Source organism: Sphingomonas pituitosa NBRC 102491, assembly GCF_001598435.1.
Classification (GTDB): Bacteria; Pseudomonadota; Alphaproteobacteria; order Sphingomonadales; family Sphingomonadaceae; genus Sphingomonas; species Sphingomonas pituitosa.
Map to the genome: position 1 here is coordinate 1 of NZ_BCYY01000006.1, position 223,349 is coordinate 223,349.

207 protein-coding genes, 2 tRNA genes, 2 other RNA genes, 1 pseudogene and 1 other annotated feature are annotated in these 223,349 nt (G+C 67.6%); of the genes and pseudogenes, 80 read left to right on the forward strand and 132 right to left on the reverse strand.

Features of this window, described 5'->3' with window-relative positions:
* Window positions 1-270 precede the first annotated feature (270 nt).
* The 8 genes from SPI01S_RS06960 to obgE all read right to left on the reverse strand — a co-directional run bounded on the left by SPI01S_RS06960 (window position 271) and on the right by obgE (window position 9,339).
* On the reverse strand, window positions 271-2,235 hold the full coding sequence (locus SPI01S_RS06960; RefSeq protein ID WP_066720256.1) for an ATP-binding protein: 1,965 nt from the start codon (window positions 2,233-2,235) through the stop codon (window positions 271-273).
* A 43-nt stretch (window positions 2,236-2,278) separates the two neighbouring features.
* Complete coding sequence (spt, locus tag SPI01S_RS06965; RefSeq protein ID WP_066720260.1) at window positions 2,279-3,481, reverse strand: serine palmitoyltransferase; 1,203 nt, start codon at window positions 3,479-3,481, stop codon at window positions 2,279-2,281.
* A 5-nt stretch (window positions 3,482-3,486) separates the two neighbouring features.
* Window positions 3,487-3,729, reverse strand: a complete 243-nt coding sequence (locus SPI01S_RS06970; protein ID WP_066720263.1) for an acyl carrier protein — start codon at window positions 3,727-3,729, stop codon at window positions 3,487-3,489.
* 83 nt (window positions 3,730-3,812) lie between these two features.
* Window positions 3,813-5,366: an HAD-IIIC family phosphatase gene (locus tag SPI01S_RS06975; RefSeq protein ID WP_066720266.1), complete on the reverse strand. Its 1,554-nt coding sequence runs from the start codon at window positions 5,364-5,366 to the stop codon at window positions 3,813-3,815.
* A 35-nt stretch (window positions 5,367-5,401) separates the two neighbouring features.
* Window positions 5,402-6,307: an NAD-dependent epimerase/dehydratase family protein gene (locus tag SPI01S_RS06980; protein WP_066720270.1), complete on the reverse strand. Its 906-nt coding sequence runs from the start codon at window positions 6,305-6,307 to the stop codon at window positions 5,402-5,404.
* Window positions 6,304-7,449, reverse strand: coding sequence for a glutamate 5-kinase (gene proB, locus SPI01S_RS06985; RefSeq protein WP_066720762.1), 1,146 nt, complete (start codon window positions 7,447-7,449; stop codon window positions 6,304-6,306). The genes SPI01S_RS06980 and proB overlap by 4 nt, the downstream gene beginning before the upstream one ends.
* 42 nt (window positions 7,450-7,491) lie before the next feature.
* The gene (locus SPI01S_RS06990; protein WP_066720273.1) at window positions 7,492-8,232 is read right to left on the reverse strand and encodes a suppressor of fused domain protein; all 741 of its coding nucleotides are present in this window, start codon (window positions 8,230-8,232) and stop codon (window positions 7,492-7,494) included.
* Between the two features lie 51 nt (window positions 8,233-8,283).
* Window positions 8,284-9,339, reverse strand: a complete 1,056-nt coding sequence (gene obgE / locus SPI01S_RS06995) for a GTPase ObgE (protein ID WP_066720276.1) — start codon at window positions 9,337-9,339, stop codon at window positions 8,284-8,286.
* Between the two features lie 190 nt (window positions 9,340-9,529).
* On the opposite strand from obgE, the gene lptF reads away from it, so the two are divergent.
* Genes lptF through SPI01S_RS07010 form a run of 3 tightly spaced genes read left to right on the forward strand, consistent with a single transcriptional unit; the run spans window position 9,530 to window position 12,980 of the window.
* On the forward strand, window positions 9,530-10,741 hold the full coding sequence (gene lptF, locus SPI01S_RS07000) for an LPS export ABC transporter permease LptF (RefSeq protein WP_174539080.1): 1,212 nt from the start codon (window positions 9,530-9,532) through the stop codon (window positions 10,739-10,741).
* A complete protein-coding gene (lptG, locus tag SPI01S_RS07005; protein ID WP_066720279.1) occupies window positions 10,738-11,835 on the forward strand; it encodes an LPS export ABC transporter permease LptG in 1,098 nt (365 codons plus the stop codon). The genes lptF and lptG overlap by 4 nt, the downstream gene beginning before the upstream one ends.
* Before the next feature lie 50 nt (window positions 11,836-11,885).
* A complete protein-coding gene (locus SPI01S_RS07010; protein ID WP_157084591.1) occupies window positions 11,886-12,980 on the forward strand; it encodes a hypothetical protein in 1,095 nt (364 codons plus the stop codon).
* 87 nt (window positions 12,981-13,067) lie between these two features.
* On the opposite strand, the gene SPI01S_RS07015 is transcribed toward SPI01S_RS07010, so the two are convergent.
* The gene (locus tag SPI01S_RS07015; protein WP_066720285.1) at window positions 13,068-13,862 is read right to left on the reverse strand and encodes a polysaccharide deacetylase family protein; all 795 of its coding nucleotides are present in this window, start codon (window positions 13,860-13,862) and stop codon (window positions 13,068-13,070) included.
* Window positions 13,863-13,987: 125 nt separating this feature from the next.
* On the reverse strand, window positions 13,988-15,085 hold the full coding sequence (locus SPI01S_RS07020; protein ID WP_066720289.1) for a fatty acid desaturase family protein: 1,098 nt from the start codon (window positions 15,083-15,085) through the stop codon (window positions 13,988-13,990).
* A gap of 152 nt (window positions 15,086-15,237) precedes the next feature.
* On the opposite strand from SPI01S_RS07020, the gene SPI01S_RS07025 reads away from it, so the two are divergent.
* A complete protein-coding gene (locus SPI01S_RS07025; RefSeq protein ID WP_066720291.1) occupies window positions 15,238-16,395 on the forward strand; it encodes a hypothetical protein in 1,158 nt (385 codons plus the stop codon).
* Window positions 16,396-16,443: 48 nt separating this feature from the next.
* Here SPI01S_RS07025 and SPI01S_RS07030 read toward each other — a convergent pair whose 3' ends face one another.
* The 8 genes from SPI01S_RS07030 to SPI01S_RS07065 all read right to left on the reverse strand — a co-directional run bounded on the left by SPI01S_RS07030 (window position 16,444) and on the right by SPI01S_RS07065 (window position 23,724).
* Window positions 16,444-16,707, reverse strand: coding sequence for a hypothetical protein (locus tag SPI01S_RS07030; RefSeq protein WP_066720293.1), 264 nt, complete (start codon window positions 16,705-16,707; stop codon window positions 16,444-16,446).
* A 95-nt stretch (window positions 16,708-16,802) separates the two neighbouring features.
* Complete coding sequence (locus SPI01S_RS07035; protein WP_066720295.1) at window positions 16,803-17,081, reverse strand: hypothetical protein; 279 nt, start codon at window positions 17,079-17,081, stop codon at window positions 16,803-16,805.
* Between the two features lie 218 nt (window positions 17,082-17,299).
* Entirely contained in the window at window positions 17,300-18,070 is a 771-nt protein-coding gene (gene xth / locus SPI01S_RS07040) for an exodeoxyribonuclease III (RefSeq protein WP_066720297.1), read from the reverse strand.
* Window positions 18,071-18,080: 10 nt separating this feature from the next.
* The gene (gene erpA, locus SPI01S_RS07045) at window positions 18,081-18,425 is read right to left on the reverse strand and encodes an iron-sulfur cluster insertion protein ErpA (protein ID WP_066720300.1); all 345 of its coding nucleotides are present in this window, start codon (window positions 18,423-18,425) and stop codon (window positions 18,081-18,083) included.
* Window positions 18,426-18,474: 49 nt separating this feature from the next.
* Window positions 18,475-19,641, reverse strand: a complete 1,167-nt coding sequence (locus SPI01S_RS07050; protein WP_066720301.1) for a M23 family metallopeptidase — start codon at window positions 19,639-19,641, stop codon at window positions 18,475-18,477.
* 123 nt (window positions 19,642-19,764) lie between these two features.
* Window positions 19,765-20,568, reverse strand: coding sequence for a ferritin-like domain-containing protein (locus SPI01S_RS07055; protein WP_174539081.1), 804 nt, complete (start codon window positions 20,566-20,568; stop codon window positions 19,765-19,767).
* The gene (locus SPI01S_RS07060; RefSeq protein WP_066720305.1) at window positions 20,565-21,035 is read right to left on the reverse strand and encodes a peroxiredoxin; all 471 of its coding nucleotides are present in this window, start codon (window positions 21,033-21,035) and stop codon (window positions 20,565-20,567) included. The genes SPI01S_RS07055 and SPI01S_RS07060 overlap by 4 nt, the downstream gene beginning before the upstream one ends.
* Window positions 21,036-21,048: 13 nt before the next feature.
* Window positions 21,049-23,724: a bifunctional [glutamine synthetase] adenylyltransferase/[glutamine synthetase]-adenylyl-L-tyrosine phosphorylase gene (locus SPI01S_RS07065; protein WP_066720308.1), complete on the reverse strand. Its 2,676-nt coding sequence runs from the start codon at window positions 23,722-23,724 to the stop codon at window positions 21,049-21,051.
* An 82-nt stretch (window positions 23,725-23,806) separates the two neighbouring features.
* Between SPI01S_RS07065 and SPI01S_RS07070 the strand changes: the two genes are divergently transcribed.
* Window positions 23,807-24,004: a hypothetical protein gene (locus tag SPI01S_RS07070; RefSeq protein WP_066720310.1), complete on the forward strand. Its 198-nt coding sequence runs from the start codon at window positions 23,807-23,809 to the stop codon at window positions 24,002-24,004.
* Between the two features lie 3 nt (window positions 24,005-24,007).
* Here SPI01S_RS07070 and SPI01S_RS07075 read toward each other — a convergent pair whose 3' ends face one another.
* The 3 genes from SPI01S_RS07075 to SPI01S_RS07085 are packed head-to-tail and all read right to left on the reverse strand — an operon-like array spanning window position 24,008 to window position 26,495.
* On the reverse strand, window positions 24,008-24,343 hold the full coding sequence (locus SPI01S_RS07075; RefSeq protein ID WP_066720314.1) for a 2Fe-2S iron-sulfur cluster-binding protein: 336 nt from the start codon (window positions 24,341-24,343) through the stop codon (window positions 24,008-24,010).
* Window positions 24,340-25,422 (reverse strand): cysteine desulfurase family protein, encoded by a 1,083-nt coding sequence (locus SPI01S_RS07080; RefSeq protein WP_066720771.1) that lies wholly within the window; start codon window positions 25,420-25,422, stop codon window positions 24,340-24,342. Before SPI01S_RS07080 ends, SPI01S_RS07075 begins: the two co-directional genes overlap by 4 nt.
* Window positions 25,419-26,495 carry a cysteine desulfurase family protein gene (locus SPI01S_RS07085; RefSeq protein WP_084253305.1) on the reverse strand — a complete coding sequence of 359 codons (1,077 nt, stop codon included), beginning with the start codon at window positions 26,493-26,495 and terminating at the stop codon, window positions 25,419-25,421. The genes SPI01S_RS07080 and SPI01S_RS07085 overlap by 4 nt, the downstream gene beginning before the upstream one ends.
* Window positions 26,496-26,587: 92 nt before the next feature.
* Here SPI01S_RS07085 and SPI01S_RS07090 point away from each other — a divergent pair, with 92 nt between their 5' ends.
* Window positions 26,588-27,244, forward strand: a complete 657-nt coding sequence (locus tag SPI01S_RS07090) for an alpha/beta hydrolase (protein ID WP_066720317.1) — start codon at window positions 26,588-26,590, stop codon at window positions 27,242-27,244.
* A 13-nt stretch (window positions 27,245-27,257) separates the two neighbouring features.
* Here SPI01S_RS07090 and SPI01S_RS07095 read toward each other — a convergent pair whose 3' ends face one another.
* The 4 genes from SPI01S_RS07095 to SPI01S_RS07110 all read right to left on the reverse strand — a co-directional run bounded on the left by SPI01S_RS07095 (window position 27,258) and on the right by SPI01S_RS07110 (window position 29,565).
* On the reverse strand, window positions 27,258-28,145 hold the full coding sequence (locus tag SPI01S_RS07095) for an alpha/beta hydrolase (protein WP_066720321.1): 888 nt from the start codon (window positions 28,143-28,145) through the stop codon (window positions 27,258-27,260).
* A 103-nt stretch (window positions 28,146-28,248) separates the two neighbouring features.
* Window positions 28,249-28,437 (reverse strand): hypothetical protein, encoded by a 189-nt coding sequence (locus SPI01S_RS07100; RefSeq protein WP_066720323.1) that lies wholly within the window; start codon window positions 28,435-28,437, stop codon window positions 28,249-28,251.
* Window positions 28,419-28,625 carry a hypothetical protein gene (locus SPI01S_RS07105; RefSeq protein ID WP_066720326.1) on the reverse strand — a complete coding sequence of 69 codons (207 nt, stop codon included), beginning with the start codon at window positions 28,623-28,625 and terminating at the stop codon, window positions 28,419-28,421. The genes SPI01S_RS07100 and SPI01S_RS07105 overlap by 19 nt, the downstream gene beginning before the upstream one ends.
* Entirely contained in the window at window positions 28,597-29,565 is a 969-nt protein-coding gene (locus SPI01S_RS07110) for a threonine ammonia-lyase (protein WP_066720329.1), read from the reverse strand. The genes SPI01S_RS07105 and SPI01S_RS07110 overlap by 29 nt, the downstream gene beginning before the upstream one ends.
* 154 nt (window positions 29,566-29,719) lie before the next feature.
* Here SPI01S_RS07110 and SPI01S_RS07115 point away from each other — a divergent pair, with 154 nt between their 5' ends.
* Both SPI01S_RS07115 and SPI01S_RS07120 read left to right on the forward strand, forming a co-directional pair.
* Window positions 29,720-30,946 carry a type III PLP-dependent enzyme gene (locus SPI01S_RS07115; protein ID WP_066720332.1) on the forward strand — a complete coding sequence of 409 codons (1,227 nt, stop codon included), beginning with the start codon at window positions 29,720-29,722 and terminating at the stop codon, window positions 30,944-30,946.
* Window positions 30,947-31,126: 180 nt separating this feature from the next.
* Window positions 31,127-32,206, forward strand: a complete 1,080-nt coding sequence (locus SPI01S_RS07120) for a 1,9-bis(guanidino)-5-aza-nonane synthase (RefSeq protein ID WP_066720336.1) — start codon at window positions 31,127-31,129, stop codon at window positions 32,204-32,206.
* Between the two features lie 181 nt (window positions 32,207-32,387).
* On the opposite strand, the gene SPI01S_RS07125 is transcribed toward SPI01S_RS07120, so the two are convergent.
* Entirely contained in the window at window positions 32,388-33,149 is a 762-nt protein-coding gene (locus SPI01S_RS07125) for an SDR family oxidoreductase (RefSeq protein ID WP_066720343.1), read from the reverse strand.
* Window positions 33,150-33,251: 102 nt separating this feature from the next.
* On the opposite strand from SPI01S_RS07125, the gene SPI01S_RS07130 reads away from it, so the two are divergent.
* Entirely contained in the window at window positions 33,252-33,653 is a 402-nt protein-coding gene (locus SPI01S_RS07130; protein WP_066720345.1) for a winged helix-turn-helix transcriptional regulator, read from the forward strand.
* Between the two features lie 60 nt (window positions 33,654-33,713).
* Here SPI01S_RS07130 and SPI01S_RS07135 read toward each other — a convergent pair whose 3' ends face one another.
* Entirely contained in the window at window positions 33,714-34,733 is a 1,020-nt protein-coding gene (locus tag SPI01S_RS07135; RefSeq protein ID WP_157084592.1) for an extracellular catalytic domain type 2 short-chain-length polyhydroxyalkanoate depolymerase, read from the reverse strand.
* A 197-nt stretch (window positions 34,734-34,930) separates the two neighbouring features.
* On the opposite strand from SPI01S_RS07135, the gene SPI01S_RS07140 reads away from it, so the two are divergent.
* Entirely contained in the window at window positions 34,931-35,797 is an 867-nt protein-coding gene (locus SPI01S_RS07140; RefSeq protein ID WP_066720349.1) for an alpha/beta hydrolase, read from the forward strand.
* 55 nt (window positions 35,798-35,852) lie between these two features.
* Here the strand turns inward: SPI01S_RS07140 and pspF are convergent, their stop codons facing one another.
* A complete protein-coding gene (pspF, locus tag SPI01S_RS07145) occupies window positions 35,853-36,899 on the reverse strand; it encodes a phage shock protein operon transcriptional activator (RefSeq protein ID WP_066720352.1) in 1,047 nt (348 codons plus the stop codon).
* 405 nt (window positions 36,900-37,304) lie between these two features.
* Here pspF and pspA point away from each other — a divergent pair, with 405 nt between their 5' ends.
* From pspA to SPI01S_RS07190, 9 genes are all read left to right on the forward strand, one after another.
* Entirely contained in the window at window positions 37,305-37,973 is a 669-nt protein-coding gene (gene pspA, locus SPI01S_RS07150) for a phage shock protein PspA (RefSeq protein WP_066720355.1), read from the forward strand.
* Between the two features lie 3 nt (window positions 37,974-37,976).
* On the forward strand, window positions 37,977-38,249 hold the full coding sequence (gene pspB / locus SPI01S_RS07155; protein ID WP_066720357.1) for an envelope stress response membrane protein PspB: 273 nt from the start codon (window positions 37,977-37,979) through the stop codon (window positions 38,247-38,249).
* A gap of 1 nt (window position 38,250) precedes the next feature.
* Window positions 38,251-38,622: an envelope stress response membrane protein PspC gene (pspC, locus tag SPI01S_RS07160; protein ID WP_066720360.1), complete on the forward strand. Its 372-nt coding sequence runs from the start codon at window positions 38,251-38,253 to the stop codon at window positions 38,620-38,622.
* Window positions 38,623-38,651: 29 nt separating this feature from the next.
* Entirely contained in the window at window positions 38,652-38,942 is a 291-nt protein-coding gene (locus SPI01S_RS07165) for a hypothetical protein (RefSeq protein WP_066720363.1), read from the forward strand.
* A 17-nt stretch (window positions 38,943-38,959) separates the two neighbouring features.
* The gene (locus tag SPI01S_RS07170) at window positions 38,960-39,289 is read left to right on the forward strand and encodes a hypothetical protein (protein WP_066720367.1); all 330 of its coding nucleotides are present in this window, start codon (window positions 38,960-38,962) and stop codon (window positions 39,287-39,289) included.
* 13 nt (window positions 39,290-39,302) lie between these two features.
* Complete coding sequence (locus SPI01S_RS07175) at window positions 39,303-39,569, forward strand: hypothetical protein (protein WP_066720370.1); 267 nt, start codon at window positions 39,303-39,305, stop codon at window positions 39,567-39,569.
* A 197-nt stretch (window positions 39,570-39,766) separates the two neighbouring features.
* Complete coding sequence (locus SPI01S_RS07180; RefSeq protein ID WP_066720372.1) at window positions 39,767-40,042, forward strand: hypothetical protein; 276 nt, start codon at window positions 39,767-39,769, stop codon at window positions 40,040-40,042.
* Between the two features lie 24 nt (window positions 40,043-40,066).
* Complete coding sequence (locus SPI01S_RS07185; RefSeq protein WP_066720375.1) at window positions 40,067-40,312, forward strand: hypothetical protein; 246 nt, start codon at window positions 40,067-40,069, stop codon at window positions 40,310-40,312.
* Between the two features lie 149 nt (window positions 40,313-40,461).
* Complete coding sequence (locus SPI01S_RS07190) at window positions 40,462-40,866, forward strand: SufE family protein (RefSeq protein WP_066720377.1); 405 nt, start codon at window positions 40,462-40,464, stop codon at window positions 40,864-40,866.
* A 153-nt stretch (window positions 40,867-41,019) separates the two neighbouring features.
* Here the strand turns inward: SPI01S_RS07190 and SPI01S_RS07195 are convergent, their stop codons facing one another.
* From SPI01S_RS07195 to SPI01S_RS07245, 11 genes are all read right to left on the reverse strand, one after another.
* Window positions 41,020-41,319, reverse strand: a complete 300-nt coding sequence (locus SPI01S_RS07195) for a hypothetical protein (RefSeq protein WP_066720378.1) — start codon at window positions 41,317-41,319, stop codon at window positions 41,020-41,022.
* Window positions 41,316-41,852 carry a J domain-containing protein gene (locus tag SPI01S_RS07200; RefSeq protein WP_066720381.1) on the reverse strand — a complete coding sequence of 179 codons (537 nt, stop codon included), beginning with the start codon at window positions 41,850-41,852 and terminating at the stop codon, window positions 41,316-41,318. The genes SPI01S_RS07195 and SPI01S_RS07200 overlap by 4 nt, the downstream gene beginning before the upstream one ends.
* 57 nt (window positions 41,853-41,909) lie before the next feature.
* Window positions 41,910-42,290, reverse strand: an RNA gene (gene rnpB / locus SPI01S_RS07205) — RNase P RNA component class A.
* Window positions 42,291-42,332: 42 nt separating this feature from the next.
* Window positions 42,333-42,875: a hypothetical protein gene (locus SPI01S_RS07210; RefSeq protein WP_245653511.1), complete on the reverse strand. Its 543-nt coding sequence runs from the start codon at window positions 42,873-42,875 to the stop codon at window positions 42,333-42,335.
* 87 nt (window positions 42,876-42,962) lie between these two features.
* A complete protein-coding gene (locus SPI01S_RS07215; RefSeq protein WP_066720384.1) occupies window positions 42,963-43,664 on the reverse strand; it encodes an N-acetylmuramoyl-L-alanine amidase in 702 nt (233 codons plus the stop codon).
* Between the two features lie 43 nt (window positions 43,665-43,707).
* Window positions 43,708-44,559 (reverse strand): CheR family methyltransferase, encoded by an 852-nt coding sequence (locus SPI01S_RS07220; protein WP_245653501.1) that lies wholly within the window; start codon window positions 44,557-44,559, stop codon window positions 43,708-43,710.
* A complete protein-coding gene (gene cheB, locus SPI01S_RS07225; protein WP_084253306.1) occupies window positions 44,556-45,647 on the reverse strand; it encodes a chemotaxis-specific protein-glutamate methyltransferase CheB in 1,092 nt (363 codons plus the stop codon). The genes SPI01S_RS07220 and cheB overlap by 4 nt, the downstream gene beginning before the upstream one ends.
* A gap of 25 nt (window positions 45,648-45,672) precedes the next feature.
* The gene (locus SPI01S_RS07230; RefSeq protein ID WP_066720390.1) at window positions 45,673-46,038 is read right to left on the reverse strand and encodes a response regulator; all 366 of its coding nucleotides are present in this window, start codon (window positions 46,036-46,038) and stop codon (window positions 45,673-45,675) included.
* A 75-nt stretch (window positions 46,039-46,113) separates the two neighbouring features.
* Window positions 46,114-46,542: a chemotaxis protein CheW gene (locus tag SPI01S_RS07235; RefSeq protein WP_066720393.1), complete on the reverse strand. Its 429-nt coding sequence runs from the start codon at window positions 46,540-46,542 to the stop codon at window positions 46,114-46,116.
* Window positions 46,542-48,860, reverse strand: a complete 2,319-nt coding sequence (locus tag SPI01S_RS07240; protein ID WP_066720396.1) for a chemotaxis protein CheA — start codon at window positions 48,858-48,860, stop codon at window positions 46,542-46,544. The genes SPI01S_RS07235 and SPI01S_RS07240 overlap by 1 nt, the downstream gene beginning before the upstream one ends.
* A 77-nt stretch (window positions 48,861-48,937) precedes the next feature.
* Window positions 48,938-49,582, reverse strand: a complete 645-nt coding sequence (locus SPI01S_RS07245; RefSeq protein WP_066720399.1) for a histidine phosphotransferase family protein — start codon at window positions 49,580-49,582, stop codon at window positions 48,938-48,940.
* 124 nt (window positions 49,583-49,706) lie between these two features.
* Between SPI01S_RS07245 and SPI01S_RS07250 the strand changes: the two genes are divergently transcribed.
* Entirely contained in the window at window positions 49,707-50,999 is a 1,293-nt protein-coding gene (locus SPI01S_RS07250) for a serine hydrolase domain-containing protein (RefSeq protein WP_084253307.1), read from the forward strand.
* Window positions 51,000-51,019: 20 nt separating this feature from the next.
* Here the strand turns inward: SPI01S_RS07250 and SPI01S_RS22180 are convergent, their stop codons facing one another.
* Window positions 51,020-51,163 (reverse strand): lmo0937 family membrane protein, encoded by a 144-nt coding sequence (locus SPI01S_RS22180; protein WP_157084594.1) that lies wholly within the window; start codon window positions 51,161-51,163, stop codon window positions 51,020-51,022.
* A gap of 135 nt (window positions 51,164-51,298) precedes the next feature.
* Between SPI01S_RS22180 and SPI01S_RS07255 the strand changes: the two genes are divergently transcribed.
* Both SPI01S_RS07255 and SPI01S_RS07260 read left to right on the forward strand, forming a co-directional pair.
* Complete coding sequence (locus SPI01S_RS07255) at window positions 51,299-51,949, forward strand: DsbA family oxidoreductase (RefSeq protein WP_066720401.1); 651 nt, start codon at window positions 51,299-51,301, stop codon at window positions 51,947-51,949.
* Between the two features lie 90 nt (window positions 51,950-52,039).
* Window positions 52,040-52,930, forward strand: a complete 891-nt coding sequence (locus SPI01S_RS07260; protein WP_066720403.1) for a hypothetical protein — start codon at window positions 52,040-52,042, stop codon at window positions 52,928-52,930.
* Window positions 52,931-52,943: 13 nt separating this feature from the next.
* Here the strand turns inward: SPI01S_RS07260 and SPI01S_RS07265 are convergent, their stop codons facing one another.
* Entirely contained in the window at window positions 52,944-53,345 is a 402-nt protein-coding gene (locus SPI01S_RS07265; RefSeq protein WP_245653502.1) for a M67 family metallopeptidase, read from the reverse strand.
* Window positions 53,346-53,363: 18 nt separating this feature from the next.
* On the opposite strand from SPI01S_RS07265, the gene SPI01S_RS07270 reads away from it, so the two are divergent.
* From SPI01S_RS07270 to mtgA, 3 genes are all read left to right on the forward strand, one after another.
* On the forward strand, window positions 53,364-54,320 hold the full coding sequence (locus SPI01S_RS07270; protein WP_066720408.1) for an RluA family pseudouridine synthase: 957 nt from the start codon (window positions 53,364-53,366) through the stop codon (window positions 54,318-54,320).
* 60 nt (window positions 54,321-54,380) lie between these two features.
* Window positions 54,381-55,286, forward strand: coding sequence for an RNA polymerase sigma factor RpoH (gene rpoH / locus SPI01S_RS07275; RefSeq protein WP_066720415.1), 906 nt, complete (start codon window positions 54,381-54,383; stop codon window positions 55,284-55,286).
* Window positions 55,287-55,347: 61 nt separating this feature from the next.
* On the forward strand, window positions 55,348-56,091 hold the full coding sequence (mtgA, locus tag SPI01S_RS07280; protein WP_084253324.1) for a monofunctional biosynthetic peptidoglycan transglycosylase: 744 nt from the start codon (window positions 55,348-55,350) through the stop codon (window positions 56,089-56,091).
* 147 nt (window positions 56,092-56,238) lie between these two features.
* Here the strand turns inward: mtgA and SPI01S_RS07285 are convergent, their stop codons facing one another.
* The 8 genes from SPI01S_RS07285 to SPI01S_RS07310 all read right to left on the reverse strand — a co-directional run bounded on the left by SPI01S_RS07285 (window position 56,239) and on the right by SPI01S_RS07310 (window position 60,748).
* Entirely contained in the window at window positions 56,239-56,499 is a 261-nt protein-coding gene (locus SPI01S_RS07285) for a hypothetical protein (protein ID WP_066720417.1), read from the reverse strand.
* A gap of 70 nt (window positions 56,500-56,569) precedes the next feature.
* On the reverse strand, window positions 56,570-56,893 hold the full coding sequence (locus SPI01S_RS07290; RefSeq protein WP_066720420.1) for a YbaB/EbfC family nucleoid-associated protein: 324 nt from the start codon (window positions 56,891-56,893) through the stop codon (window positions 56,570-56,572).
* Window positions 56,890-58,548 (reverse strand): DNA polymerase III subunit gamma/tau, encoded by a 1,659-nt coding sequence (locus SPI01S_RS07295; RefSeq protein ID WP_066720423.1) that lies wholly within the window; start codon window positions 58,546-58,548, stop codon window positions 56,890-56,892. The genes SPI01S_RS07290 and SPI01S_RS07295 overlap by 4 nt, the downstream gene beginning before the upstream one ends.
* 88 nt (window positions 58,549-58,636) lie before the next feature.
* An RNA gene (ffs, locus tag SPI01S_RS07300) (signal recognition particle sRNA small type) lies at window positions 58,637-58,734 on the reverse strand.
* A 50-nt stretch (window positions 58,735-58,784) separates the two neighbouring features.
* Window positions 58,785-58,913 carry a hypothetical protein gene (locus tag SPI01S_RS23230; RefSeq protein WP_281179431.1) on the reverse strand — a complete coding sequence of 43 codons (129 nt, stop codon included), beginning with the start codon at window positions 58,911-58,913 and terminating at the stop codon, window positions 58,785-58,787.
* Between the two features lie 89 nt (window positions 58,914-59,002).
* A complete protein-coding gene (locus SPI01S_RS07305; RefSeq protein WP_066720795.1) occupies window positions 59,003-59,653 on the reverse strand; it encodes a sigma-70 family RNA polymerase sigma factor in 651 nt (216 codons plus the stop codon).
* Window positions 59,654-59,748: 95 nt separating this feature from the next.
* The gene (locus tag SPI01S_RS22635) at window positions 59,749-59,886 is read right to left on the reverse strand and encodes a hypothetical protein (protein ID WP_169804475.1); all 138 of its coding nucleotides are present in this window, start codon (window positions 59,884-59,886) and stop codon (window positions 59,749-59,751) included.
* A gap of 64 nt (window positions 59,887-59,950) precedes the next feature.
* Entirely contained in the window at window positions 59,951-60,748 is a 798-nt protein-coding gene (locus tag SPI01S_RS07310) for a response regulator (protein ID WP_066720426.1), read from the reverse strand.
* Here SPI01S_RS07310 and SPI01S_RS22185 point away from each other — a divergent pair.
* The 3 genes from SPI01S_RS22185 (at window position 60,719) to SPI01S_RS07325 (ending at window position 63,183) form a co-directional block, all read left to right on the forward strand.
* Complete coding sequence (locus SPI01S_RS22185) at window positions 60,719-61,198, forward strand: NepR family anti-sigma factor (RefSeq protein WP_157084595.1); 480 nt, start codon at window positions 60,719-60,721, stop codon at window positions 61,196-61,198. The genes SPI01S_RS07310 and SPI01S_RS22185 overlap by 30 nt on opposite strands.
* Before the next feature lie 12 nt (window positions 61,199-61,210).
* Window positions 61,211-62,779, forward strand: a complete 1,569-nt coding sequence (locus SPI01S_RS07320; RefSeq protein WP_066720431.1) for a sensor histidine kinase — start codon at window positions 61,211-61,213, stop codon at window positions 62,777-62,779.
* A gap of 269 nt (window positions 62,780-63,048) precedes the next feature.
* On the forward strand, window positions 63,049-63,183 hold the full coding sequence (locus tag SPI01S_RS07325; protein ID WP_066720432.1) for an entericidin A/B family lipoprotein: 135 nt from the start codon (window positions 63,049-63,051) through the stop codon (window positions 63,181-63,183).
* Between the two features lie 45 nt (window positions 63,184-63,228).
* Here SPI01S_RS07325 and tatC read toward each other — a convergent pair whose 3' ends face one another.
* The 12 genes from tatC to SPI01S_RS07380 all read right to left on the reverse strand — a co-directional run bounded on the left by tatC (window position 63,229) and on the right by SPI01S_RS07380 (window position 74,162).
* Window positions 63,229-64,011 (reverse strand): twin-arginine translocase subunit TatC, encoded by a 783-nt coding sequence (gene tatC / locus SPI01S_RS07330; protein WP_066720433.1) that lies wholly within the window; start codon window positions 64,009-64,011, stop codon window positions 63,229-63,231.
* A complete protein-coding gene (locus SPI01S_RS07335; RefSeq protein ID WP_066720435.1) occupies window positions 64,008-64,475 on the reverse strand; it encodes a twin-arginine translocase TatA/TatE family subunit in 468 nt (155 codons plus the stop codon). The genes tatC and SPI01S_RS07335 overlap by 4 nt, the downstream gene beginning before the upstream one ends.
* A 97-nt stretch (window positions 64,476-64,572) precedes the next feature.
* Window positions 64,573-64,809 (reverse strand): twin-arginine translocase TatA/TatE family subunit, encoded by a 237-nt coding sequence (locus SPI01S_RS07340; protein WP_066720437.1) that lies wholly within the window; start codon window positions 64,807-64,809, stop codon window positions 64,573-64,575.
* A gap of 106 nt (window positions 64,810-64,915) precedes the next feature.
* Window positions 64,916-65,515: an SMC-Scp complex subunit ScpB gene (gene scpB, locus SPI01S_RS07345; RefSeq protein ID WP_174539082.1), complete on the reverse strand. Its 600-nt coding sequence runs from the start codon at window positions 65,513-65,515 to the stop codon at window positions 64,916-64,918.
* On the reverse strand, window positions 65,512-66,246 hold the full coding sequence (locus SPI01S_RS07350; protein WP_066720439.1) for a segregation and condensation protein A: 735 nt from the start codon (window positions 66,244-66,246) through the stop codon (window positions 65,512-65,514). Before SPI01S_RS07350 ends, scpB begins: the two co-directional genes overlap by 4 nt.
* A 166-nt stretch (window positions 66,247-66,412) precedes the next feature.
* Window positions 66,413-67,414: a beta-N-acetylhexosaminidase gene (gene nagZ, locus SPI01S_RS07355; protein WP_066720441.1), complete on the reverse strand. Its 1,002-nt coding sequence runs from the start codon at window positions 67,412-67,414 to the stop codon at window positions 66,413-66,415.
* Between the two features lie 41 nt (window positions 67,415-67,455).
* Window positions 67,456-68,169: an SPOR domain-containing protein gene (locus SPI01S_RS07360; protein WP_066720443.1), complete on the reverse strand. Its 714-nt coding sequence runs from the start codon at window positions 68,167-68,169 to the stop codon at window positions 67,456-67,458.
* Complete coding sequence (gene argS / locus SPI01S_RS07365) at window positions 68,169-69,893, reverse strand: arginine--tRNA ligase (RefSeq protein WP_066720444.1); 1,725 nt, start codon at window positions 69,891-69,893, stop codon at window positions 68,169-68,171. The genes SPI01S_RS07360 and argS overlap by 1 nt, the downstream gene beginning before the upstream one ends.
* A 196-nt stretch (window positions 69,894-70,089) precedes the next feature.
* A complete protein-coding gene (locus SPI01S_RS07370; protein WP_066720799.1) occupies window positions 70,090-70,506 on the reverse strand; it encodes a hypothetical protein in 417 nt (138 codons plus the stop codon).
* Window positions 70,496-71,422, reverse strand: coding sequence for a DNA/RNA non-specific endonuclease (locus SPI01S_RS22975; protein ID WP_306305019.1), 927 nt, complete (start codon window positions 71,420-71,422; stop codon window positions 70,496-70,498). The genes SPI01S_RS07370 and SPI01S_RS22975 overlap by 11 nt, the downstream gene beginning before the upstream one ends.
* Window positions 71,423-71,503: 81 nt before the next feature.
* Window positions 71,504-72,658 carry a DUF1501 domain-containing protein gene (locus tag SPI01S_RS07375; protein ID WP_174539083.1) on the reverse strand — a complete coding sequence of 385 codons (1,155 nt, stop codon included), beginning with the start codon at window positions 72,656-72,658 and terminating at the stop codon, window positions 71,504-71,506.
* 4 nt (window positions 72,659-72,662) lie between these two features.
* Window positions 72,663-74,162 (reverse strand): DUF1800 domain-containing protein, encoded by a 1,500-nt coding sequence (locus SPI01S_RS07380; protein WP_084253309.1) that lies wholly within the window; start codon window positions 74,160-74,162, stop codon window positions 72,663-72,665.
* A gap of 239 nt (window positions 74,163-74,401) precedes the next feature.
* Here SPI01S_RS07380 and SPI01S_RS07385 point away from each other — a divergent pair, with 239 nt between their 5' ends.
* The gene (locus SPI01S_RS07385) at window positions 74,402-74,683 is read left to right on the forward strand and encodes a hypothetical protein (RefSeq protein ID WP_066720445.1); all 282 of its coding nucleotides are present in this window, start codon (window positions 74,402-74,404) and stop codon (window positions 74,681-74,683) included.
* A 174-nt stretch (window positions 74,684-74,857) separates the two neighbouring features.
* Here the strand turns inward: SPI01S_RS07385 and SPI01S_RS07390 are convergent, their stop codons facing one another.
* Window positions 74,858-75,121: a hypothetical protein gene (locus tag SPI01S_RS07390; protein ID WP_066720447.1), complete on the reverse strand. Its 264-nt coding sequence runs from the start codon at window positions 75,119-75,121 to the stop codon at window positions 74,858-74,860.
* A 257-nt stretch (window positions 75,122-75,378) separates the two neighbouring features.
* Here SPI01S_RS07390 and SPI01S_RS07395 point away from each other — a divergent pair, with 257 nt between their 5' ends.
* Window positions 75,379-76,194: a TorF family putative porin gene (locus SPI01S_RS07395; protein WP_066720450.1), complete on the forward strand. Its 816-nt coding sequence runs from the start codon at window positions 75,379-75,381 to the stop codon at window positions 76,192-76,194.
* Between the two features lie 67 nt (window positions 76,195-76,261).
* Here SPI01S_RS07395 and SPI01S_RS07400 read toward each other — a convergent pair whose 3' ends face one another.
* The 23 genes from SPI01S_RS07400 to SPI01S_RS07510 all read right to left on the reverse strand — a co-directional run bounded on the left by SPI01S_RS07400 (window position 76,262) and on the right by SPI01S_RS07510 (window position 101,241).
* Entirely contained in the window at window positions 76,262-77,428 is a 1,167-nt protein-coding gene (locus SPI01S_RS07400) for a deoxyguanosinetriphosphate triphosphohydrolase (protein ID WP_084253310.1), read from the reverse strand.
* Between the two features lie 40 nt (window positions 77,429-77,468).
* Window positions 77,469-79,202 (reverse strand): SPOR domain-containing protein, encoded by a 1,734-nt coding sequence (locus tag SPI01S_RS07405; protein ID WP_066720456.1) that lies wholly within the window; start codon window positions 79,200-79,202, stop codon window positions 77,469-77,471.
* An 87-nt stretch (window positions 79,203-79,289) separates the two neighbouring features.
* Entirely contained in the window at window positions 79,290-80,768 is a 1,479-nt protein-coding gene (gene ftsZ, locus SPI01S_RS07410) for a cell division protein FtsZ (RefSeq protein WP_066720459.1), read from the reverse strand.
* A gap of 110 nt (window positions 80,769-80,878) precedes the next feature.
* On the reverse strand, window positions 80,879-82,141 hold the full coding sequence (ftsA, locus tag SPI01S_RS07415; protein WP_066720460.1) for a cell division protein FtsA: 1,263 nt from the start codon (window positions 82,139-82,141) through the stop codon (window positions 80,879-80,881).
* Window positions 82,141-83,112: a cell division protein FtsQ/DivIB gene (locus SPI01S_RS07420; protein WP_066720463.1), complete on the reverse strand. Its 972-nt coding sequence runs from the start codon at window positions 83,110-83,112 to the stop codon at window positions 82,141-82,143. The genes ftsA and SPI01S_RS07420 overlap by 1 nt, the downstream gene beginning before the upstream one ends.
* The gene (locus tag SPI01S_RS07425; protein ID WP_066720466.1) at window positions 83,109-84,032 is read right to left on the reverse strand and encodes a D-alanine--D-alanine ligase; all 924 of its coding nucleotides are present in this window, start codon (window positions 84,030-84,032) and stop codon (window positions 83,109-83,111) included. Before SPI01S_RS07425 ends, SPI01S_RS07420 begins: the two co-directional genes overlap by 4 nt.
* Window positions 84,029-84,520, reverse strand: coding sequence for a DUF4262 domain-containing protein (locus SPI01S_RS07430; protein ID WP_066720470.1), 492 nt, complete (start codon window positions 84,518-84,520; stop codon window positions 84,029-84,031). Before SPI01S_RS07430 ends, SPI01S_RS07425 begins: the two co-directional genes overlap by 4 nt.
* Complete coding sequence (gene murB, locus SPI01S_RS07435) at window positions 84,517-85,407, reverse strand: UDP-N-acetylmuramate dehydrogenase (protein WP_174539084.1); 891 nt, start codon at window positions 85,405-85,407, stop codon at window positions 84,517-84,519. The genes SPI01S_RS07430 and murB overlap by 4 nt, the downstream gene beginning before the upstream one ends.
* Before the next feature lie 133 nt (window positions 85,408-85,540).
* Complete coding sequence (gene murC / locus SPI01S_RS07440; RefSeq protein WP_066720473.1) at window positions 85,541-86,953, reverse strand: UDP-N-acetylmuramate--L-alanine ligase; 1,413 nt, start codon at window positions 86,951-86,953, stop codon at window positions 85,541-85,543.
* Window positions 86,954-86,965: 12 nt separating this feature from the next.
* The gene (gene murG, locus SPI01S_RS07445; protein ID WP_066720482.1) at window positions 86,966-88,120 is read right to left on the reverse strand and encodes an undecaprenyldiphospho-muramoylpentapeptide beta-N-acetylglucosaminyltransferase; all 1,155 of its coding nucleotides are present in this window, start codon (window positions 88,118-88,120) and stop codon (window positions 86,966-86,968) included.
* Complete coding sequence (locus SPI01S_RS07450) at window positions 88,117-89,349, reverse strand: FtsW/RodA/SpoVE family cell cycle protein (protein WP_066720484.1); 1,233 nt, start codon at window positions 89,347-89,349, stop codon at window positions 88,117-88,119. The genes murG and SPI01S_RS07450 overlap by 4 nt, the downstream gene beginning before the upstream one ends.
* Window positions 89,346-90,674 (reverse strand): UDP-N-acetylmuramoyl-L-alanine--D-glutamate ligase, encoded by a 1,329-nt coding sequence (murD, locus tag SPI01S_RS07455; RefSeq protein WP_066720487.1) that lies wholly within the window; start codon window positions 90,672-90,674, stop codon window positions 89,346-89,348. Before murD ends, SPI01S_RS07450 begins: the two co-directional genes overlap by 4 nt.
* Window positions 90,671-91,744 carry a phospho-N-acetylmuramoyl-pentapeptide-transferase gene (gene mraY, locus SPI01S_RS07460; protein WP_066720490.1) on the reverse strand — a complete coding sequence of 358 codons (1,074 nt, stop codon included), beginning with the start codon at window positions 91,742-91,744 and terminating at the stop codon, window positions 90,671-90,673. The genes murD and mraY overlap by 4 nt, the downstream gene beginning before the upstream one ends.
* On the reverse strand, window positions 91,732-93,114 hold the full coding sequence (locus SPI01S_RS07465) for a UDP-N-acetylmuramoyl-tripeptide--D-alanyl-D-alanine ligase (RefSeq protein WP_066720808.1): 1,383 nt from the start codon (window positions 93,112-93,114) through the stop codon (window positions 91,732-91,734). The genes mraY and SPI01S_RS07465 overlap by 13 nt, the downstream gene beginning before the upstream one ends.
* Entirely contained in the window at window positions 93,111-94,526 is a 1,416-nt protein-coding gene (locus SPI01S_RS07470) for a UDP-N-acetylmuramoyl-L-alanyl-D-glutamate--2,6-diaminopimelate ligase (protein ID WP_066720493.1), read from the reverse strand. Before SPI01S_RS07470 ends, SPI01S_RS07465 begins: the two co-directional genes overlap by 4 nt.
* Window positions 94,523-96,226, reverse strand: a complete 1,704-nt coding sequence (locus SPI01S_RS07475) for a peptidoglycan D,D-transpeptidase FtsI family protein (protein ID WP_066720497.1) — start codon at window positions 96,224-96,226, stop codon at window positions 94,523-94,525. Before SPI01S_RS07475 ends, SPI01S_RS07470 begins: the two co-directional genes overlap by 4 nt.
* Entirely contained in the window at window positions 96,223-96,879 is a 657-nt protein-coding gene (locus SPI01S_RS07480) for a hypothetical protein (RefSeq protein ID WP_066720500.1), read from the reverse strand. The genes SPI01S_RS07475 and SPI01S_RS07480 overlap by 4 nt, the downstream gene beginning before the upstream one ends.
* Window positions 96,879-97,826, reverse strand: coding sequence for a 16S rRNA (cytosine(1402)-N(4))-methyltransferase RsmH (gene rsmH / locus SPI01S_RS07485; RefSeq protein ID WP_066720508.1), 948 nt, complete (start codon window positions 97,824-97,826; stop codon window positions 96,879-96,881). Before rsmH ends, SPI01S_RS07480 begins: the two co-directional genes overlap by 1 nt.
* On the reverse strand, window positions 97,823-98,305 hold the full coding sequence (locus tag SPI01S_RS07490; protein WP_064313886.1) for a division/cell wall cluster transcriptional repressor MraZ: 483 nt from the start codon (window positions 98,303-98,305) through the stop codon (window positions 97,823-97,825). The genes rsmH and SPI01S_RS07490 overlap by 4 nt, the downstream gene beginning before the upstream one ends.
* A gap of 490 nt (window positions 98,306-98,795) precedes the next feature.
* The gene (locus tag SPI01S_RS07495) at window positions 98,796-99,080 is read right to left on the reverse strand and encodes a hypothetical protein (RefSeq protein WP_066720512.1); all 285 of its coding nucleotides are present in this window, start codon (window positions 99,078-99,080) and stop codon (window positions 98,796-98,798) included.
* Between the two features lie 85 nt (window positions 99,081-99,165).
* Complete coding sequence (locus tag SPI01S_RS07500; RefSeq protein WP_066720515.1) at window positions 99,166-100,158, reverse strand: cysteine synthase A; 993 nt, start codon at window positions 100,156-100,158, stop codon at window positions 99,166-99,168.
* A gap of 46 nt (window positions 100,159-100,204) precedes the next feature.
* The gene (locus tag SPI01S_RS07505) at window positions 100,205-100,534 is read right to left on the reverse strand and encodes an Mpo1-like protein (RefSeq protein WP_066720517.1); all 330 of its coding nucleotides are present in this window, start codon (window positions 100,532-100,534) and stop codon (window positions 100,205-100,207) included.
* A 71-nt stretch (window positions 100,535-100,605) separates the two neighbouring features.
* Complete coding sequence (locus tag SPI01S_RS07510; protein WP_245653504.1) at window positions 100,606-101,241, reverse strand: PEPxxWA-CTERM sorting domain-containing protein; 636 nt, start codon at window positions 101,239-101,241, stop codon at window positions 100,606-100,608.
* A gap of 209 nt (window positions 101,242-101,450) precedes the next feature.
* Between SPI01S_RS07510 and SPI01S_RS07515 the strand changes: the two genes are divergently transcribed.
* The 3 genes from SPI01S_RS07515 (at window position 101,451) to SPI01S_RS07525 (ending at window position 104,024) form a co-directional block, all read left to right on the forward strand.
* Window positions 101,451-101,948: a hypothetical protein gene (locus SPI01S_RS07515; RefSeq protein WP_066720524.1), complete on the forward strand. Its 498-nt coding sequence runs from the start codon at window positions 101,451-101,453 to the stop codon at window positions 101,946-101,948.
* 128 nt (window positions 101,949-102,076) lie between these two features.
* Window positions 102,077-102,595, forward strand: coding sequence for a DNA-deoxyinosine glycosylase (locus tag SPI01S_RS07520; protein WP_066720527.1), 519 nt, complete (start codon window positions 102,077-102,079; stop codon window positions 102,593-102,595).
* A gap of 106 nt (window positions 102,596-102,701) precedes the next feature.
* Window positions 102,702-104,024, forward strand: coding sequence for a sensor histidine kinase (locus SPI01S_RS07525; RefSeq protein WP_066720530.1), 1,323 nt, complete (start codon window positions 102,702-102,704; stop codon window positions 104,022-104,024).
* 27 nt (window positions 104,025-104,051) lie between these two features.
* Here the strand turns inward: SPI01S_RS07525 and SPI01S_RS07530 are convergent, their stop codons facing one another.
* Together SPI01S_RS07530 and SPI01S_RS07535 are read right to left on the reverse strand one after the other, a co-directional pair.
* The gene (locus SPI01S_RS07530) at window positions 104,052-105,548 is read right to left on the reverse strand and encodes a SulP family inorganic anion transporter (RefSeq protein ID WP_066720535.1); all 1,497 of its coding nucleotides are present in this window, start codon (window positions 105,546-105,548) and stop codon (window positions 104,052-104,054) included.
* A 57-nt stretch (window positions 105,549-105,605) separates the two neighbouring features.
* Window positions 105,606-105,661 (reverse strand) — a sequence feature (sul1 is cis-regulatory element that is thought to sense ions involved in sulfur or methionine metabolism; They are found in Alphaproteobacteria).
* 91 nt (window positions 105,662-105,752) lie between these two features.
* Window positions 105,753-106,262, reverse strand: a complete 510-nt coding sequence (locus tag SPI01S_RS07535; protein ID WP_066720811.1) for a hypothetical protein — start codon at window positions 106,260-106,262, stop codon at window positions 105,753-105,755.
* Window positions 106,263-106,478: 216 nt separating this feature from the next.
* Between SPI01S_RS07535 and SPI01S_RS07540 the strand changes: the two genes are divergently transcribed.
* From SPI01S_RS07540 to aat, 3 genes are all read left to right on the forward strand, one after another.
* Window positions 106,479-106,868, forward strand: a complete 390-nt coding sequence (locus SPI01S_RS07540; RefSeq protein ID WP_066720539.1) for a hypothetical protein — start codon at window positions 106,479-106,481, stop codon at window positions 106,866-106,868.
* A gap of 85 nt (window positions 106,869-106,953) precedes the next feature.
* A complete protein-coding gene (locus SPI01S_RS07545) occupies window positions 106,954-107,688 on the forward strand; it encodes a ParA family protein (RefSeq protein WP_066720541.1) in 735 nt (244 codons plus the stop codon).
* Window positions 107,688-108,425: a leucyl/phenylalanyl-tRNA--protein transferase gene (gene aat / locus SPI01S_RS07550; protein WP_066720544.1), complete on the forward strand. Its 738-nt coding sequence runs from the start codon at window positions 107,688-107,690 to the stop codon at window positions 108,423-108,425. The genes SPI01S_RS07545 and aat overlap by 1 nt, the downstream gene beginning before the upstream one ends.
* Before the next feature lie 35 nt (window positions 108,426-108,460).
* On the opposite strand, the pseudogene SPI01S_RS21715 reads toward aat, so the two are convergent.
* The 4 genes and pseudogenes from SPI01S_RS21715 to SPI01S_RS07570 all read right to left on the reverse strand — a co-directional run.
* A pseudogene (locus SPI01S_RS21715) lies at window positions 108,461-108,886 on the reverse strand (DUF2155 domain-containing protein); the annotation flags it as partial.
* Window positions 108,883-109,275, reverse strand: a complete 393-nt coding sequence (locus tag SPI01S_RS07560) for an NADH:ubiquinone oxidoreductase subunit NDUFA12 (protein WP_066720549.1) — start codon at window positions 109,273-109,275, stop codon at window positions 108,883-108,885. The pseudogene SPI01S_RS21715 and the gene SPI01S_RS07560, both read right to left, overlap by 4 nt.
* Window positions 109,276-109,409: 134 nt before the next feature.
* The gene (locus tag SPI01S_RS07565) at window positions 109,410-109,994 is read right to left on the reverse strand and encodes a cold-shock protein (RefSeq protein WP_066720553.1); all 585 of its coding nucleotides are present in this window, start codon (window positions 109,992-109,994) and stop codon (window positions 109,410-109,412) included.
* A 66-nt stretch (window positions 109,995-110,060) separates the two neighbouring features.
* Window positions 110,061-110,603 carry a regulatory protein RecX gene (locus SPI01S_RS07570; RefSeq protein ID WP_084253313.1) on the reverse strand — a complete coding sequence of 181 codons (543 nt, stop codon included), beginning with the start codon at window positions 110,601-110,603 and terminating at the stop codon, window positions 110,061-110,063.
* Between the two features lie 160 nt (window positions 110,604-110,763).
* Here SPI01S_RS07570 and SPI01S_RS07575 point away from each other — a divergent pair, with 160 nt between their 5' ends.
* The 4 genes from SPI01S_RS07575 (at window position 110,764) to SPI01S_RS07590 (ending at window position 115,887) form a co-directional block, all read left to right on the forward strand.
* Window positions 110,764-112,491, forward strand: a complete 1,728-nt coding sequence (locus SPI01S_RS07575) for a fatty acyl-AMP ligase (protein ID WP_245653505.1) — start codon at window positions 110,764-110,766, stop codon at window positions 112,489-112,491.
* Window positions 112,492-112,695: 204 nt separating this feature from the next.
* Window positions 112,696-114,996 (forward strand): putative bifunctional diguanylate cyclase/phosphodiesterase, encoded by a 2,301-nt coding sequence (locus SPI01S_RS07580; RefSeq protein WP_157084596.1) that lies wholly within the window; start codon window positions 112,696-112,698, stop codon window positions 114,994-114,996.
* 121 nt (window positions 114,997-115,117) lie between these two features.
* Window positions 115,118-115,666 (forward strand): FxDxF family PEP-CTERM protein, encoded by a 549-nt coding sequence (locus SPI01S_RS07585; RefSeq protein ID WP_066720566.1) that lies wholly within the window; start codon window positions 115,118-115,120, stop codon window positions 115,664-115,666.
* 144 nt (window positions 115,667-115,810) lie between these two features.
* Window positions 115,811-115,887, forward strand: a tRNA-Trp gene (locus tag SPI01S_RS07590).
* Between the two features lie 111 nt (window positions 115,888-115,998).
* On the opposite strand, the gene SPI01S_RS07595 is transcribed toward SPI01S_RS07590, so the two are convergent.
* Entirely contained in the window at window positions 115,999-116,769 is a 771-nt protein-coding gene (locus SPI01S_RS07595; RefSeq protein ID WP_169804476.1) for a class I SAM-dependent methyltransferase, read from the reverse strand.
* A 90-nt stretch (window positions 116,770-116,859) separates the two neighbouring features.
* Here SPI01S_RS07595 and SPI01S_RS07600 point away from each other — a divergent pair, with 90 nt between their 5' ends.
* On the forward strand, window positions 116,860-117,654 hold the full coding sequence (locus SPI01S_RS07600) for a GNAT family N-acetyltransferase (protein ID WP_066720572.1): 795 nt from the start codon (window positions 116,860-116,862) through the stop codon (window positions 117,652-117,654).
* Here SPI01S_RS07600 and SPI01S_RS07605 read toward each other — a convergent pair.
* From SPI01S_RS07605 to SPI01S_RS07635, 7 genes are read right to left on the reverse strand one after another with little or no spacing between them, the layout of a single operon-like run.
* Window positions 117,630-118,940 carry a hypothetical protein gene (locus SPI01S_RS07605; protein ID WP_066720574.1) on the reverse strand — a complete coding sequence of 437 codons (1,311 nt, stop codon included), beginning with the start codon at window positions 118,938-118,940 and terminating at the stop codon, window positions 117,630-117,632. The two genes, SPI01S_RS07600 and SPI01S_RS07605, sit on opposite strands and share 25 nt — an antisense overlap.
* Window positions 118,927-120,012 carry a type III PLP-dependent enzyme domain-containing protein gene (locus tag SPI01S_RS07610; protein ID WP_066720577.1) on the reverse strand — a complete coding sequence of 362 codons (1,086 nt, stop codon included), beginning with the start codon at window positions 120,010-120,012 and terminating at the stop codon, window positions 118,927-118,929. Before SPI01S_RS07610 ends, SPI01S_RS07605 begins: the two co-directional genes overlap by 14 nt.
* A complete protein-coding gene (locus SPI01S_RS07615) occupies window positions 120,012-120,728 on the reverse strand; it encodes a 2OG-Fe(II) oxygenase (RefSeq protein WP_066720582.1) in 717 nt (238 codons plus the stop codon). The genes SPI01S_RS07610 and SPI01S_RS07615 overlap by 1 nt, the downstream gene beginning before the upstream one ends.
* Window positions 120,725-122,623, reverse strand: a complete 1,899-nt coding sequence (locus SPI01S_RS07620) for a B12-binding domain-containing radical SAM protein (protein ID WP_066720585.1) — start codon at window positions 122,621-122,623, stop codon at window positions 120,725-120,727. The genes SPI01S_RS07615 and SPI01S_RS07620 overlap by 4 nt, the downstream gene beginning before the upstream one ends.
* Window positions 122,616-124,028, reverse strand: a complete 1,413-nt coding sequence (locus SPI01S_RS07625) for an ABC transporter substrate-binding protein (protein ID WP_218017582.1) — start codon at window positions 124,026-124,028, stop codon at window positions 122,616-122,618. Before SPI01S_RS07625 ends, SPI01S_RS07620 begins: the two co-directional genes overlap by 8 nt.
* Window positions 124,025-125,056: a ThiF family adenylyltransferase gene (locus SPI01S_RS07630; protein WP_084253318.1), complete on the reverse strand. Its 1,032-nt coding sequence runs from the start codon at window positions 125,054-125,056 to the stop codon at window positions 124,025-124,027. Before SPI01S_RS07630 ends, SPI01S_RS07625 begins: the two co-directional genes overlap by 4 nt.
* A gap of 6 nt (window positions 125,057-125,062) precedes the next feature.
* Window positions 125,063-125,299, reverse strand: a complete 237-nt coding sequence (locus SPI01S_RS07635; protein WP_066720594.1) for a hypothetical protein — start codon at window positions 125,297-125,299, stop codon at window positions 125,063-125,065.
* Window positions 125,300-125,579: 280 nt separating this feature from the next.
* On the opposite strand from SPI01S_RS07635, the gene SPI01S_RS07640 reads away from it, so the two are divergent.
* From SPI01S_RS07640 to SPI01S_RS07675, 8 genes are all read left to right on the forward strand, one after another.
* Window positions 125,580-126,341, forward strand: a complete 762-nt coding sequence (locus SPI01S_RS07640) for a hypothetical protein (protein WP_157084597.1) — start codon at window positions 125,580-125,582, stop codon at window positions 126,339-126,341.
* Between the two features lie 48 nt (window positions 126,342-126,389).
* On the forward strand, window positions 126,390-126,818 hold the full coding sequence (locus tag SPI01S_RS07645) for a hypothetical protein (protein ID WP_066720602.1): 429 nt from the start codon (window positions 126,390-126,392) through the stop codon (window positions 126,816-126,818).
* On the forward strand, window positions 126,815-127,309 hold the full coding sequence (locus SPI01S_RS07650) for a hypothetical protein (RefSeq protein WP_066720605.1): 495 nt from the start codon (window positions 126,815-126,817) through the stop codon (window positions 127,307-127,309). Before SPI01S_RS07645 ends, SPI01S_RS07650 begins: the two co-directional genes overlap by 4 nt.
* Window positions 127,306-137,277 carry a hypothetical protein gene (locus SPI01S_RS07655; RefSeq protein ID WP_066720608.1) on the forward strand — a complete coding sequence of 3,324 codons (9,972 nt, stop codon included), beginning with the start codon at window positions 127,306-127,308 and terminating at the stop codon, window positions 137,275-137,277. Before SPI01S_RS07650 ends, SPI01S_RS07655 begins: the two co-directional genes overlap by 4 nt.
* Before the next feature lie 202 nt (window positions 137,278-137,479).
* On the forward strand, window positions 137,480-138,298 hold the full coding sequence (locus SPI01S_RS07660; RefSeq protein ID WP_157084598.1) for a GDSL-type esterase/lipase family protein: 819 nt from the start codon (window positions 137,480-137,482) through the stop codon (window positions 138,296-138,298).
* Window positions 138,299-138,511: 213 nt separating this feature from the next.
* Complete coding sequence (locus SPI01S_RS07665; protein ID WP_066720611.1) at window positions 138,512-141,577, forward strand: TonB-dependent receptor; 3,066 nt, start codon at window positions 138,512-138,514, stop codon at window positions 141,575-141,577.
* A gap of 111 nt (window positions 141,578-141,688) precedes the next feature.
* Window positions 141,689-143,188, forward strand: a complete 1,500-nt coding sequence (locus SPI01S_RS07670) for a tryptophan halogenase family protein (RefSeq protein ID WP_084253319.1) — start codon at window positions 141,689-141,691, stop codon at window positions 143,186-143,188.
* Window positions 143,189-143,231: 43 nt separating this feature from the next.
* Complete coding sequence (locus SPI01S_RS07675; protein WP_245653506.1) at window positions 143,232-144,803, forward strand: GH39 family glycosyl hydrolase; 1,572 nt, start codon at window positions 143,232-143,234, stop codon at window positions 144,801-144,803.
* A gap of 161 nt (window positions 144,804-144,964) precedes the next feature.
* On the opposite strand, the gene galA is transcribed toward SPI01S_RS07675, so the two are convergent.
* Window positions 144,965-147,457: a beta-galactosidase GalA gene (gene galA, locus SPI01S_RS07680; RefSeq protein WP_066720614.1), complete on the reverse strand. Its 2,493-nt coding sequence runs from the start codon at window positions 147,455-147,457 to the stop codon at window positions 144,965-144,967.
* 126 nt (window positions 147,458-147,583) lie between these two features.
* Complete coding sequence (locus tag SPI01S_RS07685; protein ID WP_066720617.1) at window positions 147,584-148,366, reverse strand: IclR family transcriptional regulator; 783 nt, start codon at window positions 148,364-148,366, stop codon at window positions 147,584-147,586.
* A 254-nt stretch (window positions 148,367-148,620) separates the two neighbouring features.
* Here SPI01S_RS07685 and SPI01S_RS07690 point away from each other — a divergent pair, with 254 nt between their 5' ends.
* Entirely contained in the window at window positions 148,621-148,800 is a 180-nt protein-coding gene (locus SPI01S_RS07690) for a hypothetical protein (protein WP_157084599.1), read from the forward strand.
* Between the two features lies 1 nt (window position 148,801).
* On the opposite strand, the gene SPI01S_RS07695 is transcribed toward SPI01S_RS07690, so the two are convergent.
* On the reverse strand, window positions 148,802-150,670 hold the full coding sequence (locus tag SPI01S_RS07695) for a glycoside hydrolase family 127 protein (protein ID WP_373278308.1): 1,869 nt from the start codon (window positions 150,668-150,670) through the stop codon (window positions 148,802-148,804).
* Between the two features lie 201 nt (window positions 150,671-150,871).
* Here SPI01S_RS07695 and SPI01S_RS07700 point away from each other — a divergent pair, with 201 nt between their 5' ends.
* From SPI01S_RS07700 to SPI01S_RS07715, 4 genes are all read left to right on the forward strand, one after another.
* Window positions 150,872-151,501 (forward strand): DedA family protein, encoded by a 630-nt coding sequence (locus SPI01S_RS07700; protein ID WP_066720626.1) that lies wholly within the window; start codon window positions 150,872-150,874, stop codon window positions 151,499-151,501.
* Between the two features lie 154 nt (window positions 151,502-151,655).
* Window positions 151,656-151,853, forward strand: coding sequence for a preprotein translocase subunit SecE (gene secE, locus SPI01S_RS07705; RefSeq protein ID WP_066720629.1), 198 nt, complete (start codon window positions 151,656-151,658; stop codon window positions 151,851-151,853).
* Between the two features lie 16 nt (window positions 151,854-151,869).
* Window positions 151,870-152,409, forward strand: coding sequence for a transcription termination/antitermination protein NusG (gene nusG, locus SPI01S_RS07710; RefSeq protein WP_010542827.1), 540 nt, complete (start codon window positions 151,870-151,872; stop codon window positions 152,407-152,409).
* A 134-nt stretch (window positions 152,410-152,543) separates the two neighbouring features.
* Complete coding sequence (locus tag SPI01S_RS07715; RefSeq protein WP_157084600.1) at window positions 152,544-153,008, forward strand: hypothetical protein; 465 nt, start codon at window positions 152,544-152,546, stop codon at window positions 153,006-153,008.
* Window positions 153,009-153,117: 109 nt separating this feature from the next.
* On the opposite strand, the gene SPI01S_RS07720 is transcribed toward SPI01S_RS07715, so the two are convergent.
* Window positions 153,118-153,726 carry a general stress protein gene (locus tag SPI01S_RS07720; protein ID WP_066720638.1) on the reverse strand — a complete coding sequence of 203 codons (609 nt, stop codon included), beginning with the start codon at window positions 153,724-153,726 and terminating at the stop codon, window positions 153,118-153,120.
* Window positions 153,727-153,753: 27 nt separating this feature from the next.
* Window positions 153,754-154,062: a hypothetical protein gene (locus SPI01S_RS07725; protein WP_066720641.1), complete on the reverse strand. Its 309-nt coding sequence runs from the start codon at window positions 154,060-154,062 to the stop codon at window positions 153,754-153,756.
* Between the two features lie 173 nt (window positions 154,063-154,235).
* On the opposite strand from SPI01S_RS07725, the gene SPI01S_RS07730 reads away from it, so the two are divergent.
* From SPI01S_RS07730 to SPI01S_RS07750, 7 genes are all read left to right on the forward strand, one after another.
* Window positions 154,236-155,321: an AI-2E family transporter gene (locus tag SPI01S_RS07730; protein ID WP_066720643.1), complete on the forward strand. Its 1,086-nt coding sequence runs from the start codon at window positions 154,236-154,238 to the stop codon at window positions 155,319-155,321.
* A 105-nt stretch (window positions 155,322-155,426) separates the two neighbouring features.
* Window positions 155,427-155,777: a hypothetical protein gene (locus SPI01S_RS22190; RefSeq protein ID WP_157084601.1), complete on the forward strand. Its 351-nt coding sequence runs from the start codon at window positions 155,427-155,429 to the stop codon at window positions 155,775-155,777.
* Between the two features lie 81 nt (window positions 155,778-155,858).
* Window positions 155,859-156,260 carry a hypothetical protein gene (locus tag SPI01S_RS07735; protein ID WP_066720646.1) on the forward strand — a complete coding sequence of 134 codons (402 nt, stop codon included), beginning with the start codon at window positions 155,859-155,861 and terminating at the stop codon, window positions 156,258-156,260.
* A 253-nt stretch (window positions 156,261-156,513) separates the two neighbouring features.
* Window positions 156,514-156,945 carry a 50S ribosomal protein L11 gene (gene rplK, locus SPI01S_RS07740; protein ID WP_066720649.1) on the forward strand — a complete coding sequence of 144 codons (432 nt, stop codon included), beginning with the start codon at window positions 156,514-156,516 and terminating at the stop codon, window positions 156,943-156,945.
* A gap of 4 nt (window positions 156,946-156,949) precedes the next feature.
* Window positions 156,950-157,642, forward strand: a complete 693-nt coding sequence (gene rplA / locus SPI01S_RS07745; protein WP_066720652.1) for a 50S ribosomal protein L1 — start codon at window positions 156,950-156,952, stop codon at window positions 157,640-157,642.
* A 125-nt stretch (window positions 157,643-157,767) separates the two neighbouring features.
* Window positions 157,768-157,935 carry a hypothetical protein gene (locus SPI01S_RS22195; protein ID WP_157084602.1) on the forward strand — a complete coding sequence of 56 codons (168 nt, stop codon included), beginning with the start codon at window positions 157,768-157,770 and terminating at the stop codon, window positions 157,933-157,935.
* Between the two features lie 155 nt (window positions 157,936-158,090).
* Window positions 158,091-160,730, forward strand: coding sequence for a TonB-dependent receptor (locus SPI01S_RS07750; protein WP_066720655.1), 2,640 nt, complete (start codon window positions 158,091-158,093; stop codon window positions 160,728-160,730).
* A gap of 375 nt (window positions 160,731-161,105) precedes the next feature.
* Here SPI01S_RS07750 and SPI01S_RS07755 read toward each other — a convergent pair whose 3' ends face one another.
* From SPI01S_RS07755 to SPI01S_RS07775, 4 genes are all read right to left on the reverse strand, one after another.
* Window positions 161,106-161,522, reverse strand: coding sequence for a DUF4279 domain-containing protein (locus SPI01S_RS07755; RefSeq protein ID WP_084253321.1), 417 nt, complete (start codon window positions 161,520-161,522; stop codon window positions 161,106-161,108).
* Window positions 161,523-162,421: 899 nt separating this feature from the next.
* Window positions 162,422-165,202: a TonB-dependent receptor domain-containing protein gene (locus SPI01S_RS07765; protein ID WP_373278309.1), complete on the reverse strand. Its 2,781-nt coding sequence runs from the start codon at window positions 165,200-165,202 to the stop codon at window positions 162,422-162,424.
* A gap of 395 nt (window positions 165,203-165,597) precedes the next feature.
* Window positions 165,598-166,611, reverse strand: a complete 1,014-nt coding sequence (locus SPI01S_RS07770; RefSeq protein WP_066720664.1) for an inorganic phosphate transporter — start codon at window positions 166,609-166,611, stop codon at window positions 165,598-165,600.
* 6 nt (window positions 166,612-166,617) lie between these two features.
* Window positions 166,618-167,718 (reverse strand): DUF47 family protein, encoded by a 1,101-nt coding sequence (locus SPI01S_RS07775; RefSeq protein WP_174539085.1) that lies wholly within the window; start codon window positions 167,716-167,718, stop codon window positions 166,618-166,620.
* A gap of 160 nt (window positions 167,719-167,878) precedes the next feature.
* On the opposite strand from SPI01S_RS07775, the gene SPI01S_RS07780 reads away from it, so the two are divergent.
* Both SPI01S_RS07780 and SPI01S_RS07785 read left to right on the forward strand, forming a co-directional pair.
* On the forward strand, window positions 167,879-168,433 hold the full coding sequence (locus SPI01S_RS07780) for a pseudouridine synthase (protein WP_066720827.1): 555 nt from the start codon (window positions 167,879-167,881) through the stop codon (window positions 168,431-168,433).
* Between the two features lie 109 nt (window positions 168,434-168,542).
* On the forward strand, window positions 168,543-169,373 hold the full coding sequence (locus SPI01S_RS07785; RefSeq protein WP_066720667.1) for a 23S rRNA (adenine(2030)-N(6))-methyltransferase RlmJ: 831 nt from the start codon (window positions 168,543-168,545) through the stop codon (window positions 169,371-169,373).
* A 168-nt stretch (window positions 169,374-169,541) separates the two neighbouring features.
* On the opposite strand, the gene SPI01S_RS07790 is transcribed toward SPI01S_RS07785, so the two are convergent.
* Together SPI01S_RS07790 and SPI01S_RS07795 are read right to left on the reverse strand one after the other, a co-directional pair.
* Window positions 169,542-170,006, reverse strand: a complete 465-nt coding sequence (locus SPI01S_RS07790) for a GNAT family N-acetyltransferase (protein ID WP_169804477.1) — start codon at window positions 170,004-170,006, stop codon at window positions 169,542-169,544.
* A gap of 5 nt (window positions 170,007-170,011) precedes the next feature.
* The gene (locus SPI01S_RS07795; RefSeq protein WP_066720670.1) at window positions 170,012-170,413 is read right to left on the reverse strand and encodes a rhodanese-like domain-containing protein; all 402 of its coding nucleotides are present in this window, start codon (window positions 170,411-170,413) and stop codon (window positions 170,012-170,014) included.
* 103 nt (window positions 170,414-170,516) lie between these two features.
* Here SPI01S_RS07795 and ftrA point away from each other — a divergent pair, with 103 nt between their 5' ends.
* Complete coding sequence (gene ftrA / locus SPI01S_RS07800; RefSeq protein ID WP_444544595.1) at window positions 170,517-171,575, forward strand: transcriptional regulator FtrA; 1,059 nt, start codon at window positions 170,517-170,519, stop codon at window positions 171,573-171,575.
* A gap of 150 nt (window positions 171,576-171,725) precedes the next feature.
* Here ftrA and SPI01S_RS07805 read toward each other — a convergent pair whose 3' ends face one another.
* A complete protein-coding gene (locus SPI01S_RS07805) occupies window positions 171,726-172,484 on the reverse strand; it encodes a hypothetical protein (protein ID WP_066720673.1) in 759 nt (252 codons plus the stop codon).
* Window positions 172,485-172,897: 413 nt separating this feature from the next.
* Between SPI01S_RS07805 and rplJ the strand changes: the two genes are divergently transcribed.
* On the forward strand, window positions 172,898-173,413 hold the full coding sequence (gene rplJ / locus SPI01S_RS07810; RefSeq protein ID WP_066720843.1) for a 50S ribosomal protein L10: 516 nt from the start codon (window positions 172,898-172,900) through the stop codon (window positions 173,411-173,413).
* 59 nt (window positions 173,414-173,472) lie between these two features.
* Complete coding sequence (gene rplL, locus SPI01S_RS07815) at window positions 173,473-173,850, forward strand: 50S ribosomal protein L7/L12 (protein ID WP_066720675.1); 378 nt, start codon at window positions 173,473-173,475, stop codon at window positions 173,848-173,850.
* 1,272 nt (window positions 173,851-175,122) lie between these two features.
* On the opposite strand, the gene SPI01S_RS07825 is transcribed toward rplL, so the two are convergent.
* The 5 genes from SPI01S_RS07825 to SPI01S_RS07845 form a co-directional block, all read right to left on the reverse strand.
* Entirely contained in the window at window positions 175,123-175,644 is a 522-nt protein-coding gene (locus SPI01S_RS07825; RefSeq protein WP_066720680.1) for a hypothetical protein, read from the reverse strand.
* 118 nt (window positions 175,645-175,762) lie between these two features.
* Window positions 175,763-176,317 carry a hypothetical protein gene (locus SPI01S_RS07830; protein ID WP_066720682.1) on the reverse strand — a complete coding sequence of 185 codons (555 nt, stop codon included), beginning with the start codon at window positions 176,315-176,317 and terminating at the stop codon, window positions 175,763-175,765.
* 185 nt (window positions 176,318-176,502) lie between these two features.
* Window positions 176,503-178,410, reverse strand: coding sequence for a CocE/NonD family hydrolase (locus SPI01S_RS07835; protein WP_066720684.1), 1,908 nt, complete (start codon window positions 178,408-178,410; stop codon window positions 176,503-176,505).
* A gap of 119 nt (window positions 178,411-178,529) precedes the next feature.
* Entirely contained in the window at window positions 178,530-179,855 is a 1,326-nt protein-coding gene (locus tag SPI01S_RS07840; protein ID WP_066720687.1) for a hypothetical protein, read from the reverse strand.
* A gap of 213 nt (window positions 179,856-180,068) precedes the next feature.
* Window positions 180,069-182,360: a TonB-dependent receptor gene (locus tag SPI01S_RS07845; RefSeq protein ID WP_066720689.1), complete on the reverse strand. Its 2,292-nt coding sequence runs from the start codon at window positions 182,358-182,360 to the stop codon at window positions 180,069-180,071.
* A 379-nt stretch (window positions 182,361-182,739) separates the two neighbouring features.
* Between SPI01S_RS07845 and rpoB the strand changes: the two genes are divergently transcribed.
* From rpoB to SPI01S_RS07860, 3 genes are all read left to right on the forward strand, one after another.
* On the forward strand, window positions 182,740-186,894 hold the full coding sequence (rpoB, locus tag SPI01S_RS07850; protein WP_066720693.1) for a DNA-directed RNA polymerase subunit beta: 4,155 nt from the start codon (window positions 182,740-182,742) through the stop codon (window positions 186,892-186,894).
* Between the two features lie 111 nt (window positions 186,895-187,005).
* Window positions 187,006-191,289 (forward strand): DNA-directed RNA polymerase subunit beta', encoded by a 4,284-nt coding sequence (rpoC, locus tag SPI01S_RS07855; protein WP_066720696.1) that lies wholly within the window; start codon window positions 187,006-187,008, stop codon window positions 191,287-191,289.
* A gap of 265 nt (window positions 191,290-191,554) precedes the next feature.
* Window positions 191,555-192,829 (forward strand): nidogen-like domain-containing protein, encoded by a 1,275-nt coding sequence (locus tag SPI01S_RS07860; protein WP_066720699.1) that lies wholly within the window; start codon window positions 191,555-191,557, stop codon window positions 192,827-192,829.
* Window positions 192,830-192,886: 57 nt separating this feature from the next.
* Here the strand turns inward: SPI01S_RS07860 and SPI01S_RS07865 are convergent, their stop codons facing one another.
* Window positions 192,887-193,954 (reverse strand): carbohydrate porin, encoded by a 1,068-nt coding sequence (locus SPI01S_RS07865; protein WP_245653507.1) that lies wholly within the window; start codon window positions 193,952-193,954, stop codon window positions 192,887-192,889.
* A gap of 261 nt (window positions 193,955-194,215) precedes the next feature.
* Here SPI01S_RS07865 and SPI01S_RS07870 point away from each other — a divergent pair, with 261 nt between their 5' ends.
* A complete protein-coding gene (locus tag SPI01S_RS07870) occupies window positions 194,216-195,961 on the forward strand; it encodes a methyl-accepting chemotaxis protein (RefSeq protein ID WP_245653508.1) in 1,746 nt (581 codons plus the stop codon).
* Here the strand turns inward: SPI01S_RS07870 and SPI01S_RS07875 are convergent.
* The 5 genes from SPI01S_RS07875 to SPI01S_RS07895 form a co-directional block, all read right to left on the reverse strand.
* Window positions 195,958-196,572 (reverse strand): ATP-binding cassette domain-containing protein, encoded by a 615-nt coding sequence (locus SPI01S_RS07875; protein WP_066720705.1) that lies wholly within the window; start codon window positions 196,570-196,572, stop codon window positions 195,958-195,960. The genes SPI01S_RS07870 and SPI01S_RS07875 overlap by 4 nt on opposite strands.
* Window positions 196,562-197,251, reverse strand: coding sequence for a molybdate ABC transporter permease subunit (gene modB / locus SPI01S_RS07880; RefSeq protein ID WP_066720708.1), 690 nt, complete (start codon window positions 197,249-197,251; stop codon window positions 196,562-196,564). Before modB ends, SPI01S_RS07875 begins: the two co-directional genes overlap by 11 nt.
* Before the next feature lie 10 nt (window positions 197,252-197,261).
* Entirely contained in the window at window positions 197,262-198,038 is a 777-nt protein-coding gene (modA, locus tag SPI01S_RS07885; RefSeq protein WP_066720710.1) for a molybdate ABC transporter substrate-binding protein, read from the reverse strand.
* A gap of 83 nt (window positions 198,039-198,121) precedes the next feature.
* Window positions 198,122-199,165 carry a glycosyltransferase gene (locus tag SPI01S_RS07890; RefSeq protein ID WP_066720712.1) on the reverse strand — a complete coding sequence of 348 codons (1,044 nt, stop codon included), beginning with the start codon at window positions 199,163-199,165 and terminating at the stop codon, window positions 198,122-198,124.
* Window positions 199,162-201,672: a DegT/DnrJ/EryC1/StrS family aminotransferase gene (locus SPI01S_RS07895; protein ID WP_066720714.1), complete on the reverse strand. Its 2,511-nt coding sequence runs from the start codon at window positions 201,670-201,672 to the stop codon at window positions 199,162-199,164. The genes SPI01S_RS07890 and SPI01S_RS07895 overlap by 4 nt, the downstream gene beginning before the upstream one ends.
* A 303-nt stretch (window positions 201,673-201,975) precedes the next feature.
* On the opposite strand from SPI01S_RS07895, the gene SPI01S_RS07900 reads away from it, so the two are divergent.
* A complete protein-coding gene (locus tag SPI01S_RS07900) occupies window positions 201,976-204,453 on the forward strand; it encodes a TonB-dependent receptor domain-containing protein (RefSeq protein ID WP_066720717.1) in 2,478 nt (825 codons plus the stop codon).
* Between the two features lie 65 nt (window positions 204,454-204,518).
* On the opposite strand, the gene SPI01S_RS07905 is transcribed toward SPI01S_RS07900, so the two are convergent.
* The 3 genes from SPI01S_RS07905 to SPI01S_RS07915 form a co-directional block, all read right to left on the reverse strand.
* Window positions 204,519-205,262, reverse strand: a complete 744-nt coding sequence (locus tag SPI01S_RS07905; protein WP_066720719.1) for a hypothetical protein — start codon at window positions 205,260-205,262, stop codon at window positions 204,519-204,521.
* Window positions 205,263-205,361: 99 nt separating this feature from the next.
* Entirely contained in the window at window positions 205,362-205,679 is a 318-nt protein-coding gene (locus SPI01S_RS07910) for a hypothetical protein (protein WP_245653509.1), read from the reverse strand.
* A 150-nt stretch (window positions 205,680-205,829) separates the two neighbouring features.
* The gene (locus SPI01S_RS07915) at window positions 205,830-206,456 is read right to left on the reverse strand and encodes a hypothetical protein (protein WP_157084603.1); all 627 of its coding nucleotides are present in this window, start codon (window positions 206,454-206,456) and stop codon (window positions 205,830-205,832) included.
* 365 nt (window positions 206,457-206,821) lie between these two features.
* Here SPI01S_RS07915 and SPI01S_RS07920 point away from each other — a divergent pair, with 365 nt between their 5' ends.
* The 3 genes from SPI01S_RS07920 to SPI01S_RS07930 are packed head-to-tail and all read left to right on the forward strand — an operon-like array spanning window position 206,822 to window position 208,797.
* A complete protein-coding gene (locus tag SPI01S_RS07920; RefSeq protein ID WP_066720727.1) occupies window positions 206,822-207,592 on the forward strand; it encodes a bacteriorhodopsin-like in 771 nt (256 codons plus the stop codon).
* Window positions 207,593-207,595: 3 nt separating this feature from the next.
* Window positions 207,596-208,561: a beta-carotene 15,15'-dioxygenase, Brp/Blh family gene (locus tag SPI01S_RS07925; RefSeq protein ID WP_066720729.1), complete on the forward strand. Its 966-nt coding sequence runs from the start codon at window positions 207,596-207,598 to the stop codon at window positions 208,559-208,561.
* A gap of 8 nt (window positions 208,562-208,569) precedes the next feature.
* Window positions 208,570-208,797, forward strand: coding sequence for a hypothetical protein (locus tag SPI01S_RS07930; RefSeq protein ID WP_066720732.1), 228 nt, complete (start codon window positions 208,570-208,572; stop codon window positions 208,795-208,797).
* Window positions 208,798-208,803: 6 nt separating this feature from the next.
* On the opposite strand, the gene lepA is transcribed toward SPI01S_RS07930, so the two are convergent.
* Complete coding sequence (gene lepA / locus SPI01S_RS07935; RefSeq protein ID WP_066720734.1) at window positions 208,804-210,612, reverse strand: translation elongation factor 4; 1,809 nt, start codon at window positions 210,610-210,612, stop codon at window positions 208,804-208,806.
* A gap of 162 nt (window positions 210,613-210,774) precedes the next feature.
* On the opposite strand from lepA, the gene SPI01S_RS07940 reads away from it, so the two are divergent.
* Window positions 210,775-211,737, forward strand: coding sequence for a CsgG/HfaB family protein (locus SPI01S_RS07940; RefSeq protein ID WP_157084604.1), 963 nt, complete (start codon window positions 210,775-210,777; stop codon window positions 211,735-211,737).
* A gap of 280 nt (window positions 211,738-212,017) precedes the next feature.
* Here SPI01S_RS07940 and SPI01S_RS07945 read toward each other — a convergent pair whose 3' ends face one another.
* From SPI01S_RS07945 to pnuC, 3 genes are all read right to left on the reverse strand, one after another.
* Complete coding sequence (locus SPI01S_RS07945) at window positions 212,018-214,297, reverse strand: TonB-dependent receptor (protein ID WP_066720737.1); 2,280 nt, start codon at window positions 214,295-214,297, stop codon at window positions 212,018-212,020.
* A 174-nt stretch (window positions 214,298-214,471) separates the two neighbouring features.
* Window positions 214,472-214,996 carry an AAA family ATPase gene (locus SPI01S_RS07950; protein ID WP_066720740.1) on the reverse strand — a complete coding sequence of 175 codons (525 nt, stop codon included), beginning with the start codon at window positions 214,994-214,996 and terminating at the stop codon, window positions 214,472-214,474.
* Window positions 214,993-215,547, reverse strand: coding sequence for a nicotinamide riboside transporter PnuC (gene pnuC, locus SPI01S_RS07955; RefSeq protein ID WP_066720743.1), 555 nt, complete (start codon window positions 215,545-215,547; stop codon window positions 214,993-214,995). Before pnuC ends, SPI01S_RS07950 begins: the two co-directional genes overlap by 4 nt.
* Before the next feature lie 187 nt (window positions 215,548-215,734).
* Between pnuC and SPI01S_RS07960 the strand changes: the two genes are divergently transcribed.
* From SPI01S_RS07960 to SPI01S_RS07970, 4 genes are all read left to right on the forward strand, one after another.
* Window positions 215,735-215,811: transfer RNA gene (locus SPI01S_RS07960), tRNA-Pro, on the forward strand.
* A gap of 98 nt (window positions 215,812-215,909) precedes the next feature.
* Window positions 215,910-216,149 carry a hypothetical protein gene (locus SPI01S_RS22200; RefSeq protein ID WP_157084605.1) on the forward strand — a complete coding sequence of 80 codons (240 nt, stop codon included), beginning with the start codon at window positions 215,910-215,912 and terminating at the stop codon, window positions 216,147-216,149.
* 608 nt (window positions 216,150-216,757) lie between these two features.
* The gene (locus SPI01S_RS07965) at window positions 216,758-217,075 is read left to right on the forward strand and encodes a helix-turn-helix domain-containing protein (protein ID WP_066720746.1); all 318 of its coding nucleotides are present in this window, start codon (window positions 216,758-216,760) and stop codon (window positions 217,073-217,075) included.
* Window positions 217,075-218,340, forward strand: coding sequence for a type II toxin-antitoxin system HipA family toxin (locus SPI01S_RS07970; RefSeq protein ID WP_066720752.1), 1,266 nt, complete (start codon window positions 217,075-217,077; stop codon window positions 218,338-218,340). Before SPI01S_RS07965 ends, SPI01S_RS07970 begins: the two co-directional genes overlap by 1 nt.
* Before the next feature lie 27 nt (window positions 218,341-218,367).
* Here the strand turns inward: SPI01S_RS07970 and SPI01S_RS07975 are convergent, their stop codons facing one another.
* Both SPI01S_RS07975 and SPI01S_RS07980 read right to left on the reverse strand, forming a co-directional pair.
* Complete coding sequence (locus tag SPI01S_RS07975; protein ID WP_066720755.1) at window positions 218,368-219,735, reverse strand: sensor histidine kinase; 1,368 nt, start codon at window positions 219,733-219,735, stop codon at window positions 218,368-218,370.
* Entirely contained in the window at window positions 219,732-220,454 is a 723-nt protein-coding gene (locus SPI01S_RS07980) for a response regulator (RefSeq protein WP_066720757.1), read from the reverse strand. Before SPI01S_RS07980 ends, SPI01S_RS07975 begins: the two co-directional genes overlap by 4 nt.
* A gap of 189 nt (window positions 220,455-220,643) precedes the next feature.
* Here SPI01S_RS07980 and SPI01S_RS07985 point away from each other — a divergent pair, with 189 nt between their 5' ends.
* On the forward strand, window positions 220,644-223,106 hold the full coding sequence (locus SPI01S_RS07985; RefSeq protein WP_245653510.1) for a TonB-dependent receptor: 2,463 nt from the start codon (window positions 220,644-220,646) through the stop codon (window positions 223,104-223,106).
* A gap of 13 nt (window positions 223,107-223,119) precedes the next feature.
* On the opposite strand, the gene SPI01S_RS22860 is transcribed toward SPI01S_RS07985, so the two are convergent.
* The coding region (locus tag SPI01S_RS22860) for a hypothetical protein (RefSeq protein ID WP_218017585.1) at window positions 223,120-223,349 on the reverse strand (230 nt) is incomplete at its 5' end.

Here is a 223,349-nt window from a genome sequence, read left to right on the forward strand (position 1 = left end):
GGAACTTCCTTCTGGGAACTATAGCCGCTTCTGCGGCCAAGGGTCGAAACTGCCGACCAAGACAAGGCGCCACTGCCCCCTGCCCGTCCCCATTGCAGGCCTAATCGTTACCATGTTCTTTATGTCGCGGAATTTAGATGGTTATTTATCCGTTAAAGAAACCGCGGCAGAAGGATCTAGGCGTAACGCCCGTGGCATCTCGATCCGTCCCGTGAAGCTGCGCGACAACGGCCACTCTGTTCCCATGTGCCCGTTGCCGCCGCGGTGGCGCTACTCCGCCGCCTGCGCGACCCGCTTCGCCTCGCTGGACACCGCTTCGTGGACTGCGCGGGACAGGGCCGCCACGGTGAACGGCTTGCGCAGCACCGGCCGGTCACGCAGCTGCTCTGGACTGGCCTCGCCGGTGAAGCCGGTGACGAACAGCACTGCCGCGCCGCGTAGCTGCGCCTCGATCGCCGCGATCATCTCCGGCCCTGTCTGCCCCGGCATCAGCACGTCGGTCATGATCAGGTCGAGCGCGGCCATCGCCTCGATCGCGGTCGGAGCGGCAAGCGGGTCGGCACAGCCGACGGCACGATGCCCAAGCTCACGCAGCGCAGCCAGCGTCGCGGCGAGAACGCGCGGATCATCCTCCACGACGAGGATGTCGTAGCGCTGGCCGCTCTTGTCCTCGGTCAGGTCGATCTTTGCGGGCGCTGCCGACGCGCCGGTCACCGCGCCCTTGTAGCGCGGCAGGTACAGCGTCACGGTGGTGCCTTCGTCGGGCGCCGTCTCGATGGCGATGCCCCCGCCAGACTGGCGGACGAAGCCGAAGATCTGGCTGAGCCCCAGCCCCGTACCCTTGCCCACGGGCTTGGTGGTGAAGAAGGGCTCGAACACGCGCTCCAGCACCTCGGGCATCATGCCGCAGCCGGTATCGCGCACCGCAACCGAGACATAGTCGCCGGCGGCACATTGCCCCACCTCGTTCGCCGCCAGCCGCGATTCGCCGGTGGTGATCACCAGCGTGCCGCGCCCGTTCATCGCGTCGCGCGCGTTAACCGCGAGGTTGAGCACGGCATTCTCCAGCTGGTGCCGATCCACCCAGATCCGCCAGCCCATGCCGCGATCCTGCGCCTCGACGCTGATCGCATCGCCCAGGGTGCGGTCGAGCAGGTCGCGCATGCCGCGAATCAGCGCGCCCGCGTCGACGGCCTCGGGCGCAAGCGATTCGGACCGCGAGAAGGCGAGAAGCTGGCGGGTAAGCGCCGCGGCGCGGTGGGCGCCCTCCATCGCATTGTCGAGGTGGCGGGCCGCTTCCCGGGGATCGCTGTCGATCTGGCGCCGCGCCAGTTCCACCCCGCCGAGCACTACCGCCAGCATATTGTTGAAATCATGCGCAATGCCGCCGGTGAGCTGGCCCACCGCGTCCATCTTCTGCGCCTGGCGGAGCTTCGCTTCGGCGCCTTCGCGCTCGCGCGCTTCCTCGCGCAGCTGGGCGGTGGCGGCGGCGACCGCCTCGCGCAGCTGGCCGGCGCGCTCGCGCTCCCAGGCGGCATCGGCATCGGCGAGCGCACGGTCGCCCTGCGCCTCGATCGCCAGCCAGCCGAACACCACCGCGCCCAGCGCGATCACCAGGCCGAAGCCGCTGAGCACGCGCGAGGCATAGCTGCTGTTTTCGATCAGCTGCGCCGCCGCGCGGGTGCGATCGCGCAGCAGGCGACGTTCCTGATCGACGATATTGTCGAGGATCGCCTCCACCTGCTTGCGCGCCGGGCTCTCACGCACCTGATAATAGGCGCCGAAGGCATCGCTGTTGCGCTTGTAGGTGGTGTAGAGCGCGGTTGCGTCGAGTTCCTTGCCGCGCTCGGCGAACACGCGCTGAAGCTGGCGGACCTGCGCGAACAGCATGGGGTTGTCGCCGGTCAGCTGGCGCAGCCGCTGCAGTTGCTCCCCCGCCTTGGCCCATTGATCGGCATATTGCTGGCCGAGATTGCGGTCGGCGCTGACCACATAGCGCCCCAGCGCCGCCTCGGCCGAGGCGATGCCGCCGGACAGCTGGTTGGCGCGCAGGATCACTTCGAAGCTGTGCTGCTGGAGCGCGATGGCGCGATCGCGCTCGAGATCGGTGCGCTGCTGGATCAGAATCAGCGCGCCGAGCACGAGCACGCCGGCCACTGCCAGCGCCGCCAGCAGCACCAGGCGCCAGTTCTTCGCGTGAACCGAACGCTCTAGAGACGGGATCGCATCGCTCATCCGGCGCCGACTCTAGGCGTTTGGAACGACGGTGAAAAGCCGGTTAGCCGATCACCCCGACGGCCTGCCCCGCCGCGCGGAACATGCCCAGCACGCGCTCGATCTGCTCGGGCCGATGCTCGGCGCAGAGCGAACAGCGCAGCAGGAAGGTGCCGGCCGGCGTCGCCGGCGGGCGTGCCATGTTGACGTACAGGCCGTTCTCCAGCAGCGCCTGCCACATCATCACCGCCTGCTCCTGGTCCTCCAGGATCACCGCTACGATCGCGCTTTCGGGCGTCTCGGTGCCGAGCTTGAAGCCCATCGCCTTGAGGCCGCCATGCAGCGTGCGGGCATTCTCCCACAGCCGCGCGCGCTTTTCGTGCGCGGTCGCCAGCTTGCGGATCGAGGTGGCCGCGGTCGCGACCACGCTGGGCGGCAGCGAAGCGGTGAAGATATAGGCGCGGCAGGCGAGCCGGATCGCTTCGAACTTCGGATGGTTCGAGATGCAGAAGCCGCCGACGGTGCCGACCGACTTGGAGAAGGTGCCGACGACGAAATCGACGTCCGCCTCCAGCCCCTGGTCCTCATACACGCCGCGGCCGTTGGGCCCGAAAAAGCCCATCGAATGGGCCTCGTCCACGAGCACCATCGCCCCGTGCTTCTTGGCGACGGCGACCATCTCCTTCAGCGGCGCGATGTCGCCGAGCATCGAATAGACGCCCTCCAGCACCACCAGCTTGCCGGCCTCGGCCGGCAGGCGGCCCAGGCGCTTGTCGAGATCGGCGACGTCGTTGTGGCGGAAGCGGACGATCTCGGCATTGCCCTGCTTGCAGCCGTCATAGATCGAGGCATGGCTGTCGGCGTCGAGGATGATGTACTCGCCCTTGCCGGCCAGCGTCGAGATCATGCCCAGATTGGCCATATAGCCGGTGGAGAACACGATCGCGCCCGACACACCGTAGAAGTCGCGCAGCGCCTGCTCGACTTCCATATGGTCGCGGAAGGTGCCGTTGAGCATGCGGCTGCCGTTGGTGCCCGAACCGAACTGGTCGAGCGCGTCCTTGCCGGCCTGGATCACGTCCTTGTCGAACGTCATGCCCATATAGTTGTAGGTGCCGAGCAGGATCGTGTCCTTGCCCTTGATCACCGCCTCGGTGGGCGATTTCACCTGCTCCATGACGATCGCGAACGGATCGATCACGCCGCTGTCCAGCAGCGCCTGCCGCTCGGCGATCAGGCCGTCGAACTTGCTCATCAGGTCGGTCATGGTGGTCAGCCCTTGAGCTTCTGCACGGCGTCGACCAGCTGGCCGACATTCTCGATCTCGGCCTGCATGTTCATGGTGATGACGATATCGAACTCGTCCTCGATCGCGGCGACGAAATCCATCACCGTCAGGCTGTCCCATTCGAGATCGCCCGCAAAGGTGGTGGTTTCGGAAAGCGCGACGCCCTTCTTGTTGAAGGGTTCGATCTGCGCGGCGACGATGTCGAAGATTTCTGCACGGTCAGTCATGCGGCCGGTCCTTAGATTGATCGGTCGCAGGTGCCAAGCGAATGCGGCGAAACCGGGCCCGTGGCGGGGCAGTGACCGAAAGGTCAGGCCGCCGCCGCCGCGTCCCCGCTGCCGGCGGTGAGCACGCCGTGCACCCACAGGTCGATCTGGCCGGCGATCTTCTGCAGCAGGCCGGGGTGGAAATGGGTGACGTCCGCCATCTCGTCGAACCCGTCGAGCAGGTCGGCTATTTCGAGAAGGAAAATGCGCCCCGGATTCTCGCGCGCCATCTGCCGCCAGACGGCATTGAACAGGCCGCAGCGTTCGGGCGAGTGGTTGAGGCCCAGACGGTATTTCTCGGCCGGCGCGTCTTCGGGCGGCAGCACCACCAGCATCCGCAGATCGTTCTCGATCAGGTGGATGCACAGCCGCAGCACGCACTTCTGGTAAACCCCGCGTTCCAGCAGGTGCCATTTGCCGGGCCAGCGATTGTCCAGATAATCGATGGTGGCGCCGTAGACGAGGAACGGCGGGAAGTGCTGCGCCTTGTAGCTGTCATCCTCCATCATCCGCAGCGCGAACAGGCGCGGATTGTTGTCGAATTCGATCGCCGGGCGGAACTGGCTGTAATGCGCGATGCCCCCCGACTGGCAGTCGAACATGATACGGATCCCGGCTTCGCCGACCGGCTCCGCAAGCAGTTCGGCACGGATCGCGGCGCGCACCTCGGGCTCGTCGAAGCCATGGTCTTCGATCCAGTCGGGCGTCACCAGGCTGAACCTGCCGTCGAGCGCGCTGAAATCGGCATCCGGCCAGTTCGTCCGGATCTTGTTCAGCGCATATGCCTCCAGCCCCATGTGCATCGCGCGGCACGAGAAGGTGAAGTGCACCAATCGCTGGTCGACTCGGTCGTACATCACGAATCCGACGAGGCCGTAGCGGCCATATTTGTCCCAGGCGAAGATCGACCAGCTATCGTGTCGGGTGACATTGATGATGTCGAGTTCGAGCGCGGCAGGGTCGACGCGCGACTGGGTGTAATTCAGCTGGTTGGCGCGATTGATCAGCTCGGCGATGCGCGGCACGAACGCCAGATTGTCCATGATGAACGGGGCGCAGGCGCACAGGCCCGAGGCGCGCAGGAATGCCTCGTTCGACTGGCCCGTGGCGGCGGTGCGATCGCGCTTCTTCGCCTCCAGGATGCGATACTCGGCAACGCGGCTGCGCGTGCCGGTCTGCAGCGCGAGGAGGCCGGCGAGCTGTTCGTCCGCATCGGGGGCGGTCGCGTCGAGCGTCTGGATCTCGGGCAGGGCATGGCGAACCTCCGCAAGATTGTGCGGATTGTCGTCGATGAACAGGACGTTCGTGGGCCGCAGCTGCATGTCGGCGATGATCCCGCGAATCGCGTCAGCCTTCGGGGTGAAGGCGATGTGCGCGAAGACGAACTCGTCCCACAGCCCGAACGCCTCCAGCTGCTTGCGCGCCGCATCGAAGTCATTCTTCGAGCAGATCGAGGAGACCACGCCGCGCGCGTTGAACGCGCGCACCATCTCCGCCCGCTCCTCGAACAGCGCTACCGCGTCGCCGTCGGCGAGCGTACCGCGCCACAGCGTGTCGTCGAGGTCCCAGAGGATGAGCTTGATCGGGGCGGTCCACATGCCCCTTTTATAGGATGGCTAAGCGCCGTTCGGGCTCAGAGCAGCCCCTTGGTCCGGTACCAGCGCGCGGTCTCTACCAGGCCCTGCTGCGTTTCCACCTGCGGCGTCCAGAGATTGGCAGGCGCGCGATGCGCCGGGTCCGCCACCCAGTCGGGATGGCAGAAATAGGAGACGCGATCGGGCGTGAGCTTGGCGCGGCGCCCACGCACCGCCCGATCGACATAGGCGCCGGCCATCAGCACCGCCCTCGGCAGCGACAGCGCCAGCACGCGTCGCCCCACCGCCCGGCCGATCGCGCGTGCGAAATCCGGATGGGTCCAGCCCCCTGGCCGGCCGTCATCGGGGTCGATCGCGCCGGGGAAGCTTTCATTCGCGGCGAGCGCCAGCAGCAGGCGGCCCAGGTCGCTCACTTCGATCACCGAGATGCGACCGCCCGGCGGCAGCAGCGCCAGCCCGAAGCGGGCGACGCGGAACAGCTCGAGCATCTCCAGATCGCCGGGGCCGTAGATCGCCGGCGGGCGGACGATCGTCCAGTCGAGCCCCGAGTCGCGGACCAGCGTGTCCGCCTCCCCCTTGGACCAGCCATAGGCCGAAAGCTGCGGCTCGCGACTCGCGAGCGAGGAGACATGGACATAGCGCCGCACGCCGGCTGTCTTGGTGGCAGCGAGCATGTTCGCCGTGCCGGTGATGTTGCCATGGGCGAAGCCGTCACGATCGGGCGCGTTCACCACGCCGGCGACGTGGATCACCGCATCCGCCCCCGTGCAGAGCTCGACCAGCGCCGCCGTCGCGTCGAGGTCGCCGCGTACCCAGGTAACGCCCTCGCGCACCGGCTGGTCGCGGCGGGTGAGCGCGCGAACCTGGTGCTTTGCTTCCAACGCCAGGTCGATCAGCCGCGATCCGACGAAGCCGGTGCCGCCGGTGATGGCGAACACGCTCACAGCAGCGCCATGTGGCTGCGATGGACCAGCGCGGCGCGCGGGGCATAGCCGAGGATCTCGACCAGCTCCTCGCTCCGCCGCCCGACGATGCGCGAGGCATCGACATGGCCATATTCGGCCAGCCCGCGCGCGAGATGCTTGCCGTCGGGCCCCACCACCACCACGAGATCGCCGCGCGCGAAACGGCCCTCGACGCGGGTCGCCCCGGCCGAGAGCAGGCTGCGCCCTTCCTTCAGCGCCTGCGCGGCGCCGTCGTCGATATGGATCGCCCCCTTCGCGGTAAGCCCGCCGCGCAGCCACGCCTTGCGCGCCGCGGCACCCTTCTGGCCGAGGAACAAGGTGCCGCGCCGCGTCGCTGCCAGCCGGGCGAGCGGATGCTCGACGCGCCCGTCCGCGATGGCGAGATGCGCGCCGGCACTGGTCGCGATCCGCGCCGCCTCGATCTTCGAGACCATGCCGCCCGATCCCATGCCCGAGGCCGATCCGCGATCGGCCATCGCCTCGATCCGCTCGTCGATCACGTCGACCAGCTCGATCAGCTGCGCATCGGGGTTGGTGTTCGGATTGGCGGTGTAGAGCCCGTCGACGTCGGACAGCAGCACGACGCCGTCGGCATTGGCGGCGCTCGCCACGCGCGCGGCAAGCCGGTCATTGTCGCCGAAGCGGATTTCCTCGGTCGCGACCGAATCATTCTCGTTGATCACCGGCACCACGCCCAGCCGCAACAGCCGGTCGAGCGTCGCCGAGACGTTGAGGTAGCGGCGGCGATCCTCGAGATCGTCGAGCGTCACCAGGATCTGCGCGGCGGTCATGCCCTGGTCGTGAAGCAGTTCGGCCCAGATGCTGGACAGCGCGATCTGGCCGGTGGCGGCGGCGGCCTGCGCGTCCTCCAGGCTGGCGCGCCCGCCCTTGGGCAGCTTGAGCCGCCGCGCGCCGAGCGCGATCGCCCCGGACGAGACGATGACGAGCTGCTGCCCCTCGCGCGCCCGGGTGCCCAGATCGGCGGCCAGCGCCGCGAGCCAGTCGCGCCGGATCTGCCCCTCGGCATCGACGAGCAGCGAGGAGCCGACCTTCACGACCAGCCGGCCGCAGGTGGACGGGCTGAAGCCGATGGCGTCGGCATGGCGGGCGAGCGCGGACATGGCCGCGCTCTTAGCGGTGCGGTTCGGCATCTGCCAAGCCGATCAGACGATCGATTCGCGCTGCAGGTCGCTGCAGTGGCCGACGCCGGTTGCGGTGAGGCGGGCGAGCACGGCGTCGCGCGTGTCGCTGTCGCCCGCGCGGATCTCGCCCAGCTCGGCCGCAGTGAGCAGCACCACGGGCACCACCCGGACGGGCGAGAGCGGCATATCCTCGATCCGCGTGGCGAAATCGGGCTCGGGCCCACCGAGCATCACGCCGAGCACGTCGTCGGCAGTGAGGAAATGCGCGGGCAATCGCGCCGCGATCGCCGCCGAGGCAGAGACGTTGGTCAGTTCCAGCGGAATCGGCCCGTGGCGTTCGAGCGGGCGGAGGATGCCCTGTTCCTCGGCGACGATCGCCGCCACCCGCCGCAGCACCTCCAGCATCCAGCCATCGCCCGCTACCTGCGCGGGGGCGCCCTCGCCCGGCCCTTCGACGAACAGCTCGATCTCGAAGCCGTTCGCGGTGGCGCTCGCGTCGAACGGGTCGGACAGGCCGTCGGTCGCCAGCAGGATGGCGCTGCCGCGGTGGATCAGCCGATAGGCCTCGTGCCCGCCCGGCCAGAGCGACCCGGCCGGCGCGGAGGAGAGGATGCGGTCGCTCGCCGGCCCCAGCGCCGACCAGAACAGGCCGCGCGCCTCGGCCGAGCGTTCGGCGACCGTGGTGATTCGGTGTGGCTCGGGCCGGCCAACCGCCTGCGCCTTCGCGCCAAATAGCCCACGCAACCAGCCGAACGCACCCATCCGCGTCTCTCCCGAAAGGAACCAGACGCGAAGGGTTGCCCTAGAAATGCGTCAGACCGGCGACCATTGAACAGGCTCTTCACCATCTTCGAAATCTTCGTCGGCGGCACGGTTCTCGTTCGGGCCGATCGCCTCCAGCAACTGGTCCAGCACCCAGTCGACGCCGGTGCCGGCCGCGCCGGACAGCGGAATGACTTGCGCGCCGCTGGCTTCCTCGAGCTCGGCCGACAGCGCCGCGATCAGTTCGTCGTCGAGCGTGTCGATCTTGTTGAGCGCGATCACCACCGGCTTGTCGGACAGGCCGGCGCCGTACGCCTCCAGCTCGTCGCGGACGATGCGGTAGCTGGTCGCGACGTCCTCGTCGTTCGCGTCGATCAGGTGGAGCAGCACCCGGCAGCGCTCGATATGGCCGAGGAAGCGGTCGCCGATGCCCGCGCCCTCGGCCGCGCCTTCGATCAGGCCGGGGATGTCGGCGACCACGAACTCGCGCTGCTTGTGGCGGACCACGCCCAGCTGCGGCCGGGTGGTGGTGAAGGCATAGGCGCCCACCTTTGCCTGCGCGTTGGTCACCGCGTTGATGAAGGTCGACTTGCCGGCGTTAGGCAGCCCGACCAGCCCCGCATCGGCCAGCAGCTTGAGCCGCAGCCAGACCCAGGCTTCCTCGCTCGGCCAGCCGGTGCCGTGCTGGCGCGGGGCGCGGTTGGTCGAGGTCTTGTAGGTGGCGTTGCCGCGGCCGCCGTCGCCACCGCGCAGGAAGGCCACGCGCTCGCCTTCCTTGGTGAGGTCGGCCAGCAGCGTGCGCTCGTCGTCGTCGGCCAGGATCTGGGTGCCGATCGGCACCTTGATCACCAGATCGTCGCCGCCTGCGCCGGTACGGTTCGAGCCGGACCCGCCGCTGCCGCGCGGCGCGCGGAAATGCTGGGTGTAGCGGAAGTCGATCAGCGTGTTCAGGCCTGCGACGGCTTCGAAAATGATGTCGCCGCCCTTGCCGCCATTGCCGCCGTCGGGGCCGCCATATTCGATGAACTTTTCGCGGCGGAAGCTCACGGCACCGGGGCCGCCGGCACCCGAGCGGACGAAAATCTTGGCTTGATCGAGGAAATGCATCGCGGGCCCATAGACGTTCGCCGCGATTCCGTCACCCCCGACGGACTCTTTGGCCACATTGCCGGTGCCGATATGACACTTTCCGGGTGGCATCGGCGTTCAGCACGGCTATACGCGACCGGATCATTTCCGCCTGTTTGCCGTTTCGGTGGCGGAAGTATCAAGCTCTGAAGGACGTTCAGCGAACAGCATGAATTCGATCGATCGCTACATGGCGCGGCTGATCGCGGTGCCGCTGATCTCCACCCTGATCATCTCCGCGATGCTGCTCGTGCTCGATCGCATGCTGCGGCTGTTCGAGTTCGTCGCGACCGAAGGCGGTCCGGTGAGCGTGGTGTGGCGCATGCTCGCCAACCTGCTGCCCGAATATCTCGGCCTCGGCATCCCGATCGGCCTGATGCTGGGCGTGCTGCTCGCCTTCCGCCGCCTGGCCACCTCGTCCGAGCTCGACGTGCTCCGCGCGGTGGGCGTCAGCTACACCCGGCTGCTGCGCGTGCCGTACCTGTACGCGATCGTGCTGGCGGCGGTGAACTTCGCGATCGTCGGCTTCGTCCAGCCGACCTCGCGCTACAATTACGAGCAGCTTCGCTTCGAGCTGCGCTCGGGTGCGCTCGGCGCCTCGATCAAGGTCGGCGAGTTCACCAATTTCGGCGCGAAGATGACGCTGCGCATCGAGTCGAGCCAGGACGAGGGCCGCGACCTGCGCGGCATTTTCGTCGAGATGACCAACAAGGACGGCACCCCGCTCGCGGTGACCGCGCAGAAGGGCCAGTTCCTTCGCTCGGACGATCCCGACACGATCATCTTCCGGCTCACCAACGGCACGCTGGTCCATTACGACAAGAGCTCGCCGGTGCCGCGGGTGCTGACCTTCACCACCCACAATCTGCCGATTCCGCTCCCGAAGTACGAGCAGTTCCGCAAGCGCGGCGACAGCAACATCGAGCGCACCCTGCCCGAGCTGGCAGTGATCGGCCGCAACCGATCGGCGAACGAGATCGACCGCGAGACCAGCCGCTCGGCCTTCCACTATCGCATGGCGGAAGTGACGACGATGTTCCTCCTGCCGATGCTGGCGGTGGCGCTGGCGATCCCGCCCAAGCGCTCCACCTCGATGCTCGGCGTGTTCCTGTCGATCCTGATGATCGTCACCTATCACAAGGTGAACGAATATGCGCAGGGCGTGGGCAGCCTGGGGCGGATCGATCCGATCTTCGCGCTGTGGGTGCCGTTCTCGATCTTCGCGGGGCTTACCGTCTGGATGTACTACACCGTCGCCTATGTGCCCGGCGGGCAGCCGATCGGCGCGCTGGAGCGTGTGTTCTCCAAGACCGCGAAGCTGATCGGCAGGCTCCTGCCCGGCAGCAAACGCCGACGCCGCAAGGCGGAGGCCGCCCGATGAGCTTCGGCGCGCTGTTTCCCTCGCCCACCATCTCGCTGTACATGGCGCGGCTGTTCGTGTTCCGCACCTTCGCGCTGCTCGGCGCGCTGGTGCTGGTGCTGACCTCGCTCGACCTGCTGACCGAGAGCGCGGCGATCCTCGCCCATCCCGGCAACGGCAACGCCGAGATCCTGCGCTACGTGACGCTGCGCGTGCCGCAGATCGTCTCTACCTTCCTGCCCTATTCGGTGCTGGGCGGCGCGATCTTCACGCTCGCCCAGCTCAACCAGAACAGCGAGATCATCGCGCTCAAGTCCGGCGGGCTTTCGGCGCACCAGGTGCTGGCGCCGCTGATGATCTCGGGTCTGATCGTCGCCGGCCTCTCCTTCGCGTTCAACGACCGCATCGTCAGCCGCGCCACCGCGACGCTGGAGCAGTGGAAGAAGGTCGAGTTCGCCCCCCTCCCGGTCGATCGGGGAGACCGCGCGAACGTGTGGGTGCAGGCAAGTGGCGACCTGATCAACGTCCAGCAGATCAAGGGCAAGGGCGAGGCGGCCCAGCTCTATGACGTCACCGTCTACCAGCGGACCCGGGGCTCGCTCACCGCGATCCTCACCGCCAAGCGCGGTGTCCGCGCCGGCAGCGGCTGGCGAGTCGACGGCGCGAAGCGGTTCGACGTGGCGGCGGGCACCCTCACGCCGGTGGGCCCCACCCTGATCGGCGAGGGCGTGCGGCCCGACCAGTTCACACTTGCCCATGTCGATCCCGATTCGAGCTCCTTTTCCGAGCTGCGCCTGGCCATCGGCGAGCTGAAGGCAGCAGGTCGCCCGACCAAGGCCCTTGAAGGCTCGCTCTGGCACAAGCTGTCCGGCCCGCTCTCGGCCTTCCTGATGCCGCTGCTGGGCGGCGTGTCGGCGTTCGGCCTCGCCCGCTCGGGCAAGCTGTTCGTCCGCGTCGTGATCGGGATGGCGCTGGGCTTCCTCTATTTCGTGGCGGACAATTTCGCGCTGGCGATGGGCAATCTCGGCGCCTACCCGCCCTTCCTTGCCGCCTGGGCGCCGTTCCTGCTGTTCCTGATGATCGGTGAAGCGGTGCTGCTGCGGACGGAGGAATAGCGTGTCCGCCAGCATAGCGCCGCGACGGCGCGCCGCCTGAACCGGTGCCGATGCCCCGCGTCCGTTACCTTGCGCCGGTGATCCTCGCCCTCGCCCTCGTGCCTGCCGCCGCCTCGGCCGGCCCGGATCAGCTATATCAAGGGGTCGTCGGCACCGCGCGCGTCGTGATGACGCTGAGCGAGGACAAAAGCGACGTCTCCGGCCAGTATTTCTACTTGTCGTCCAGGCTGGACATCGATCTTTCGGGCTCGGTGCAGGGTCAGACGCTCGATCTCGAATCGCGCACGACCGGCGACAAGCTGCACCTGACGCGGCGCGGCACGGCCCTTGATGGCACGCTGACCACGGCAAAGGCCCGGCGCCTGCCTGTCAGCCTTCACGCCGCCGGCACGCCTGCCGATCTGCCCGCCGATCTACCGCCCAAGCTGAGCACCTATGAACGCTGGCACCTCGCTGGGCTGAAGTTCACGCCGCAGCAGGCGGAGACGATCAACGGCCGGACGGTCCGCTGGTATCGCGAGCCCCTCTCCGGCATCCGGCTGTTCCGGCTCGAAAGCGGCTATGCGGCGCCGGCCATGGCCGCGGTCAATCACGCCCTTGCCCGCAGCCAGTGGGAGAATGTGTCGGCGTGGTTCGCCTGCACCGGGTTCGATGGAGCTCCCGGCACCGATACGGCGGAGGCCGGAAAGCCGTGGCTGGGCGCGCGGCACCTCAGCTATGTCTGGAACGCGAGCTGGAGCTGCGCCGGCACCGCCCATCCGGACTTCGGCACGGCCGGAACCAGCTATGACATGCGGACCGGCCGCGAACTGAAGCTCGACGATCTGCTGCACTTCGGGCCGGACCCTGTTCCGGCGGAAGACAGCGACGCCTGGTACAACTACCGCAGCAAGCGCTTCGCCCCCGGCGTGGTGGCCCTGCTCAAACGCCACCACCCCGACGAGATGACCGCCCCGGCCGCGGGCGACGAAGACGACTGCGATTATTCGGATCCCGAGGTTTGGGATTTCCCAAGCTGGGCTCTGTCCGAGAAGGGGCTGTGGCTGGGCGCCTATTTCGCCCGCGTGCAGCGCGCCTGCGATGGGCCGGACTGGGCGGTCATCCCTTGGTCCGCGCTGGGCCTGCCCCGCGGCGAGAAACCCTAGAGAGTATTTTCAAGGTGACCGTTTACGGTCAACCGCTCGGAAAATGCGGCAATCAAACACCCACGGGTCGCTCCGCCGCGGCAACCGTCACGGGTGCGCCTTGGCCCAGTCGAGCGCGCCCTGCAGCGTCGTCACCCATAGTTCGCCGCGATGCACCGCCAACCACGCGACGAACTTGCGATGCTCGGCATCCGGCACCGCCAGATAATCCCCGCCGACGCCGTGGAACAGGAGCACTGCCCAGCCGCCACCCTGCTCGGCTTCGCGAACATAGGCGATCATCTCCTCTGCCGTCGCGCCCTCACCGAAGCCGCGCGCGGGAACGTGCATGGGATCCAGTAGCGCCACGTTCGCCCGCGCGTCTTCGGGCCTATCCACCACGCCGCGCACATAGGTGACGAGGTTCGCCTTGCGCAGCTCCTCCAGATAGTCGGTGCCGCCCGCGAGGGTCTGGCCGCAGGGGGTCGCAAAGCCGTGGTGCTCCTTGCCGTCCAGTGCCTGCAACAGGGTGTTCTGCTGCTCGATTTCCCGGAGCATGCTGGCAGGGGTATAGGCCTCGCTCACATAGCGCGGATCGGCCGGATAGCTGGCCTTGCTGCAGGGATGGAAGATCGTGTGGTTGGCGAGTTCGTGCCCGCCCGCGGCCACCTTGCGCCAGCGATTCACCTGCGCCTGCTGGACATTGGCGAGGAAGAAAGTGGCCTTGAATCGCGCGGCATCCAGCGCGGGCACGACATGGTCGAGCTGCGAGGCCAGCGCGTCGTCATAGGTGAGCACCACGGCCGCCTTGGCACCACTCGGCCACCGGGTCTGCGCCATCGCGGCAGCGCCGCTGGTGACCAGCGCGCACAGCGCCGCCGCCCGCAGGAACATCGCTTGCATCATCCTCTCCCTGGTCATCGACGATCAGCCTAACGCGGCGACAGGGCGGGGCAAGGTAGCGGTATCAAAGAAAAGGGCCGGCGCACCGCCCGGTGCCCGGCCCCTTTTCAGCCATCGCGCCGCGATCAGCGCTGGCGCATCGTGCCCTGCGCGAGCTTCACCACCAGCCCCGACAGCGTCGGGTAATTGGCCTGGTGATAGACCGACGTCGGGTCCAGCGCCGCCACCAGCCGGCGATGCGCCTCGCCGAGCGAATGATAGGGCACCGCCGGCAGCAGATGGTGCAGCGCGTGGTAGCGCAGGCCCACCGGCGCCCACAGATAGGGCAGCAGGCCCGGCTCGGGCACGTTGACGCTGTCGAGATACTGGGCCGTCACGGTCAGCGGCTCGCCTTCATTCTCCCAAAGGTGCGCGACCAGCGTGCGGACCTGGTTGATCACCGCCGAGCAGGCGACGATCGCGACATAGGCGAGGAAGGCGCGCAGCGGCAGGATGCCGGCCACGGTGATGCCGATCAGCGTGATCGCGAAGATGCTCGCGCCCAGCTCCTGCCAGAACCACTGGCGGCGGAATTCGCCTTCGGGCGCGCGGCGCTCGAACGCGGGATTGATCTGCAGCCCCGAATAGCGCGCGACGACCAGCCGGCGCAGCTTCGGCGACAAGAGCGACAGCGGCGCCAGCACCGCGAAGCGGAGCAGCAGGCCGATCGGCATCAGGACCGAGACGAGCAGGAACAGCGGCAGCGTCCACGGCTTCATCCGCGCCAGCGGCAGATATTCGGGATCCTGGTCCGTGCCGTAGCGCGTGCGCGCGTGGTGGATCGTGTGGATCCCTTCGTACATGAACGACGGCAGCAGCAGCGGCACGCCTACCAGCGCATTCCAGGCCGGGCGGAAGCCGGGCAGCAGCGAATGCTTGAGATGGGTGATCTCGTGAATGAACAGCTCGGCGCGATACAGCGCCAGCACCGCGACGATGCCGCCGATCACCGCCACCCAGGGCGAAGCCGCGAACATCGCCGTTGCCATGCCGGCATAGCCGATCGCCGCCGAAAGGAAGCAATCGGTCCAGTACATGGCCTTGTTTGGCGTGTGGAGGTCGCGGGTCAGCTCCGCGGCGGCGCGCAGCATCGCGCGATCGTCGGGAACGCCCGAAAGCCGGATGCGCGCGATCGTCGCCGAGACCTCGGCGTCCGGATGATCGAAGGCTAGCGATTGGGTCATGGGTACTGCCATTGGCCTTAGATAGTGGCTACAAGGTGGCATTACAGGGCGTCCGTTGGGCCGTTTCGCTGCGCTGCATGCCGCGCGCTTGACAGGCGCCCCCGGACGCAAGACTGCATTGCGCCGTATCAAGAATTTCTGGGGGAATCCGCGTGGCTAGTGCCGATCTCAAGGTCCGGCCCGTTTCGGGCAAGGCCGACACCAAGGCGTTCATCGAACTCGCCTACCGCCTGAACGGCGACGACCCGCACTGGGTCGCGCCGCTCCGCGACGAAGTGGCGGCGACGATCAGTCCGAAGAAGAACGGCTGGTTCAGCCATGCCGAGGGCCAGCTGTTCCTCGCCGAGCGGGAAGGCAAGGTCGTCGGCCGGATTTCGGCGCATATCGACACGCTGGCGCTGCAGATGCCGCCCGAGCAGGGCTTCGGTCCTGGCACCGGCTTTTGGGGCCTGTTCGAGGCGGAAGACGCCGAAGTCGCCGCCGCGGTGATCGCCACGGCCGAGGACTGGCTGCGCGCCAAGGGCATGACCAAGGCGCTGGGTCCGGTCAGCCTGTCGATCTGGGAAGAGCCCGGCCTGCTGGTGAAGGGCCACGACCATTCCCCGACCGTGCTGATGGGCCACCATCCGAAGCGCTATCAGGGCTGGATCGAGGCGCAGGGCTATGGCCCGGCCAAGAAGATCGTCACCTATGAGGTAGATATCAGCAGCGAGTTCCCGCCGATCGTGCAGCGCATCGTCGCCGCCGGCGAGAAGAATGCGCGCATCCGCATCCGCGAGGTGAACAGGGACAAGTTCGCCGAGGAAGCGGCGATCATCCTCGCCATCCTCAACGATGCCTGGGGCGACAACTGGGGGTTCGTGCCGCTCACCCAGCCCGAGGTCGACGATGTCGGCAAGAAGCTGAAGCCGCTGGTATTCAACGACCTGATCCGCATCGCCGAATATGACGGCGAGCCGGTGGCCTTCATGGTCACCCTGCCCGATCTCAACGAGCCGCTGAAGCCGCTGAAGGGCTCGCTCTTCCCGTTCGGCTGGGCGAAGCTGCTGCTGTGGCTGCGTCGCCCCAAGGCGCGGACGATGCGGGTTCCGCTGATGGGCGTGGTGAAGCGCCTGCAGAGCTCGCGCATGGCGAGCCAGCTGGCCTTCATGATGATCGAGTATATCCGCCGCGCCTCGGTGACCAAATATGGCGCGAGCCGGGGCGAGATCGGCTGGATCCTGGAGGACAACCAGGGGATGGTCGCGATCGCCGACGCGATCGAAAGCAAGATCAACCGCGAGTATCTGATCTACCAGAAGCCGCTCTGATCCGGCCTCTGGCAGCGGGCGGTTGGGCCGCCCGCTGCCGGCCGATGTTCAGCGGGTCGCCAGCGGATCGACGCCGGTATCCTTGATCCATTCCGCGCGGGTCTTGCACTGGCGCGGCGGCGCAATGCGGGTGCCGGTCATCGCTTCCTGCTGCACGCAGACCCGGACCGAACCGGCTTCCGTCTGCGCGCTGGGTTCGACGCGCTTTTCCTTGTCCGAGGCGGCGCTGGCCGGAACGGTGCCGATGGCGATCAGGGCGCAGGCGCCGAACAGGGTGGCGCCGATGCGAGCGGTACGAGCGAAGTTGGTCATGTTGCTTCTCCTGAAAAAGGCGTGGGGGATTGTTCCACCGCACGCGATGCGGGGGTTGGTAGGCTTGCTGCGATGTCAGAGGGGGTGGCGGGCGATCAGTATTCGCGGAAGGGATCGTTGCCTTCGCGGATCCATTCGCCGCGAGTCTTGCACTGCTTGATCTTCTTGGTCGTGCCGTCGGTCGCCTTGCGCTCGACGCACCAGACGAGGCGTCGCGCGATCGGGTCCAGCGTGCGAAGGTCCTTCTTCGCCGCGGCCTTGGCCTGCTGGGGCTCCGATGCGGCCTGGGCCGATGCAGCCGCGGTCAGGGTCGTGGCGAGCAGCGCGGCAGCCGGGATCAGGCCGAGGATGGTGGGTTTGCGAATTACGCTCATGTCAGGTTCCTGTCTGCTTCGAGGTCCGACGCTCCTTCGCTTCGCCGGTACCTCGCTGCTTTGCAGGAGCCGTGCCAGTTTACACTGGTCATATTTTTCAATGACTTAGCAAAAGCCATTAAAGTGTAATAGCGCCATAAGACGGCGCATTCACCTAAGAGTTGGCGCCGGGCGCCAACCTTATCGCCATTTCCGGAGAGATCGTCGCGATGCTGCGCTTATCGCAGCGTCACCCAGGTCGGCGCATGGTCGCTGGCCTTCTCGCGGCCGCGATAGTCCTTGTCGACACCGGCGCCCGTGAAGCGATCCGCCGCCTGGGGGCTGAGCAGCAAATGGTCGATGCGGAAGCCCGCGTCGCGCTGCCACGCGCCCGCCTGATAGTCCCAGAAGGTCCACACGCCGCCCTTGGGGAAGCGCGTGCGCAGCGCGTCGGTCCAGCCTTGGGCGAGCAGCATGCGGTAACGCTCGCGCGATTCCGGCTGCATCAGCGCATCCTCGGCCATGGCACGCACCGAGAAGGTGTCGTCGTCGTTCGGAATGACGTTGAAGTCGCCCGCCAGGATCGCCGGCCGCTCCTCGGCAAGCAGTTGTGCCGCGCGGTCGTACAGCCGATCCATCCAGCGCAGCTTGTAGTCGAACTTGGGCCCCGGTTGCGGGTTGCCGTTGGGCAGATAGAGGCCGCCGATGATCAGGTCGCCGACTTCCGCCTCGATATAGCGGCTGTGCGCGTCCTCGGGATCGCCCGCCAGCCCACGCTGGCGCTCGATCGGCTGCTGGCCCTTGGCCAGGATCGCCACACCGTTGAAGCCCTTCTGGCCGTGCCATACGGCGCCGTAACCGGCCGCCTCGATCGCGGCGACGGGCAGCGTCTCGTCGGAGCTCTTCAGCTCCTGCAGACAGACGATGTCCGGCTGCTGTTCGGTGAGATATTCGACTAGGCGATCAATGCGCGCCTTGATGCCGTTGACGTTGTAGCTGACGATTTTCAACGGGCTGCGCTCAGATCGAGAAGCTGGTGCCGCACCCGCAACCGGATGCCGCATTGGGGTTGGTCACCGCGAAATGCGCGCCGCCGAGATTGTCGATGAAATCCACCTGTGCCCCGCGGACCAGGTCAAGGCTGACGGAATCGACCACCAGCCGCACGCCGTCTACCTCCGCGACGCTGTCGTCCGCCTCCACGCCCTCGGCAAGGCCGAAGCGGTACTGGAAGCCCGAACAGCCGCCGCCTTCCACCGAAAGCCGCAGGATGGCTGGCTTGGCCTGCTTGGAGGCGATCGCAGCGACCCGCGCCGCAGCGGCGGGAGTCAGCGCGATGGTGGGCGGGTCGAGGGTGGTCGTCATAGGCGTCAGATAATGCGCCGGCGCCCGTCCGGCAATGCGGTCGGCACGCTCAGCGCGGACCGCCCACCCCTCCGGTCACCGGTGCCTGCGCGATATATTCGCCCGACTGGATGAACGGGATCGGATTGATCGCGCGGCCGTCAAGACGCACCTCATAATGGAGGTGAGTGCCGGTCGAGCGGCCGGTCGAGCCCATCAGCCCGATGATCTGGCCGCGGCGGACGCGGGTGTTGTCCGCCACCAGGATCTTCGAGAGGTGGCCATAGCGGGTTTCGAGGCCCCGACCATGGTTGATCTCGACCAGATTGCCATAGCCGCCCTGGCGACCGGCATGCGCGACGATGCCGTCGGCCGTCGCATAGATCGGGGTGCCCATCTCGCCGGGAATGTCGACGCCGGCATGCATTGCCGCGGTGCCGCGGAACGGATCCGAGCGGACGCCGTAGTGCGAGGTGAAGCTGACATGCTGCACCGGCTGCATCGACGGGATCGAGATGGTGCTCGACTCGATCGAGTCGAGCTTCTTCCAGGTCTCGAACAGCGAGCGGAACTGCGCATCGGCATCCGCGCCGGTGGCGACCGCCGCGTCCTCATCGCTGACCGGCTCATAGGGGCCGCCCATCGCGACGTTCACCTTGACGAAACGGCTCGGCGCGAGGCCGAGATGCTGGAGGCGCGCGGCGGCCTGGCGCACCCGCGCCGCACCGACCTTCTGGGCCTGCGCGGCGAGCGCGACCTGGCGTGCTTCCACCTGGCGCAGCGGCGCGACGATCTCGCCGGTCAGTGCGCTGGTCTGCTTGGGGGTGGCGGCGAGATCTGCCTCGAGCACCGAACGATCGGCCTTGCCGGAAATGACCGCGTTCAGCACCGCCTGGCGCTGCTCGATCTTCGAGGCCTGGAGCTTGGCGGCCTCCTTCGCGGCGGCGACCTCGGCGCGCATCCGGGCGACCTCGGCGCGCATCGCGGCGACCTGCGCCTCGGGCGAGCCGGCGACCGGCGCGGTATAGGCGATCGCGCCGGCCATCGCCTGCGACATGCCATAGCCCGAGAACAGCACGGTCAACGTCGCGGCGGTGGCGAACAGCGCCTGCGAACGGCCACCCACGCTGAACCGGCGCAGCTTGCCGCCTTCGTGGAGGATGACGTCACGGGTGGTGAAGAAGTCCCGGAACTTGCGTGCGAAATCGTCGTTCTTGCGTTCAGACGGTACAGCCATGAGTCCCCGGCGCATTCATGGAAGCGAACACGGAGCGACCCGACGTTTCACTTCAGGATGATGCGGACGGATTGGGCAGCCCCTGACCTCGCCGTCCCGCTTGGGGACTCTTTTGGAGGATAATCAGCCAGCGGCAAGCGCTTGGTAGTAATCCCGCGTCAGACCGGCTGCTTCGCGCGCCGAGTCGTTGAACGGCGGCTTAACGGCCCCTCGAAAATGGGTTCGGACCAGGTCCTGCCAGGTCGTTTCGGGGGTGCAACCAGCGGCCTCGCAGGCCGACTCAAACCACTCCGTACCAGCCCTTACGTGCCGTATCTCATCGGTGACAATGCGGGTCAGGATCTTCGCGGTGACGGTGTCGCCGGCCGCCTCGAACCGCTCGATCGTCGCGGGGGTGACGTCCAGCCCGCGGGCTTCGAGCACCATCGGCACCACGGCCAACCGCGCCTTGACATCGTGTGCCGTCCCGGTCGCCGCATCCCACAGCCCGTCATGCGCCGGCAGCGCGCCATAGTGACTTCCCAGGCTGCGCAACCGCCGGTCGAGCAACGCGAAGTGCATCGCCTCGTCGGCGCCCACCCGCATCCAGTCATCGGTGAAGCCGGTCGGAAACTGCGCGCCGAACCGGCCGACCAGGTCGAAGGCGAGGTCGATCGCGACGAATTCGATATGCGCCAGCGCGTGGATCAGTGCGACCCGCCCCCGCTCGGAGCCGCCGCGCCCGCGCTTGGGCATGCGGTTGGGCGGCAGCAATTCGGGGGCAGCCGGGCGCGCCGGGCGTTCTGGCATGGCGACGTCGAAGCGGAAATCGAGCCGCCCCAGCCGCCAGTCGCGCGCAGCTGCCCGCGCCGCCATCACCTTGTCGTTCGGTTCGGCGGCGTCGAGCACCGCCCGCACCGCCGCGCCCACGCTGCGCCGTTCGTTCACCCGAGCGCCTTTGCCGCTTCGAGCACCTCGGCGGCATGGCCGGGCACCTTCACCTTGCGCCAGGCGCGCACGAGCTTGGCCGACGCGTCGAACAGGAAGGTCGAGCGCTCGATGCCCATATACTTCTTCCCGTACATCGATTTCTCGACCCACACGCCCAGCGCCTCCATCAGCGCGCCGTCCTCGTCGGTGGCGAGCGGCACGGTGAGGTCGTACTTGGCAGTGAACTTCTGGTGCTTGGCGGGCGGGTCCTTGGAGATGCCCAGCAGCTTCACGCCCAGCGCGGTGAAGTCCGGCATCAGCGCGGTGAAGTCCTGCGCCTCGCGGGTGCAGCCCGAAGTATCGTCCTTGGGATAGAAATAGAGAACGAACGGCGCGCCTGCGCCCCACTCCGGCAGCGAAAGCGCGCTGCCATCCGCCGCCACCAGCGCGTTGTTGGGGAGCGCGTCGCCCTGCTCGATGCTCATTGCCTGGTCTCCATCAGTTGCCGGCCTGGATGTCGGCCCAGCATTGGCGCACCTCCTGCCGCGTCGCATCGAGCGTCGCAACCACCGCTTCCCAATCGGGCAGGCCGAGCGACCGGGCGATCAGCGCCCGCGTGCTCTCGCCCGGCGGCTGCGCATCGGGTGCGACGAGGCGCAGCGTCACCAGCAACCGGGTGAGGAAATCATGCGCCGCACGCAGCGCCGGCGGCACGATGCCCCACGCCACCAGCGCATCGATTGCGCGGCTAAGCTGCGGATCGAAGCCGGTCCGGTGGCAGAGCTGCTGGACGTGGACCGCGAATTCCAGATCGACCAGACCGCCGTCGAGCAGCTTGGCATCGAGCGGCCCGGCCGGCGGTTTGTGCGCGGCCATGTCCGCCCGCATCTTGCGCGCATCGGCAAGGATGTCGCGCTCGGGTCGCGCGCCGTGGAGGACGCGGTCGATGATCGCCTGGACCTGCGCCCGCGCCTCCGGGGAGCCGAACACCGGCCGCGCGCGGGTGAGCGCCATATGCTCCCACGTCCAGGCGTCCTTCTCCTGATAGCCGGCAAAGCCTTCGAGCGAGACGGAGAGCGGCCCCTGGGTACCGGACGGCCGCAGCCGGGTATCGACCTCGTACAGCGGCCCCGCCGCGGTGGGCACCGAGAGCGCTGCAGTCACCCGCTGCGCCAGCCGGTTGTAATAGGTGACCGCGCCGAGCGGTCGCCGCCCGTCCGATTCCGCGGCATAATCGCCGGTGAACAGGTAGATGAGGTCCAGATCCGAAGCATGGGTGAGCGCCCCGCCGCCCATCCGCCCGAGCGCCAGGATCACCAGTTCGCTGCCGGGCACCGTGCCATGCTGCCCGGCGAACTCCTCGATCGCCGCGGCCGCCAGCACCGCGATCGCGGCTTCTGCGACGCGCGCGTACCCGGCGGAGACCTCCATCGCGTCGCTCACCCCGGCGACGATCTGCGCCCCCAGCGCGAACCGTTTCTCGTTGACGATCCGGCGAACATGTTCGAGCCGCCATTGATAATCGGCACCGCGCTCCACCGATGCCATCGTCGCCACCAGATCGGAGACCGCGCCCACCGGCGCCAGCGCGCTCGAATCGATCAGGCCGTCCAGCAGCTCCGCGCGGCGGCCGAGCTGTTCGGCGAGCGTCGGCGCATGGCTGAGGATGGCGCTGAGCAGGCGGGTGAGCGCAGGTTGCGCCTCCAGCAGCCGGAAGATGTTGACCGCGCTCGGGAGCCGCTTGAGCATCGCGTCGAACCGGGTGATCGCGTGCTGCGGATCGGGCGCGCCGCCGAAACCCGCCATCAGCGTCGGCAGCACGGCCTCGAGCGCGCTCTGCGCGGCCGGGCTGCGCAGCGCCGGATAGGTCGCCCCGCGCCAGCCCTCCACCACGCGCCGCGCGGTCTCGGCATCGGGAAAGCCCGCCTGGCCCAGCCGTTCGCCGAGCAGGTCCGGATCGGTGGGCAAGCCGCTGCCGCCGCCCTCGGCCAGCGCGTCGTAGATCCGCCCCACCCGCTCGACATGCGGCTGGAGCAGCGCGATCAGCGCCGCGCCGTCCTCAAGCCCGTGCAGCCGCGCGACGTGATCGAGCGCCGCGGGATCGCTCGGCAGCGTATGCGTCTGGCGATCGTCGATCATCTGCAGGCGATGCTCGATCGTGCGCAGCAACACATAGGCCTCGTCCAGCGCCGCCGCCTCCCGGGCGTCGATCCGCCCCGCGGCGGCCAGCGCCGCGAGTGCGTCGCGCGTGGCGGGCACGCGCAACGCCGGGTCGCGGCCGCCATGGATCAGCTGGTGGATCTGCGCGAAGAACTCCACCTCGCGGATGCCGCCGCGCCCGCGCTTCAGGTCATAGCCCGGGCCGAAGCGCTGCCCCTGGTGGTGATGGTCTCGGATGCGGCGGGAGATGTCCTGGATCTCGCGGATCGTCCCATAGTCGAGCGCGCGGCGCCATACGAAAGGGCGGATCGCGTCGAGGAAGCCCTGCCCCAGCGCGAGGTCTCCCGCCGCCGCCCGCGCCCGGATGAACGCGGCGCGCTCCCAGGGCAGCGCCTGGCTTTCGTAATAGCTGATCGCCGCCTCCACCGGCAGCACGATCGGCGTCACCTCCGGTGAGGGGCGCAGCCGCAGATCGACGCGCAGGACATAGCCGTCGCCGTCACGCTGCTGGAGGATTTCCAGCACCCGCCGTCCGATCCGCACCGCCGCTTCCTCGGGCACCTCGCGCGGACGGCACGGCAACGTCGCGGGATCGAAGATCAGGATGGGATCGATGTCCGACGAGTAGTTGAGCTCGCGGCTCCCCTGCTTGCCGAGCGCGATGGCGGCAAAGCCGCGCGGCGCCGCATCCGGCGTACGCTCGCGGATCGCAGCGTGGATCGCGCGGTCGAGCGCTTCGTCGGCAAAGTCGCTCAGCAGCCGCGTGGTGCGCCCGAAATCATAGGCGCCGGAAAGGTCGCCGATAGCCGCGATCAGCGCCAGCCGCCGTCGCTGGATGCGCAGCGCCCGGGGCTCCGGCAGCCCGGCCGTCGGCGCACCGGCGATGCCGATCGGATCGCCGAGCGCGGCCGCAGGGTCTTCGGCGATGTCGTGCTCGCGCTGCAGCGCCAGCGCGAGGAACGGCGAATGTTCGGATATCCGCTCGAGGGCGGAAGAGAATGCAGGATCGGTCACGCCAAGTTCCGTGGTCCAGAAACGGTAAAGCTGCGATGAAATGCAGACATGGCAGGCAACGAATGCACCACATGACCGTTTTGTGGCCGTGGTTCAGACGATACCCTCCAAGTCCCAAGAGGCAAGCGCCGCGACTCCCTATCGCATCGAGGCGCCGCGCGCGTGCGACGGCATCGGGCGCGCGATCGCCAATGCCTATGACCGGGACCAGGGCTTGCCACACGACATGGCGGCGCTGCTCGCCAAGCTGAACGACCGCGATCCCCGCTGCATCTGGTGATGCTCACCGGCCCTGCATGTCGCGGTGGGCGGAAGGCATCCGCAGGGTCAACCCGTCCAGCGTATCGGTGAGCAGGATCTGGCAGGCGAGCCGGCTGGTCCGCACCGCGCCGATCGCCAGGTCCAGCATGTCCTCTTCCTCCTCGCTGGCCGGGGGCAACCGCTCGAAATCCTCGGGCGCCACGATCACATGGCAGGTGGAACAGGCCATCTGTCCTTCGCACGTGCCTTCCAGCGGCTGACCGGCATTCTGCGCCACTTCCAGCAGGCGCACGCCAGGCGGGGCCTGCACCTCCTGCACCCCGCCCCCCCGTGCATCTTCGAAACGCACCCGGATCATGCGACAACCCGCTGGGCGTCGGCGGCGGCGCAGAGTCGGTCGAGTGCGGTCATCAATTCCTCCTCGGTGGTCGTCCGGCCGAAGCCGATACGGATACTGGAACGCGCCTGCGCGTCCGAAAGCCCAAGTGCGCGCAGCACATGGCTGGGCCGCCCCGACCCGCTCGCGCAGGCCGAACCGGCGGAAAAGGCGATGTCGCGCAGATCCGCGATCAGACGGCCGACATCCAGGCCGTCGCGGCGGACGTTGAGATTGCCGGGATAGCGGTCCGTAGCCGAGCCGTTGAGATGCCAGCCCCCGGCCAGCCGCGCGATCGCCGCCGCGTGGAGCCGCGCCACATGCGCTGCATCCTCCTCCCGCCGAGCCGCCGCAACCCTGGCCGCCGCACCGAACCCGGCGCAAAGCGCTGGCGACAGTGTACCCGATCGCCCGGGCGCCTCCTGCCCGCCACCATGAAGCAACGGGGCGAGCGTCACGCCGTCGCGCACCCAGAGCGCACCGATGCCCTTGGGACCATGGATCTTGTGCGCCGAGACCGCCACCAGGTCGCAGTTCGCCGGGATCGGCACCCGGCCATAGCCCTGCACCGCGTCGCACAGGAACAGCGCGCCCGCCGCATGGGCGAGGTCTGCCAGCGCCTCGATGGGCTGAATCACGCCGATCTCGTTGTTGACCAGCATCGCCGCGACCAGCCCGGTGCCCGGCACGATCGCCGCGCGGACGAGCTCCAGATCGACCATCCCGTCGGCGCGGACCGGCAGCACCGTCACCGGCCGCCCACTCGCGGCTACCGTATCCAGCACCGCGGCATGTTCGGTCGCGAGCGTCACGATTCCGCCGGTAGTGCCCTTGATCGCCCAGTTGAGCGCCTCGGTCGCGCCGCTGGTGAAGGCGAGCGTGCCCCCGGGCGGCAGCAGCGCCGCCACCTGCCCGCGCGCCGCTTCCACTGCCGCCTTCGCAGCGCGGCCCGGTGCGTGCGGCGAATGCGGATTGGCGTGCTGGGATTCGAGCCAGGGGAGCATGGCGGCCAGCGCCTCCGGGGCAAGCGGTGTGGTCGCCTGATAGTCGAGATAGATCATGCCGCCCGCGCCCGTGCGTCGGCGAAGGTCGCGCACCACAGCTCGGCGAAGCGATCGACATCCGCCGCCGTCGTGGTCCGCCCGAAGCTGACCCGCACAACTTCGCGCAGCGCCGGTTCGATCCAGCCCATCGCGGTCAGCACATGGCTTGGCCGCATGCTGCCCGAGGAGCAGGCACTGCCCGCCGACACCGCGATGCCCGCGAGGTCAAAGCGGATCAGTTGCGCCGCCGAGGACACGCCTGGCATCCGATAGGCGCCGATCAGCGGGCTGCGCGGGCTCTCCGCCCCCACCACCTCCCCGCCGGCGCCGACGATCGCCGTCTCCAGCCGCGCGCGCAGCCGTGCCATTTCCGCCAGATCCTCGGGCACCGCGACCGCTGACGCATAGCCCAGCGCACCGGGCAGGTTTTCCGTCCCCGGTCGGTAGCCCTTCTCCTGCCCGCCGGTCGGGAGCAGCACGCCCAGATCGCGCACCAGCAGCGCGCCTATCCCCGGCGGGCCGCCACGCTTGTGGGCAGAAACGGCCACCAGGTCCGCGTGTCGCAGCACTTCGGCATCGGCATGCGCCGGCATCTGCGCGGCATCGACCAGCAGCAGCCCGCCCGCGCCGTGCACCGTTTCGGCGATCGCCGCGATCGGCTGGCGCACGCCCGTCTCGCTGTTGGCCCATTGCACGCAGACCAGCGTGCGGCCCGCGCCTTCCAGTGCGGCTGCCAATGCCGCCAGGTCGAGCAGGCCGCTCGCCGTCACCGGCAGCACGCGCGCGCCTTCGCCCAGCCGCAGCACCGCATCATGCTCCACCGCCGTCATCAGCCGCCGTTCGGCGACGGTGCGGCCAAAGGCGATTGCCAGCGATTCGCTCGCCCCGCTGGTCAGCAGCAGCTCGTGCGCCCAGCCATAGGCGGCGGCGATCCGCCGCCGCGCATCCTCCAGCGCCGCCCGCGCCGCGCGGCCATCGCCATGGGGCGAGGAGGGGTTCGCCCAGCGCGTCATGCCCTCCAGCACCGCCGCCACCGCCTCCGGCAGCATCGGCGTCGTCGCGGCGTGATCCAGATAGAGTCGAGCGGCCAATGGCGTTCCAATTGCGTGAAGGGACCCGCTGCCTATATAGCGACCATGTTCCTGCGCTCCACCGCGCACTTCCCTATTGAACAGGATCCGCCTTGCCCGAAGTCATTTTCCCCGGACCCGAAGGCCGCCTCGAGGGCCGCTTCGCCCCCGCCCCGCGCCCGCGCGCACCGGTCGCGATGATCCTCCACCCGCACCCGAATGCGGGCGGCACGATGAACAACCGCATCGTCCAGGATCTCTACAAGACCTTCCAGCGCCGCGGCTTCGCGACGCTGCGCTTCAACTTCCGCGGGGTCGGCAAGAGCCAGGGCGTGTTCGACAACGGCATTGGCGAACTCTCCGATGCGGCGAGCGCGCTCGACTGGGTGCAGAGCTTCCACCCCGAGGCTTCGTCCACCTGGGTCGCCGGCTTCGGCTTCGGCGCCTGGATCGGCATGCAGCTGCTGATGCGCCGCCCGGAAATCCGCGGCTTCATCTCGGTCGCGCCGCCGGCGAACATGTTCGACTTCACCTTCCTGGCGCCGTGCCCCAGCTCGGGCATCATCGTGCAGGGCGAGCAGGACGAAGTCGTCACGCCGGGCGCGGTGCAGAAGCTGGTCGACAAGCTGCGCACCCAGAAGCACATCACCATCCACCACGACACCATCCCGGGCGCGAACCATTTCTTCGAGCACGAGATGGATCAGCTGATGGGCTCGGTCGACCGCTATCTCGACATGCGGCTCGATCCCAACTGCCCGATCCGCTGAGGATCCTGGTGGCTCAGCGCGGCGCGAACGTCGCGCTGAGCCAGCGATCGACCACGGCGGTGGCGGGATAGTCCGCCTCGCCCAGCTGGCGGTTCATCGCGACATGGCCGCGCAGGCCGCGGCCTTCGAACCCCTGCACCTGCACCTTCGACCCCTCCGCGCGCAGCCCCGCCGCCAGCGCTTCCGACTGGCGCGTGCCGTCGTCGCGCTGGACGTGAAGGATCAGGAACGACAGCACGTTCGGCCCTGCGGTATGCGCGATCGGCGACAGCGCCCGCTGCCGCGCCGGATCGGTGCCGAACGCCTTGGCATAGATCGGCCGCATGAAGCGCCCCGCCGCCGCGATCTGCGCCGGCACGTCATAGGCGGCGCCGTCCAGCAGCACCACGCCGCGGAGCTGGTCGAGCATCAGGTCCTGCTTGTGCATGTAGCGCGGATCGGTGCCCACCAGCGCGGCGAGATGCGCACCCGCGCTGTGCCCCATCAACACCATGCGGTCGGGATCGAAGCCCAGCTCCCGGGCATGCGCGACCAGCCAAGCGATCGCGGTCGCCACGTCCTGCGCCTGCTGCTCCACGGTCGCGCCCGGCACCAGCCTGTAGTTGATCGTCGCGAAGGCATAGCCCTCGCCGGTGAAGTGCTGGATCTTGGCCGCGCCGGTCGCATTGTCCTTCGAACCACGCTCCCAGCCGCCGCCATGGACGAACACGACCAGCGGGGGCGGCGCGCGGGTGGCGGCGGCGGGCGGGTGATAATCGAGCCTCTGCTCGGGCAACGCGCCATAGGCCAGGTCCCGCTTGGGCGAAGAGGCTGCGGGCGGCGGCGAGGCCATCTGCTGCTGGGCGAGCGCAGGCGCACCCGCGAGGAACAGCCCGGCCAACACCCATCCGATCGCGCGCATACCGGTTCTCCTGCTACGGCTGCATGGTATCGCAGGGAACGGCGCCGGGTCTAACGCGAAAAGGTCGCAAGATGTAACGAAGCGCCCTGCCACGGGCACGACGCTACACCGTCCAGATCAGCACGTTGCCGAGGATCACCAGCGCGCACAGCAGCATCAGCACCCCGCGCTGCCGGTCCCCCCGGCGCAGCACGGCCACCCCGCCCCAGGCGAGGGCCAGCACCGCCAGCACGGCGATTCCCATCGTCAGCGGATACAGCCCGGAAAGGGCACTCAGGTCGCCACCACCCATAGCGTCACCCCTGTCGCGATGCAGACGCAGGCGGTGCCGGCGACCATGCGCGGATCGCTTCGATACGCGATGCGCAGCACGACCCAGAGGAAATGGCCGAGCGCGAGCGTGCCGACGCTCGCGACGCGGGCAATGGCGCCGCCGATCGGGTTGCCGCGATCATTCCGTGCCTCCGAGCGCGCGCGCATAATCCTCCAGGTCGACGTTGCCGCCCGAAACGATCACCAGCGCTCCCGGTTCCGCGGCGACCTTTCCTGCGAGCAGCGCCGCGATCGCCGCCGCGCCACCCGGCTCCACCACCAGCCGCAGCTTCGCCGCCGCCCAGCGCTGTGCCGTCCGGATCTCCGCCTCGCTCACCGCGATGCCGGTGGCGCCGCGACGAGAGAGCACGTCGAAGGTCAGCGAAGAGACGCGCTGCGTCTGCAACGAATCGCAGGCCGTCGGCGGCGGGTTGGCGCCCACCGGCTCGATCCAGCCCGCTTCCAGGCTGCGGCGCATGTCGTCCCAGCCTTCGGGCTCCACCGGAAAGATGTCCGCCTCGGGCAACGCCAGCGCGAGGCCCGCGGAAAGGCCGCCGCCACCGCACGGCACCAGCACCCGCCTCGGCGCGTCCAATCCCGCCTCGGCCATCTGCCGCGCCGCTTCGATCCCGGCGCTGCCCTGCCCCTCGATGATCCACGGGTCGTCGAAGCTCGGCACCAGCGCCGCGCCGCGCGCATGGGCGAGCTGCTCGGCGATCTTCTCGCGGCTTTCGGTGGCACGATCATAGCGGACGACTTCCGCGCCCAGCGCCAGCGTCGCCTCCAGCTTCACCCGGGGCGCATCCGCCGGCATCACGATCACCGCCGGGATGCCCAGCCGCTTCGCCGCCCAGGCGACGCCCTGCGCATGGTTGCCCGAGGAGAAGGCGACGACGCCCTTGTCGCGTACCCGTTCGTCGAGCGCGGTCAGCCGGTGCCAGGCACCGCGGATCTTGAACGCACCGATCGGCTGCAGGCTTTCCGCCTTGAACGCGATGGGCACGCCGCGCACCTCCTGCACCAGCAGGGGCGTCGGCGGCAGGATCGCCGACACCTTGGCGGCGGCGTCGCGGACTCCGGCGCGGGTGGGCTGTCGCAAAATCGTCACAGGGCATCCCTCACCGTGAAAAAACGGACCCCAGAATCACTTTACACAGGGGTCCGACGCGCATATGTGCCCTCCTCCGCTGCCCCATGGGACTTCCAACCGCAAGGCAGCTTTTCGTCAATGTTTGCCTCGCGGCATTTGGAGGTCCCTTGAGTTGCACAAGCATCATCGCGCGCTGGGGTTAGCGACCACCCTCGTCGGCACCACCCGTGTGGCCGATATCGCTAAGCTTCGTCCGGTCCAGCCGGTAACGCTCGTCCGCCCGCACGCCGCATCGCGTGCCGCTCGGTTCTTCGCAGAGAAGTTCCCGGGTCGCTCGATGTATGCCGTGAAGGCCAATCCCTCGCCGGATCTGATCCAGATCCTGTGGGAGAGCGGAATCACGCATTTCGACGTCGCATCGATCGCCGAGGTTCGCCTCGTCGCCGGTGTCGCCCCGAAAGCAACCCTGTGCTTCATGCACCCGGTAAAGGCTGAGGAAGCCATCGCCGAGGCGTATTTCGAGCACGGCGTTCGCGTCTTCAGCCTGGACAGCATGGAAGAGCTGGACAAGATCGTCCGCGCCACCAAGGGCGCGACCGATCTCACGCTGTGTGTGCGCCTTCGCGTCTCCTCCGATCACTCGAAGCTCAGCCTCGCGTCGAAGTTCGGCGTCGGCCCGGGCGAGAGCAAGGATCTGCTGATCGCGGTTCGCCAGGTCGCCGATGCCCTGGGCATCTGCTTCCATGTCGGCAGCCAGGCAATGTCGCCGGAAGCCTATGCCAATGCGATGGAGCGCGCCCGCGCCGCCATCGTCGAGGCGGGCGTCACGGTCGATGTCGTCGATGTCGGCGGCGGGTTCCCGTCCAGCTATCCCGGCATGGAGCCGCCGCCGCTCGAGCGCTATTTCGCGACGATCCACCGCGCCTTCGAAAGCCTGCCGATTTCCTATTCGGCAGAGCTGTGGGCCGAGCCGGGCCGTGCGCTGTGCGCCGAATACAGTTCGCTGGTCGTGCGCGTCGAGCGTCGTCGCGGCGACGAGCTGTACATCAACGACGGTGCCTATGGCGCGCTGTTCGATGCGGCGCATCTCGGCTGGCGCTTCCCGGTCCGCCTGCTGCGCGAGCCGGATTCGAACGCCAAGGACATGGGCTTCAGCTTCTATGGCCCCACCTGCGACGACATGGATCGCATGGCGGGACCGTTCGAGCTGCCGGCCGACATCCAGGCGGGCGACTATATCGAGATCGGCATGCTCGGCGCATACGGCGCGGCGATGCGTACCGGCTTCAACGGCTTCACGGCGGGTGAGACGGTGATCGTCGACGACGAGCCGATGGTCTCGCTCTACACCGGCGAAGACGAGCAGACGGCCGTTCCGTCGAACGTCGTCAAGCTGTAATCATTCCCCGTCATGCCAGCGAAAGCTGGCATCTCCCGCCACCAGCGACCGCCCGGTGGCGGGAGACCCCAGCTTTCGCTGGGGTGACGGCTATACTTTTGGTACCGCATCCCACGGGCCAATTTATGGGTTTCCGCGTCCCCTTTGAATGACGGCGGCCATGTGAAAATGGGAGTTCCCATGACCGACAGCCTCACCAAGACCGCGGCGGCCAACGCCCCGATCAACGACAACCGCAAGGCCGAACTGCTCTCGAAGCAGGTCAAGCATATCGACATCAAGAGCTTCGACGCACGCCCGATCGTCGACGCGATGGCCGATATGAGCTTCACCAGCCGCGACCTCGGCCGCGCGACCAAGATCTACAACGACATGCTGGCCGACAAGGACTGCACGGTCTGCCTGGTGATCGCGGGCTCGACCTCGGCCGGCGGCTGCATGGACCTCTATGCCGATCTGGTGCGCAACAACATGGTCGACGTGATCGTCGCCACCGGCGCCACCATCGTCGACATGGATTTCTTCGAGGGCCTGGGCCACAAGCACTTTCAGGCGCTTGAGATCCCCGACGACGACACGCTGCGCTCGCTCTATATCGACCGCATCTACGACACGTACATCGACGAGGAGCAGCTCCAGGACTGCGACTTCACGATCAACAAGATCGCGAACGAGCTGGAGCCGCGCGCCTATTCGAGCCGCGCGTTCATCCGCGAGATGGGCAAGTATCTGTCGGAGCACGGCAAGAAGGAAAACAGCCTCGTCAAGCTCGCCTATGAGCATGACGTGCCGATCTTCTGCCCGGCGTTCGTCGACAGCTCGGCCGGCTTCGGCCTCGTCAAGCACCAGGTCGACCAGATGAAGGCCGGCAAGCCCTATCTGATGATCGACGCGGTCGCGGACTTCCGCGAGCTGACCGAGATCAAGATCCAGGCGGGCACCACCGGCCTGCTGATGATCGGCGGCGGCGTGCCGAAGAACTTCATCCAGGACACCGTCGTCTGCGCCGAAATCCTCGGCCATGAGGACGTGGAAGTGCACAAGTATGCGGTGCAGATCACCGTTGCCGACGTGCGCGACGGCGCCTGCTCGTCCTCGACGCTGCAGGAAGCCGCCAGCTGGGGCAAGGTGAACACCGGCATCGAGCAGATGGTGTTCGCGGAAGCCGGTTCGGTGATGCCGCTGCTGGCCAGCGACGCGTACCATCGCGGCCACTGGAAGGACCGCGCCAAGCGCGGCTGGGCGAAGCTGTTCGCCTGAGCCGCACAGGGCGAGCCCCGCTCGCCCTGAGACGGCGAAGGCCGGCCGGCGCGGCCCCGCCGCGTCCGACGTCGCGGGATAAATCCCGCGACGGCCCATCCGGACAAAGCAAACGGCCGGGGAGCGATCCCCGGCCGTTTTGCTGTCCGATCCTCCCCGGTACGGAAAGGATCCAGGGGTCTCACCCCGCGTGCGCCGTCGCCATCGCAGTCAGGTGCGCGAGCACCTCGTCAAACTGCCCCTCGCGCTCGGCATTGCGGAGCGGCTTCACCCGCTCGACCAGGATTTCCTGCGGCGTCGGGGCTTCCCCGAACAGCGCCATCACCTCGTCGGCGAAGTCGTCGAGCGGCTGGTAGCCCGGCCGCTGGCTCTGCCCCGGGGTGAGTTCGGTCTGCACCGCCGGCGGTGCCAGTTCGATCACTTCCACCCGCCCGTCCAGCACCGCGCGCAGCGACACGGTGTAGCTGTGCATCGCCGCCTTGGTGGCGTTGTAGGTCGGCGCACTCACCAGTGGCACGAACGCCAGGCCGGACGTCACGTTGACGATCGCCGCATCGGGCGTCGCCACCAGATGCTCGATCAGCGCGTCGATCAGGCGGATGGGGCCGAGCAGGTTGGTGGTGACCGTCGCTTCCGCATCGGTCAGGTCCCGGCGCGTATCGAGCGGCTCGTAGCGCAGGATCCCGGCGTTGTTGATCAGCACGTTGAGCGCCGGATGCGCCGCGAGCAGCCGCGCGGCGAAGTCCTCCACGCCGTCCGCACTTTCCACATCGAGCGTCATCGCATGCATGTTGGCGCGGCCCGCGCACGCTGCCTCCAGCGCCTCAAGCCGCCGCCCCGCGACGATCACGGTGTTGCCCGCGTCGTGGAAACGGTGTGCGAGCGCCTCGCCGATGCCCGAGCCGCCGCCGGTGATCAGGATGGTGTTGCCGCTGGTCTTCATCGAACTCTCCAGTGCTGATTGCTGGCGGCGATGTACGCCGCTAGGCTCCGAACGAAAGTAGGCACCCGAAAGATTTATACGCACCCGAAAGAGAGTGAGCCCATGGCCGCCCTTCCCACCCCCGCCAAGCCCTGCCCTGCCGAGCTCGACCCCCGCGTCGAGGCGCTGGTCACCGACGTCATCGGCCGCGTCGCCGACAAATGGACGATGCTGATCCTCGAGACGCTGATCGAGCAGGGCGAGATGCGCTTCACGCAGATCGGCAAGGCCGTGCCCGGCATCAGCCAGAAGATGCTCACCCAGACGCTGCGCCAGATGGAGCGCGACGGCCTGGTGATCCGCACCATCCACCCGGTGATCCCGCCGCGCGTCGATTATCGGCTCACCGATCTCGGCGCGAGCCTGGGGGAGGCGTTCTGCGGCGTGTGGCTGTGGGCCGCGGCAAATCTGGAACGGATCGAGGCGGCGCGGGCCGCGTTCGACGAGCGTATCACCGGCGGGTGACCGCCAAGAGGCGCCCGGCACGTCGGCAAGGTTCGATCATGTCACCGGCCGGAGTTCCGTTCAGGGCTGCTGCTCCAGCCGCGCCACCATCCGCCGCACCGCATCGATCTGCAGGCCGTGCCGCAGCTGGAAGCCGAACGGCTCGCTATAGCCCCACCAGTCCCAGCAGCCGAACGGATTGCCCTCCATCATCGTCGTCTTGTCGACCTGCGGATAGAGCATGATGATCCGGTTGCTGTCCGCCCAGCCGTTATAGCCCAGCCGCGAATAGATGATGTCGCTGCTCAGCGTGTCGGCGCTCTGCAGGCAGCCATGGAACACCACGTGCACCGCGCACGCGGCCCCCCGCTCCCGACACGCCTCGGGCACGAAGACATAACCGCTATCCGCCAGCATCGCCGGGCGCCCCCGGTACAGGCGCTGATCGAACCGGACCGGCGCGGCGGACAGGATCGCCGGCGGGTGCGCCTTAAGCCCATAGATATGGTTCAGGATCGCATAGGGCTGATCGTAGCGAATACCACGATCGATGCACGAAACGACGAAGCTGGTCGTCGTGTCGCCGCACCCGCCGCCGACGATGGTGGCGGAAACGAACGCATGGCTCGCCGGCACCGTGTCGACATAGCGCAGTGCCGCGCGCGGCACCCCGGCCAGCGTGTAGAATGCCCGCACCGACCGCATCACCGCCGGCACCACGACCGAATCCCTGCTGCCGCTGAACAGATAGACACGCTGCCTGGCGATGTTCGCCACCGGATCGATCACCCGGTCGCGCGCGAATCCCGTCACCGCATCCCAGCTCCGCGCCGGGGACCAGGGCTGGTCCATGCAAAACGGCTTGGCGCCCGCCGCGCGAAACACGGCACCGCAATTGTACAGCCCGCCCGCGACGACGCCCACACCCATCACCTCGCTCGACCAGGCAACGGAATATTGCACCGCCATGAAGGCGCCGGAGGAAAGTCCCGAGACGGAGACTTTCGTGCGGTCCGCCCCCAGGGCTGGAAGTTGCTGGGCGGTGACAAACCCCGGCAAGCACAGTGCAAGCAACGACGGCAACAGGAAAAAGGCGCGCATACTCACCTCCCGGTGACCAGGATGATGCGGGCCGCGACTGCTTGATGCGGTCGTCGGGCGCGCGTGCGACCATGGAAGGAATCTACCATGGGACGCTGCGGTTTCGAAAGGAAAAGCGGCGATCGCAAGAAGCGGATCGATGCACTAAGGCACGCGCGCCATCACGCAGCCGCGCTGCACCAAGACAGGAGGTTCCGATGCTGCGCGCTTTGACACTGCTGATGCTCGCCGCTCTTGCCGTCCCGGCCCTTGCGCGGAGCGATGCCCGCGCGGCCCCGGGCGAGCCGGCGCAAAGGCTCCTCACCATCCGCTATGGCAAGCATCCGAGCCAGAGGGGCGAATTGCGCATTCCGAACGGCACCGGCCCCTTTCCCGTGGCGGTGGTGATCCATGGCGGATGCTGGAGCGCGCGCGGGGGTGACCTGAACGACACCGCCCCGCTTGCCGCCGCCTTGACGGCGCGCGGCATCGCGACCTGGAACATCGAGTATCGACGCGTCGGCGATTCCGGCGGCGGCTACCCCGGCACCCTGGAGGACGTAGGCGCCGCGACGGATTATCTCACCAGCCTGGCGGGCATCCCGGACGTGGCGCTGGACCTGCGACGCACGGCAGTGATCGGCCATGACGCGGGCGCGCATCTGGCGCTGTGGATCGCCTCCCGGCCGAAGCTGGAGAGCCCGATCGCCGGGGCGATGACGGTGAAGCCGGCCACGGTCGTCGCGATCGATGGCGTGGGCACGCTGATCCCCTGGGCGACGCGCGACGCGGCGATCTGCGGGAAACCCGCCATCGTGCCGTTCATGGGCGGCACCCCGGCCGACAAAGCGGACGCCTATGCGCTGGCCAGCCCGGAGAATCACCTGCCGCTCGGCACCCACCAGCTGATCGTGGAGGGCCCCTGGGTGCAGATGGGCGCCTATGTGCAGTCCGCGCTCGCGTCGGGCGATACGGTGGTGAAGCTTGCGCCCGGCGGCGCCGACCATCGCAACCTCATCCGGCCGGAGACGCCGCAGGGAAAGCAGGTGGCGGACTTCATTGCCGCACAGGCATTCACCGAGTGATCCAAGCGCCTTATTGCTAAACGATCGCAATAATATTGCGAACGTATCGCAATAACTACCCGCCGGCCCCCAACAGGTCGTGCCGCCGCAGCGCATGGCGCAGCTGGTCGTACGTCAGCCCCAAGGCTTCCGCGGTGGCGCGCTGGTTGAAGCGATGCTCCGCCAGCGCCTGCGACAGGAGCTGCTTCTCGAAGCGCGAAACCCGTGTCTTGAAGTCGCCGCCCAGCTCCGCAGGCTCGGGTGCCGCAGGCGCGGGCGCCGGCCCGGGCAGTGCCGCCGCTTCGGCGGGCTTCTCGATCGGGCTCATCGACGAAGCCATCGGGCGGGGGCGATAGGGCGAAGCGAAGGGGTCGATCTCGATCCGGTCGATCGGCCCGCCCTGCTCCCAGCGATAGACGGCGCGCTCCACCACGTTGCGCAGCTCACGGACATTGCCCGGCCAGTCATAGGAAAGCAGCGTATCCAGCGCGTGCGGGCCCCAGCCCGGCCACGCCTGCCAGCCGAGTTCGGAGGCCATGCGGCGGCCGTAGAAGTCCGCCAGCACTTCGACGTCGCCGTCGCGGTGACGTAGCGGCGGCAACGTCACTACCTCGAAGCAGAGCCGGTCGAGCAGATCGGCGCGGAACGTGCCCTTTTCCACCCGGTGCGGCAGATGCTCGTTGGTCGCCGCGACGATGCGCACGTCCACCCGCACCGGCCGCGAGGAACCGATCCGCGTGATCTCGCCATATTCTACCGCGCGCAGCAGCCGCTCCTGCGCGCCCATCGACAAGGTGCCGAGCTCGTCGAGGAACAGGGTGCCGCCATCGGCTTCCTCGAACCGGCCGGTGCGCGCCTTGGTGGCGCCGGTGAAGGCACCTGCCTCGTGCCCGAACAGCTCGGCCTCGATCAGCGTCTCGGGCAGTGCGGCGCAGTTCATCGTCACCAGCGGCTGGTCCCAGCGCGGGCTCAGGCGGTGAAGACGCTCGGCGACCAGCTCCTTGCCCGTACCGCGCTCGCCGATCACCAGCACCGGCCGGTCCAGCGCAGCCGCCCGGCTGGCGCGTTCCAGCGCGTCGAGAAAGGCCGAGGATTGGCCGATGACCTGGGTAGTCCGCTCCATTCCCCAAGCTTGGCGAATTTTCCCAACTGTTAGCAAGCGCAATTTATCAGACTACAATTGTAGTCGATTCAAGAACGGCGGTTTTCCGCCATTTCCGGAAATTGGCACGCCTCCTGCAAAGATGGAGGCAAGCCCGATGACGGGCACAAACTTCAACCTACCAAGGTTCAGGAACACGATCATGACCAACCAGATCCACACCCTCCGCAACGCCTTCGTGGCGGTTTCCTTCGCCTTCCTCGCCAGCGTGGTTCTCACCGCCGGCGCGGTGGCCCCGGCGATCGCCTGAGGCGGGCACACGAGGTCTCCCCGGCACGACGTTCCCTCGCCGTGCCGGGGCCGCCGGAAGGGCCCCCATCCCTTCCGGCGGCACCCCCAAAAGAACATACGAAGGAGCGCAATATCATGGGTATCTTCTCGCGAACCCGCGACATCATCGCCGCCAACGTTACCGACCTGCTCGACAAGGCCGAAGATCCGGCGAAGATGGTCCGCATGATCATCCTCGAGATGGAGGAAACGCTGGTCGAGGTTCGCGCCAGTGCGGCGCGCACGATCGCCGACCAGAAGGAAATGCGCCGCCACATCGCCAAGCTGGAAAAGCTTCAGGAGAGCTGGACCGAGAAGGCCGAGCTGGCGCTGTCGAAGGACCGCGAGGACCTCGCCAAGGCCGCGCTGGTCGAACGGCAGAAGGCCGCCGACATGTGCGACCAGCTGCAGCAGGAGATCGCGGTGCTCGACGAAGCGCTCCGTGCCTCGGAAGAGGACATCAACAAGCTGCAGAACAAGCTGCGCGAGGCCCGCGTTCGCCAGAACTCGATCGTCGCCCGCCTGGAAAGCGCCAACAACCGCGCCCGCTTGCGGGAAATGACCAACGGGTCGAAGATGCAGGACGCCTTCTCGCGGTTCGACATCCTGGAACGTCGCGTCGATCTGGCCGAAGGTCGGGCCGATGCGATGGGCCTGGGCGGCAACCCGAAGACGCTCGAAGAGGAAATTGCCGAGCTCCGTTCGTCGGAGAAGGTCGATGCCGAACTCGAGGCGCTGAAGGCACGGCTGAACAAGGGAGCGTAATCGGTGGAAGACATCCTCATCCCGGTCTTCGTCTGCGCCATCCTCTTCCTCGGACTGCCCTGGATCGTCTTCCACTATGTGACGAAGTGGAAGCAGGCAGGGACGATGACCCGAGAAGACGAGAACCTGCTCGACGACCTGTACCGCACGGCGCGCATGCTCGAAGACCGGCTGATGACGGTCGAACGCATCATCGCCGCCGACAATCCCGACTATCGGCCGCACTCGGCGCAACGCCCTGAACCGGCCCCCTACGATCCTTCACGGAGGAACTGAGATGTCCGCTCGCACCAAATTCTACCTCGACAAGCAGAACGGCAAGTTCATGGGCGTCTGCGCCGGCCTGGCGGATTACACCGGGATCGACGTGACCTGGGTGCGAGTGGCCACCGTGCTGCTCACCGTCGCCACCGGCTGGGTAGCCTTGGGGTATTTCGTGATCGCCTGGATCGCCAACCCCAAGCCCGCGGGCCTCTACGACACGCCGGAAGACGAACGCTTCTGGCAGGGCGTGCGGTCGAGCCCCAAGCGCTCGACCTCGGAGGTCCGCTCGAAGTTCCGCGACATCGATCGCCGGCTCGCCGACATCGAGATGTACTACACGAGCCGCAACACCCGGCTCGCCGACGAGATCGACAGCCTGCGCTGAGGCGCAGGCGGTCAACAGGGAGAGGCACGATGAACTGGGGTGGTCCCGAATTTGTGGTAGCGCTGGTGGCGATCTCCACGCTGGGATGGCTGGTCAACAACTGGATCCGCGCCAAGCACGGCTATTCGATCAGCGACGATCACGGCGAGAACATCCACAAGATCGATCCCGACACGCACCGGAAGATCGACCTGCTCGCAGCCGATAACGAACGGCTCGCAGGCCAGATCACCCGGCTGGAAAACCGGATCGCCGTGCTCGAGCGGATCGCCACCGATCCCGCCGAGCGCACCGCCCGCGCCATCGACGCGCTGCGCTGAATTCGAGGAGACGACCGATGATCGAAGTAGCCCTCGCCCCCTACATGCCCTGGATCATCCTTTCGGGCATCGCCATGGGATTTGCCACCGTCGTCGGCTGGCTGTTCACCACCTGGCTCCGCGTCAAGAACGGCTACCCGCTGGAGAACAGCTGGGGCAAGGCGGTCTATCCGCAGCGCAACGACGAGGCGATCGAGCGGATCAAGCTGCTCAGCCAGGAAAATGCCCAGCTCCGCGCCGAGATCGGCTCGATGAAGGACCGGCTGGCCAATGTCGAACGCATCGTGACCGACGGCGCGCACCAGCTCGATCGCGAGATCGAAGCCCTGCGCGGCCGCTCGAACTGAAGGAACGCGAACCATGCTTTCCCCCCTCCTCATTCCGATCCTCGGCATCAGCTGCGGCCTTGTGGCGATCATCGGCGGTGTCTTCATCCGCCCGCTGTTCAAGCTGTGGGAACGCCGCATGGAGATCGAGGCCGGGCTCGCCGCCGAAAAGGCAGCCCAGTACGCCGCGCAGACCGAACGCCTGGAACAACGCGTCCAGGTGCTCGAACGGATCATTACCGATCGCGGCATGGGCCTGGCGGACGAAATCGAAAAGCTCCGGGATGCACCGCTGAACTGAACGGCGCCTCCCACCCTCACCTGAAGCAAGGAAATTTCGATGATTATCATGCTCGCAGTGCTTGCCGCACTGTGCGGGGGAGCTATTGCCCTCGCCGAAAGCCGCGATCGCCCCCGCCGCCGCGCCCTCCGCGCCGCCGAGGTACCGCAGGCAGGGAACTGAGGCGCCGCGTGCGCCGATTAGGGGAGTAAGGTGCAATGAACCCGTTCGAAATGGTCGTGGCCATCATCGTCGTGATCACGATCGGCAAGGTCCTCCAGGCGCGCTACGGCGTCGTGAAGGGCCGGCACGGCCAGCTGGAAGGTCTTGCGACCCGCGACCCGGGCGAAAAGCTCGAGGCCGAGCGGCTGCGCGACGATATCCGCGCCCTCAAGGAGCGCGTCCAGGTGCTGGAGCGCGTGATCACCGACAACGAAAACAGCCTGCGGCTCGACCATGAGATCGAGAAGCTGCGCGACAAGAACCGGATCTAAGCCATGTTTCTGGGAGCGAACCCCATGACCAGCGACCCGCAACTCACCATCACCCTCGCCGTTTCGGGCCTGGCCGGCCTGGGCATGATCACCGCCGCGGCGCTGTCCGGCTGGCGCGGCTGGCTGGCGCTGAAGCACCGCGAGCTGGTGGAACTCCGCCGTCCGGAGCCGACCGCGACGATGCCCAGCCCCGCCTCGCGGATCGAGCTGGCCGACCTCAAGGAACGCATCCGCAAGCTGGAAGCGATCGCCGCCGGGGTGGACCTGTGAGCCAGACCACCCCGCCGGCGGCGGAGCCGAAGCCCGCCCCGGCGCCGGAGCGGACACCCCGCCCCCGGCTGGGCCTGCGCTACGGCGCAGGCGCGACCAAGTAACCGCGAGGCTGGAAAATCGCGCGACACCCGTCTAGCGCGGTGCCCATGACCAGCCTCGCCGATCTCCAGGAAGAATACGGGTTTCTCGACGCCGACGATCGCTATCGCTTGCTGATCGATCTCGGCAAGGCGCTCGAGCCGATGCCCGACCCGCTCAAGACCGATGCGACGCTGGTGCGCGGCTGCTCGGCCTCGGTGTGGGTCTATCCCACCCGCCTGGAGGACGGCCGGCTCCACTTCCTGGCGGATTCGAACGCGGCGATCACCAAGGGCATCATCGCGCTGGTGCTGCAGACGGTGCAGGACCGAAGCCCAGTCGAGATCCTCGCGACCGATATCGAAGCCGCGCTGGCGCCGTTCGACCTGAAGAACCAGCTGAGCTCGAATCGTACCCAGGGCATCCCCAACATGATCGCCCTGATCCGCGACACGGCGGCGCGGTACGCGTAAGCGTCAGCAAATCATATCGTCATCCCCGCGAAGGCGGGGATCCATTGGCGCTGAAGGCACGGCTCTTTTCCCCAGCGCACGGGCGAATGGATTCCCGCCTTCGCGGGAATGACGATGGGAGGCTGGAGAGGGCACGCCCCCTTCGCGCGCGGGTCAGGAAAGCCCCAGCTCGCGGCCGACCTCTTCGAGGTCCGCACCCTTCTTCACGATCAGCCATTCGCGCGCCTGCGCGCCGTTGACCACCGTCACCGCGCCGCCGGGGCACACGCCCAGACACTTGGTCTCGACCACGCCGACCTCGGCCTTGCGGCCCTTGCCGAGCCCGAACTGCTTGCGCAGCGCCTTGGCAAGCGAGGTCTTGCCCTTCGGCCCGAACCCGCCGCCGAGCTTCTTCGAGCATTTCCCGCACACCAGCACCGCATTGCCCCAGTTGGAGGCGACCAGCTGCGTCATTGCGGCTTCCACTGGCGCCGGTCCTCGGCGGTCTTGAGCACGTCGTACGCCGCCTGGATCGCCTGGAACTGCTTGGCCGCGGCGGCGTCGTTCGGCCGCACATCCGGATGATATTCCTTGGCGAGCCGGCGCCAGGCGCCGCGCACCGCCTCGAAGCTCGCATCGACCTCGAGCTCCAGCACTTCCAGCGCCTTCATCTCGTCGCGCGAGCGGCTGCCGTCGCCCGGCCCTGCCCAACTGTTGGTAGCCGAATGGGCATAGCCGTTCGCCGTGCGCCGTTCGTTCGCTTCGCGCTGCGCCGCCTCTTCCGCGGTCAGCCCGGCGAAATAGTCCCAGTTGCGATTGTATTCCGCGGCATGTTCCTCGCAGAAATACCAGCGTTCGGGATTGTTGGGGGATTTGGGCGCCGGCCGATCGCCGGGCCGCTCGCAGCCGTCGCGGTCGCAGAGGCGCACGCGCGCGGCCTCGCGCTCGGAGCCGTATTCGCGCCAGCGGGGAAAGCCCCAGTCCATCGATCGCGTGTGTCGCGCCATAGCCCGCCCAGATAGGCGCGGGGCTGCCCAAAGGCCAGAGCCCCGCGCGCGAGAAGAAATGCCAGAGGGTCTGTAAGCCGGGTTCTGTCCACCCCCGAAGGGGATAGGCGACCATTCCTCTAGGCGACGGATTGCTCCGCCGCTCCAGCAACCAACCCGGACGACGCGCCGGAACGAGGCGCATGTGCCGTCCCTATTCGGTCTTGCTCCCGGTGGGGTTTACCAAGCCGCTTCCGTTACCGGTCGCGCGGTGCGCTCTTGCCGCACCCTTTCACCCTTGCCCTTACCTCGGCGAACCGAGGCAGTGGGCGGTCTGCTCTCTGTGGCACTTTCCCTGGGGTCACCCCCGGCGGGCATTACCCGCCACCGTCGTTCCGTGGAGCCCGGACTTTCCTCCCCCTGCTTTCGCAAGCAAGCGGCGGCCGCCCGACCCTCTGGCGGGGCCGCTCTAGCGGCTTCCCGCGCCCGGGCGCAAGCGGTTCAGCGATCCGGGGATGGGGAAGACGCGGGCGGCGGCGTCGCGCTGTCCATGGTGCTGCCGGTATCGGTGCTCGTCTGCGGGGGTGCGGCCGCATCGGCCTGCTGTGCCGCCGCCTGTTCCGCCGCGGTGGTGCTCTCCGCCTTCGCCTGCGAGGCGTCGTCCTGCGCATCCCGCGCTTCGTCGGTCTTCTTCGCCGCGTCCTGATCCTTGGCCTTTGCGGCCTCGGGATCGCGCTTGCGCTCGACGTCGTCGCTCGGTTCGATCTTCACGGGCGCCATCGCGGTGCCCCAGGCCTGGACCTCGATGCGCCACTGCGTGCTGGTCGTCCCGCCGGCGAGCGCGGCACGCCGATAGTCCGCCGCGACGCTCACCACCTTGTCGGCACCCGCGACGCGCGCCACGCGGTGGAGTTCGGCCGTGGCCTCGGCGGCCGTGGGCGCGTTGACGATACCGATGCCCGGCCCCTTCTCGTCGCCACGCACCAATCCCGTCAGCCGGACATGCACCGGCCCTAACGGGGCGGCTCCACCGCGAATCGACATGCTCACCGATAGTACCTCCGGCGGGCACCTCACCAGAATCTGCTTATACTTCCGTAACCAATCATGGTTACCGGAGAGCGATTCGGCTCAGTCGTCGCCCTGCGGACGCGGCAGCAGCAGCGCGAGCAGGATGCAGCGGCATTCCATGTCGATCTCGCCGTCGATCATTTCGGGCCGGAACCGGCGCTGGAACGCGGTGACCGCCGCCACGGGGTCGGTCACGTCATAGCCGAACCGCTCCAGCGCCAGCATGAAGCCTCCGTCCGGCCAGCCGGGATCGACCAGGTTTCGCGTCGGCCGCGGCAGCGCCAGGCGCAGTCGGGCCAGCGCGTGCCAGTTGAACAGCTCGCCCGGATCCTGCTTGCGCGCCGGCGCCACGTCCGAATGGCCGACGACATTGCCGCGGGTGATACCGTGGCGTTCCTTGATGTCCGCGACCAGCGGGATCAGCGAACCCATTTGTTCGGGCGTGAACGGACGATAGCCGAATTCATGGCCGGGGTTGACGATCTCGATGCCGATCGACGCCGAGTTGACATCGTCGATGCCCCGCCAGTGCGCCCGGCCGGCGTGCCAGGCCCGCTTGTCCTCGCCGACCAGGCGAAAGATCCGGCCATCCTCCTCCACCAGATAGTGCGCCGAAACCTGCGCCTCAGGATCGCGCAACCGCGCCAGCGCCGCCTCGCCGCTCTCCATGCCCGTGTAATGCAGCACGATCATCGAAACGGGGGACAGGCGTTCGCCGTGATTGGGCGAGGGTGCGTCGAGGATATCCAGTCCGCTGGTCATGCATTCTTCTACTGCGCGTGTCGCCGCTGGCAATCCGCCGCGATCAGCCCGCCGCGGCGAGCGGCGCCGGCTCGGCCTCGGCAGTGCGGTAGAAGCCGCGAAAGGCCTCGCTGGGCGTGAAATGCTCGGTCAGCCCGATCACCGTCTCCCCCGCCCCCAGCACCAGCAGCCCGCCCGGCTGGATCGCGGTCGCCAGCCGGTCGAACACCTGGCGGCGCAGCGGCAGCGAGAAATAGAGCATCACGTTGCGGCACAGGATGATGTCGAACTTGCCCGGCGGCGGCACGTCGGCGGTGAGGTTCTGCTGGCGGAACTGGATGCGGCGCACCAACTCCTGCCGGGCAACCCACTCGCCGCCCTCGCTGTCGAACCACTCGACCATCCGGCGCACCGGCAGGCCGCGCTGGATCTCGAACTGCGAATAGCGGCCGGCCCTGGCGCGGGCGAGCGCGGCGGTGGACACGTCGCTCGCCACGATCTCCGGGGGCATCGGGAAGGCTGCGGCTTTTTCGGCGAACAGCATCGCCAGCGACAGCGGCTCCTGCCCGGTCGAGCAGCCGGCAGACCAGATGCGCAGTCGGCGGTTGCCGACCTCCGCCTGCATCGCCACCGCGGCCGCCGCGATCTGTTCGAGCACCGCAACGTCGCGGAAGAAGCTGGTTTCCTGGTTGAGCAGCACGTCCACCACCTGATCGGCGAGTTCGCCGGACCGCGCCCCCAGCAACTGCCCGACGAGCGCATCGAGGCTCGGCAGCCCGCGCTCGCGTAGCACCGGCTTCAGCGCCGTCTCGATCCGCCAGGCGCGATTGGCGGCGATCTGCTGGCCCGTGCGCTGTTCGAGCAGCGCGCCGATCAGTTGCATCGCCCCGCCGCTGGGCGCCATATTCTCGATCATCGCGCCCCTCCCCGGCTGATCAGCCGGCCAATCTCTTCCGGCGGCAGCACCGCGCTCGCGCGCCCTGCCGTCGCCACCGCACCGGGCATGCCCCACACGACCGAGGTCGCCTGGTCCTGCACCAGCACCTTGGCGCCGGCCTCCACCAGTCGCCCGGCACCGTCGCAGCCATCGCGGCCCATGCCGCTCAGCACCACGCCCAGCGCGCGCGCGCCGAACACCTCGGCGATACTGTCGAACATCGGGTCCACCGAGGGCATGCAGCCGCTGCGCACCCATTCGGTGCTCAGCCGAATCGCCGCCCCCTCCGAGGTGCGCACGACCTTCAGATGCGCCTCGCCCGGCGCGATGACGATCCGCCCGGGGCGGATCCGCATCCGATCGGTCGCGACATCGCAGGGCCGGCTGCCGAGCACGGCGAGCTGGGTGGCGAAATAGCTCATGAAACTGGGCGGCAGATGCTGGGTCACCAGGATCGGCAGCTGGAAGGCTGCGGGAATCTGGCGGAACAGCTGACTGAGCGCATGGATGCCCCCCGTCGATGCGCCGATCGCGACGATGTGGAAGGGATCGAGCTGTACGCTCGCGCTCGCGCTCACCGGCCTTTGCGACGGTGCGGCCGTGCACGCGGCGACGGGATCGCCCGGCATGTCGAACAGCTTCGCCAGCCGCTCTTCCAGCACCTCGGCAAAGCGGCCGCCAAACGCGCCCACGCCCGGCTTCACCAGCGTATCGGCCGCACCCAATGCCAGAGCCTGCAGCGTCGTCGCCGCACCTTCGTCGGCCGAGGAGGAGACGATCAGCACCTTCGCGCCCTTGCCCGCGGCGACCACGTCGGGCAGCGCGGTGAGGCCGTCGATGCCGGGCATGGCGATGTCGAGCAGGATGATGTCCACCGTCTCGCGGGCGAGATAGTCGAGCGCAGCCCGCGCCTCGCTCAGCGCAGCCGCGACGCGGAAGCGCCGCGTACCCTCGATCATCCGGCTCAGCACCGAGCGGGCGACGACGGAATCGTCGACGATCAGCACGCGGCCGGTGGCGGGGGTGCCCGCCGGCTCCGGCGGGTGGGGGATGGGCTGGCTCGTCACGCGGGCGCGCTCCGGCGAAGGGGTATCAGGCGACGCCGACGATCTGCAGCTTGCTTTCCAGCGTCTCGCGATCGAACGGCTTCATCACATATTCGTCGGCCCCGGCTTCGATCGCCGCGCGGATATAGGCCATGCCGTTCTCCGTGGTGCAGAACACCACCTTGGGGCGCTGTTCCAGCCCGGCGTTCTTGAGCGCGCGCAGGAAGTCCATGCCGCTCATCACCGGCATGTTCCAGTCGAGCAGCACAACGTCGGGGGGCGTCGCCAGGCAGGAATCGAGCGCCTCGCGACCATCTGCGGCCTCACGAACTTCGAAATCGAGGGTTTCGAGGATGTGCCGGGCAACTTTCCGGATCACTTTCGAATCGTCCACGACGAGGCACGTCTTCATGGTCCCTGATCCCCTGGCAGGCGTCTTAGAAAATCCACTGTACGTGCGAAGGTGTAAGCGTCGCGTTAATCGCGTTCAGGAAACCAGCGCGGATGCCGGCACCAGCGCGGCCAGATCGACGACGAGGATCGGTTCGCCGTCGCGCTCCACCAGCCCGCGCGCCGCATCGCGCCAGCTTCCCTCCAGTGCGATTCCGCTGGCCAGCGGGCGCAGCTCGAACGGGGCGACGTCCTCCAGCGTATCGACCAGCATCGCATAATGATGCCCGTCGATCTGGGTGATCACGGCCCGGCGGGCGAGCGTGCAGCCGTTCAGGCCCAGCGCAGCCTCGGTATCCACCACCGTGACGACGCGACTGCGCAGTGCCGCCAGCCCGCGCACCGCCTTGGCCGCGCGCGGCACCGCCGTCACCTCGCCGATATCGACCACCGATTCGACCTGGTCCGAATCGATCGCGACGGTGCGGCCCGCCACTTCGGCGATCAGATAGAGCTGCTGTGCCATCAGCACCCTCCCCGTGCGCCGACCCGCGCCTCCAGCGCGAACAGCAGCCCGGCACGGTCGTAGCGATAGACGCTGTCGTCGCCCGGTTCGGCCTGGCGCTTGCGCCGCAGCCGCACCACCGGCGCGGCGGGCGTGATCGGTTCCGCCGCATCGGCGGCAAGCACCACCGCGGGCACTTCACCCGGCGCAAGCTGTGCCGCCACGCGGTAACCTGCCGTTTCCAGAAGCGGCCGGACGAAGGTCGCCAGCCAGCCGTCCTTGTCTCCGGCGAGCAGGCACAGCGGCGCATCGACCGCGGCCACGCGATCCACATGCGTGTCGAACACCCAGAGGACGTCGAGGATTTCGATCTGCTCGCCGTCCACCAGCGCCACGCCCATCGCCGCTCCCGGGGACCGCGCCGGCGCGATCTCCGCCGGCAGGGTCACGATCTCGATCGCCTCATGGATCGCGTAGGCAACTTCGGCATCCTCGTCCTTGAGCCGCAGCACGTTCAGCCGCTCGCGTCCATCCAGCGATCCCTGCATCGCCAGCGGCACGATCCGCCCGTCGATCGCCAGGCGGTGACTTCCCGCCGCCAGCTGAACCTGCGCAGCCGATACCTTCTCCACCCGATCCACCGCCGCCAGCGGCACCGCGCGGCGGACGCCGTCGAGATCGTCGAACAACAATGCCGGCAGGCCGGGCGCGACGGCCTCCGCCGTCGGATCGCCGAAGGCGGCACTCAGGTCCCGGCTGAAATCGAGCCCGCCCACACGCGCCATGCCTGCGCAATCGAGCAGCAGCATGGGCAGGCCGGAATCGGGCAGGGTCTGGCCCGCATAGATCCCGGTTGCCATCACCGCCGGCGAAGCGGGCTTGATCACCAGTTCCTCATTGTCGAGCACTTCGTCGACCGCCAGCGCGTAACTGCCTGCCCCGGCGCCCACGATCACCAGCATGCGCGGCCCGTGCCGTTCGCGATCCGGGCACAGTTCGAGCAGATGTCCCACGTCGAGCAGTGGCATCCGCCGCTCGCGCACCGTGGCAATCGGCGTGCCGCCCAGCTGGTCGATCCGGATCGCCTCGCCGCGCTCGCTGACGATTTCCTCGATCGACTGTCGCGGGATCGCGAAGCGCTGCCTGCCCGCCCCCACGATGATCGCCGAGATGATCGAGAGCGTGAGCGGCACATGGATGGCGATGCGCAGGCCCTTGCCGGGCACGTTGTCCAGCTCCACCCGACCACCGATCTGGTCGATGCTGGCCTTGACGACGTCCATGCCGACGCCGCGACCGCTGATCTCGGACACCGTGTCCTTGCTCGACAGGCCGGGGTGGAACATCAGTTCAAGCTTGGCCGCATCGGACAGCGCGTGCAGGTCGCGCTCGCTGCGGATACCACCCGCGGCAAGCTTCTGGATCAGCCGACCGACGTCCACCCCGCGCCCGTCATCGGCGATCTCGATGATGATCTGGTTGCCCGATTGTCGCGCGGAGACGCACAGCCGACCCACCTCGCGCTTGCCGGCGGCCCGGCGCTCGGCCGGCGCCTCGATGCCATGGTCGATGGCGTTGCGGATGATGTGGACCAGCGGATCCCGCATCACCTCGATCATCTCGCGGTCGAGCTCGACGTCCGATCCCTCGATCTGCAGCGCCACCGACTTGCCCAGCCCGGTCGCGGTATCCCGCACCATGCGCTGCAGCGGCGAGAACAGCGCCTCGATCTTCTGCATGCGGGTGCGCGTCACCGTGTCGCGCATTTCCCCGACGGTGAGCGATAGCCGCTCCAGCGCCGCCTCCACCGCCGGATCGATCTCGCCCACCCGCAGCCGCCGGGCCAGCTCGTTGCGGGCCAGCACCATTTCGGACATGCCGCTCATCATCCGGTCGAGCAGGTCGACGCCGAGCCGCACGCTGCGCGAGGGCGCTCGCTGGGCGACGGGCGACGGGAGCACGATTTCGTCCGATCCCTCGGCAAGCGCTGCGATCAGCAGTTCCTCGCCGCTGTCGTCGAGCGCCGCGCCGGCATCGATCGCCTCGATGATCTCGCCGATCCGGTCGACCACCGCCAGCACCGCGTTGACCAGCGCGCGATCGGGCACCCGCGCGCCGTCGCGCACCTGCGCCAGCACGTCCTCGGCGGCATGGGCCAGCCGCTCGAGCCGCGGCAGGTCGAGAAAGCCGCAGCTTCCCTTCACGGTGTGAACGAAGCGAAAAATCGCATCGAGCCGCGCCCGGTCGTCGGGCTGCGACTCCCAGGCGACGATCTCGCCCGAAAGCGCCTCGAGCGTCTCGCGCGTCTCGGCGATGAAGTCCTGCAGCAGGTCGTCCATGGGGCCCCGGTGGAAATTTCCGAGGAGCACCATGGCGGCCGAGGGTTAATTCCGGGTTATGGAGCGCAGCTTTCCGCTCAGCCGACCGGGAAGGACGCCCCGAACAGCAGCACGTCGGACTCCGGCGGGCTCACCTGCAGCTGGCCGCCATGCTGGACGACGAGTTCGTGCGCGAGGAACGCCGCCGCCGCGCGCGGGGTGATCGGGGTTTCCTCGCGACCGCCGGCCAGCGCGCCGCGCAGTTCGGGGTCGAGCACGATGCGCGGGCCGTCGGCGCGGATCACGATTTCGATCGTGCCGTCATTGGTCTCGGCACCGATGTCGAGCTGGCCGCCCCGGACGAGCGCGTCGCCGCCGATCAGCGCCAGGTTGAGCAGCACCTTGATCGCCTGCTTGGCCATCACCGGCTCCTCGACCATCCAGCCGATCTTCACCCGGTGATTGTCACCGAACAGCCCTTCCAGCGCCGCCTGCGCCTCACGCGTGTCCACCGTCTCGCCGAATCCGCCGGCCGCGCCGAAGGCGAGGCGGAAGAACTTCAGCTTGTTGGCGCTCGCCCGGGCACTCTCCGCCAGCAGCTCGAGGCAGCGGGCGCGCATCTCCGGATCATGTTCGTCTGCAAGCAGTTCCAGGCCGTTGTTGAGCGCACCGACGGGGCTCAACAAGTCATGGCACAGGCGCGAACAAAGCAAACTCGCGAATTCGGTAGGGCTGATGTTCAAGTTTTTCTGCTCCAGCTGTGAAACCCCTTTGGCGCAGCGGGCAAAAAGCTGCAAGCATTGCGGCGGCGCGATCGCGCCATCGGTAGCTGCGGTCGGACGAGCCGCGCCACGGGGGAGGATAGGCATGAAAACGCAACTACTTGGCCTTTGCGCCATGGCTCTGCTCGGCCTTTCGGACAACGCTGTCGCCCAGACGTGGACGAAAGCGCAGACGCAGACCGCCGGCACGCACCTCCGCATCGATCGTGCGCGCATCGACGCCGCCCTCGCACAGATGGTCGCGGACGGCCGCGCGGCCGGCGTGTCGGCGCTGGTCTGGGTCGATGGCCGGGAGGTCTATTTCGGCGCGCGCGGCGATGCCGACCGCGAAGCGCGCAAGCCGATGACACGCGACACGCTCATCCAGATCTTCTCGATGACCAAGCCGGTCACCGGCGTCGCGCTGATGCAGCTGTGGGAACAAGGCAAGTTCCGCATCGACGATCCACTGTCGGACTATCTGCCCGAATTCGCCGCCGTTCGGGTCTATGCCGGCGCCAACCCGGACGGATCGGTACGCACCGAGGCGCCCCACCGCCCGATCCTGATCCGCGACATCCTGCGCCACACCGCCGGCTTTGGCTATGGCGACACGGCGCATCCCGCGGACCTGCTGTTCAAGCAGGCCGATCCGCTGGCCCTCGACCATGACCTGCCCGAGTTCGGTCGCCGTCTCGCCGCGGTGCCGCTGGTCTACCAGCCGGGCACGCAGTGGCGCTACAGCGCGGCGGTTGCCGTGCAGGGCCTGCTCGTCGAGAAACTCTCCGGCGTGCCGCTCGAAACCTATGTGAAGCGCCATATTCTCGATCCGCTCGGCATGAAGGATACCGGCTGGACCCAGCCGGCGGACCGCCTGCCCCGGTTGGCGGCAGGCTATCGCAAGGGCCCCGATGGCAAGCTGGCGCGGATGACGGACACGGACATCCGCAGCATCAACTTCGCGCCGCGCAAGCTGACACCCGGCGATTTCGGCCTGATCTCGACGAGCGACGATTATATGCGCTTCGCCCGGATGCTGCTGAACAAGGGCAGTCTCGACGGGGTGCGGCTGCTCAAGCCCTCCACCGTCGAGCGGATGGCGACCGACGACCTCGATCCCGCGATCACCGAGCGGCTGTGGCTGCCCGGCAAGGGCGATGGCGGGTTCGGCATCGATTTCTTCGTCCGCAACGGCCAGCCCAAGACGCCGGAGGAAAATCGCGGCGCGGTGGGCGAATTCTTCTGGGACGGGGCCTGGTCCACCCTGTTCTGGGTCGATCCGGCGAACAAGCTGACCGCGGTGTTCCTCGCCCAGACCGCGCCGTTCGACGGCACGCTCCACCGCGATCTGCGCCGCGCCGTCTACGGCGCGGACTATCGGGGCCCGGCGGGCGACTGATCGCCCGCCGGACGCCCGGTTCAGACTCTGCGGCCGGTGAACAGCTGGATCAGGCCGATCACGAGCGCGATGACGAGCAGGATGTGGATGATCCCGCCGGCGATCTGGAACGAGAAGCCCAGCAGCCACAGGATGACCAGAATTACGACAAGAGTCCAAAGCATGATATCACTCCCTGAAATCGGTCCGGTTAACGTGAGGAGGGGCGAGATCGTTCCGGCTGCGCGCCGCAAGGGCAGACTTTTCAGACGCTTCGGCCTGGTCTAGCGCTGAACCCTGGCTTTTTGAGGAGCGCACCCATGCCCCGATCGCTGACGATCGACTTCGTTTCCGACATCGTGTGCCCGTGGTGCGTGATCGGCCTGAGGGGGCTTGAGGAAGCCCTGGCACGCGCCGCCGACGTGGTGACGGCGGAGATCCGCTTCCATCCGTTCGAGCTTAATCCCGCCATGGCGCCCGAAGGCGAGAACATCGTCGAGCATATCGGCCGCAAATACGGCGCGACGCCCGAACAGTCCGCCGCCACCCGTGCGATGATCCGCGAGCGTGCCGCCGCGCTCGGCTTCACCATGGCGATGGGGGACGATTCCCGCATCTACAACACGTTCGACGCGCACCGGCTATTGCACTGGGCCGGGTTGGTCGGCGACCAGCGGGCGCTCAAGCTCGCGCTGTTCACCGCCTATTTCACCGAGGGCAAGAACCCGGGCGATCGCGCGGTGCTGCTTGCCGCCGCCGAACGCGCCCTGCTCGATCCGGCCGAGGCCGCCCGTGTGCTCGACGACGGCAGCTACGCCGAAGAGGTGCGCGCGGAAGAAGCGCTCTGGCAGTCGCGCGGCATCCAATCGGTGCCCGCGATCGTGATCGACCAGCGCTACCTGATCTCGGGCGGCCAGCCGCCCGAGGCGTTCGAACAGGCCCTGCGCCAAATCGCCGCCCAACCGGCGTGAGACGCAGCGCCCGCATTTTGTTACGGAATCGAATTGTTCCCTGTAAAAATCACGTGCTAGTGCACGTTTAGTACATGGGGGTCGAAAACGGTGCTTCAGGCGGCAACTACGAATCCGGAGCTACTGCCTGCGCGATGGATCGAGATCGCAGAGCATCCGAATTTCGGCATCGCGGCGCGGCATTTCGCCGCCAACATTCTTGCTGCCGCCTATGAAGACAAGACCTTGGCGGCGGTATTCAAGGATGCCGGCCACTATATAGCCGCCATGTCCGCCGCCTATCTGGATACGCGGGGCGGCCTTACCCACACGCTGCTGCGGCAGATCTGCGCCGCAACCGGCCTGCTGACCGCCAATCGCGCGGCGGCGCTGATCGACTTCATGCTGCACCTGGGCGCGCTCGAAACGGCGCCGGACAATGGCTATCGGACCACCCCCGCCTTCCAGAAGGCATGGTGCCGGCACATTCAGGCGGCGCTGGAGCCCGCCGTCCTGCTCGATCCCGCGCTGGCACCCGTTCCGGCGGCTCTCGACGATCCGGCGACGTACCAGCAATTCCTCAGCATCCAGGCCAGCCGCCTCTACGCGCTGACCAGCGAGCCCGACCCCTTCCCCAGCCTGCGCGCGTCCTTCCTGCATCCGCTGGCCGGTTGCGCCATCCTCCACACGCTGGCGCTGGCCTGCACCGACGAGCGCTTCGACCCGATCGAGAGTGCGACAGTACCGCTGGCGGATCTGTCGCGACGCTTCGCAGTCTCCCAGCCGCATGTCCGCCGCCTGCTCAAGCGGGCGGAAGCGAACCGCTTCCTCCTGCATGTCGGCCCCAGTCGCCGCGCCTTCCACCCCGATGGGTTCCCGACCATCCGCTACCATTATGCAGCGCATCTGGCCGAGCTCATCGAATGCGGCAGGCTCCTCCTGGCCAGCCTGGCGGATGACAGCGCCGTGCCGGAGCGGCATCCCGAATGCACCGACGCCTGAACGGCCGGCGTCGCTAGACGACCGTCCATGCCTGCGCGGCAAACCGATCCCAGAGCCCGGCCGCGCCCGCGCGCCAGCAGGTGACATCCTCCCCGCCGAGGATCACCCAAAGCTTGCCGTCGGGCGCCGCCATCGCTGCGTCGGTGCGCGAGGGCGTCGCATTGCCGCTCGGATGCGAGTGCCAATAGCCGAGCAGCGCCGGGCCGCCCGCCCGCTCGGCCCGGAGCGCGGCGAACAGGGCCGCCGGATCGATCTCGAAGCGGATCTCGGGCGCATCGGAAACGTTTGCACACTCGGTGAAGCGTTCGATCTCCCCTTCGGTGCCCAGCAACAGCCCGCACGCTTCCCGCGGCACGGCCGCCGCAGAAGCTTTTTTCATACCGTCCAGTATAGATCTTGAAATCGTAACGCCCATGCCCATTTCCGGTAAAACATGAATCAGGGGGTTTCCATCTTAGAAGCGCGGATTGCGGACGAGGCGCATGGCTGGCGGCTCGACCGTGCCTTGACCGATGCGCTGCCGACGCTGTCGCGCGAGCGCGTGAAGGCGCTGATCTCCTCCGGCGCGGTGACTGGCCCCGACGGCAACCTCGCACGCGACCCCGCCCGCAAGGCGACCGGCGGCGCGGTCTTCCAGGTCATCGTGCCCGATCCCGCGCCCGCGCACAACGAGGCGCAGGATATTCCGCTCAACGTGGTGTTCGAAGACGAGCATCTGATCGTGATCGACAAGCCGGCGGGACTCGTCGTCCATCCGGCCGCCGGCAATCTCGACGGCACGCTGGTCAATGCCCTGCTCCACCACTGCGCCGGCCAGCTTTCGGGTATCGGCGGCGTCGCGCGGCCGGGCATCGTCCACCGGATCGACAAGGACACCTCCGGCCTGATGGTCGCCGCGAAGACCGACCGCGCGCATGTCGGCCTGGCCCATCAGTTCAAGGCGCACAGCATCGACCGGCGCTACCAGGCGATCGCCAGCGGCCGGGTGCTCGCCGCATCGGGCACGGTTCGCGCGCCGCTCGCCCGCTCGCCCAGCAATCGCAAGAAAATCGCGGTGTGCGCGGAAGGGCATGGCAAGCATGCGACTACCCATTGGCGCAAAATTCGCGAACTACGCGATGCAAGTTACATAGAATGCAGGCTGGAGACCGGGCGCACGCATCAGGTGCGCGTCCACATGGCATCGATCGGCCACCCGCTGGTCGGGGACCCTCTATATGGAAGTATGCGTTCCACCCACCGCGGACTTCTGGCAACCTTGGGTTTCCAGCGTCAGGCCTTGCATGCGGCACGTCTCGGGTTCATCCACCCGATAAATAGCAACGCTTTGGCGTTCGATAGCGAAATGCCTGCAGACATGCAGGAACTGTTCAACCAGCTTCTCGTATGAGTTTTGGGTGCCCGAGTCCCGTCGTTTGGACCGGCACCCGTTGGAAAGGGAGACACGATCATGGCTAGCGGCAGCAACGTCCCCGCGACGATTCCCGCGCTCGGTGGCGAGGCGAGCCTCAATCGCTACCTGGCCGAGATCAAGAAATTTCCGATCCTGAGCCCCGAGCAGGAATATATGCTCGCCAAGCGGTTCCAGGAACATGGCGACACCGATGCGGCGGCGCAGCTGGTCACCTCGCACCTTCGCCTCGTGGCGAAGATCGCGATGGGCTATCGCGGCTATGGCCTGCCGGTGTCCGAGCTGATCTCCGAAGGCAATATCGGCCTGATGCAGGGCGTGAAGAAGTTCGAGCCCGATCGCGGCTTCCGCCTCGCCACCTATGCGATGTGGTGGATCCGCGCCTCGATCCAGGAATTTATCCTGCGCAGCTGGTCGCTCGTGAAGATGGGCACCACCGCCGCGCAGAAGAAGCTGTTCTTCAACCTGCGCCGGATGAAGGCCAAGCTCGACGCGTTCGAGGACGGCGATCTCAGCCCTGAGAACCTCGCCAAGATCGCTACCGATCTGGGCGTGACCGAGGACGAGGTCACCTCGATGAACCGCCGTATGGCGATGGGCGGGGATACCTCGCTCAACGTGCCGATGCGCGAGGATGGCGAGAGCCAGTGGCAGGACTGGCTGGCCGATGAAGGCCCGCTGCAGGACGAGGCCGTTGCCGAAGCGCAGGAGGCCGATGTCCGCCACGACATGCTCGTCTCGGCGATGGAAGACCTGAACGAGCGCGAGAAGCACATCCTCACCGAGCGTCGCCTGACCGACGATCCCAAGACGCTCGAGGAACTGAGCCAGGTCTATGGCGTGTCGCGCGAGCGCGTCCGCCAGATCGAGGTGCGCGCGTTCGAGAAGCTGCAAAAGGCGATGATGCGCCTCGCCGGCGATCGCCGCCTGCTCGCCACCCACTGATCCGGACGGCGGTTCCCGCAAGCGATTGCAGGAACCGCCCCGGCTGGGGCATGGCGGTGTGGTGACGAAGAATCGTGCCCGCTCCTCCTCCCCCCGCCGCTCGCCCCAAAAGGCGCGCAAGCCCTGGTGGCGCCGCCTGATCGTGCTGGGGTTCCAATGCGTTTTCGGCTTCGTGCTGCTGTCTCTGCTGATGGTGACGGTGTACCGCTTCGTGCCGCCGCCCATCACCTGGACGATGATCGGCGACGTGTTCGCAGGCCACGGCGCGACCAAGGACTGGATGCCGCTCCGCCAGATCGATCCCAGCATGGCCCGCGCGGTGATCGCGGGCGAGGATGCGCGCTTCTGCCAGCACAACGGCTTCGACTTCGCGGCGATCGAGAAGGCCTATCAGCGCAACAGCGACGGCAAGCACAAGATTCGCGGCGGCTCGACGATCAGCCAGCAGACCGCGAAGAACGTGTTCCTGTGGCAGGGCGGCGGCTATTTCCGGAAGGGCCTCGAGGCTTATTTCACCGTGCTGATCGAGAATATCTGGGGCAAGCGGCGGATCATGGAGGTGTACCTCAACGTCGCCGAGACCGGCATCGGCACCTACGGCGTCAACGCCGGGGCCGACCGCTACTTCCATCACGACGCATCGCAGCTCTCGGACCGCGAGGCGGCGCTGATCGCCGCGGTGCTGCCGCTGCCGAAGAAGCGCGCCGCGATCGACCCGCGCGGGTTCACCCGGAAATACGGCAACAAGATCAATGCACGGATCAACGTCGTCGCGGGCAACGGGCTGGATCGCTGCCTGCAGTGAGGCTCCAGCGCGCCTGAACCGCCACCACTTCCGTCATGCCAGCGAAAGCTGGCATCTCCACGGGGCCGGGCGACACCGTCGCAGCGCTCCTGATGGAGATGCCAGCTTTCGCTGGCATGACGGTTTAGGGAGTGTTTTAGGCCGTCGTTACTTCGCCGCGTCCTTGGCTGCGTCGCCGACATCCTTCGCGGCATCGCCGACGCTGCTCGCAGCGCTGGTCACCGCGTCGGTCTTGGCGTTCTCGCGGGCATTCTGGTTGAACAGGTAGAAGGCGCCGATCACCACCGCGATCAGCACGGCCAGCCCGATCAGGGTCATGCCGGCACCACCGCCGCTGCGGCGCTCGATCACCGTGGTGTGGGTCGCGCGGTCGGTTGCCACGCCGTCTTCAACGATACGGTCGGCCATGATCGTCTCTCCTCGGTTAACTGGCGACAGCAACCGAGGGGACGAAGTTATGGTTCCCTAACCGCTTGTCTCAGAACGGGAGCTTGAAGCCCGGCGGCAGCGGCAGGCCGCTGGTCATCTTGCTCATCGCTTCCGAGGAGGCCGCATCGGCCTTGACCCGCGCATCGTTGAACGCAGCGACCAGCAGGTCCTCCAGCATCGCCTTTTCGGCGACGTTGACCAGCGAATCGTCGATCGCGATGCCGATGATGCGGCCCTTGGCGCTGGCCGTCACCTTGACGAGACCGCCGCCCGAAACGCCTTCGACCTCGACCGAGTCGAGGCTCGCCTGCGCCTTGGTGAGTTCGGCCTGCACGTTCTGCGCCATGGCCATGATGTCTTCGAGGCTCTTCATCCGTCACTCCCGGTCTTGGTCCAGCCGATCAGTTCGGCATCAGGAAAAGCTTGCATCGCGGCGGCGACGATCGGCGACGCGAGCACCGCCTCGCGCTCGGCCGCTTCCTTCGCCGCCTGTTCCTCGCGCAGCGTCATCGCGGTGGCGCCGTCGACGAGGGTAATCTTCCAATGTACGCCCGTGCTGTCCTTGAGCGCCCCGCCCAGCTCGCGCACGAAATCCTGCGGCAGCGGCCGCGCCGCGCCGAAATCGATCTCGCTGCCCTCGAACCGCACCGGCCGCATGTAATCGCGGACGAACATCGCGAGCTGGAGCCGGCGATGTTCCTCGAGATGCTCGGCAAGCTCGGTGAGGTTGGTCGGCAGTACCGGTCCGGTTTCCTGCACCGTCGCCGGGGCAGGCGCGGTCGGCGACGCAGCCGCCGCGACCGGCGCACCGGCGGGCACGGCGATGTTGCCGCTGAGGATCTGCTTCGCCAGCTCGCCCGGATCGGGCAGTTGCGCGGCGTGGATCACCCGCAGCAGCGCCATCTCGGTCGCCTCGATCGGCAGTGCCGCCTTGGCGACCTCGTCATGGCCGCGCAGCAGCAGCTGCCACAGCCGGTGCAGCGCCGGGAAGGACAGCCGGCTCGCCCAGCCCTCCATCGCCTCGCGCTCCTCGGTTGACTGGCCGGAGAGGCGATGCGTGCCGAGCTTGACCAGGGTCACACCGTGGACCGTCTCGAGCAGCGCCCGCAGCACCGCCAGCGGATCGACACCCAGATCATATTGCGCCCGCAAGCCCGCCAGCGCCTGCTGGGCCTGGCCTTCGACCAGCGTGCCGAACAGCGCCCGGTTCGCGCCGCGATCGGACAGGCCGAGCATCTGGCGCACGGCTTCGGCCTTCACCCCCTCGCCTTCCAGCCCCGCATGCGCGATCGCCTGGTCGAGGATCGACAGGCCGTCGCGCGCCGACCCTTCCGCCGCGCGGGCGACCAGCGCCAGCGCCTCGGGCTCGGCTTCGACATGCTCGGCCACGCACACGCGCGCGAAATGCTCGGCGAGCAGTTCGGCCGGGATGCGGCGCAGGTCGAAGCGCTGGCAGCGCGACAGCACCGTCACCGGCACCTTGTTCACCTCGGTGGTGGCGAACAGGAACTTCACATGCCCCGGCGGCTCCTCCAGCGTCTTCAGCAGCGCATTGAACGCGTTCTTCGACAGCATGTGGACTTCGTCGATGATGTAGATCTTGTAGCGCGCCGAGACCGCGGCATAGCGCGATGCCTCGATGATCTCGCGCACGTCGTCGACGCCGGTATGGCTGGCGGCGTCCATCTCGATCACGTCGATATGGCGCCCCTCGGCGATCGCGCGGCACGGCTCGCACACCCCGCACGGATCGATCGTCGGGCCGCCCTGCCCGTCCGGGCCGATGCAGTTGAGCGCCTTGGCGATCAGCCGGGCGGTGGAGGTCTTGCCCACCCCGCGCACGCCGGTCAGCAGGAAGGCGTGCGCCAGCCGGTCGCGCCGGATCGCGTTGCCCAGCGTGGTGACCATCGCATCCTGCCCGATCAGCGCGCTGAACGTCTGCGGCCGGTATTTGCGGGCGAGCACGCGATAGGCTTCGCCGCGCTGCGGCTGCGGAGGTTCGTCGAGGCCAAGCAGGGAATCGGACATCACCGACCTATCTAGGGACCCGCGCGGCGTTTGTCGAAGCAGCAGGCACGATCGGCTGTGGATAGCCCGGCGCGCATCACGATGTGGTGAGGGTGGGAGCCGGAACGACCCGGGACGAAATCGTTACGGCTGCTTCCTTCCGGACCTGACCGGGTTGGCGACGATCCCGTCCGCCCGACTCCCGCGGCGCATATGGGGGAAGCCGCCGCGGGTGGCAAGGGCCGATTTCCGCGGCCTCAGCCGGTGACCTGGAACAGCTTCCACAGCACGAGCCACAGCATGGCCACCAGAGAAACCAGCGCGATCACGCCGGCTGTTGTGGGCCCGAAGCCCGATTGACGACGATGGGAACGGTCGAGACGCATGAAACCTGCCCTCCTGCAAGGAAGGGCAGGTTTTCACGATGTGCGTCGGGGTACCATAGGGAATGTCCACAGGCGCGTGGCCGGGTGGCTCAGCGTTCGCGGCTGAGCTCGTCCACTTCACCCATGATGGTGTCGAGCGCGGTGCGCCCGTCCTCGTTGAGCGCGGTCGAGCGGCGCGAGGGCAGCTGCCCCTCGGACATCAGCGCTTCCAGCGCCACGCGGCCACGCGCGACACGGCTCTTGATGGTGCCCACCGCCACCTGGCAGATCTCGGCGGCTTCTTCATAGGCGAAGCCGCCCGCGCCGACCAGGATCAGCGCCTCGCGCTGCGGCTGCGGCAGGTGCAGCAGCGCGCGCTGCATGTCCGCCAGCTCGACATGGCGATCCTGGCTCGCCGGCGCGGCCAGCAGGCGATCGGCGACCAGATCGTCCCATTCGCCCTTGAAGCGCGCGCGGCGCATCTGGCTGAGATAGAGGTTGCGCAGGATGATGAAGGTCCAGGCGCGCATGTTGGTGCCGGCCTGGAAGCGCTTGCGCGCCGCCCATGCCTTCAGCAGCGTCTCCTGCACCAGATCGTCGGCCAGGTCGCGGCTGCCCGAGAGCGAGCGGCCGAACGCGCGCAGGTGCGGAATCACCTGCGCCAGCTGCGTCTTGAACTCGGGATCCGACAGCGAAACATGTTCCACCGGGGCCGCAGGCGCGCCCGGTTCGTCGTGATCCGTGTGGGTGGGTTCCGTCATGCATTCCCGATCGTTTGCGCGCAGGGCGTCGCGGTTCGTTGCCAAGCTGGTGTCGGAGGGCTCGATTGCAAGCATTTTGCGATGAAGCACGCTCGTCAAACCAATAAGATTACAGCGAAAATCACAATGACCAGCAACATGCCGATACCCAGCACATAACGCATCGCTCCGGTGGTCGCGCCGCCACGGGCGCGATCTGTGGAGATGGAGGCGGGTTCGTCTTGCTCAGCCATAACGGTTAAACACACGAAGACCGTTTAGGGTCCGTACCGGGTGGAACCCGCCTCATTTTCCCGTTCAGGCGGGGACGGTCGCCTCGTCGAAGAACAACGCCTGGCTGATCGTCGCCTTCACCGTTTCGCGCTGGAACGGCTTGGTGATCAGGAAGGTCGGCTCGGGGCGCTCGCCGGTGAGCAGACGCTCGGGGAAGGCGGTGATGAAGATCACCGGCACCGCGAATTCGGCGAGGATGTCCTTCACCGCGTCGATGCCCGAGCTGTCGTCGGCGAGCTGGATGTCGGCAAGCACCAGGCCCGGCCGGTCCTCCATCGCCAGCGCCACCGCTTCGTCACGCGTGACGGCAACGCCGGTCACGTCGTGGCCAAGATCGCGGACGATCTGCTCGAGGTCCATCGCGATCAGCGGCTCGTCCTCGATGATCATCACGCGGGTGCGGGTCTGGCGTTCGATCTCGGTCACCGCCTCGGCCACCAGTTCGGAAACGCGCGCCGGCTGCTCGCCGATCAGATAGGCGGCATCCTCCGGCGGGAAGCCCTCCACCGTGGTCAGCAGCAGGGCCTGGCGGGACAGCGGCGTAAGCCGGGCGAGCCGCTTGCGCGCGATCGATTCGGCGTCATTGCCCTGCTCGACCGCATCGATGCTGTCGTCCCACTGGCTCGACTGCCAGATCACCTGAAAGGTGCGGTACAGGCCGAGGCGAGCGTCGACGTCGCGCGGGAACTGGTCCGGCGCCTCGACGATCGCCTCCAGCGCGGCGCGGACATAGCGGTCGCCTTCGGCCTGGTTGCCGGTGAGCGCACGGGCATAGCGCCGCAGGAGCGGAAGGTGCGGCGCGAGTTGCTGACCAAGCGACATGAGCTGTGTATTCTCCATCAGGTTCGGGAGCCGTTGTCGCTCCCGGCGGGCCGTAGTTCAATTGATTCCGTCACCCGAAGAAGCCCCTCCCCGGATTTCGCATCGATGGTGGAACAATCGAGGCGCTCTTTGGTTTCATCGACCGGACCGCGTGAATGGCTGCCGCGACGCCGGGTGCTTGCACTCGGCGTCGTTCGCGGTATTCGCGGTGACGGTCACATCGTTCATACGTCCGGGTGTCCGGACATTTTCCGGACCCTTAGGGGGGAATTGGTGCATTCCGCTAAAGATGATCAGGGCAAGCAGCCGCAGCCGCAGCCGGAGCAGGGGAGCGAGAAGAAACCGCGCCCCAACGCCGACGTGGGTGACGTATTGCGCCGCGCATATGACGAAACGCTGAACGAGTCGGTGCCGGATGACCTGCTCGACCTGCTGAAGAAGCTCGATTAAACGAATCCACGCATGAACGGCCTGGATTCCCCACTCCGCGGCCGAGGGTTCTCGGCGGCGCTCGGGCGGTTGCCCACGGGCGCCAAGGTATTCCTGATTCTGGTCGGCGCGCTGCTGCCGCTGGCGTTGATCGCACTGTTCACCACGCTGCAGACGACCCGCAGCGCCGACGATGAAGCGCGCGAGCGGCTGACCGTTACCGCGCAGGAAAGCGCCGGCAACGTGGAAAACCTGCTGGCGAATCATGTCGCGCAGCTGGGCGAGGCGCTCGCCGCCCTCGAGCGCAATCCCGACGACGCACCCAGCTGCACCCGCCTCGCGGGCACCTATGCGGCGCAGGGCCAGGCGCACTTCGTCGTCCGCGACGGCCGGGGGCGGACATTGTGCGGCCGGCCGTTCGAACAGGCCGGCATGCTCGCATCCCCGCGCGGGGATGTGTCTGCCCGAATCGTACCCGGCGGCCTGACGCTGCGGATCAGCGGCGGCAGCGGCGCATCGGCCACCGCCTATTATCCGCGCGACCTGCTCGCCGGGCTCGCGCGTCCCAGTGGCTTCGTGCCCGAATATGGCGCGGCGCTGATCGGCCATGGCGACCGGCTGACCCTGCGCGCGCTGAAGGACAACGGCCCGCTCGATCGCGGCAAGAGCCTGCGCAGCAATCTGGGCATCGACGACCTTGCGCTCGAAACGACCATGCCCGGCGCGCCGATCACCTCGCCGCTGGTCATCGCCACGGTGCTGCTGGTGCTGATGTGGATCGCGGCGGCCGGCATCGGCTGGTTCGTCGTCGACATCCTGCTGATCCGCCCGCTGCGCCGGCTGCGCAGCAGCGTGGCCAATTATCAGCCTGGCGACGTGATCGACACCGCGCGCCTGGGGCCCATACCGGCGCAGGAAATCCGCGAGCTGGGCGACACGTTCAGCGAGATCAGCCGCACCGTCCAGGCCCATGAGGCGGACCTCGCCAAGGGGCTGGTGCAGCAGACGCGGCTCACCCGCGAGGTGCATCACCGGGTGAAGAACAACCTGCAGGTCATCTCCAGCCTCATCAACTTCCACGCCCGTGCCGCCAAGGGAGAGGAGGCGGCCAACGCCTATGCCTCCATCCAGCGCCGCGTCGACGCGCTCGCCGTGGTGCATCGCCACCATTATGCGGAGATGGAGGAAAATCGCGGGCTGGAACTGCGCTCGGTGATCGGCGAGCTCGCCGCCAATCTGCGCGCCACCGCACCCGAGCCGTCGCGTGGACTGGGCATCACGCTGGAAGTCGAATCGCTGCTCGTCACCCAGGACGTGGCAATCGCGGTTTCCTTCCTGCTCACCGAAATTGTCGAACTGGCGATCAGCTGCAACGAGTCCGCGCAGATCCGCATCTCGATCAAGGCACCCGAAGACGCCGATCGCGCGGTCGTGCGCGTGTCCTCGCCTGCACTGGTGGGCGGCGCGACCTTCGAGGGGCTGGTGGACAAGCGCTATGGCCGCGTCCTGATGGGCCTTGCCCGGCAGCTGCGCACGCAGCTCCACCACGATCCGCTGGTAGGGGCATACGAGACCACGATCGCGATCACCGGCCGCTTCTAAAAAATCCGACCGGCGCGGGAACCACTCTCCCGAGCCGACGTTTTGAAGTTCGGATAGTGACCTTTTGCCCCCCCGCTCTCGCTATCCACGACATGGGCCCGGAAGCGTCTACCCTCCCCCCCCCCGGTGACGCTTCCGGGCCTACTTCCTTCCAGACATCGCGAGATCGTTTTCCGGCACCGCCCCGCTGCGATGTGCCGCAGGAACGTTTCCACCTGCGCAGCATTGAACTCTTCGTCCCGGCAACCGGGAAACGAAGGAGATTTTCGATGCGTACACTCATCGCCTGCGCCGCGCTTGCCGGCACCCTGCTGATCGCCGCCTGCAACACCGTGGAAGGCGTCGGCAAGGATGTGTCCTCGGCCGGCGACACCGTCGCCAACACGGCTGAAAAGTCGAAGTAAGGAGTTCAGCGCGCCCCTGCCGCAACCGTGGGGCGGGGGTGTCGCTCATTCGGCGGACTGGGTCTCGCCGTCCACTTCGGTCGCCGCCGTACGCTCACGCCGCCGCCGGGTGAAGTAGATCGCCACCAGCGACAGGAAATACAGGCCCACCAGCGGGCCTGCCAGCAGCAGCTGCGAGCCCACGTCCGGCGGCGTCAGCACCGCCGCGATCGCCACCGACGCGACGATCGCATAGCGCCACGCGCCCTTCAGCTGCTCATAGGTAACGATGCCGGCATGTTCGAGCAGCATCAGCAGCACCGGCAGCAGGAACGAAATCCCGAAACCGAAGATGAACTGCATGATGAACTTGAGGTAGCTGTTCACATCGGGCAGCGCTTCCTGCTGCACGCCGGCCAGGTTGCCCTGGAAGCCGAGCAGAAACTTCAGCGCCACCGGCACCGCGATGAAATAGGCCATGGCCGCGCCGGCGATGAACAGCACCGGGGTCGCCAGCAGGAACGGCAGCAGCGCCTGCTTCTCGCGCCGGTACAGGCCGGGCGCGACGAACTGCCACAGCTGGTTGGCGATGATCGGGAACGCGATCATCAGCCCGGCGAAGAAGGCGACCTTCACCTCGACCAGGAAACCGCCGAAGATGTCGGTGTTGATGATCTTCACCTGGCCTGCCGCCTTGAGCGGCGCGACCAGGAAGGAGAGGATGCCGCGCGCGAAATAGAGGCAGCCGCCGAACGCCACGAGCAGCGACAGGATCGACCAGATCAGCCGCTTGCGCAGCTCGATCAGATGCTCGAGCAACGGGGCCTGGGTGTCGTCGATCTCGCTCACGGCTGTACTTCGCTGGCAGGAGGCACGGGCTTGGCGTCGTTGGCGGCGGCGGGCTTCGGCGCCGATACCTCAAGGGGTGCCGGGTCCGGGCGGATTTCCGGCTGCGGCGTCATCACCGGCGCGTCACTGTCATGGGGAACAGCGGCGGGCGCGATCGGATCGTGCGGGACCGTGTCCTGCGCAAGGTGCTCGATCGCGGGCGGAGTCTCCGGCGCGGCGAGCGGCTGGGGCGGATATTGACGCATGATCCGCTCATTTTCCGCCGCCCATTGCTTCTCCAGCTCGGCCAGTTCGGCTTCGCGGACCATCGAGTCGATTCCCGAGCGGAACTGGCGGGCAACGCCGCGCGCCTTGCCCACCCACTTGCCGACGAAATGCATCGCCCGCGGCAGGTCCTTCGGCCCGATGAAGATAAGGGCGGCGATGGCCACGACCAAAAACTCGCCGGAATCGATATTGAACATTCTGTCGGCGCATCCACTCGCACGGCATGCACCGGGGTACCGGCGCGCTGCGGTCAAACCCCGGGCCGCCGGCCTTCACCAGCGCCCCGGCAGGGGCTCAGCGCTGCTCCTCGCGGGCGCGCTCGGCTTCCGGCGTATAGCCCGGCTCGGGCGCGGCCTTGCCTTCGATGCGGGTCGGCGGCGTGGGCGTGGAATCGTCCTCGGCCATGCCCTTCTTGAAGCTCTTGATGCCCTTGGCGACGTCGCCCATCATGTTGGAGAAACGGCCGCCGCCCAGCAGCAGGATGGCGATGATGCCGACGACCAGCCAGTGCATCAGGCTGAAGCTACCCATGAGAATTCTCCTTGATATCCCGACCTATCTAAGGCCCGCAGCTGTCCACGGCAACGGCTGATCACCCTGTACGAAGGTTGGACCGGCCGAATCCGGGATGATCCGCCTATTCCTCGTCCGTGACAGTTTCGCTTTCCGCCGCCGCCTCGGCCGCATCGAGCTGTTCCAATGCGAGATCGACCGGGTCGAGCAGCCCCGCCGCCTTGAGATCCTCGATCCCCGGCAGGTCGCGCCGGCTGGCGAGCCCGAAATGGCTGAGGAAGCCCGGCGTGGTCGCATACATCAGCGGCCGGCCCGGCACTTCGCGGCGCCCGGCGGGGCGCACCCAGCCCGCCTCCATCAGCACGTCGATCGTGCCCTTGGAAATCTGCACGCCGCGGATCGCCTCGATTTCGGCGCGGGTGACGGGCTCGTGATAGGCGATGATGGCCAGCGTCTCGATGCCGGCGCGGCTCAGCTTGCGGCTGTCCTCCCGGTCGCGGCGGAGGAGATGCGCGAGATCGGCAGCGGTCTGGAAATGCCAGCGGTCGCCGCGCCGGACCAGCTCGATGCCGCGCCCGGCATAGGAGTCGCCCAGCGCCGCCAGCGCGGCACGCACATCCACGGCCGGCCCCACATAGGCGCGGATCTCCTCCACCCCCAGCGGCACCTCGGAAGCGAACAGCACCGCCTCGACCGCGCGCACCGGATCGCCCGCGTCGATCATTGCGGAATCGCCTTGAGGTAGAGCGGCGCGAACGGTGCCTCCTGCCGAATCTCCAGCCTCCCCTGTCGCGCCAGTTCCAGCGCGGCGACGAACGACGAGGCCAGCGCCGAGCGGCGATACAGGTCGCTCGCGCCCTCCGGCAGGAAGCTTTCGATCACGTCCCAGTCGATCCGCGTGCCGAGCTGGGTGGAGAGCCGCTCCAGCGCGGCCTCCAGCGTCATCACGTCGCGGTGCGCGACGACATGCATCACCGGGCGGGTGCGTGCGCTGATCCGGCCATAGGCGGCGATCAGGTCGAAGATTTCCACTTCCCACTTCGCCTGGCGCTGGACGCGCAGCCCTTCCGGGTTGCCGCGCGGGAACACGTCGCGCCCCACCCGATCGCGCGCGACCAGTCGCGCCCCTGCCTCGCGCATCGCGCTCAGCCGTTCGAGGCGGAGTTGCAGGCGCAGCGCCAGTTCCTCGGGGCTCGGGCTCTCGGCGGGGTTGCGCGGCAGCAGCAGCGCGGACTTGAGATAGGCGAGCCACGCCGCCATCACGAGATAGTCGGCCGCCAGTTCCAGCCGCAGCGCGCGCGCGGCGTGGACATAAGCGAGATATTGCTCGACCAGGTCGAGGATCGAGATCTGGCGCAGGTCCACCTTCTGCGTGCGCGCCAGCGCCAGCAACAGGTCGAGCGGGCCTTCCCAGCCTTCGACCTCGATCTTCAGGATGTCGTCGCCCCCGTCCACCGGGTGGTCATAGGGAGGGCACGCCCCCCAAGCAAATCCGCAAGTCTTAAGCCCCTCCCCTTCAGGGGAGGGGTTGGGGTGGGGCCGTGTCTCGCAGAGACCAACCTGCCTTCTGGCATCCCTCCACCCCCAACCCCTCCTCCAAGGAGGAGGGGCTTAGAAAGGGTCACACCCCCAGCAGCGCATCCCGTTTGGCCAGCAGCTCGGCGAGCGGCACGTCCTCCGCTTCCCCGACCGACCCCATCGCCCGCGCCAGCCGCTCCAGGCACGCCGCCGGGGCATCGGGGATCCGCTCCACGATCTCCACCATCTCGGGCATCCGGGCCCAGCAATCGAGCACCACGTCGCAGCCCGCCGCAAGCGCGCGCTCGGCCTTCTCACCGGCAGTGCCGGAGAGCGCCTTCATGTCGATATCGTCGGTGAGCAACAGCCCGTCGAAGCCGATCCGGCCGCGGATCACGTCGCGGATCACCGTTGGCGACAGCGTTGCCGGCAGCTCGGGGTCCCAGGCCTCGAACACGATATGCGCGGTCATGCCCATCGGTGCGGAGGCGAGCCGCTGGAACGGCAGCAGGTCCGCCGCGAGCTCCTCTGCCGAGGCCTTCACCCGCGGCAGTTCGAGATGGCTGTCGACCAGCGCCCGGCCATGCCCCGGCATGTGCTTGATCACCCCGGCCACGCCGCCGCGGTTGAGCCCGTCGAGCAGCGCACGCCCCAGCGCCGCCACCCGCATCGGCTCCGCACCGAATGCGCGATCGCCGATCGCCGGCGTGCCATCGGGCACCGCCACATCCAGCATCGGCGCGAGGTCCACATTCACCCCCGCCTTGCGCAGGATATGCGCCAGCGCCTGCCCGTTCGCCCGCGCCGCCTCGATCGCCGAAATCGGCGCGCGGTCATACAGCGCATCGAACGCCGCGCCCGCCGGGAAGGCAGGCCACACCGGCGGCTGCATCCGGGCGACGCGGCCGCCCTCCTGGTCGATCGTGATGGGCAGATCGTCCCGCCCGTGCAGCGCGCGCAGATCGTCGGTCAGCGCCCGCATCTGCGCCGGATCGACGCAGTTGCGCTTGAACAGGATATAGCCGAGCGGCTCCGCCTCGCGGAAGAAGGCGCGTTCGTCGTCGGTCAGCGTCGGGCCGGAAAGGCCGAAGATCACGGGCTTCATGGCGGCAGGCCTACCCGATCCGGCAGGCCCCGCAACCCCTGTTAGCTGGCAACGAAGCAGTTCTCGCCCGCAACCTTCAACTTGCCGCAGATCTCGCGCGCCTGGCCATTGCTGCCCGCATTCACCCGCAGCCGGTAGACTGTCTTGCCCTCCGGCGTGGCGAAGGGCACCACCAGCCTGCCGAGCGGCGCGAGATAGGCGAACCGCTTCGACATCCGCGTCCAGGCGATGTTCGCCGCGCCCTCGCTGGGGAAGGCGCCAAGCTGCACCAGCGCACCGGCCCCCTCGCCCGGCCCGCTGGCGGCGACCGCCTTCGGAGTCGGCGTCGGCTTGACCAGCGTCGGCGCGGGCAGCGCGATGGTCGCGCTGCTGCTCGCCTTGGGACCGTTCGTCGGCACCTGTCGCGGCTTCTGCCCTTCGACCGGGGCCTCGGGCAGCGCGCCGACATTGATGCCGGCCTCGCTCGGCCCGCCCTGGCTGGTGCGGAAGACGATGTCGCCCTCGCCGTCGACGCGCATCCCGCCCGGCTGGTCCGGCCGGATCTTGTACGGCTCGGCCGGGGCGGCGATCAGCGCCCCGTTGCCGTCGCGCGATGCCTGGTGCTTGAGCCAGTAGTAGACGGCGCCGACTGCCCCCAGCACGAGCAGGGCGAGGAAGATCGTGACGAACACGCGGCCCTGCCGCGGCTCCTCATAGGCATCCTCCACCGTCTCCAGCCAGGGGAGCCGCTCGCTGTCGTCGTACCGCGCGGGCATCACATTTCCTCGACCGCCTCCACGCCCATCAGCGCGAGGCCGTTGCGGATGACCTGCTGGATCGAGCGGCCGAGGAACAGCCGCGCAGCGGTAAGCGCCGGCTGCTCCGCGATCAGGAAACGCCGATCGGCAGAATCATTGCCGAGATTGTAGAGCGCGTGGAACTCGGCTGCGAGATCATAGAGATAGAAGGCGATGCGGTGCGGCTCCCGCGCGCTCGCCGCGGCTTCCACCACCCGCGGGAACTGCGCCGCCAGCTTGGCCACGGCCAGCTCGCGCCCGTCGAGCAGCGACAGGTCCGCCGCCGCGTCCAGGCTGATCCCCGCCTCGGCCGCGCGGCGATGCACCGATGCCACGCGGGCATGGGCGTACTGCACGTAGAACACGGGATTTTCCTTGGACGTCTCGAGCACCTTGGCGAAGTCGAAGTCCATCTGCGCATCCGCCTTGCGGGTGAGCATGGTGAAGCGCACCACGTCTTTGCCCACTTCGCGCACCACATCGGCCAGCGTCACGAAATTGCCCGCGCGCTTCGACATCTTCACCGGCTCGCCGGCGCGCAGCAGGCGGACCATCTGGACCAGCTTGACGTCGAACCGGGTCTGCCCGCCGGTCAGCGCCTGCACCGCCGCGACGATGCGCTTGACCGTGCCGGCATGGTCCGCGCCCCAGATGTCGATCAGCTGGTCGGCCGACTGCGCCTTCTGGAAGTGATAGGCGAGATCGGCGCCGAAATAGGTCCACTGGCCGTTCGACTTCTTGATCGGGCGATCCTGGTCGTCGCCGAACTGGGTCGAGCGGAACAGCGGCAGCTCCACCGGCTCCCAGTCCTCGGGCGTCTCGCCCTTGGGGGCCTCGAGCACGCCGTCATAGACGAGGTCGCGTTCGCGCAGCCACGCCTCGGCCTGTTCGGGCTTGCCGGCGGCCTGCAGCTCGGCCTCGGACGAGAACAGGTCGTGCCGGATGCCGAGCAGCGCCAGATCGTCCTTGATCATCACCAGCATCGCCGCGACCGCCGCCTTGCGGAACAGCGCCAGCCATGCGCTCTCGGGCGCATCGACGTACGTGTCGCCATAGTCGGCGGCAAGCTGCGCGCCGACCGGCTTCAGATAGTCGCCCGGGTACAGCCCCTCGGGGATCTCGATCGCAGCACCCAGCGCCTCGCGGTAGCGCAGATGCGCCGAGCGGGCGAGCACGTCGACCTGGCCGCCCGCGTCGTTGACATAATATTCGCGGATCACCTTGTGGCCGACGAACTCGAGCAGCGTCGCCAGCGCATCGCCCACCACCGCGCCGCGGCAATGGCCCATGTGCATCGGGCCGGTCGGGTTGGCCGAGACATATTCGACGTTGACCGTCGTCCCCGTGCCCAGCGACGAGCGGCCATAGTCGGCCCCGGCGCGCAGGATCTCGGCGACTTCGCCGCGCCAGGTGTCCTCGGTCAGCGACAGGTTGATGAAGCCGGGGCCGGCGACCGACACGGCCGAGACCTCGGGCAGCTTCTGCAGCTCGACGACCAGCTTCTCGGCGAGCGCGCGCGGATTGGTGCCGGCGGGCTTGGCGAGCACCATCGCGGCGTTGGTGGCGAGATCGCCATGGCTCGGATCGCGCGGCGGCTCGACCGTGATCGCGCGTCGCTCCAGCCCCGCAGGCAAATCGCCGGCGAGGACGAGCGCATCCAGGGCCAGATTCAGATGCGCGGCGAAACGAGCATAAAGCGTCATTGAGCAATCCAATGGGAATGGGAGCGGCGGCTGTAGCGCAGTGGCGCGGCGCCGTCATCCCTATTGGGATTTGCGATCCTTCCCTGCAAGGGGCGGTGGCAGGTCGCGGGCCTGACGAAGGGGTGTGGCCTGTCGAGGCGGCACACCGTCACACCAGCCTCGAAACCCATCGGTCGCGCTCCGCGCCGCTTTCACTTTAGAGGGTGTAGGAGGGGCCCCCGACCTCCTCCCAGGGCGGATATAGGACAGGCTTGTCGCCGTAGTAGCGGCGCGTCAAATCGCGACGACGCTCCAAGAAACTCCCGGCACGGCTCGGATCATCAGGGTAAAAATACTGTACTTCGAAACGTCCGCTACGAATGAAATACTCGATTTCAGACCAGCGCGCCGGCCCCTCCTGCGCATACCAGAGATCGAGTAGTATCTCACTCCATCGATCCAGATCCACATCCCTGTACATGACGTGATTACCACCCTCCTTGAAAACTGCAGGCGCAATCATCTCAGGATCGACCTCCGCATGGAGCAAGCTGTTCTCGACGGGATACTCGGCATCCTCCGCGAGCATTTGTCCAATCTCCAAAAGCAGACGCTCCGTCTCGTCAGCGGACATGCACTCCTCCCTCCCGCTCATTGGGCAGCTTCACACTTCGCTTCACGCCATCGACATAGAAGACGACATCGATCGTGGTAGGACGCTGAGAGAGTGCTCGAAAATGCGGTACGATCGCGACCGTAACCCGATGTCCCGCACGCTTCTCTCGCGCCCATTCATCCTCTATCGCCCGATACCTGCCCCGGTTGACGTTCGAGTCCTGCGCGAAGTGGTTGAAAGCCTCCGTAGGCCCGTTGAAGCGCGGCGCGATGTAATGTCCGCCGTCGTCCTTCGGCAATCGATCGGTCCCACCGGCGCTGCGCTGCAGACGTCGCGATCGCGGCTGCGGCGGTGCCAGAACCAATGTCCCAGACACCCGTCGAGTTCGCCCACGCTCGTCTATTTCATAGTCATACCCGTTGCGAGAAACGTGCCGTCGAGAGTCCTCCGCCTGGGGGCGAACAGTTCCTGCTGCTGCCACGTGACTGGTCGCGACACGCCGCCCCTGTTCCGCTTCACCGCCCCGCGCAGATGTAGCTATCCAACTTACGGTCGCCCCGCCGCCTCCAAAGCCTCGCGCTGCGCCATCGCGGCGAAAGGCACCAGTAGGGCGACCTTTGGGAGGGTCCCAACTGCTCTGTGTGCCACCCCCGCCGAAGCCCTTCTCCGCACCACCCGGACGGAAATTCTCAGCACTTCCGCTTTTGGGACGTGCCCGGTCACCGGCCTCTCTTCGTCCAGCCGACGCTTGCCCTCTACCCGCAAAGGTGAACTGGCCATTTGCCGGATCATGCCAAGGGTTGAACTTGAACTCGATCGCGCCTTCACCGCCGCGGCGCTGGCGCCGCCCGGTCCGCAACCAAATCGTAAATACTCGCCGCTGCTCCGAAGCTGCCTGCACGCGCATTCCCCCGCATCCACCGAGGGTCGGCATTTAGAACAAAGCAGGAACTTTTTCAAGATAGCGTAACGATCCTGGCGCGCTTGATCCGCCATTCCGGACCAATCCACGCCCCTACCCCCGCACCAACCCCTCCATCCCCGCCGCCGTCGTCATCGCCGGGAACAGCGCCTTCGCCGTCCGCACCGGGGCCAGCGCGAAGTGTCGCGACACCGCGCTGGCGATCAGCACGTCGAGCGCCGTGGTCGGCTTCAGGTCCCGCCCCTCGTACAGCGCCGCGTCGCCCAGTCCCGGCCAGTCGGCCTGCACCCGGCCGCCTTGCACCGCGCCGCCGAGCAGCATCGCGACCGATCCGGTGCCGTGATCGGTGCCGCCGGTGCCGTTGGCCTTCACCGTCCGGCCGAACTCGGTCGCCACCACCACCAAAGTATTGTCCCAGTGCGGCCCCAGCCCTGCTTTCAGCGCCGCGACCATTGCGTCGAGGCCCTTGAGCTGGTTGCCCAGCCGGCCGCGCTGGCCCGAATGGGTGTCCCAGCCGCCGGTCTCGATCATCGCGACGCGGGCGCCGCCCGGGGCGGAGAGCAGCTTGGCCGCCAACGTGCCGGTATCCGCCGCCTTCTTGCCCCCGTCACCGCCGAGATCGCCGGTGAGCATCCGCGTCGCCATCGCCTCCTGCCACAGCGGGTTGAGCTGCTTGTCGCCTGCGTACATCGCACTCACCCGCGCAAGCAGGTCGTCGGAGGCGTCGGGCAGCGAGGAAGGCGCGTAGCTCGCCACCTCCACCGTCCCGCGCAGCGCCATCGGCACCGAGGCGGCGAGCGCCAGTCCCTTGTCGCCCTCCGGCAGCAGCCGGAGCAGCCGGTTCATCCAGCCGTCCTTGAGCTGATAGGCCGAGACGCCGCCGGTCTCGAGCACGTTCTGCCCGTCGAAATGCGAGCGGTCGCGGTACGGCGAGGCCACGGCATGGACGAACAGCGCCTGTTGCGCCCGGTAGAGCCCAGCCAGGTTGGCCATTGCGGGGTGCAGCGCAAACATGCCGTCCAGCTTCGGCGCACTGGCGAAGTCGGCCGCAAGGTCGCCGCGCGCGCCGGCAAAGGCAGGGTCACCCACGGGTGCCACGATGCCGAGCCCGTCGGCGGCACCGCGCTGGATGATGAAGACGAAGCGGCGCTCGGTCGGCGCGGCGGCGAAGGCCATGCGCGCGCCGAGCGGCGAGAGCATCAGCGCGGTGGCGCCGGCGGCGAGCAATTGGCGACGGTGGAGCATCATGACGCTATCTCCGCAGGAACTCGGGGGCGACCAGCAGCAGCGCGACCCCCTGGCTGTTGCTTTCCGCCCGCGCGATCGCCTGGGCGGTGGCGGGGCTGAGCGCTTCCGGGAACATCTCGGCAGCGCGGGCGCGCGGATCGATCTGGTCACGGGTGCGCTGCGCCATCCGCTCGGCGGCCTCCACCCGGCGCAGCACCGCGTCCGGACCGGCCCAGGCGCCGGTCACGTCGTCCCAGCCGGCGGGCGAGCCCGGCTTCCACACCGGCTGTCCCAACTGGTACATCAGCCCGGGCACCGCATTGGGCTGAAGCTGCTGGGTGCCCACCGCGCGCATCGCGGAGATCGACCATTCCCAGGGCGACTTGAACTTCACCGTTCCCGGCGCCCAGCATTCCGGCGATGCGATCAGCGTGCGGTAGAGGCTCGGCAGGTCGCCGCCGGTCTTGCGGAAATTCGCCTCCAGCCGCGCGACCAGCTTCGGCGGCGGATCGTCGCCGGCGAAGTGCCGCGCGAGCTTGGTCGCGACATGGCGCGCCGTCGCCGGGTGCGTCGCGAGGTGATCGAGCACCGCCGCCGCCTGCGCTTCGCCCGTTTGCGCCCATGACTTGCCGAGGATCGTCCGCGTGCCCGGTTCGTGCAGCGCATCGGCATAGACGAAGTCGCCCGGCCGCCCGGTGCCGCCGACGAACTTCGCCGCCGGCCCGCGGCCGAAGCCGGCGATCGTCCACCCGGTCAGCGCCCGGGCGAACTCGGTCACGTCGGCCTGGCTGTAGCCGGTGCGCACGCCCAGCGTGTGCAGCTCCAGGATTTCACGGGCGAGATTTTCGTTGAGGCCCAGGTTGCGCCGAACGTTCGGACGATTGCCCGCGCGCACCGCCAAGGGGCTGTTCGGCCCCACCGATACCGCCTGGTCGAGGAACAACAGCATCGCCGGGTGGCGCTCCACCGCGAACAGCATGTCGCGGAAGCTGCCCATCACATGCGGGCGGATCGCCTCGAACTCGAACGCGCCGGCGAGGTTGGTCACCTCCATCTTGTCGCCCGAGACGGCGAAATGGTTGGCCCAGAAATGCGCCAGCCGCTCGGCGAACGGCGCCGGCGACTGGATCGCCGCGAGCGCGCGCGCGGTGACGGCGCCATTGTACAGCTCGCGGCTCTGCTGGCCGAACTGCTTGCGGAAAGTCTCGGTCGGGTCGTCCGCCGCCTGCACCACCGGCGGCTGCGCAACCATCGGCGCCATGGCGCCGGCAGGTCTGGCCGGCATCGCGGCGGGGGGCGCGGCCGCGGCAGGGGCCGCCGCCTTTTTCAGCTGCGCAAGCCGCTCGCGATAGTCGACGAATTGCGCGACGAGCGTGCCGCTGGCCGGCTGGCCCGCCAGCATCGCCGGCACGGCTGCATAGCGGCCGAGTTGCTGGTCCAGCCAGGCGCGCGGATCGGCGCCGGGATCCTCCGCCGGGCGCGCGCCCAGGCCGAAGCGGTTCAACGCGATACTCTTGTCCGCCATCGCCGATACCTCCGCATGGTAGCAGCCTCGCTACCAGGCGAGTGTCGCAGAAGTTTGCCAGGACCAACGGTTCGTCGCATCGACAAGCGGTTCGTCCCACGACCGTACGATTGCGTGAAGCGCAATCATGACCCCCGTGCTTTGCGGTTGTCGAATCTGCTGCAGCGCAACATTTTATCTATCAAGAACATACGAAGGATGCCGATCTGGCTCTTTTGGCCCAACGAAGGAGAAAGATCGTGACCCGTTTCACCATCGCACTCGCAGCTACCCTGTTCGCCGCCGCTCCGGCTTTTGCCGCTGACAACGCTGCCACCCGCAGCTTCACCCGTGACGGCGTGACCTATGTCTACACGTCGACCCCCAAGGGTGACGCGCAGGTCCTGGAAGGCGTTGCCAAGCCGGGCAACCAGAAGTTCCGCCTCGTCGTCCGCAACGGCTGGGTCGATGGCAACGCTGCCGGCACCCGCGTGTCGTTCCGCGTGCCCAAGACGACCAAGGTGCAGGTCGCTTCGCGCTAAGCGACGCCCACGCATCACGGCGTATGAAAAGCCCCGCGTTCGCATCGGCGACCGCGGGGCTTTTTCGTGACCCGCGCATGGCTGCTCCGGACGGAAGCGTCGCACATACGAATGTGCCCCGCGGTCGCCGAGGCAACCGCGGGGCTTTCCGTTCTGGGGGGACGGAAACTGAACCTAGCTGGTGGCGCCGGCGGCGCTGCTGCCGCCTTCGCGACGCGCTGCCTCTGCCGGCGCCTTGCGGGTCGGCAGATACTGGTGCTTGCCGGCCTGATGATGGGCCTGCGCAGCCTCGGCCTTGTGGCCCTTCATGCGCCAGGTGACGACATGGCTCTTGCCGGCGGGCATCCACACCCGCTCATGGGTTTCGTGGAGCGACTGGGCCGCTGCCGGCGCGGCGATCAGGGTCGCCGAAAGAAGTGCGGCGGTGGCAAGCTTCATGGTGGCGTTCCTCATGGTTGCGGCATCTCTCCTGCACCACGGCCTACCCCGCCGGCTTTGCGTCACCCTTGCACGGCTGTAACGAAACATTGCCTTTTCGCCGCCGACGCCCCTCAGCAACATTTTATTACATTCAAGCCAAGAAGCGGCAATGCTGCAGCGCGAAGATGCGGGTGGAACGACAGTCCCGTCCTTGAGAACGGGTCGCCGTGCCGACGCAGGCTGGAACTTCACTCGCACCCGAGAGGGAATGTTCCATGAAGATTCGTCTTGCCGCCGCAGCCCTGCTCGGCCTGTCCTCTCCGGCCTTCGCGCAGGAGAGCGATGCACCACCGCCCATCACGGTATCGGGCAGCGTCGCGCTGGTTTCCGACTACCGCTTCCGCGGCGTTTCCCAGACCGACAAGCAGATGGCCGTCCAGGGCGGCCTCACCGTCAGCCATGAAAGCGGCCTCTACGGCGCGCTGTGGGGCTCCAATCTCTCCGGCTGGGGCACCTTCGGCGGCGCCAATATGGAGCTGGACGTCGTTGGCGGCTACAAGCTGCCGATCGGCAAGGGCGCCGCGCTCGACGTCGGCGTGACCTGGTACATGTATCCGGGTGGCGCCTCGAAGACCGACTTTGCCGAGCCCTATGTGAAGCTCAGCGGCACCCTCGGCCCGGTATCGGCGCTTGCCGGCGTCGCCTATGCCCCCGCGCAGGAGGCGCTGGGTAACTGGAGCAACACCCCGCAGAGCAGGGCCGGCGACAAGGAGGACAATCTGTACCTCTGGGGCGACATCAGCACCGCGGTGCCGAAGACCCCGATCACGCTCAAGGCGCATCTCGGCTATTCGGACGGCAACCCCGGCCTCGGCCCCAACGGCACCAGCGTCGCACCGACGGGCAGCTATGCCGACTGGCTGGTCGGCGCGGACCTGGCGCTGGGCAAGGTGGTGCTCGGCGTCGCCTATGTGGACACCAGCATCTCCAAGCGCGACGGCGCCTATCTCGAGCCCAACTTCTCGAGCACCAAGGACGGATCGACCATCGCCGGCAGCCGGGTGGTGTTCTCGGTCAGCGCAGCGTTCTGAGCGAACAGGCGAACAAGGAAGGAAGCGCGCGTTTCCTCCCCCGCTGGGGGGAGGAAACGGCGCTCGCCTAGAACCCTTCGGGCAGATCGATCGTCCCGCAGACTTCGCGATATCGCGCGATGGCATAGCGGTCGGTCATGCCGGCGATGAAGTCGGCGATGTGGCGGCTGCGCCAGGGCTCTTGCGCCGGCAGCGCCTCGCGCCACTCGGCGGGCATCAGCCCCGGATCGGCGGCATAGGCCGCGAACAGCCCGGACACGACCTGGCGCGCCGAGGCCGCCGCCGCCAGCTGGCTGGGGTGATGGTAAAGGTTCGCGTACATGAACCGCTTCAGTCCGCGCTCGGCATCGCGCATCGCGGGCGAGAATCCGGCCAGGCAGCGCCCGGCGCGGCGAACCTCGTCCACCGTCTCCACGCCCGATTCCGCGATCCGCGCCTTCGTCTCGCCGATGAAGTCGTTGACCATCAGCCCGATCTGCGAGCGGATCAGCTCGCCGGTCAGCCGTTTGGCGCCGACACCCGGGAAGCGCGCCTGCACGTCGGCCCAGGCCGCGGCGATCATCGGCACATCCATGATCTGGTCGAGCGTCAGCAGCCCGGCGCGCAGGCCGTCGTCGATGTCGTGATTGTCATAGGCAATGTCGTCGGCAATCGCCGCGACCTGCGCCTCGAGCGAGGGCCAGCTGTCCAGCTCGAGCGGAAACTCGGCATCGGCGGCGGCGAGCGCCCATTGCGGCTCGTGGATCGGGCCATTGTGCTTGGCGAGGCCTTCCAGCGTGTCCCAGGTGAGGTTCAGGCCGTTCCACGAGGGATAGGGACTGTCCAGCAGGGTCAGCGTGCGCAGCGTCTGGCCGTTATGGTCGAACCCGCCCCGCCCGGCGAGCGCGACTTCCAGCGCATCCTCGCCGGCATGGCCGAACGGCGGGTGGCCGATGTCGTGCGCCAGGCACAGCGCCTCGGTTAGGTCCTCGTTCAACCCCAGCGCGCGGGCGATGGCGCGGCCGATCTGCGCCACTTCCAGGCTGTGCGTGAGCCGCACGCGGAAATGGTCGCCGTCGGGCGCCAGGAACACCTGCGTCTTGTGGCGCAGCCGGCGGAAGCTGATCGAATGGATGATCCGGTCGCGGTCGCGCTGGAAGGCGTCGCGCGGGCCGCGTGCGCCGCCCCCGGCTTCGGGGTGCAGGCGCCCGCGCGTCTGGCCGGGCATACAGGCCCAGGAGGAAAGCTGTTTCACGCCTGCGCCCCTAGCCCAGCCCGCTGGCCATGTCGAAGGGTCAAGGCGCGATCTTGGCGACCTTCTGCCCCGCCTCGCTGGTGACGACGAAGGCCGAGACGCCCTCGCCCGCCAGCTTGTTGACGAAAGCCTGCGCCTCGCCGCTGGTCTTGAACGGCCCGGTGACGATGCGGTTGGTCGCCTTGAACGGCATCCACCAGCCGCCATGGGTGCGGAACAGCTTCGGCGCCTTGGCGGACACGCTCTTCCAGGCGCGATCGACCGTCGATTCGTTCGCGCCGCTCGCCACCTGCACCCACACGCGCTCGGGATCGGCCTTTTTCGGGTCCGGCTTCTTCGGCTCGGGCTTCTTGCCCTTCACCGGCCTGGCATCCGCCTCGTCGCCGGGCTTCGCACCCTTCCTGGCACCCGGCTTGGCCGGCTTGGCGTCGACCTCGTCCTCGGCCTTGGCGCCTTTCTTCGGCGTCGGCTTTGCGGGCTTGGCGTCTTCCTCCTCCGCCACCGGCACGCGCCTGGGCTCCGGCTTCGGACGGACGGTGACGGTCGGCTTCGCCGCGAGGACCGGCTTCGGGGCTGGCGCAGCGACCGTCGGGCGCGCAGCCGGCGCGCGCTCGCTGGCGGGCACGTCGATATCGGCGATGATCGAGGCGAGCGGCGAGTGCGCCGGTGCCACGTGGCGGACCTCCGGCGGCGGCGCCGGGGTCGGCTGTAGAACCGGCCGAGCCGCGGGCGTCGGCTGGGGCACCGGGATGGGCTGCCACGTCGGACGCGCGGCCGGGGTCGGCTGCGAGATCACCGGCTGCGGCGCCGGCGCGCTCGGCACGGCCCGCGCGACCGGTGCCACCTCGGCCTGGGCAAGCTGTACCGGGGCCGTCCTGGGCGTCGAGGCCGTCCGTCGCCCGCGCGCATCGGCGCGGACCGGCGCCGCGACCGGCACCGCCGGCTGGGCCTGCGCGATCTGGACCGGCGCGGGCCCGGTATAGGCCGGGAGGGAGGGCGCCATCCGCGCGTCCGTCAGCCGCGCCGGCGTGGGAGACAACTCGCCGAAATGCACTGCGAAGGCGCGGTCGGCCGGTCCCAGCGTCGCGATCCGCCGGAAGAAGGGCAGCAGGTTCCTGCCCGCCGCACCCGGCAACACGGTAGCCGCGATCTTCTCGGCCCCGGCGATGTCGCCGTTCATCGCCAGGATGAAGGCGCGATCCCGCCACGCCGCGCGATCCTGCGCGCGCAGCAGCGCGTCGAGCTCGCGCTCCGCCTCCGCCCGATTGCCGCTGATGCCGAGCGAGAGCGCATAGTGGCGCACCACGTCGTCCTCACGCCGGGTCGCCAGCGCCAGCTTGTAGTCGCGCTGGGCGAGCAGCGGCTGGCCGAGCAGATCATAGGCGAAGCCGCGATCGGCGGCGAACTCGCGCACGTCGACGCCGTGCTGCTCCGCGCGCTGGAACAGTCGCAGCGCCTCGCCCGGCCGCTCCTGCCGCACCAGCACCGCCGCGCGGTTGCTGGCGATGCGCGGATTGCTCACCTCGACGCTCTCCGCCCGCTGGAGCAGCGCCAGCGCGCCCGTCAGGTCGCCCAGCCGCGTGCTCAGCCGCGCCGCCGCAAGCAGCGCCTCGACATCGCGCGGGTTCTCGGCAAGCACGCGCATCTGCGTGGCGAGCGCGTCGGCATCGGGATTGTGCGCCTGGACGATCTCGCTCTGGGCCCATACCGGCGACGCGCCAAGGAGCAGCGCCGACGCGAACGCGCCGATGCCGAGATGTTTCTTGCTGATCATGTCGAGCTAACCGCTAGCGACGCGGCGCTGAACGGCCGCTGACAAAGGTGACGGGTGGCCGGCGAACCGTGCCACCCGTGCGCCGTCTTACTGGTTGTTCTGGCTGCGCAGGAAGCGCGGGATGTCCAGCGGATCCTTGTCCTCTTCCTCGGTGGCCTTGGTGCCACGCGAGGCCGAGGCCATGCGCTCGAACAGCGTGCCGCCGGTCTTGGGACGCGGACGCGTATCGGCATCGTCATCGCCGCCGGTCAGCCAGCGGCGACGGCCGGCCGGTGCCTCGGGTGCCGGGGCGGGCGCCGCCGCGGGGGCCGGCGACGGCACCAGCGCTTCGGTGCCGAGCAGCAGCTCGTCCGAAGCCGGGGCCGGCGGGGTCGGCGCGGCCGCGGGCGCCGGTGCAGCGGCGACGGGCTCCGGCGCGGGCGCGATCGGCGCAGGTGCCGGAGCTTCCTCTACGACCGGCGCGGGTGCGACCGGCTCCGGTGCAGCGGCGATCGGCGCGGCGGCAACCGCCTCGGGCGCGGGCGCGGCCGTGGTGCGGCGCGGGGTGGAGAAGGAGAAGACGCGCGGCTGTTCGGCCGGGGCGGCCGGGCGGTTCTCGACATTCGCGTCGATACCGGTGGCGACCACCGAAACGCGGATGCGGCCTTCCAGCTCCGGGTTGAACGCCGAACCCCAGATGATGTTTGCGTCGGGATCGACCAGCTCGCGGATATGGTTCGCGGCCTCGTCGACCTCGAGCAGGCGCATGTCCTCGCCGCCGGTGATCGAGACGATCACGCCCTTGGCGCCGTTCATCGAAACGCCGTCGAGCAGCGGGTTGGCGATCGCCTTCTGGGCGGCGATCAGCGCGCGGTCGTCGCCGTCCGCCTCCCCGGTGCCCATCATCGCCTTGCCCATCTCCTGCATCACCGAACGCACGTCGGCGAAGTCGAGGTTGATTAGGCCGGGCATCACCATCAGGTCGGTGATGCCGCGCACGCCCTGCTGCAGCACCTCGTCGGCCATCTCGAACGCTTCCTTGAAGGTCGTGTTCGCATTGGCGATCAGGAACAGGTTCTGGTTCGGGATGACGATCAGCGTATCGACGTACTTCTGCAGTTCCTCGATGCCCGCTTCGGCCGATTGCGCGCGGCGCTTGCCTTCGAACGCGAACGGCTTGGTGACCACGCCGACGGTCAGGATGCCCATCTCGCGCGCCGCCTTGGCGATCACCGGCGCCGCACCCGTGCCGGTGCCGCCGCCCATGCCCGCCGCGATGAAGCACATATGCGCGCCTTCGAGCGACTGCTGGACCTGCTCGATCGTCTCTTCCGCCGCCGCACGGCCGATCTCGGGCCGCGAGCCCGCGCCCAGGCCCTGCGTGATCTTCGCGCCCAGCTGGATGCGCTGCGAGGCGACCGACTGCTTCAGCGCCTGCGCATCGGTGTTGGCGACCAGGAACTCGACGCCCTGTACCTCGGCACGGATCATGTTGGCGATGGCATTGCCGCCAGCGCCGCCAACCCCGATCACCGCGATCTTCGGCGTCAGCTCGTCCACGTCGGGGGGAAGGAAATCGATACTCATTCTATGGTCTCCCGTGGCAGCGCATCGGCGACGCTGCACAACCTCAAATTCTTTTCTGCACGAAGCGGAGCGGCGACTCTAGCCACTAACACCCCGCGACATGCATTTCCTTAATAATTTGCCCGGAACGCCGCGATCAACCGCTGGAACAGTGCGCCCGGGCTCGCTCGCGTCACCAGCTGGTGCCGGCTGGGCTCCAGCGTGCGCAGATCGATCGGGTCCGCCGCGGCGAACTGGGTGAGTCCCGCCAGCGTGGAGAAGGCGGGACCGGCATGCGCGTTCGGCATGGCCAGCAAGCCCCTGGGCCGCCCGACGCGCACCGCATTGCCCAGCGCCTGCTGCGCATAATCGGCGATGCCCGCCAGTTCGGCGCCACCGCCGGTCAGCACGATCTGCCGGCCCACCGGCTCCTGGAAGTTGAGCTTCTTCAGCTCCTTCTGGATCTCCGCGACGATGCGTTCCAGCCGCTGGCGGATCACGGTGTTGAGCGCCGCCTTGGTGATGCGCGGCCCCTCGACGCCCTCGTCCGCCGTGGCGGGCGCGACGTCGATCGTCTCGCGATTGTCGCGCGGGGAAAGATTGGCCGAGCCATGGAAGCATTTGGTCCGCTCCGCCCAGGCGCGCGCGGTGCCGAAGGCGGCGGCGATGTCGTCGGTGATGTCGGCCGATCCCATCGGGATCGAGGCCAGCCCCGCCAGCACGCCCTGCGCGAACACGGACACGTTCGTCACGCCCGCGCCGATCTCGACCAGCGCCACGCCCAGTTCGCGCTCTTCCTCGGTGAGGCAGGCAAGCCCCGTCGCCACGGGCGCGGCGATGATCGAGCGGACCTCCAGATGCGCCGAGCGCACGCACAGATCGAGGTTGCGCACCGGCGAGCCTTCGGTGGTGACGACGTGCACGTCAACGCCCAGCCGATCGGCATGCAGCCCCAGCGGCCGCTTGACGCCGCCCAGTCCGTCCACCGTGTAGCGCGTCGGCTGCGCGTGGAGCACCATCCGCCCCTGCGGGTCGATCGCGCCGCGCCCGGCCTTGAGCAGATCGTCGATATCCGCCTGCTCGACCCGGTGGCCGCCCAGATCCGCCTCGACCTTGACGACGCTGGAGACCAGCCCGCCCGCCGAGAAGCTGACCCACACGTCCTCGATGTTGAAGCCGGCGATGCGCTCGGCCTGCTCCACCGCCTCGCGGATCGCGATTTCGGTGGCGTGCATGTCGGCGACATAGCCGCGCTTCACGCCCCGGCTCTCGCGCTGGCCGGTGCCGAGCACGATCAGATTACCCTCGTCGGTCCGCTGCGCGATCAGCGCCGAGACCTTTGACGATCCCACGTCGAGCGCGGTGATCAACCCTTCGGGCGCTACCTTCGCCATCAGCCTTCCCCCGTGCCGGTGCCCGCCGGCGGCGTCGTTGTCGTTGCAGGCGGGGTCGGTGCGATCGTCGTCGGCGCCGTGGAAATCGCCGGCGGCGGCTCGATCACGCCCTGCCGGCGCACAACCAACTTGTTTGCGACGCGCATGTCAAACCCGCGATTGCCGCGGCCCAGCAGCCGCTGCGTCCCGTCGATCGAAACGAATGTCTTGAGCGCGGCGATCGCCTCGTCCTCGCCCTCGGGAAGCTGCAGCTTCTCGCCCGAGGTGAAGAACACGTCCCAGCGGCGATTGCCGACCCAGCTCATCGCCTTGACCAGCGGCTTGAGGCCTGGCTGAGTCTCGAGAAGGTGCTTGCGCGCCGCCTCCTGCGTGTTCGCGCCCTCGCCGATCAGCAGTGGCAGATCGGGCATCGCATCGGGCGACACCGGCTCCAGCGGGACGCCCGAAGGATCGATCAGCATCAGCTGTCCGTGGTTCTGCCAGACCGCCGCGGGCGCCCGCTCCTCGATCGCGATGTGCAGCGTGCTCGGCAGCCGCCGCGAGACGCGCGCGTCCTTCACCCAGGGGAATTTGAGCAGCCGCTGCCGCACGTCCCCCAGATTGACCAGCGGCATCGCGCGCGAATCCTGGTCGAGCACCTGCTCATAGACGGTCGCGCGGTCCATCCGCTTGAGCCCGTCGATCTGGATCTCGTCGACCTTGAGCCCCGCATCGCCCACCGCCTGCGCGAAGCCGACGCCGATCATCTGCGGCACGCCCGCCAGGATGCCGACCGTCAGCACCACCGCGCCGACCGCGCCGACGATGCTCCACGTCGTGACCTTGTGCAGCGTCTCCGGGCTCATCGGCAGGCCCGCGATCGCCTGGTCGAGCACGCCCGCCCGCTGCGGCCGGCGCGCGGTGCCGCGCGGCTTCGGCTTCTCGCCGCGCCGGGTGGTCGCGCGCTGCGCTTGGGCGGGTCTGCGGCTCACAATGCCTCCTCGACGATCCGTTGCACGAGACTAGCATAATCGATGCCCAGATGGCGCGCCTGTTCGGGCACCAGGCTGAGCGGGGTCATGCCGGGCTGGGTGTTGACCTCGAGCAGGAACAGCCCCTCGACGCCCTGCGTGTCGTCCCAGCGGAAATCGGCGCGCGAGGCGCCCTTGCAGCCGAGCAGCCGGTGCGCGTCGAGCGCGATCCGCTTGCACGCCTCGGCGATCTCGTCGGGGATCTGCGCGGGGAAGACATGCTCGGTCAGCCCGTCGGTATATTTGGACTCGTAATCGTAGAAGCCGCTCTTGGGCTTCAATTCGGTAACGCCCAGCGCCTGGTCGCCCAGCACCGCGGTGGTAAGCTCGCGGCCGCGAATGAACGGCTCGGCGAGCAGTTCGTCGAATTCCTGCCAGGGCCCGCGCGCATCGGGGTGGATCGGGTTGCCGACATTGCTCTCGGCCGTCACGATCGCGACGCCCACCGACGAGCCTTCGTTGACCGGCTTCAGCACGTATGGGCGCGGCAGCGGATCCTGCCGATACAGCTCCTCGCGCGACACCATCCGCCCACCGGGCATCGGGATGCCGTGCGGCACCAGCGCCTGCTTGGTCAGCTGCTTGTCGATCGCGATCACCGAAGTGACCATGCCCGAGTGCGTGTAGCGGATGCCCATCAGGTCGAGCATGCCCTGCACGCTGCCATCCTCGCCCGGCGTGCCGTGGAGCGCATTGAACACCACGTCCGGCTTCGCCTCGGCGAGGCGGGCGGCGACCTCGCGGTCCATGTCGATCCGGGTTACGCGGTGGCCCAGGCTCTCCAGCGCGTCCGCGACGCCATTGCCCGACATCAGCGAAACCTCGCGCTCGGCCGACCAGCCGCCCATCAATACAGCGATGTGGAGGGATTGGATGGTCATGCTTTGAAATTCTCCGAACTGAGCGGCGGCTGCAGCGCCCGAACCTGGTCGGAGGCACCTTCCTCCCATGGAAACAGGCCGTCCTGCGCACCCGGCCAGATGATCTGGTACGCGGCGTCCATGGCTTTGCCGGTCATATGGCGGCGAAACCACATCGCCGAATTGAAATAGTCGGGCACGATATTGCTGGGGACGACACGCTCCACCACGCAATCATGCCCCAGCAGCAGGTCCGACACGATGAGCCCATCTTCCAGCTGCAGGCCGTCGCGGCACTGGCGATAGAGCGCGTTGATCATGGCGCTGACCAGTTCGCTGGAAAGGCCGAAAACGATCACTTCCGGCTGCCCGACGGTCTCCGGGAAACCCACCGAATAGCCGAAGGGCGGCTGTTCGCCCTCCGGGTCCGCCACATAGTTGATGTGGCAACCGTGATTGCGCACATTGTCTAGGATCCGGCGTTCGTAGTCGTTGAGGTCGCGGCTCACTTCGCCACTCCCACGCGCTGAATTTCCCATTCCAGTTCGACGCCCGACTGCGCCTTCACCCGGGCGCGGACGTCCTCGCCCAGCGCCTCGATATCGGCGCTGGTCGCTTCCCCCAGATTGAGGAGGAAGTTGCAATGCTTCTCGCTCACCTGCGCGTCGCCGCGGCGCAGGCCCCGGCAGCCGGCCGCGTCGACCAGCGCCCAGGCCTTGTGGCCTTCCGGGTTCTTGAACGTGGAGCCGCCGGTCTTCGAGCGCAGCGGCTGCGATTCCTCGCGCGCGGCGGCGATGCGGTCCATCTCGGCCTGGATTGCGTCCGACGGCTTGAGGAAGCCGCGAAAGGTCGCGCGCACCACGATCGCGCCCTCGGGCAGGTTGCTGTGGCGATAGGTGTAGCCGAGGTCTGCATTGGCTAGCACCCGCCGCTCGCCCGAACGCAGCACGATGTCGCAGTCGACCAGGATGTCGCAGGTCTCGCGGCCATAGGCGCCGCCGTTCATCCGCACGAAGCCGCCGACCGTGCCGGGGATCGAGCGCAGGAACTCGACGCCGCCAATGCCCCAGTCGCGCGCCTTGGACGAGACGAGGATACCCGACGCCCCGCCGCCGCAGCGGAGGGTGGTCTCGTCCAGCTGCTCGACCGATGCGAACGCCTTGCCGAGCCGGATCACCACGCCCTGCACGCCGCCATCGCGGACGATCATGTTCGAGCCCAGACCCAGGCCCATCACCGGCACTGCCGGATCCAGCGCGGCGAGGAACGCGGCGAGGTCGTCGGCATCCGCCGGCTCGAACAGCCACTCCGCCGCCCCGCCGCTCTTGAACCACACCAGCGGCGCAAGCGGGGCGTTGGGCGTCAGCTTGCCGCGAACGGGAGGCAGGCTACTCAAAGTCCCTCCCCTTCAGGGGAGGGGTTGGGGTGGGGCAGTGTCTCACCGAGACCAACGGAGGGTCTGGAATCCCTCCACCCCCAAACCCCTCCTCCCAGGAGGAGGGGCTTAAGAAAAGAAACAACCGCGTTCCTCACGCATCCCCCCGCCCAGCCGCAATCGCAGGCGCAAGGCCGGCCGCCCACTTCGTGATATCACCGGCGCCGAGGCACACCACCATGTCCCCGTCCTGCACCACGCCCGAAAGCGCGCTCGCCAGTGCCGTCGCATCGGTGGTCGCCGCCACCGCGCGATGCCCGCGCCGCGACACATTCTCCACCAGCGCATCGGCATGCACGCCGTCGATCGGCGCCTCGCCCGCCGGATAGACGGGCGCGACATACACCATGTCCGCGTCGTTGAACGACTGGGCGAAGTCGTCCATCAGATTGGCCAGCCGCGAATAGCGGTGCGGCTGCACCACCGCGATCACCCGGCCGCGCACGCTCTCGCGCGCCGCCGCCAGTACCGCGCGGATCTCCACCGGATGGTGGCCGTAATCGTCGATGATCGCCGCCCCCGCGACCTCACCCACCTTGGTGAAGCGCCGCTTGACCCCGCCGAACTTGGCGAAGCCCTGCTGGATCGTCGCATCGGGAATGCCGAGCTCCAGCGCCACGCCGATCGCGGCGAGCGCGTTCTGGACATTGTGGCGGCCGGGCATCGGCAGCTCGATATGCTCGATCGACCGGGTGGAGCCGTCGCGGTTGCGGATGATCGCCTCAAAGCGATTGCCGCCGGCATGCGGCGTCACGTTCACCCCGCGCACATCGGCGCTGGCGGCGAAGCCATAGGTGACGATCCGCCGGTCGCGCACGCGCGGGATCAGCGCCTGCACTTCCGGGTGATCGAGGCACAGCAAGGCCGCGCCGTAGAAGGGCACGTTCTCGACGAACTCGACGAACGCCGCCTTCACCTTCTCGAACGAGCCATAATGATCGAGATGCTCGGGATCGATGTTGGTGACCACCGCAATCGTGCCGTCGAGCCGCAGGAAGCTGCCGTCGCTCTCATCGGCTTCGACCACCATCCACTCGCTGTCGCCGAGGCGCGCGTTCGAGCCGTACTGGTTGATGATCCCGCCGTTGATCACGGTCGGGTCGACGCCGCCGGCATCGAGGAGCGCTGCGACCATCGAGGTGGTCGTCGTCTTGCCGTGCGTGCCCGCCACCGCAACGGTGGACTTGAGGCGCATCAGCTCGGCCAGCATCTCGGCACGGCGCACCACGGGCACGCGGTTCTGGTAGGCGGCTTCCACCTCCGGATTGGTGCGGACGATCGCGGTGGAGACCACCACCACCGCCGCGTCGCCCAGATTCTCGGCGGCATGGCCGATGGTGACGGGGATCCCCCGGTCGCGCAGGCCCTGCACGACGTAGGAATCCGCCACGTCCGAGCCCTGCACCTTGTAGCCGAGATTGTGCATCACCTCGGCAATGCCGGACATGCCGATCCCGCCGATGCCGACGAAGTGAATGGTACCGATGTCGGTGGCGACGCCCTTCATGCGCCCAGATCCTTACGCAAAAGCTGGCCTTCCGTTCTTGTTGGCTTTCTGCACCTTGCCCACCGGGGCCTTGGGTGCATGGATCGATTCGACGAGGTCGGCCAGGTCGCGCACCGCATCGGGCCGGCCGACGCCGCGGGCACGCGCCGCCGCATTCTCCAGCGCCTTGGTGTCGAGCCCCAGCTTCTGCATCTGCTTGGCGAGTTCCTGCGCGGTGAAGGCGCGCTGCGATATCGTCCGGGCGCCGCCCGCCTCGGTGATCTCGCGCGCGTTCGCGGTCTGGTGGTCGTCGGTCGCGCTCGGCAGCGGCACCAGGATCGCCGGACGGCCGGCGGCGGTCAGCTCGGCGATGGTCGAGGCCCCCGCCCGCGCGATCACCAGATGCGCCCAGGCGAGCCGCTCGGGCATGTCGGGCAGATAGGTGGCGACCTCGGCCGGGATCTCGTGTTCCTGATACTTGGCGCGGACCATCTCGATGTCCTCGATGCGCGCCTGGTGCGTCACCTGCAGCCGCCGGCGGAAATGCACCGGCAGCAGCGCGAGCCCGTCGGGCACCACCTGGCTGAGGATCGAGGCGCCCTGGCTGCCGCCGGTCACCAGCACGCGGAACAGCCCGTCTTCCTCCAGCATCGGATAGGGCTTGGCGCGCAGCGCCAGCACCGCCTCGCGCACCGGATTGCCGGTAAGGTGGGTCTTCACCGCCCAGCCGGGCTTCATCCGCTCTACCTTGTCGTACGAGGTGGCGATCGCCGCCACCCGGCCCGCGACCAGCCGATTGACCCGGCCCAGCACCGCATTCTGCTCGTGGATCACGGTGGGGATGCGCGCGCTGAACGCCGCCATCAGGGCGGGAAACGCCGGATACCCGCCAAAGCCGATCACGGCGGCAGGGCGCAACTGCTTGTAGAGCTTGCGCGCCATCGCCCGGCCCGCCAACATCTGCCGTGCTGCCTTGAGATACCCCAGCGGTCCGCCGCCCAGCCGCCCCGCGGGCAGCACATGCGTCTCGACGCCCTCGAACAGCCCGGGAAAGCGCACGCCGCGCGCGTCGCTGACCAGCGCCACCTGATGCCCGCGCCGTGCGAGCTCCACCGCCAGCGCGGCCGCGGGCACCATGTGCCCGCCGGTGCCGCCGGCGGCGAGGACGTAACTACGGCGTTCGGTCATGCGGCTTTGCTCCAGCGGCCGGTATAGGGGGAGCGCTTCAGATACGGGTTTCGTCGCGTGAAAGCGAGCAGCAGGCCATAGCCGATCGAAAGCGCGATCATCGACGAGCCGCCATAGCTGATGAACGGCAGCGTCATCCCCTTGGACGGCGCGATGCCGGTGTTCACCGCCATGTTGATCAGCGCCTGCACCCCGAACTGCGAGGCGAGCCCGGCGGCGGCGAGCAGCCGGAACGGATCCTCCTCGTCGAGCAGCTTCATCAGCACGCGGACGACGATGGCGAGGTACAGCAGCACGATCACCGCGCAGGCGATCAGCCCGAATTCCTCGCCGATCACCGAGAAGATGTAATCGGTATGCGCCTCGGGCAGACGGAACTTGATCTGGCCGCTGCCCGGCCCCGCGCCGAACAGCCCCCCGGCGCTCAGCGTATCGTGCGCCATCTCGACCTGATAGCGATCGGCGAGCGCGGCTTCCTTGGTCGGGAACAGGAAATTGTCGATGCGGGTGCGCGCGGTGCCGTAGAAGATATAGGCCGCGACCACCCCCGCCACCGCCGCGCCGCCCAGGCTGGCGATTGCGGCGGGCGAGATGCCGGAGAGCATCAGCAGGATCACCCACACCGTGCCGAACAGGATCGTCTGGCCGAAGTCCGGCTGGAGCATCAGCAGCACCGCGATCAGCGCGGTGATCGCGCCGGTGACGACCATCACCGGCAGCTCGGGATCCTTGGCGCGGAACGAGAGGATCCACGCGGTCGACACGATGAACATGGGTTTCAGGAATTCGGACGGCTGCAGGTCCGAGATGCCGAGGCTGATCCAGCGCTTCGCGCCGTTCACCTCATGCCCCACCAGCGGCAGCAGCATCATCAGGACCAGGAAGACGAGCGCCCCCGCCAGCGACAACCGCCGCGCGGCCGAGGTCGGCAGCATCGAGACGATGATCAGCACCGGCACGCAGATGCAAACCCACATCAGCTGCCGCCAGAAATAATACATCGGCTGCACGATATGCGCGGCGTCCGAGTAGCGCCGCGCGGTCGCGGGCGAGGCGGCGGCGACCGCCACCAGCCCGATCGCGATCAGCAGCAGCGGCAGGAACAGCAGCACCCGGTCGACTTCCCAGAACCACATGCCCGCTCGCGACGTGCTGGCGCGGCTGAGCTGGTTCGAGATGCGCGGTCGGCCGGCCTGTTTTTCGTCCACGTCCCCGGTCTCGCGGCTCACCCGAGCGCCTCCACGGCGGCACGGAAGGCATCGCCGCGCGCTTCGAAATCGCGAAATTGGTCGAACGAGGCGCAGGCGGGGGAAAGCAGCACGGTATCGCCTGGCTGCGCCTGGGCGGCTGCGGCGCGCACGGCGGCCTCCAACGTGCCGGATTGCTCGACGGGCATTGCGCCTTCGAGCAGCCCTGCAAACAACGGGCCCGCCTCGCCGATCGCATAGGCGCGCACGACATGGCCGAAGCCCGGGCGGCACGCCTCCAGGCTGTCGGTCTTGGCGACGCCGCCGAGGATCCAGTGGATGCGCGGGTAGGCCGCGAGCGCAGGTGCGGTCGATTCCGGGTTGGTCGCCTTGCTGTCGTTGACGAAGGCCACGCCGTTCCGGGTCGCGATCCGCTCCATCCGATGCGGCAGGCCGGGGAAACTCTCCAGGCCCTTGTCGATCGCAGTGCGGTCGATGCCCAGCGCCTCGCAGGCGGCAATCGCGGCAAGCGCGTTCTGCGCGTTGTGCGGCCCCTGCAGCGCCGGCCAGCGCGACTGGTCCATGCACACGCCGGGCGCGATCTTGGTCACGTCCGCGCTGCGGCCGGAGAGCGCCACCTGCCGGGCAATGGTGGCCGAGGCGGCATCGCCGATCCCGATCACGGCCGCATGGCCCCCGGACTGCATCGCGAACAGCCGCGCCTTGGAGGCGGCATAGCCCTCGAACCCGTCATAGCGATCGAGATGGTCCGGCGTGATGTTGAGCAGCACCGCGACGTCGCAGTCGAGGCTCTGGGTCAGGTCGATCTGGTAGCTGGAGAGCTCCAGCACATAGACACCGCCCTGGGGCAGCGGGTCCTGCCCCAGGATCGGCAGCCCGATATTGCCGCCGAGGCGCGTGGGAATGCCCGCCGTCTCGATGATGTGGTGGATCAGCGCGGTGGTGGTCGACTTGCCGTTGGTGCCGGTGATGCCGACCACGCGGTGGGCCGGCAGATTGGCGCGCGCCTGCGCGAACAGCTCGATGTCACCGATCAGCGGCACGCCGGCGGCGCGCGCATGCGGTGCGATCGGGTGGCGGTTGAGCGGCACGCCGGGGGAGACGACCATGCCCGCAAAGCCGGTGAGATCGGCGGTCAGCGGGTCCCCAATCTCAAGCGAGACAGCGTCCAACTTGACGGACAGTTCTTGAACTGCGTCGGCGACAGCCTCCCGCGCTGCTTCATTCGAATCCCACGCCAGCACCTCCGCCCCGCTCCCCCCCAACGCGCGCACGGTCGCCGCGCCCGAGCGTGCGAGCCCGAGCACCGCGAAGCGTTTGCCGCGCCAGGCGGGGCTGGTGATCACCGCAGCTTGAGCGTCGCGAGACCAGCGAGCGCCAGCACGAAGGCGATGATCCAGAAGCGGATCACCACCGTCGGCTCGGACCAGCCGAGCTGTTCGAAATGATGGTGGATCGGCGCCATGCGGAACACGCGCTTGCCCGTGCGCTTGAAGAAGAAGACCTGGATGATGACGCTCAGCGCCTCCATCACGAACAGGCCGCCGATGATGCCCAGCACCAGCTCATGGTGCGTGGTGACGGCGATGGTGCCGATCGCCCCGCCCAGCGCCAGGCTGCCGGTGTCACCCATGAACACCGCCGCCGGCGGCGCATTGAACCACAGGAACGCCAGCCCCGCCCCGATCATCGCGCCGCAGAAAATGGCCAGGTCGCCCGCGCCATAGACGTGCGGGATGCCCAGATAGGTCGCGTAGATCTTGTTGCCGGCCAGGTACGCAATCAGCATGAAGGCCATGCCGGCGATCACCACCGGCATCGTCGCCAACCCGTCGAGCCCGTCGGTCAGGTTCACCGCATTGCCGAACGCCACGATCGTGAACGCGGCGAAGGCGATGTAGAAATAGCCGAGGTCCGGGTGGACCCAGCTGAAGAACGGCACGTAGAGCTGGGTGTTGCCCTCCGCGAAGATGATGATCCCGCTGGCGATGCCGGCGATGATGAACTCGCCGATCAGCCGCACCTTGCCCGATACGCCCGCCGTCTTCTGCTTCCGCACCTTGTCGTAATCGTCGAGGAATCCGATCGCGCCGAAGCCCAGCGTCACGAACATGCACGCCCACACATAGGCGTTGCGCAGGTCCATCCACAGCAGCAGCGCCAGCGTCAGGCTGGTGAGGATCATCAGCCCGCCCATCGTCGGCGTGCCGCGCTTGGCGAGGTGGGTCTGCGGCCCGTCGGTGCGGATCGGCTGGCCCTTGCCCTGACGCAGCCGCAGCCAGCCGATGAACTTCGGCCCGATCAGCAGGCCGATCAGCAGCGCGGTCGCCACCGCGCCGCCGGTGCGGAACGACAGATACCGGAAGAGATTGAAGACGCCGGGGAAGCCCAGCTGCTCCGCGATCAGATAGAGCATGATTGCCTTTCCGCCAGCGCCGCGACGATCGTCGCCAGCCGTACGCCGTTCGACCCTTTGATGAGAACCGCATCGCCCGGGGCGAGCGTCGATTCGAGCTCGGCCTTCGCAGCTGCGGCATCGGCCACATGGACGAAATCCACCCGCCCCTCAAGCGCGGCCGCCAGCGGCGCCATCGCTTCGCCCACCAAAATGGCACGGCTCACCCCGGCCTTGGTGATCGGATCGGCGAGCTCGGCGTGGAGCGCATCCGAATGGTCGCCCAGTTCGCGCATCTCGCCCAGCACCGCGACCTTGCGGCCGGGCTCGGCCGCGAGCACCGCCAGCGTCGCGCGCATCGAGCTGGGATTGGCGTTGTAGCTTTCGTCGATCACCAGCGCGCTGCCGTCGCCAACCGCCACGGTCATCCGCGCGCCGCGCCCGGCAAGGCCGCCCAGTTCTGCCAGCGCCAGGCCCGCGACTTCGAGGTCCCCGCCCACCGCGTCGACCGCGGCGAGGATCGCCATCGCGTTCGACACCCAATGCTCGCCCGGCTGCGATATCGTGAAGCTCAGCTCGCGATCGCCGAAGCGCGCCATCACGAAGGTGCCGCCGCTGCGCGCGCGCATCGTCTCGACCGCGCGATAATCCGCACCCTCGCTCAGCCCGAAGGTGACGATCCTGGTCGCATGGGGCCGCGCGGCATCGATCAGCCGGTCGCGATAGGGGCTGTCATGGGGCACGATCGCGGTGCCGCCGGCGCCGAGCCCCTGGAATATCTCGCCCTTGGCGTCGGCGATCGCTTCGACGCTGCCGAAGAAGCCGAGATGCGCGGGGGCGATCGCGGTGACGATCGCGACGTGCGGCCGCACCAGCCGGGTCAGCTGGGCCAGCTCGCCCGCATGGTTCATCCCCATCTCGAACACGCCGTAGCGGGCCTCGCGCGGCATGCGGGCGAGGCTCAGCGGCACGCCGGTATGGTTGTTGTAGCTCTTCACCGAACGATGCGCGCAGCCCGGATCGATCCGGTCGAGCGCGGCGAACAGCGCCTCCTTGGTGCCGGTCTTGCCGACCGATCCGGTGACGCCGATGATCCTGGCCGAGGACCGGGCCCGCGAGGCCGCACCCAGCGCGTTCAGCGCGGCGGTGGTGTCGGCGACCCGCACGTTCGGATGATCGGTCGCATCGGAGACCACGGCGCCGGCCGCGCCCTGCGCAACGGCCTGGTCGAGGAAGCGGTGCCCGTCGGTGCTGTCGCCCTTGAGCGCGAGGAACAGGTCGCCCGGCCCCACTTCGCGGGAGTCGAACGCGACGCCGGAGACGGCGAAGTCCGCCGACGCGGTGCCCTGCGTGGCCGCCGCGATCTCGTCGGAAGTCCAGAGCGTCGTCACGCCGCGCACTCCCGCGCGACCGCGACGTCGTCGAACGGCAGCACCATCTCGCCCACGATCTGCCCCAGTTCATGTCCCTTGCCGGCGACCAGCACGATGTCGTGCGGCGCGGCCATGGCGATCGCGGCTGCAATCGCTTCGCGGCGGTCGCCGATCTCGGTGGCTTGCGGAGCGCCCTTCAGGATCGCGCGGCGGATTTCGGCCGGGTCTTCGGTGCGCGGATTGTCGTCGGTGACGATCGCCACATCGGCGCCCGAAGCCGCGACCTGCCCCATCAGTTCGCGCTTGCCGGGATCGCGGTCGCCGCCGGCGCCGAACACCAGGATCAGCCGCCCCTCGGTATGCGGCTTCAGCGCCGCGATCGCCGCCTCCAGCGCATCGGGGGTATGGGCATAATCGACATAGACCGGCGCGCCGTTGGCGGCGATCACCGCCCGCTCCAGCCGACCGCGCACCGGCTGCAGCCGCGCGCAATTGCCCAGCGTCTCGGTGACGTCGCCGCCGGTGGCGATCACCAGCCCGGCGGCGGTCAGCGCGTTGGCCGCCTGATAGGCGCCGATCAGCGGCAGCCGCACGGTGTGGACCTTGCCCTCCGCCTCGATCTCCAGCGTCTGGCCGAGCAGCGAAGGCGTGCGCCCCACCAGCCGCAGCGTCTTGCCATGCTCGCCCACCGTGATCAGTCGGTTGCCGCGCATCCGGGCGAGGTCCTCGACCTGCGGCGCGTGCGGATCGTCCGCCCACACCACAGCGGTGCCGTCGTCGGCCAGCACCTCGGCGAAGAGGCGCATCTTGGCGGTGAAATAGGTCGCCATGTCGCCGTGATAATCGAGGTGATCGCGGCTGAGATTGGTGAACGCCGCCGCGCGCACCGGTAGCCCCTCGGTACGGTATTGCGACAGCCCGTGCGACGAAGCCTCGAACGCCACGTGCGTCACGCCCTCGCGCGCCAGCCCGGCGACGTTCGACAGGAAGGTGACGATGTCCGGCGTGGTCAGGCCCGTGGAGACGCGCTCGTCCGCCGTCGTCACGCCCAGCGTGCCGATCGAGGCGGCGTGGAAGCCCGCCATCCGCCACAGCTGGCGCGTCATCTCGACGGTGGAGGTCTTGCCGTTGGTCCCGGTCACCGCGGCGGTCACCGCCGGGAACGGCGCGAAGAACTGCGATGCCAGCCCGGCGAAGCGCTGCCGCGGATTGGCGTCGGCGATGTGCACCGCGCCTTCCACCCTTGCCTCGGGCCGCGCCACCACGGCGATGGCGCCTGCCTGCACTGCGGCGTCGATATAGTCCTCGCCGTTCACCCGCGCGCCCTCGAACGCGCCGAAGATCGTGCCCGGTGCCACCTTGCGGTGATCAATCGCGAAGCCGGTGACGACCGCGTCGTCTGCGGTGCCGGTCAGTTGTCCCAGTCTCATTCGGTTCCCGCTCCCGGCGCCGGCGAACGGTCGACGAGCGGCAACAGCTCGCTCTCGTCGATGTCGCGGGCATTGTCGGGCGCGATGCCCAGAAGGGCGCCCGTCCGCGCGATCAGGCGCGAGACGACGGGCGCGACGGTCCAGGCCGCGGTGGTGCGCGGCGTGTTGGCATTGGCCTTGGGCGAGTCGAGCATGGCGACCACCACATAGCGCGGCGCGTCGATCGGGAAAGCCGCCGCAAAGGTGGAGACGTTGCGGTGCTTGTCATAGCCGCCCTCGCTCGCCGCCTCGGCGGTACCGGTCTTGCCCGCGACGCGGTAGCCCGGCGCCTCGCCCTTGCGGCCGGTGCCCTTCAACACGATCAGCCGCAGCAGCTGGCGCATCCGCATGCTGGTCGATTCCTGCAGCACGCGGCGGCCCTGCACCGGATGCTCGGCATCGACCTTCATCAGCGTCGCCGGGTGCCACATGCCGCCGTTGACCATCGCCGCATAGGCGGCGGCAAGGTGCAGCGGCGTCACCGCAATGCCGTGGCCATAGGCGGTGGTCATCACCGTGATCCGGCCCCAGGTCGCCGGCCATAGCGGGCGGACCGCGCCGATCTCGATGCTCGGCCGCTGGTCGAAGCCGAGGCGGCGGAACATGTCCTGCATCTTCTCCGCGCCCAGTTCGTCGGCGATCCGCGCGGTGGCGATGTTCGACGAATAGATCAGCGTTTCCGGGATGTTGAGCCAGCGGAACTGCTCGTCGCCGGGATCGTCGTGAATGGTGAAGCGGCCGACCTTCATCGGCACCGTGGCATCGAACCGCCGCGACATCGAGGTGATCGTGCCCGAATCGATCGCCGCCGCCACCGCGATCGGCTTGAAGGTGGAGCCGAGCTCGTAGACGCTCTGCGTCACGTTGTTGCGCGGCGGCGGGCCGCCCAGCTGGTTGGGGTTGAAGCTGGGCAGCGAGGTCATCGCGACGACTTCACCGGTGTTCACGTCGAGCACCACCGCAGCGGCGCCGCGCGCCTGCAGGTCGGTCATCGCGCGGCCGAGCTCGCTTTCCAGCGCCGCCTGCACGCGCGTGTCGAGCGACAACGTCACCGGCTTGCCGCGCTGCGCCGGATCGGTCAGCCGCGCCTCGAGCACCTTCTCCATGCCGGTGACGCCGCGGCCCTTGTCGTCGAGATAGCCGAGCACGTGCGCCGCCATGTCCGATTGCGGATACAGCCGGTCGGTCTCGCGCTGGAACTCGATCGCCGGCTCGCCCAGCGCGTTCATCTGGTTGACCAGCTCCGGCAGCGCGCGGCGCTTGAGGAAGGCGAAGCCGCCGCCGCTGTGGAGCAGCGCATAATATTGCGCCTGGCTGCGCTCGGGCATCAGCTCGGCCAGCTTCTGCGCCAGCGCCGCCTTGTCGCCGATCACCTGGTTGGGGTGGATCGCGATCGTCCAGGCATCGATGCTGCGCGCCAGCGGCGTGCCGTTGCGATCGACAATGTCGCCGCGCGCCGGCACCAGCGCGTTGGAAAGGTCGCGCGCCGTCGCCGGGCCTGCCGACAACGCCAGAAAGGCGAGCTTGCCGAGGATCGCCAGCACGCCCGCCCCGAACAGGATCGAGAGGATCATCAGGCGCAACTGCGCCACCGCGACGAGCGCCTCGCGCCCCCCGCCCGATCCCCGCGCACGCGCGGAAGGGGCGACGACGACGATCATCGCTGTGCCGTTTGCTCGCGCTTCGCCACGCGGCGCAGATCGCTGATCGTGGCAGCGCTCAGCAGCGGCCGGTCCGGCTTGGCGAGCCGCGCCTTGTCGACCTTCTGCATCAGCCGGCCAAGGTCCTGCGCGGGCTTGCTGTCGGCCTGCGCCACGCGCACGACGGTGGAGTTGCCCGGGGCGGCCTTGACGGGTGCTGCCGAAGCCGTCGCCATCGGCTTGGCCGCCACGGCCTTGCCTGGGGTGGCAGCAGCGGTCGCAACCGGCTGGGTCGCCACCGCCGCGGTTTCCACAGGACGCTGGCCGGTCGGGATCACGAGTGCGGCGGTCTCCACCTTGGCGGTGCCGGGCGCGGCCGCTGCGGGCTGGTCGAGCGCGGCCAGGCCGCTCGCGCTGGCCAGATATTGCTGCGGCTGCGGCGCATTCATCGCCAGCACGTCGCCGTTCCAGCGCTCGATCTGGGCCATGTTGGCGCGGGTGTCGAACTCGGTTTCCAGGCCACGAATGTCCTTGTGCGCCTGCACGATGGCGGTGTCCATCGCGCGCAGCTTCGCGCGTTCCGCCGCGCCGTGCGACGTCACCATGTAGCAGGTCGGCGCAACGATGACGCCGCACAGGAACCAGCCAAGCCCCCTGAAGCCATGCACTGCCATCACACCATATCCTCACTCGACCACGGCGCCGCATCCGTCCGCCGCGCGGCGCGCAGCGTGGACGATCGGGCGCGTGGGTTACGCACCAACTCCGCCTCGCCGGGGCGCACGGCCTTGGCGGGCGTTTCAAAACTCGGTTCCGCCCGCGGCCCCACCGCCGGGCGATGCCGCGAACCCGCCGGCGTGCTGCCGCTGCGTTCGCGGAAGAAGCGCTTGACCAGCCGGTCCTCGAGGCTGTGGAAGGTCACCACCACCAGCCGCCCGCCCGGCTTCAGCACCCGCTCCGCCGCCGCCAGCACGTCGGTCAGTTCGTCCAGCTCGCGGTTGATGTGGATGCGCACCGCCTGGAAGGTCCGCGTGGCGGGATCCTTCTTGTCGTGCGGGCGATGGCCGAGCGCCTTGCGCACCACCGATGCCAGCTCCGAGGTGCGGGTCAACGGCCGCGCACCGACGATATACTTGGCGACGCGCCGGGCGCGCGGTTCCTCGCCGAGGTGGAACAGCACATCGGCGATCTCGCCTTCATCCGCGCTGTTCAGCCAGTCGGCCGCGCTCATCCCCTCGCCCGCCATCCGCATGTCGAGCGGCCCGTCCTGCTGGAACGAGAAGCCGCGCTCGGCCTGGTCGAGCTGCATCGAGGAGACGCCGATATCGAGCACGACACCGTCCACCGGCGCCAGGCCGCGCGCCTCCAGCTCCTGGGCCAGCCGGCTGAACGGCGCGTGGATCAGCTCCAGCTTGCCGCCGCTTTCCGCGACGAGCGTGGCGCCGTTCGCGATTGCGGACGGGTCGCGGTCGAACGCCGCCACCTGCGCGCCGGCACCGAGCATCGCACGGGTATAGCCGCCTGCGCCGAAGGTGCCGTCGACATGGGTCTCGCCGGGCTGGATCGCGAGCGCCTCCAGCACTTCGTCGAGCAGCACGGGGATATGGGGCGCGTCGCTCACATCGCCCCCTTTTGCTGCATCAGGAACGCGCAGATTTCCTTGAGTTCGGGATCGGCCTTTTCGTCGGCGAGCAGCACGTCGGGCGCCCAGATGTCGAACGTGTCGCCGCTGCCGACGAAGAACGCCCATTTCTGGATCTTCGCCTTGGCGCGGAAGAAGGGCGGCAGCACGAAGCGGCCGCTGTCGTCGTACGGCGCCTTTTCGACCATGCCGAAGGCGCGGCGCTTGGGTGCGGCGCTGGGCTGTTCGCCCCGGTCGAGCGCCTGCTGGTCGAGCTTGTCGATGCGGTCGTACTTCTTCTGCGACCAGCCGGTGTCGTGCGCGGAGAGGCACGAATCCTCCGCATGCACCCCGACGACGATCTGGCGGACATCCGAATTGCGCTCGGCGGCGGCGCGCAGGTCTGCGGGTATGGCGACGCGACCCTTCTGGTCGACCGCCTGGAGCGCAAATCCTTCGAAGAGCTCCCTATCTGCCACGCCAAACCCCAAGCCGGGCACGACTCTCCCGCCGCCGGAATCACGCGGACCGTGCTCCAGCTGGAGATGTTCGGAAGAAAGGGTTCGTGCCCCCCTTTTAGTGTGCCCTTTTAACCACATTATAGAGCGGGAAACAACGGGCGTGATGGGGACAGCACGGGAATTTCAGCCACTGATCGCCACCGCTGGGCGCTTTTGCCATTTTGATCTGTATTTGTTCCCTATACACCCCTTCCCGCGACCAATTTTGTCGGGAAAAGTTCCTATTCTGAAGGGGTAGCGTTCGGATGCGGGGTAGCGGCATGCACACCGCCATGCGACCCGGCACTTTAACGCAAGCACCGGAAACTGCGGCATTTTTGCCACCGCACCGCTCGGTGACCCGATCAGCGCCCTGCGTGGCACGGGAAAAGTGGGGCGATTTCCCCAGCGGTCCCCGTGGGCCGATTCCGGTGGGGGCAATTCCCCGGCGGCGCCCGAGTCCCGCGGCTTACTTGCCGGCGGCGTCCTGCCGGTGCGCCTGCTCGCGCGCCTGGGCGGCGGCGGTGGGATCGTCGGTGCTGGGTGCGACGCCGAGTTCGGCAAGCGGTTCGTCGCGCGTCCGATCGGCGGCGGCATTGTCGACGCCGGTCAGGTTGGCGACGACCGAGGCATTCGACGCCCCCGCCGCGCTCACCGGCGCCTCGCGGTTCGCCGAGGAGAAGATCGCGAACGACAGCACCATCAGCAGGACCACGGCCGCGAGTCCGGTCATGCCGACGCGGATGCGCTGCATGGCCTGGGCGTGATCCTGAGGCGAACCGATTTTCATGACTGTGGCATAAATGTAACGCACAAGCGCATGCTTGTCGAGCGAAGCCTCAACCGCGCGTCAACCATGAAGGAACGGTCAGCCCCTTCGCCTGCAGCCAGTCGGCATTGTAGAGCGTCGAGAGATAGCGGAAGCCGGTGTCGCACAGGATCGTCGCCACCCGCTTGCCCGGTCCCAGGGCGCGGGCCAGCCGCACCGCGCCGGCAACGTTGATGCCCGAGGACAGGCCGAGGCACAGCCCCTCCTCCGCCAGCAGCCGGCGCACCCATTCCAGCCCCTCCTCGTCGGAGATGCGGAACTGGGTGTCGATCGGCGCACCTTCCAGATTGCCGGTGATCCGCCCCTGGCCGATACCCTCGGCGACCGAGGAACCCTCGGCGCGAAGCTCGCCACAGGCATAATATTCGTAGAGCGCCGCACCATGCGGGTCGCTCAGCGCGATGGTGACCTTCTCGTCCTTCGCCTTCAGCCCCAGCCCCACGCCGGCGATCGTGCCGCCGGTGCCCGCCGCGCAGGTGAAGCCGTCGATTCGGCCCTCCATCTGCGTCCAGATCTCTTCCGCCGTGCCCACGATATGCGCCTTGCGGTTGGCGATGTTGTCGAACTGATTCGCCCAGATCGCGCCCTGCGTCTCCTCGGCGATGCGACGGCTGGTATGGACGAAATGGCCGGGGTTCGAATAGGGCGCCGCCGGCACCAGCACCAGCTCGGCGCCCAGCGCGCGCAGCGTGTCCATCTTCTCGCGCGACTGGGTCTCGGGCATCACGATGATCGTGCGATAGCCCTTGGCGTTGGCGACCAGCGCCAGCCCGATGCCGGTATTGCCCGCCGTGCCCTCGACGATCGTGCCGCCGGGCGCGAGCGTGCCCTGTTCCTCGGCATCGTTGACGATGTACAGCGCGGCGCGGTCCTTCACCGACGCGCCGGGATTGGCGAATTCGCACTTGGCGAAGATGTCGCAGCCGGTTGCGTCGCTGGGGCCCTTGAGGCGGACGAGCGGAGTGTTGCCGATCAGCGCGAGCGTGTTCTGGGAAACGTGCATGGCGCGTAGATAGGAGCCGCCCCCCGCGGCACGCAAGCAACGCAATCTATTCGGCGACGCCGGCTCGCTTCAGATGCGGCCCCAGCCGCCCGCCGATCCACAGGAAGAACATCCGGTAATCGGAGAGAAGCGACCAGAGCGGATAGGTAAAGGTCGCCGGACGATTGCGCTCGACCCCGAAATGCGCGCCCCAGGCAAAGCCATAGCCGGCGAGCGGGATGGCGATCAGCCACCAGGCGTTGAGCACTATCCCGGCGGCGAGCGCGGCGAAGGTCAGCGCGGTGCCGATATAATGCAGCCGGCGCGTCGCAGGCCTGGCGTGCTCGCGCAGATAATGGGGCCAGAAGTCCCGGTAGCGGGTGATCGTGCGGGCCATGATGCGGTCCTACGCCCTTTCGGATGTCGTCGAAAGGGGGCCGGGGCGGCATTGCCCCCCCCGCCCCGCGATCAGGCGAAGCGCACCGTCACCCGGCTACGCTGGCGAAGTGCCGCGCCCAACAGGCCGAAGCCCAGCACCATCATCGCCCAGCTCGCCGGCTCCGGCACCGCCGACAGCGAGGCGCTGAACGCGGCCGAGGCGTCGCTGTCGTTGGTGAAGATCAGTTCGCCCGCGCTGGTCGCGAATGTCGTGCCGAAATTGAGGAAATCGATCGGAGCGTTGGATGCCGACACGATTCCCGTCTTGAGGTCGTAGCCCAGCAGGCCGGCGTCGCGCACGTCGATCAGGTCGTTGCCGAACGGCGCCGCCTCGGTGAAGCCGACCAGCGCGCGCTGCCCGCTGCCGCTGCCCAGCGTCACGCTGAAGGCGTTGAACAGCATCGCGAAGGTGCCCGACACGCCGTTCACGGTGAACGACAGCGTCGCCGGCGCCGAATTGTAGAGGCTCGGCCGGAAATCGGGCCGGGGCTGGAACACGGAGTCCGTGTCGGTCGCCAGCGAGAGCGTATAGTCGCTCAGGGCAAAAGCCTGCCCGTTGAGCACGCCGCTGATCTTGCCGGAAAAGCTGTAAAGGATCGGTGCGGCCTGTGCGGCGCTGCCCATCGTCAAGGCGCCGAGTGTCGCCACCAGAAATGCCATCCGCATCCAATTTCCCCTCATCCCAGGCCCGACTTGCTTCGTTCTGAAGAAGTGCCGTCACCGCCGACAGGAAATGAAGCAAAGACTCGGAAATTACTAGCTTTTTCTTGCCCTACAACATCAGCGGCGTGATCGCGGGAACGCGGTTGCGGCGTCCGTATTCCGTCCGCATGGCGCACACTCGCGCGCAGACGGTTTCCTGCTAGACGGCACCCATGAAGCGCCCGTTCCGTCTCGCCTCGCTCCCGGCAGCCCTGCTGCTCGCGTCCGCCGCACCTGCGCCGGGCCTGTATACCCCCGCGCCCGGCAGCGCCGAGCGCGGCGCCATCGTCAAGGTGCTGCACCATGGCGATGATCGCCCGGCAGCGCGCTTCACCTTCCGCACCTTCCGCGTGCTCCACAAGGGCCCGCGCGCGATCGCCTATGTCCAGGGCAGCGGCGAGGTCGGCGACTTCGAGGCACTGCTCGAGCAACGCGGGGCCGGCCCCTGGCGCAAGGTCTGGGGCGTGAGCGACGGCGGCAGCGACAGCTGCGAAGCGGGCGCGCGCCATTATGGCTGGGCCGTCCGCCTGATCCAGGGCTATGGCCTCGCCCCCGACACGCTGATTCCCGGCATTACCGCCACCGCGCGAGATCTAGCGCGCATGGCGAAGACCGAGCCCGAGCTGCAATGCGTCGGCGATCTCGACGGCGGCCCCGACGGGGCGGACTGACCATGCGCCATGTCCCGCGCACCGATTCCGGACCGCTGGAGGCGCAAGCGATCCGCGCGCTGCTGGTCGCCGCACGCGAAGAACGCCGCCAGGCGCCCTGGCTCGAAGACTGAGGGAGCGCGTCGCCGATGCCCGAACGCAAGCACAGCTTCCCGCCCGTGGTGGCGCCCGATACGCGCCTGCTGGTGCTCGGCTCGTTGCCGGGCGAGCGCTCGCTCGCGGCGGCGCGCTATTATGCACACCCGCAAAACCAGTTCTGGCAGCTCATTTCCCCCGCCACAGGGCGCGATCTCGTGCCGCTCGCCTATGCCGAGCGGCTGGAGGCGCTGCGCGCTGCGCGCATCGGCCTGTGGGACGTCGTCGCCAGCGCCACCCGGCCGGGAAGCACCGACGCCGCACTGCGCGACATCGAGGCGCACGACATCGCCGCGCTCGCCGCCGCGCTGCCGGAACTGCGCGCGATCGCCTTCAACGGCGCTACCGCCCTGCGGCACGGCCTGCGCAATCTGGGCGAGGCGGCCGCGCGCTACACCATCCTCGGCCTGCCTTCATCCAGTCCGCTGCATACCATCGGCCTGGCCGCCAAGGCCCCGAAATGGGCCGAACTTTCGGCCTTTTCGCGGCCCGGAGGCGGTGATAACGCTTAGCAATAGCGCCCGCAGCCGCAATTGTTTCGCAATAGACTGATAGTCAGTAGCAATACGGAGTGGCCGCGGGGACAGGCGAGGCATAGCCCATTCATCGACCTTTGCCATGCTGAACCGCCGTAGCGCCCTCTTCCGCCCCAGCGGCCAGGCCCCCGATGCGGCTGGGGAGGATGCGCCACCCTATCGCTTTCTCGAACTGCTCGCGGTCAGCGCCAGCGATCTGCTCCAGGCCGGGGATCTCGCACCCGCGCTGGACCGCATCTTCGGGCTGATCCGCAGCGAAGTCGAGCTCGACGTCTTCTTCCACTATGCCTTTGACGGCCAGGGACTGGACCTCAACGCCTGGGCCGGCATCACCCCCGAACAGGTCGTCGACTGGCAGCATGTTCCGCTGGGCATCGCCATTTGCGGCGGCGTCGCGGAAAGCCTGACACCGATGATCGCCCGTGACATCCAGCAGTCGGACGACCCCCGCCTCGCCTATGCGCGTGACATGGGGCTGGACGCCTGCTTCTGCACGCCGCTGCTCCACAAGGACGCGCTGCTCGGCACGCTCGCCTTCGGCCGGCGCGGCCGCGCCGGCTTCAGCGACGCCGAGATCCAGTTCCTCCAGACGCTGGCGAGCTATGTCACCCTCGCCAAGCATCGCATCGGCGTCGACCAGGAACTGCGCAACCGGCTCCAGGAACGCGATCGCATGCTCGCCGAGCGGGTGACGATCGAGCGCCAGATGCTCGAGCTCACCCGCGCCAGCGCGCTCGGCTCGATCGCCGCGACGGTCGCGCATGAACTGAACCAGCCGCTCTCCGCCGCTGCCAACTACATGGCGGCCATCCGCCTGTCTCCGGACAGTGACGAGAGGACCCGCGACCTCAGCGGCGCTGCCGAGCAGCAGTTGCAGCGGGCCGGCGAGATCATCCGCCGCATTCGCCGCATGGTGCGCCATGACGATCTGGTGCTGGAAACACGCTCGGTCGCCACCAGCATCGAGGAGGCGCTCCACCTCGTCCGCGCTGCCGCGCCGATGCTGTTGCCGCCGGTGACGATCCGCGTGGCGCCCGAGGCGCAATACGCCCGGTTCGACAATGTCCAGATCGTCCAGGTGCTGGCCAACCTGCTGCGCAACGCCGGCGAAGCCTGCCAGCACCGTGCCGGCACGACCATTCTCGTCACCGCCGAGAGACAGGATCCGGCGGAAGTCACCGTCCGGGTAATTGACAACGGCCCGGGCGTCGCGCCCGAGCAGCGCCATATCCTGTTCCAGCCCGGGCTGGGCAATGGCCGGTGCGACACCGGCGGCGGGCTCGGCCTGGGGCTCGCCATCTCCCATCACCTGATCGAAGGCCATAGCGGCCGGATCTGGGCCGAGGAGACGCCCGGCGGCGGTGCTACCTTTGCCTTCACGATCCCGGGGGCGCAAGCGGCGTAGCGCGGCGGCGTTCCCGGCCGCTGGGGTTCAATGGGGTGCGAACCCCATTTCGACGCCGGTCTTGTCGTGAAGCGCAAAGCGATCGACGATGTCGGCACTGGCGCGGTTGTACCCGATGACTTCCACCATGCGGCCGTCGCGGCGGAGCCTGGCGACGATCTTGTCGAGCGCACCCACCCCGGAAATGTCCCAGAAGTGCGCGGCCGAGACGTCGATCTGCACCGCGCGCGCCTGGTCTTCGGCCTGGAACGCCCGCGTGAATCGATCGACGGAGGCGAAGAATATCTCGCCGGTCACCCGATAGATCGCGCGCGTGCCGTCGTCCGAGAGGATGCGCTCCACCGCGAACATGCGCTGCACCTTGCCTGCGAAGAAGATCCCGGAGAGCAGGACGCCCGCCAGCACGCCGAGCGACAGGTCATGCGTCGCCACGACGACCGTGACGGTGGTCAGCATCACCACCGACGACGGCAGCGGGTGGCGGCGCAGATTGGGGATCGAGTTCCAGCTGAACGTGCCGATCGAGACCATGATCATCACCGCGACGAGCGCCGGCATCGGCACCCGCCCGACAAAGGGGCCCAGCACCGCGAGGAGGAACAGCAGGAAGGCGCCCGCCACGAACGTCGAAAGCCGGCCGCGGCCGCCCGAGGTGACGTTGATGACGGACTGCCCGATCATCGCACAGCCGCCCATTCCGCCGAACAGCGCCGCCACGATGTTCGCGCCGCCCTGTCCTGCGCATTCCCGGCGCTTGTCGCTGTCCGTATCCGTCATGTCGTCGACGATCCGGGCGGTGAGCAGCGACTCCAGCAGCCCGACCGCCGCCATCGTCATCGCATAGGGAAAGATGATCCGCAGCGTCTCCAGGGTCAGCGGAACGTGCGGCAGGGTGAGGCTTGGCAATCCCTCCGGCAGCTTGCCCATGTCGCCCACTACATGCACCGGCAGCCCCGCGAAGATGCTGATTCCGCTCAGGATCACGATCGCGACCAGCGGCGACGGCACCGCCCTGGTGATGCGCGGCAGGCCGTAGATGATCGCCAGCCCGCCAGCCACCATGGCATAGGTCTGCCAGCCCACCCCGACGAACTGGGGCAGCTGGGCAAGGAAGATGAGGATCGCAAGGGCGTTGACGAACCCGGTGATCACCGAGCGCGAGACGAACTGCATGACCAGATCGAGCCGCAGCAGCCCGGCCGCGATCTGGATCACGCCCATCAGGATGGTCGCGGCAAAGAGATAGTCGACGCCGTGTTCGCGAACCAGCGGCACGACGACGACCGCCACCGCGGCGGTCGCGGCCGAGACCATGCCCGGCCGGCCGCCGATCAAGGCGATCGTCATGGCGATCGCGACCGAGGCATAGAGCCCGACGCGGGGATCGACGCCGGCAATGAGCGAGAAGCCGATCGCCTCGGGGATCAGCGCCAGCGCGACGACGATCCCGGCAAGAACATCCCGGCGGGCGACAACACCGTCCGTGAACCACTGACGGCGGTAGGCAGCAAAATTGAAGGTCATTGATTTTCCACAACAGGGCACGTGGCGCGGATGCGCGCCTTGCAATTGGGTGCGTGTTGTTGTCCGGCGGATCGGCGGCCGGAATAGCCACCCGGAGTTTCACCGGGTCCTTGCGAATGGGCGCCGCATACGCGCTTTGCCGCGCACAGGCAACCTGCCGCGCCGGCCGCCGGCCGCCCGCGTCACCGAATGTGCTGTGAGCCCCTAGTCCGCGCTGCTGTTGTTGCCGCCGTCATACGGCACCGCGAGCGCTTCGTTGTACATCTCGCGGTGGACCTGCTCGACGGTCATCGGATGCGCGCAGCCCTTCAGGATATTCGCGCCGATCCGCACGTCCGCGGCAAGGTTCGCGCCCTCGGCGCACGCGGCGGGGCGCAGCGTGATGGTCACGGCGGCGCCCTCGGGCGTCTGGGTGGGGTAGGTCGCCGCGCCCTGCGCGAGCCGCGGGGATACCGGGTAGAAGGGCACCTGCTTGGCGCCCTCCTGCTGGAAGAGGATGCGGCCCGGCGCCAGGTCGAGCGCCCAGTCGCGCCCCTCGACCGGGCGGATCTGCAGCGGGGTGGAGAGGTCCACGCCGCCCAGCATCGGCCCGGGCGGCACCGCGGCATTGGCCGGATCCTCGGCGGCATTCTCGGTCGGCGCGCCACCGCAGGCCGCGAGCAGTGCCAGCGGCATCAGGGTCCAGCCTCGCGTCCAGCAGATCCTCGGCTTCATGCGCACTCTCCTCGGCTCTCCCTGCGCAGTCGGGCGCATCGGGTCAAGCACGGTAAACGTCCCCTTTCCGATCGCCCCTGCAACCTCCACGACTGTTGCGCGTGTCCGATAGCGCGCAACATTGCGTCTGTTCCGTTGCGGCGCACCATTTCGTGTGACTCTGTTACCCGTTTTCGCTTGACGATGATTACCGCCTAAGGAAAAGCACGCTACGCTATGAAAAACCCCTCCCCGATCGCATTTTCCGCCGCGGCGCTGCTTTCGCTCGCCGCTTGCAACAACAAGCCCGAGGTGGTCGACAGCCGCGCGCCGGATCCCATGGCTTCGCAGCTTGCGAACGCCGCGCCGGTAGAAACGCCGCCGACGATCGAAAGCTCGGTGAGCTTCCGCTGCCAGCCGGGCAACACCCTGCTGTTCGTCGACTTCTTCAAGGAAGGCAAAATGGCCTCGCTGCGCGAGAAGAAGGATTCGATGAAGTCGGTCCTGCTCCGCGCACCGGAAGCCGGCCAGCCCTACACGGCCGAAGGCGGCTACAAGATCGAAGGCAATGCCAAGGCAGCCAAGATCACCCTCGGCAACGGATCGGTCCACACCTGCAAGGCGTAAGCCTGCATTCCGCTACGAAAACAAAGCCCGGCGGCTATTTCCGCCGGGCTTTTTTCATGCCAGCTTGGCCCCGGAGGTAACGCGCGTGGCGACGATAGCGGTGTACAGCCTGAAAGGCGGCGTGGGCAAAACCACGCTGGCGATCAACCTCGCCTGGGCCTCCGCCACCCGTTCGGCCCGCCGCACGCTGCTGTGGGACCTCGATCCGCAGGCCGCCGCCACCTTCCTGCTCGGCGGGGACGCGGGCGGCCGGCACCCGGCGCAGGCGATCTTCTCCAAGGACGTCGACGCCGCAAAGCTGATCCGCGCCACGGCGATCGATCGCCTCGCGCTGCTGCCCGCCGACACCTCGCTCCGCCAGCTCGACCAGTTCTTCCACGCGCTCGACAAGAAGAAGCGGCTGAGCAGGCTGCTCGGGGACCTGGCACAGGATTTCGATCGCATCCTGCTCGATTGTCCGCCGGGCCTTACCGAGACCAGCGAGCAGGTGATGCGCGCGGCGGACCTGATCGTCGTGCCGGTCGCGCCCTCCCCGCTCTCCCAGCGCGCCTTCGCGGAGGTCGCCGCGCACCTCGTCCAGCGCGGCGCCAAGGTGCCGTTGATGCCGGTCCACACCATGGTCGATCGCCGCCGCAAGCTCCATGTCGAGGCGGTGGCCAGGCACCCGGACTGGCCGGTGATCCCGATGGCCAGCATCGTCGAAGCCGTGGCGGTGCGCCGGGCGCCGGTGGGCGCCTTCGCCCCGCGCAGCACCGGCGCGCGGGCATTCAATGCGTTGTGGCAGGCGATCGAGCAGACCCTTGCCGGGCGCGCCCGGTAATGGTCGGGCATCGCCGACAGCCGCCCAAGGAGCTCGACCCCGCGCTGGTCCTGCGCGCCTATGCCATGGGCGTGTTCCCGATGGCCGACGCCCGCGATGCAGGCTCGGTCTACTGGGTGGAGCCGAAGCTGCGCGGCGTGCTGCCGCTGGACGGATTCCACCTCTCCCGCTCGCTGCGCAAGGTCGTGGCGTCGGACCGCTTCCAGGTGACCGTGGATCGCGATTTCCCGGCGATGATCCGGCTATGCGCCGAAGCCGCGCAGGACCGCCCCGACACCTGGATCAACGGCGCGATCGAGCGCGCCTTCATCGCGCTCCACGATCTGGGCTACGCCCATTCGATCGAATGCTGGGAGGGCGATCGGCTCGCCGGCGGCCTCTACGGCCTCGCGCTGGGCCGCGCGTTCTTCGGGGAGTCGATGGTCACGCGCGTCCGCGACGCCTCGAAGGTCGCGCTCGCCCATCTCGTCGCGCGGCTGCAGGCCGGCGGCTTTCGCCTGCTCGACTGCCAGTTCATCACCGATCACCTCGCCTCGCTGGGCGCGATCGAGATCCCGCGGGACGATTATGTCGCGTTGCTGGGCGCGGCGCTCGGCGATTCGACCGGTGCGGTCTCGTTGCCGCCCTCGGCTTCGGGCGACCTCTTCGCACTGGATGCGCCGGGCGACGCCGCCGGCATCGTATCCGGCCCGGTCTCGCGGAAGGTCATCGCGCAGCTCTTGGGCCAGACGTCGTAGATCGGGTGCTGGACGACGTTGAGCGCGGGCTGTTCCTTGTAGAGCCAGCCGGAGAAGACGCGGTGCCAGCGCTGGTCCTCGCGGCGCACGTCCATCTGCACGAAGGCGCCGGTCAGCCGGTCCTGCTCCCAGGGCGCCGTGCGTTCGCAGGCGCGCAGACGCACCGTCACCTGGTCGTCGATCCGCGCGGCCTGGCCGGGCTTGAGCGTGATCTCCCGCTCGACGCCGTTGCGCTTGTTGAGAATGCCCAGCACCGCGACGCGCTCGCGCATCGGCGTGGCCGCGGCGTCGACGGTCGCGTTGTCGGGTCCGACCGAGACGGTATCGACCCCCTGCGAGTCGCCCGCGCCGGTGATCACCAGCTCGTCGCCGGCATTGTCCCCGCCGGCAGCGCCATTGCCGCTCCCGCTACCCGCACAACCGGCCAGCGCGAGCGCGAGCAGCGCCGCCGCAGCCTTCATGCGTCGGGGGTCCAGGCCTCGTAATCGCCGGTGGCCTTGGCCCGGTGCGCACCCTTTTCGAGCGCGCCCGGCGGGCGATAGGCCAGCTCGGTACCGGTCAGGTTCGGCTCGGCCGGCTTCTCCCACACCCGCACCGGCGGCAGCGACTCGTCGGGCGCGCCGTCGATCTGGTGCGCAAGCCAGCTGAACCATTCCGGCGGAACGCGGCTGGCGTCGTTGGATCCCTTGTAGATCACCCAGCGGCGCGGAATGCCGTTGGGATCACGCCCGCCCTCGAAATAGAGGTTACCGAGCGAATCCTCGCCGACGCGCTTCTTGCCGCGCAGTCCCAAGCGAGTGCCGAACGTGGCGCCGTTCCACCAGGTGAAGATCGGAAAAGGAAGTCCCATGGCTCTGCCCGATACCGCCAAGCGCGACGCTCGGCAACTCCCATCAAAACCTGTCCGGGAATTCGGCTACGGTAGCCGGCGAGGCGCCGGGGACGAAACCCCCGGGGCCTCGCCGGCGATGCCCGTAACCACCCTCAGAGCGGTCGTTCGACTGCGACGGCCAGCGGCCCCTTCTCGCCGTCGACGATGCGGGCGCGGAGCGGCTGGCCCGGCTCCACTTCCTCGACCCCGGCACGCCGCAGCGTCTCCATGTGGACGAAGATGTCCGCGGTATCGCTCGTGCGGACGAGGAAGCCATAGCCCTTGAGGCGGTTGAACCACTTGACCGACACCGATTCAAACGGCCCGGCCTCGCCGATCAGCTTCATCCGCTCCACCCGCTCGGTGGGGCGTTTCACCGGCTCCACGGCCGTGGTCAGGTCGATCGAGAGGACGGTCTTCGCCTGCAGCCCCCGCTGCCGCTGCACCGCCACGCACTCGACCCGCGCCCCTTCCGGAACGCTGCGCCGGCCATGGTCCTGCAGGACCGAGAAATGGATCAGGATGTCCCCCACGCTCGGATCATCGGCGACCATGAACCCGAAGCCACGCGTCACATCGAACCATTTGACGACGCCGCGATAGACGCGCTCGTCCATGCCGGAATCGCCCTCGAACTGCACTTCCCCCTCGGACGCGACTAGATAGTGTTCAGACGCCAGCTGTTGCTCAGCACGCATTATCGTTATCCCCCAAGCCAGCAACATTAACACAGCATTACCGTGGAGTGGAATCGCTTTGTGCGATTAGGAATGTCCCGCTCCGGGCGGGTCATCCGGTTCCTCTCCCGGCTGCATCTGCAATATTCTATGCACAATCTCAGGCGGATGCCCCGCCCGTAAAAATGCAGCGACTTGCTTTTTGCGAAGATCGCGATCCGCGATGGAAACGGCGAATGGTCCGAATCGGCGGCGACGCGCGAACACCAGCGCGCTGCGATAGGCTTCCGCCTCGATCGCCTCGGCCAGATCGGCGCTGTCCTCCGCATCGATGCCGTCATGGCGCAGCGCCATCTCCACCCGCCGCGCGCCCAGCCCGCGGCGGCCCATCGACCGCACCCGCGCCTCGGCAAAGCTGCGGTCGTCGACATAGCCCCGCTCGGCCATCCGCTCGGCCACCGCCGCCGGGTCCGGCACCCCCTCGCCGGCCCAGCCGCGCTCGCGCAGCTTGCGGGTGAGATAGGCGGCCAGGCGCGCGCGCGTGGTGGCGAAACGCTCGACATAGCGCAGCGCCAGCCGATCGAGATCGGCGGCGACGAGCGGTGGCTTGGAACGGGACGGTTCGGGCATGCGCCTTGATTGTGCCACACTGCCAACCGATTTTGAACGATACTGCGTAGCAGAGCGCATGCGGAAAACTGCGTTGTGGGGGCACAACGAACTGCTACCTCACAGGGGCACGAGAAAAAGAATGGTATTGGACGAAACGGGATCGCTCGAAACAGTGGATATGGCAGCGCTTGCGCCCACGCCCACGGAAGACCGTCTCCCGCGCCGTTTCGCTGATTTCGAAACGCTGGGTGCCGCGCTCGATTATGCAGCGCAAGGGCAGCGCGGACTGAATTTCCACGATGCGCGGGGCAAGCTGGTGCGGCCCTATCGCTTCGCCGAACTGCGCGCGGACGCGCTCGAACAGGCACGCCGCCTGATCGCCGCCGGCATCCAGCCGCAGGATCGCATCGCGCTGATCGCGGAGACCGGGGCGGAGTTCGCCGCGCTGTTCTTCGGCGTGATCTATGCCGGCGCCTGGCCGGTGCCGCTGCCGCTGCCGACCAGCTTCGGCGGCGCGCAATCCTATATCGACCAGCTCCGCGTCCAGCTCGAGAGCTGCGACCCGATGCTGCTGATCTACCCGCCCGAAATCGGCGCGATGTGCGCCGAGGCCGCGCGCCTGACCGAGGTCGCCGCGACCGACTGGGACGCCTTCTCGGCCAACCCGGCGCCCGAGGCACCCCTGCCCCAGGCCAGCCCGGACGACATCGCGTACCTGCAATATTCGAGCGGCTCGACCCGCTTCCCGCACGGTGTTGCGATCACGCACCATGCGCTGCTCAACAACCTCGCGGCGCACAGCCACGGGATGGAGCTGGTCGACGGCGATCGCTGCATCTCGTGGCTGCCCTGGTACCATGACATGGGCCTGGTTGGCTGCTTCCTGTCGCCGGTCGCGAACCAGGTTTCGACCGATTACATGAAGACCGAGGATTTCGCCCGGCGCCCGCTCGCCTGGCTGGATCTCATCAGCCGCAACCAGGGCAACAGCATCTCCTACTCGCCGACCTTCGGCTACGACATCTGTGCGCGCCGCATGTCCAGCCAGACCAAGGCGAGCGAACGCTTCGATCTGGCCCGCTGGCGCATCGCCGGCAACGGTGCCGACATGATCCGCCCGGACGTGATGCAGCGCTTCGTCGATGCGTTCGCCGATGCCGGCTTCCAGGCCACCGCCTTCATGCCGAGCTACGGCCTGGCCGAGGCGACGCTGGCCGTCTCGATCATGCCCCCGGGCGAAGGCATCGTCGTCGAGCTGGTCGAGGAGACGCAGCTCTCCGGCGGCACCGCCCGCGCCGATCGTCCGCAGCGCTACCGCGCCGTCGTGAACTGCGGCAAGCCGGTGCGCGACATGGCGATCGAGGTTCGCGAGGAAGACGGCACGCCGCTTCCCGAGAAGGCGATCGGCAAGGTCTGGTGCAAGGGCCCGTCGGTGATGGTCGGCTATTTCCGCGACGAGGCGGCGACCGAGGCGTGCATGACCGACGGCTGGCTGGATACCGGCGACATGGGGTACATGTCGGACGGCTATATCTACATCGTCGGCCGCGCCAAGGACATGATCATCGTCAACGGCAAGAACCACTGGCCGCAGGACATCGAATGGGCGGTGGAGCAGCTGCCCGGCTTCAAGCAGGGCGACATCGCCGCCTTCGCGATCACCACCCCCGGCGGCGAGGAGACGCCGGCGGTGCTGGTCCAGTGCCGCACCTCGGACGAGCAGGAGCGGCTGCGCCTGCGCGACGAGATCCGCGAGCGGGTCCGCTCGGTCACCGGCATGAACTGCGTGGTCGAACTCGTGCCGCCGCGCACCCTGCCGCGCACCAGCTCGGGCAAGCTCAGCCGCGCCAAGGCGCGCAACCTGTACCTGAACGGCGAGATCAAGCCCTACGCGATCGCCGCCTGACGCATCGTTCCGGCCGGGCCAAGCGCCCGGCCGGCAGCGCCGCGCCTCCCTGCCGGGAGCGTGCCGCGATAATGGACCTATTCACCTCCATTTTCGCCGCACCCTAACCTCTCGCTAACCTCGCGGCGCTATGTCATCGCGGTGAGCAGCTCCTCCACGACACCCTTGATTCCCCCGCGTGTCGATACGCGCGCGTTGCTGGGCATGAGCGATCCCACCGACACGATCGACTGGCCACGCATGCGCGCCGCGCAGCTGCAGGCCGGGCGGCGATCGGCGCTGCTGTTCTTCTCGGCGAATGTCGGCGCGGCCGCGCTCGCCGCCCTCGCGCTCGCGCCGCTGGCGCCGCACGCCCTGCTCTTCTGCTGGATGACGCTGGCGCTCGGCACCACCATCTGGACGACGCTGCGACGCCTGAACTGGCGCAACGAGAACGTGCTGACGGCCACCCTCGCCGATGTCCGCCGCACCGCCTCCGAAGGAATCGCGATGGGGCTCGCCTGGGCGATCCTGCCGCTCGCCTTCGGCGCCGTCGCCACCGCCCGCGCGAGCCTCGATCTGTGGGCGGCGACCACGGTCGTGCTGATCGCCTCGGCGATGACGATGGGCGTGCTGCCGCTGGCCAGCCTGTCGTTCATCGCCCTGCTCGGCACCACCTGCATCGTCACGCTGCTGCTGGTCGGCGCGCCCTTCCTCGCCGCCGCCGCAACCTTCCTCGTCGTGCTGCTCTGCTTCGGCAGCTACGGGCGCGCCCGTGCGCTGGTGCTGCTGCGCGCCAACCAGATGGCGCTCGCCGAGCGCGACCAGACCGTCAGCCTGCTCCTGCGCGAGTTCGAGGATGCCGGCTCGGACTGGCTGTGGGAGGTGGACGCGCAGCGTCGCCTCGTCCGCGCCAGCCCGCGCCTCGCCGCCTCGCTCGGCCTGGAGCCCGGCACGCTGGTCGGCATGCCGTTGCTCCAGCTCCTCGCCGGCCCCGCCTGGCAGACCGGCAGCTTCACGCAGGAACTCCACGAGCTCGCAGACAAGCTGAAGCGCCGCGAGCCGTTTGCCGACCTGTCGATCCCCATCGAGATCGAAGGCGAGCGGCGCTGGTGGCAGATGTCCGCCAGCCCCAAATTCGACGAGCGGGGCGCCTTTGCCGGCTTCCGCGGCGTCAGCTCGGACGTCACCGAGCAGCGACGCGCGACCGAGCAGATCCATCGCATGGCCCGGTTCGACACGCTGACCGGCCTGCCCAACCGCCTGCACATCAACGAGGCGCTCGCCACCGCCATGGCCGAGGCCGACAAATGGAGCGCGCGCTGCGCCTTCATGATGATCGACCTCGATCGGTTCAAGGCGGTGAACGACACGCTCGGCCACCCGGTCGGCGATCGCCTGCTCCAGCGCGTTGCGCGGCGGCTGCGCGGGCTGGTGAGCGAGACCGAGATGATCGGTCGCCTGGGCGGCGACGAGTTCGCGGTCGTGGTCCGCGACGCGCGCGACACGGCACGGGTGGAGGCGCTGGCGCAGTCGATCATCGACACGATCTCGCGCCCCTATGAGCTGGACCAGCACACCCTCTATATCGGTGCCTCGGTCGGCCTGGCGCTGGCGCCGCGCGACGGCCGCACCGCCGAGACGCTGGTGCGCTCGGCCGATCTCGCGCTCTATCGCTCGAAGGACAAGGGCGGCGGGGTGTTCCACGCCTATGAGCCGCAGCTCCACGTCGCCGCCGAGGAGCGCCGGGTGCTGGAAATCGCGCTGCGCGCCGCGGTCGAAAAGGGCCAGATGCAGCTTGCCTACCAGCCGGTGGTCAATGCGCGCACCGGCGGGCTGCTCGGCTTCGAGGCGCTGCTGCGCTGGACGCATCCCGAGCTCGGCGCGATCCCGCCGTCGAAGTTCATCCCGCTGGCCGAGGAAGCCCGGCTGATCGGCCCGATCGGCGAGTGGGTGCTGCGTACCGCCTGCCACGAAGCCGCCAGCTGGGAGGTGCCGGCCCGCGTGGCGATCAACGTCAGTTCCGAACAGCTCCACAACCCCAGCTTCGCCACGCTGGTCGCCCAGGCGCTCGCCGCCTCCGGCCTCGACCCCGACCGGCTCGAGCTGGAAGTGACCGAGAGCGTGTTCCTGCGCGAGGGCACCGGCGCGGTGAGCGTGCTGGAACAGATCCTCGACCTCGGCGTCCGGCTCAGCCTCGACGATTTCGGCACCGGCTATTCGTCGCTCGGCTATCTCGCCCATACCCGGTTCAACGCGATCAAGATCGACCGCAGTTTCGTGCAGAACGCCGCGCGCGGCACCCGCGAGGCGATCGCGATCATCCGCGCCGTCGTCGCCCTCGCCGAAAGCCTGGGCATGGCCACCACCGCCGAAGGCGTCGAGACCGAGCAGGAACACGAGATGGTCCAGGCACTCGGCTGCACGCGGGCGCAGGGTTTCTACTTCGGCCGGCCGCTGCCGGTGCAGGAAGCGCGGATGATCGCGTCACGGGACGGTAACGAAACGACCCGCGTCCGCGCGTGACTTGCGGTGAACTGTTCCCGGATTGGGACATAAGCCCTTTTTTTCATTCGGAACTTTGGAACCTGCCAAGGGTCTCGCCTGCACTGCAATGGTTCACTTGCCGTTAAGGGAGACACCCCGAATGTATCGTACGCTTATGACGGCGGCTGTTGGCGCTGCCGCGCTCATCGCTGTCGCGCCTGCCCAGGCGCAAACCTATTTCGGCCCGTCCGACATGAACCTCGCGCTCAGCGCCGATGGTTCGATCTCGGCCAGCTTCGGCCAGTCCGGCATCACCGCGGGCAACTTCAGCCATATCTACCAGTTCACCCTGCCGCAGGACGGCCTGGCGAGCGGTTCGATCATCACCAGCGCCGTGACCTTCCAGGGCAAGACCGACCTCGATCTGACCTCGGTGCTGTTCAACGGCGTGCAGCTCACCGGCTTCTTCGGTGGCGGCCTCAACGAGTTCGTTTTCGCGAACGCGGTGCCGATCAAGGCCGGTGTGGTCAACGAGATCACCATCAACGGCTTCTCGCGCGGTAACGGTTCGTACGGCGGCCAGGGCGTGTTCGTGCCCTCGGGCGTGCCCGAGCCGGCCGCCTGGGGCATGATGATCGGCGGCTTCGGCCTGGCCGGTGCCGCCATGCGCCGCACGCGCCGCACGCGCGTCACCTACGCGAACGCCTGAAACAAAAAACATCCTCGCCGTTGCAGAGGAGGCGCCGCCACGGAACACCGTGGCGGCGCTTTCTTTTTGGGCGCCCAATTCGCCCGCACCCGCATCTTGGCTCTTGCCCGAAGCGGAATCGACCGATAAAGGGGCGGACCGCACAGGGGTGTAGCTCAGCTGGTTAGAGCGTCGGTCTCCAAAACCGAAGGCCCTCGGTTCGAATCCGAGCTCCCCTGCCACGGACCTGTCGTTGAACGATAGGACCCCACGCAATGTGCCGCTGAGACGAATCCGGCGACACGATCGTTGCCGCGACATTCCCGTTTCTCGCCTGCTGCCGACGGCGACCGTCACATACGCATCGCGACCAGCGTGTCGATGCGAGCGTCCATCCGCGCGCGGCCGTGCGCCTGCATCACCGCGGGTCCCAGATCGTCCCAGATCCCCGAGACGTCCGCGGCAGCTGCCCCCCTCGCCATTGCATAGCTATTTTCACGAAGCAGGAATTCGGCCATCTCGCGCGGGCCGATCGGTTCCGCGCCGGTATCGTCGGAGCGGTGCTCGGTAACTTCCAGCCCCGCCCGGCCCAGTGCCGCCTGCACGTCGGCGCGCGTCGGCAAGACATAGCCGATCGCACGGTGCAGGGCGAAGCCCAGCGCTTCCGTCGCATCGCCGGCGCTTTCGGGGAAGCCGCCGGCGATCACGAGCCGCCCTGCGGGCGCCAGCCGCGCGGCAACGGACTCGAAGAGCGGATCGATATCGATCCCGCGCAGCAGGTCCGGAAGCGCAAGGAACAGCGTGATCGTGTCGAAATCGTCGGAGACCCGGTCGAGCGTCACGGCCTCGAACCGGCACACCGCCTCGAGCTCGCGATGCCGGGCGATCCGCCGCGCATTGACGATGCAGCCCTCATGCGGATCGATGCCGAATACGGTCTCGGCCGCACCGGTCGCGGCGACGGCAAGCGCGAACAGGCCTTCGCCGGTGCCGATATCGAGCACCCGGCCCAGCCCCCCGGGCGTCCGGGCAAGCACCGCCGCGACGCGTTCGCGGACGCCGCCCATTCTGACATAATGAAGCGCCGCTGCCTGGGCTTCGCTCCGTTCTTCTAGAGTGTTCATGCCAACCGCCTTGAATCGAGTTGGAGACAACGCCATATTTACGTATCGGCGGACATCGCGTCACGCCTTTTATAGCGGTAGTCCAATCCGATGAACCTCAATGATGTCATCGCCATAGAAAGTATACCTGATCGTTCGATCTGCGTATACGAAGCCGAGAACGGCTACACGGTTTTCAGGGCGCCGCAATTTCCTACCTATTATACAGGGAACGGCATTTCTATCGAGCGCGCGGGCCCCTCCCTCGCCGAATGGGAAGCGATACATGCGCGCCACTTTCCTGTCGATCGCTACGATCATCGGACTTTCTTTTTCGACGACAGCGACGAATTCTTGCCGCTGACGGCTGCCGCCAAGGCCCATAACTATCACTGCTCGCATGAGAGCTTCCTGCATCTCGCGCACGCACCCGCAGCCGCGCCTCCGCCGCCCGCCGGTCTCGTCCTGCGCCGGATCGAGACCGAGGCCGATTGGCAGGAGATGCGACGCTTCGACGACGAGCAGAGCAACGAGGAGGATTGGTACGTCGAAGGCGAGACCGAGCTTTTCGACAAGGATCGGCTCGTGGCGCGGGCCATCGCGATGCGATGGGACTATTTCGCGGACGCCGGGACCGGGCAGATGCGGGCCAAGGTGGGCAGCTTCGTACACCAGGGCGTCGTCAGCCTGCAGGACGTGATGACCGATCGGACGATGCGCCGGCAGGGCATCGCCACTGCCCTGCTGCAGACGGTGATCGAGGACTATCGAAGCGCGGGGATCGAGCATTTTACCCTCTGCGCCGACAGGGACGAGGACGCGATCCGCATCTATCGCCGGCTCGGTTTCAACGAACTGGGCAGCAAGATCGTCATGATGACCTATCCGGGCGCCGAAACCGACTGACCCACCAGATCCTGTTCTCGCGCCCATGCCATGGTGCGCTGCAGGAGCGTGTCGATGGTTTCGGTCGGAAGGTCGGCCATCGCGATCCGCAGGCCCTCGCGGTCGTGCCACACGTCGCTATATTCATCGATCGCGACGAAATCGAAGCCGAAACTGGCCGCACGTCGGACGGGGACGCCTGCCTCGCGCAGCCGTGCGATCAGTGGCTCGACCAGCCGGCGTGCATCCGCCCGATCCGCCAGCCCCGGGGGGAAGAGCGTGCAGAAGAGCCCGTGCGCGTAGGGCTGCAGCAGCTCCGCCCGGAACCCGGAGTCGAGAAGCCCGCGGACGAAGTGCCGCATGTTCGCCATGGTCCGCGAAAGCTTGCGCCGTGTCAGAGCCCTGTAGCTCGGATGCGCGACAAAGGGCGGCAGCGCGATCGGGACGGCGGCGGCGCCGGTGAGGCGGACAGCGTCGCGCGTCCCCAGCGCCAGGCGCTGGAACAGTTCGATGGCCGTTCTTCTTCGCACGCCGCGCGGCAGCACGAACACGGCCGAGCCGAGGCGGCCATATTCGATCCCGAGCATGTCCAGCTTCAGGTGGCTGCGGACGAGAACGAGCGGCACGCCTTCGCGATCGGCCCAGGCGAGTACGCGGTCGATCCGGCCGGAGCTGGCGGCGAAGCAGGTGGTATCGAAGATGGCGAGATCGATCGGCCCCAGGTTGCGCGCGGGTGCCGGATCGAACCAGCGGGTCGGCGCGAAGGAATCGATCAGCAATATGTTCGCGGCGTTCGGCAGCGGTGGCGCGGGCGCGATCGCGACGCCGTCGGAAAGCAGTCGCAGCTGGGGAAAGTAGGCGCGGACCAGCATCGCGGTTTCGAAATAGGCCCCGTCGCCCATATGGATGTTCGCAGCGTCCGCGGCACGCGAGAGGCTGAGCATCACCGCGGTGATGGCCGACATGCCCGAGCCGGCATAGCTGGTCCATGTGAAGGGTTGCGGCGCGCCGCGCGCCACCGCGTCGTAAATCGGCGGTCCGGTGACGATTTCGTCGAACCGTTGATAGGAATAGCGGATGGCAAAGGGCGCACAGTCCAGCGCATCATCGTGCCAGTGGCTTTCCGTGGTCGCCCAGGCACCCCGCGCATGCTGCGCCCGCAGCAGCGCGGCAAGGTGGAACTTGCCTTCGATCGGCGACTCGAGCCCGCCCAGCGCGGGCGGCGGCGGCGGCGGCTGGTCCAGCATGTCGCGGAGCAGGTTGGTCTCGTCGCGCTTGCGCGCCGACCAGGCCTCAAGCGTTTCCATGGATCACCACGTTCGCCGCCGGAATACCGTTGAAGCCGTGGTTCCAGGCCGCCGAATAGCCGTCCACGTTGCCCAGCAGAACGAACCCCGGCGGCAGCATGTCGGGTTGCGCCGTGCCCTCGGGCACTTCGAACGCGCCCAGCATGTCCCCCTCGTGGCAGGTAGGTCCGACGAGCAACACGCGCCCCGGCGGCAGGCCGTTGGCGTGCAACGGCACGACGTCGCTCCAGCGCAGGTGACAGTCGCTCGAAAGGTCGAGCGTGACACGGTGCACGCCCGGCGCGAGCGGCTCGACGGCGAGGATGCGTCCCAGGGCGTGCCCCGCACCGATGAACCAGTGGCTGCCGGGTTCGATCAGGATCGTCGTCTCGCCGGGGAGATGCGTACGCAGCAGGGCGAGGGCTGCCCCGATCCTGTCGGCCTTGTACGGCCCGAGCCCGCCGCCAAGGTTGAGATAGCGGAGCGGGCGCCCCTCGCCCAGCCGGCTGAGCGACAGGCCGGTCGCGACGATTTCCTCCAGCGTCCGCTTGCCCTGCCGATGGCAGTGCAATGCGCCGAACCGCGGATCGGAAGTGACGCGCGCGAAGCCGGGGGAGCCCGGCAGCACGCCGAAACGGGACTGCCACGGCGCCGCCGCCTCGGCCTCTTCCCCTTGCGACGATATCCTCAGCCCGAGCACCATCTCGCCTTCCGGCACCAGGTCGAGTTGGCCAGCGCCGTCGAGATAGACGACGTCGACATTCGCATCGCCAAGAATTTCCGCGCCCGCGGGGCCGCTTATCGACAGAAAGGCGGGCGTCGTTCCCACCGCGGCGGCGGCCGCACGCACGGCGCCCAGCTCCGCCTTGTTCGCCACATCGAAACCGACTCCCTCTTCGGACATCAGTTGGAGGAGCCATGGCGCCCCGCAGGCCTTCACCGCGAAGAGAAAGCGGCAGCCATGCAGCGGCTCGAACCGCCGCAGGCGTCGCACGCGGGTGCGGATCGCCGCGGCATCATAGAGCAGGCACGGGCGTTCATAGGTTCGCACCAGCGGCCCGATCGCGCGGACGAGAGATTCCGGAACGGGCATCAGGATGCGGCCCGGAAGGCGAGGCTGATCGTCTCGCGCCCGGGCTCGGCGCGTTGCCAGGGGCTTACCCAGTGGCGGCAGTCCGGATGGATCGGGATGAGCGCGGCATGGTTGAACCGCGGCGGGTGGATCGTCTCGATGCCCGCCTCGTTGCAGAAATGCAGCAGCCCGCCCGATCGGGCGTCGCAATCATCCAGATACAGTACGAAGGCCAGGCTCCGTCCGTCATAATGATCGGTGTGCGGCGCGATGAAGTCACCCTCGCCATAGCGGGCAAGCTCGCAGCCGACGCGCCCGTCCAGCCGAATGCCGACGATGGCCGAGGCCCAGTCGCGCAACTCCGGTTCGACGAGCGCCGCGCGCGCAAAGCGCATCAGGGCACGGCGGTGCGCCGCGGCCATGATTCCCTCGGGCGGAATCAATGCACCGATCGGGCGCAGCACGAAGTGGCTGCTGAATCGCTCCCCCGGCGTGGCGGCAGCCCAGGCCTCGGGTGTCGCTTCGCTGGTCGTGTTGCCCGGCACGTCGATGTGCCGGCTGTGGGTCCAGCATCGGTGCGCGTGCAGGGCTGCCCGCAAATGGGCCGCCTCCTCCTGCGGCAGGACGTTGGCGAGCGTGAAGATGCTGCGCGGGCGCGCGGCATACCACGCGGCAAGGTCCGCGGCTGCGGCCTCGGCGGCGGGGGCAAGCCAGGATCGGGACGCGGTGATGGTCACGGGGCCACCGCCGGCTCGAGCACCCCCATCCGCACCAGGGCCTGCCACAGCGCCGTGCCGACCTCCTCGCCGCCGGCCAGATCGAAAAAGGCACGCTGGTCGAAGGCAGCGCCGTTGAGCCGCGTCGTCAGCGCCAGGATCCCGCGCGGGCCGGACCAGCCGCGATGCTTGCGCCAGTTGAAGAGCTGTACCCCCTCGTCCGCCACGGCGATGTCGATGTCCGCCTCGGCAACGCGGAACAGTCTTTCCGGCGTCCTCGCCGGCAGGGCCCGCCGCACCGCCTCCCCTGCCCGCGCGGCGTTCACCTCCGCCGCGAATGCGCGATAGGCGCTGATGGCGGCACGGCGCTCGGTGTCGGTCATCGCCATGTCGCATGCGCCGAGATGGTTGGCGGTGAACTCGGCCTGGCCGGTGGTCGCCGCCCCGCCCCCCAGGGTCAGCCCGAACGCGCCCGGGTCGCGGCCGACCTCCGAGGAGCGGGTCGCCTCGAACGGGAATACCGTGACGTTGGCAAGGCAATGCTGCACGCCGCGAAGAACGTCCAGCGCGGCCATCGCCTCCGCATGGGTGGTGCTCGGAAGGTCCGGGATCAGATTGACGTAGAGCTTGATTCCGGCCGCCGCCGCGCCCTCCAGAAACGCCAGGTTGCTCGCCTGCGTGGCTGCCTTGCGCACCAGGTGCAGGACGCGATCGGTCATCGTCTCAAGGCCGATGACGAGATGGTCGCAGCCGGACCGCGCCATCCAGTCGAAATGGTCCGGCGTGAAACGGTGATCGACCATCGCGAAGGAATTCCAGCGCACCTCCAAGCCGCGCTCGACGAGGAGCTTCGCGAACCGGAGCGAAAAGCCGGGTGCGATCGCCTCGGTGATCAGGGTGAAGTGATCGGCGCCGGTCGCCTTTTTCTGCTGCTCGATTTCATCGACCACCGCATCGGCCGTGCGCGCGCGGAAGGCGTGGCTCGCGCCGTAGAGCTCCACGAAGTCGCAATAGGTGCATTCCCCCCAATAGCAGCCCCGTGACTGCACGATGCCGAGTTCGGGCGCCTGCATGTCGCGGAGCAGCGCGGGATCATAGGCAGCCGGGGGCAGCTGGCGAAGGCTCGGGCCGGCCTTGAGCGGCGCATGGACGACGGCGCCGTCGCGCCCCCTCGCGCTCGCGTTCGGAACCTCGGCGGGCCGCCAGTCGCCCGACTGCGCCTGCCTCGCCAGCGCCAGCAGCGGGTCCTCGCCATCGAAGCGGACCACCGCGTCGACGGCCGGGAACGACTCGAGCAACAGGGCAAGGTCCTGCTCGGCGAGCAGGCTGAGCACCGGTCCGCCGCAGACGATCCGCACGTCCGGGCGAAGCCGCCGCAAATGGCCGGCCAGCGCGAGGGCCGGAGCGAGCTGCGGCCCCATGGCAATGGTGAGCCCGAACAACACGACTTCGGGATCCGCGAATTCCACCGCCGGGACCCGCGCGTAAAAGGCTTCATAGAAGGCGAGCTGCGACGCGACGGGCCCATGCCGGGCAGCGATCGCATCGATCGCGCAGTCGATATTGAGGGGCTTGGCGAGCTCGTGCAGCAGGAAGCCCGGCCCGTCCGGGTTGGCGAAATCATGGCGTCCCGCCGAATCGAACAGGCGCGCCCGATTCTTGGCGAGCAGTCGCGCCGCGACCGCCGGCATGGCCGTCGTCGCGATCCGCGGCCCCTCGGCGAAGAAGCCGCCGGCGCCGGCCTCCGCGAGGAACGCAGGGGTGATCAGATCCAGCGCCAGCGCCGTGTTCAGATCCACCTGGCTCGCGCTGACTCCATGCTCGGCGAGCCAGGCGGCAAGCACCGCGCTGGCCGGGTAATAGCGTCCGAACCCGCTGCTCACCGTCGGCGGGAAGATAAGGCAGACGTCAGCCACGGCCCCTCCTGATCGATGCATAATCGGGCAAGCCGCCGGGCAGCATCGGGACGATCCAGTCCCGGGCGACGAGCTGGCAGATGCGGGTCCGGCACAGCGGGATCACCGGCATGGACTGCATCAACAGCTTCGCCGCCTTGGTCATGGCGCAACGACGCAGCGTCCGATCCACGATCGCTTCGGCAGCGGCGAAGGCGGTGAGAAATGCTGGCGTCGCCGCCGGCAGATGCGGCAGCGCCCCCGCGGTCGCGAACGGCAGAAGGGTTGCGGCGGGATCGGCGAAGGCCGGCGGCAGAATGGCGTAGGCGAGCTCATATTCGCCTGCGGCAAGGGCGCCGACATAGGCGGAATAATCGAGACGGCGCAGCGTCACCCGCAGTGGAAGCGCGCGCTCGATCTGCCGGGCGACCTCGGCGAGCAAGGCGCCGTTCGGCGGGAAATCGGCATAGACGATCTCGAGCCGGCGCGGCGGCCGCACGACCCCGGCCCAGGCTGCGCGCGCGGCCGAGGGATGGGCCGCGGGCGCCACGTCCCCTCCGTCCCAGAGGCTTGCGAGGTCATGCCAGGGCGCGACCACCGGCGCGAGCTGCTCGGCGAGGGCATTTCGGTCGACCGCCAGCGACAGCGCGTGGCGCGCGGCAGGATCGGCGAATGCCGGGACGCGCCCGGCGTTGGGCAGCAACTGCCCGCCGAGCGTCGAACTGCTGACGTGCAGCGCCGGAGCGAGCGCCGGATCACCGGCGCTGCCATGCGGAAAGGTCGTCCCGCAGCTCAATTGGATCCGCCCCTGCAGGAACAGCCGGATGCCCTGCTCGGGGCTGTCGGTGCGCAGCAGGCTCAGCCACTCGGGACCCGGTCGGCCGGCGCGTGGACTCGGCCCGTTCCGGTGCAGCAGCAGGCCGCGCAGGCCGGGCAAGACCTTCGCCACGCGATAGGGACCCGAACCGATGGTCGGATCCGGGGCGCGCGGAGCGAAGGCGGAGACCGTCAACAGTTCGCGCACATAGCCGATCGGACGCGTGGTACGAAGCGCGAGACGGTACGGGCTAGGGGCGGCGACGTCCTCGATCGCATCGGCGAGCCAGCGCCGCGCGCCGCGCCGCGCAAGGGTTCGGATGGCATCGACGACATGGTCGGCGCGGATTTCCGTGCCGTCCGCGAAATAGCGGTCTCTGGCCAGATCGATCGTCCAGTCCAGCCCGTCGGCCCGCCATCCCGTCGCCAGTCCCTCCAGCCCGTCGGCCCGGAACAGGGTGTCGTGCAACAGCCCCGAGATGCCGTCCGCCACGAAGTCGTAGACATCGACGGGATCCACGCAGGGTTCCAGCACGTCGATCTCGCAGACGAACGGCTCTTCCGGATCCGCGATCGCCTCCCGCAAGGCGTCGGGCGCAAGCACGTTCACGCGGCGCAGGCCCGGCACCGCACCGGCGCCGGCGCGGTGATCGTCATGGTCATGAGGTCGATCACGCGGCGGCCCGCCATTCCATCCGTCTCGCCGCCTTCGACCAGCCAGACGAGAACGTCCCGTGCCAGCAATCCCGCCACCACGGCGTTGGAGGGGCCGAAGGAATAGGGGGAATGCACCTGGGGTAAGGTGCTCGCCCAGTCCTGCTCTCCGGCGGCGGAAGCATCCGCGCAGCCATGGCAGGGGCAGCCGGATGCCGGGTAGATCGGGCCCCAATAGCCGCGCTCCAGGCCCACCGCGGCGCTCGTCCAGGCCATGCCGGCGGCACCGGCAAACTCCGCGACGATCGCTTCGATGCGCCCGACCGGCGTGTCGGCGGCGCAAACGAGCAGGTCTGCGTTCCAGCCTTCCAGGCAGGCCAGGTCCGCGGGTGCGGTGACCATCCGCGGCGCCCGCTCGATCCGGACCGCCGGATAGGCGGCGGCGATGGCGCCGGCCGCGGCCTCGGTCTTCGCGCGGCCGAAATCGGCGGGGCCAAACAGATATTGGCGGTTCAGGTTGCTCGGCTCGACCCGATCGCCGTCGATCAGGAAGAAATTGCCGACCCCGGCGCCTGCGAGATGGCGCAGTATCTCGGAACCGATGCCGCCGACGCCGAGAATGGCGACGCGCGCACCGGCGAGCCGGGCGCGTGCCGCCGCCACGTCCTGGCCGTGCAGCGCCAGCCAGCCGCAGTTCCGCGAGAGCGTCTCTGCTTCCGCCCCATCATCCCCGATCATCAGGAACTGACAGTCGCGCAAGTTCCGCACGATGGCCGCGCCAAGACGTTGCGGAACACCGGGCAGCCAGTGCGACAGCAGCGGCGACTCCCCGATGCGCCGAACCAGCGCGGCGCCGAAGGGACCACATTCGACCCGCAGCGCACGTCGTTCGCTCAGAAAGATCACGGCGGGCTCCGCATGAATGACGGAGATGGCAGCCGACAACGCCAACATTTCCACATCCTGCGGAGCCCTGGTCACCATGATGTTCTAGCTGCGCACGGAAACGATGACGAAGTCCCCGAGATCGACGCGCTTGAAGATGATTTCGAGATCCTCATCCTCTTCCTGCTCGTTGACCAGGCCCTGCGCCTTTGAGCGGATGAACTGCGCGGTATCTTGCAGAAGTTTTGCCAGGTCCTCATCCTCGACACCACTGATCTCAACCCGCAGTGGCGGACGTCCGGATACCATTTCAAATTCGTTGTCATCACTCGAGTCGGTCATTTTGCTTCCCCTTGGTACAGAGTAAGAGCGCGCTAGGCCATTAATGACGCAACGACGAGGACAGCCTTCGCCCGCATGATCATTACTATGCGATTCCAGTTGCGCGGCGCAAGCACTTGGATCATAAATAACGTATCGGGGCGGGAATTATATCGACTCGCAGTTTCTACGGTCGATAACGGCCATTGCCGATTTCCGCGCTTATTATACGAATCAGACACAACCATTTAAGATGCTTTTTTCGGGCACGTAACTTCAGCTTCGGAGGGGAGAGGGGGCTTTGTCGCGCGTATACATGTTCAATATGGTGGGACGGGATCGCTATAGCACGAGCGTTCGCATCATCGTGAACAATGACGGTGCGGCGCCCTACCAGATCCTCAACACCTATCCGTCGATCAACTTCGTGCCGTTCTCCACGTCGGGCGCACTCCTCGGGGGCAGCCAGCCGGCGGGAAACGCGTTCATCGACAGCAACCAGATCCTGACGAGCGATTCCTCGGGCGGCCCGTGCAATCGGTTCGATGCGGTGGCGACGCCGGCGGCCCAGGGGGATCTGCTCGCCTTCGTCAGCCTGACCGATATCGCCCTCTACAGCCAGGCAGGCATTTTCCTGGCGGCCTATGCGCCGAGCACGGACGCGTGCCGGGAGCCGGACACGCACGACACGCCCGCGGCAACCGCCGGCACGGTCTATGTCTTCAACATCTTCAGCGAGGAGCTGTGCGTTTCCAGCAATGGCGGCGCCGTCGGGAGCATCCCCGGCTGGAGCGACGGATCGGGCCCCGTGCCGATCTACACCCCCAGCGTCCAGCCGGCGCAGCGGGTGCTCAACGCCTCCCAGGGGCCCGGCAACTTCGCCAACGGGAACAACGCCATCGAGCTCGACGGGCCGGAGGGCCTGGGCCGCTTCACCCTGTGGATCGACGGCGATCGCTTTCCGCTCAACCAGAGCCTGCTGCTTTTCATCGCATTAGACCATTGGCGGCTGACCACCACGTACGGCGTCGTGGCGGCCGAAGGTCCGGTGTCGCGAACGTGAAGAAACCGCAGGCCCGTCAGTATTCTTGTTCAAACAGAGGAGCACGTCATGTTCAACGACCCCAAGACCGCCGCCGGCAATGTCTATGTGTTCAACGTCTTCAGCCAGGACCTGACCCTGGCGACCAACGGATTGTCCGTCGCGGGCAGCATCATCCCCGCCTGGACGATGTCCGGAACCGACAAATATCAGCCGAACGTGCAACCCGTACCCCGCAAGCTCAATGCGAGCGATGGTCCGGGCAACTTCTTCAACGGCACCAACGCACTTTCGATCAATTGGCTTGACGGCCTCTTCATCGCCTCGGTTCCGATCAATGGCGCGGCATTTCCGATGAATGAGGACATTCTTCTGTTCATCGAACGGAACAAGTGGCAGCTCGTCAGCCAATTCGGCGTGTTTATCAGCTCGGGCGACGTCCTTGCGGCGGGTACGCTTCGCGAAGCGCTGGGCTATGAGCTTGCGGCGAAGGATTGATCACGCTCCGCGGCCGACGCCCGTGGCAAAGCACGGACGTCGGCAGGTCGGCGCTGGGTACCGATGCGAGCAAGGCCGGCCAGGTCCTCGTCTTCAACTTCTTCTCGGAGCCGTTGGCGTTGAGCGTCAACGGATGCCGCGTGGCGGAGATAGACGCCTGGAATAGCGGACAGGTCGGCACGCAGTTCCAGCCTGCGGGCACGGCGATCCTTCGGACGATCGATCCAGACCAGCGCGGTTCGTTCTTCAACGGAACCAACCAGATCATCGTCAACTGGATGGGTGAGCTCTTCACCTTCAACGTCAGGATCGACGGTGCGCAATATCCGCTGGTGGAAGACCTCGCGCTGATGGTCCTGCGGGGAAGCTACGCGCTGGTGGATGCCTTTGGCGCGACCATCGCGTCCGGCCTGCTCGAACAGGCGACGGGGGTGGGCGAGGTCGAGTTCTCGGCCCTGCCTCCACCGGGAGATCCAGGAGAACAGGGATGACGGAGATGGCCGACTCCTCGCTGCTATTCACCCAGCTCGTGCCGGGCACGCCGCTGTACCGGACCGATCCTGCGCCGGCAGCCGATGCGCCGCAGCTGCTCTATGCGCTGGTCGGAAAACCGGCGGATGCCCCGGACAAGCTCACCGCCGACCAGGCCTGGTCCGATTGGAGCGGCGCGTTCCTGTTTCTCCCGCCGGCCGCCGTGATCGAGGATCCCGCGGGTCTGGTCGCCGCGCTCGACGCGCTTCTCGACACGCGCATCCCCTACCGGCAATGGCTCCTCTGGCTGGCAGCGGGCGATGCCGCGGCCGTGGCGGCCGGCGTGCCGATGGTCACGATCAACAAGGCCGCCGGCGCCGGCAACGGCAATGTCGCGGCCCCGACGAGCCTGCCCTTCGCCAACCTTGCCGTCCAGCTGTCCGCGCAACTCGCCGTGCAGCCGGATCTGGATGGACCGGTGCCCGGCCTCAGGCTTGTTCCCAGCCAGCCGGCAGGGACGACGATCGTCCTCCAGCAACCGGCCACCGGCGCTTCGGTGCAGATGCCGAACGACGAGGAACTCGCGCTTCCCCTTGCGGGCACGCAACTCGGCCTGCTGTGCCTGCCCCTGCGCGGGGACGCGGGGTTGTTCTATCAGCTCTTTGCCCCGGGGGATGGCAGCGAGATACCGCCCGCCTCTGCCGAATGCCGCTTCTTCTACGGCGGCGAGACATCGCCGTGCCAGCTCCGCTTCCCCTTCCTTCTCGGCGCCGTGCCCGACCCGGCGCCACCGCAGGCGTCGCTGTTGCCGCTGCGCGTGACGATCGATCCGCTGGCACCTGCCGACATCGCGCGGACCCGCTTCGCCTTCGATCTCGCGGGCTACGGCGGCGGCGGTCCGGCGCTGCCGGTAAGCACGGCATTGCGCACCACCGCCGGGACCCCGCTCAGCTTGACGCCGCAGGCAGGCGCCGGTTTCGGGCTTGGGCTCCGGCCCGACGGCGCGGGCGGCAAGGCGGCGTACCTCACCCCCGCAGGCGACTACACCCTCGGCCAAGCGACCGCCGCCGGCGACCTCGCGGCCAATCCCCCGCTGGCGAACGGCGCGATCGAACTGATGTGCGGCGTGTACGGCAGCGAGTTCCTGCTGCTGGCGGACGGCGACGCGATCCGTTTCGTCGGCAGCGACGCGGCCTTCGCGCAGGACTTCACGCCGCAACCATCGGCCAGGGCCGCGCAGGACGGCGAACCAGGTCCGCTCGGCGATGCGTATCTCACCGGCTGGGCCGGCGTGGTCCCGGGCGCCAACACGGACAAGACCTTCCCGAACGCCATCAAGCAGAGCTACTGCGCCCAGGCCTCCGGCGCGGTCTATTATGCCACCCAGCCGGGCACCGACCTGCCGCTGCCGATGGCAGTCGGCGCGCGCATCGCCGACCTCTCCAGCCCCGATGCCGGCCAGCGGCTGCCGATCGCGCCCTATGGCCTCGTCTTCCACAGCGACGATGTGGTCGTGAACCCGAACGAAGGCACGTCCGCGGCCGACATCGTCGACTTCGATGCCACCATCTTGTCGCGCGCCCGCTTCGCCTCGCTCGCGCCCGATCGGTGCCTCGGCCCGCTCTTCTTCGACATGGCACAACTCGAGGCGCTGGCAGGCGGCTATGTGCGCACCCCGCAGGGCATGCTCGTCGGCCTCAACGACGGGGACCTGGGCGGACCGCAGCCCGCAGGCACGTGGAAAAGCCTGCTGCTCGCGCGCAGCCCCCAGACGCCCCAGCAACTGCTGCAGTTCCGGGCAGCGACGTCGCCCTCCGGCTGCTCGGCCGGGAGCGATCCCTACCTGGTGGTCAGTCCCTATCTGTCAACGGCGCTGATGGAGCCGGCGGCGGTGCTGTTCGTGGCCCGGCCCGACCTGCTCGGCACTTTCGACAATCAGATCCAGCTCGGCGAATTCCCGATCCGGATCGCCGTGGCGAACGGCGACGACAGCGACGATCCCCTCAATCCGCTCGGCACCAATTGCGTCCTGCTCTTCAAGTTCGCGACCGGGCGCTCGGTCGCCGACCTCGCCACCGATCCTTCCGGCTGGGGCAGCGTCGAGTTTCTGACCGGCGATGCCGCCGCGGTCACCCGTATCTCGTCGCAGGTCCATGCCTATATCGAGCAGGCGCGAACGGAGAGCGCGGCCGCGCAAAAGGCGGAGGCCTACGACTATTTCGCCGACTTCCTGGCGCGTGTCGACGATCCGGCGTGGACGGGCACCCTCGCCCTGAACCCCGAGCTCGACCAAGGATCGCTACCGGCCGACATCCAGATGCTGCTGTGCGGCATGCGCGACGGCGACGGGCTTCGCTGCCATCATTTCGGCATCACGGCCAACACGGCGCCCGCCACCGGCTCCCCCGCCGATGCCATCGACAACAGCGCGCTGTTCGGCCTCGTCCACTACAACGCCGAGCTCGACACGGAGGTCGCGACGCCGTTCGACTTTCAGACGCTGCGGCTGAATGCGTTGTTCGACAACAGCGTGATCAAGCATTTCGACTCGCGCATCGCCATGTCCCTCGCCACGGTGCTCGGCAATCCCGCGCGGCTGGCGACGGCGGGCGAAAACGACGTTCCCGAAACCAACACGATCGAGATCGACGGCGTGCTGCAGGTGGCGGACGGAGTCACCCGCGTGGTGTTCGTGACCAAGGAGCCGCGCCTCTTCGCCATGCCGAAGACGGGCAATGCGTATCGCGTCCTTGCCCGACAATCGGTCACCCAGGCAGGACTGGCGCCGGTCGCCGTCGGCGGCAACGACGCGGAAGGGACAGACGCCACCGTCACCGTCACCGCGCGATTCACGCTCGACGGCGCATTCGGCTTCAACCCTCGAAAGCTTTCATCGGGCGCCGATGCCGATCTCTTTTCCTACGGCATCGACGACGACGCGAGCGGCGGGCTTGGCTATAGCGGCTATGCGCTCACCATGGTCAGCCAGGTCCCGGCAAAGGGCAAGACGCCGCCGCCGATCATCACTCCCCCGCCGGGGACGATCATGCAGCTCGATTCGGACATCGGCTCGCCCCGTGCGCAGAGCCTGATGGCAACGCTGCCGCTGAAGGTGACCGGCTTCGCGACGGCGATGCCCGGCGCGGCGCATGTCACCCAGGTGACCGGGATCGGCCTCGACGCGGTGGTGCCGGTCTATGCCCTTGCGACGGAACTGGTGATGGGCACGCTCGGCGCACTTTCGGATGCGGGGCCGCTCGAGGGCCAGCTGCTGCTGGGCTGGGTACCCGGCGGCAACGACCAGACCCCGGACAAGGTGGGCGCGCTGCTGGCGCCCCCGCCCTCGATGCTCGGCGGCAACTTCAAGCTGCAGGGCGTCATTTCCTCCACCTATGGCCCGGTCGAGATCCTGCGGCCGACGCTGAACGGCAGCGATGTCTATGTGCTCGTGCTGCACGACGTGCAGTTCATGCTGGGGGTCTTCGGCCTCTACGACCAGTCGATGGGCGAGCGCTCGCTGACCTTCTTCGGCGAGCCCGGCGCCGCGTCGAGCGGCGTCGCAGCGGACGATGACGACACGGTTTCGCTCTCCTGGTTCCTGGGCAAGCCGGATCTGGACGCGCAGGAGGCACGGCGCCCGGCCCGACCGACCGCGCTGACCAGCACCACGCCGCTGCTTGCATTCACCCCGGCCGTCTATGTGCTCGCCGGCATCAAGGTGACCTACGATCAGGAGGCTTCGTCGATCGTCGACGAGATCGTGGCAAATCTCGCGCAGGTGCCGCTCTCGACCAAGGCTTCGCTCGACGCGATCCTATCGGGCAGCACCGCCATCCCGATCAACTATGATCCCGATGCCGGCGTGACGGTGGCGGTCGATCTCGAATTCGGGCCGGTCACGTTCAAGTTCGTCTTCTGCGACCCCTATGTCTATGGCGGCTACCTGGCGATCGAGAAGTCCGACGACAATGGCGAAAAGGGCGGAGGCGGCAGCACAGGCGTTCCGGCGCGGAACAGGGCCGCCGAACCGGAGCCCGAGAAAAAGGGCATCCTTTCCAGCCTCAGCGGCTTCGTTCTCGAAATCGCCTACCGCAAGATATCGGATGGCCTGGGCGCATGGTCCGCCAGCTTCACGATCACCGGCCATATCGGCACCGACGACTATTACCTGCAGCTGCCCACGGTCGGCCTGGTCATCTACACGAACAGCGATTTCCGCGTCGACATCGGCTGGCCATTCGTCCCCGAGGGCGGCGGGCCGCAGCCGATCGCGGTACAGTTTCAGGTCGAGGGCATTCCCTTGCGGGCATCGGCGGGCCTGTATCTCGCCAAGCTGCGATCGGCGGATGCGCCGCAGACGCTGGGCAACGATTTCGCGCTGATCTGGCGGTTCGGGCTCGGCCTCTCGTTCGGCGTGAACAAGGAGGGTTCCCGCGGGCCGATGAGCTACAACGCGGGGGTTATCGCCTTCCTTACCTTCGAAGGCTTCCTGGCATCGACCAGCGGCCACATGACCGAGGACGGCGTCGATTATAAATGGTTCGCCGGGCAGCTGGGCGCCAAGGCCTATTTCGGTGGCGAGATCGACCTCAAGATCATCATGGCCGGCCTCTCCGCATCCGCGACCCTGGTGCTGCAGGTCGCCTATGAAACCAATCATGCGACATTGATCCGGCTCGCCTTCAGGCTTTCCGTCGCGGTCGAATTCCGCTTCCTGTTCTTCAAGGTCTCCTTCAGCTTCGATGCCGATATCGACGTGCTGCCGCCGCTCCACATCGGCTCCGGGCCGCCCGCCTCGATCGACGGCCCGGATCCCGTCCCCGCACGCCTTCTCGTCGCCCGCGATGCCGCGGTGCCGGCGCCGCGCCCCTTCAAGCATATCGATGTGCAGCTGTTGACGGGGCATGCCGCAGCCGACGACCGGATCGTCGTGCCGCTGTGGTTCGTCCTCCAGCCGACATTGGTGAACACCGGGAACGGCGCCGCGCCCCAGGCGATCGCGACGTTGATGATCAGCATCAAGCCCGCGGGGGCCGAACTCGACGATTTCTCCCGCTTCGCAACCGCGCTCGTCGGCTGGCTCGTCGCCGACTATGGCGGCCAGGGCGCACTCGCCGACCAGCTCGCCGCCGTTGCGGCTGCGCTCGCGTCGGGCAGCGTCGACGACGCCGTCGATGCCTTCCTCCAGGACAACTTCACCTTCGTCATCGCGGCCGCCGGGGCCCTCGGCGCCGAAGCCAATTTCGTCGCCTTCCCGATGCTCAGCCCGCTGGTGCTCCGCTACAACGGCACCGACATTCCCTTCGGCGCGCCGCCGGTACCCGCCGGCTACCCGGCCGCCCTGCGCGCGTATTTCCAGCAACTGTCGCCGCGGCTGAAGGCGCTGCCGGCCAACCTTGCCGCCGCCGCGGCGGGGCCGTCGGCGGCCGATCTCATCTGCAGCGACATGATCGTGCTGATCGCAAAGCAGATCGTCGCGCAGCTGCAGGACATCGCGAAGGACAATCCGGCCGACACGCTGCAACAGGCGCTGCAGGCGCTCGGCCCGAACGGCTTCGCCAATGTCGCGGGACTGGCATCGCGGTTCGCCTATCACGGCGTGCGCCTGCCGACCCCCGGCAGCGAGCCGTTCGGATGCACGCTGGAGGGCATGTATGCCCTGACCGGCCAGCAGGTCCCGCTCGTCCAGGTCGCAGGCGTCTGGCAGACCAGCTTCACGCTCGGCCTCGCCACCGGCGCGAGCGCCACCTGGATCTCCTTCGGGCCCGACCCGCAGGTCCAATCGGTCACCGATGTGCTCGACCCCAATCTGGTTCTCACCCAGCCGGTCGTGCCCGCCTGGCTCACCACCGGCGGCGGACTGCAGCCGCTGCCGCCCGTCCGGGAGGAAACCAGCCTCTTCTATCTGGGCCAGCCCCTCGCCTGGACCACGCCGACCGGCGCCGCGTCGATCCTGCCCTTCGGGGACCAGCTCGCGCGGCGGCTGGCCGCGTTCACCGCCGCCGGCGGCACCGGCGCGACCGCGACGGTCCAGCAAGTCACGGCGGCACCCGCCCGGTCGGTGGAGGCGAAGTTCGCCGACGTCGCCCCCCTCCCCGCGCAGGCGGCGCTGTTCGTCCCCATCGCCCTACGACAGGTGACGCCGCCGGGCGCCAGCAAGCCGCTCGACTCCGTCTTCGAACTGGCGGGCACCGACAACGCCACGCGCGCGCTGCTGGAGATGCTGGTCCGCACCAGCCCCGGCCAGGCCACCCTGTCCTTCCTTCTCGCCAGCGGCGGCGCTGCGTACCAGGCACCGGCCAAGGCCGCCCAGATCGTTCTGTTCAAAGCCAATCTATCGACGTTGAACGAGCCGCCGACACTCGGCGCCGATGGCCGCATCATGCTGGCGACGGATCAGCCTCCCGTCAGCGCAACGCCCGCGGACGTCGCCGCCTTCCTCACCCTCATATGGGAGGAATCGGTCGTCCATAGCGGCGGCTTCTACCTCTATCTGCCCGGCGTGGCGGCGAGCGCGTTCAGCGGCGGCCAGGCGCCGGCCGCAGTGGTCGTCCAGTCGCCCGTACCGGCGGCAAGCCCGGTCCCGCTCGCCGGCTGGTGCAACACCATGGTGCTGACGCCGCCGCCGAGCGCCAACGCCGGCGCGATCGCGATCACGGTGGCGGATGCGGACGGACCATGGTCGCAGACCAATCCCAATCACGACGCCGGGCTGGCGGGCTTCGAGGTGCTCTGGCCGCAGCCGCCCGCCCAGCCCGCGATCGACGGCACGTCCACGCCTGTGCAGAAGGCTGCCTATGCGGAGGCGCTGTACAGTCTCCTCCAGTATCGCGTCACCGCCCTCTCCGGCACCGCCGCCTTCGCTGCGACCCTGCCTTCCCGCTGGAGCCTGCCGGTCGGGCCCAACCAGAAGGACGCCGGGAGCGACTGGCACTTCTCGAGCACGATCGCGTCGGCTGCGCTGCTGGGCGCCGACAATCGCTACGCCGGCGTGGGGACGAGCATCACGTTCGGCGTCACCCTGCTCGATCTGTACGGCAACCAGCTGCCGTCCGAGCAGGATGTCGCGGCGCCGATCGTCTACAACGACCCGCTGCTGGGGCTGGACCAATGGCCCGGCGCGCGCGGCTATTACGCTTTCTCCGCGGGTGCGACCGACAAGGTCGTGCTGTCGCTCGCGGTGGATTTCGATCCCAAGCGGCTCGGCACGGGGGCGCAGGATTCCGCCGATCCGGCGGTCTTGCGCAGCGCCTGCTCGGCCTATCGGAACGTGCTCGACCAGCTCACCGATCCCCTTCAGGCGGGCAAAGCCGGCGCCGGGGCCAGCCTGCGCACCGTGTTCGCAACGCAGCCGCTGACCGAGGCCGAGGGTGGCGTTTCGCTGAACGACGCGCTCACGGCCTGGGTCTCCAGCGTGATCGCCTGGCTGGACGCAGCGGCCGGAGGCACGCCGCCGCCCGTGCCGGCGACCCTGATCCTGGATTTCGCGCTCGCACCGTCGGCACCGGCGTCGCTGCCGTCGGACCTGACGCCGCTCACCGTTTCGCTGGTCTTCGCACGCGATCCCGCGACGGTGGTCCCCGAAATCGCCGCGAGCTTGCCGGGCGTGCTGCGCGTCAGCTCGACGCTCGGCGCCGCGACGAGCCTCGACCCCACGGCCTTTGCCGGTCCCGCCTCGGGTCCGGACATGCAGCTCACCGCCTTTGCCCAGGCATTCGAGAATGCGTGGTATGGATTCGACGGCGGCAACGCCCAGCTCAAGCTTGCGCAAGGGCTCACCGGGCGGGCGGGCGCGGCCTCGGCGCCCGCATCCGCCGAGCTCTGGTTCGTCCGCGTCGGGGCGAACGCCGGGATCGGCATCACCGTGCCCAACGCCGGTAAACCCGGCGCCGACCAGCTGCCCGTCACCTTCGCGCCGCCGCCGCTTTCGACGATGCTGATCTCCCGGTCGGTTCAGGTCCGCTCCTATGCGGCGCACTGGACGGGCGACGGCAGCGACGTCGTGCTGCCGGACCGGGACAACGCATTCGTCGACATCGACATGACCGCGTGGGCCTTTGCCTTCCTCGCCGCGATGGAGGCGTTGTTCACGCCGGAAATGGGCGCGGCGATCGCCACGCTTGATCCGGACCGCTATGCCTCGATCGCCGATCACAAGCAGACGCTCGCGGGCGTGATCGCGTCCACCTTGGCGCCGGTCCTGCTGGTTCCCGGCCAGACGCCGTCGGACGCCGGGGCCATCGAACGCTTCCGCCAGGCACTGCTGAACAATCTCAGCAGCGCCTATGCCCTTTCCGCGATCGTCGACGTCCCCACGGAGATCGCGCTCGCCGGCGTGGACGAGCCGTCGGCGCCGCCCAACCTCTACGGGCATCCCGCCGGTCCCGGACTCCAGGGCGCGAGCGGCGGACAGCCGTTCAGCCTGTCGCCGGCCAGCATCGTGCTGAAAACCGGGACGTCGAACCTCGTCTACCTGGTTTCCTCCCGGCAGGCAGACGCCCGCGCGTGGCTGGACACGCCGCTTACCTACGAAGCGGCGTTCCTCGAGCATGATTTCGATCCGGCCGGCAAGCTGTTCGGCTATGAGCCGTCTTCGTGGCTGAGTTTCATCGTTCCGGATTTCCTGCCACAGCGGCCGGCGGCTACTCGGCCGCTCAGCATTCCACTCGGCCGCAACGCCATTCCGTTGCCGCTGCGGGTCTTTCCGCCGATGCCGGCGATCAGCGCACAGGGCGCGGTACTGCCAGCGGCCCCGGCGACGCTCGCCGATGCGCTGACCTGGTCGTACCGCTGCACGGTGGCGACGCCGCAGGCCGCGCAGGATTCGCTGTTGCTGTCGCTGATGCTCAACGACTCCCCGGCGGCACCGGCGGCGCGCGCGGCGGCACGCTTGGCCGAAGCCGTCGCCGGCGACGATCCGCCGCGGCCCGATCCTGCGGACCTGTTCGAGGCGCTGGCGCGCTTCAGCTTCGAATATCCGCAAATCGAACCCTATCTGGCGGCGGTTCCGGCCGCGGCCTTCTCCGGCGGCGATGCGAAGGTGGCGCGCAAGGCGCTGGAGCGTCTCGATACGCTGATCGCCGGTGCCGTGCTGCGCTGGGCCAGCTGGATCAACCCGGCGCTGGTCCCGCCTACCGCGCGCGGATCCTACGGGGACCCGTTGCCGCCGGTCGACCGCGCCACCTGGGCCTATACCGTGGATTTCAGCCAATGGCCGAACCTCGTCGTGGCGCGCATGCCCATCGGCATCGCGCTGCCGCCCTGGCCGCAAATCGCCGGCTTCACGACACCGACCGGAAGCGGGCGTACCGCGACCTACCTGCCCCAGGGCAAGCCCGCGCAGGGCGCGCCGCTTACCTTCACCTTCGCCGACCTGCCGACGACCGCCGCCCAGAGCGCGCACGTCAAGGCAAGCGTGACCCGCAACGCCAATCTGGTTCCCCCGGGCATGCCCGCCGGAACCGCCGTCAACCGCGCCTTCGTCTATTGCACGCCCGAGGTGACCGCCAAGGATCCGGTCCTGCCCTTGCTAGACCTGCCATCGCAGCCGTTCGCGGTCGGCGGGGATGCGCCGAACCTGTCCGCGGCGATCGACGCCTTCCTCGCCCCGTTCCTGGCCCAGACGTCGCTGGCCGGGCTGACCGTCCGGCAAATCCAGTTCGAAGTCGGCGGCGCCTACTGGTTCACCCTGGCACAGGGGGATCGAGACGAGACCATCCGGAGCGGCAACTGGATTTTCCTTGCCCAGAACACCGTGTCGATCCCGCCCGCCCTGTCCGTCGGCGCGATTTCCGCCGCGGATTTCCAGCAGAAGTTGGTCGAGACGCTCGTCGGGTGGCACGGCGGGATGCAGCCGAGCGATGCCGGCGCCTCGATCCGGCTCCCCGTCACGCTGTACGGGATGATCACCCAAGGGCTCGTGCCGCTGGTACGCCTCGGCATGGTGGAGATCGCCGTGCCGCACGCCAACCCCGGCTGGTGGTCGTGAGGGGCGCGGATCGCGTAGCGGCGGGTCGACCTTCGCTTCGGCCCGCCCGGGGGAGGTCCCGAGTCTAGGCTGTAAAGCGTACCGCCGTCGCCTGCTGGCAACCAGGCGTCGGCATCGAACCAGGCAGGCTTCCAGCGCGGAAAACCGCTTTCATCGATGAATTGCCGCTGCGATAGGCATGGCGATCCCCGGGAGAACGACCATGCCCCAGCACCGCACGCGCCTGCGCGCCGCCGCCGGCCTTATCGCGGCCGCACTGCTGCTCACCGCCGCCGCCGAGCCAGACCCGGCCTACCGCTCCAGCCCGGAGCGGCGCACGATCGACGATTCGCGCGACTGGGGTCGCTGGCTCGGGCCGTTCCGCGCCAAGCTGGTCCCCAGCATGATGCAGGATTTCGGCGAGCGCTATCTCTACGCCGCCGCCAATGCCGCGCTGCCGCCGCCGAAAAAGGGCGAGGACCGCGTCGTTTTCCTCGGCGACTCGATCACGGACGGCTGGGACCTGGCGAAGAGCTTTCCGGGCAAGCCGTACGTCAACCGCGGCATCGGCAGCCAGGTGACCGCCCAGATGCTGGTGCGCTTCGAGCAGGACGTGGTGGCGCTCCACCCCCGCGCCGTCGTCATCCTCGCCGGGGTGAACGACGTGACCGGCTTCCTCCAGGTCGAGAGCCCCGAATCGATCGTCGCCAATATCGAGGCGATGGCGGACATCGCCAGCGCCCATGACATCGCCGTGGTGCTGTGCGCGATCCTGCCGGTGAACAACTATACCGAGGCCGCCCGGTCGGTGGTGCAGGAACGCAAGCCCGAGGAACTGCGGGCGATCAACACCCGCCTCCGCGCGCTGGCGGCGCGCCGCGGCTTCGCCTTTGCCGATTATGACGCGGCGCTCGCGGATGCGGCCGGGCTTATGGGCGCGTCCTTTACGCGCGACGGCGTCCATCCGCTCGCCGCCGGCTATGCCCGCATGGCACCCGTGGCGGCCCGCGCCATCACCGCAGCGTTGCACCGAAATCGTTAAAGCACTGACTTTGCGCCAAATTGACCTGTTAACGCTAACCAGGTTTTATTCGTGAACCATAGTTTCACATAATTGTTGCGATAAATCGGATGCGATGGTAGCGCAAACATCGGATGCCCGGGATCACACCGGCACCGCCGTGTGGCCGCCCTTTGATGAAGCGCCCCGGCTTTATCATCTGCACCGAGCGCACCGCGCCGAGGGAGGGGACTAGTGACCAACCGCTTCACATCATCTTCGCATGAGTCGTCGATCACCGCATGGCTGCGCGCCGGCGCTTCGCTGGCAACGTTGTCACTGCTGAGCCTGCCGGGCGCTGCGCTCGCGCAGACCGCCGCAGCCGCGCCGCAGGGCAGCGAAACCGCGACCCAGACCGACGACGCACAGGCCGACGCCACCCAGGACATCGTCGTCACCGGCATCCGCGCCTCGCTGCAGAGCGCGCGCAACCGCAAGCGCGACGCCGAACAGGTCGTCGATTCGATCACCGCGCAGGACATCGGCGCCCTGCCCGACCGCTCGGTCTCCGAAGCGCTGCAGCGCGTGCCGGGCATCACGCTCCAGCGCACCAACGAGAATCGCGACCCGGCGCGCCTGTCGTCCGAAGGCGGCGGCGTCTTCGTCCGCGGCCTGTCCTGGGTCCGTTCGGAGCTGAACGGCCGCGACGTCTTCTCGGCGAACAACGGCCGCGGCCTGTCGTTCGAGGACGTGTCGTCGGACCTGCTGGTCGGCGTCGACGTGTTCAAGAACCCCTCGGCCGACCTGGTCGAAGGCGGCATCGGCGGCATCGTCAACCTGCGCACCCGCAAGCCGTTCGATGCGCCGGGCTATGTCTTCGCGCTCTCGGGCGACGTCAACTATGCCGATCTGCGCAAGAAGGCCTATTGGTCGGGCAACGGGCTTGCCAGCGGCCGCTGGAACACGCCGCTCGGCGAGATGGGCCTGCTGCTCAGCTACTCGATCAACAACATCGGCAACCGCACGGACAGCATCTCCAACGGCCGCTATGACCGCGGCACGCTGGCGACCGCGCAGGACGGCCTGGCTGCGGGCACCAATGTCTACATCCCGGCCAACATGGGTCTGCGCCGGATCGACTGGCAGCAGAAGCGCACCGCGTTCGACGGCTCGTTCCAGTGGAAGCCGAGCGACACGCTGACCTTCACCGCCGAGGCGCTGATCGCCCAGGCGACGCCGCGCGACATCGAATATGCGATCGGCGACAACGGCACCCCGCCGACCGACGATGCCTCGTACAAGTTCGGCCCGAACCGCGAGCTCGTCTCCGGCGTCATCGCCAACCGCCAGCTCAACCTCGACACCCGCTCGGGCTATCAGCGCAAGCGCACCCAGGACTTCTCGGGCAACCTGCGCTGGACGCCCGACACGCACTGGACCGTCAGCGGCGACCTGCAATATGTGAAGTCGACGGCGCAGGTGAGCAGCATGACCGCGTTCACCCAGACCAACACGCCGGCCACCTTCGACTTCAACTTTGCCGGAGACGATCCCAAGCTGGTGATCCGGCCGACCGCTTCGAACGGTTCGCTGACCAACCAGAGCGACTATTGGTGGGCCGCGGCGATGGACCATCTCGAAGACAATGAAGCGCATGAATGGTCGGGCCGCGCCGACGTCGAATACAAGTTCGACAGCGGCTTCCTGCGCTCGCTCAAGGTGGGCGGCCGCTATACCGACCGCAACGCGATCACCCGCCAGACCGGCTACAACTGGGCCGAGCTGTCTGCACAATATTGGGATCCCGGCTCGCCCGTGTATCTGAACCAGAGCGGGTTTGCGGCGACCAACCCGCCCACCGGCTTTGCGGGCGGTGCGCAGAATGGCGGCCTGCCGAGCCAGTCGGAGCTGATCAGCTACAACAACTTCTTCCGCGGCAAGGTCGCGGCTCCGGGCGCCGGCTTCTGGTTCCCGGCGGCCAGCCTCGTGCAGAACAGCCCGACCGTGGCGTATGATTCCTACCTGAAATATGTGAGCAAGGGCTGGAGGCCGTATAACAGCGACGTCAGCATCTCAGGCCTGTCCGGCGGCGGCGTCAACGACCAGACCGAGCGCACCTATGCCGGCTATCTGGTCGCCCGCTTCGGCATGGACACGAGCCCGATCGGCCATTTCGACGGCAATATCGGCGTCCGCGTGATCCGTACCGAGATCTCGGCGGTGGGCTCCGGCGCGTCGCTGCCCTCCTTCCCCAGCGGCACCTGCGTTCCGGGCACCACGATCGTCGGCGGCCCGCGCGACGGCCAGCCGACGACCGCCGCCGACTGCGCGACCTTTGCATCGGCACAGGCGTTCGCACAGGGCTCGCTGGGCGTGCGCACCAGCGCCAGCAACTCGTACACGGACGTGCTGCCGACGCTGAACCTGCGCTTCTTCCTGAAGGACAATCTCCAGCTCCGCCTCGCGGCGGGCAAGGCGATCTCGCGTCCGACGTTCGCGCAGCTCAACCCCTATGTGCAGCTGGGCTACAACTTCGCGAGCACGCCGAACGCGGCGGTCGCGACGGGCACCGGCATCAACGGTCGCCTGACGCCGTTCACGGGCACCGCCGGCAATCCTAACCTGAAGCCGACCCGCTCCAACCAGTTCGACGCCAGCCTCGAATGGTATTTCGGGCGGGCGAACAGCATCACGGTTGCCGGCTTCTACAAGGACATCAGCAACTACATCTTCGCCGGCACCACGGAGCGCCAGTTCACCAGCAACGGCCAGACGCTCACCTTCGACGTGACGCAGCTGACCAACGGCTCCAGCGGCAAGATCAAGGGCGTCGAGTTCAGCTACACGCAGTTCTTCGACATGCTGCCGGGCGCGCTTTCGGGCCTGGGCTTCCAGGGCAACTACACCATCGTCGATTCGTCGGGCGGCAGGAACACGGCGATCAACGTGTTCGACTCCAACCAGACCACCGGCGCGGGCAAGGAGCTGCCGCTCGAGGGCCTGTCGAAATACTCGTACAACGCAGCCCTGATCTACGAGAAGTACGGCATCTCGGCGCGCGCCGCGTACAACTGGCGCTCGAACTATCTGCTGACGACCTCGGCCGCGAACATCAACTTCCCGGTCTGGTCGGAATCCTACGGGCAGCTGGACGCTTCGATCCTCTACTCGATCAACAAGCATGTGAAGATCGGCGTGCAGGGCACCAACCTGCTCAACTCGCGCACCTTCCTCGACGTTGGCGATCCGGATCTCAAGCCGCGCTACAGCTGGACGGATACGGACCGGCGCTTCGCCTTCCTGGTCCGCTCGGTCTTCTAACTTCCTCCACCTCCGCCCCCGGCCGCCGCAAGGTTTCCGGGGGCGCATTTCATTGTCGGCCGAACCTGCCTAGGCTGGCCGACGATCGGCAGCTCGGGGACAGACGCACCAGTGGCGCAGCATATCATCATCGCCGGGGGCGGCAGTGCAGGCTGGATGGCGGCAGCGCTGTTCGCGCGGCTGCGGCCGGCACCCGATACCCGCATCACCCTGGTCGAATCCGATGCGATCGGCACGATCGGCGTCGGCGAGGCGACCATCCCGATCCTCCGGGAGTTCAACCGCCTGCTCGGCCTGCACGAGCCCGATTTCGTTGCCGAGACGCAAGGCAGCTTCAAGCTGGGCATCGAGTTCGTCGGTTGGGGCGAGGCCGGCAATCGCCACTTCCACGGCTTTGGCGATTTCGGCGCACCGATTGAAGGCATCGGCCCCCATCATCACTGGCTGCGGCTGCGTGCCGCCGGCCGCATCGCCGACCCGATCGACGCCTGGTCGATGCCGGCCCTTGCCGCCGGCCAGGACCGGTTCGCGCCGCCCGAGGCGCTGCGCGGCGAGGCGGCCGAATATCGCTACGCCTATCATTTCGACGCCGGGCTCTACGCACAGCTGCTGCGCAGCTATGCCGAGGCGCGCGGCGTTACCCGGTCCGAAGGCCGCATCGTCGCCGCCGAGCGCGATGCCGAGACGGGCGACCTTACCGCGCTGCTGCTCGACGGCGACCGGCGGATTGCAGGCGACCTGTTCATCGACTGCACCGGCTTCGCCAGCCGCCTGCTCGGCGAGGCGCTGGACACGCCGTTCGTCGACTGGTCGCGCTGGCTGCCCGCCGACCGCGCGCTGGCGCAGGGCTGCACCCGCGCCGGCCGCTTCACGCCCTTCACCCGCTCCACTGCCCATGCCGTGGGCTGGCAATGGCGGATCCCGCTCCAGCACCGCACCGGCAACGGGCTGGTCTATAGCAGCGCCTATCTCTCCGATGACGAAGCCGCCGCGCGGCTCGCCGCCAACCTGGACGGCGACGCGCTGGGCGATCCCCGCCCCTTGCGCTTCACCACCGGCCGGCGCGAGCGTTTCTGGGCGCACAACGTCGTCGCCATCGGGCTGGCCGCTGGCTTCATGGAGCCGCTGGAATCGACCAGCCTCCAGCTGGTCCAGACCGGCCTGGTCCGCCTCGCCGAACTGCTGCCGAACATCGGGCCCGTCGATCCCGCGATCGTCGCCGAATATAATCGCGAGACAATCGGCGAATATGAGGGGATCCGCGATTTCCTGATCGCCCATTACTGCATCAGCCGCCGCCCCGAGCCCTTCTGGCGCGACATGGCGGCGATGGCGCTGCCCGATACCCTCGCCCACAAGCTGGCGCTGTGGGACGCAATCGGCAGGCTGCCGCTCTACGGCCGTGAATCGCACGCCGAGACGAGCTGGGTGGCGGTGCTGTTGGGTCAGGGGCGGATCCCGCGCGGCCATGAGCCGACTGCCGACCGGCCGCCGCTCGACGCACTCGCCCGGCTGTTCGAGCAACGCCGCGCGGCGCTGGAGGCGGCATTGCCGCGGCTGCCGGCGCATGATCATTTCGTCGAAAGGACGTGCCGGGCGGACGCCGCATGAACCCGCCGGCGCCGCACCGACACCAACACCGGGAGAAGATGTCTTGAACAAGAACGTTTTGCCGCTCGCGCTCGGCGGCCTGCTGCTCGGGCTCGCGCCCGTGCAGGCCCTTGCCCAGGCGCCCGCCCGCACCGTCCGCGTCGATGTCGCCACCGCCAAGGCGCCGGTCGATCGGTTCTTCGACCTGTCGATCGGCTCGGACTATCCCGGCACGCTGCGGCGCGACGACTCCCTGGCGCAGCTGAAGACCGCGCGCGACGAGCTCGGCTTCCGCTATGTCCGCTTCCACGCGCTGTTCCACGACGTGCTCGGCACGGTGAAGCGCGAGAACGGCAAGCTCGTCTATGACTGGACCGGCATCGACGCGCTGTACGACAAGCTGCTCGCGCGGGGCGTGAAGCCGTTCGTCGAACTGGGCTTCACGCCCGAGGCGCTGAAGACCTCGGACAGTTCGATCTTCTACTGGAAGGGCAACACCTCGCACCCCGAACTGGGCGCGTGGCGCGATCTGCTCACCGCCTTCGTCCGCCACGCGCAGCAGCGCTATGGCCGCGAGGAAGTGCGCAGCTGGTTCTTCGAGGTGTGGAACGAGCCCAATCTCGACGGCTTCTGGGAAAAGGCCGACCAGAAGGCCTATTTCGACCTCTACGACGCCAGCGCCCGCGCCATCAAGGCGGTGGACCCCACGCTGCAGGTGGGCGGCCCCTCCACCGCAGGCGCGGCCTGGGTACCCGAGTTCCTGGCCGACATGCACAAGCGCGGCACGCCGGTCGATTTCGTCACGACGCATACCTACGGCGTCGACGGCGGCTTCCTCGACGAACAGGGCAAGCAGGATACCAAGCTGTCCCCCTCGGCGGACGCGATCATCGGCGACGTGCGCAAGGTGCGCCGGGAGATCGCCGCCTCGCCCTTCCCCAGGCTGCCGCTCTATTTCACCGAGTGGAGCACCAGCTACACCCCGCGCGACCTCGTCCATGATTCCTATGTCAGCGCGGCCTATATCCTCACCAAGCTGAAGGGCGTGCAGGGCGTCGTCCAGGGCATGAGCTACTGGACGTTCAGCGACCTGTTCGAGGAGCCGGGCCCGCCCACCGCGCCGTTCGAGGGCGGCTTCGGCCTGATGAACCCGCAGGGCATCCGCAAGCCCGCCTGGTTCGCCTACAAATATCTGAACGCGCTGCAGGGCCGCGAAGTGCCTACCGGCGACGCGTACAGCATCGCTTCGGTCGACGGCGCGAAGCTGTCGGTCGTGCTGTGGGACTGGCACCAGCCCGAACAGCCGGTGAGCAACCGCTCCTTCTACAGCAAGCTGGTCCCCGCCAAGGCCGAGGCGCCCGCCGCGGTGCAGCTCGCCCATCTGCGCCCGGGCACCTACAAGCTCCGCCTGTTCCGCACCGGCTATCGCCACAACGACGCCTTCTCGGCCTATATCGACCTCGCCATGCCGAAGACGCTGAGCGATGCGCAGGTCGCCCAGCTCCAGCAGCTGACCCGCGACCTGCCCGAGCGCGACGAGACGGTGACCGTGCCGAAGAGCGGCACGCTGACCGTGCCGGTGCCGCTCCAGACCAACGACGTGCTGCTGCTCCGGCTGGAACCGGCGGGAGGCTGATGCCGAACCGGCGGGAGAAGAACCGGCACTTCCCCAAACATGTCACCCCGGCGAAAGCCGGGATCCATTCGCCTATCGCTGCCAGCAAGAGCCGATACGGAGACCCCAATGGATTCCGGCTTTCGCCGGAATGACATTCGCTTGTCTATGCCGCCGATCGCTCAGCGTGCGGCGCGCAGCGTCACCCGTCCCGCCAGCAGCGGATCGGCGCGCGGCCCCTCGGCCACCGCGGCGACGGTGATCGTCCCCGGCCGCCCGGTCGACTGCACGATCACCTGCGCCAGCCCGTTGAACAGCGAGCGGCGCGGTTCCTTGTCGCTTTCCAGGCAGTTCGGGTCGCCGTTGCCCACCCCGATGATCGCGCCGGGCCCGGCAATCGTGAAGGCGAGCTTGTCCATCGCCGTCGGCACCGGCCGGCCGCGCGCGTCGAGCAGCTCGGCCTTGAGCATCGCCACGTCGCGGCCGTCGCCCCGGATCTCGGTGCGATCGGCGGTCAGCCGGATCGTCCGGCCGGGGCCGGTGGTCTCGCGCCGCTCGGTCAGCAGCCGCCCGCCCTTGCGCCCGCGCGCCTCGATAAAGCCCGGCTGGTACGGCACCTTCCATTCCAGATGGCCGAGCGGCGGCACCGATTGCGTGCCCAGGCTGCGCCCGTTGACCACCAGCTCCACCGTGTCGCAGTTCGAATAGACCCACACCGACACCGTCTCGCCCTCGCGGCCTTCCCAGTTCCAGTGCGGGAAGACGTGGAGCGACGGCTCGGACCGCCACCAGGCGCGGTAGTAATAATAGCTGTCCTTGGGGAAGCCGCACATGTCGACGATGCCGAACTGCGAGCTGATCGACGGCCAGCCATAGGGCGTCGGCTCGCCGCGATAGTCGAAGCCGGTCCAGGCGAAGCCGCCCGCCGACCAGGGCTTGCCGCCATAGAGCTTCCACCATTCCTCCACCGAGTTCCCCCAGGGCACCACCCCGTCATAGCTGTTGACGGTGTTGCGCGCGGGATCGCTGGCATATTCGCCGCGCGTCGCGATCGCGCTCGACGTTTCGGAGCCGAAGATCGACCGCGTCGGATGCTTGGCGTGGAAGGCTTCCGGGAAATTCTGGTGATAGTTGAAGCCGATGATGTCGAGCGCGTCGCTCACCCCCTGCTCGTTGTTGCCGTTGACCGCGGCGGAGACGGGCCGGGTCGGATCGAGCGCATGGCAGCGCCGCACCATCGCGGCGCCGATCGGCTTGCCCTGCTCGGCCATCTTGCCCTGCAGCTGGTTTTCCTCGTTGCCGATCGACCAGAGGATCACCGCGGGGGAGTTGCGGAAGCGCTTCACCATCACCTCCAGCTGCGCCATCGCCTCGGGGTTGGCGCTCATCTGCCGCGTCTCGCACATCACCAGCACGCCGGCGCGGTCGCACGCCTCCACCCATTCGGGCGTCGGCATGTTGTGGGTGGTGCGCACCGCGTTGCAGCCCATCTCGCGCAGCACATTCAGCCGGTAGCGCTGGATCGCGTCGGGCAGCGCCGCGCCGACGCCGGCATGGTCCTGGTGGTTGCAGGTGCCCTGCAGCTTCATCGACACGTCGTTGAGGAAGAAGCCGCGATCCGCATCGAAGCGGAAGCTGCGCACGCCGAAGGTCACCCGGTCGGCATCGCGCACCGCACCGCCCGCCGCCAGCCGCGCGGTGGCGGTGTAGAGCACCGGCGTCTCCACCGACCAGCGCCGCGCCTCGGGCAGCGTCGCGCGAACCGCGCTCTCTGCCGTGCCGCCCGCCGCCACGGCCACCGCCGGTGCCGATGCCCGCGCGACCACCGTGCCCGCCGCATCGGTGATGGTCCACTCCACCGCCGCTTGCCGGGCCGCGTCGCCGTCATTGGCGATCACCGTCGCCAGGTCGAGCGTCGCGCCCTGCCCCTGCGGCGTCGCCCGGACGACGCTTTCCCATCGGCCGAAGTGCAGCGCGTCGTGCTTGGCCAGCCAGACATGGCGGTAGAGCCCCGCCCCCTCGTAGAACCAGCCGTCGCCCAGCGAGGCATCGACCCGCACCACGATCACGTTCGCGCCGCCATAATGGAGGAAGTCGGTCAGGTCGAAACGGAACGAGGTGTAGCCGTCATTATGGCGGCCGATGTAACACCCGTTCACCCACAGGATCGCGTCGCGCATCGCGCCGTCGAACTCGATCCAGACGCGGCGGCCGCGATCGCTTTCGGGCATGTCGAAGCTGCGCCGATACCAGCCGATGCTCGTCTCCGGATAGCGCCGGCCGAGCGGCTTGTAGCCATGCCCCCGGTTGTTGGCATCGCCGTCGCCGCGATCGTCATGGACGAAGGGCAGCTCCACCGCCCAGTCGTGCGGCAGGTCCAGCGCGCGCCAGTCGGTGTCGTCGAAGCCGGTCCTGGCCAGCTTGAACTCGCCGGTCTTGGCGAAATCGTCCTGCCCCATGCCGAAGCCGAAGTCCTTGGCCGGATCGCTGCCGTGCCCCAGCGCGAACCGCCAGCCGGTGTCGAACGGCAGCAGCTCGCGGGGGGCCAGTCCCGGCGCGGCGGGCGGCAGCGGATCGGCGGGGGCGGCGGCGCGCACCGCCCGGGGCAGGAGCGGCGCCGCGGCGGCGAGCGCAAGGACGGTGCGGCGCGAAGGATCGGAGAAGCGTTCGCTCATGATCGGGTCCCGGATTGAAGGCGCAGACGGAAACAGGCGGCAGACCGAACACGCCAGCCGCCGATTGCGTATACCGTATCCAGTGCCTCCCATCACTGCAAGCGCGCGGGAGGGCGGCGCGCCGCCTTATCCGGGCTGGTAGCCCAGCCGGTCGGAGATGCGGGCGCAGGCCGCGCGCAGCTTTTCGCGCACCGCCTCCAGGTCCATCACCTGCGAGCCGTCGATCAGCGCGAGGAACGGGATCGTCAGCGCCGCGACGATCCGGCGGTCGAAGCCGAACACCGGGAAGCTGATGTCCGTCACGCCGAAGGTCACCGGGCTCTCGCGGCTGTCATGCCCCTGGCGCTGCACCGCCGCCAGCCGCTCGGCCAGCCAGGCGCGGTCCATGGCCACGCCCTGCTCCGCTTCGGCGGCGCGCACCATCCGGTCGGCGAGGTCGGGATGCGAGAAGGCCAGCAGCACCTGGCCGGAGCAGCTGCGCACCAGATCGATATGCGCACCCACCTTCAGCGCGAAGCCCCGGGTCGCCGGCGATTCCTCGCGCGCCACCACCAGGCCGTGGCCGTGGCTGGCGACCACCAGGTGGCAGGATTGCACCGTGTCGCGCGCCAGCATCTGCATTTCCGCGCCGGCCGCGCGCACCAGATCCTGCGAGGGGGTGGCGCGGAGCGCGACGTCGAGCAGCTTGTACGCCACCGCATAGCGATCGGTCGCCTCCGAGCGGCGCAGATAGCCGAGCTGCTCCATCACCACGACGATGCGGAACAGCTCGCCCACCGATCGCCCGAGATCGGCCGCCATTTCGCTGACCAGCGCCCCCTCGGGCCGTCCGGCGAGCAGCTCGATGATTTCGAACGCCTTCTCGATCGCCGGAGCGGAGTAGGTCTTTTTCGCTCCCGTTCGCGCCATGCTGCCTCCTCTTGCCCGGCCCCCCTCCCTCGCCCGAAAGCCGGGCCGGCGCAACGGGGTCGCGCGGCGCTCCGCTCGCCGCCGAAACAGCGGCCCTCGTCGCGATCGGCTTGCCTCGTCGTCCGGCCGGCGCGCATCGCAGATCCCTGCACTGCGCGTGACAAGATGCTGGAAACTTTCGATGAAGCGAACGTTAGATCCAGATCAATTCTGGGAAATGGATTTGTCGCAAGATGCCTGAAGGGGAACCCGTGGTGGCTGTAGCCCTTCTCACCCAACGCGACATCGAGCGGTATGGGGCGAGCCTCGCCCGCTGCTACCGCATCGACGACACGCCCGATTTCGATGCCCTGCTCCAGCTGATCGACAAGGCCGACGCCGCGCACCAGGCGCAGGCGCAGGCACTGACCGCCGAGCCGACCCCAATCGCGTAGATCAGGCCCGCGCCGGCGCCAGCTTCCAATAGGTCGCGTAGCGCTCGTGCGCGATGCGGTGATAGGGGATCAGCCGCACCGGCGCGCCGTCGGCCGCCGCCAGCGTGAACTCCAGCGGCTTGGCGCCCGGCCGGATCGCCGCGGCCAGCGTGCCGGGGTCGCCCGCCAGCACCGGCACCTGCACCGGCGTGTCGTTGTAGCGGCCGTACTCGCGCTCGTTGACGACGATATCCGCCCCCGGCGCCAGTCCCTGGCGGCCCAGCGCGCCGGCCAGCACCAGCGGGCCGTAGGTGAAGGCGACCACGTCCGGCGCGGCCGGGGCGCTCTCGAAGCCGACTTCCATCACCAGCTGCAGCTCCACGGTGTCGCCGTCGCGCCAGCTGCGGGCCAGTTCGATCCGGCTGCCCGGCGCCGCCGATCGCGCCGCCGGCTTGCCGTTCACCCGCACGGTGGCGGTACGGCTCCAGCGCGGATGGCGCAGGCTCAGCGTGAGCTCGGTGGGCCTTTCCAGCTTCCAGCGCAGCGTCGTGCCCGGCACCTCGGGGAAACGGGTTTCCTGCACCAGTTCCGCGCCCTTCTCGCGCCAGCGCACCGTCGAGGGCAGGAACAGGTTCACATACAGCGCGCGATCATCGTGGAAGTAGATCGAATCGCGGTACTTCACATGGTTTTCCATGCCCGTGCCGGTGCAGCACCAGAAACTGTGCTCGGGCGTGTGGTACAGCTTCATGTAGCCGGGCCGCGCGCCCTGGAAATAGGTCGCCATGCCGCTGTCCGGGTCCTGCGAGGCGAGGATGCCGTTGAACAGCGTCCGCTCGTAATATTCGGCATATTCGGGGCGCGGCTCGTGGAGGAACAGGCTCCGCGTCAGCTTCAGCATGTTGTGCTGGCAGCAGGTCTCCGATCCCTTGGCCGAGAAGACGTTCTTCTCGAAATCGGCCATCGCGAAGAAATGCTCGTTCTCGCCGTGCCCGCCGGTCGCGAACGAGCGCGTCTCCGCCACGGTCTTCCAGAAGAAGGCGGCGGCGTCGCGATAGGCGGCGTCGCCGGTCGTCTCGTAGACGCGGTGGAAGCCCACCACCTTCGGCACCTGGGTATTGGCGTGGAGCCCGTCGAGATGGTCGCGCGCCTTGGCCAGCGGCGTCAGCAACGCCTTGTGCGAGAAGCGCTCGGCAAGCGTGCGATAGTCCGCCTTGCCGGTCATCGCGTAGAGATCGGCATAGATCTCGTTCATGCCGCCATGCTCGGTCTCCAGCATCGCCTCGAAATCGGCGTCGGACAGCGGCCGGCACGCCACCACGCCCCAGTCGGCGAGCCGCAGCAGCGTCGCGCGGGCGGGCGCGCTGTCCGCCAGCACCGCGCCGTCGCGCAGGCCCGCATAGACCTTGTGCAGCGTGTACCAGGGCACGCCGGTGATCTTCTCGCCGCGGAGATGCGCCGCGACCACCGACGCGCCGTTCGGAAAGGCGGTGACGAGGCCGCTCTTCGCCGCGTCCTGGCAGGCGCCCAGCTCGGTCGCGATATAGTCGATGCGGGTGCGATACACCGGCTTGGCCGTAGCGCGGAAGGCGAGTGCGCAGGCCGAGAGATAATGACCCAGCGTATGCCCCTGGCAGTGAATGTCCGACCAGATCGGGTCCGATTCCCAGCCGCCATAGGCCGGTGCCTTCGGCTTGAGCCCGGCGTTGACGCGGAACTGGTGGAGCAGCCGGTCGGGCTCCAGCCGCAGCAGATAGGCCTCGGTGGCGCGCTGCGCGTGGAGGAACGGCCCTTCGCCCAGCGTCACGTCCGCCATGTCGAACGGCTGGAGCCTGGCCGGGGCCGCCGCTGCCGGGCCGGCCTGCGCGTCCGCGGGGAGCGCCGCGCCCATGCCGATCGCGACCGCGCCGCTGCCCGAACCGGCCAGGAAGCCCCGGCGTGACGTCTCGATACCCATGGCGCAACCCTCTCCGTCCGCTCGATTTACTCCGGGTTATCAGACCCGTCCGCGCACGCCAAGTCGCATCGGTCCCGCTGCACCGCGCAAAAAAGCGGCTTCCCAAAGTCGCGCCGCTGCCCCAACCACGCGGCCATGGTCGAAAAGATTCTGGGCGTCCTCGCCACCTTCACCATCTGGGTCATCTCGAGCGGCGGCTATCTCGGCATCGCGCTGCTGATGGCGATCGAATCCGCGTGCATCCCGCTGCCGTCGGAGATCATCATGCCGTTCGCCGGCTATCTGGTCTCCACCGGCCGGTTCGACCTGTACCTGGCGGCCACCGCCGGCGCGATCGGGTGCAACCTGGGCTCGATCGTCGCCTATGAGATCGGCAAGCGCGGCGGGCGCCCGCTGGCGCTGCGCTGGGGCAAGTATCTGCTGATCGGCCCGGGCGAGATCGATGCGGCGGACCGTTTCTTCGCGCGCTATGGCAGCATCGCGGTGCTGATCGGCCGGCTGCTGCCGGTGATCCGCTCGTTCATCGCCTTCCCCGCCGGGGTCGCGCGGATGAAGCTGGTGCCGTTCCACGTCTACACCTTCCTCGGCAGCTGGCCGTGGTGCTTCGGCCTCGCCTGGGTCGGCATGACCCTCGGTGAAAAGTGGGACAGCGATCCGCGCATGAAGGCCGCCTTCCACAGCGCCGACGCGCTGATCGGCGTGGTGCTGGTCGCGCTCGTCGCCTTCTACATCTGGCACCGCGTGCGGGGCATGAAGCAGCGCTGATTCGGCCCCTTTCCGCCACCGCTTGCGCTGGGCGGCATGATCCTCTAGATACAGCGCCCTAGCCAAAAGCGTGGGTGGATTGCACCGGTTCCTGGGAAGGACCGGGCAGCGGACCCATGCCCGAAGCGCCATTTTTCACACGAGGATAGCCCCAGTGGCGAAGACCAGCCCCGTCGAATTCGTGAAGCAGGTCCAGACCGAGACCCGCAAGATCGCCTGGCCCACGCGCCGCGAGACGATCATGACCGGCGTGATGGTGATGATCATGACGACGCTGCTCGGCACCTTCTTCCTCGGCATCGATTCGCTGTTCGACCTGATCGTCAACGCACTTCTTCGCCTCGCGCAGTAAGGAAAGACCAAGAACCATGTCGCGCTGGTACATCATCCACGCCTATTCCGGTTTCGAGGGCAAGGTCCGCGACCAGATCCTGGCCGACGCCACCCGCCTGGGCCTCGATCGCCTCGTCGAGGCGGTGGAAGTCCCCACCGAGACCGTCACCGAAGTGCGGCGCGGCAAGAAGATCCAGTCCGAGCGGAAGTTCTTCCCCGGCTACGTCCTCGCCAAGCTCGAGATGAACGACGACGTCTATCACTTGGTGAAGAACACGCCGAAGGTGACCGGCTTCCTCGGCAGCTCGGGCAAGCCCCAGCCGATCAGCGAGGCCGAAGCGGCCCGCATCCTCAACACCAAGGAAGAAGCGGCCACCGCGGCGCCCAAGGCCAAGCTGAAGGTCGATTTCGACATCGGCGACACGGTCAAGGTGATCAGCGGCAACTTCGCCACCTTCTCGGGCGTGGTGGAAGAGCTGGATTACGACAAGAACCGTGTGAAGGTCTCGATCTCGATCTTCGGCCGCGCAACCCCGCTGGAGCTGGGTTTCGAGGACGTCGAACGGGTCAAGTAAGGCCGGGCCGATCGGCCTGCCATGCGAACACGAAGGAGCCGGGGTGGAAGCCCCGGCTTTTTTGTTGGCGATGTTCGAATGGAAGCCACTCAAACCACCTTCGGAAACGGCGAGCCGCATGGCACACCCATGCCATGAATCCGCCGCTTCCACCGCGCACGCCTTGGCGCGTCGGCTTTCCCGACGTATTCGTTCATAGCAGTGTGCGCATCCGCGATGCCCATCCAGCCTATGCGCTGGCGAAAGCGGGGGACGCAGATGCTGCCTTTGAGCTCGCTTGCGATCTGCTATCGGCGGATACAACGGCACGGCTGGCCGCCCTTACAGGCGCGGAGGTGCTTGCGATCACCACCCTCACCGAGAGCCGGGACGCTCGGAAAATTTCCTTACGCCCCGCAACCCGGGACATGCTATGGGAGAAGCATGGCGAAGTTCTCGACCACCTCTGGCGCGCCCAGTTCGGACACGGGATCGACTGTCTCACCGACATCGAAGCCCAGAATCTATGTCGTCAGCCATCTCTTGCCGCCATCGAGGATTTCTTGGCTAAGGCAGCAATCGAAGCACGTGGCCGAGGTCTCGACCCGGCGATCGCATGAGCAGACCGTAAAGCCCTGAGGCATTCGCGTGAAACCCGACACCGGGTGAATCCGCACAAAAAAGCCGGGGCTCGCACCCCGGCTTTTCTGCCCTTCGGCTAGGTGACGATCACATCACCGACGGCTCGCGATAGGCGCTGCGTTCGCGCTCGATCTCGTCGCGGGTATAGGCCGGGGCCTTGTCGTCGAACGCGGTCCAGCCCGACTGGCGATAGGCCGCACCGCGCGTACCGGCATCGACACCGCGACGGTTCAGCACCGATTCCGCCTGGCTCGCCAGATCGTCCGAGACGCGCGCGCTCACCAGCGTGCCGCCGCGGCGCACGCCTTCGGAATAGACATGCGCGTCTTCCTCGCTGTGCCCGGCATTCTTCAGCGCACCGACGATGCCGCCGGTCGCCGCGCCGCCGACGCCGCCGATTGCCGCGCCCGCGGCGGTCGAGGCCAGCCAGCCGGCCGCCACGATCGGGCCCAGGCCCGGAATGGCGAGCAGGCCGAGGCCCGCGAGCAGGCCGCCGACGCCGCCCAGCGCCGCGCCGGTCGAGGCGCCGCGGGTCACGTCGCCGTGCGCGTTGACGTCGGTCACGTCATGGTCGCCATGCGTGTTGTTGGCGACGATGCTGAGGTCGCTGTGCGGCACGCCCAGCCGCTCGAGCTCGTTCACGGCGGCCTTGGCGTCCGAATAATCGTCGAACAGACGGGTAATGGTCCGGCTCATGGCAATTCTCCTGCAGAAATCGAGGGGTTAGCGCGCGGTGATGTTGCCCTTGTAGTCGAGCGTCACGGTCAGCTTCTTGCCGTTCTTCATCGCCATGCCCTGCCAGGCGCCGTTGTCGGTGCCCTTCAGATCGGTGATGTCGGTATAGCCGGCCTTGGCCAGCCGCCCCTTGGCCTGGTCCTCGGTGAAGGAGCTGCGGCCCTTGGCCGGGCTGGCGACCTGGTGCGCGGTACCGTCCTTGACCACGGGGTTGTGCGATCCGCTCTGTCCGGTCTGCGCTGCGGCGCCTGTCGTCGCCAGCGCAGCAGCGGCTGCGGCTATGATGATCCGTTTCATGCCCGTTCCTCTCATTTTATGGTCTAGCCCGCGCCGGCCCCTGTCCTCCTGACCGCGCGGATATTTTCTAAACCGATGAAGGACTTGTTTAGTTCAATGCGGCCCGTCTCCGACCGCCGCTTGCCAGCATCGCCGCGTCCCGCCACTGTCGCCCCCCAACACCGGGGACCAGCATGCAACACACCACCAAAGCCCAGACCCGCGCGCGCGTGGTGCTCGCCGCCGCCATTGCCGCCGCCGCCTTGTGGATCGGCATGGCGTTCGTACCGGCGATCCTCTGGGCCGGGGTGCTCGCGATCGGCATCGAGCCGCTGCGCACGCGCCTGGTCGGTCGCCTGCCCGGCCGCCCCACCCTGGTCGCCGCGCTGCTCACCCTCGCCGTCCTGCTGGTCGTGCTGATCCCGCTGTCGATCGCGATCAGCCAGGCGGTGGTCGAGGCACAGTCCGTCGCCGCCTGGATCGCCGATGCCCGCGCCAACGGCGTGCCGGTGCCGGACTGGGTGGCGCGGCTGCCCTGGGGCGCCCCGGAAGTCACCGCATGGTGGACGCTCCACCTCGCCACGCCGGAGGCCGCCGCCGCCGAGTTCGGCCGGCTCGATCAATCGCTCTGGCGCGCCCATTCGGGGGCGCTCACCCACACGCTGGTCCGCCGCGTGGTGGTGTTCGCCTTCACCCTGGTCGTGCTGTTCTTCCTGCTGCGCGATCGCGACGACATCGTCCGCCAGCTCGAGCGCGGCGCCACCCGCGCGTTCGGCGATGCGGGCGACCGGCTGGGCCGCCAGATCTTCGCGGCGGTGCGCGGCGCGGTCGACGGCATGGTGCTGCTCGGCCTGGCGCAAGGCATCCTGATGGCGATCCTGTTCGCGATCGGCGGCGTGCCGCACCCGATCCTGCTCGGCCTGTCCTCGGGGCTCGCCTCGATCATCCCGTTCGGGCTGGCGGTGGTGCTGGTGCTCGCGGTGCTGCTGCTGCTCGCCAAGGGGGCGGTGATGGCGGCGATCGTCGTCGGCGCGATCGGCTATGCGCTCAACTTCGTGATCGATCATTTCCTGCGCCCCAGCCTGATCGGCGGCACCACCCGCCTGCCCTTCGTCTGGGTGCTGATCGGCATCCTGGGCGGCGTGGAGACGATCGGGCTGCTCGGCCTGTTCGTCGGCCCCGCGGTGATGGCGGCGCTGGTGCTGCTGTGGCGCGAATGGGTAGCCGAGGGCGATATCGGCGGGGCGGAGTCGGCGCACACGGCGGAGCTGCGGCCGTGAGGTTTGGGGCTTGGGGAGGCTGCTAACAACCAGACTCGGTCGTGGCGATGGCCAGCGTCTAAAATGATAATCTCCGGATCTTTTCAGAGCGATAGGATCAATTCGATGCACAACCCGCTGGAAAGCCAACGAGAACTTATTGATCAACTTTATCGTATCATGAAGGGCAGCTGTCCTGATCATGCCTCCTCGGCCATATGTCGGTTTGAATATCGACATGGATCTGACGATGGCAGCTTCAGCGTTGAGGAAGCTTTTGGGTACGTGATAGATGGCGCGCCAGTTTCGGCCCTTTTAAAAGGGGATTTAGCGACCCCTGTGCACCATATTATTCCCGAGCTACATGCACTGATGAAGGCCCATACCGGAGGCGATTGGGCGGAATGCACGGTTAAGATAAACGAAGATGGAACAGTTGCGGCAAGTTTTGATTATTCCGGACAAACACAAGATTAACGCCGTGAGCATTTTATCAGCAGGTGACTCGTATTACACCCCACCGCCACAAGGCGGCCTACTAAAAGCGGAAAATTTCAAATGACACCTGCGGAGCTAGATTTGCTCATTCAGGAGGATCTTCAGTGTATAGAAGATCGCGAAGGGGCGTTCGGAAGGTGGATTCATGGCCTGTGGCCGGAGAATTATCAGATCTCCTTCAATGAGAACCGGGAGGTATTCCTTCACCTTATTCGCGTTCTGCTAGATAGCGGCAAAATCTATTTTCAAGAGCCGGCAGCGGCACCGTATGGAGAGAGGCGGGTATTGAATACCGACGTCTGGGCCGCGCCGCATGACTATATCATAGAACATATAGATCAGCGCCTGCCGAAGGACCTTACCGACCATCACGACACGCGGCTGACGGACTTCTGGTACGACATCCATTGCCCGCGACTTCTCTGGTACGACCCGGAAGACAATAGCTTGTTCGGAAGCTGATGCGCGCGGTCTTGCACTCGGCATCCTTGCGCCGCAACTCCGAGCTCTCGCGAGGCTGATAGGATCGCCCCCTCGTCTCGGAGCGGCCACCAACGCCTGAACCTGACTTCCCTACCGCGCCCCACCGCGGCACCCCCTTGCCCCGCGCCCCCCTTTCCGCTAAGGCCGCGCGCTTCCAAGCACACAGCTCGGGAACCATGCGGGAGGCGGCTTCGTGCCGTCGCTTGTACCGCTCGACTTGAAAGAGAGTGACATGGCTAAGAAGATTACCGGCTATATCAAGCTGCAGGTGGCCGCCGGCGCCGCAAACCCCTCGCCGCCGATCGGCCCTGCCCTGGGTCAGCGCGGCGTGAACATCATGGAATTCTGCAAGGCGTTCAACGCCGCGACCGGCGACGTCGAGAAGGGCACCCCCCTTCCCACCGTCATCACCGTCTATGCGGACCGTTCCTTCTCGTTCGAGACCAAGACGCCCCCGGCGACCTATCTCCTGAAGAAGGCCGTCGGCCTGAAGTCGGGTTCGAAGGAGCCGGGCAAGGTTGTCGCGGGCAAGATCACGCGCGCCCAGCTCGCGGAAGTCGCCCAGGCGAAGATGAAGGATCTGAACGCCAACGACATCGAAGCGGCGACCAAGATCATCGAAGGTTCGGCCCGCGCGATGGGCCTCGAAGTGGTGGAGGGCTGATTCCATGAGCAAGCTGACCAAGAAGCAGAAGGCATGGACGATTCCGGCCGAGAAGCTGCACGCCGTTGACGAGGCGATCGCCCTCGTGAAGGCGCACGCCACCGCCAAGTTCGACGAGACCATCGAAGTCGCGCTGAACCTGGGCGTCGATCCGCGCCACGCCGACCAGATGGTCCGCGGCGTCGTCACGCTCCCGGCCGGCACCGGCAAGACCGTGCGCGTGGGCGTGTTCGCCCGCGGCGCCAAGGCCGAGGAAGCCCTGGCTGCCGGCGCAGACGTCGTCGGTGCGGAAGACCTGATGGAAGCCATCCAGGGCGGCAAGATCGATTTCGATCGCTGCATCGCCACCCCGGACATGATGGGCCTGGTCGGCCGTCTCGGTAAGGTGCTGGGTCCCAAGGGCCTGATGCCGAACCCGAAGCTCGGCACCGTGACCATGAACGTCGGTGAAGCCGTCAAGGCTGCCAAGGGCGGCCAGGTGGAATACCGCGTCGAAAAGGCCGGCATCATCCACTCGGGCATCGGCAAGGTGAGCTTCTCGAACGAAGACCTGCGCCGCAACTTCGACGCGCTCGTCGACGCGGTGGTCAAGGCCAAGCCGGCCGGCGCCAAGGGCAAGTACCTCCAGAAGGTCGCGCTGTCCTCGTCGATGGGCCCGGGCGTGAAGGTGGACACGGCGGAAGTCGCCGCCGCCTGAGTCCTTCGGGAACCAAGCAAACGGAAAGGGCCGGGGAGCGATCCCCGGCCCTTTTTGTTTGCAGGCGGCGCTTGCCACCCGCACGCGCACCGCTACGGTTATCCCACCCCCGCCAGCGAGACCCCATGCAAGACACGCCCGACGCCCGCACCCTGCGCCGCCGCCGCACCGCCCTGTTGCTGCTCTGCGGAGTATTGCTGCTGCTCTCGGCCCGTGGCTCCCTGGTGGAAGACGTCCAGGAACTCGTCCACGGGCTGCACGAAGGGTTCTTCGACGACGCATCGAGCGGCTGAACCGCCCCCGCCACGCACGGCGACACCCCGTCACCGCACTGCAACAATTCCCCCTGCCGGTTTCACATCTTTGCAAGCGAACCGAAACCGAAACGTTCGCGCAACCAGCTAAGGCGCCTCTCAGAGACCAATAAGGGTCCAGGGAGAATCCAATCATGCACCCCCCGTTCGCGCTGCTTCGCGCGTCCTCGGCGCTCGCCCTCGCGCTGGCGACGCTCGCCCCCGCTTATGCCCAGACGACCCCGCCGCAGGACGATGCCGGCGCCGACGAGATCGTCGTTCGCGGCAGCTATGCGCGCAGCCTCGCGGCCGCGACCGAGGCGAAGCGCCGCGCCGAATATGGCCTGGATTCGATCAGCTCGACCGATATCGGCAAGTTCCCCACCCAGAACGTCGCCGAGGCGCTCCAGCTCGTCACCGGCGTCGCGATCACCCGGCCCCGCGGTGAGGGCCTGTACGTCTCGGTCCGCGGCCTGGGGCCGCAGTTCCAGAGCACGCTGCTCAACGGCCGCCCGGTCGCGCTCAACGACCTCGTCGAAAATGGCGGCGCCAATGGTCGCCAGTTCCGCTTCGAGATGCTGCCCGCCGAGTTCGTCGCCAATATCGACGTGGTGAAGACCCCCACCTCGGACATGACCGAGGGCGCGCTGGGCGGCAATATCGACGTGCGCACCTTCCGCCCGTTCGACGTCGGCAACAAGGTCACCGCCAATCTGCGCGGCACCTACACGTCGCAGACCAAGAAGGTGAAGCCCAACGCCACGCTGATCGGCAGCCACACCTTCGGCGACACCTTCGGCCTGCTCGTCGGCGCGCAGTACTGGGGCAAGGAAGTCCGCAACGATCGCTTCATGAACTTCGGCTGGAACAAGGACAAGTTCACCAAGGCGGCACAGGGCGGCCTGCAGGCGGGCCTCTACACCCCCACCCGCACCCGACCGACGATCGAGACCGAGGACCGCAAGCGCATCTCGGGCATGGTCTCCGCCCAGTGGCGCCCGACGCCCGAGCTCGAGACCACGCTCGACGTGCTCGCGACCCGGCTCGACGTCGCCTATGACGAGTTCGGCCTCGACATCTACCCGGACGACACCAGCGTCGCCGGCCACACCCCGGTCATCGTCCCCGGCTCGATCAAGCTGCAGGGCAACACCGTGGTGGGCGCGACGATCAACGACGTCCGCTTCATGGCCAGCCGCGAATACAGCCTCAACCGCCACGACCTGCTGACCATCGGCCTCAAGCAGACCTGGAACCATGATCGCTTCTACGTCACCGCCAATCTCAACTGGTCGTCGGCGCACAGCTTCCACCCGAGCAACGCCGAAGGCACGGTGCGCAGCCGCGCCATGTTCTTCGCCCCGCTCACCTATGACGCCTCGGGCGGCTACAAGGTGATGCCGACGATCACCACCCCGGTGGACGTCAACAATCCCGCCAACTACCAGCTCTACACCTTCAACATCGCGCCGAAGAACAGCAAGGACTGGGACAAGTTCGCCCGTCTCGATGCCGCCTATGATGTCGGCGGCTTCCTCCGCAAGGTGGCGGTGGGCGCCGAATATCACTGGCGCAAGCGCGACTATTGGCGCCGCGACTTCACCGTGAACCCGCCCGCCGGCACGCCGCTCAGCTCGCTGGGCGCGGGCGCCTATCAGCCGCTGCCCTATGACGACTTCCTGAAGAACGTCGACGGCAACACGCCCCGCACCTGGCTCGCGCCGGTGACCTCGGCCTATTACAAGGCCTTCTTCACCGATGCCGTCGCCAACGCGCCGCTGACGCCGAGCGACCAGGCCGCATCGTTCAAGACGACCGAGAAAACCGCATCGGCCTATGCCCGGCTCGATTACGGCACGATGCTCGGCGGCGTCGACATCCTCGGCAATGTCGGCATCCGCTATGTCCATACCGACCAGAACGCGACCGGCTTCCTGCGCACCGGGAGCGTCATCACGCCCGCCGCCTTCCCGAAGACGTTCAACGACTGGCTGCCCAGCTTCAACCTGAAGGCCGAGCTGACCCGCACGCTGATCGCCCGCTTCGCCGCGAGCCGGGTGCTGACCCGCCCGAACGTGACCGACAGCGCCCCGCGCATCACCCTGTCGACCGACGCGCCCACCGCGAGCGGCGGCAACCCGCAGCTCCTCCCCTTCCTCGCCACGCAGTTCGACGGGGCGCTGGAATGGTATTTCAACCCGCGCGGCGCGCTCACCGGCGCGGTGTTCTACAAGGCGATGGACGACTATATCACCGCGCAGAACGTCAATATCGACATTCCGGGCCGCGGCACGGTGCTGCTCTCCACCCAGGTCAATGGCGGCAATGCCAAGGTCTACGGCGTCGAGGCAGGGTACAACCAGGTGTTCACCTTCCTCCCCGCGCCGTTCGACGGCCTCGGCATGCAGGCGAGCTACACCCACACCTCGGTCAAGGCGAACTACACCGCCGGCGCGCGGCCGATCGTCGACCAGCTGATCGGCCTGTCGAAGAACAGCTTCAACATCGTCGGCTTCTACGAGAAGGGCCCGCTGTCGACCCGGCTCTCCTATGTGTGGCGCGACCGGTATCTTTCGGGCACCGGCAGCACCACCCAGGCGCCGACCTACACCGCGCCGTTCGGCACGCTGGACGGCAGCATCGGCTACAAGCTGCTGCCGAACGTGTCGCTCAGCGTAGAGGCGATCAACATCTCGGGCGCCAAGCTCTACACCTATAACGACGATCCCAACCGCTTCGGCGAGATCAACTATTGGGGCCGCACCATCCTGTTCGGGGTGCGCGCCGAGTTCTGATCACCGCCACAGGCGAGACAGAGGAAAAGGCCGGGAGCGATCCCGGCCTTTTTTGATACCAGGCTGTAGACTCGCAAATTCGGGATGACCGAAACCGCTCCAGTTGTTGCCGTTCGAAATGGCCTTCCGCCCCCCCGATAGTCGTCTTAGAACAAGGCATGACGATAGCCCCCTTGTTCATTGGATGCGTCGCACTGCTCGCTACTGGCCGGGCCTTGATCCTTGGGGCGGCATCGGCTGACGGCGACGGCATCACGCGCAAAAACGAACCCATCTTCTTTTTGGGCGTTCGTTGTCGCGGGCCTCGTTGCGGCAGCTTTTCTCTTTTACCGTGGCCTGCGACGGTAGGGCAATTTCCGCCCCAGTAGCAGTCTTTTAGTCAGGCTGATCCAAGCCGTAGATGTCGAGATCAATCAACAACCCGCGCTCGCCTAAGCGCAACAGCGTCTCAGACCGCAACGTCAGACCTTCGTTACCGCTGTCGAGGAACAACCCACAGAATGCCCGGCCCCGGTGTCGCTCTGAGAAAGATCGCCATGCCACAAGGTCGTTCGACAAGCCGTCGAGCAAGAGGTTGATTTGACCGTCCAGATCACCCGGCTCACACCGCTCGGCTACGATCCGCCACGATCCGCTCACTGCTGTTTTCACCGCTCCTGACTTCGTTTTCCACTGGCCGCCCTTGCTTACGCCAACGGTAGGTTCGGCACCCAACGCCGCCGTAATCTCTGCCGGGTCGAGATCGTCACCATAGAAGCCAATTGAAGCGGCCGATTTATGCAAGATGCCCATAGCAACCTAATCGCATGAACTGATGCTCGCCGCCAGGAAGCCGGCCGGCAGCTACCCACCAGAATCCGAAATTCCGCACCGGCGGCTGCCGCCCAGTTGCGGACGTTCAATGAAGAGATGCACCACAGGTTTTGTGCCGACACATATCCATCTTGAAGCGACCCGTTCTGCACATCTCGATGTGGACACCACCGTTTTTCATCAGTTGCTCACCGCAGTTCCAGCACCGCAATCGCAGTAGAATTATAAGCAACACCGGCAGCGATGCGTAGGCTATGATCATCGCGGGCGGATAAACGAAGGTCGATATAAATAGGACCGCGACGAAGCCTATGATCATCCAGCGGAGCCGTCTGGCGTTACGCACGAACGATGCCTTATCTGTCATCGTGTCAGATAGGCTCGAAAGCTGAATGTCCGCAATCCACCAGAATGCGAGATTCCGCACTGGCGCTCCCGCCCAATTGCGGCCATTCGCGTTTCAACGTAGCTATCCGAGTGTGACGATGTCAGTTCTTCTCTCAGAGTATCCGGGCGACCTCGCTTGGCGAGGGTTTGCGAGCGCATACGGCTCTACCAGTGATGACATTCAAAGCGTTGCGGCTGCCGTGTTGGGGACTCAGAGTGCCCTATGGTTCAAGACAAGCATTCCGGCACTTGAAGGGTTAAGCCCGAGCGAGGTTTTGGACGCCAGTTCAGACGGCGAGTCGATCGTCCGCACAGTCATCATGCGGATGCCGTGAACGGCAGCTAGCCACCACATTCAGACATTCAGCCGCGCTGTCGAAGGCGGCCGTTCATGAGGTCACGGCCTACGCGGACGGCCCCTGTCCGAAGTCCAGATACCCCATCCCGGCCGCGAAGAAGGGCCAGGCACACGCCCGGCCCTTCCCCCCTCCTCAGAACCCGAACGACAGGCGAACGTAGCCGAACTGCCCCGGCAGATCGTAGGTCGAAGGATCGAAGTTCGCGCTGTCGCAGGTGAAGCACGGCGGCGGCGCGCGATCGAACAGGTTGTTCACGCCCACCGTCAGCCGCGTGCGGTTGTTCATCCAGGCCGGCGAGAAATAGGCCTGGAAGTCGCCATAGAACACCGCGCCCATCCGGTGCACGCCGTCGCGCTCGTCCACGCCGCTGATGTAGCGGGCGGTAAACGAGATGCCGTAGCCCGGCGTCGACCAGTCAAGCGTCGCATTGCCCTTGAAGCGCGGATAGGCCTGGTCCGGGCTGCCGCGCTCGGTACCGGCGAAGCGCAGCGGCGGCGCGTTGAGATCGGCCGGCGGCGCCACGTCGTAGCGCAGCAGATAGGCGGCGTTGGCGTTCACCCCGATCGTCCCCTCGCCGATCTTGCGGCTGCGGAAGGTGAAGGTGCCGTCCAGCCCGTCGGTCTTGATCCCGTTCAGGTTGAGCAGCCGCCCGCTGATCCCGGAGATCGTCCCGCTGGCGGTGCGCCTGATCGCCGCACAGCTGATCGGATCGGCATTGAACGCGCAGCGCCGCAGCGTCAGCGTCGCCGGCACCGAGTCGATCGCGTTGTTCAGCTGGATATTGTAGTAATTGGCCTCGAAGCTCAGCGCGCTGGCAAAGCCCTTGGCCCAGCTCGGGCTGTAGACGCCGCCGGCGGTCCAGGTCTTCGACGTCTCGGGCTTCAGCGCGGCATTGCCCTGCGAGAAGATGCCGAGCTGCCCGCCCGTCGGCTCGTTGTAGCTGCCGTTCGCCGGCACGCCGTTGGCGATGCAGTTCGCCCGAACCGTCGCGTTGCTGCTGAAGGCGCCGCCGGCCGCGCTGGTGCACGGATCGTCGATCGTCGCATCGGTGCGCGACAGCCCGGCATAGAGCTCGCCGATGCTCGGCGCGCGCAGGCTTTCGGCATAGCCGCCGCGCAGCAGCAGGTCGGCCACCGGCTTCCACAGCCCGGAGGCAGTGAAGGTCGTGTTGCTGCCGAACGTCGAATAGTTGGAGTGCCGCACCGCGCCGTCCAGCTCCAGCTTCTGGAAGAACGGCGTGTTGGCCAGGATCGGCACGCGCAGCTCGCCATAGACTTCGTCGACGTTGAAGCCGCCGCGCGCCGGGCTGGTCGGCACGTCGGCGCCGAGCCCCGCGACGATCACCGCATCGGGATCATAGCTGGCAAACTGGTCGCGATGCTCATAGCCGATCGCCACGCCCACCGGGCCGGCCGGCAGGTCGAACAGCGTGCCCGACAGGTTGGCCGTGGTATCCCACAGCTTCTGCGAGCTGCGGTCATGCTCGTCGAAGCCGACAAAGCCCAGCATCGCCGGAGTGATCGAGCCCAGCCCGCCGAACAGGTTGAACGGCACGCACGCCCCGGTGCAGGCCGATACCGGCCCCAGCGCCTGCGCCAGCCTGGCCGCGTTGACGTTGCCGGTGAACAGCTGCTTGGCATCGTTGATACCGTAGACGCCGTTCACGTCCCAATACCATTTGCGGCCCATCACATCGAACGAGCCGTCGAAGGTCAGCGTGGCGGACATGGTATCGACCTTCTGGGTGAACACCCGCTGCCCGGCCTCGACCAGCCGCCGCGCGACATAGGAGTAGTTCCCGTTCGCGCCCGACAGCGTCACGCCGAACGGGTTGTACGGGTTGGTCGCATCGATCGCGATGGTATCGAGCAGATTGCCGTTGCCCGCGTCCGGCCCCACGAACAGCGGCAGGAATGCCGCCTGGGTGCGCGAATAGCGGTGGTTGTACAGCAGCTTCACCCGCATGTTCACGCTGTCGCCCAGCGCCTGCTTGAAGTTGAGGAAGCCGCCATAGCGCTCGGACGGGGTCAGCAGGTAATTGTACGGCGCGAAGTTGAACCGGTCGGCGCTAGTGAACGGCTTGAAGTCCGCCGGATAGGTCGGGCGGCCGGCGACCGGCGCCCTGAGGGTGAGGTTCTGGCCGAACACGATGAAGCGGCCATTGGGCGTGGCGCTGCTGCACCCGCCCACCGCATCGGTGCAGCTGGTCTGGCCGGGATTGGGGAATTGCGAGATGTCGCGATCGCGCGTGAACATCTCGCCCTGCTTCACATAGCTGGCGCCGAACACCAGCGAGGTGCCGGTTTCGCGCGACTGGATGCCGTAGCTCGCCTCATATTGCTGGGTCTTGCCGTCGCCCTGGCGGTAGCTGCCATATTGCGCCGAGGCGCGCAGGCCTTCCTGCGCCTGCTTGGTGATGATGTTGATCACGCCGGCGACCGCGTCCGAGCCGTAGAGCGGCGATGCGCCCGACTGGAGCACCTCCACCCGCTCGATCAGGTTGACCGGCAGCGTGTTGAGGTCGACCGAGGCGGGAATGCCGCCCGCCGCCGATCCGTTGACGAAGCGCAGGCCGTCGACAAGGATCAGGGTCCGTTTGGCGGCAAGGTAGCGCAGGTCGACCTCGGCCGAGCCCGAGCTGACGCCGGTGCCGTCCGGCGGCCCGCCGATATTGCCCGCGTTGTTGACCTTGGTATTCAGCCCGCCCGCGGCGCTGGGCAGCCGCTGGAGCACGTCGGCGATGGCGGTGAGGCCGGTGCGCGCGATCTCCTCCTGGCCGACGGTGACAACGGGCTTGTCCTGGTCGAGCGGGCTGCGCCGGATGCGCGAGCCGGTGACGACGATGTCGTCCGGGCTGCCGGCCGCGGCGGCGGGCGCGGTGCCCTCCTGGGCGAAGGCGGGAGTCGCTGCCATCCCCATGGCGAGCGCAAGTGCGGCGAGACTGCAGGTGGTACGTCGGTACGATGCGTGCATGTGTGTCCCCTCGATCCAAGCCGTTCGCGCGACACCCTCTCGTCATGGTTTGTAACAAATCAGACGCATACCCCCGCAATTGGCAAGCGGTGATTGCGCAGTGCACACGATGGTTGAAATAGTGTTGCTTCGGGGACACGCCGGCCGCCCGGCGGGGCCAGGGCGTTTGCACCTCGGGTGAAGACGCTCCAGCTGTTTGGTTGCCGCATTTTCCGAGCCATCGACCCGTAAGCGGTCAACTTGAAACCATGCTAGCGTCGGCGGTCGCTTCCCGAGGCACGCACGAGGTCGAGGGCGAAGACCAGCTCCACCCCCGCCGCCTCAGAACAGTCGGGTCAGAACAGTCGGGTCAGCGCGTAGAACAGCGCCCCCACCGCCGCCGAGGCGGGGATGGTGATCACCCAGGCGATGACGACGTTGCTCGCCACGCCCCAGCGCACCGCCGAGGCGCGCTTGGCGGTGCCGGCGCCGATGATCGCGCCGGTGATGGTGTGGGTGGTCGAGACCGGGATCCCCAGCCACGACGCGGCGAACAGGATGATCGAGCCGCCCATCGAGGCGCTGAACCCCTGGTGCTGCGACAGCTTGGTGATCCGCGAGCCCATCGTCTCGATGATCTTCCAGCCGCCGCTCAGCGTGCCCAGCGCGATCGCGACATAGCAGCTGATCGCCACCCAGTGCGGCACCTCGAACGTGCCGTGGAGATAGCCGGTCGAATAGAGCAGCACGGTGATGATGCCCATCGTCTTCTGCGCGTCGTTGAGGCCGTGGCTCAGCGAATAGGCGCCCGACGAGATCAGGTGCAGCACCCGGAAGCTGCGCTCCGCCCGGCTCGCGCTCGCGCGGCGGAACAGCCAGCTCGTCAGCAGCATGATCGCCATCGCCAGGATCATGCCCAGCGTCGGCGAGAGCACGATGGCGAGCAGCGTCTTGTTGAGCCCGGTCCACTGGATGCCCTCGAACCCGGCATGCGCGACGCCCGCGCCGATCATGCCGCCGACCAATGCATGGCTGGACGAGGAGGGAATGCCCTTCAGCCAGGTGACGACGTTCCAGAACATCGCGCCGACCAGCGCGCCGAACACCACGCCGGGCGTCACCAGATTCTGGTCGATCAGCCCCTTGCCGATCGTCTCGGCCACCTTGTGCAGGCTGGGGAAGGCGATGGTGACGAAATAGGCCGCGAAATTGAAGAACGCCGCGAAGGCGACCGCGTGGACCGGCTTGAGCAGCCGCGTCGCGACCACCGTGGCGATCGCGTTCGCCGCATCGTGCAGGCCGTTGAGGAAATCGAACGCCAGCGCGACCAGGATCAACCCGATGAGCAGCGGCAGGGCAAGTTCGTGCATGATGGATCAGGCGTGATCGATGACGATGCCGTCGATCTCGTTCGCGACATCCTCGAACGCGTCGACGATCCGCTCGAGATGCTTGTACAGCTCGCGCTGCACCGCGAACTGCAGCGGATCCTGCGGCCCCAGCTCCTTGTAGGCGCGCTTGAGGCCCGCGGCATGGATGTCGTCGGCATGGCTTTCCATCCGCACCAGCCGCTCGGTCAGCTCGTGCAGCCGGGCGCCGTTCCTGGCGACGTCGCGCAGCAGCGGCATCGCCTCCACCGTCAGGCGCGCCGCATCGACGACGATGCCCGCCATGTCCTTCATCTCGCGCTCGAAATGGCGGATCTCGTAGAGGTCGATGGCGCGGACGGTGGCCTGCATCTCGTCGATCGCATCGTCCATCGATCCGATCAGCGCGGTGATCGCGCCGCGATCGAACGGGGTCAGGAAGGTGACCCGCACCGTCTGGAGCACCTGGCGGGTGATCTCGTCGGCGTCATGCTCGCGCTCGATCACCTCGCGGATATGGTCCGGGCCGCCATCCTGCAGCAGCCGCGCCAGCGCATCGGCGCCGGCGACCACCGTGGCGGCATGCGCCTCGAACATCTCGAAGAAATTGCCCGACTTGGGCAACATGCGTTGGAACCACGCGAACATGCGATTGACCTTTGATTTATGAACGACGGTGCCGAGCACCCCCATGCGCCGTGTCGCGGCGCGAAATTCCTCGGGGCCGAAGGAGCGGATCAGGTCGCGCAGGTCCGCCTCGTCGACAGCCTCCGCCGCATCGACGAGATCGAACCAGCGGCGCTGGCGCTGGCCCTGTTCCTTCCAGGCATCGAGCTCGCGCGTGACCGCGAAGGGAAAGACTTCCACATCGGCCATCAGCGACGCGCCGTTGCCGCGCTTCTTGCGGTAGCGATAGGAGCCGAGCGGCGTCGGGCAGATCACGCCCTGCACGCCCGCCTCTTCCTCGGCCTCCAGCACCGCCGCGGCGTGGGCGCTGAGGCCGGCGCCGGGATTGCCCTTGGGAATCACCCAGCGCCCGGTCCCCCGCGAGGTGACCAGCAGCACCTGCGTGGACGCATCGGCGCCCGAACCGAGGGTACGATAGGGCAAGGCGGCGATCTGGCGAATGACGTGGGGCTCCCCGGGGATGACGCGCGCGGTGTTACAGGCTTGCCGGGGGAAGGCAAGGGAGGAGGAATGCGGGGCCCGGCCACCCCGGCGGCGGCATGCACCAGGAGACATGGCCGCAACCCGGCGATATGAGCGCGGCATGGCCCGGCTGCTCCTGTTCAACAAACCCTTCGGGGTCCTGTCGCAATTCACCGACCGCGGATCGCCGACGCTCCGCTCGACCCTGTCGGACTTCATCGCGGTGAAGGGCGTCTATCCCGCCGGCAGGCTCGATCGGGACAGCGAGGGCCTGCTGCTGCTCTGCGATGACGGGCGGCTGCAGGCACGCATCGCCGATCCCCGCTTCAAGATGCCCAAGACCTACCTCGTGCAGGTCGAAGGCGATCCGCAGGACGCGGACCTGGAGCCCCTGCGGCAGGGCGTCCGGCTCAACGACGGCATGACCCTGCCGGCCGAGGTCGCGCGGATCGACGCGCCGGACCTGTGGACACGCGATCCGCCGATCCGTGCACGCAAGTTCATCCCCGACAGCTGGCTGAAAATCACCATCCGCGAAGGACGCAACCGGCAGGTGCGCCGCATGACGGCGGCGGTCGGGCTGCCCACCCTGCGGCTGGTCCGCTGGTCGATCGGCGACTGGTCCGTCGCCGGGATCGCGCCGGGCCACTTCCAGGAGGCCTCCGGCCTGGACTAGGGTCCGCCCGGCGCATAGGCGCACCGGATGGGGTGCTGCCATCGTCTCGCGATCGGCGTCCTCGCCCGGTAAAGCGTACATAGGCACATCGGCAGGTTTCTGGATTTCAATGAATTATCGCCATTCCTTCCATGCCGGCAACAGCGCCGATGTCGTCAAGCACAGCCTGCTGATCGCCCTTGTCCGGGCCTTGCAGCAGAAAGAGGGCGCGCTGACCCTGATCGACACCCATGCCGGCTGCGGGCTCTATGACCTGGGCGGCGAGCAGGCCCAGCGCACCGGCGAAGCCGCACAGGGCGTGCTGCGCGCCTTCGCCGATGCCAACCCCTTGCTGGACGACTATCGCGCCGCCGTACGGGCGGTGAATATCGGGACGGAGCCGCACCTCTACCCCGGCTCCCCGCAATTCCTGGCGCAGCTCCTGCGCCCGCAGGACCTGCTGATCCTCAACGAAAAGCACCCCGAGGACGCCAGCGAACTGCGCCGCACGATGCGCGGGTCGCCCGCTGCCGTGCACGCGCGCGATGCCTATGAGCTCTGGCTGGCGATGCTGCCGACCCGAACGCCGCGCGGCGTGGTGGTGGTCGATCCGCCGTACGAGCAGACCGACGAACGCGACCGCATCACCGCCACCCTCGCCGCGGCGCACCGCAAATGGGCGCATGGCGTGACGGTGATCTGGTATCCGCTGAAGGACCCCGCGACGCACCGGCAGTGGAAGAACAGGTTGCGCCGGCTCGGCATCCCGAAGTTCCTGGTCGTGGAGCATTGGCTGTATGATGCCGATGTGCCCGGCATCTATAACGGCGCAGGCCTGTTCATCGTCAATCCGCCCTATGCCTTCACCCAGGCGCTGCCGCCGCTGCTGGAAGCCCTCCGCGCCGCACTGGCCCCGGAAGGGCATCGGGGCGAGATCACGGCCGACTGGTTGGACGATTAGGAACCAGCCTCGTCGCGGATCCGGTCATCCGGCGCCCTGGTACCGCTGGCCTGTCTCCGGCGGACCTGTGGGCCCGCTGCAATGGCGGACCTGGGGCGCAGGCCGACCGGCAGCACCCCTCAGGGCCGGGCGTTTACCGAAGCGGATGGGAACCACCGGCTCCGGTCGTCACACGTCGAGCCGGAACCGACGTTTGCCGGTCACGGCCGCGCCTTGCTGCAGGTAAAAGCGCTCCGCGGGGGCATTCCACTCCGGGGTCTGCCATTGAAGCTCGGCGATCCCGCGTTGGACGGCGAAGTGCTTCACGGCGCCGAGCAGCTTGGTGCCCACGCCTGCGCCTCTCGCAGTCTCGGCGATGTACAGGCAGTCGAGATGCAGGAATGGCTTGCCCGACCATGTCGAGAAATCACGCGTGGCTGTTGCGTAGCCCATGGGTCGGCCGCTCTCGTCGATGGCAAGCCAGGCGAACAGGATGGCATCCGGCTCGGCCAGGGCGGACCGCAAGGCCGCTGCGGTGCAGGTCGCGGTGGTCCTTTCGAAACGGGCATGGGCCTGGATCAGAGGCAGCAGGGCGGTGACGTGTTCCGGACCGGCAACCAGGACCGTGGCATTCGAAGCGGATCCGGAACACATGCACATCAGCCCTCGGACCCCGTGGCCAAGCTGAAGCCCTCGTCTACCCACCCGGTAATTCCACCGGCCATGATCTTGACGGGACGGCCGAGCTCGGCAATCCGCAAGGCCCCCCGCGCAGCACCATTGCAGTGCGGCCCGGCGCAATAGGTGACGAACACGGTGCCGGACGGCCAGGCGGCAAGCTTGGACGCGATGATCTTGCCGTGCGGCAGGTTGATGGCCCCGGGCACATGGCCGGCAGCGAACATCGCCGGGCTGCGGACGTCGAGCAGCACGAAGTCCGGCCCTTTGCTCAGCGCATCGTGAACGTCCCAACAATCGGTCTCGAAGCTGAATTCGGAAGCGAAATGCGCTCGGGCCAGCTCGGGGGAGGCGGGCGGTATGGCGGTTACGATCGTCGGCATGGGGATGCTCCTTTCATGCTGAGGAATGCAGCCCGGCCACAGGCTTTGGCAATTGGCGCAAATGGCAATATACGTGCATATCATGCCAATCGCTCACGACCCCTTGCCAGGCCCGCACGGCGCACTGCCACGCTCGCACGGCCCACTGCCAAGCCCACACGGCCCACTGGTCGTCGCCTTGCTCTACGATGGGCTCTGCACCTTCGAATTCGGCATCGTTGCCGAGATTTTCGGCCTGTCCCGACCGGAACTGGGGCCGGACTGGTATCGCTTTGCCAGCGCCGCGATCGAGCCGGGTCCGCTTCGGGCGCATGGGGGCTTTCAGATTCTGCCGGACGGCGGGCCGGAACTGTTGGACGTGGCAGACCTGATCGTGATCCCCGGCTGGAAGGGGGTCGACACACCGGTTCCGGAGAAGCTGATTCTACGCCTGCTCCAAGCGCACATGCGCGGCGCCCGGCTCGCCTCGATCTGCTCCGGGGCCTTCGTCCTGGCCGCGACAGGGCTGCTGGACGGTGCGCCGGCGACGACGCACTGGCGTTACGCCTCGGCGTTGCAGGGCAGGTTTCCAAGGATCAAGGTGGACGACAAGTCCCTCTACCAGGGGCAGGACGGGATCTACACCTCGGCCGGCAGTGCGGCGGGGATAGACTTGATGATCGAGCTCGTCCGGCAGGATTTCGGGCCAGAGGCCGCGAATTCGGTGGCGCGGCGCCTCGTCATGCCCGCGCATCGTGCCGGGGGGCAGGCGCAATTTGTCGAGCGCGCCGTGCCGTTACGCCCGGATACCAGTATCGCTCCGGTGATCGACCAAGTCCGACAGGACCTGCGCAGGCCCTGGACCATCGATGACATGACGCGCGCATCCCGCATGAGCCGGAGAACGTTCGAGCGCCGCTTCCGGGATGCCACCGGGACAGGGCCCGGCGAGTGGCTGATCGCAGCGCGGGTGGAAGCGGCCAAGGACATATTGGCCAGATCCGCCAATTCGATCGACGAAGTCGCATATGCCGTCGGCTTCGGCACCGCACATACGCTGAGGCACCATTTCCGCCGGCTCGTGACGCAGACACCCAGCCAGTTCCGGCGCGCCTTCTCCGGCAAGGAAAGGTCCAGCGCCGATCATGTCGGCAGCGGGATGCGCCCGCCAGCAAGCGCCTAACGGCCGGATGCCGGTCCAAGGCGATGTGTCGGCGTGCCGAGCGGCTTCTTCGAACCGCCAAAGCGACAGCTTCCGCCACGACCGGACATCGCTTGGTGTGTGATCACGCGAGCGGCCCTGGTCGCCGGGCGCCGCAACCCGCCGGCGCCCCTACCCCCCGTCCCGCTTCAACCGCCGCTCCACCCGGTCCAGCTCCCGCGTCAGCCGCGCCAGCGCCTCCCCGCGATCGGCGCGCGGCACGCGGAAGCCGGCATGGGGTCGCCCCTCGACGATCTCCGGGCGGCGATAGCCGAGCAGCAGCAGCGCCTCGCGCGGGGTCATGCGGGTGAGCGGGTCGGTCTCGTCCAGCTGCAGCTCCCAGCCCTCCAGCACCGCGCCGTCGGGCCGCATCGAGCGCAGCGCATTGTCGAGCAGCGCCAGTTCCAGCCGTTCATAGCCCTCGGCCAGCGCCGTCGCCATCGCGCGGGCGAAGTCGGGCGCGCGGGCGCGCCTGGCATAGATGGCGCTCCAGCCGATGCCGGTCGCCTCGGCCGAGAGCCGCACATTGGCGGTGGCGGCGAGGTGGGCGAGGAAGCGGCGCTCGCCCTCGGTGGTCAGCAGCCCCTTGGGCGCGCGGCGCACCTGGAGCGCACGCCCGCGCGAGGCGCGCACGCTATACTCGCCGCCGCCGGTGATCGCGGCCTCACCCGCAGGCGCGACCACGCCGCGGCTGGCGGCGAGCTGCGCCTGGGCATAGGCCAGGGCCGCATCCCATTGGCTCGCGAAATCGGGGTTGCGCGCGCGGCGCTTCTGGAAGGTCTTGCGGGTCTGCCCGGCTTCCTCGGCGGCGAGCGTGACGTTGGCGGTGCGGCGCAGCGCCTTGAGGAAGCGCTGGTTCTCGCGTGTCCGATCGCCCCTGGTGCCGCGCATCGTGTCGCCCTTCCCTCGCCCGCCCGCCCGCTTATGGTACGGCGGGAAGATGGTTGTTCCGCATTTGTTCTGCAAGGCCCCTGGTGCCCTGGCGCTTGACTCCGCGCCCGAATCCGCTAATGGGCGCGCTCCTCCTTCGGGAGGAATCCGTCCGAGACAGCGAGGGACCGGAATCTGCCGGTCTTGATTATCTCGCCTAGACGGGGACAGAATTTACCGGCGGCTAGGCCAGTGCGGCGCGATTGCGCAGCTGGCGTCAAGCGTTCCGGGTCACGCCCCAGGGAGAGTTCTCCCCGGCCTCGTGACGATCCTTCCCCTCGGACAAATTGAGCCTGGCCCGTGTTCGCACGGGTCGTGAACCGGGGCCGCCTTGCGCTCGCGCGCGGGGTAGCCTCATGTATGAGGAGACCGGCATGGATCGTTCCCAGAAGGCCGACGCCGTTGCCGAGCTGAATCGCACCTTCAACGAGGTTGGCGTGGTGGTTGTCACCCGCAATCTCGGCATGACCGTCAAGCAGTCGACGGACCTGCGCAACAAGATGCGTGCAGCCGGCGCGACCTATAAGGTCTCGAAGAACAAGCTCGCCAAGATTGCCACCCAGGGCACCGATTATGCGGTGCTCTCGGACCTGCTGACGGGTCCGACGGCACTGTCCACCTCCGTCGACCCCGTGGCTGCGGCCAAGGTCGTCGCGGACTTCGCCAAGACGAACGACAAGCTCGAAATCGTCGGCGGGGCCATGGGCAATGTGCTGCTGGACGCGGCTGGCGTGCAGGCACTCGCCTCGCTGCCGTCGCTGGACGAGCTGCGCGGCAAGCTCGTGGGGCTCATCGCAGCACCCGCGACCAAGCTCGCAACCATCACCCAGGCACCGGCGGCGCAGATCGCCCGCGTGCTTGCGGCGTACAGCGAAAAGCAGGCTGCCTGAGCTTCGGCTTCAAGCGACCTTTATACTTTCCCGAAACTTTGAACTGACTGGAGTTTATCATGGCTGACCTTAACGCAATCGTCGACCAGCTTTCCGCCCTGACCGTTCTCGAGGCCGCTGAGCTCTCGAAGCTGCTCGAAGAGAAGTGGGGCGTTTCGGCCGCCGCTGCCGTCGCCGTTGCCGGCCCGGCCGCTGGTGGCGCCGCTGCCCCGGCTGCTGAAGAGCAGACCGAGTTCGACGTGATCCTCACCGGCGACGGTGGCAAGAAGATCAACGTCATCAAGGAAGTCCGCGCCATCACCAGCCTCGGCCTCACCGAAGCAAAGGCGCTGGTCGAAGGCGCTCCGAAGCCGGTCAAGGAAGGCGTGTCGAAGGACGAAGCCGAGAAGATCAAGAAGCAGCTGGAAGAAGCTGGCGCGACCGTCGAGGTCAAGTAAGCACTTCCCAGCCCGTTTCAAGGCTTGGATACAAAAAGGAGGCGGCCCGGTGACGGGTCGCCTCTTTTCGTTTGCGCTTAGGAACTACACAGCCTGAGGCGCGTAGGCGATAGCAGAGAGCATCCTCGGTGCCGGCCGGTCGAGCCAGATCGGTCCCGGCCTGGCCCCTTGCCCCGCCGCTCCGAGCAGGAAATCCGCACCGAACCGGTGGATGCTCAAGCCACTGCGCCAACGCAGGTCGCAAAGCAGCATCCCGGCAAACATCGGACGCGCGCCCAGCGCGACGACATGGAGTTGATCCCGCTTGAGCCCGAGGCGCACCGGCACGCACATTCGTGCTCCGGGCATCAGGTCGATGGGGTCTGTCGAGTGCTGCGGAGGAGGCCCCGCGTGGAACCCCGCGCGCCGAAGATCCTGGTCCGGGCTAGCGCTGATGAGCGCAAACGCAACGCGAAGACCCTCTGCACTCCCTGGCTGGGCGTTGGCCAGTTCGATCTGCAGATCGAACGCCAGGGCGTCTGCTCTGAAGACGACTGCGGCGGAGACGACACGGACCTGGAATGGTTCGGCAGCAGGAGGGGGCGGCGATACGGCTGTGATCGTCGACACCTGGGGAAGAGTAGCGTCCTGGTGCGCGGGATCTGCAACTTGGGCCGGGGCACCTACGCGCGCCCGCCGCCACCAGCCGATTGCGACGAGAGCAGCAGCGCCCATCGCACCCACTACGAACCACGACCAATAGGCGAAAGGTCCTGCCCCACCGCCCCAAGGCCGGGATATCCGCCGGGACGGGACCGCCGGATCAGTGGTCACCGGTGCCGGTGCAGGCGGAGGCGTAGGCGTAGGCGATTGCTGCGCCGTTGGGCCTGCCCCTTGAGCGACGTTCGGCGTCGCCTCCGGCAGGGGAGCGGGCGCTGGGGAGAAGCCAAGCCGCGATCTGGGACGGGGAGAAGCCACCGGGACGATCACCGGCTGGACGATCGCCCCGCTTGCAGGCGTGGCAGCAGGCACAGGCGTCGGGGTCGGCGTCCCGGGCAGTCGAAAGCGTTCGGGCAACACGCCGGGGATGGCTTGCGGGGTGGCATCGGCGGGCGGGCGCTCCTGCGCGCCCGCGGGAAGGGCGAGCGCTCCAAGAACGATCGCGCCCAATGCTGTTCCATGCCTGCCCGGTCTCACGCCACGGACTTGGGCGACCCAAGGTGAACGACGGCTGCACCAGCGGCCACGGCCGAGCGGCGTGCGACCATCCGTTCGGCGTTGGCGGTCAGCCGCTCAGTTCTTGCTGCCGGTGCCGCGGGCCGCTTCGGCACGGATGCGCTGCGAGCGGGCGCGCTCCACCCGTTCGATCCGCTCACGCTCGATGCGCTCGCGATCGGCACGCTCCAGCTCGTCGCGCTCACGATCCTCGCGGGCCATGCGTTCGGCGATCCGGAGGCGGATGGCCTGCAACTCGGGCGAAACATCATCGCCCCCTACCTGCTTGCGGAGCTTGTTGTGGCGTCCCACCGCCTCCTCGGCGGCGATGCGGTCGGACCAGTGACGCACCGGCTTGGGGCTTTTCCTGCGCTGCTCCAGCCGCAGCCATGCCCGGCGGTACATCCGGAACATCTTGCCTGCGTGCAAGCCGGTCAACAGCGCCGCCATGAGCGCAACCCCGATATATATACCGCTGTTCGGCTGCGGTGCGCGCATCACCAGAAGCACCATCAGGTAGCTGAGCAGCGTCATCAGCGCGCAATAAGCCCCGAATTCCAGCGCGGTCATCAGATAGTGACGAATGGTTTCGGACTTCATGAACGCAACCCCCAGCGGCGAGGTCCGACACGTGTCCCACATGCCTGTGCCGCCCTTTGGCACTGCATCATGAAGCAATCGCGTTAACGAATCCTAACCGGAGGTGAAACGATCCCGGTTATTTGCGGAAGATCGGAGGCGCCTCCTCCTCTTCAGACTCCTCTTCCTTGCGCAGGCGATCGGCGATGCGCTCCCGGATCGCATCCAGCGACATGTTGGGATCGATGGAGAAGGCCTCCCCTTCCTCATGGGGATCGATCCCGAGCGCGACACAGCGCTCGCGATAGGCGCGCTCCAGCGCTTCCAGCCGCTCCAGCATCCGCACCCGCTCCGCGTCGCCGCCACGCGCCTCCAGCCGCTCGGCCGCGATCCGCTCGGACCAGCGCAAGGTCCGCCGCTCGTCTTCGCTCATCTCGGATAGCTGCACGACGAAATCGTCGGGAAGCAGTGCCAGCCGCCGCATGGCGCGCCGGTATCGAAGAAACATCCGCACCGCATAGACGCCGCTGAACAGCGCCATGCCGATGGAGGTGTTGATGTACCAGCGGGAGTTCGCCTGCGGGGCATAGTTGACGAGTACGTACATCGCCGCGCCCAACGCCGTCATGAAGACAAAATAGACGAAGAATTCGATGGTTTCGCGAAGATAGCCGCGAATGGCTGCAACGTTCATGGCACCACTCCCGAGACAACGCCCTCAGCGAAGCTTCCTTGATCGAATCAACCTAAACTAACTTAAGCATTGATGTAAAAGCGCTACAATCCGGTTCCGGAGTTGTACGTAGCTGTCGGCCCCGGATGTCGCCAGGGACCCGGCGGCGATGCCCGCCCTTGATGTCGCAAGGGCGGGCCCGCAGTTCAGCGCGCCTTGGCCGCGCTCTGGTCCACCGGCACCACCGGCAGCAGCACCGAACTGGACTGCTTGCCGCCGTACAGGATCGTCACCGTCGCCTTCTGATAGTCGGCCGGCTTGGCGAAGAAGATGTTCTCCACGAACTTCTGCGGGTTGCGATCATAGACCGGGAACAGGGTCGACTGGATCTGCACCATGATGCGATGGCCGGGCAGGAAGGTGTGGTTCACCACCGGCAGCCGGAACTTGTATTCCTGCACCTTGCCGGCCGGGATCGCCGAGGGATGCTCGAACGAATTGCGGTAGCGGCCGCGGAAGATGTCCATCGCGATCGGCAGCTGGAACCCGCCCATCTCCTTGTTGGTGGCGATCTCCTCCGGATAGACGTCGATCACCTTGACGACGAAGTCGCCGTCGGTGCCGGTCGTCTTGGCGAAGATGTCCGCCAGCGGCGTGCCCGAGAGCCGCACCGGTTCCTTGAGCACCGGCGTCGCATAGGTCAGCACGTCCTGCCGCCCATCGACGAAGCGTTGGTCGGTGACCAGATAGGTGCCCCAGCGCCCGTCGTTGAAGTTGATCGGGCGCGGCAGATAGGGAACCGGCTTGGCGGGATCGGAGACATAGCTGTCTTCCCCTGCCCCGGCCTTGTCGAAGCCGGCGGCCTCGCCCGTGCCGAGGTAGAGCGGCGTGAGCTGCGCACCCAGCGGCCACTTGTTGAGGAAGTCCCAGTGGTTCTCGCCGGTGTTGTAGATGCTGGCGACCGGCGGGGTATAGGCGGGCGAACCGTCCTTCAGGTGCGCGTTGAAGAAGGGCAGCAGGATGTCGCGCCGCGCCTGGAGCGCGGTGTCGCCCTCGAAGTTCAGCTCGCCCAGCTTCGATCCGTTATAGTTGAAGCCCGAATGGCGCCACGGCCCCATCAGCAGGAAGTTGTTGGTCGCCTGCGGGGTCTTCTGCAGTTCCTCCCAGGCGTGGATCGCGCCGTACATGTCCTCGTGATCCCACAGACCCTGCTCCCACAGCGTCGGCACGTTGGACGGGTTGGCCGCGAGGATCTTGTCGAGCGCCTGGCCCTGCCAGAATGCATCGTAGGAGACGTGCTGGCTGAGCTTCTGCCAGAAGGGCAGCTGGTCATAGCCGTACTGCTTCGCCCAGTCGCCGGCCGAGCCGATCTTGCGGAAGGTGTCGTAATCGTCCCAGCCGCCATTGGGCGGGGTCGGGCCGCCGGCCTTGTAGCCGGTGATGCCCGAGATCCAGCCGATGTTCGGCAGGCGGAACGCCCCGTGGTGGAACCAGTCGTCGCCCATCCAGCCGTCGATCATCGGGCTTTCGGGCGCCGCGACCTTCAGCGCCGGATGCGGGTTCAGCAGCGCCATCACCACCGTCCAGCCTTCGTAGGACGAGCCGAGCATGCCGACCTTGCCGTTCGATTCCGGCAGGTTCTTCACCAGCCAGTCGATCGTGTCATAGGCATCGGTGGTGTCGTCGATCTTGGTCGGGTTGAGCGGGCCGACCGGCGGGCGGGTGACGACGAAATCGCCCTCGGAGCGATACTTGCCGCGGATGTCCTGGAACACGCGGATATACCCGGCCTGGGTGAACACCTCGTCGCCCTGCGCCAGCACCGAGAGCATCTTGTTGCTGTCGCTGCGGCGGACGCGATTATACGCGTCGTATGGCGTGCGGGTGAGCAGGATCGGGGCGTTCCTGGCGCCCTTGGGGATCACGATGGTGGTGAACAGCTTGGTACCGTCGCGCATCGGCACCATCACCTCGCGGCGGATATAGTCCTTCGACCCTTCCGGCAGGACGAACTTGGCCGGAATGTCGTTGAACGGCTGCGCCTGTTGCGCGCCGGCGGCCGGCACCAGCGCGGTGGTCGCGAGCGCGGCCAGAAGGAAGGTACGAAACTGCATGGTGTCTCCCCAGAAAACCGAAGCCTGGGGTGATAGTGTTACATTCGCAAGATGGAAAGCCGGGGCATGAAAAGGCCCGCGCTCCCTTGGGGAACGCGGGCCGGTTGACGTTGGGGAGGTCAGGCGTGCGCGGGGGCGCCGAGCAGTTCCGCCTCGACATCCTCGACCAGGTGCGGGCGAGTGGCACCGATCGGGCCGACACCTTCCGCCGCCGGCGCGGCGCGGCCGATGCGGAAGGCGGCGCGGGTGCGGCCCTCGCGACCGTCGGGCAGGCGATAGCGCGCCTCGGCGACGACGACCGGGTTGAAGGTGCGGCCCAGTTCGCCCTTCGGCACCGCGAGATGGGCGTCGACACGGGTGCCGTCGCCGGCATCGATCGTCACCGGCGGCACGTCGGCAGCGGGACCATGGTTGATAAGCAGCTGCTCCATTTCGTTCGCTTCGGCATTGGCGACCAGGAAGGTCGAGATGCGCACATCGCGGGCGGCCGTATCGCCGGCATTGCCGACGGTCAGCTCGATATCGACCAGCGCCTCGTCCTCGCTGGTACCGGCACGAACCGCGCGCAGGCCCAGTTCCAGCCACGGGCGATTGGCGACGGGAGCCTGGGCATCGACGACATGCTCGAGCACGGCCTCGTCCGCCTCGGCCAGCTTCGCCTCGACATGCGCTGCGGCAACCTGCTCGGCGATCGGCGAAGCGATCGGCGGGGCCGCACGGGTCGGCGCCATTACCGGCACGGCGGTCGCCGCTGCCAGACCGATGTCGCTACGCGGCGCCACCGGCTGCGGCGCGGGGCGCGGCGGCACCGGCTCGGTCGTGGTGATGGTCTCGCGCACCAGCAGGTCGTCGTCGGGGCGGCGGCGACGGAGCAGGAACACGGCAGCGAGGGCGGCCAGAAGCACGGCAAGACCGCCGAGGATCCACGGGACCAGCGAGGTCGAGCGGGTCTCGGTGGTGGTCTGCGTCGTCTGCGTTACCTCGGCGGCGGGTGCCGCGGGTGCGGCAGGCTGCACGGCAGGATCGGCTGCCTGCGGCTGGGCGACCGGCGCGGGCGCCGCGGCCGGTTCCTGCGCAGGTACAGCCGCGGGCTGCGGCGCGGGCGCCGTCGCCGTCTGGCGCGGCTGGGCTGCCGGACGGGTTGCGGGCTTCGGCGCGCTGCGCGCCGTTCGGGCCGGCGCGGCATCGGCGGTCGACGGCGCCTGGTTGACGCTGCCGGCCATCTGCTGCTCGACCGGCGGGACCGACTGCACCACCGGCGCGGCCGGTGCCATGCGGACTTCCGGTGCGGGCGTAACGGCCTGCGGTGCGGGCGCTTCGACCGCCGCCGGCGGCGTCACCGTCTGCTGGGGCGCGGCCTCCTGGGCGAAGGCGGGGGTGGCAAGGAACGCGGCACTGATCAACAGTGCGGCGCGGGGGCGGAGCGGGGTCTGACACTGTTTCATGACGAGGGTTCAACGGACGGAACCCGCGATTCGAGCCGCCACGCTGCGGCGAACCGTTGCCCGCACCGGACGGCGCGAGCCATTCACCCGTCATTCAGGCACGGTTCTTGCCCCTCCCAAGGGTAGAAACGAGCCAGCAACCCATTGAAAAGAAAAGGGCTTGCCGCGCAGTTGCACGGCAAGCCCCTCCCCTTCGGACGTGCGACGAAACGATCAGAAGCGGCCGGTCAGCTGCACGCCGTAGAAGCGCGGTTCGCCCGGAATGTAGGTCGGATCGTTGAACCCGCCGCCGGTGTTGCCGGCATCGAGCAGATACTTCTCGTTGGTGGCGTTGCGGACATAGCCCGCGACTTCGTAGCGGCCGTCGGCGAAGCTGACGCCCGCCTTCAGGTTCACCAGCGTCACCTTCTCCTGCGAGATCGCTTCCTTGTTCGGGATTTCGAAGAATATCTTGCTGCGATAGGTCACGCTCGGCGTCGCGAACACCCGGATGCCGTTGCCTAACGGCGCATCAACGGTGAAGCCGGCTGCCCATTGAAGCCGCGGCTGCAGGCGGAAGCGGTTGTTGGCATAGATGCCGTTGGACTTCTTGTTGTCGATCCCGCCGTCGATGAAGCCGGCGTTGCCGAACACCGTCAACCAGCCGGTGGGGCGAAGCTGCCCTTCCGCCTCGAAGCCAAGATTGCTGGCGCTGCCGGCACTCTCGGTGATGCTCGATCCGACCGGGCGGCCCGAGGGATCGTTGGCGTCGGTAACGGTACGGCTGATCTGGAAGTTGTTGTACTTCTGGTAATAGACGCCGAGCGAGCCGGAGAACATGCCCCGCGCCAGCTTCACGCCGCCTTCATAGTTCCATACGATCTCCTCGGGAATCACCGAGGTCGCCGTGGCACCCTGGCTGACGGTCGGCGAGCGCCGCCCCTTGGAGATCGTGGCGTACAGGTTGATGGCGCCGTTGAGCCGGTACAGCACGTTGAAGCGGGGCAGGAAAGCCTGGAAGCTATCCTCACTCCAAAGCGTACCCTTGGTCGTGGCCTGGCCAGGAATCAGCGGTGCGCCGCTGAGCACCGACTTCGGTGCGATCGACACATATCCCGCCTTGCGCTGCTCGATCAAGGCGCGGAGGCCGGCCGTAAGCTCCAGCTGGTGGCTGGGCATCCAGGTGGCTTCACCGAACATCGAATACTGATCGTTGATGCCCTTGTTAGTGAAGATCGAGCTGTAGGGAATCTGCGTCGCCGCGCCGTTGGTGCGGATCGAGGTGAACTGCGCCGCGGTCACCACGCCCGTCGGCGAGACGCAACCCAGCGCCGGGATCAGGTTCGCGGCACACTGCAGGTAGACACCTTCTTCCGTCGAGAACGGCACTTCCTGGCGGTTGTTCTCATGGAACACGTTCCAGCCGAAACTCGTGCGGACATGGTCGCCGACATAGGCGAAGCGCGATTCATGGCTGATCTGCGAGCCATAGGCACCCTCGGCGAATTCGAGCCACGGGGCCGCCGAACCGTCGGCGTCGAACACCTCGAACGAGTCGAACGAACGATAGCCGTTCACCGTGGTGAAGCTCCAGCCGTCGCCGAGGTCGTAGCGCGCGGTGACGTTGACGTCGTAGACGTCGCGGGTCAGGCCCAGCTTGTCGGTACCGAACACGTCCTTGGCATAGGGCGAACCCGAGAGATTGGCCGCGCCGAACGGGTTGCCCGGGCCCTGCGACGTCGCGAAGCGCTTCGAGATGAACGGCGTGCCGCTGTTGCGCTGGCGGTCATAGGTGCCGATCAGATCGATGGTCAGCGCCGGGGTCGGCGTGTAGCGCACCGAGGCGCGCAGCCCGAGCTGGTTCTGCGCGTAGAGGTCGTCCTGCGTCGGCGACAGGTTCTCGACATAGCCGTCGCGCTTCTTGAACTCGCCCGCCACGCGCGCCGCGATCACTTCGTTGCCGATATTGAGGTGCCCGCCCAGCAGATAGGCGTTGTAGTTGCCGTAGCCTGCGGTGAGCTCGCCCGACACGCCCGGCTTCGGCCGCGCCGAGACGATGCTGACCGCGCCGATGGTAGAGGCGGTGCCGAACAGCGTCGCCTGCGGGCCCTTCACCACTTCGATCCGGTCGATGTCGTAGATCGCCTGGTAGGCACCGCGCGAGCGCGAAATGTCGACACCGTTATAATAGAGGGTGACACGCGCCGCCTGCTGCGCCGAGCCGCTGTCCGAGGTGATGCCGCGGATCACGATGCCGGGGTTGTTGGCGCTCTGTTCCTGGATGTTCAGGCCGGGCACATAGTTGGACAGCTCGTCGAGATCGTCGACGCCGATTCGCTTCATCTGTTCCTGCGTCACCGCGGTGATGGTGATCGGCACGTCGCGCAGCTTCTGCTCGAACTTCTGCGCCGTAACGATGACGTCGCCGCTCGCCGCGCCGTCCTGCGCCGTATCCTGGGCATGCACGGCGGTGGCCGAGACAGTGGCGAGCAGTACGGCGACGAGACCCGATTTCTTGTAGTTCATGATTGGCTCCCTGTTTCGGGAGGCCGGGTGGCTGCTGATTGTTAAGACTTCACGGCCCTACCACGACAAATTTGTTGCGCCTGCGCAAAAGTGATGTTGCGAAAGACGTGGGGATCGGATCCGCTCAAGCCCGCGCGAGCGGCCCGACCCTTTGACATCCCTTCCCCTACCTCCTATATCCCCGCTCTGGCCCTCCGATCGGGAAATGACGCGCCGTCGCGCAGCGTGTCGTACGAATGGATCGGAACGGCTTGTCAGACGCCTGTAGAGTCGCCGAATCCCGAGCATCGGGGGTCGCGCGGCTTTTCGGCGTCGATTTGCACGTCCTGGCTCCCGGGCAGGGGCACCGAGTTTACGGCTGACGAGGCAACACACACCTATGGCTACCAAGGCAATCGAGGGCGGCACGCTGAAGCGCCGCATCCGCAAGGTGTTCGGCGACATCCACGAAGTGGTGCAGATGCCGAACCTGATCGAGGTTCAGCGCGAATCCTACGAGCAGTTCCTGCGGTCCGATCCCTCGATCGGCTATGTGTCCGGTCTCGAGAAGACGCTCCGCAGCGTGTTTCCGATCCGCGACTTCGCCGGCACCGCCGAACTCGACTTCGTGACCTACGAGCTCGAGGATCCGAAGTTCGACGTCGACGAGTGCCGCCAGCGCGGCATCACCTATGCGGCGCCGATGCGCGTTACCCTGCGCCTCATCGTGTTCGAGGTCGATCCCGATACGGAAGCCCGGTCGGTGCTCGATATCAAGGAGCAGGACGTGTACATGGGCGACATGCCGCTCATGACCGAGAACGGCACGTTCTTCATCAACGGCACCGAGCGCGTCATCGTCAGCCAGATGCACCGTTCGCCGGGCGTGCTGTTCGACCATGACCGCGGCAAGACCCACGCTTCGGGCAAGTATCTCTTCGCTGCCCGCGTGATCCCGTATCGCGGTTCGTGGCTGGACTTCGAGTTCGACGCCAAGGACATCGTCAACGTCCGTATCGACCGCAAGCGCAAGCTGCCGGTCACCAGCCTGCTGTACGCGCTGGGTCTGACGTCGGAAGAGATCCTCAACTATTTCTACAACCGCGTGACCTTCCTGCGCGGTCCGAACGGCTGGCAGATCCCGTTCCAGGTGGAGAACTGGCGCGGTTCGAAGCCGATGTTCGACATCGTCGACGCCAAGTCGGGCGAGATCGTGTTCCCGGCCGGCCAGAAGATCAGCCCGCGCGCTGCCAACAAGGCGGCCAAGGACGGTCTCGAGACGCTGCTGATCCCGACCGAGGAAATCTTCGGCCGCTACAGCGCCTATGACCTGATCAACGAGGCGACCGGCGAGATCTACATCGAAGCCGGCGACGAAGTCTCGGCCGAGAATCTGGAGAAGCTCGACAAGGCCGGCATCGACCGGATCGAGCTGCTCGACATCGATCACATCGCCACGGGTCCGTGGATCCGCAACACGCTCAAGGTCGACAAGGCCGAAGAGCGCCAGCAGGCGCTGTCCGACATCTACCGCGTCATGCGCCCCGGCGAACCGCCGACGCTTGAGACTGCAGAGTCGCTGTTCGCCGGCCTGTTCTTCGATCCGGAGCGCTACGACCTCTCGGCCGTCGGCCGCGTGAAGCTCAACATGCGCCTCGGCCTCGACACGCCGGACACGGTGACCACCCTGCGTACCGAGGACATTCTCGAGGTCGTCAAGACGCTCGTGAACCTCAAGGACGGCAAGGGCGAAGTCGACGATATCGACAATCTCGGCAACCGCCGCGTGCGTTCGGTGGGCGAACTGCTCGAGAACCAGTACCGCGTCGGCCTGCTCCGCATGGAGCGCGCCGTGAAGGAGCGCATGTCGTCGGTCGACGTGTCGACGGTGATGCCGAACGACCTGATCAACGCCAAGCCCGCGGTCGCCGCGGTGCGCGAGTTCTTCGGTTCGTCGCAGCTGTCGCAGTTCATGGACCAGACCAACCCGCTCTCCGAAGTGACGCACAAGCGTCGCGTCTCGGCGCTCGGGCCGGGCGGTCTGACGCGTGAGCGCGCCGGCTTCGAAGTCCGCGACGTTCACCCGACCCACTATGGCCGTATCTGCCCGATCGAAACGCCGGAAGGCCCGAACATCGGTCTGATCAACTCGCTGGCCACCTTCAGCCGCGTGAACAAGTATGGCTTCATCGAGACGCCGTACCGCAAGATCATCGACGGCAAGGTGACGAACGACGTCGTCTACCTGTCGGCGATGGAAGAGCAGAAGCACACCATCGCGCAGGCTTCGGCCGAACTCGACGCGACCGGCGGCTTCGTCGACGATCTCGTCTCGGCCCGCCAGGCCGGCGAATTCCTGATGGCGCTGCGCGATCAGGTCACGCTGATGGACGTGTCGCCGAAGCAGCTCGTCTCGGTCGCCGCCTCGCTGATCCCCTTCCTCGAGAAGGACGACGCGAACCGAGCACTGATGGGCTCGAACATGCAGCGCCAGGCCGTGCCGCTGGTGAAGGCGGAAGCGCCCTTCGTCGGCACCGGCATGGAATCGACCGTGGCCCGGGATTCCGGCGCCGCGATCGCCGCCAAGCGTTCGGGCGTGGTCGACCAGGTCGACGCGACCCGTATCGTGGTTCGCGCAACGGGTGACGTCGATGCCAGCGAGAGCGGCGTCGACATCTACACGCTGATGAAGTTCCAGCGTTCGAACCAGTCGACCTGCATCAACCAGCGTCCGCTGGTGAAGGTGGGCGACACGGTCAACGCCGGCGACGTGATCGCCGACGGCCCGTCGACCGAGTTCGGCGAGCTGGCACTGGGCCGCAACGTCCTCGTCGCGTTCATGCCGTGGAACGGCTACAACTACGAGGACTCGATCCTGATCAACGAGCGCATCGTGAAGGACGACGTGTTCACGTCGATCCACATCGATGAGTTCGAAGTGATGGCGCGCGACACCAAGCTCGGGCCGGAAGACATCACCCGCGATATCCCGAACGTCGGCGAGGAAGCGCTCCGCAACCTCGACGAAGCGGGCATCGTGTATGTCGGCGCCGAAGTGGAGCCGGGCGACATCCTGGTCGGCAAGATCACCCCGAAGGGCGAGAGCCCGATGACGCCGGAAGAAAAGCTTCTCCGCGCCATCTTCGGTGAGAAGGCCAGCGACGTGCGCGACACCTCGCTGCGTCTGCCCCCGGGCGTGGCCGGCACGATCGTCGACGTGCGCGTGTTCAACCGCCACGGCATCGACAAGGACGAGCGTGCCCTGGCGATCGAGCGCGAGGAAATCGAGCGCCTGCGCAAGGACGCCGACGACGAACGCAACATCCTCAACCGCGCGACCTGGTCGCGTCTGCGCGAGATGCTGCTGGGTCAGGTGGCAACCGCTGCGCCGAAGGGCCTGAAGAAGGGCGTCACCATCGACGAGGACCTGCTTGACAGCGTCGACCGCCACGAATGGTGGCGGTTCGCGGTGCAGGACGACACCATGCAGGGCAACCTGGAAGCGGTGAAGGGCCAGTATGACGAGGCCGTGAAGCGCATCAAGGACAAGTTCGAGGACCGCCGCGAGAAGCTGGAGCGGGGCGACGAGCTGCCGCCGGGCGTGCTGAAGATGGTCAAGGTGTTCGTCGCGGTGAAGCGCAAGCTGCAGCCGGGCGACAAGATGGCCGGCCGCCACGGCAACAAGGGCATCATCAGCCGCATCCTGCCGCAGGAAGACATGCCGTTCCTCGAGGACGGTACCCCGGTGGACTTCGTGCTGAACCCGCTGGGCGTGCCCTCGCGCATGAACGTCGGGCAGATCTTCGAAACCCATCTGGGCTGGGCCGCGCGCGGTCTGGGCCGGAAGATCGGCGATGCGCTCGATGCATGGCGTGCAGCCAACCCGAACCCGCAGGCCGGCGAACCGCCGGAAGCGGTGCGGGAACTGCTCGGCACCGTCTATGGCGACAACTACAAGGACGAGCTGAATCAGCGCACGACCGAACAGCTGGTGGATCTGGCGCAGAACGTCCGTTCGGGCGTGCCGATGGCCACCCCGGTGTTCGACGGCGCGGTGGAAGCAGACGTCTCGGCGATGCTGCGCATGGCGGGCCTCGACGAGTCCGGCCAGGTGACGCTGTTCGACGGCCGCACGGGCGATGCGTTCGACCGCAAGGTGACTGTCGGCTACAAGTATGTGCTCAAGCTGCACCACCTTGTGGACGACAAGATCCACGCGCGTTCGATCGGGCCGTACAGCCTCGTCACCCAGCAGCCGCTGGGCGGTAAGGCGCAGTTCGGCGGACAGCGCTTCGGTGAAATGGAAGTGTGGGCGCTGCAGGCGTACGGCGCGGCGTACACGCTCCAGGAAATGCTGACGGTGAAGTCGGACGACGTGGTCGGCCGCACCAAGGTCTACGAAGCGATCGTCAAGGGCGACGACACCTTCGAGGCAGGCATTCCGGAGAGCTTCAACGTGCTGGTCAAGGAAATGCGCTCGCTGGGCCTCAACGTCGAGTTGAAGAATGCCGAACTCGGCTTCGACGACGACGGCGTGCAGATCGCAGCGGAGTAAGCGACCGGCGCCCCTTCTTCCTTCGGGAAGGAGGGGCCGCCAGCCGCCTGCCGACGAACGATATCCCCTCCCCTAGCCCCTCCCGTCCGCGGGAGGGGGATGGAGTGAAAAATGAACGAACTTACCAACTTCGCGAACCCGCTCGCCAAGCCGGAAACCTTCGACCAGATCCAGATCGGGATCGCGTCGCCTGACCGCATCCGCAGCTGGTCGTTCGGCGAGATCAAGAAGCCGGAAACCATCAACTATCGCACGTTCAAGCCCGAGCGTGACGGCCTGTTCTGCGCCCGCATCTTCGGTCCGATCAAGGATTACGAATGCCTGTGCGGCAAGTACAAGCGCATGAAGTACAAGGGCATTGTCTGCGAAAAGTGCGGCGTGGAAGTGACCGTCTCGAAGGTCCGCCGCGAGCGCATGGGCCATATCGAACTGGCCGCCCCGGTGGCGCACATCTGGTTCCTGAAGTCGCTGCCGAGCCGCATCGGCCTGCTGCTCGACATGCAGCTGAAGCAGCTCGAGCGCGTGCTGTACTTCGAGAGCTACATCGTCACCGAGCCGGGCCTCACCCCGCTCGAGAAGTTCCAGCTCCTTACCGAGGACGAACTGCTCGACGCGCAGGATGAATATGGCGAAGACGCGTTCTCGGCCGGCATCGGCGCCGAAGCGGTCAAGATCATGCTCATGGATCTGGACCTCGAGGGCGAGCGCAAGGAGCTTCTCGAAGAGCTCGCGGTCACCAAGTCCGAGCTGAAGCCGAAGAAGATCATCAAGCGCCTGAAGGTCGTCGAGAGCTTCATCGATTCGGGCAACAAGCCCGAATGGATGATCCTGGACGTCGTGCCGGTGATCCCGCCCGAGCTGCGCCCGCTGGTGCCGCTGGACGGCGGTCGCTTCGCGACCTCGGATCTGAACGATCTGTATCGCCGCGTGATCAACCGTAACAACCGCCTGAAGCGGCTGATGGAACTGCGCGCGCCGGACATCATCGTCCGCAACGAAAAGCGCATGCTGCAGGAAGCCGTCGACGCGCTGTTCGACAATGGCCGCCGTGGCCGCACCATCACCGGTGCGAACAAGCGTCCGCTCAAGTCGCTGTCCGACATGCTGAAGGGCAAGCAGGGCCGCTTCCGTCAGAACCTTCTGGGTAAGCGCGTCGACTATTCGGGCCGTTCGGTCATCGTGACCGGTCCGGAGCTGAAGCTGCACCAGTGCGGCCTGCCGAAGAAGATGGCGCTCGAGCTGTTCAAGCCGTTCATCTACGCCCGCCTCGACGCCAAGGGTCTGTCCATGACCCTGAAGCAGGCGAAGAAGTGGGTCGAGAAGGAGCGCAAGGAAGTCTGGGACATCCTGGATGAGGTGATCCGCGAGCACCCGGTGCTGTTGAACCGCGCGCCGACGCTCCACCGTCTGGGCATCCAGGCGTTCGAGCCGGTGCTGATCGAAGGCAAGGCGATCCAGCTGCACCCGCTGGTCTGCTCGGCGTTCAACGCCGACTTCGACGGTGACCAGATGGCCGTCCACGTTCCGCTGAGCCTCGAGGCCCAGCTGGAAGCGCGCGTCCTGATGATGTCGACCAACAACATCCTGAGCCCCGCGAACGGCAAGCCGATCATCGTGCCGTCGCAGGACATGGTGCTGGGTCTCTATTACATCACCATGGAGAAGGAAGGCGAGCCGGGCGAAGGCATGCTGCTCGCCGACATGGCGGAGGTCCACCAGGCCCTCCACGCCGGCGCGGTGACGCTGCACAGCAAGATCACCAGCCGCGTTCCGCAGACCGACGAGCAGGGCAATTCGTACCTGAAGCGCTACCAGACCACGCCGGGCCGCATGCTGCTCGGCGAGTGCCTGCCGCACAGCCACAAGGTGCCGTTCGACGTCGTCAATCGCCTGCTCACCAAGAAGGACGTGGGCGACGTGATCGACGAGGTCTATCGTCACACCGGCCAGAAGGAGACCGTGCTGTTCGCCGACGCGATCATGTCGCTGGGCTTCCGCCACGCGTTCAAGGCCGGCATCTCGTTCGGCAAGGACGACATGATCATTCCGGACGCCAAGGTCGGTCTGGTCGACGAGACCAAGGCGCTGGTGAAGGACTTCGAGCAGCAGTATCAGGACGGCCTGATCACGCAGCAGGAGAAGTACAACAAGGTGATCGACGCCTGGAGCCGTTGCGGTGACCAGGTGGCCGCGGCGATGATGGACGAGATCAAGGCGGTCAAGACGGACCCCGTGACCGGCCGTCAGATGCCCGACAACGCCATCTACATCATGGCCCACTCGGGTGCCCGTGGTTCGGCGGCGCAGATCAAGCAGCTGGCCGGCATGCGCGGCCTGATGGCCAAGCCGTCGGGCGAGATCATCGAAACGCCGATCATCTCGAACTTCAAGGAAGGTCTGACCGTCCTTGAATACTTCAACTCGACCCACGGCGCCCGTAAGGGCCTTGCGGACACCGCGTTGAAGACGGCGAACTCGGGCTACCTCACCCGTCGTCTGGTCGACGTGTCGCAGGACTGCGTCGTTCTCGAGGATGATTGCGGTACCGAGCGCGCGCTGGAGATGAAGGCGATCGTGCAGGGCGGTTCGGTGATCGCCTCGCTCGGCGAGCGCATTCTGGGCCGCACCACGGCTGAGGACGTCATCGACGCCAAGACCGGCGCGGTGGTGATCCCGATCGGAACGCTGCTCGACGAGCCGATGATCGCGCAGATCGAGGCGCTCAGCACGCCTGCGGTGAAGATCCGTTCGCCGCTGGTCTGCGAAGCCAAGCTCGGTGTGTGCGCCAAGTGTTACGGGCGTGACCTCGCCCGCGGTACGCCGGTGAACATCGGCGAAGCGGTGGGCGTCATCGCGGCGCAGTCGATCGGTGAGCCGGGCACGCAGCTGACGATGCGTACCTTCCACATCGGCGGTGCGGCGCAGCTCAACGAGCAGTCGAACCTCGAAGCCCCCGTGGACGGCAAGGCCGAGTTCCGCGACCTGCGCCTGATCGAGGATCAGCGCGGCCGTCGCGTGGTGCTCAGCCGCTCGGGCGAAATCGCGATCATGGACATGGATGGCCGTGAGCTGGCCGTGCACAAGATCCCGTACGGCGCCTATGTGATGTTCGACGATGGCCACCTGGTCAGCGCCGGCGATCGCATGGCCGAGTGGGATCCGTTCACCATGCCGGTGATCACCGAGACCGGCGGCGTCGTGAAGTATCAGGACGTGATCGAAGGCAAGACCATGACCGAGCAGGTCGACGAAGCGACGGGCATCGCCCAGCGCGTCGTCACCGAGTTCCGCGGCGCGGGCAAGAAGGAGGATCTTCGTCCTCGCCTTACCCTCACCGGCGAAGCTGCCGCCGAAGCCGCCCGCTACATGCTGGCGCCGGGCGCGGTGATCTCGGTCGAGGATGGTGCCACGGTCTTTGGTGGTGACGTTCTGGCACGTGTGGCCCGCGAGTCCGCCAAGACCCGCGACATCACCGGCGGTCTGCCGCGCGTCGCCGAGCTGTTCGAAGCGCGCAAGCCCAAGGAAAATGCCATCATCGCGAAGGTCTCGGGCCGCGTGGTGTTCGGCAAGGACTACAAGGCCAAGCGCAAGATCGGCATCCAGCCCGAGGACGGCGGCGAGGTCGTGGAATACCTGGTCCCGAAGTCGAAGGTGATCGACGTTCAGGAAGGCGACTACGTCAAGCGTGGCGACAACCTGATCGGCGGTTCGCCCGATCCGCACGACATCCTGGAAGTGCTCGGCATCGAGCCGCTGGCCGAATATCTGGTCAGCGAAATCCAGGAAGTCTATCGACTGCAGGGCGTGAAGATCAACGACAAGCACATCGAGGTGATCGTTCGCCAGATGCTGCAGAAGGTCGAGATCACCGATGGCGGCGACACCACGCTGCTGGCGGGCGAACAGGTCGATCGCGACGAGATGGACGAGCACAACGAAAAGCTCGCTCCGGGCCAGGCTCCCGCACAGGGCAAGCCGATCCTGCTCGGCATCACCAAGGCGTCGCTGCAGACCCGCAGCTTCATCTCGGCGGCGTCGTTCCAGGAGACCACCCGCGTGCTCACCGAAGCCGCGGTGCAGGGCAAGAAGGACACGCTGCAGGGCCTGAAGGAGAACGTGATCGTCGGCCGACTGATCCCCGCCGGTACCGGCGCGGGCATGGGTCGCCTGCGGGTCGCGGCGACGTCGCGCGATGCGGCGCTCCGCGTCGCCCAGCGCAAGATGCAGGACGCGTCGCTCATCGCTCCGGCGAGCGCGGCGGAAGAGCATGCGGCCGAGCTGGCCCGCAGCGCGCGCGACGCAGCCGGCACCGGGGATGATCCCCTGGCGTCGGTCGCTCCCTCGGGCCACGGCACCGATGCGGATGCGGGCGAGTATCTGAACGAGGCGGAGTGATCCGCTCCGTTCGGGGGCAGCAAGCCTGACCGAGCGTGACACGAAAAGAGCCGCCGCCCGGGAGCCGGGCGGCGGCTTCTTTTTTGCCCTTCCCTGCCGGCGTCGAAAGGTTCGAAATCGATCCACCCCAAAAGAGCGCGACCCGCCACGGTGCCGGCATTTCCTCCAACACGGAGGCGGTTGCCCCCTGGCGGGGATCAACTTCCTTCGAGGTCTTTGATACTCAAGATGGGAGATGCGGGGGCAACGACCCGAGGAGAGGATCATGCGGAACATGGCAACCGGCATGGCGGGCGCGCTGGCGCTCGTCCTGGCAAGCCCGGCAGGTGCGGCGGCGCTTCGCGGCGGGATGGGCGGACCGGCCGGCTATGGCACGCTGGTACTCCAGCCGAACGACGATGATTTCAGCGCTGTGCTGAACAGCCCGTTCCAGATCAATTTCTTCGGCTATTCGGGAACGTCGTTCTTCGTCAACAATAACGGGAACATCAGCTTCGGCAGCGGCCTCAGCGGCTATACGCCCTCCCCGTTCGACGGGCATGCCGCCGCGCCGTTGATCGCGCCGTTCTGGGCGGACGTCGATACGCGCTGTGCCGGCTGCGGCGCGGTGTATCTGGGGACGCAATCGCCGAACAGCTTCACCGTCACCTGGAACAATGTCGGCTATTACGGCATGCACGGCGACAGGCTGAACAACTTCCAGATGACGCTGGCGGGCTCCAGCACCCCCGGCGATTTCGACATCGAATTCCGCTACAACCGGCTGGAATGGACGACCGGCGACGCCAGCGGCGGCGAGAACGGGCTCGGCGGTGTGCCGGCCCAGGCCGGGTTCGACGCGGGCGACGGCACGCACTTCTTCTCGCTGCCGGGCTCCTTCTCCTCCACCGGAGCGCTGAACTTCGCCAACATCACCAACGTGCCCGGCGGCGACCTGGGGCTGTACAAATTCTCGATCCGCAACGGCGGCGTGCTGGCCGACGGCAGCTCTGCCGCGGCGCCGCTGCTGCCGAGCGCGATCACCAGCACCAATGGCAGGGCCGGTTTCCAGTTCCAGTTCCAGGTCGAGCAGAACCAGCGGGTCTTTGTCGATCCGGTGGTCGCCGTCGGCTATGACTTCACCACCGCCTTCGGCAGCCCCATCATCCTCACCGCGCTGTTCCCCGACCTCGGCGACCCGGACGGCTACACCATCTTCCTGCTCGATGATCTGGTCCACCCGTTCGCAACGCATGTCGGCGCCTACGGAAATTCATTCCTCGTCGATTTCGCATCGGCAGGCGGCGTGTCGGGCTTCCGCATCGCGGGGATCAACCCGTCGCTCGGGCTCGACCCGGCAAACCCCAGCGCATTCGTCACCGGGCTGACCTTCGACGTCGCGGGACCCGCCATGGTCAACCTTACCCAGACGCCCATCCGCTTCGACACCGCAAGCGGCGCGGTGCCCGAACCGGGTACCTGGGGCATGTTGCTGGCGGGGTTTGCCATGGCGGGCAGCGCGCTGCGGCGTCGCGACAGGCGCACGCCCGTCCGCGCCTGAGGCCGGATCGCCCCGCTCGACGGCCAGGTCGGTACGGGGGACGTCGACGGCCGGCGATCAGAAGGCGATCGTCAGCCGCAGCGTGCCCACGATCACCCCCCGCGTCTTCTCCACGCCGCCGCGATCCGTAACGAGTTGCACGTCCGGCTGCACCGTCAGCCATTTCGCGAGACGGTCGGAATAGGTCAGCTCGAAGGTGGTTTCCGCGCGCGACGGGCGGGCGCCTTCCTCCAGCAGCATCGTGCGATAGCCCGGCGTCGTGGTGCCCCGGCTCATGCCGAACGAGAATTGGGAATCCGGGCGCCCGGCCACAAGCCGCTCGATGAGGAAGCCGGCCTGCCAGCCTCCCTGGAACGGGGTGGTCGACCCCCCGGACATCCCCGCCCGTCCAAAGGCGGTCAGCGAACGCTTGCCCTCGCCGCCCAGCACCTGCAGCTCCGCAATGGCATAGCCGCCATGGTCAAGGCGTCGGAGCGGCATGCCGTCCGCATCGACGGCGGTATAGTCGTCGTGCCGCTTGCTGTAGCGCCAATAGCCGCCGGCGAGCTTGAACCCCGGCCGTTCCACGCCCAGCTCCGCAATAGCCAATATGCCGTCACGGAAACTGAAATCGACGCCATGCGGGTCTCCAAGGCACCCGGCCGAACCGTTGAGGATGGCCGCACGCGCATAGGCGATCTGCCCGAAGCGATGTTCCACCCGCACCGTGAGCGCGGTCGACGGGTAGATCGAGGGCCCGTTCGGCCCCGAAGCCGCCAGTTCCGAACCCGCGCCGAAGGACGGCGAGATCAGCAGTCCCGCCGATCCGTTGACATAGAATTCGCTGTTGAGATCGTAGACGCCGGTCCGCACCGTGGTGCGCGCTCCAAGCCGTTGCTCCACCCACGCTTCGAACAGGCGAAGATAGTGGCTCGCCACCTCGATATTGTTGACGCCCTGGAGCGTTCCCGCCGCGTCGTTGGGGCGGCCGCCGGTCGTGCGCATCACGTCGATATGCGCCTTGGCACCCGCCCACCCGGTCAGGCGATGGAGATCGGCGTCGACGGTCAGATCGGTGCTGTCGAGCATATAGGTACGATTGCGGTCGTCGCCGCGCGCGACACTGGCGACGTCAATCGTTTCCACCAAGTGCACATCAACAGCATTCTGGGAATATACGTAGCTAGGCCACGTACACCCCAATACCAGGGCGAGCAGAAATCGCTTCATTACCAAGCATCCCATCATCCCTCGACCATAGTTTTAGGATGAACGACTCTACTTTACGAAATCTTGTCTATAATTTACCCGGAGAGGGCGCATCACATTGTGGATACGTCACGAGCATGGAGCAATCTCGTGCAGTCGATCGCGTATTCAACTCGGAAGCTAACAGCCGCTATCATTGTGCTTTTCCTGCTGTGCGGCGGCACCGGAATCGTTTCATCCTGGCTGCTGAGCGCGGCGCTGGACAGGCAGGCCGGCGCGTCCGCGCTGCTGCGCAACCATATGGAAGCGGACATGATGCACGACGCGATCCGCAGCGACGTGCTCGCGGCGCTCGCTTCGCGCGATCCGGGGGTCGACATCAAGCTGGAGGATGCGCGCAAGGACCTGGACGAGCATCTCGCGACGCTGCGCAAGCGCATCGCCGAAGACGTCGCGTTCAAGGGTGATGCCGCCATCGAAGCCGCAGCGGCCAAGGTGGGCGGCCCGATGACCGCCTATGCCGATGCCGCCCAGAAGATCGCCGACGCGACAGCGATCGATCCCGCCGCCGCCAAGCAGCAGTTGCCGGCGTTCTTCCAGCAATTCTCGGTGCTCGAAGAATCGATGGCCGCCGCCTCGGACGCGATCGAGCATTATTCCGATTCAACGGCCCGTGCTGGCGCGGTACTGGGCTGGATCACGATCGCGCTGCTCGTCGCCGCGCTCGCAGCCGCGGTGGGCGGAGCGCTCTATGCGGCGCGCATGGCGTATCGCCGGCTCGTCCACCCGCTGATCGCCCTGTCCGAGACGGTGGAACGGCTGACGACGGAGCCCGGCACGACCTTGCCGGAAACGGATCGTCAGGACGAGCTCGGCACCCTCGCTCGCGCCATCGCGGCGTTCAGCGGACAGGTCGAAATCGCCAATGCCGAGAAGCAGGCGATGACCGAACTGATCGTCGACACGGTCGGGTCCGGACTGCGGAATCTGGCCAATGGCGACCTTACCGCGCATATCGACCCCGACCTGACCGGGCCGTTCTCGCGACTGAAGCACGACTTCAACACCGCTGCGGACAGTTTGCGCGGCCTGATCGGCACGGTTCACACCGGCGCCGGTTCGCTGCGGCGGGCGTCGACCGAAATTACCACGGCGGCCGAGGATCTCGCGCGCCGCACGGAGGCGAACGCCGCCAGCCTCGAGACGACGACTGCGGAGGTCAACCAGATCGACGAACGCCTCAAGACGTCGGTGCGCGCCGCATCCGAGACCGTGGACAGCGCAGACCAGACAATCGAGGCGGTAAGCTCCGGCCGCTCGCGCGTCAGCAATGCAGTGACCGCGATGAGCCGGGTGTCGGACAGCGCCAAGGGCATCGACGCGGTGATCGAGGGGCTGGACAAGATCGCGTTCCAGACCCGGGTTCTCGCCATGAACGCCGCCGTCGAGGCGGGGCGAGCCGGCGAAGCGGGGCGTGGTTTCGCCGTGGTCGCCGATCTCGTCTCCGCGCTGGCGATGCGCGCGGAGGAGGAAGCAGGGCGTGCCCGCGACCAGCTGACCGTCACCCAGGTCGAAATCGGCACGGCCGTGGCCGCCGTCGAGGATGTCGACGGCGCCTTCACCTCGATTTCGGAAAATGCCCAGTCGGTGCACAAGCTGCTCGGCCAGGTGGCGGCCGACAACCGGGTACAGTCGGATTCGATCTCGCGGCTCAGCGAGACGATCCGGGTGATGGACCATTCCACCCAGCAGAATGCCGCGATGGTGGAGCAGACCTCGGCTGCGGCGCGCAATCTGATGGCGGAGATAAACCAGCTGGTGGAACAGGCAGGCCGCTTCCGCATCGACGGTGACACCGGCGCCTCGGCACCGCGGGCGCCGCGTGCGTCCTACGCGCTGCCGATGCCGGCCACCGCGACGGTGGACGAAGGGGAATGGGTCTAGTCGCCGAAGGGGACGATCCGGTCGCCCAGCCGCTCCGCCTCGCCGCGATCATGGGTGACGAGCAGGATCGGCAGGCCGATGTCGTCGCGGAGCCGCTCGAGCAGGCCGAGGATCTCCTCGCGGCGCGGGCGGTCCAGCGACGCCAGCGGCTCGTCGAGGAGCAGGAAGTCCGGGCCGGTGAGCAGCGCGCGGCCGATCGCGACACGCTTTGCCTCGCCCCCTGAAAGCGTGCGCGGCCAGCGATCGAGGAGGTGCGCGATGCCGAGCAGCGCGATCACCCCGTCCACGTCCACCGCCGCCGCCCGCCGCCATCCATAGAGCAGGTTGGCGCGCGCCCGCAGGTGGGGGAACAGCCGCGGCTCCTGGAACACATAGCCCGCCCGGCGCGCCTCCGGCTTCAGGTCCAGCCCGGCAGCGGCGTCGAACAGGGTACGACCGCCCACGCGGATATGCCCCGCATCCGGCGGCAGCAGCCCTGCCACCATGTTGAGCACGCTGCTCTTGCCGGCGCCCGAGGGGCCGAACAGCACGGTGACCCCGGCACCGGGCTCGATGCGGCAGGCGATCTCCGTCTCGCCCAGCTGCCGGCGCACGTCGATGTCAAAGGACATGGGTGCCCCGCCCCGTCCGCCGCGCGACCAGCTCGGATGCCAGCAGCGCGACGAAGGCCAGCGCGATCGACACCGCCGCCAGCCGCAGCACCTGCCCCTCGCCCCCCGGCACCTGCAGCGCCGAATAGATGGCGAGCGGCAAGGTCTGCGTCTCGCCGGGGACGTTGGAGACGAAGGAGATGGTGGCGCCGAACTCGCCGAGCGCGCGGGCGAAGCCGAGAACCAGGCCCGCCAGCACGCCGGGCAGCGCCAGCGGCAGGGTGACGGTGGCGAAGGTGCGCACCGGCCCCGCCCCCAGGCTGCGCGCCGCCTGCTCCAGCCGCTGGTCCACCGCCTCGAGCGAAAGCCGGATCGCGCGGACCATCAGCGGCAGCGCCATCACCCCCGCGGCGATCGCGGCCCCGGTCCAGCGGAAGAGCACGGTCGTGCCCAGGCCGCGTTCGAGCAGGCTGCCGATCGGCCCGGCAGGCGCAAAGGCGAGCAGCAGCATCCAGCCAGTCACCACCGGCGGCACCACCAGCGGCAGATGCACCAGTGCGTCGAGCAGCAGCTTGCCGGGGAAGCGCACGCGGGCGAGCAGCCAGGCAAGCGCGAAGGCCACCGGCAACACCGCCAGCACCGCCACCCCGCCCACCTTCAGCGACAGGAGGACGATGCCCCACTCCTCGGCGCTCAGCATCCGGGCGCGCTCAAAGCGGCGTGAAGCCGTAGCGGGCGAAGATCGCCTTGCCGCGCGCGCTGACCAGGAAGCGGCGGAACGCCTCCGCATCGGGGCTGGCGGCGGTGGTCAGCCGCGCCACGGGATAGCGGATCGGCGGGTGGGTGGCCGCCGGGAACACGCCGGCGATCCGTACCCGGGTAGAGGCACGCGCATCGGTCGCATAGACGATGCCGAACGGCGCCGCGCCCCGCTCGACCAGTGCCAGCGCCGCGCGGACATTCTCGGCCCGCACCACCTTGGGCGCCAGCCGGTCCCAGGCGCCGATCTTCTGCAGCGCGGCCTTGCCGTAGAGGCCGGCGGGCACCGCATCCGGATCGGCCATCGCCAGCCGCCCCTGCCCGATCGCGGCGAGCAGCGGCCCTGCGCGGTCGAGCGGCACGTTGCGCCGATCCCCGGCCGCGGCGGCCAGCACCAGTCGGTTGCCGAGAAACGCCGCGCGGGTGCCTGCCGCGAGCTTCCCGGCCTTCTCCACCGCATCCATCCACGGCGCGTCGGCGGAGACGAACAGATCGGCGGGCGCGCCCGACTGGATCTGCCGGGCCAGCGCGGAAGAGGCGGCGAAGGACAGCACCGGCCGTGCATGCCCCAGGCGCGCCCAGGCATCGGCGGCGGCGTTCATCGATTCCTGCAGGCTTGCGGCGGCGAGCACCAGCGGCGGCCGGGCCGCGGCATGGCCGGGCACGGCAAGGCCGGCAAGAACCGCCGCAAGCAGCCACCGGCGGGTCGGGATCGGCGAGACGGGCATGGGCGCAGAACCTCCGGCGAAGCGATGCGATCCGGTTCGCGGCTAGGCGCCCACCTGTCAAGCGCGCCAGGAACGCCGCCCAGCTAGCGCCGCAGCGCCCTAACGGCCCCGATCATCCCGCTGGCCAGCAGGTCCGCCGGCCTGGCGTCTCCCAGCGCCGCCGCTGCAGGCCGCGCCGCGACGGCATGGCGCAGCTTCAGCCGGCCCGAGCGGACGCCGGCGCGGCACAGCCGCCACCACAGCCGCGAAATTGCGCGGTCGACCGCCGCCAGCGCCTCCGCGTCGCGCTGGCTTTCCCCGAAGTTCGCGCGCAACACCGCGATGCCCTCGAACAGGCGGCGCAGCAACGCCCGGTCACCGATCGGTGCCCTGCCCATCACATAGCGCACCAGCAGCCCGGCGATGTCCGGCGCCTGCTCCCCCAGCAGGGCGCGGTGCCGCGCGCGCAGCAGGGCTTCGGCATGCGCCTTCATCGTGCCGTTGAACACCTGCGAGGCGCCCCCGGCATGCTGGCGATAGCGGGTGAGCACCGTATCGATCTGGTCGATCCGGCCGAACGCCCGCAACCGGTGGTACAGGTCGAAATCCTCGACATAGCGGCATTCGGGGCGCTCGAACGGATCGAGCTGCCGCGCGGCCTCGGCGCGAAACAGCACCGAGGACCAGACCAAAGGGTTCTGCACCAGCATCAGCCAGTCGATTAGCCCGGGCGAGAGCGGGCGCGGCCACTGGCCCGGCACCACCCTGCCGTCCAGCAGGCAGTCGGTCGCGGTGCTCACCAGCACGGTTTCGGGATGCGCGTCGAGCCAGGCGACCTGCCGGGCGAAGCGATCAGGCAGGCAGAGATCGTCCTGGTCCAGCCCGGCGACATAGCGGCCGCGCGCGGCGGCGAAGGCGCGGTTGCGCGCCACCACCGGTCCGCCGTTCACCGCGCTCTCGACCACCCGCACGCGCGGGTCGCCCACGCCGCGCAGCACGGCGACGGTCTCGTCGCGCGAGCCGTCGTCGACCGCCACCAGCTCCCAGTCGGCGAAGGTCTGCGCCTGCAGGCTGGCCAGCGTCTCCGGCAGCAGCGCGGCGCCGTTATAGGTCGCCATGATCACGGAGACGGTGGGCGCCGCGCTCATGCCGCCACGCGCGCCCGATCGGCCAGGATCTGGTCGACGATCATCCGGCCGATGTCGTTCTGCCACAGCCACAGGCCGTTCGCCTTGCCGCTGAAGCTGGATTCGCCGCCCAGCGGCCCATCCGGCACATGGCCCGAGGCAAGCCCCAGGCCGTATACGCCGGGAAGCGGCCGGCCGCCGGCGTCCAGCACCCGGCATTGCTGGTCGACCAGCCGGGGACGGCCGGGATGGTCCGCCATCAGCGGAATGCGCGCGCCCTCCACATCGTAGAGCGGCAGCGCGCGCGGCCGATAGCCGAGCGCGCCGATCACGACGTCCGCTTCTGCCAGCTCTGCACGCATCGCGGCCTCGTTGGCGGGCATCAGCCGGCAGAGCATCATGCGCGGATCGGGGGCGCGGCCGCCGACGCCGAGCATCCGCAGCACCAGCTCGCGCGCCTCCAGCCGGAAGCCGGCGAGGCGATAGACGAAGCCGCTCAAGGGACAGATGTCCTCCGGGCCGAAATCGGTGAAGCCGTCTGCCTGCGCTTCTTCGGCCGAACGGTAGAAGGGGCGCAGCGGCCGGCGGTGATAGAGCCGCACGGCTCCCGCCCCCAGCGGGAGCGCCGGGCTGGCCTTGAGCAGCAACACGGCAGCGGCCATCGCACTGGTGGAGCCGCCGACGATGGCGATGCGTGGCGCCCGCGCCGTCGCCAGCCGGGCGCGGAGCCGGTCGAGCCCGCCCAGCCGCAAAACGTCGTCGCCCGGCACCAGCCGGTCGCCGGCAAGGTCACCGATCGGTGCGCCCGCGACGATCTCGGCGGCGACATGGGCGCGGTCCTGATAGCCGCCGGTGGCGATCACCAGATTGTCGGCGCGCATCACCCGCTCGTCGCCGGTGAGCAGGTTGCGCACCCGCGCCGCCCAGTCGCCCTGCGGCGTGCGGCGGGCGTCGACCACTTCGGATCGGGTCGCCACCACTCCGCCATGCTGTGCCACCACCGCGCCGAGCCGCGCACCCGTCGCCTCCAGCAGCGGGGTGGAGCGCGCCAGCGGCACGCCCAGTCGCCCCGCGTACAGCGCCACTTCGCGCGCGGCATGATGGTCGGTCAGCGCGGCGATCTCGCCATGGACATTGTCCTTCACCGCGGTGAGGAAGGTCTCGGCGGTGCTGTCGGACGTGATGGCATAGCTGCCGATTTCCCCCCGGCCCAGCACCGCATCGCGTTCGACGATCGCCAGTCCGGTCTGCGCCAGCGGCACCAGCTGGTCGCCCTTGGTCGCCGCCGTCAGCAGCGCGGTGCCTGCCGGACCGCCGCCGACGATCAATGCGGAATGCACCGCGCGGCCGCGGCGCTCCACCCGCAGCCCGTCGAGCCCCGCCTTGCGGCAGGCATCGATCAGCGCCGTGCAGACGGTATCGACATCGCCCTCGGTCATGGCGTCGGTCACCGGCAGCGACAGGATCCGGCCGCTGACCTCGTCGGCCACCGGCAGCGCGCGATCGATCACGCAGCTGCTGCGAAACCAGGGCTGCTCGCCCAGATGGGGGCTGAAATACTGCCCTGCCCCAATCCCCTGCTCGGCAAGCGCGGCGATGATCGCGGCGCGGTGGCCGGCAAAGGGCCGCGGCAGCAGCAGCGACTGGAACTGCAGCGCCGGACGCGCACCGTGCAACGCCTGGAATTCAAACCCATGCGCCTGGGCAAAACCGCCCAGCCGCGCGCGATAGGCGCGGTCCAGCGCGGCGCGATGCGCGGCGACGCCTTCGAGCTGCTCGAGCCGGGCCATGGCCAGGGCACCGAGCACTTCGGGCAGCTTGGCGTTGAGACCGGGCCCTTCCGCCGAGCGCCCGCCGTCGAACCCGAAATTGCTCATCCGGCGCAACGCCTCGACCAGCGCCGTGTCCCCGCAATGGATCAGGCCGCCTTCGGCCGTGGCGAAGACCTTGGTGGCGTGCATCGAATAGACAACCGGGAACGGTTCCCCTGCACCAAAGGCGCGCCCCTCGGCATCGATCGTGCCGAGCGAGGCCGCCGCGTCGATCACCACGCCGATGCCGCGCGCATGATATTCGCGGTACCGGGCCAGATCGATCGCCGCGCCGAACGTCGCATAGGGAACCACCACCGCGATACGATCGCCATGGCGATCAAAGGCCGCCGCCTCCGCGTCCGCGCGCATCGTCCAGTCCTCGGGATCGATGTCGCACAGCACCGGTGTCAGGCCGGCCCATTGCACGGCCTGGGCCGTCGCCGCGAAAGTGAAGGCGGGCACCAGCGCCAGCGCGCCGCTGCCTGCCCGGGGGCCCGCCGCATGCCGGATCGCGAGCATCAACCCCAGCGTCGCGTTGGCGACGGCAAGGCACGCGCCCCGCCCGCCGAAGAGCCGCGCGGCCGCCGCGGATTCGAATCCGCGCACCACCGGGCCGCCGTTCGAATAGGTGCCCCGCGCCTCGATGGCACGAAGCGTGTCGGTCATCATGCTCAGCCGCGGCGGCTGCGGCGCGATCAGCGGCAGGCGCTGCATGGTCGTCTCTCCCAAGGCTCCTTGCGACAAGGAGCGAAGACGGCGGACCATGGCAGAGCCGGCTTAGAAAACGGTAAAATGCGGGCACTCGCTGCAGCGTTCCGCTGCGCACGGCCTCGTCGATCTGGACAGGCCGAACCGCGATGTTGCGGGTGAAGCACGGCGTGAGAACACCCCTCCGTAGTTTCACTTAAGTAACAATATAGACCCCCCAAAGTTCATGTCCTGGGACACGTTACACCTGCGCAACCGCCTATACAGCAACATAAGAGGCTCGGCATTTCAGAAACGCAAGGTGAAGTCGTGAAGCTGACAGGACTCATACTCTCTCTGATCGCAACCACGTCCATTTCGACGCAGGCGCTGGCGCAGAGTGACGCCGCTGCACCGCGCGAGACCAAGGAACGCGCTACGCAGGCCGCACCGGAGAAGGAAGTCTTCTCCACCGGCGTCGCCAAGGGCCGCGATCGGTTGGACAGCGCGACGTCCACCAGCTCCCTGAAGGGTAGCGAGGCGCAGAAGCTTGGGCCCGTCGGCCTGGCCGACATCCTGCGCACCATGCCGGGCATCCGCGTCGAGAACGGCGTCAGCGAGGGCAACAACAACTATACCGTGCGCGGCCTGCCGATCGGCTCGGGCGGCTCCAAATATGTGCTGCTCGAGGAGGACGGCCTGCCGGTCGTCGAGTTCAACGACCTCTTCAACATCGCGGGCGACAGCTTCTTCCGCGCCGACTTCAACATCGCCCAGATCGAGACGATCCGCGGCGGCTCCGCCTCCACCTTCGCGTCCAATTCGCCGGGCGGTCTGATCAACCTGATCTCCAAGACCGGCGACGTGGACGGCGGCGCGATCCAGGTCTCGACCGGACTCGACTATGATTCGAAGCGCGTCGACCTCGATTATGGCGCGCACCTCAGCAAGACCGTGCGCTTCCACGTCGGCGGCTTCTACCGCGTCGGCGAAGGCCCGCGCGCGACCGGCATGACCTCGTTTAACGGCGGCCAGATCAAGCTGAACGTCACCAAGGAATTCGCCAACGGCTATATCCGCCTCTACGGCAGCCTGCTGCAGGACCGCGCCCCCAGCTACGCGACCTATCCGATCACGCTGACCGGCACCAACGACAAGCCGGTGATCGGCAATGTCCCCGGCTTCGACATCCTCAAGGACTCGATGTACTCGCCGAACGTGCCCACCCTGCTCACGCTGAACGGCCAGAACCAGGTCACGGCCTTCGCGATCAAGCGCGGGCAGAGCGTCGAGTCCAAGTCGATCGGGTTCGAGGCGCAGTTCGATCTGGCAGGCTGGACCTTCACCGATCGCGCCCGCTTCTCGAAGAATTCGGGCGAGTTCCTGCGCGCATTCCCCAGCACGGTGGCGCCCGTCGCGACCCTGGCCGCCTCGCTCGCCGGCACCGGCGCGACGGCCACCTATTTCAACGGCCCCAATGCCGGCAAGGCGGTGGGCGCGAATGCCAACGGCAACGGCTTGCTCGCCAACTATTTCGCGAACGTCTACAAGCTGAACAACGCGGACCACTTCGCCAACGACTTCCGCGCCACCCGCGTGTGGAAGGTCGGCAACGGCGATCTCACCACCACGGCCGGCCTGTATGTCGCCGCCCAGTCGGTGGCGGTCGACGCGCTGCAGATCTCGATGGTCACCGACGTCGCCGGCGGCGGTGACAGCTCGCTGGTGACCCTCACCAATGCGGCCGGCGTCGCGCAGACCCAGGACGGCGTCTATGCCTATAGCCGCAACGGGCCGAAGCTGCGCCGGTCGTTCGACATGGATTACAGCTTCTTCGCGCCCTACGCCTCGGTGAACTACCATGTCGGCAAGCTCGCGATCGGCGGCAGCCTGCGCTACGATACCGGGCATGCGCGCGGCAGCATGGTCGGCGCCGATCTCGGCGGCAGCCGCAACGGCACCGTCAGCGTCGACATGAACGGCGATGGCAGGATCAGCGCGCCCGAAACCCGCGTCTCGGCGCTGCCGCTCGGCCAGTCGGCGCCGGTGAACTATGATTTCCGCTATTTGAGCTATTCGGTGGGCGTCAATTACCGCGCCGCCGAGCCGCTCGCCTTCTTCGCGCGCTACAGCCGCGGCGGTCGCGTGAATGCGGACAAGATCCTGTTCACCAGCGCGATCGACAACAATACCGGCAAGCTGGTGGAATCGCGCCAGGCCTATGACGCGGTCAAGCAGGTCGAAGGCGGCATGAAGTTCCGCAGGAACGGCATCACCTTCAACGCCACTGCCTTCCTCGCCTATGCCGACGACCACAACCAGCTCAACGGCCTGGCGACCCAGACCTATCGCAAGTACCGCACCTATGGCCTGGAGCTGGAAGGCGGCATCCGCCGCGGCCCGTTCAGCATGACCGCAGGCGCGACCTACACCAAGGCGAAGATCACCAAGGACTATTTCGATCCGACCCTGACCGGCAAGGAACCGCGCCACCAGCCGGCCTGGACGCTGCAGGCGACCCCGCAGGTCGACACGAAATACGCGACCGTGGGCGCCAGCGTGGTGACGATCACCAGCAGCTATTCGCAGGACATCAACCAGCTGAAGATGCCGGGCTTCACCACCGTCGGCGGCTTCGTGATCCTGCACCCGACCAAGATGATCGATGTCGCGCTGACCGGCACCAACCTGCTCAACGCCAAGGGCTTCCTGGACATCAACCAGGCGAGCATGCCCACCACCGGCATCGGCTGGGCCCGGTCGGTGCAGGGCCGCACGCTGGCTGCCGCGGTGCGCTTCAACTTCTGAACTTCGTCCCCCCCGAAGAACCCCCTCGCCCGGTCGCTCCCCAGCGGCCGGGCTTTTTCTTTGCCTCAGTCCGCGCGGGCTGCGACCGTCTGAACGTGGAGCGCGGGGAACACGTCCTCGATCGGCTTGCTGTCGGGCAGCACGTACACATAGCCACCCTTGCCCTTGTACATCGGGCTGAGCAGCCTGGAGTAGAAGGTGCCGGGCACGTTGATGCAGCCGAAGGTGATGCGGTTGTCGTCGGGCGTCGGCGAGGCGAGCCGTTCGCGCCGTTTCTCCTTGCGCGCCGCGATACCGGTCGGCACCGGATGCAGCGCCACTGAGGTGTAGTAATCCACCCACAGCACCCGCTCCTTGCCGACCGCGAGGCCGAACTTGGCGAGATAGCGCCCGGCGGGCGTCGTCTTCTCGGCGGGCCCGATTTCGGACAGCTGCTTGGCGCCGATCCCCGGCGTCGCATCGTCGCCGGGGGCGATGCCGATCAGTACCGGCACGGCCGCGAGCTGCTTGCCATGCGGGTCGAACAGGAACAGCGCGGCGTGCGGCTTGTCGACGATCAGATAGGGCAGCCCGTGATTGTCACCGGCTGCTGACACCCAGTCGTGCACCCGCAGCGTCTCCGCGGAGGGCTGGAGCCTGGGCGCCTCAGGCCGGGCAGCTGCGGCCTTGGGCTTGGCGGGCGCCCGCCTGGACTTGCCGGCGGGGGCCTTTTTCGCCGCGGCGGGCTTGGGCTTGGCATCCTGGAGGGGAACGGCGGGAGAAGGGACGAGCAGCGCAAGCCCGGCCAGCGCGAGAAAGCCTTGGATCATCGATACGTCGCTCACGAATATTGGCGCTCAATAAAAAGGGTGGCCGCCCCGAAGCGCGGCCACCCGGATCTCGGCCAAGGCCGATGCGGCAGGCTCCGCTTAGTTGCGGGCGCGCTTGCGCGGCTTGGCGTTCTGCTGCTGCACCTGCTGCGAAAGCGCCTGCTGCTGCTGGTCCAGCGTGTCGACGCGGCCGTTCAGCTGGTCGAGGCGCTGGCCGTTCTGCTGGGCCTGGCCGGCAGCGGCCTGGGCCTGCGACAGCGCCTGCTTGGCGGTGCCGTCGGTTTCCTGGAGGCGGGTCTCCAGCGCATCGACGCGCTGGCTGACGGGGGCGATCTGCTCGCGCACGAACTTCTTGGTTGCGCAACCACTCAGGCCCACCGCGCCGATCATGAGCATCGCGAGGGGAGCAAACTTCATACCAGTACGCATATACACACCTTTCACTCGTTAACTAAACTAAGGCCCGGCCACCAAGCCGGAGCGCCGGGTCCGCAACAATCCCGATTCGGTCCGGCTGTGCTTCTTGTCCGTCGGACCGAGCCGGAGACGGGGCGAAGTGTTCCCGCATCAGCGCTTCCGCCGCCCCTTGGGCCGCTCGGCGAAGGGATCGCGGGGAATCCCGTCGTTATCGGTCGCGGCCTTGGCGGGTCCGTGCTGCGCCGCGACGCAGCGCTTGAGCTCCGCGACCGCCGCGCCGCTGCCGTCGAGCGCCAGCCGCGCCACCGGCGTGCTACCGCGATCGATGTGCAGCGCCTTGGAGCCGGCGAAGGACACGGGGAACTTGGGATCGAACGCCGCGACGAAGCCCTGCTTGCCGTCTGCGACGATGCCGATCGCCTGGTGATTGGGGTAGCCGCCTTGCGTGAGGCGGAAGGTGAGCTTCAGCCGGTCCTGCGGGCGGATCGACCAATTCTCGTTGAGGACCGAGAAATGGTTGCTGCCGTCGCGGTCCATCCCGAGCAGCAGCGTGGTACCGCCCGGCTGATCGAACCCGCGGCTGATGAAGCAGCCGGAGCCGTCCTTGCTCGCGGCAATCGTCCAGTCGCCGAGCTGCTTGGTCGGATAGTCCTGCGCCAGCGCCACGGACGACGATGCCGCGCCAATCGCCAGCACGGCCGCAACCCGCAGAATCGCGCCGCTGCACCGTCCGGTTGAGCGTGGCAGGATGCGGAGGGTCGGCAGTGCTTCGATCACGATGGGTTCCCTTAGGTTCGGCCCCATAACGTTCGACATGCAAAACGGTTCTATGCGGATGCGGCCGGAAATCGTGCCAGGATCGGACACGGCCCCGCCGACAGACCGGTGCACATGTTGCACTGCAAGATACTTCCAAACATCCCCTACGTACGTATCGATATGTGCTAGAAACGATTTAGTGATGGTGCAGGTATTGAAGAGGTTGTATTACAACGCTGCGCAATTTGTTGCGTGGCGCGGCATTACATCAACTTTCAATGTCCGCAGCAGATCGCGCCAGCGCGGCGTCAACAATGACATCCTGTACATGCCATATCCCAAGTGGCGTGCATAAGAGACATGTGTCTGAAGGAGAAGACCTGATGGAGACCGCAATCGTATCGCCATTTCAGTATTCACTGATCTACAACGCCTTCTCGTTTACCTTCGCGACGATGGCGGCGACGACCATCTTCCTGTGGTTCGGTCGATCCCAGGTATCCGCAGCCTACAAGAACGCAGTGACGATTTCCGGCCTCGTGACCGCGATCGCCGCCTATCACTACCTCCGGATCTTCGAAAGCTGGGAATCGGCCTATCATTACGTCAACGGTGCCGTCTCGGCGACGGGCATCGCGTTCAACGATGCCTATCGCTATGTCGACTGGCTGCTCACCGTGCCGCTGCTGCTGATCGAGCTGGTGCTGGTGATGCGCCTTTCGCGCGAAGAGACGGTGCAGAAGGGCTGGCGGCTGGGTCTTGCCGCCGCGCTGATGATCATCCTCGGCTATCCGGGTGAGATCGCCAGCGACATTCCCACCCGCGCGCTGTGGGGCACGCTCTCGGCGATTCCGTTCGTCTACATCGTCTGGGAGCTGTTCAGCGGCCTCGGCAAGTCGATCGAGCGCCAACCGGAGGCGGTCCGCGGTCTGGTGAAGCAGGCTCGCCTGCTGACCTTCGCCTCCTGGGGCTTCTACCCGATCGTCTACATGGCGCCCTATGCCAATCTCGCCGGTCCCGACGTCGAGACCGTGATCCAGATCGGCTACACCATTGCCGACCTCGTCGCCAAGGCGGGCGTGGGCCTGCTGGTCTTCGCGATCGCCCAGCGCAAGTCCGAAGTCGAGGGCCACGGCACGCCGCACACGGCCTGATCCGTGACGCAGGCCGGTATCCCCGTCCGGCACCCGGCCACCCACGGCACCGCCCGGCCCCGCGCACTCGCGCAGGACCGGGCGGTGCCTCGGCTGTTCTGGCTGGCCGCGATTGTCCTTGCCGCACTGGCGGCTGCCCGCACGAACCTCGACGGCGCGCTGGCGACCCAGGCGGGCATGCTGCTGATGCTCGCCGGCGGCCTGCCGCATGGGGGGCATGATCTGCTGATCGCCCGGCAGCGCTGGCGCATGCACGGCGGCGCACTGGCATTGTTCGTCGCCTGCTATATCGGTGCGGCGGCGGCGATGGCGCTGGCCTGGTGGGCCGCACCGCTGGCGGCGATGCTGGCGTTCCTCGCGCTCGCCGCCTGGCATTTCTCCGAGGATTGGGACCTGCCGCGCGACCGGCTGCTGCGCACGGCGGCGGGCCTCGCGCCGATCGCCGCGGCGGTGCTGGGGCAGCAGACCCGAGTCGCGCAATTGTTCGCCGCGATGACCGACCCGGCGACAGGCCGCCTGACGCTGGCGCTGGTCACGCTGGTCGCCCCGGTCGCGCTGCTGGTGGCCGGGGTCGCGATCGCGATGGCGTGGCAGGGCGGATCACGCCGCTGGGCCGCTGCCCAGGCGGCCGCACTGGTGCTGCTCGCCGCGACGCCGCCGACCCTCGCCTTCCCGCTCTATTTCGCGCTGCTCCATTCGCGGCGCCACATCGTCGCCATCCTGGACGAGTTCGGCAAGACCACCGGCGCCGTGCACGGCCATGGTGCGGTCCTTGCCGCCCTGCTCGCGGCGCTTGCCTGCATCGGCTGGGCGGCCTTCAGCCCGGGCTTCCTCGATCTCGCACGCGGGATTGATCCGGCGCTGGCCTTTCAGCTGCTCTCCGTCGTAGCGGTGCCGCACCTGCTGTTCGAGGCACTCGGCATGCAGCTTCACCCCCGCGTGGGAGACGCGGCGGCAGCAAAGGCGTAAAAGGCGCCATGACCAGCGCCCCGCCCCGCTCAGAACCCGCGCCCGATCGGCGCGGCGCCCATGCCTCCCTCCGCGTCGGGACGGCAGTGACGCTGGAGGCCAGCATCAGCACGTCCGGCCTGCTCGCCATCGCCGCGATCGTCACCAGCGCGGTGCTGGGATCGGCGGCGATCGTGCGGGCCGCGCGGCGAAACCGTGAGGCGGCCCCTCGCCTGCCGCACCGGCAGCAGGATTGAGCGGCCTTACTCCTCGCCCATCCGCAGCGCGGCGATGAAGGCCTCCTGCGGGATCTGCACGCTGCCATATTCGCGCATCCGCTTCTTGCCTTCCTTCTGCTTGTCCAGCAGCTTGCGCTTGCGGCTGGCGTCGCCGCCATAGCATTTCGCGGTCACGTCCTTGCGCATCGCGGCGATCGTCTCGCGGGCGATCACCTTGCCGCCGATCGCCGCCTGGATCGGGATCTTGAACAGATGGCGCGGGATCAGGTCCTTCAGCCGCTCGCACATGCCGCGGCCGCGGCTCTCGGCGGTGGAGCGGTGGACGATCATGCTCAGCGCATCGACCGGCTCGTTGTTGACCAGGATACCCATCTTGACGAGGTCGCCGGCGCGATAGCCGATCTGCTCATAGTCGAAGCTGGCATAGCCGCGGCTGATCGACTTGAGCCGATCGTAGAAGTCGAACACCACTTCGTTGAGCGGCAGTTCGTACGTCACCTGGGCGCGACCGCCAACATAGGTGAGGTTCTTCTGGATGCCCCGGCGATCCTGGCAAAGCTTCAGGATCGGCCCGAGATATTCGTCGGGCATGTAGATCACCGCCTGGATCCACGGCTCCTGGATCTCCTCGATCCGGTTGGGGTCCGGCATGTCGGCCGGGTTGTGGAGTTCGATCTCCCGGCCCTCGGCCTCGCCCGCCGCCTTGGTGAGCTGCATCTTGTAGACCACGCTGGGCGCGGTGGTGATGAGGTCGAGGTCGTACTCGCGCATCAGCCGCTCCTGGATGATCTCCAGGTGCAGCAGGCCGAGGAAGCCGCAGCGGAAGCCGAAGCCGAGCGCGGCCGAGGTTTCCATCTCGAAGCTGAACGACGCGTCGTTGAGGCGCAGCTTGGAGATGCTTTCGCGCAGCTTCTCGAAGTCCGCGGCGTCGACCGGGAACAGGCCGCAGAACACCACCGGCTGGACTTCCTTGAAGCCCGGCAGCGCTTCCAGGGCAGGCTTCTTGGCATCGGTCAGCGTGTCGCCGACGCGGGCCTGCGCCACTTCCTTGATCTGGGCGGTGATGAAGCCGATCTCGCCGGGGCCCAGGTCCGGCAGCTGCTCGATCTTGGGGCGGAAGGCGCCGACCCGGTCGACCAGATGGGTCGTGCCGGCCTGCATGAACTTGACCTGCTGGCCCTTCTTGATCGTGCCGTCGATCACGCGGACGAGGATGACGACGCCGAGATACGGATCGTACCAGCTGTCGACCAGCATCGCCTTCAGGGGGGCGTTCGCATCCCCCTTGGGCGACGGGATGCGCTCGACGATCGCGTCGAGGATCTCATCGATGCCGATCCCGGCCTTGGCGCTGGCGAGCACCGCGTTGGAGGCGTCGAGGCCGATCACGTCCTCGATCTCTGTCCGCACCTTCTCGGGCTCGGCCGAGGGCAGGTCGATCTTGTTGATCACGGGAATGATCTCGTGGTCGTGCTCGATCGACTGGTAGACGTTGGCGAGCGTCTGCGCCTCCACGCCCTGGGCGGCGTCGACCACCAGCAGCGCGCCTTCGCAGGCGGCGAGGCTGCGGCTCACCTCATAGGCGAAGTCGACGTGACCGGGCGTGTCCATCAGGTTGAGGACATGGCCCTTCCATTCCAGGCGCACGGTCTGCGCCTTGATGGTGATGCCGCGCTCCTTCTCGATGTCCATGTTATCGAGGACCTGCTCGGACATTTCGCGGTCGGCGAGACCGCCGGTCCGCTGGATCAACCGATCGGCAAGCGTGGACTTGCCATGGTCGATATGCGCGATAATCGAGAAATTGCGGATCTTGGTGATGTCGGTGGCCATGATTCCGCGGCCGATAGCAGGCTGCGGGCAAAACCCAAAGTACCCGATTGTACGGCATCGCTTGGTCGCTAGGCCGCGGCGATCCATTCTGTTACGGACATGGCCGGGGGGCGGTCTTTTCCCAATCGGGCCGCCTGAGTTGTACAGGGAGGTTTTAGTACGATGATGAAGCAGTTGCTCGGCGCCGCCGGGGCGATGGCATTGTGCGTGGGCGCCGTTCCCGCACTCGCCCAGAGCAAGCCGACCAAGACCCAGCGCACGCAGGAACAGGCGATGCAGGACGTGCCGCATTGCGCGCGCAAGCTCGGCACGCTCTCGATCGTCGATGGCGACGATCCCCGCGGCTGGACGCAGTATTCGCTGGCGCCGCCGCAGAAGCTGCTGAAGGTGCTGGTGCAGCGTTCGGGCTGCTTCAACCTCGTCGATCGCGGCTCGGGCCTGCAGGCGGCGGAGCGTGAGCGCAACATCGGCGGCAATCTGGGCCTGCAGCGCGGCTCGAACGTCGGCCAGGGCCAGATCAAGGCGGCGGACTATGTCCTCGTCGCCGAGGTGCAGGCGTCGAACCGCAACGCCGGCGGCAGCGGCGTCGCGGGTGCCGCAGGCGGCATCCTGGGCGGCCCGATCGGCGGCCTGATCGGCGGCATCAAGTCGCGCAAGATGGAGGCCAACACCGTCCTGTCGCTCACCAACGTCCGCACGACCGAGACGATCGCGACGCAGGAAGGCTATGCCTCGAAGAACAGCGTGAGCTGGGGCGCGGGCGGCGGCGTCGGCTTCATCGGCGGCGGCCTGGGCGCGGTCGGCGGCGGCTATGACAACACCGATATCGGCCGGATCGTGACGCTGGCGTTCATCGATGCCTATTCGAAGATGGTCAACGAACTCGGCCTCGTGCGGCCGGGCGACGAGGGCACCGCGCAGGCGGCGCCGGCCAAGACCTTCACCGCGCAGGCGCCGGTCGCGATGCGCAGCACCGCCGCGGCGACCGGCAAGGTGATCCGCACGCTGCCCGTGGGCGCGATCGTCTATCCCACCGGCAACAAGAACGGCCTGTGGTGGGAAGTCGCCGACGAGAACGACAATGTCGGCTGGGTACTGAACACCAAGCTCGCCCCGTCGAACTGATCGGGCGCGAATAACGAAAAAGGGCCGTCGCGGAGATCCCGCGGCGGCCCTTTTCTTTTGGCGCCCCGGTCAGGGCGGCATCATCCCGTCCGGCAAAACCCGCCGTCATCCCCGCGACGGCGGGGATCCATTGGCGCTGATGCCGCGGGTCTTTCCCCCCGGCGCAGAGGCGAATGGATTCCCGCCTTCGCGGGAATGACGGAGGTTGTGGGGTGACGGCGCCCCGTCACTGCCATTGCGATGGCGCTCCCCGCTTGAGAAGAGCCCTCGGCCCACCCGCTTACTTGAACTTGCCGCTCAGCGAGACGCCGAACACGCGCGGCTCGTTGAGCACGGCGGCGCGGTAGTTCTCGATCACGCCCTTCAGGTTCTTTTCGCCGGTGATGTTGCGGATGAAGCCCGCCACTTCCCAGGCGTCGTTCGGCGCGGTGTAGCCGATCTTCAGGCCGCCCTCGAAATTGCCGTTCGCGGTGAACTCCCGGGTCTCGTAGAGTACGAAGTTGGTGTAGCCCTGCAGGTTCCAGTCGGTCGCCAGGAACAGCTTGCCGCCGATGTCCATCGGGATGTCGTAGCGCGCATTCAGGCTGACATTGTATTCCGGCGCGTTCGGCAGCGGGTTGCCGTCGATCTTCGCCAGGAACAGCGAACCCTGCCGCCGCAGCGGATCGAGCACGGTGCAGGTCACCGCTCCGCCGAACGCGCAGACCTGCGCCTCGAGATTCTTGTCCTCGATCTTGCTGTGCAGCAGGCTCAGCCCCGCCTGGATCGACAGGTTGCGCACGGGGCGCCAGTCGACATCGGCTTCCATGCCATAGGCCTTGGCCTTGTTGGCATTGAGCAGCACGCCGTTGCCGTTCAGGTCGTTGCCGTTCAGCTGGATGTCGTCGACCGTGTAGTAGAAGCCCGACAGGTTGAAGCGCAGCGTACGGCCCAGCTGCGTCTTCACGCCGGCTTCCCACGACAGGATCTTCTCCGAATTCGCGGTGGTGAAGTCCGAGTTGAACACCGCCGAGCGACCCTGGATGGTCGGGCCGCGGAAGCCCTTGGCGACGCGGGCATAGACGCTGACGTCCGGGTTGATCTCGTAGCGCGCACTCAGGTCCCAGCTGGGCTGCGTGTCCGACAGGCGAACATGGCGGCGGCCGGTATAGGAGACCGCCCCGGCGGCGGAGTCCGCGGTCTTGAGCAGGTCGGTGGTCTTGGTGTCTTCGGTCACGCGGCCGCCGGCGGTGATCGTCAGCTTCGGCGCGATCTCGTAGCTGACCTGGCCGAACACCGCCCAGCTGGTGTTCATGTTGTGCAGGCGCACCCAGTTGTTCGGGTTGTTGGCGGTACCGCTCAGGAAATAGGCGCGCTGGTAGAATTCGGTGATGTCCCGCGCGTCGAAATACATCGCGCCGACCTGCCACTTGAGCGGGCCTTCGCCGTTGCTCGCGACGCGGAATTCCTCGGTCCACTGGTCGAGCCCGCGCACGCGGCCCATCGACTCGCCGAAGCCCGCATTGCCGAAATCGACTGCCGCACCGCCATCGGTATCGCCGCGGCTATAGCCGGACAGCGTCTCGTAGCCGGTGATCGAGGTGAGCGTCACCGGGCCGAGATCCCAGTTGATGTGCACCGATCCGCCGGCAGTCTTGTAGTTCTGCGGATTGTCGGCGCCTTCGTCCCAGCGCGCGCGGGTGAACTGCACGCCGTTGATCTGGTTGGAGCCCAGGTTCAGCGCGCCGCGGCGGAAGACGGTGGCAGTGCCGTCATACCAGCGGGCATGCCCCGAGGCGAGGATCGACAGGCTCTCGTTCGGCGTCGCGAGCAGCTGGAGGCGCACGTCGCGCTCATTGAAGCCGCCCGCGGCGTTCGCACGGCCGACGCGCGTGCCGTCCAGGCTGGGGCCGGCATAGCTGTTGTCGATATAGTCGTCGCGGTGCTGGTAGAGGCCCGAGATTCGGAAGGCGAGCTTGTCCTGGATGATCGGACCGCCGACGCCTGCGTCGACGTTGACGCTGTTATAGCTGCCATAGCTGGCGGTACCGCGACCCTCGAACTGCTGCGACGGGCGGATCGAATCGAACTTGATGATGCCGGCGGTGGTGTTGCGGCCGAACAGCGAGCCCTGCGGCCCGCGCAGCACCTCGATCTGGTTCACGTCGAACACCGGGTTCGACTTCATCACGACATGCTCGAGCACCACGTCGTCCTGGATGATCGAAACCGGCTGCGAGGCACCGAGGTAGAAGTCCACATTGCCGAGGCCACGGATGTAGAAGCGCGGGAAGATGCGCCCGGTCGAGGATTCGACGTACAGGCCCGGCACCTTGCCGGAGAGCGCGAGCAGCGTGTCGTCGCCGCCGGCGGTGTAGTCGCGCGCCTGCGCGGCCGGGAGCACGGCGACCGAGATCGGCACGTCCTGCTGGTTTTCCGGACGTCGCTCTGCGGTGACGACGATTTCGCTCAGGCCGTCATCGGCCTGCGTGTCCTGCGCGAACGCAGTGTCGGCGGTGAACAGCGCGCCCAGGGCGGCGCCGATCAACAGGCTGCGCTTGTCGCGCGCGAGATTCAGCATTGGTCTTCCCCGAATGGATTTCTGATCTTGTGGTTCAACGGCGCGCGGAAACACAGCCAGGCATTTCGCCTTCTGGTGTAAAGACTTGGCGTGAAGCATCCCCGTTGCCGTCGGGGCGGCGCTAGGCCTGGATTGTGAACTTCCTGTGACGCAATTCGAGCCGGCGCCGGATCCTCAAGCCTGTTGCCCGAAAGCCTCGATCGCCGCCAGGGCAGCGGCGGCGCGCGCCTCCCCCTCCCCCTGCACCAGCGCCCAGGGAACGGCGCGCCGTTCGAGTTCGGCGCGGGAAAGATCGAAGAACCGCTGGCGCGCCTCCCGCGTGCCGAACAACCGCGTGCCATCGGCTACCCAGGGGAGGTCGATATCGAACAGAAGATAGAGGTCGGCGGTGCCCTGCCACGCGTCGAACCACGGGTCGCGCGTGCCGAACAGCATGTCGGCCCATACCGCCGTCATCAGCGGATCGGTGTCGAGGATCAGCGGCGACGGTGCGGTCTCCAGCATCATCCGGGTGCCGGCGTCGTGCGTCCTGGCGATTTCCACCAGGTCCCGCATCGTGAAATCGGTGCCGCGCGTCTCGGCATATTCGCGGCCATATTCGTCGAGCACGGTGCCGCCCAGCGCCGCCGCCAGCCGCGCGGCAACCGTCGTCTTGCCCGTGCTTTCGGGCCCATGCAGGCAGATGGTGCGGGGAATCATGCGCGGGCCTTGTTCCAATCGATTGCTCCCCAGACCGAAAGCGCCAGGAAAAGGCAATAGAGCCCGGCGGTGAGGTATAGCCCCTTCACCAGGAACAACGGGATCGCGAGCAGGTCGACCGCGATCCACAGCGGCCAGCACTCCCAGGCCCGACGCGACTGGAGGATCTGCGCGACGATGCTCAGCACCGCGATCGTGCCGTCCCACCAGGGAAAGGCCGCGTCGGTCATCCGGTGCATCAGCGCGCCCCAGCCGAGCGCGGCGAGAACCGCGCCGATTCCCCAGGCGATCCGGGCGCGATCGGGCAACAGCACGACCGGCACCTCGCCTGCATCGGCCTTGGCGCGGCGCCAGTTCCACCAGCCATAGCCGTTGACCACGAAATAGAAGCCCTGGAGCAGCGCATCGCTGTACAGCCGCTCGCGCAGGAAGATCACCGCGTAGAGCGAGACCATCGCCAGCGCGAAGGGGTAGTTCCACAGGCTCCGCCGCACGACCAGCGTTACATTGGCCAGCCCCAGCAGGGTGGCAACGGCTTCGATCGGCGTCATGGGGGCGCAGGCTTATCGGTGCGCCGGGTGGCGGTCGAGGGCGGCGATCGGTGCAATGCAGAAAAAATGCAGGTCGCTGCCTTTTTGCTGCAACGAACCGCTTGACGGCTTGGCCAACCCACCCTTATAGGCGCGCCTCCAAGCTCAAGCCGGTCTGCTCCCGAAAGCATTGTAGACCGGACTCCGTCGGGGAGTAGCTCAGCCTGGTAGAGCACTGTCTTCGGGAGGCAGGGGCCGGAGGTTCGAATCCTCTCTCCCCGACCACTTTCTGTTAAAGCATTGAAAACACGTCCCAACCCTCTCCGAGGGGGGGGCCTCTGGACCCCAGAGTGCACCCCTCGCTGTACATGGACGTGCATGCGATGAAGCATCCCAACCTCGCTCGACGTGGTCATCTTTTCTGGTGGCGGAGGAAAATCACCCTTTCCGGTGTGATCATCCCGATCGAGCTGCCGCTACGAACAGCAAATTTTCACCAGGCCCGTGTCATCGCCGAATGTCTCGGTGGAGCCTTGGAGCGATTACGGGTGGCATACGGGCAACGCGGGTCCATGATCGACGCGACCACGTTCAAGCGAATCTTTCAGGACGCGATGCGCTGACAGTTGGACCGCATCCTTCAGAGTCAGATTGGAAGCACCGAACCCGTCGCTGCGCACCGCCTGACCAACCGGATATATGCAGAGTTCTGGCGACATCGCGCAAGCAACGGTCCGGATGCCGCTTGGCCGCACGATGCGCAGCAGCGGCTGATCCGGAGCGGATGGAACTAGCGGCGGTCGAGACGGCAATTCGCGAGAGGGCTTTTCCAGATGGAACCGAATGGCGTCATCAAGTCATAGCCGCGATGAAAGACAAGGGTGTTGATATCTTTCGTGGCACCGCCGCTTCTCTGTTTAAAGGAAAAGTGCCAGACTCGTGCGACTTGATATATGGGGCCACGAGGGTGGCAACGAGACCACGCAAACATATATGAAGAGGCGGCGTTCGAAGAGAATTTGGATGCGCTGCATTGGTTGATGCCGTTAACCTCGCACATTCAGCCGAGCGTATTGCAACTTCGGTCCAAGGACCGCCAGAACTTCGGTGGGCTTCGAGGATGAAGGCGTCGCTTGCAGCTGGCGCAGATCGCCGCCATCAGCGGCAAATCTAAGTGCTCATATATGAGCGTTTTGTTGCACGATCCCACATAAGTACTCATATATGAGTGATGCTGGTCACCCCATCCGAGTCGATCGTTCGGTTAGGCGCTCGTATTCAAGCGCGCCGAGCTGCCATGGGCATCACCCAGGCTGAGGCTGCAGAGCGGTCCGGCGTATCCTACGGAACCTGGCGTCGCCTCGAGACGCAGGGAAAGGCCTCGATCGAAGACCTGGCGCGGGCGGCGATCCTGCTCCGCTGCGAGCACCAGCTGGCCGAGCTGTTCCCGCCCCCAGCGGCCGCCAGCATGGACGATCTGCTGAAGCAGCAGAAACGGGAGCAACCTGCGCCCCCGCGTCGCCGAGCTCGAGCCAGATCGGCCACGTGATGCGGCTCGCGCCGGGAACCCCGATTGCGATCGGCTTGCGATTCGACGAGCACACCGGCGACCAACCGGTTGGTCGGGCAGTGATGGCGAACGGTCGCGCCATGTTGGAATGGGGCAGAGAGGTCCTGGCGTCCGGCACCGCCGTGTCCCCGCTGCTTTATTCCCTGGAACAAGGCCTTGTCGAAGCGCGCAGTCCTGCGTTCGACGGGTTGCATGGCTTCCTTGCCGACAGTCTACCCGATGGCTGGGGCGCGCTGCTAATGAAGCGCCGCGTCGAGCGTCTCGGTACGCGCTGGGAAACGCTCGATGCCGTCGATCGCCTTGCGCTTGTTGGCGAAAAGGGGCGCGGCGCGCTGGTGTTCGCACCGGCCACCACACCTCCCGCTGAGGTAGCGGTGCTGGATCTGGACGCGCTCGCCGCGCAATCGCAGTCAATCCTGCTGGGGAATGATGCCAGCCTGGTCGACGTCCTTGCCCGACTTGGCGGTGCCTCGGGCGGCGCGCGACCGAAGGTGCATGTCGGCTTCGATGCCAACGGCGCGGTCAGCATCGACGAGGGCGAGAACGCGCCCGGCTTCGAAAGCTGGATCGTGAAGTTTCCCGCGTTGCTAGATCCCATCGATATCGGCCCCATCGAGCAGGCCTATGCTGAAATGGCGCGAGCGGCGGGTATCACCATGGCCGAGAGCCGCCTGCTGCCGGCTCGCCATGGGCCCGGCTATTTCGCCACGCGCCGCTTCGACCGTCCCGGGAATGGCCGGCGTCTGCACATGCTCAGCCTCGCCGGTGCGGTCGAGGCGCCGCCGCATGTGCCGAGCCTCGACTATGACGGTTTCCTGCGGGCGACGCTCGCGATCACCCGCGACGTGCGCGACGTGGAGGAAGCGTTCCGCCGTATGGTCTTCAACGTGCTGGCTTGTAATCGCGACGACCATACCCGCCAGCATGCCTTTCTGATGGACCAGACCGGGCGCTGGCGGCTGGCCCCGGCCTATGACCTGACCTATTCGACCGGCCCGGGCGGCGAGCATTATCTCGCGGTTGCCGGCGAAGGGCGCCGACCGACGCGCGGGCATGTCGACCGTATCGGCAGGATGCATGGCATTGCCGAGCGCCGGATCGGGGAGATCGTCGACGCGGTGGATGGTGCAGTATCGGACTGGCCACGCTTCGCCGGCGAAGCCGGTGTCGGTGCGTCGCACGCGGAAATCGCTGAGCGCTTGCGCGAGGTGCGCAGCAGGTTCGTGGATACCAAAGCCGCCTGATTGCGGGCATGCGCGGCGCGCGCAAAATCAAGCAACGGGCAACAACAGGTTCGCAGCAGTGCCGCCGCCGCGCGCTTCACCCAACGAAAAGTCGCCGCCCCACTGGATCGCGAAATCCCGGACGATGCTGAGGCCCAGCCCCGCCCCGCCCGTTTCGCGGTTCCGTGACGTTTCGCCCCGCTCAAACGGCAGCAGCAGGCGTTCGCGATCTGCGGCGGGAACGCCCGGCCCTGCGTCCGTCACCGAGATGAGCACCCGATCCTCGATCCGCTGTACGCCGATCTCCCCGCCGTCGGCATAGTCGACCGCGTTCCGAAGCAGGTTCTCGATGGCGCGGCGGAAGGCAGGTTCGGGCGCGCAGATGCGAGCCTCGTCGCCAGGCAACAGCCGTATCGCCGCGGTGCGTTCGTTCAGTGCCTCCACAATAGCATGCAGCTGCGCGCGCACATCCAGCACTTCAGGCGGTGCCGCTGCATCGCGTGCGAATGCCAGGACCTCGCCGATCATTCCTTGCATCCGCTCGACATCGGCGACCATCCGGCCGCGCTGGGGCTCGGGCGTACTCTCGATCCGGAGCCGCAGCCCGGTCAGCGGCGTGCGCAGGTCGTGCGCGATCGCGGTGAGCATCCGTGCCCGCTCGGCCGCCTCCGCCGCAAGCCGCGCCTGCATCGCGGCGATCGCCGCCGCGGCTTCGCGCAGCTCGCGCGGTCCCTCCTCCGGCATGCGCACTGCGCCACCGGAGTCGAGCGCATCGGCGAGGGTCCGGAACGGCCGGGTCAGGCGGCGCGCGAAGATCCAGGCGATCGGTGCCAGCAGCATCAGGCTGACGGCCAGGGCGATGAGGATGTTCACCTGCCACCGCGCGAAGAGCGGCCGAGCAGGTGCGACGCTCAGCCATCGACCATCCGACTGCCGCACGCTTGCCGTGAAGGCGGGCACCGGCAGCCCGATCATGGCATTGCGTATCGCGCTGCTCACCGTGCCGGGCGACACCATTTCGAACCGTCCGCGCCCCCGCTGCACCAGCACGAAAGACGGGGGAGCATCGGTCTTGTCGGCCCGCAATACGGTCCCCACGACGGTCGCGGCCTTGTCGCTCAGCGGCTTCGCGCCGGACGATACGACCCGAACATCGCCGATAGGCCGCCGCAGCTCAGACGCGATGATCGCTTCCAGCACCGCCGTGCGCGGCCCGGGCAGCGGCTCGGCGACAATCCGGCGCTCGAAGCCCGGCATCGGTTTGCGGAGCGCGGCGATCGCCTCGGCGGCACTGACGCGGACGGCCGGGGGCTGTGGTGCCAGAAGAACGATGGCCGCGGTGGTCGCCACGCTCAGCGTCGCCACGGCCACGCCGAAGCCGCCGATCGCGACGAGCGCGCTGGGCGCCCGCTTCACGCCGCCCGCACCGTCGGCAGGAAGCGATATCCGACGCCGCGCACCGTCTCGATCACCGGCATCGGGTCCGCCTCGGCAAGCTTGCGGCGCAAGCGGCTGACCGCCACGTCGATAGCGCGGTCATAGGAGGCCGCGTCCATGCCCCGCGCCAGATCGAGCAGGGCATCGCGCGTCAGGATGCGGCCAGGGCGCTGGACGAACGCGGCGAGGAGCGCATGTTCGCCCTCGCTGAGCGGCACGGCTCGCCCGGCAGGATCGCGTAGCCGCCGCTCCTCCAGATCGAGCCACCATCCGGCGAACGTCACGCCGCCGCGGGCGGGGCGCTGCTCGTCCCCTGCCCGCGACGGCCGCCGCAGCAGCGCCCGTACCCGCGCGAGCAGCTCCCGCGGCTCGAAGGGTTTGGTCAGATAGTCCCAGGCGCCGACTTCCAGGCCGACGATCCGGTCGGTAACGGCGTCGAGCGCGCTGAGCATCAGGATCGGCGTGCGTGCGCTCGACAGGCGGCGACAGAGCGAGAGCCCGTCCTCGCCGGGCATCATCACGTCCAGCACGATCAGATCCGCAGGCGCTCCGGCGAGTTCGCGGTCGCAGGCCGCTGCATTCGCGGCGGTCCGCACGGCATAGCCATGGCCGCTCAGGAAATCGGCGAGCGCATCGCGGATACTGGCATCGTCGTCGACGATCAGGACCGTGTTCGTGGCAATCACCTCTGCGTGCATGCACAATGTGTAGCAGCCCATTGTAGCATTTGCGTAACAGCGGGCGCTACCGAGCAGGCATCCCCTGGCTACGCCCTTCTGCTGCAACGCCTTCGAACACAGGTTCGGGAGGTGTGCATGGGGCGGACGATCAGAAGGCTTGTCGGGGTGATAAGCGGTATCGTCCCGGCAGTGATAGAGGCGCAGCAGGTGGCACCGTCAGCGGGAGGGGCCAAGTCCGAGGCGGCGGCATCCCAGTCCTCCCCGGCGACGCAGCCCGTCGAAGCCCCTAAGCCGGGGCAGAACAGCCCTGCCCATGTCCAGTTTCGGGGCGTGGACGGCAAGCCGCTGCCGCCGGAGATCCAGCGCAAGCTGGAGGAGCAGCTGCGCAACAACCCGTCCGCGCTTCTGGGGAACCGGAGCGCACAGCAGCAGAGCGGCACGGGAGGCGATATTCTGGTCACAACCCGCCGCGCGCGCGGTGCCGTGGTTGGCGACGTGCTTCCGGAACGAACGTTCGGCCCGCTCGACGTCCGCGCGCTCGGCGCGGACAATATCGGTGCGCTGCTCGATATCCTCGGGCCCCAGCTGGCCAGCGTGCGTGGGCGGGGAGATGGCGGCCCGGTCGTCCTGCTGAACGGGCGGCGCGTATCCAGCCTTCTGGAAGTCGCGCGAATCCCCGCCGAGGCGATCGAACGGATGGAGGTGTTCCCGGAGGAACTGGCGCTTCGCTATGGCTACCGCGCCGACCAGAAGGTCCTGAACGTCGTCACGCTGGAGCGCTTCCGATCCCGGATCGGCCAGCTGAGCCTGCTGGCGCCGACCGAGGGCGGGCGGGAGAGCGGCACGGGCAAGGTCGACTATCTCGCGATCCGTGGCGATACGCGGCTTTCGCTGGGCGCGACCTACACCCGCGCCGCGTCGCTGCTGGAGAGCGAACGCGGCCTGCGGCAGTTTGCCGACACGCCCGAGCTCGGACGGTTTCGAACGCTGTTGCCCAGCAGCGATCAGGTCACGCTGGAAAGCGTGGTGAGCGGGCAGCTTCCCGGCGACATTGCTGCGACGGTGAACGGCCGCTTCGAGGGAACGCGAACCGAGAGCCTGCTGGGTGCGATCGGCACTCGGTCGCTGCGCCGCCACAGCGACCGAGGCGTCGCCCATCTCGGCACGACGCTGGGCGGGCGCAGCGGCCCCTGGCTCTGGACCGTCACCGCCAGTCACGATCGGTCGACCAGCAACACCCGCACCGATCTGGGCGACGGCGCTGCAGGGCGGGAGCCGGCGCGGTCCACGGACGCGCGCACCACGGCGGACCTGCTGCTCAACGGGCCGATCGTGCAGCTGCCGGCGGGCCCCTTGTCGGCAAGCACGCACGCGGCCGTGGAGGTTTCGACGTTCGACAGTCGCTGGGGCCGCGGTGCGACTGCCGGGCACGTTTCTCCCTCGCGCCAACGCGGGGCAGCGCAGCTGGACCTCGATCTGCCCATCTTCCACCGCGGCGACAAGCACGGGGCGGTGCTCGGCAATCTCTCAGCCAATGTGAACCTCGCGCTGGAGCGGCTCTCCGATGCGGGGAGCCTGCGGAGCTTCGGCTATGGTCTACGCTGGAGCCCGTCCTCGGCCGTTGGTGTCGTCGTGTCCGTGGCCGACGAGCAGACCGCCCCGACCCTGGAGCAGCTGGGCGCCCCGCTGCTGGTGACGCCGAACGTCCGCACCTTCGACCTGGTTCGGCGGGAAGTCGTCGATGTCACGCGGACCTTCGGGGGCAATGCTGGCCTGCGCGCAGAGGATCGGCACATCGTCAAGCTGGGCGTGACCCTCCGGCCTATCCCGCGGACCGATCTGACCTTGAACATCGACTATGTGGCGTCGCGCATCGACAGCCCGATCGCCGCCTTCCCCATCCTGACGCCGCAGCTCGAGGATGCGTTCCCGGACCGGTTCACGCGCGGCGCGGACGGGGTTTTGTCTGCGATCGACGGGCGGCCGTTGAACTTTGCCGATGCCCGGCAGAAGCAGCTGCGCTGGGGCGTCAACTTCGCCCGGCCGCTTGGCCCGGTTCCGGCCGGTCTGCAGAATGCCAGCGTACGGGTGTTCGGAAGCGAGGCGGAGGCGCGCCGCGCGTTCCCCGGCGCCGTGTTCGCCCAGCCCGATCCGGCGAGCGCCACGGCGCGGAGCGTCGGCAATCTCTCGAGCCGACTGTTCCTCAGCCTCTATCACAACTGGTCCTTTGAAGACTCCATCCTCCCGCGGGCGGGCGTCCCTCGACTCGACTTGCTGGACGGCGGCGCGGTGGATGTGCGCGGCGGCCGCCGCCGGCACGAGGTCGAGTTCCAGGCTGCCGCCTTCAAGCATGGGCTCGGCGCCCGCATGACCGTCAACTGGCAGAGTGGGACGGAGATACGCGGATGGGGGAGCGCCCTAGGCGATCTGCACTTCGGCGACTACGCCGTCGTGAACCTCACCCTTTTCGCGAACCTTGCCGAGCGTCTGGGTGGCGCGCGGGCACCCAAATGGCTGAAAGGTGCGCGCGCCACCCTCGGTATCACCAATCTGTTCAACACGCGCCCGTCCGTCCGAGACCAGGCGGGTAACACGCCGCTCAGCTATCAGCCGGCGTATCTCGATCCGCTGGGACGGATGGTCAGCTTCACGCTGCGCAAGACGTTCTAGTCGATTGAATTTCCTACGGAAACATCTTCCCGCGTTCGACGTCGATCATGAACGTCACGGCCCTCGTCGGATGCTTACGGCTAAGCGAAAGCCGCGACGCGCATGCCCGGCCTATTCCTGCTCGAGCGTCGTAGCGGGGCGACTCGAGGATGTCGCCCATCTCCGGTTGCTTGGCGAGTTTCGATCCACGCCCCCGCGTGGGGGGCGACTCGTTCTGCGCCGAGAGCAGCTCAACATAGTGGC

What these genes read in the sequence shown, in the direction of transcription:
- SPI01S_RS06960 (WP_066720256.1), bottom strand. Translation starts at nt 2,235, where the DNA reads ATGAGCGATGCGATCCCGTCTCTAGAGCGTTCGGTTCACGCGAAGAAC.
- spt (WP_066720260.1), bottom strand. Translation starts at nt 3,481, where the DNA reads ATGACCGACCTGATGAGCAAGTTCGACGGCCTGATCGCCGAGCGGCAG.
- SPI01S_RS06970 (WP_066720263.1), bottom strand. Translation starts at nt 3,729, where the DNA reads ATGACTGACCGTGCAGAAATCTTCGACATCGTCGCCGCGCAGATCGAA.
- SPI01S_RS06975 (WP_066720266.1), bottom strand. Translation starts at nt 5,366, where the DNA reads ATGTGGACCGCCCCGATCAAGCTCATCCTCTGGGACCTCGACGACACG.
- proB (WP_066720762.1), bottom strand. Translation starts at nt 7,449, where the DNA reads ATGTCCGCGCTCGCCCGCCATGCCGACGCCATCGGCTTCAGCCCGTCC.
- SPI01S_RS06990 (WP_066720273.1), bottom strand. Translation starts at nt 8,232, where the DNA reads ATGGGTGCGTTCGGCTGGTTGCGTGGGCTATTTGGCGCGAAGGCGCAG.
- obgE (WP_066720276.1), bottom strand. Translation starts at nt 9,339, where the DNA reads ATGCATTTCCTCGATCAAGCCAAGATTTTCGTCCGCTCGGGTGCCGGC.
- lptF (WP_174539080.1), top strand. Translation starts at nt 9,530, where the DNA reads ATGAATTCGATCGATCGCTACATGGCGCGGCTGATCGCGGTGCCGCTG.
- lptG (WP_066720279.1), top strand. Translation starts at nt 10,738, where the DNA reads ATGAGCTTCGGCGCGCTGTTTCCCTCGCCCACCATCTCGCTGTACATG.
- SPI01S_RS07010 (WP_157084591.1), top strand. Translation starts at nt 11,886, where the DNA reads ATGCCCCGCGTCCGTTACCTTGCGCCGGTGATCCTCGCCCTCGCCCTC.
- SPI01S_RS07015 (WP_066720285.1), bottom strand. Translation starts at nt 13,862, where the DNA reads ATGCAAGCGATGTTCCTGCGGGCGGCGGCGCTGTGCGCGCTGGTCACC.
- SPI01S_RS07020 (WP_066720289.1), bottom strand. Translation starts at nt 15,085, where the DNA reads ATGACCCAATCGCTAGCCTTCGATCATCCGGACGCCGAGGTCTCGGCG.
- SPI01S_RS07030 (WP_066720293.1), bottom strand. Translation starts at nt 16,707, where the DNA reads ATGACCAACTTCGCTCGTACCGCTCGCATCGGCGCCACCCTGTTCGGC.
- SPI01S_RS07035 (WP_066720295.1), bottom strand. Translation starts at nt 17,081, where the DNA reads ATGAGCGTAATTCGCAAACCCACCATCCTCGGCCTGATCCCGGCTGCC.
- erpA (WP_066720300.1), bottom strand. Translation starts at nt 18,425, where the DNA reads ATGACGACCACCCTCGACCCGCCCACCATCGCGCTGACTCCCGCCGCT.
- SPI01S_RS07050 (WP_066720301.1), bottom strand. Translation starts at nt 19,641, where the DNA reads ATGGCTGTACCGTCTGAACGCAAGAACGACGATTTCGCACGCAAGTTC.
- SPI01S_RS07060 (WP_066720305.1), bottom strand. Translation starts at nt 21,035, where the DNA reads ATGAGCATCGAGCAGGGCGACGCGCTCCCCAACAACGCGCTGGTGGCG.
- SPI01S_RS07075 (WP_066720314.1), bottom strand. Translation starts at nt 24,343, where the DNA reads ATGATCCGGGTGCGTTTCGAAGATGCACGGGGGGGCGGGGTGCAGGAG.
- SPI01S_RS07080 (WP_066720771.1), bottom strand. Translation starts at nt 25,422, where the DNA reads ATGATCTATCTCGACTATCAGGCGACCACACCGCTTGCCCCGGAGGCG.
- SPI01S_RS07095 (WP_066720321.1), bottom strand. Translation starts at nt 28,145, where the DNA reads ATGCGCGCGATCGGATGGGTGTTGGCCGGGCTGTTCCTCGCGGGTGCG.
- SPI01S_RS07100 (WP_066720323.1), bottom strand. Translation starts at nt 28,437, where the DNA reads ATGGGTGGTGGCGACCTGAGTGCCCTTTCCGGGCTGTATCCGCTGACG.
- SPI01S_RS07105 (WP_066720326.1), bottom strand. Translation starts at nt 28,625, where the DNA reads ATGCGCGCGCGCTCGGAGGCACGGAATGATCGCGGCAACCCGATCGGC.
- SPI01S_RS07120 (WP_066720336.1), top strand. Translation starts at nt 31,127, where the DNA reads ATGACCGACAGCCTCACCAAGACCGCGGCGGCCAACGCCCCGATCAAC.
- SPI01S_RS07125 (WP_066720343.1), bottom strand. Translation starts at nt 33,149, where the DNA reads ATGAAGACCAGCGGCAACACCATCCTGATCACCGGCGGCGGCTCGGGC.
- SPI01S_RS07130 (WP_066720345.1), top strand. Translation starts at nt 33,252, where the DNA reads ATGGCCGCCCTTCCCACCCCCGCCAAGCCCTGCCCTGCCGAGCTCGAC.
- SPI01S_RS07135 (WP_157084592.1), bottom strand. Translation starts at nt 34,733, where the DNA reads ATGCGCGCCTTTTTCCTGTTGCCGTCGTTGCTTGCACTGTGCTTGCCG.
- SPI01S_RS07140 (WP_066720349.1), top strand. Translation starts at nt 34,931, where the DNA reads ATGCTGCGCGCTTTGACACTGCTGATGCTCGCCGCTCTTGCCGTCCCG.
- pspF (WP_066720352.1), bottom strand. Translation starts at nt 36,899, where the DNA reads ATGGAGCGGACTACCCAGGTCATCGGCCAATCCTCGGCCTTTCTCGAC.
- pspA (WP_066720355.1), top strand. Translation starts at nt 37,305, where the DNA reads ATGGGTATCTTCTCGCGAACCCGCGACATCATCGCCGCCAACGTTACC.
- pspC (WP_066720360.1), top strand. Translation starts at nt 38,251, where the DNA reads ATGTCCGCTCGCACCAAATTCTACCTCGACAAGCAGAACGGCAAGTTC.
- SPI01S_RS07165 (WP_066720363.1), top strand. Translation starts at nt 38,652, where the DNA reads ATGAACTGGGGTGGTCCCGAATTTGTGGTAGCGCTGGTGGCGATCTCC.
- SPI01S_RS07170 (WP_066720367.1), top strand. Translation starts at nt 38,960, where the DNA reads ATGATCGAAGTAGCCCTCGCCCCCTACATGCCCTGGATCATCCTTTCG.
- SPI01S_RS07175 (WP_066720370.1), top strand. Translation starts at nt 39,303, where the DNA reads ATGCTTTCCCCCCTCCTCATTCCGATCCTCGGCATCAGCTGCGGCCTT.
- SPI01S_RS07180 (WP_066720372.1), top strand. Translation starts at nt 39,767, where the DNA reads ATGAACCCGTTCGAAATGGTCGTGGCCATCATCGTCGTGATCACGATC.
- SPI01S_RS07185 (WP_066720375.1), top strand. Translation starts at nt 40,067, where the DNA reads ATGACCAGCGACCCGCAACTCACCATCACCCTCGCCGTTTCGGGCCTG.
- SPI01S_RS07190 (WP_066720377.1), top strand. Translation starts at nt 40,462, where the DNA reads ATGACCAGCCTCGCCGATCTCCAGGAAGAATACGGGTTTCTCGACGCC.
- SPI01S_RS07195 (WP_066720378.1), bottom strand. Translation starts at nt 41,319, where the DNA reads ATGACGCAGCTGGTCGCCTCCAACTGGGGCAATGCGGTGCTGGTGTGC.
- SPI01S_RS07200 (WP_066720381.1), bottom strand. Translation starts at nt 41,852, where the DNA reads ATGGCGCGACACACGCGATCGATGGACTGGGGCTTTCCCCGCTGGCGC.
- SPI01S_RS07210 (WP_245653511.1), bottom strand. Translation starts at nt 42,875, where the DNA reads ATGTCGATTCGCGGTGGAGCCGCCCCGTTAGGGCCGGTGCATGTCCGG.
- SPI01S_RS07215 (WP_066720384.1), bottom strand. Translation starts at nt 43,664, where the DNA reads ATGACCAGCGGACTGGATATCCTCGACGCACCCTCGCCCAATCACGGC.
- SPI01S_RS07220 (WP_245653501.1), bottom strand. Translation starts at nt 44,559, where the DNA reads ATGATCGAGAATATGGCGCCCAGCGGCGGGGCGATGCAACTGATCGGC.
- SPI01S_RS07230 (WP_066720390.1), bottom strand. Translation starts at nt 46,038, where the DNA reads ATGAAGACGTGCCTCGTCGTGGACGATTCGAAAGTGATCCGGAAAGTT.
- SPI01S_RS07235 (WP_066720393.1), bottom strand. Translation starts at nt 46,542, where the DNA reads ATGGCACAGCAGCTCTATCTGATCGCCGAAGTGGCGGGCCGCACCGTC.
- SPI01S_RS07240 (WP_066720396.1), bottom strand. Translation starts at nt 48,860, where the DNA reads ATGGACGACCTGCTGCAGGACTTCATCGCCGAGACGCGCGAGACGCTC.
- SPI01S_RS07250 (WP_084253307.1), top strand. Translation starts at nt 49,707, where the DNA reads ATGAAAACGCAACTACTTGGCCTTTGCGCCATGGCTCTGCTCGGCCTT.
- SPI01S_RS22180 (WP_157084594.1), bottom strand. Translation starts at nt 51,163, where the DNA reads ATGCTTTGGACTCTTGTCGTAATTCTGGTCATCCTGTGGCTGCTGGGC.
- SPI01S_RS07255 (WP_066720401.1), top strand. Translation starts at nt 51,299, where the DNA reads ATGCCCCGATCGCTGACGATCGACTTCGTTTCCGACATCGTGTGCCCG.
- SPI01S_RS07265 (WP_245653502.1), bottom strand. Translation starts at nt 53,345, where the DNA reads ATGGGCGTTACGATTTCAAGATCTATACTGGACGGTATGAAAAAAGCT.
- SPI01S_RS07270 (WP_066720408.1), top strand. Translation starts at nt 53,364, where the DNA reads ATGAATCAGGGGGTTTCCATCTTAGAAGCGCGGATTGCGGACGAGGCG.
- rpoH (WP_066720415.1), top strand. Translation starts at nt 54,381, where the DNA reads ATGGCTAGCGGCAGCAACGTCCCCGCGACGATTCCCGCGCTCGGTGGC.
- SPI01S_RS07285 (WP_066720417.1), bottom strand. Translation starts at nt 56,499, where the DNA reads ATGGCCGACCGTATCGTTGAAGACGGCGTGGCAACCGACCGCGCGACC.
- SPI01S_RS07290 (WP_066720420.1), bottom strand. Translation starts at nt 56,893, where the DNA reads ATGAAGAGCCTCGAAGACATCATGGCCATGGCGCAGAACGTGCAGGCC.
- SPI01S_RS07295 (WP_066720423.1), bottom strand. Translation starts at nt 58,548, where the DNA reads ATGTCCGATTCCCTGCTTGGCCTCGACGAACCTCCGCAGCCGCAGCGC.
- SPI01S_RS23230 (WP_281179431.1), bottom strand. Translation starts at nt 58,913, where the DNA reads ATGCGTCTCGACCGTTCCCATCGTCGTCAATCGGGCTTCGGGCCCACA.
- SPI01S_RS07305 (WP_066720795.1), bottom strand. Translation starts at nt 59,653, where the DNA reads ATGACGGAACCCACCCACACGGATCACGACGAACCGGGCGCGCCTGCG.
- SPI01S_RS22635 (WP_169804475.1), bottom strand. Translation starts at nt 59,886, where the DNA reads ATGGCTGAGCAAGACGAACCCGCCTCCATCTCCACAGATCGCGCCCGT.
- SPI01S_RS07310 (WP_066720426.1), bottom strand. Translation starts at nt 60,748, where the DNA reads ATGTCGCTTGGTCAGCAACTCGCGCCGCACCTTCCGCTCCTGCGGCGC.
- SPI01S_RS07320 (WP_066720431.1), top strand. Translation starts at nt 61,211, where the DNA reads ATGAACGGCCTGGATTCCCCACTCCGCGGCCGAGGGTTCTCGGCGGCG.
- SPI01S_RS07325 (WP_066720432.1), top strand. Translation starts at nt 63,049, where the DNA reads ATGCGTACACTCATCGCCTGCGCCGCGCTTGCCGGCACCCTGCTGATC.
- SPI01S_RS07335 (WP_066720435.1), bottom strand. Translation starts at nt 64,475, where the DNA reads ATGTTCAATATCGATTCCGGCGAGTTTTTGGTCGTGGCCATCGCCGCC.
- SPI01S_RS07340 (WP_066720437.1), bottom strand. Translation starts at nt 64,809, where the DNA reads ATGGGTAGCTTCAGCCTGATGCACTGGCTGGTCGTCGGCATCATCGCC.
- scpB (WP_174539082.1), bottom strand. Translation starts at nt 65,515, where the DNA reads ATGATCGACGCGGGCGATCCGGTGCGCGCGGTCGAGGCGGTGCTGTTC.
- nagZ (WP_066720441.1), bottom strand. Translation starts at nt 67,414, where the DNA reads ATGAAGCCCGTGATCTTCGGCCTTTCCGGCCCGACGCTGACCGACGAC.
- SPI01S_RS07360 (WP_066720443.1), bottom strand. Translation starts at nt 68,169, where the DNA reads ATGCCCGCGCGGTACGACGACAGCGAGCGGCTCCCCTGGCTGGAGACG.
- argS (WP_066720444.1), bottom strand. Translation starts at nt 69,893, where the DNA reads ATGACGCTTTATGCTCGTTTCGCCGCGCATCTGAATCTGGCCCTGGAT.
- SPI01S_RS07370 (WP_066720799.1), bottom strand. Translation starts at nt 70,506, where the DNA reads ATGTCCGCTGACGAGACGGAGCGTCTGCTTTTGGAGATTGGACAAATG.
- SPI01S_RS22975 (WP_306305019.1), bottom strand. Translation starts at nt 71,422, where the DNA reads ATGCCGACCCTCGGTGGATGCGGGGGAATGCGCGTGCAGGCAGCTTCG.
- SPI01S_RS07375 (WP_174539083.1), bottom strand. Translation starts at nt 72,658, where the DNA reads ATGATGCTCCACCGTCGCCAATTGCTCGCCGCCGGCGCCACCGCGCTG.
- SPI01S_RS07380 (WP_084253309.1), bottom strand. Translation starts at nt 74,162, where the DNA reads ATGGCGGACAAGAGTATCGCGTTGAACCGCTTCGGCCTGGGCGCGCGC.
- SPI01S_RS07390 (WP_066720447.1), bottom strand. Translation starts at nt 75,121, where the DNA reads ATGAAGCTTGCCACCGCCGCACTTCTTTCGGCGACCCTGATCGCCGCG.
- SPI01S_RS07395 (WP_066720450.1), top strand. Translation starts at nt 75,379, where the DNA reads ATGAAGATTCGTCTTGCCGCCGCAGCCCTGCTCGGCCTGTCCTCTCCG.
- SPI01S_RS07405 (WP_066720456.1), bottom strand. Translation starts at nt 79,202, where the DNA reads ATGATCAGCAAGAAACATCTCGGCATCGGCGCGTTCGCGTCGGCGCTG.
- ftsZ (WP_066720459.1), bottom strand. Translation starts at nt 80,768, where the DNA reads ATGAGTATCGATTTCCTTCCCCCCGACGTGGACGAGCTGACGCCGAAG.
- ftsA (WP_066720460.1), bottom strand. Translation starts at nt 82,141, where the DNA reads ATGGCGAAGGTAGCGCCCGAAGGGTTGATCACCGCGCTCGACGTGGGA.
- SPI01S_RS07425 (WP_066720466.1), bottom strand. Translation starts at nt 84,032, where the DNA reads ATGACCATCCAATCCCTCCACATCGCTGTATTGATGGGCGGCTGGTCG.
- murC (WP_066720473.1), bottom strand. Translation starts at nt 86,953, where the DNA reads ATGAAGGGCGTCGCCACCGACATCGGTACCATTCACTTCGTCGGCATC.
- murG (WP_066720482.1), bottom strand. Translation starts at nt 88,120, where the DNA reads ATGACCGAACGCCGTAGTTACGTCCTCGCCGCCGGCGGCACCGGCGGG.
- mraY (WP_066720490.1), bottom strand. Translation starts at nt 91,744, where the DNA reads ATGCTCTATCTGATCGCGGAGCAGCTGGGCTTCCCCGGCGTCTTCAAT.
- SPI01S_RS07470 (WP_066720493.1), bottom strand. Translation starts at nt 94,526, where the DNA reads ATGAGACTGGGACAACTGACCGGCACCGCAGACGACGCGGTCGTCACC.
- SPI01S_RS07475 (WP_066720497.1), bottom strand. Translation starts at nt 96,226, where the DNA reads ATGATCGTCGTCGTCGCCCCTTCCGCGCGTGCGCGGGGATCGGGCGGG.
- SPI01S_RS07480 (WP_066720500.1), bottom strand. Translation starts at nt 96,879, where the DNA reads ATGGCAGTGCATGGCTTCAGGGGGCTTGGCTGGTTCCTGTGCGGCGTC.
- SPI01S_RS07495 (WP_066720512.1), bottom strand. Translation starts at nt 99,080, where the DNA reads ATGCAGCGCATCCGCGTCGGCATGACCGGACTCGCGGCCGTGGTCCTG.
- SPI01S_RS07500 (WP_066720515.1), bottom strand. Translation starts at nt 100,158, where the DNA reads ATGCACGTTTCCCAGAACACGCTCGCGCTGATCGGCAACACTCCGCTC.
- SPI01S_RS07505 (WP_066720517.1), bottom strand. Translation starts at nt 100,534, where the DNA reads ATGGCCCGCACGATCACCCGCTACCGGGACTTCTGGCCCCATTATCTG.
- SPI01S_RS07510 (WP_245653504.1), bottom strand. Translation starts at nt 101,241, where the DNA reads ATGCGGATGGCATTTCTGGTGGCGACACTCGGCGCCTTGACGATGGGC.
- SPI01S_RS07515 (WP_066720524.1), top strand. Translation starts at nt 101,451, where the DNA reads ATGAAGCGCCCGTTCCGTCTCGCCTCGCTCCCGGCAGCCCTGCTGCTC.
- SPI01S_RS07520 (WP_066720527.1), top strand. Translation starts at nt 102,077, where the DNA reads ATGCCCGAACGCAAGCACAGCTTCCCGCCCGTGGTGGCGCCCGATACG.
- SPI01S_RS07525 (WP_066720530.1), top strand. Translation starts at nt 102,702, where the DNA reads ATGCTGAACCGCCGTAGCGCCCTCTTCCGCCCCAGCGGCCAGGCCCCC.
- SPI01S_RS07530 (WP_066720535.1), bottom strand. Translation starts at nt 105,548, where the DNA reads ATGACCTTCAATTTTGCTGCCTACCGCCGTCAGTGGTTCACGGACGGT.
- SPI01S_RS07535 (WP_066720811.1), bottom strand. Translation starts at nt 106,262, where the DNA reads ATGAAGCCGAGGATCTGCTGGACGCGAGGCTGGACCCTGATGCCGCTG.
- SPI01S_RS07540 (WP_066720539.1), top strand. Translation starts at nt 106,479, where the DNA reads ATGAAAAACCCCTCCCCGATCGCATTTTCCGCCGCGGCGCTGCTTTCG.
- aat (WP_066720544.1), top strand. Translation starts at nt 107,688, where the DNA reads ATGGTCGGGCATCGCCGACAGCCGCCCAAGGAGCTCGACCCCGCGCTG.
- SPI01S_RS07560 (WP_066720549.1), bottom strand. Translation starts at nt 109,275, where the DNA reads ATGGGACTTCCTTTTCCGATCTTCACCTGGTGGAACGGCGCCACGTTC.
- SPI01S_RS07565 (WP_066720553.1), bottom strand. Translation starts at nt 109,994, where the DNA reads ATGCGTGCTGAGCAACAGCTGGCGTCTGAACACTATCTAGTCGCGTCC.
- SPI01S_RS07570 (WP_084253313.1), bottom strand. Translation starts at nt 110,603, where the DNA reads ATGCCCGAACCGTCCCGTTCCAAGCCACCGCTCGTCGCCGCCGATCTC.
- SPI01S_RS07575 (WP_245653505.1), top strand. Translation starts at nt 110,764, where the DNA reads ATGGCAGCGCTTGCGCCCACGCCCACGGAAGACCGTCTCCCGCGCCGT.
- SPI01S_RS07580 (WP_157084596.1), top strand. Translation starts at nt 112,696, where the DNA reads ATGAGCGATCCCACCGACACGATCGACTGGCCACGCATGCGCGCCGCG.
- SPI01S_RS07585 (WP_066720566.1), top strand. Translation starts at nt 115,118, where the DNA reads ATGTATCGTACGCTTATGACGGCGGCTGTTGGCGCTGCCGCGCTCATC.
- SPI01S_RS07595 (WP_169804476.1), bottom strand. Translation starts at nt 116,769, where the DNA reads ATGAACACTCTAGAAGAACGGAGCGAAGCCCAGGCAGCGGCGCTTCAT.
- SPI01S_RS07600 (WP_066720572.1), top strand. Translation starts at nt 116,860, where the DNA reads ATGAACCTCAATGATGTCATCGCCATAGAAAGTATACCTGATCGTTCG.
- SPI01S_RS07605 (WP_066720574.1), bottom strand. Translation starts at nt 118,940, where the DNA reads ATGGAAACGCTTGAGGCCTGGTCGGCGCGCAAGCGCGACGAGACCAAC.
- SPI01S_RS07610 (WP_066720577.1), bottom strand. Translation starts at nt 120,012, where the DNA reads ATGCCCGTTCCGGAATCTCTCGTCCGCGCGATCGGGCCGCTGGTGCGA.
- SPI01S_RS07630 (WP_084253318.1), bottom strand. Translation starts at nt 125,056, where the DNA reads ATGGTGACCAGGGCTCCGCAGGATGTGGAAATGTTGGCGTTGTCGGCT.
- SPI01S_RS07635 (WP_066720594.1), bottom strand. Translation starts at nt 125,299, where the DNA reads ATGACCGACTCGAGTGATGACAACGAATTTGAAATGGTATCCGGACGT.
- SPI01S_RS07645 (WP_066720602.1), top strand. Translation starts at nt 126,390, where the DNA reads ATGTTCAACGACCCCAAGACCGCCGCCGGCAATGTCTATGTGTTCAAC.
- SPI01S_RS07655 (WP_066720608.1), top strand. Translation starts at nt 127,306, where the DNA reads ATGACGGAGATGGCCGACTCCTCGCTGCTATTCACCCAGCTCGTGCCG.
- SPI01S_RS07660 (WP_157084598.1), top strand. Translation starts at nt 137,480, where the DNA reads ATGCCCCAGCACCGCACGCGCCTGCGCGCCGCCGCCGGCCTTATCGCG.
- galA (WP_066720614.1), bottom strand. Translation starts at nt 147,457, where the DNA reads ATGAGCGAACGCTTCTCCGATCCTTCGCGCCGCACCGTCCTTGCGCTC.
- SPI01S_RS07685 (WP_066720617.1), bottom strand. Translation starts at nt 148,366, where the DNA reads ATGGCGCGAACGGGAGCGAAAAAGACCTACTCCGCTCCGGCGATCGAG.
- SPI01S_RS07695 (WP_373278308.1), bottom strand. Translation starts at nt 150,670, where the DNA reads ATGGGCGCGGCGCTCCCCGCGGACGCGCAGGCCGGCCCGGCAGCGGCG.
- SPI01S_RS07700 (WP_066720626.1), top strand. Translation starts at nt 150,872, where the DNA reads ATGGTCGAAAAGATTCTGGGCGTCCTCGCCACCTTCACCATCTGGGTC.
- nusG (WP_010542827.1), top strand. Translation starts at nt 151,870, where the DNA reads ATGTCGCGCTGGTACATCATCCACGCCTATTCCGGTTTCGAGGGCAAG.
- SPI01S_RS07715 (WP_157084600.1), top strand. Translation starts at nt 152,544, where the DNA reads ATGAATCCGCCGCTTCCACCGCGCACGCCTTGGCGCGTCGGCTTTCCC.
- SPI01S_RS07720 (WP_066720638.1), bottom strand. Translation starts at nt 153,726, where the DNA reads ATGAGCCGGACCATTACCCGTCTGTTCGACGATTATTCGGACGCCAAG.
- SPI01S_RS07725 (WP_066720641.1), bottom strand. Translation starts at nt 154,062, where the DNA reads ATGAAACGGATCATCATAGCCGCAGCCGCTGCTGCGCTGGCGACGACA.
- SPI01S_RS07730 (WP_066720643.1), top strand. Translation starts at nt 154,236, where the DNA reads ATGCAACACACCACCAAAGCCCAGACCCGCGCGCGCGTGGTGCTCGCC.
- SPI01S_RS22190 (WP_157084601.1), top strand. Translation starts at nt 155,427, where the DNA reads ATGCACAACCCGCTGGAAAGCCAACGAGAACTTATTGATCAACTTTAT.
- SPI01S_RS07735 (WP_066720646.1), top strand. Translation starts at nt 155,859, where the DNA reads ATGACACCTGCGGAGCTAGATTTGCTCATTCAGGAGGATCTTCAGTGT.
- rplK (WP_066720649.1), top strand. Translation starts at nt 156,514, where the DNA reads ATGGCTAAGAAGATTACCGGCTATATCAAGCTGCAGGTGGCCGCCGGC.
- rplA (WP_066720652.1), top strand. Translation starts at nt 156,950, where the DNA reads ATGAGCAAGCTGACCAAGAAGCAGAAGGCATGGACGATTCCGGCCGAG.
- SPI01S_RS22195 (WP_157084602.1), top strand. Translation starts at nt 157,768, where the DNA reads ATGCAAGACACGCCCGACGCCCGCACCCTGCGCCGCCGCCGCACCGCC.
- SPI01S_RS07750 (WP_066720655.1), top strand. Translation starts at nt 158,091, where the DNA reads ATGCACCCCCCGTTCGCGCTGCTTCGCGCGTCCTCGGCGCTCGCCCTC.
- SPI01S_RS07755 (WP_084253321.1), bottom strand. Translation starts at nt 161,522, where the DNA reads ATGGGCATCTTGCATAAATCGGCCGCTTCAATTGGCTTCTATGGTGAC.
- SPI01S_RS07765 (WP_373278309.1), bottom strand. Translation starts at nt 165,202, where the DNA reads ATGGCAGCGACTCCCGCCTTCGCCCAGGAGGGCACCGCGCCCGCCGCC.
- SPI01S_RS07770 (WP_066720664.1), bottom strand. Translation starts at nt 166,611, where the DNA reads ATGCACGAACTTGCCCTGCCGCTGCTCATCGGGTTGATCCTGGTCGCG.
- SPI01S_RS07780 (WP_066720827.1), top strand. Translation starts at nt 167,879, where the DNA reads ATGGCCCGGCTGCTCCTGTTCAACAAACCCTTCGGGGTCCTGTCGCAA.
- SPI01S_RS07785 (WP_066720667.1), top strand. Translation starts at nt 168,543, where the DNA reads ATGAATTATCGCCATTCCTTCCATGCCGGCAACAGCGCCGATGTCGTC.
- SPI01S_RS07790 (WP_169804477.1), bottom strand. Translation starts at nt 170,006, where the DNA reads ATGTGTTCCGGATCCGCTTCGAATGCCACGGTCCTGGTTGCCGGTCCG.
- SPI01S_RS07795 (WP_066720670.1), bottom strand. Translation starts at nt 170,413, where the DNA reads ATGCCGACGATCGTAACCGCCATACCGCCCGCCTCCCCCGAGCTGGCC.
- SPI01S_RS07805 (WP_066720673.1), bottom strand. Translation starts at nt 172,484, where the DNA reads ATGCGCGGCACCAGGGGCGATCGGACACGCGAGAACCAGCGCTTCCTC.
- rplJ (WP_066720843.1), top strand. Translation starts at nt 172,898, where the DNA reads ATGGATCGTTCCCAGAAGGCCGACGCCGTTGCCGAGCTGAATCGCACC.
- rplL (WP_066720675.1), top strand. Translation starts at nt 173,473, where the DNA reads ATGGCTGACCTTAACGCAATCGTCGACCAGCTTTCCGCCCTGACCGTT.
- SPI01S_RS07825 (WP_066720680.1), bottom strand. Translation starts at nt 175,644, where the DNA reads ATGAAGTCCGAAACCATTCGTCACTATCTGATGACCGCGCTGGAATTC.
- SPI01S_RS07830 (WP_066720682.1), bottom strand. Translation starts at nt 176,317, where the DNA reads ATGAACGTTGCAGCCATTCGCGGCTATCTTCGCGAAACCATCGAATTC.
- SPI01S_RS07835 (WP_066720684.1), bottom strand. Translation starts at nt 178,410, where the DNA reads ATGCAGTTTCGTACCTTCCTTCTGGCCGCGCTCGCGACCACCGCGCTG.
- SPI01S_RS07840 (WP_066720687.1), bottom strand. Translation starts at nt 179,855, where the DNA reads ATGAAACAGTGTCAGACCCCGCTCCGCCCCCGCGCCGCACTGTTGATC.
- SPI01S_RS07845 (WP_066720689.1), bottom strand. Translation starts at nt 182,360, where the DNA reads ATGAACTACAAGAAATCGGGTCTCGTCGCCGTACTGCTCGCCACTGTC.
- rpoB (WP_066720693.1), top strand. Translation starts at nt 182,740, where the DNA reads ATGGCTACCAAGGCAATCGAGGGCGGCACGCTGAAGCGCCGCATCCGC.
- rpoC (WP_066720696.1), top strand. Translation starts at nt 187,006, where the DNA reads ATGAACGAACTTACCAACTTCGCGAACCCGCTCGCCAAGCCGGAAACC.
- SPI01S_RS07860 (WP_066720699.1), top strand. Translation starts at nt 191,555, where the DNA reads ATGCGGAACATGGCAACCGGCATGGCGGGCGCGCTGGCGCTCGTCCTG.
- SPI01S_RS07875 (WP_066720705.1), bottom strand. Translation starts at nt 196,572, where the DNA reads ATGTCCTTTGACATCGACGTGCGCCGGCAGCTGGGCGAGACGGAGATC.
- modB (WP_066720708.1), bottom strand. Translation starts at nt 197,251, where the DNA reads ATGCTGAGCGCCGAGGAGTGGGGCATCGTCCTCCTGTCGCTGAAGGTG.
- modA (WP_066720710.1), bottom strand. Translation starts at nt 198,038, where the DNA reads ATGCCCGTCTCGCCGATCCCGACCCGCCGGTGGCTGCTTGCGGCGGTT.
- SPI01S_RS07890 (WP_066720712.1), bottom strand. Translation starts at nt 199,165, where the DNA reads ATGAGCGCGGCGCCCACCGTCTCCGTGATCATGGCGACCTATAACGGC.
- SPI01S_RS07895 (WP_066720714.1), bottom strand. Translation starts at nt 201,672, where the DNA reads ATGCAGCGCCTGCCGCTGATCGCGCCGCAGCCGCCGCGGCTGAGCATG.
- SPI01S_RS07905 (WP_066720719.1), bottom strand. Translation starts at nt 205,262, where the DNA reads ATGATCCAAGGCTTTCTCGCGCTGGCCGGGCTTGCGCTGCTCGTCCCT.
- SPI01S_RS07910 (WP_245653509.1), bottom strand. Translation starts at nt 205,679, where the DNA reads ATGAAGTTTGCTCCCCTCGCGATGCTCATGATCGGCGCGGTGGGCCTG.
- SPI01S_RS07920 (WP_066720727.1), top strand. Translation starts at nt 206,822, where the DNA reads ATGGAGACCGCAATCGTATCGCCATTTCAGTATTCACTGATCTACAAC.
- SPI01S_RS07930 (WP_066720732.1), top strand. Translation starts at nt 208,570, where the DNA reads ATGACCAGCGCCCCGCCCCGCTCAGAACCCGCGCCCGATCGGCGCGGC.
- lepA (WP_066720734.1), bottom strand. Translation starts at nt 210,612, where the DNA reads ATGGCCACCGACATCACCAAGATCCGCAATTTCTCGATTATCGCGCAT.
- SPI01S_RS07940 (WP_157084604.1), top strand. Translation starts at nt 210,775, where the DNA reads ATGATGAAGCAGTTGCTCGGCGCCGCCGGGGCGATGGCATTGTGCGTG.
- SPI01S_RS07945 (WP_066720737.1), bottom strand. Translation starts at nt 214,297, where the DNA reads ATGCTGAATCTCGCGCGCGACAAGCGCAGCCTGTTGATCGGCGCCGCC.
- SPI01S_RS07950 (WP_066720740.1), bottom strand. Translation starts at nt 214,996, where the DNA reads ATGATTCCCCGCACCATCTGCCTGCATGGGCCCGAAAGCACGGGCAAG.
- pnuC (WP_066720743.1), bottom strand. Translation starts at nt 215,547, where the DNA reads ATGACGCCGATCGAAGCCGTTGCCACCCTGCTGGGGCTGGCCAATGTA.
- SPI01S_RS22200 (WP_157084605.1), top strand. Translation starts at nt 215,910, where the DNA reads ATGAAGCATCCCAACCTCGCTCGACGTGGTCATCTTTTCTGGTGGCGG.
- SPI01S_RS07965 (WP_066720746.1), top strand. Translation starts at nt 216,758, where the DNA reads ATGCTGGTCACCCCATCCGAGTCGATCGTTCGGTTAGGCGCTCGTATT.
- SPI01S_RS07970 (WP_066720752.1), top strand. Translation starts at nt 217,075, where the DNA reads ATGCGGCTCGCGCCGGGAACCCCGATTGCGATCGGCTTGCGATTCGAC.
- SPI01S_RS07980 (WP_066720757.1), bottom strand. Translation starts at nt 220,454, where the DNA reads ATGCACGCAGAGGTGATTGCCACGAACACGGTCCTGATCGTCGACGAC.